Here is a 224,687-nt window from a genome sequence, read left to right as displayed (position 1 = left end):
ATGTCGATGCGCTGGAAGGATCGTCGCTCGAAGCCCGGGTTAATTTCACGACGGTATCGCGCTTGAAGCTGTGCCAGATCGAGGCAAGCCAGCACCGGATCGCGCACACCATCTCGCGCATCAAGCTGAGCGAGCATCCCTACATCAAGATCGTGTTCCAGACCCACGGCGTCTCGCATTTCGAGCAGGACGGCCTGCACTTCGACATCATGCCGGGCGACTGCTTCGCCTACGACGTGTCGTGTCCGCACACCATCATCAGCCCGTCGCTGACGCGGCACGAGGTCGTCATCGTTCCAAAGGATCTTCTCAAGGAGCGCGGCTTCCAGCTCTCCAAGATGGCGCCGTGCAAGCTGTCGGCGCGCAACGGCACCGGCCGCATCGCCTATGATTTCGTCCATGCCGCCTTCGGCGAGGCACCGACGCTGACCCCGGTCAATGCCGTCGGCGTGGCCGATGCGCTGATCGACCTGCTGCTGCTGCCGCTGCGCGAGACCGGCGCCATGTTCGACCGCGGCAGCGCCGAGGCCACCTATGTGCGGGCCCAGGGCTTCATTCGCGAGCATCTGCGCGATCCCGATCTCTGCATCGATCGCATTTCGGCGGCGCTCGGCTGTTCGAAGCGCTATCTGCACATGCTGTTCAGCGATCGCGGCATGACGGTCAGCGACTACATCTGGAAGGCCCGGCTGCAGAATTGCCGGCAGGAGCTGGAGTCCCAGAACGGCAAGACCATCACGGACGTCGCGTTCTCCTGGGGCTTCTCGAGCTCATCGCATTTCAGCCGCGTCTTCCGGAAGTATTTCGGCATCGCGCCCTCCTCCGTCCACAAGGGCCTGCACGGCGGTATGCCGGCCGATGTGGTGCTGGAATAGCAGTTCCATCCGACGTGCAGGCGTTGCGCCATGCCGTCCGCCAACAGACTTTCCTCAATCAAGTTGTCCTCAACCAAGCTGTCCTCGATCAAGGTTTGGGCGCGCAACCTCAAGCGGGACAGCGTTGCGCTGTATCTCGCATCGCGTGATCCGCGGGTGCCCTGGTATGCCAAGGCCCTTGCGGTCGCCGTCGCTGCCTACGCACTGTCTCCCATCGACCTGATCCCGGATTTCATTCCGGTGATCGGCTATCTCGACGATCTGATCCTGCTGCCGCTCGGCATCTGGCTTGCGATCTCGCTCGTGCCGGACGAGGTGATGATGGAATGCCGAGCCAAGGCCAGCGCCGTCTCGCAGCGTCCGACCAGCCGGGCGGGAATGATCGCGATCGTCGTGCTCTGGATCGCCGGTGCGCTGGCGCTGGCTTGGGCGGCTTTCAAATACTGGCGACAGCCAATCGTCTAGGACCGTGGGGCCTTTGGCACGAGCGCCTCGACCGTCACGCCATCATCGCTGGAATTGATGCTAAGCGTACCGCCGAGCGCGAGGATCCGCTCCCGCATCCCGGTTAAACCGCGACCAAGCCTGTGATCGCTCAGCAGGCCGCGGCCATTGTCGCGAACCCGCACCAGCGCGCAGTCGCGGCTGCCGCGTAGTCCTGCCTGCCGTTCCGCCGGTTCGATCGTGATATCGACCGCCGTCGCACCGGCATGGCGGAACACGTTGGTGAGCGCTTCCTGGACGATGCGGTAGATCGTGAGGTCGGCCATCTCGCCGGTATCGCCGAGCGCCGCCGAAATGCGGCTCTCGATCTCCACCTCCGGGTGGGTTTCGCTCCATAGCCGCACCAGCGCGCCGAGCGCTTCCGTAAGCCCGAGCTCGGCCAGTCCGACCGGCCGCAATCGCTCCAGAATCCGGCGCGTGAACTGCTGGAGCGCGTTGACCTGCTCGAGGATGGCGTTGCCGTGCTTGCGCAATGCCGCAGGGTCCGGCCTTTCGACTTCCGACAGCCGGGTCAGCGCGCCGGCATGCGCGCGCAGGGCAAACAGATAGGGCCCGAACTCGTCGTGCAATTCGCGCGCGATCTCCTTGCGCTCGGAATCCTGCAGCGAGACCGCACGCTCGGCGAGCTGCCGCTTGCCCTCCACGGCGTCGCCAAGAGTCGCTGCCAAATGGTTCAGTTTGGCACAGATCGCGGCCAATTCCGGCGAACCGCCGGGCTCGACGCGTGCATCGTAGTCCCCGGCCTCGATGCCGGTCATGGCCTGCGACAATGCCTCCAGCGGCGCCAGCGCGCGGCCGACCACCAGCATGGTGACCAGAAGCAGCGCGACCGCGATCGCGGAGCCGACCTCGAGCTGGGTGACGATGCCGTCCCAGATCTCGGCGATTTCGTCGTCGGGATGCGAGGTGATGACCAGCGATTGCGGCTTGCCGTGCACCGAGATCGGCACCCGCACCGAGGTCTGCTCGGGATGAACCAGCGCGACGAACCACTGCGGCGGAGCGCGCGGCTCGCCGGCGTCCTCGGGGCGATCAGGAGATTTTGCGGTCGCGCCATCCTGCCGCGTGATGCTGACATGACGCAGCCGGCTCAGGTCCTGAACGATCTGATCGAGCCGCGCATCGGGATCCGGCGCCTCGTCGAGACCGGCCACAATCGTCGCAACGAACTCGCGCGCCAGGCGGATCACGCTCTGGTCCTCGGCCTGGACACGCGGCCCCGCTTCCAGCACGAGCCGCGCAATATTGATGCCGAGGCCAAGCGCCAGGATCAGCGCCAGCAGCAGGTTGATCCGCGCGCGCAAGGATAGCTTTTGCCACATGACGTTGCCCCCGACCGCGATCCCTCCTCCGAGAGGATCGTTGACAGCCAAATTTGCCCGGCTATCTAATCGCACCCTATCGCAATCTCGCACGAGGTGCACAACCGGTCGGAACCGACCTGTCCTTCGCGCAAACCGATGTGATGACGAGTGAATCGAAGCAGGTCGCCGGAACAACAACGCCATGCGCATTCTGATCGTTGACGATCATCCCATCGTTGCCTCCGGTTGCCGCACCGTGTTCGCCGACGATCCCGAGATCACGCTGCTGGAAGCGGCGGATGCCGAAAGCGGCGAACGGGCGTTCGTCGCGGAGAAGCCCGATCTCTGCGTGATCGACATCAACCTGCCGACGGTCTCCGGCTTCGAGCTGGCGCGCCGCATCCTGACGCATGATGTATCTGCGCGCCTCATCATGTTCAGCATGAACGACGACCCGGTGTTCGCCGCGCGCGCCATCGACATCGGCGCCAAGGGCTACGTTTCGAAGACCGGCGATCCCAACGATCTGGTGGAAGCGGTGCGCGAGGTCGGCAATGGCGGCGTCTATCTGCCGCCGGCGATCGCGCGCAACGTGGCGTTCGCGCGGCCGGGCTTTGCGCAAAATCCGCTCTCCAAGCTCACTTCGCGCGAGATGGAGATCCTGCGCCTGCTCAGTTCCGGCAAGAGCCTGTCGGAGATCGCCTGGCTGGTGCATTCGTCATACAAGACGGTCGCAAACACGTCATCGATCATGCGCCAGAAGCTTGGCGTGCGCACGTCGGCAGAGCTGGTGCGGCTGGCGATCGAGAGCGGCGTCGCCTGACGCAGCGCTCCAACCAAGAGGAATACGACAATGCAGACGGTTTCCCAGAACAAGTCGCATGGCGGCACGCAAGGCGTCTATCGGCATCCAAGCCGCGAGACCAAGACCGACATGACCTTCTCGGTGTTCGTCCCTGAGCATGCGGCCGGCACCAGGCTGCCCGTCGTCACCTATCTGTCGGGCCTGACTTGCACCCACGCCAACGTCACCGAGAAGGGCGAATTCCGCCAGGCATGCGCCGAGCTCGGCCTGATCTTCGTCGCACCCGACACCAGCCCGCGCGGCGAAGGCGTCCCCGGCGATCCCGCCAATTCATACGATTTCGGGCTCGGCGCGGGCTTCTATGTCGACGCGACGGAGCCGCCGTTCGCGACCAATTACCGGATGTGGAGCTACGTCACCGAGGAACTGCCAAAGCTGATCGCCGAACAATTCCCGGTCGACACGACGCGGCAGTCGATCCTCGGTCACTCCATGGGCGGCCATGGCGCGCTGACGGTGGCGCTGCGCTATCCCGATCGTTATCGGGCGGCCAGCGCGTTTGCGCCGATCGTGGCGCCGTCGCAGGTGCCGTGGGGCAACAAGGCGCTCGGCGGCTATCTCGGCAGCAACAAGCAGGCGTGGCGCAAGCACGACGCCGTTGCCCTGATCGAGGACGGTGCCCGCTTCTCCGATCTGCTGGTCGATTACGGCGATGCCGACGGATTTCTCACCGATCAGCTGCGGCCCGAACTCCTGAAGGTCGCGTGCGAGAAGGCCAACATCCCCCTCACCCTGCGGCGTCAGCCGGGCTACGACCACAGCTATTACTTCATCTCGACCTTCATGGCCGATCACCTGCGGTGGCACGCAGCGCGGCTGAAGGCGTGATGCTTGCCGCGCCGAGGCGGCGCGATACCAAAATGTCGAAAACAACCCCATGCACAGTAGCCGGCGGCGGCGCTCGACCAGCCAACGTTCGACCAGACGACTTGACACATCGGGCAACTCAGGACTATTCTTCTAATATTCCGAAATCGTCCAAGCACCCGTCGCTCATCGTGCCTGCGGCGCGCCGTAATTCGGCGCGAGCAGGCGGTTGCGCACGAGGTAGTCGGCGGCGCGCGACCAGGATTCGTCGGTATTGCCGCGCATGTCGGCGCTCGCCGCTGCCAGCAATTGGCCGCTATGCACGTCGCGCAGATAGAGATTGATGTTGAGGATGAGGTTGGAGACCTTCTGCACCACGCCCGTCATCACGAGATCAGCGCCCAACTCGCCGGCCAGCTTCACATCGCAGCCGCCACAGGCCTGAAGATTGCTGCCATGCGCCGCAGCATTGACCGGGGCGATGTCGAGCACGCGGAACTTGCCTGAGTCCGCGAGCTCCTTGCGCACCTGGTCGCCGGCCCGGAGCAGCCGCGCCTGCTCATCAGCGCGCGGCCCGCTCATCTCCCCCTGCAGGCTGGTGTCGATCATCTCGAGGTCGAACACCGCGAGCTTGGGCGGTTCGGCGCGTGCCGCCGCAGACATCACTAGCAAAGATATGACGAGGCCAAGCGCCGATCTCATGATTGTGAACCAATCGAATTTGTAACGTCGCAACGACAAAAAGCGGGGTTGCAAGCTAGGCCAATTCCGGCATCTTGCAAGTCAACAGCATGGAAGCCGGATTTCCGAAAGGCCATGCCGAGTGAAAAAAGACTGCGGGAGGAGTTATGTTGCGATGGCTGATCGGCACGATCGCGCTCAGCATGGTGGCGACCGGCGCGCTGGCGGCTGATCCCGTCGAGGTTCATATCGGCTATCTCGGCCTTTCCGGCGTCAAATCGACGCTCTCGCTGATCGAGCAGCCCGCCGACAATGACGGCATCGCCGGCGCGCGCCTCGCGATCGAGGACAACAACACGACCGGGAAATTCCTTAACCAGCGCTTCGTGCTCGACGAGGTCAAGGTCAAGGACAGCGACGATGTCGCCAAGGTCGCGACCGATCTCGCCGGCCGCAACGACTATATCATCACCGACCTGCCGGCCGATGCCCTGCTCAAGGTCGCCGACGCGCTGCGCGACCGCGGCACCGTGCTGCTGAACGCGGGCGCAATCGACGACCGGCTGCGCGAGCAGGACTGCCGCGCCAATGTCATCCACATCGCACCGACCCGCTCGATGCTGGCGGACGCGCTTGGCCAGTATCTGGTGTGGAAGCAGTGGAAGCGCTGGCTGCTGGTGGTCGGCTCGCATGATCAGGACAAGCTTTACGCCGACGCGCTGCGCCGCGCCGCCACCCGTTTCGGCGCCAAGATCGTCCAGGAACGGACATTCGAGGACACCGGCGGCGCGCGCCGCACCGACAGCGGCGTGACCTTGATCCAGCGCCAGATGCCGGTGTTCACGCAGCAGGCGCCGGCCTACGACGTGCTGGTCGCGGCCGACGAGAGCGAGGTGTTCGCGAACTACCTGCCGTACCGTACCTGGGACCCGCGGCCGGTGGCGGGCTCGGCGGGCCTCGTGCCGACCAGCTGGGACGCGGCACATGACCAATGGGGCGCGGTCCAGATTCAGAACCGCTTCGTCAAGCTGAACATGCGCCGCATGACGGCGCTCGACATGCAGGCCTGGACCGCCGCGCGCATGATCGGCGAAGCCACATCGCGCACCAATTCAGGAGATCCCAGGAAGGTCATCGCCTTCCTCAAGGGCAAGGATTTCTCGATTGCCGCTTTCAAGGGCACGCGCTTGACCCTGCGAGACTGGAATCTGCAGCTCCGCCAGCCGATCCTGCTGGCCGATGGTCGTATGGTGGTCTCGGTCTCGCCGCAGGAAGGTTTCCTGCATCAGGTCTCCGAACTCGACACGCTCGGAGTTGACCGGCCTGAAACGAAGTGCAAGCTGCAGTGAGGGAGATGAAACGCATGTGGCGCCGCTGTCTGTTGACCGGGATGCTCGTTTGGCTTGCCGCGGCACCGGCGTCCGCCTTCGTTGCCTACGTCTCCAACGAGAAGGGCAACACCGTCACGGTGATCGACACCAACAGCTGGACGGTGACCAAAACCATCAAGGTCGGCCAGCGGCCGCGCGGCATCGAGTTCTCGCGCGACGGCAAATTCGTGATGGTCGCGGTCGGCGACGACGACACGATCCAGGTGATCGACACCAAGACCCAGGAGATCGTCGACACCCTGCCCTCCGGTCCCGATCCTGAATTGTTCACCCAGGATGCCGCCGGCAAGACCATGTATGTCGCCAACGAGAACGACAACACCGTGACCGTGATCGATCTCGAAAAGCGCGCCCGGATCGGCGACATCCAGGTCGGCGTCGAACCCGAGGGGATGACGATCAGCCCGGACGGCAAGATCCTGATCAACACGTCCGAGACGACCAACATGGCGCATTTCATCGACACGTCGACGCGCCAGATCGTCGCCAATGTGCTGGTCGATTCGCGGCCGCGCTTCGCCCAGTTCAAGCGCGACGGCTCCGAACTGTGGGTCTCCTCCGAGATCGGCGGCACGGTGTCGATCGTCGATCCGGTCAAGCGCGAGGTGACCGGCAAGATCACCTTCGAAATTCCGGGCCTGCGCAACGAGGCGATCCAGCCCGTCGGCATCGGCATGACCAAGGACGGCAAGACTGCATTCATTGCGCTCGGCCCCGCCAACCGCGTCGCGGTCGTCGACGGTGTGACCCACAAGGTCCTCAAATATCTCCTGGTCGGCCAGCGGGTCTGGCACATGGATTTCACCCCGGACGAAAAATATTTGCTGGTCACCAACGGCGTCTCGAACGACGTCTCGGTGATCGACGTTGCATCCCAGAAGGTGATCAAGACCATTCAGGTCGGCGAACTGCCCTGGGGGATCACGATCGCGCAGCCATGACCGCAACCGACGCCCATATCGCGAGCCAGCCCTCGCCGGATGCAGGCCCTGGAACAGCCGCGGCCGTGCAACCGGCGCTGTCGATCGGCAATGTCAGCCATAGCTACGGCCCGCGCCGCGCCCTGATCGATGTCAGTTTCACGGTTCAGCCTGCGAGCTTCACCGCGCTGCTGGGCCTCAATGGCGCCGGCAAGAGCACGCTGTTCTCGCTGGTGACGCGGCTGTTCGGCATCCAGAACGGCCAGATCAAGATCTTTGGCCACGACATCAGCCGGACGCCTGGTGAAGCGCTGCGGCTGATGGGCGTCGTGTTCCAGCCGCGAACGCTCGACCTCGACCTCTCGCTGACGCAGAACCTGCTGTATCACGCCGCGCTGCACGGCATCTCGCGGCGCGAGGCGCGGCTGCGCAGTGCCGAGGTGCTTGGCCGCATCGGGCTTGCCGACCGCGCCGCCAGCAAGGTGCGCGATCTCTCGGGCGGCCAGATGCGAAGGCTTGAGATCGCCCGCGCGCTACTGCACCGGCCCCGGCTGCTGCTGCTCGACGAGGCCACGGTCGGGCTCGACGTCAAGGCGCGCGCCGACATCCTCGACCATGTCCGGCAGCTCGTCACCGAACAGGGCATCGGCGTGCTCTGGGCGACGCATCTGTTCGACGAAATCATGCCAAACGACGACCTCGTCGTGCTGCATCAGGGCCGAATGCTGGCGCACGGCCCGGTGTCGCGCGTGATCGCGGACGCAGGCGCCCAGGACGTCAACACCGCGTTCATGCGGCTGACCGGAACGGCAACACTCGCGGGGAGACCGCCGTCATGACCAGCACGACGGTTACGGCTGAGCGAAGCGGCTTCTCGCTGTCGGAATACATCGTCTGCCTGAACGGCATCGTGTGGCGCGAGGCGCTGCGCTTCCTGCATCAGCGCGAGCGCTTCGTGTCGGCGCTGGTCAGGCCGCTGGTCTGGCTGTTCATCTTCGCGGCCGGCTTCCGGCAGGTGCTCGGCATCTCGATCATCCCGCCCTACGAGACCTACATCCTCTACGAGGTCTACATCGCGCCCGGGCTGATGGCGATGATCCAGCTCTTCAACGGCATGCAATCCTCGCTGTCGATGGTCTACGACCGCGAGATGGGCAACATGCGCACGCTGCTGGTCAGCCCGCTGCCACGCGGCTATCTCCTGTTCTGCAAGCTGCTCGCGGGCACGGCCGTGTCGCTGCTGCAGGTCTATGCCTTCCTTGTCATCGCATGGTTCTGGGACATCGCGCCGCCGACGATCGGCTACCTCACCGTGCTTCCGGCGCTGGTGCTGTCGGGCCTTATGCTCGGCGCGCTCGGCATGCTGATCTCGGCCAGCATCAAGCAGCTGGAAAATTTCGCTGGCGTGATGAACTTTGTGATCTTCCCGATGTTCTTCGCATCGTCGGCCCTCTACCCGCTGTGGCGCGTGCAGGAAGGCAGCCCGATGCTGTATTATATCTGCCAGTGCAATCCGTTCACGCATGCGGTGGAGCTGATCCGGTTTGCGCTGTATGGCAAGATGAACTGGATTTCGCTCGCGGTGGTCGGCGGCTGCACGGTCGTCTTCATGATCGGCGCGATCCTGGCTTACGATCCATCGCGCGGCCTGGTGCGCCGCGGACCCGGCGGAGGCGAGGCATGACAGGCTGGCGAACAGGGCTGGGCGCGCTGCTCGCGATGGTTCTGTCGAACCAGGTCGCATCAGCTGCCGACCCGCGCTATCCGGACTGGCCCTGCCAACAGGCCAAGGTGCCCGAGATCTCGCTCGCCGCGGTCTGGGCCGGGCCGCCGCTCGGCGACGCCGAGACCAAGTGGAAGGACGACGCGAAAGTCAGCGCACTCGCGATCAAGCTCGCGGCGCGCCGCGTCCCGCTGGAGGAGGCGCAGAAGGAGATCACCGAATTCCTGTCAGCTGCCGCGGCCGACAAGGCCAATGCGGGAAAGCTGCTGTTCGCGGGCCTGTTCGATACGCTAAACGGACAGCGCGCCTCGGTGATGAACGGGCTCGAGCGCGTGATGCGCAAGCAGCGCGAGGCCGCGGAGAAGATCCGCGACGACACGCTCAAGCTGCAAGCGCTGCAGGACGCGACACCGCCGGACCAGGCCAAGGTCGACGAGCTCGGCAACCAACTGGTCTGGGAGACCCGCATTTTCGAGGACCGCGGGCGCGTGGTGAAATTCGTCTGCGAGGTGCCGACCGCCATCGATCAGCGCCTGTTCGCGCTCGGCCGGACCATCCAGCAGGAGCTCGATTGAGGCCTGCGACCGATCGCCCCGGGATCGTTAACGCGCCGCCTTGACGGTCTGTTGGGTAACAATCTGTTGGGCCACGCCGATCCGGAACAAACTGCGTTGCCCGCTCGTTGTCTCCAACTATATCTGAAGTTGGGAGACCTCCATGAAAGCAGCCAAGATCGTCATGACCAGCCTTGCCGCCGCGAGCCTGGTCACCTCAGCGGCTTTGGCCCAGCAATCCATGTCGGGAATGGTCACCAAGATTGACCGACTGAGTGGAACCATCTCGATCCAGCAGACGCAAAGCGGCACGGTGGGCGCGTCCGGCGGCTCGATTCAGGAATACAAGGTACCCAAGGGACAATCGCTGGAGGCCTTCCACGCCGGTGATAAGGTCTCGTTCACCACAACGGACAGCGACGGCGGCAAGACCATCAACAAGCTCGACAAGCAGAAGTAACGCTCGGGTGGCGCGTTGGGGGCGGGCTCATTGCTCTCCCTCGCGCGGCTCGGGCTCGGCATCCGCCAGCGGCAATTTGGCACGCTCCCAGCCGTCGGTTCCCTCCGGATACCAGGCCACGTTGCGGTAGCCGTAGGACAGCACGCGCTTGGCGGCGTTCCACGACATCCAGCAATTCTCCTGGCAGTAGATCACGAGCAATCTGGTCGCCTCGCCGCCTGAGGCGCGGACGAGCCCGCGTCGCAGATAATCCTCCGTGGGCGCAGCGAGCTTGCCGTAGCCGGTGTCGGGCAGCCAGATGCTGCCGGGAATGTTGAGGTGCGGCCGTTCGCGCCACACCGTGCCGGCGGGCAGGTTTGGCTTCGGCGCGCGCGGCAGCACGTCGACGAAGCCGGCGGACTTGTCGCGCCAGATCGCTTCCGCTTCCGCGGTCGTGAGCACCCGTGCGCCGGCAAGCGTCACCGGCACCGGCGCGCGGTAGTCCTCGGTGCGATAGCCCTCCGGCTCTGCGGGTGGGTCCTGCGCGCGGACAGACGAAGCGGCGACGAACATCACCGCAAGCACGGCCGCGAGCCTGATCATGGTGATTTGGTCATGGTGATTTGGTCGCGGTCTCCGGCCCGATTGGACGGTCGTTCTCGTCGAGCAGCGGGACGCCGTAGTCGAGCAGGATCTTGTTGATCTCGGGCTGGTTCTCCTGGATCAGGCGATTGAGCTGGCGCTTCCAGTTCTGGTCGGATGCCCGCACACCCATACCGATGCGATAGACCAGCTTCGGTCCCGTGGTCTCCTTGACCAGCGGCGTGATGTGCAGCGGCGGGTTGGCCTTCTTGGCGTAAAAGCCCGCCATCGGCCCCCACAGGATGCCGGCGTCGATCTCACCCTTGGCGAGATCGTTCATCATCGCCTCGGCCGATGAATCGTAGCGCGTATCGATCATCAGCGGATAAGGCTTCGCATTGGTCATCAGGCCGTTGATGGCCATGTTGGTCGCGGGCGGCGTTCCCGCCACGATGCCGATATGCTTGCCCTTCAGCCGCTCGTCCTCGAGCGTCGTGACCTCATCGAGCCCACTGCCCGGCTTGGCGACGATCGCATAGGCTGTGCGGTAATAGGGATTGGTGCCCTGCGCGAGGTCATCGCCTTGCGGAAAGCCCATGATCACGTCGCAGCGATGCGCGCCGAGCGTCATCCGCACGAAGCCGGTCGCCTGCGGAAAGAACATGTAGTCGAGCTTCTTTTGCAGTTTCCCGGCCAGCAGTTCGCCGATCTTGTTCTCAAACCCCTCGCCCTTGTCGTTCGAGAACGGCAGGTTGCGGGGATCGGCACAGATACGCAGCACGCGGGCATCGATGAGTTCGATGGAAAGTTCGCCCTGATCATTGACCTGCGCGCGCGCAGTGTCGCGACCGGCCAGACAGGCGATGAAGCCGACAAGCGCGAGCAGAACAGGACGGCATCCGACAATTCTCATTACGCGGTCTCCTCTTGATCGGATCGATCGCCGCCATCCAGCAATTGCCCGGCGCACCATGACGTGCAACAGGAATGATGTTCGCGACCACGCCGCGTTGCTTGCTGCAGCGCAAACTGGAACGCCACGACATCGATCGCGCGTCCCCGAGTAACTGAGGCGGAAACATGGCTCATGGCGGTTCGGTGCTTGCGCTGCTCCTGATGCTTTGGGCGCCGACCATAGCGCGGGCGCAAGAGGTGGAATTGCCTGTAAGCGAAGTCGCTCCCGGAATATTCGTTCACACCGGGGTCACCGCGTTGATGACGCGCGAGAACGAAGGCGCCATCGCCAATGTGGGATTCGTGATCGGCGACAGCGCCGTCGCCGTCATCGACACCGGCGGCAGCGTCCGCGAAGGACGACAGCTGCTCGCCGCGGTCCGCAGCCATACCGACAAGCCGATCCGCTACGTGATCAACACCCACGCGCATCCGGATCACAGCTTCGGCAATGCGGCTTTCGTCGGCGACGGGACCAGCTTCGTCGGCCACAAGTCGCTGCCACGCGCGCTGGCCGCACGCGGACAATTCTACCTCGACGGGTTTCGCCGGACCATGGGCGACGAGTTGATCGACGAGGTGAAGATCGTCCCCCCGACCGTGCTGGTCGCGGACACGCTGAAGCTCGAGCTCGGCGGACGGACCCTCACCCTGAAAGCGTGGCCGCCCGCCCATAGCGACAACGACCTCACGGTCCTCGACGAGCAAACCAGGACTCTGTTCGCCGGCGATATGGTGTTTCTCATCCATATTCCCGTGGTCGACGGCAGCCTCAGGGGCTGGCTGCGCGCGCTCGACGCGCTCGCTGCGATCTCCGCCGAGCGCGTGGTTCCCGGTCACGGCCCCGTGAGCGCGTGGCCGGCAGCGCTTGCCGATGAACGCCGTTATCTCGGGGTGCTGGCCGCGGACGTGCGCGCACTGGTCGCAAGCGGCAAGCCGATCACGGCCGCGGCGGAGCACGCCGCAGCCGCCGAGCGGCCGCGCTGGCAATTGTTCGACGATTACAACGCCCGCAACGCAACTGCAGCATTCTCGGAAATTGAATGGGAATAGCTGTTCGTCCTATAGTGACGCGGCTGTATAGGATTTCGCGACCATGACCGGACATCGCGCCCGCCTGCTTTGTATCGCAAGCCTGCTCACGATCGCGCTGGGCACACCGGCTGCGCCTGCGGCGGAGGCTTATGATCCCTGGCCCGGTCTCGTCCAGGACATCTTCAGCAACCGTCCGATGAATGACGGAAATGATGTCATCGGCATCGAGATGCCGATGCGCGCGGAAGACGCCGCGATCGTGCCGGTCACGCTGCGCACCAAGCTGCAGCCGAGCGACAGCCGCCGCGTCGTTGCGATCACGCTTGTGATCGACGAGAATCCCGCGCCGATGGCCGCGAAATTCACGCTGGGGCCGGCCGCCAACGTCACCGAGATCTCGACCCGCGTCCGCGTCAACAACTACACCAATGTGCACGCCGTCGCGGAGCTCAGCGACGGAAAGCTCTATGTGAGCAAGGTCTATGTCAAAGCCTCCGGCGGCTGCTCGGCGCCGGCCGGCAAAAACGTCGAGGAAGCCAAGAACCGCCTCGGCCAGATGCGCTACCGGGAATTCACCAAGTCCGAACAGGGACCTGCGACCAGCACGCGGCAAGCCCAGATCATGATCGGGCATCCGAATAATTCAGGCCTGCAGATGGACCAGGTCACGCAGCTCTATATCCCGGCCTTCTTCGTCAACGAGCTGCACATCTGGCAGGACGACAGTCCGGTGCTGGCGATGGAGGGCGGAATCTCGATTTCCGAGGACCCCAATATCCGTTTCACCTACGTCTCGAATGGCGCCAAGCGCTTCCGTGCCGAAGCCAAGGACACCGAAGGGCACATCTTCGAGCACGAATGGAAGGTCGAGAATCCCGGCACCTGACGCGCCGGCGATTCTCACGATCAGAGCTGGAGCCCCGTTCCGCTTCATGCGGAACGGGGCTCTGGATTTTTGCCTTGACGCGTTTTCTGCACGCGAACCCGGGGGCCACTTCGCTCGAAAACCCTCTAGAAGCACCTGACTTCGGCTTCGGCCTGGGCGCGCCTGAGGTCATTGAGCGCGGTCGCCGCCTGCTCGGACGAGCGGAACTGGCCACCCAGATTGCCACGCACCTGCGCCATGCTCAGCACGGTCTCGGCGGTGACGTAGCGATCATAGGGGATGATCGAGGCGACGACGTCGATCGAGCAGGAACATTGCTCGATTGACTGCCGGGATTCGCCATTGGCCTTCATGCAGCCGAACACATACTCCGCCCGCGCCGAGGTCGGATAGTCGTTGATCTCCTGGGCCCGCACGCTGACGGCCGTCCCGGCGAGCACCAGGATGGCGACAATCGGTCGTAGCATGCCAGCTCCTGCCATGGTCCTGCTTCCTCTTCTCTTTCCGCAAGCTATGCTATGGATGTTGATCAGAAAAGAAAACATTCGGGGAAGTGGCTCAAGAAGCGATGATCATCTCTGTACGCACGGTGTTGGCTGCGGCAGTTCTGGCGGTCATGCAGTTCGGCACCTCGTGCTACGCGCAGACCATCCGCGTTGCAGCGCAGAAGACCGGAACGCTGGCCTGGGAACTGGCCGTCATTCGCTCCCATGGTCTCGACAAGAAGGCCAATCTGTCGATCGACGTCGTCGAGCTGGCCAGCCCCGAGGCCGGCAAGATCGCGCTGCGCGCCGGCACGGCCGACGTGATGGTATCGGACTGGCCCTGGGTGTCGCGCGAGCGGTCGCTCGGCGCCAAGCTGCAATTCTATCCCTATTCGAGCGCGCTGGGCGCCGTGATGGTCCCGGCCTCCTCGCCGGTCAAGACGCTCGCGGACCTCAAGGGGCGCAAGCTTGCCATTGCCGGCGGCGCGATCGACAAGAACTGGCTGCTGCTGCAGGCCGCATCGAAGCAGGACGGCGTCGACCTGAAGTCGCAGGCGACCATCGTCTATGGCGCACCGCCGCTGCTGGCCGCCAAGACGCTCGGCGGCGAGATGGATGCGACGCTCAACTACTGGAATTTCTGCGCCGCGCTCGAAGCCAAGGGCTTTCGCCGGCTCGCCGGGATGGAGGAGATCCTGCAAAAGCTCGGCAGCAAGGGCCGCATCGCCATGATCGGCTACGTGTTCGACGAAGCCTGGGCCAACGCCAACAAGGATCTGGTGGCCCGCTTCATCGCCGTGACGCGCGCCGCGAAAGAGATTCTGGCGACCTCGGATGCCGAATGGGACGCGATCGCGTCGCTCACCGGCGCGCAGGATGCCGCAACCCTGCATGCCTATCGTGAGCGCTATCGCGAAGGCATTCCGCGCCGTCCGATCGCCGAAGAGGAGGCGGATGCCCGCGTGCTCTACCGCGTGTTGGCGCAGCTCGGCGGCCGCGACCTGGTCGGCACGGCAACCGAACTCGATCCCGGCACCTTCTACCAAGCGATCCCGGGAGACTAGCGGTGCTGCGTCTCCTCTCATTCGCGCTGTTCATCGCGACCTGGTGGATTGCCTCGCTGCTGATCGGCGATGCGAAGCTGCCGGCGCCGCCTGCAGTGCTGTCGGTGCTCGTCGCCGAAGCCCGATCGGGCGCGCTGTTCGTCAATCTCGGCGCGACGTTGGCGCGCGTCGCGCTGGCCTTCACCCTTGCCATGGCGCTCGGCTCGGCGATCGGCTATTTGATGGGCCGTGTCTCGCTTGCCAATCGCCTTGGCGATCCCTGGCTGATCCTGCTGCTCAATTTGCCCGCGCTCGTCGTCATCGTGCTCGCTTACATCTGGGCCGGGCTGACCGAGGTCGCGGCAATCGCAGCCATCGCCATCAACAAGCTGCCGACCGCCGTCGTCACCCTGCGCGAGGGCGCCCGCGCGCTCGACCCTGCGCTCGACGAAATGGCGGCGGCGTTTTCTTTTCCGCGCGGCCGCGCCTTCCGTGATGTGATCCTGCCGCAGCTTGCGCCCTACATCGCGGCCGCTGCGCGCTCCGGGCTCTCGCTGGTCTGGAAGATCGTGCTGGTCGCTGAATATCTCGGCCGGCCGAACGGCGTCGGCTTCGAGATCGGCGTCGCCTTCCAGCTGTTCGACATCCCCTTGCTGCTCGCCTATTCGCTGAGCTTTGCGGGTGTCGTGCTCGTCATCGAAACCCTGCTGGTGCAGCCGTTTGAAACCAGGCTAACGCGGTGGCGGCTCCGTGCAGCTTGAGGTCAATATCACCGGCAAGAGTTTTGAGAGCGCGGCCGGGAAGCGGCACGACGTGCTCGACAACGTCACCTTCACCTTGAACGCCGGCGAGGTCGGCGTGCTGTTCGGCCCGTCAGGCTGCGGCAAGAGCACCCTGCTCCGGATCCTCGCCGGGCTCGACGCCAACTACCAGGGCCGTGTCACGCGATCGCCGGGCATGCGCCTTGGCATGGTCTTCCAGGAGCCGCGGCTGTTGCCCTGGCGCACGGTCGAGGAGAATGTGCGGCTGGCCGCGCCGCATGTCGGCGACAGCACGCTCTCTGCGCTGTTCGAGGTGCTCGAACTGGGCGCGCACCGCAACCATTTTCCCGCGGAGCTGTCGCTCGGCCTCGCCCGCCGGGTCGCGCTGGCCCGCGCCTTCGCCATCGAGCCCGATTTCCTGATTCTCGATGAGCCGCTGGCCTCGCTCGACAATGCACTCGCGGGGCGGCTGCGCGACCAGGTCGCGACGCTGGTGGCCAGCCGGAAAATGATGACCCTGCTCGTCACCCACGATCTCGACGACGCGGTCCGCCTCGGCGATCGCCTGTTCTTCCTGTCGCCGCGGCCGGCCCGAATCCTCCACGTCGAGACCATCGCCGCACCGCGCGCGACGCGCAGCGAGCCCGAGATCGACGAAATCAAGCGGCAACTCTCACAGTTGGACCTTGCAAATATGTGAGACGCCGTCATCCTTGGACGAAACATAAGGGAGAGGCTGGATGTCGCGCGCGTTGATCGCTGTTGGTGTTGCGTTGCTTGTGCTGCCGGCGACAGTGCTCGCCCAAAGCAAGGGCAAAGGCATTCGGCTGTGGAATCTGACCAGCGCCACGATTTCGAGCTTTGAGTTGTCGCCGGCAGGCAAGAACGCGTGGGGCCCCAACCAGACGCTCAACGACAAGGACAAGGAAGTCGACCACGACGAGCGGCTGCGCATCACCGGCGTCGAACCCGGTCGCTACGACGCCAAGGTCGGCTACAGCGGCGCCAGGCAGTGCTTCGTTCGCGACATCGAGATCAAGGCCGACGCCGTGTTTTCGGTATCCGACAAGGACCTGAAGGACTGCAACAAATAGGAAGGCTAACCCGCCGGCGGCTCGCCGCCCGCGCCGGCCCGATCGTTGCTGTGCGGATATTCACAACGCCAGCGCACCGCGGTCCATTTCGGATGTTCGCCGACCCATTGCGCGATGTAAGGCGGCGCGGCCATGACGCATTGCTGTAGCGAGCCGTTCCAGTTGAACACCAGATGCTGCTCCTCGCAGGTGGCGGGCGACAGCACGGCACATACAGTGACGATCAGATCAATCGGGTTCATGCGCGATCCCCAAGCGTGCTCATGCAATAGATAACACGACGAAATACGTAATCAGCCAAGTCCGGGTTTCACAGCCCCGTGAAAAGTTGCGGAACCCGGCCCCAGAGGCTTCACGCGCTAGAAGTTCAAACCGTACACCAGCCGCGCCTGATGGCGCTCGAAATTGACCAGATCGAGGGCAGCGTTGCTCCCGGCCCGCTGCCCCCAGGCCTGGACGCTCCAGGTCGCGGTCAGCCGTGAACGTTCGGAGAGCTGGAAATAGGCGGTGGGCCCGATGAACAGCGCCTGCCCTGACAATTCATCCAGGCCGATTCCCTCATACTTCCTGAAATAGCGCGCTTCGCCGCCGATCAGGATATCCGGCTTCACCCTGGCCATCAGGCCGAATGCGGCACCGATGGTTGCATCCTGATCCGCAGCGCCGGTGCGCGGCGTGCGCGTCCATTCCGGCTCATAGCTCAGGTTAAGGGCCGCGATGAGAAAATTCGGGATCACCTCGCGGTCGAACGCGACCGTGAGTTCGGTGCCATAGCTACGGACGGCGGCGGCCGTCGTCTCGTCGACGCGATCGGCACGCGTCTCCAGTGCGACCGTCATGCCAAAGGGCGCCGCCTCGCGGTTCAGAAAGCGATAGCGGAAATCGACCGAGACGCTCTGCCACGACAGCTGGCGCCGATCGTCAAGACCGGGAACGCGGCCGATGTCGTATGCGCTGAATGACGTTCCGAGCTCGACGCGAAAATTCGGCGCGGGCACGAGCTCGAGCTCCATTTCCTGATTGAGCGTGCGATACCGGCCGCCGTCCTTGGCGAAGCGCCCGGTGGTCTGGCTCTGGAATTCACGCTCGCCGACATTGCCCACGTCGGAGCCGATCATGAAGCCGAAAATGTGCTCGGTATCAAAGTCCTCGGCATAGGCGCGAGGCGGCAGCACCGCCGCGATGCCGGCAATCGACGCGCACAGCATCCCTATCCAGCGCCCGGTCCTGATCTTTGGATTCATCGTCCCCGCACCACCGCCTCCGGCCACACTGTAGGACAAAGCAGCAAGGCCCGCCAATCGCGCAGGTGGTGTCGGCCCCAAGGTCTTGTGGGAAGGGTATGAGGGAAGCTGTCCGAGCGGCCGCATCAGGGCCCGCGAAAGACACTTTCCACAAGAGACGCCTGCCCGGCTCGATGCAGCGCGCTGCACGAACCGGGCAGGCTGTCTCGCGTTACTTGTCTTAAGATTACTTGCGCGCTGCGCAGGCGTACATGTTGATTTCCATGCCCACCGGCACTTCAACGATCTTCGGTGTTTTCCAGGCCATTTCCTTCTCCCAAGTCATAAGTTGGCGCAAGCCTCGCGCCGCGCGGCAAGCTAGGGCTGCCTTTTCCAGGGCGCAAGCCGGCCGGGTAAGGACCCGACTTCGCTGCTGGACATGCCGAAGCGGACGACGGCTCGCTGACATCTGCCCGGCATTGGGAACTCCGACACTGATCTGTCGGGCATTTTCCGGCTGCCGGGCGGCGACGCGCGGGTAAGGAGACCCGATTCATCCAGCCGCGTCTTGCCCAAGAGCGAAATCGCAGCTTTTTTTGTTATGCGCGGAATCCTGCGTCAATATACGGCAATCCGCCCGGCAAAGTTCGCCGGCTGGCAACCTATTTGAGCAGGCGCAGCAGGGCCCGGCCGGCACGCGACTTCAACTCTTTCGCATCCAGCGTTCCGTCATTGTCGGGATCGGCGGCCTTGAAGCGCTGCTCGACGACCGCAAGGTATTCGTCGAGCGTCAGGGTGCCGTCGTGATCCGGATCGGCGGCGGCCAGTTCTTTCGCGGTCAGCCGTCCGCGCAATTCGCGCGCGTCGAGCGTGCCGTCATGGTCGGGATCGAGCTTCGCGAACAGATTGGCGGCAGCCTTCTTGGCTTCGGCGAGATCGACCGTACCGTCATTGTCAGGATCGAGCATCTTCAGCGCGCCCTTGCGGCCGGATGCCGCCAGGGCGGGCGCCGACAGGACGGCCATGGCCAAAGTCAGAGCAAGCGATCGGCGCGAAATCATCATTCATCTCCCTTGCGTGCCGCTCCGGCGACGGGGCGAAGCGCGCCATGAAAGGCGCATCATAACAGCCTCGGCGAATCTTTGACAGCTGGCGCAACCAGTGAGCCCTCGTCGGCTTTCGGGTGGAAAGGGACCTCCCGACCGGTCACCTGTGGAGCTCCGACGTATCGCACCAGGATGATCGAGGTGAGCCATGAGCGACATTTGCAGGAGTGCGTTGGGCTGTCTGGTCGTGCTCGGTCTGATCGCGCCTGCGTCCGCGCAGACCCGGCACCCTGCCCCATCGGCGGAGGCGGTCCAGCAGCGCGTGCTCACCGGCAAGGAGCGGCTCGGCCGCAAATGGACCGACGAGCAGCGTATCGATAATTGCAATGTGCCGCCGGACAAGCGGGGCGCGAAACCGCGGCCGAGTGTCTGTCCCCCTACGCCGTCCAGCTGACCGTTCGCGCTGCGGCATAACGGCGGGCTGCGCTGGTGTAGCGTATTCCACGCGACGGTAAGCCACGGACCGTTTGCCAAAAACCTGACGCTATCGACCGGCCTCGCGCGGTTAGCGGGCGCTCGTTCACGTTTTCGTATTGACCCGTTTTGGTTTCAGGCGGATGGTTCCGTCCGCAACGTCAGGAATAGGCGTGCAGAAAAAAGGTTTCATTGGGAGGATAGGATGAGACGCATTGCGCTGGCCGCAAGCCTCGTGATTCTTGCATCGTATGGTGCAAGCGCCCAGACCAACGAGCAGTTGGTCAAGGGGGCGACTGATACTTCGAACGTTCTCAATTACGGCATGGGTTACAATCTTCAGCGCTTCTCGACGCTGAACCAGATCAACAAGGACACCGTCAAAAATCTGGTGCCGGTCTGGAATTACAGTTTGAACGACGACCGCAGCGAGGAATCGCAGCCGCTCGTCTACCAGGGTGTCATTTACGTCACCACGCACAACGCCACGATCGCGATCGACGCCAAATCCGGCAAGCAGATCTGGAAGACCAAGGTCGAGTATCCCGCCGAGACGCCGCGTATCGTTTGCTGCGGCATCATCAATCGCGGTGCCGCGCTGTATGACGGCAAGGTGTTCCGCACCACGCTCGACGCCAACGTGATCGCGCTCGATGCCAAGACCGGCAAGGAGCTGTGGCGCCAGAAGGCTGCGGACATCAAGGAAGGCTACTCGATGACGGTGGCCCCGCTGGTCGCCGACGGCGTCGTGATCACCGGCATCTCGGGCGCCGAATTCGGCACCCGCGGCTTCATCGATGGCTGGGATCCGGCAACCGGCAAAAAGCTCTGGCGGACCTACTCGATCCCGACCCCGGACGAACCTGGTGGCGACACCTGGAAGGGCGACACCTGGAAGCTCGGCGGCGGATCGACCTGGATCACCGGCTCCTACGATCCCGAACTGAACACGGTGTATTGGGGCATCGGCAATCCCGGACCGTTCAATTCGGCGGTGCGCCCCGGCGACAACCTCTACACCTGCTCGGTGCTGGCGCTAGATCCGAAGACCGGCAAGATCAAGTGGCACTACCAGTTCTCGCCGAACAATCCGTTCGACTACGACTCGGTGGCCGAGATGGTGCTCGCCGACATGAACGTCGAGGGCAAACCAACCAAGGTGCTGATGGACGCCAACCGCAACGGCTTCTTCTACGTGCTCGATCGCACCAACGGAAAGCTGCTCGCGGCCAATCCTTATGTGAACGTCAACTGGGCCACCGGCATCGACATGAAGACCGGACGGCCGATCGAGACCGACATCACCAAGGATGCGCGTGAAGGCAAGAAGGTCACGGTCTACCCGTCGATCCTCGGCGGCAAGAACTGGGAGCCGATGTCGTTCAATCCGCAGACCGGCCTCGCCTACGCCAACACGCTCGCCTTCGGCGGCAAGTACAAGGCCGAGCCGGTGACGTTCAAGCAGGGCGAATGGTATCTCGGCATGGATCTCACCGATCCCTGGGAATGGGGCACCGGACCGCGCGGCCACCTGAAGGCGATCGATCCGATGACCGGCAAGGCGAAGTGGGAAGCGCCGAGCGACATTCCGCGCTTCTCCGGCGTGCTCTCCACCGGCGGCGGCGTGGTGTTCTCCGGTCAGCTGACCGGCGAATTCGAGGCGTTCGATGCCGATACCGGCAAGAAGCTCTGGCAGTTCCAGACCGGCTCGGGCATCGAGGGACAACCCGTCACCTGGCAGCAGGACGGCGTGCAGTATGTCGCCGTCACCTCGGGCTATGGCGGCGTCTATTCGCTGTTCTCGGGCGACGAGCGGCTTGCCAAGGTCCCACCCGGCGGCTCGCTGTGGGTTTTCGCGGTCAAGAACTGAGCGCGGAGCACACGTGACTGAACGAGTAACCCTGTTGACGGCGGCGATCTTCGCCGCCGTCGCGACGGCCTTGATCATGTTGATCCCGGCCGCCGCACAGCAAACCACCGCAATCGACCTTCAGGGTCAGGCCGACCAGGGCAAGGTCACCTACGCCAAGAACTGCTCGCATTGCCATGGGCCCAACATGGTCAATTCCGGCACCATCACGCCGGACTTGCGCGCGTTTCCCGACGACAAGACCCGCTTCGTGACCACCGTGAAGCAAGGCAAGAACGGCAAGATGCCGCCCTGGGTCGACATCCTGAACGAGCAGGAGATCGCCGACGTCTGGGCCTTCGTGTCGAGCCGGAGGACCCCATGAGGGCCCTGCTTGCGGGCGCCGCGACGGCCCTGCTTCTTGCCATGCCGGCGGCAGCGCACGCCGCCGACGACCCGCTCAAGGTATGCCTCGACGAGGATCTGCCGCCGCTGTCGGCGCATCATCGCGGCAAGCCCGATGCCGGCTTCGACGTCGCGCTCGCGCAGGCGATTGCCGAGCGGCTCGGACGGCCGCTCAGGATCCAGTGGTTCGAGAGCAAGCTCGACGAAGATTCGAGCCCCGCGCTCGAAGCCAACGCGCTGCTGTCGGACGGGCGCTGCTCGCTGGTCGGCGGCTACGCCCTCACCATGGACTCGCTGAAGGCGCCCGGCGTCACGACGGCCAAGCTGCCGGACTTCGACGGCGCCACCCGCGAGGATCGCCGCCGGCGGATCCCGATCGGGGTGCTGGCGCCAAGCCAGCCCTACATCTATTCGCCGATGACCGTCGTCCTCGGTCCCAAGGCCAAGGACAAGATCAAGGAGCGCAAGATCACCGATATCGGCGATCTCGCCGGGCTTCGCCTGACGATCGAAAGCGGCACGCTGGGCGATGCCATCCTGATGACCTTCGATAAGGGAAAGCTGATCGACGACATCACGCACCTCGTTCCGGGGCGCAGCGATCTGTTGGGCGAACTGGAACGCGGCGAATTCGACGCCACGCTGCTCGACCTGCGCCGCTTCGACGCCTACCGCGCTGAACATCCCGACACCAGGATCACGGCCTCGGGCTACTATTATCCGATCGGCGCCAACCGCGGCTACGTTGCGCTCGAAACCGACAAGGCGCTGCTGGAATCCGTCAACAAGGCTCTCACCGATCTGCAGGCCAAGGGCACCATCGCGGAGCTCGGCAAGGCCGCCGGCCTCACCTGGCTTCCGCCGCGCGAGCCGATCATCCTCGGCGATGTCTGGCTGAAAATCCTGAACCGGTGATACTGGCGATAGCTATCGCAAATAGCTCGCCAGATTCATGCTCTGGATCTTGGAGATCGCCGAATAGGACGCCGTCAGCTGCGCCTGATAGGTCGAAAGCTGCGCCGTCACGGCCGCGACGTCGACGCTGGTGAGGTCCGTCGACAGCGTTTTCGCAAAATTCTGATAATCGCTCTGGTTCGTGCTGGCGGTCTCGATCTGCGACGCCGCGGTTGACAGCTTTGCCTGCACGGTGGAGGTGGCATCCAGCGCATCGCTGGCGAGGTCGAGGGCCTGCGAGACATCGCTCGACGACAAATTCGAGCTGTTGCCGACGAATTTCAAGAGCCGCATCACCTGCTCGAACGCCGGATTGTCGGCGGTGATGCCGTAGGAGATCGACTGGCTGTCCGACACACGCACGGACGCGATCTCGCTGTCGCCCTTGTAGTAGCTGGTGTCTGATGTCGTCAGCGATCCGGTGCCCGTCCCAAAGCTCGACAGGTCCGCCGGCGCAGTGTCGGTGCGGGCGCCGCTGAAGACATATTCGCCGTCATACTGGGTGTCGAGCAGCCCCTGCATCTGCGCCATGGCCTGCTGGGCATAGTTGATCACCGATGCCGTCGCCGTGCTGCTGCCGGTGGTGGCCGCGCTGAGCTGGGTCCGCAGCTGCGTGATGATGTCGGTCACCGAGCCGACCGCCGAATACATCACCTGCACCTTGTTGTCGGCGAGTTGGCTGGCGTCGATATAGGACTGCGCACGCGTCACCGAGACCTGCAGATTGATGACGCGCCCGGCGCCGGAACCGTAGCCGCCGAAATCCTCGGATTGCAGCCCGGAGGACTCCTGCACCTGCTCGTTGGCCATCACCGCCTGCACCCGCAGCGCGCTCGATATCATCTGGTCCGACTGCGCGAAGGTGGCAACACGCATCATCATGACGACGGCCTCGGGTTCAGCTTGCGCTCATCGCGGTCATCAGCGCCGAGAACATGGCGTTGATGGCCGTAATGATCTGGGAGGCGGCAGCGTATTTGTTCTGCAACGCACTCAGATTTGCGCTCTCCTGGTCAATGTTGACGCCGGACTGCGACGACAGCGAATTCGCATAGGTCGACTGCGCCGTCTGCTTGGCGGTATAGGCCGCCGACGCCTGGGTCGCCTTGCCGGCGACGTTGGCGACGATGGCGGCCGCGTAGTCCGTGAAAGAACAGGTGGTCGCGCCGAGACCGCCGGCCATGCCGAAATCGGTCGACCCCGTCAGCGCGCTCGAGAGCGCGTTCACCACCGTCGCCGAGCCCGGCGACAGCACCGAGTTTCCGGCTGTCAGCGTCGACGACGCATCGAGCGTCGCCGTCGGCAGCGCCGCCGTCCCGTTCAGAATGTCGCTGCGAACGGCGATGTCGGACGCGCCGGTTCCGGTGATCAGGTCGTTGAACCCGAAGTAATCCGAAAAACCGTCACCAGAACTGCCGACCGAGCTCGTCATCTCGTTGATCGCAACGCCGTTGCCGGATGTGGTCGCCGAGATCGACAAGTGTCCGTTGGCATCGACCGAAGCTGACAGCCCCGAGATACCGTTGATCGCAGCGGCGAGATCACCGACCGTGGCGTAAGATGACAGATCGAGGTCTTGGTACGACACCAGGTTGCCGCTCTTGTCGGCAACCGCGATGCGTACCGTGCCGGTCGCCGAGAACGGCGTCGTACTGCTCACGGTGCCGGTTCCGGTCAGGCTCGCCGGCGGCGGCACCGACGTGCCTTGGTTCGATACCGCGTTGACGGTCGCGGTCAGTTGCCGGGCAAGCTCGTCGAGTTGCGACTGCGCCGCTGGCAGCGTCTGGTCGCGCAGCGTGATCAGTGCGCTGACCTTGCCCGAGGAGATCTGCGAGGTGATATCGACCCCGTTGACGGTGATACCGCTGAACCCGCTTGACGATCCCGCGCTATACGTCGTGGACGCCGTGACGCTGGGTAGCGCCGTGTAGCTCAGCGGATGCGCCGTGCTATCGACCAGCGCCTGCCCCGATCCGGTATAGACCTGCAAATCGCCGGTCGATGTGGTGAAGTAGCTCACATTCATCATCGACGCGAGATCCTGCAGCGCGCTGTTGCGCTGGTCCTCCAGATCGGCCGTCGACTGCCCGGCTGCCGCCTGCTGCTTGATCTGCTTGTTGAGGTCGGAGATCTGCTGCAGGTCGGAATTGATGTCGGTAACCGACGACGCGATGTCCTGGTCCGCATTGGAGCGCAGCGTCTGGATGCCGCTCGAGGTCTGCTGCAGCTGCGTCGTCACCGCCGCAAGCGCGCTGACGGCGTTCGATTGCAGCGACGCACTGCTCGGCGTGCTCGCCAGCGACGACAACGCCGACTCGAATGCCGCGATCGTGTTGGCCAGCGAGGTGCCCGTCGTCGAGCTGTCCGAGCTCGACGTGCTGCCATAAAGCTGCTGGAGCTCGGTCAGAAAGCTGTTGGTGGTGTCGGCGGCACCGAGATCGGAGTTGGCCCCGACCAGCGACTTCAGGAGCAGCTTGTCGACCGCGCTGCTGATCCCCGTGATCGTGACGCCGGTACCGACACCGGAAGTGACGCTGCTGCTCTGGTTGGCGGTCTTCTCGGTATAGCCCTTGGTGTCGGCATTGGAGATATTGGCCGAGGCCACGCTGATCTGCACCTGCGTGGCTGACAGCCCGCTGAATGCGATGCTTCGTGCAATATCGAGCGACGACACGGCCTACTCCCTTCGGCGGCGGCCCGATCAAGCCCGCACATTGGTGCCATAGGACATTGCGGGCGTAACGCGACGACCGCCGGCGCCATAAGGCGATACGTTGGCGATCTGCTCGCGAATCGCCTGCATGATCGCCTCGATCCTGCGATTGCTGGCATCGATCGCCGCGCGCAGGCGCATCACGTTCTCGTCCATCGCCATGCGCAGCTTCAGGATCCGGTCCATCAGCTGCTCGCGCAGCACGCGGTCCTGGACGTTGAGATTTGCCGTCTTGCCGACCGCCTCCGCCACACATTGCTCGAACAGGGTGGCAAGGCGGTGCTTCTCGTCGACCTGCTTCAGCCGCGAGGCCAGCAAGCCCTTGGCGAGCTCGACATTCTCCTCGTTCACGATCGCGATCAGGTTGTCGATCAGCGCGATCAACGACCTTGCGCGCTGGTCATTGCCCGCGGGATTGATCTTGATGTTGCGTTCCGGTGTCATGCCATCGCTCCCGTTCAAGCTAGTGTCCGCGACGCAGGGCGCGAACCGATTGTGCACTGCGCCCATACGCGGTGATTGCCGTTACCCGGACCGCGGCCCGGTTGAGTTCATGGTCGAGCCGCGCGCATTCGCGCATCAGCTGGTCCCGCAAGGTTCCGACATCGTCGAGCAACGCTCGGAGCTGCGTCCGGTCGTTCGGCCGGACCGAGGCGGCCCTCGCCTGCAGCCGCTGAAGCCTGACCAGCAAGCGGTCATTCCGCTTCTGGGTCATCATCGCGACACCGCCGAGATCAGCGTATCGAACATCTTGTCGACGGTGGTGATCACCTGCGACGCCGCCGAGTAGGCCTGCTGCGCCGAGATCATGTTGGAGAACTGGCCGCTGGTGTCGGTGGTGCTCGACTCCAGTTCGCTGCCGTAGATCGTGCCGGCGCCGTTGGTGCCCGAGGTCTGCAGCGTGGCGTTGCCGGAGGCGGCCGTCGCGGAGTACATGCCGTCGCTGGCCGCGCTCAATCCGTTGGGATCGCTGAAGGTCGCGACCGCAATCTTGTAGATCGCAATGGTCTGCCCGTTGGAGTAGGTGGCGTCGACCACACCTCCCTTGCCGATCGAAATGCTGCTCAGCTTGCCATAGGGCAGACCGTCCGACGTGATGCTCGTGAGATCGACGGCCGGCGTGGTCTCGCCTGACGAATACTGCGTGAGGCCATCGGTCTTGCCGGCCGTACCGAGATTGAGCGTAATGGAGCTGTCGGCCGCGCCATCTGTCCAACCGGTCACCGCGATGGTCGGCGGGCTCGGCACCGTCGATTTGAGTGAACCATCGCTATTGAAGGTGATCGCCACCGTATCGGTGATCGCGCCGGCGCTGGCCGTCGTGGAGTCCGATGCGAGCTTGGGCTGCTCGAAGCTGGCTTTCCAGGTGTTGTCACCGGTCTTTTCCCAATCGATCTGGATCGTACTCGCCGTGCCCAGCGAATCGTAGACCGTCATCGAGCTATTGAAGGTCGCACCGACGGCGGCATCGGCCGGCAGGTTCGCCGCGACCGTGGTCTTGGTGGTGGCGCTGCCGCTGGTGGACGCCACCTGCGTGTTGATCGGCCCGAGGCTCGCGGGGGAGGCATTGCCGATGATGTTGCCGTCAGCGTCGGTGCGCCAGCCCTCGAGGTAGTTGCCGTTGTTGACGAGGTAGCCCAGATTGTCGGTGGTGAACGCGCCGTTGCGCGTATAGGAGGTGGTGCCGCCGGACGTCGCGTTGGTGGTGACGAAAAAGCCGCTGCCCTGGATCGCGACGTCGGTGGCGTTGGTGGTCGCGGACAGCAATCCCTGCTGGGTGATGTTGGCGCGGCCGGACACCGTGACGCCGCCGGACGTGTATGAGGTGGCGCTGTTCGACGCAGTCACCAGATCCTGGAACATCGCCGACGTGGTCTTGTAGCCCGTGGTGTCGGCGTTGGAAATGTTGTCGGAAATCATTGCCAGCGACTGGCTCTGCGCATTGAGCGCCGAGATCGCCGAGGAAAGAGCACCCGTGAGACTCATGATAAAACTCCGGTACCAATCAGGACGTGACGCCGATGATGTTGGCGGCGCTGACGGGAACGCCGTTCACGAGCAGCGAGGGCGTCGAGCCGGAGGCATCGATGCCAGTCACCGTTCCCGTCATCGTGGTGTAGCTGAGCAGCGAGTTTCCGGCGGAGTCGGTCGCGGTCACCTGAATCGTGTACTGGCCGCCGTCCTTGAGCTGGGTGCCGTCGGAGGTCTGGCCGTTCCAGGTGAAGGTGTTGGAACCGGCGTTTCCGGTCCCCTTGCCGCTCCACACCGTGTTGCCCGAGGAATCCTGGATCGTGATCGCGACGTTCGACGCGGCCGAGGTGAGCGAGTAGCCGAACGTCGCCGAGCCATTGGTCAGCTCCGCCGTGTTCGTCTTCGCCTCGACGGTGTGGCCGATATAGTTGACCGAGTTGAGCGTCACGAGGCTCGAGAACGAGCTCGCCAGCGACGTCATGCTGGCGTTGGTCGACTGCTGCTCGGTGAAGTTGGCGTAGGAGGTGAGCTGGTTGATGAAGTCGGTCGTGCTGGTGGCGTTCAGCGGATCCTGGTTTTGCAACTCGCTGACGAGAAGGTTGAGGAAATCGGTCGAGCTCATCCCCATCGACGCGCTCGACGACGAGCTCGACATGGCGGAGGTTGCAGCAGAGGTTGCCGAGGAAACGGTCATGACAAGGCTCTCTTCGCCGCGGGATGCGCGACGGAACGCGGTGGGACATTGGGGTCGTGATGTCGTTCGCAGATAAAACGGATGACGCGCCGATTTCAGGCGCGGATTCATCCGCCCGGAATCACGTGATGAAGCGGCAGAATTTGCCGTGTCCGTTGCGGGCTCATGGCTCGCAGGCGTGCGCAAGCATCTCGCCGCGAAAACACGCGAACAGCCGCAACGGCAATGCGGAGCGTTTTAGAGCGAGAGGCTGATCGGCAGATCCGGCTCGCCGAGCATCAATGCCGGCGGTGTCAATGCGGGCAACAGGCAGAGGGCCAGCAGCAGCGCCGGCAGCACCTTGCCTTGCTGTGCGGATCGGCCCGGTGCTTGTGCATCGTTCGGCTGATCGTCAGCCGGGGCCGGCCCCGAAGCGGGCTTCTGTGGCAATTTCGCCGCTGCGGTCACGATGCGGTCGGCAAGGCCCTTGGGTGCGCGAACCGGTGGCGCCGCGAGTGCGCGGCGTACCGCGCTCGCCTCCTCGTAGAGCGTCCGCGCCTCAGCCGAGGATGCAAGGAGCTGGACGGCGGCAACACGCTGATCATCGGGCCAGCGGGACAGATCCTCCCCCAGCCGGTCGATCAGGTCTTCGAATGTCGCAACATCCATCGCGCGCGCAGAATCCAGCCTCGTCGCCAAGGCTGTCATAAAGCATTCGCGGGACGGCGGAAATCAATTTCCGCCGCTGTCGCGTCAGGTCCAGCATGGTGCTCGCCGGGCGGCTATTTTTTCCCCAACCAGGCGCCCACCCAGGGTCTCAGCTACACCGGCGAAACGCCCTCGGCGGGTGATTCGCTGCCTCTCGGGGCTCAGCGGCCCGCGGCTGATTCGAGCGTCTTGTCGAGTGCCCTCGCCTTGGCGGCCTTGCCGGCGGTCGCCTCGACGAACTTCCAGGCGTCGCGCAATTCCGCCAGGCTCGCGATGATGCGCCGAAAATTCTCCCTGGCCTGCGGCCGGCCATAAGAGCGCAGGCACGCCATGATCAGGGCGTTATAGGTGCGGTAGAGACGATCGGCCATCGCGCCGCCGCGGGTGAAATCGAGATTGTGGCTCAGCCCGCGCAGGATCGCGGTCGCCCGCGTCAGATAGATGTGCCCTTCCTCGAAGCGCTTCGCCTCGTGCGCTTCCAGCGCCTTCTGCAACAGCGTGATCGCACCGTCGCACAGCATCACCACCGCCTTCAGCGGCGGCACCGCCACCGCGGCGGATCGATAGGCATTGTTGGCGTGGTAGGCGGTCGCGTTCTGGGTCATTAGTTACTCGATGATGCGTCTAGGAGTGCTTTCAGGTAGCCCAGCGTGTTGTTCGCGCTTTCGATGGCCGCCTGGTAGTTGGCGTATTGAACCTGCAGCTGAGCCTTGAATGTGGCCGCATTGCTCTGAATGTCGCTGACCTGGGACTGCAGGTCGGTGTCGCGCGACTGCAGATTCGTGATCAACGTCTGCAGCTGACCGCTGGTGCCGGAACTGCTATGCGCGAGCTGGTAGAGTTGCGTCGCCAAACCGGACGACGATGTCACCGTGATCGACTGCGAGGTCGAGCCCGTATAAGTAAAGGCCATCCCGGCGTAGATCGTGCCCGAATTGCCGATGATCGTGTTGCCGACCACCGAAAAGCCGGAGCTGTCGCCGCCGACCGAGGCTCCGGTCAGCGTACCGGTGGAGTCCACCGTGAGGTCGAGCGTGAAGGATTGCGGCGATGTGCCGGTATTGACCACGCTGAGCTGGCTGGACGAAGTGGTGGTCTGCGCCGACAGCAGCTGGGTGACGCCGGCGAGATTCTGCGTCAACACCGTCGACAGCGTGCCGGTATCGAGCTGGAGCTCGTTGTTCTCGTTGAAGGACAGGCCGAGATCGGCCATCGTCATGCCGCCGACCGTCCCGCTGAGCACCTGCTGCAGCTGGGTCATGATATCGCGCATCGTGCTGTCGCCGAACAGCACCGCGCTTGACGCGGCCGTCCCGTCGGAATTCTGCGCCGACTGCGCGATCACCTGGTCGCGAAATGCGTTGTAGTTGGTGACGAAGGTCTGCAGCGCGGACGTGATCTGGCTGGTGTCGGTCTCGATGCTGATGTTCAGGCTGGTGCCGCTCGGCGTCGGCTGCAGCAGGTCGAAAGTGACGCCGGACAGGACGTCGGAAACGTCGTTGGTGTTACGCGTGAGCGCGATGCCGTCGAGGGTGAATTCCGCGGACTGCGACTTCTGCAGCACGTCGGTGAACGCTCCGGACGTGTCGGTGACGCCGAGCCTGTTCAGGATGTCATCGCCCGACGTCGACGAATAGGTGATGTCAGCGGCGTCCTGCGTCCCTGTCAGCACCATCTCATAGGACCCGCTCGACACCTGGACGATCGAGGCCTGGACATTGGTGGTCGAGGTCTGGGCGTTGATGGTGTCGACGACATCCTGCATCGACATGCCGCTGGTGATCGAGATCGCCGTGCTGGTGCCGCCGGACAGGCCGAGCGAAAAAGTGCCGGAGAGGCCCAGCGCGGTCGAACTGCTCGACTGCGAAGAGCCGATCACCTTCTGCGCGGTCGCCAGCTGGGTGATCTGGAGCGTGTGATCGCCGGTCGCCGAGCCGCTGTTGACGCTCATGTTCAGCGCCGACGAGGCGCTGACGTCACCGGTGGACGAGATAGTCGCCGCCCGCGTGGCGAACGCGTTGGTGGCAATCGAATTGATGATCGAGGTGCTGAGCGACGACAACCCGCTTGCCAGCGTCGAAAGCTCGGTCTGCAGCGATTGATAGGCGGTGATCTTGGCCTGGTTCGCGGTGATCGTCGTGGTGATCGAGGTCGCCGCTGCGAGCTTGGCATTGACCTCGGCCTCGATCAGGGCATCCCAATCGATGCTGGTCGAATTGGTCGTGCCGGTCGTTGTCACCGTACTGGCAGAACTGGTCGACGTGGTGCCTGCTGTGCTCGAGGTGGCGCTGCTAACCGTCATGTCGACACTTCCGCCGCGATAGGAGTCGGGCCGGCATCATGCCGGCCCGACCGGTCTTTCGAATTAGCCGAGCAGCTTCAGCAGGTACTGCGGCATCTGGTTCGCCGCGGTTTCCGCCGAAACAGCGGCCTGCGTCTTCACCTCCGCCGAGGACAGCGTCGCCTGCTCGGAGGCGATATCGACGTCCTTGATCGCCGAGTTCGCCGATTGCAGGTTCTGGGTCTGGGTCGAGATCGAGTCAGCGCTGAAGTTGAAGCGGGATTCCTGAGCACCGATCTCGGCGCGTGCGGACGACACCTTGTCAATCGCGGTGTCGAGAGCCGACATCGCGCTGGTGGCGCTCGACAGGCTGGACACGTCGAGCGACGTCACGGACAGCGAAGAGGCCGTGAGGCTCGTCAGCGTGATCGTGATGGTGTCGGCCGAGGTCGATCCGACCAGCACCGAGACGCCCGACGAGAACACGCTCGAACCATCGAGCAAGCTCTGGCTGCTGTAGCGGGTCCCGCTGGCGATCGAGTCGATTTCGCCCTTGAGCTGCGTGAATTCCGAGTTGATGTAGGCGCGGCTGGAATCCGCCACGGTGCCCGAGGCGGACTCGGAAGCCAGCGACTTCATGCGGGCCAGGATGTCCGAGATGTTGGAGGCGCCGCCATCGGCGGTCTGCAGGATCGAGGTCGCCTGCGCCGCGTTGGTGGCGGCCTGCTGCAGCGTCGTGATGTCGGAAGAGATGCGGGTCGAGATCGCAAGGCCGGCCGCGTCGTCGGAAGCCGAGGTGATGCGCGAGCCGCTCGACAGCTTCGACAGCGCGCTGGTTTCCTGCTGCGAGTTGATGTTGAGGTAGCGGACCGCGGAGTTCGCGGCGGTGTTGGTGGAGATTGCCGGCATGAGTAGCTCCTGTGCTGATGGGGCATGGCATGCCGCATCGTGAAAAAGAGAGGTGACGCGGATCCAGCCCCCGTCCGCCCGATCAAACGGATCGGCCGCCGGTGGTCAGGCGCAAAATCTTCAGAAGCCGGAATTTATGGTTAGCAGTCGGTAAACGCGCCGCGCAGGTCGCGCTCGTGCCGCTTCAGCATCTCGCGCAGCTGCTGCCGTCCTCGCTTCAACAGCGACTCCACCGCGGCCACGGTCGTGTCCATGACCTCGGCGATCTCGCCGTTGCTCATGTTCTCGTGATAGGACAGGATCACCGCGACGCGCTGCTGCTCGGGCAGCCGCTGCATCGCGACCTCCAGCAGATTGCCGATCTCGTTGCGCTCGATCACGGCGGAGGCGTCGAGCTGGGTGTCGGCGACCTCGGGCACGACGTCGACATTCTCGGTGCGCGGCTTGCGGCGCAGATCGATGCAGCGGTTGCTGACGACGCGATAGAGCCAGGTCGAGAACTTGGCGCGGCCATGCTGCCAGCGGCCGCGATGCGTCCACACCTTCAGCATCGTGTCCTGCACGACGTCTTCGGCATCGGCGGCGTTGCCGACGATGCGCAGCGCGATCGCGTAGGCGCGATCGATATGACGTTCGACCAGAGCACGAAACGCCGTCTCGTCGCCGGCGGCGAGGCGGTCGAGCAATTCCTTGTCTTCGTCGTGGATCTCGACGGTGTCGAGCGGGCCCGCATCGGCAACGGTGGGGACGTTGCTCCACGGAGCAGCCGCTTCGGCCGGCGCAACCGCGGCCGGCGTGGCCTCCACCTCGGCCGGTGCCCTCATATCAAGCGCGTAACTCATCCGCCGCTCTCCAACCAACGCCGCTGGCACACATTCCATGCGGCTTCTGAGCGTTGAACGGAGAGGCCTCGCAAACCAGGCGAACTTTTTTCGTTATTTTTCAAATGCTTAGCTGGATGATTTTGCCGACCGCCCGGCAAAAGCTGCCGCTGCGCAGAGGCGCAGGGAAAAATTCGACGGAGTTTGGAGCAGTCGTTCGGCATCGCCTCGCATGTCCGCGGAAGAGATCGTCGCGTCGGAAAAACGCTGTTGTCACACCAACTAACGCCACGCGAACACATGCATGCGCGGAGCATGCGAGTGATTCATCGCCGTTGGTCGCCATCTTGCATTCGACGATTGCGACTAGGCAATCTTTTCCGAATCACTGTTTCGACGTTATCGGATTTTTTGAATCTGTCAGTCGCGAAGCGCGCGTTTTCGAATCCCGCATCAACTTTTTTGAACTGTCGCGCCTGATTTGTCTCATGCGCGCGTTCAACGCATGAGGACTGGCGGGAATTTTGCGCATGACGATCATGACGGTCGACGCGACGCGTCGAGCGCAGAATGTTTCTGCATGTTCATTCGATGTTTTCGATACATTTCTGTTGCGCGCCTGCACGACGCCGGATGGCGTATTTGAAAGGGTTTTTCAGCGTTCCTGCATTGCTGAAAAATTTCCGAACATGTCCGCCAGTTTCGTTCAGCATCGAATCCAGGCGGAGGCGCGGGCGCGCAAGGTATCGCAGGAGCGGTGCGGCTCCACCGAAGTGCGCATCGCCGACATCTACAAATACTTTCCATTCAGGCTGTTCGGCCTGGGCCGCAATGCATTGCAGGATCTCGCGCAGATCGAGTTCGAAAGCGAACTCGAGCTGTGCCGCGTCAATCCCGAAATGCTCGAGCAATATCTGGACATGAAGCGCGGCGGTTTTCGCGTCGGCTTCGTTTCCGACACTTACTGGAGCACCGACCAGCTCGCGCAGTTGCTGCGTTCCTGCAGTCCCGGGCTGAGCTGGGATTTCCTCTATGCGTCCTGCGATCACGGCAGCAGCAAGAGCGAAGCGCTGTTTGAGGCCTATCTCGCCGAGCAAGGCATCGACGCGGCAAGCTCGTTCCATGTCGGCGACAACCACACCGCCGATGTCAACGGCGCGCGCCGTCACGGCATCCGCCCGCGCTACTACCCGCAGGCCGGCGCGGCGCTGGCTTCCAAATTTCAGCGCGAGACATCGATCTTCGAATTGCTGTGCCCCGATCAGCCGTCGCGGCTCGATTGCGGCGCCCGCACGCTGCGGCGCGCGGTGACGACGAAGAGCGCGGAGCATTCTCCCGCTTTCAACCTCGGCCTGACCGTGCTCGGCCCGATGATGGCGGCGTTCGATGCATTCATTGCCGCCCGGCGCGCGGCGCTTGCTCGCAATGGCGCACGCGTTGCGATCGGATTCCTCGGCCGCGACGGCCTGCTGCCGTATCGGGTCTGGCAGGCAAACCACGGCGAGACCGGCGCCTATATCGAGATCAATCGTCGCGTCAGCCTGGTCGGATCCGCGGACACCCTCGAACCGCTCTGTGAGCTGCTGAGCCGGGTCGTCATGATCGACGCGACGACCTTTGTCGACATCGTCAAGGTGCGGCCGCCCGCCGTGATGAAGTTCTTCGCGCAGTATCCCGACGGCATTGCGAGCGGCCGCGAACTCGCCGACGCCCTGCCCGATCTGATGGACCCGCGCGAAATCACCGATATCGCTGCCGGCGTCCGGGCGCGTCTGTTCACCTACCTTCGCGCGCATATCCGGGATTTCGACGACTGCACCGATCTGATCCTGGTCGATCTCGGCTATTCCGCAAGCGTGCAGAAATCGCTGCGACGAATTTTCGATCGCGAGGGCATCCGCATCCGCCTGCACGGCACCTATCTGCTGACGCTTGACGATGCCTTCGACGACATCGCCGATGACGACACCGCGGAGGGCCTGATCTCGGATCACGTCGTCACGCCGCACGTCAAGCGCATGCTGATCCGCAACGTCGCCTTGCTGGAGCAGCTGTGCTGCTCCAGGGAAGGATCCGCGCGGGATTATCGCGACGGTGACGTGTTGCGCGAGGGTGATCAGCGCCCGGCCGCCCAGCTGGCGCTGGCGGCCGAGGTGCAATCCGGAACGCTGGCCTATGTTTCGCGCACCCGCGAGCTGGCACCACGCTACGGATTGCAGCCCGATGCCGATCCCGCGGTCGCGGCGCGCTGGGCCGCCGCCGTGCTCGGACGCCTCCTGCTGCTGCCGGACGACGATGAGCTCGCGTTGCTCGGCGGCATCAAGCATGACGTCAATCTCGGCACCCAGGCGCTGGCGCCGTTGCTCGATGCCGACTTCGTCAATGATTGCATCATCGCCCGCGGCCTCATGAGCGCCTGCACGGCTCCGGCGCCCCCGATGTGGCTGGCGGGCAGCTTTGCCGCCCTCTCGCCGTCGCACGCCTATCTCTATACGCTGTTCGGCGCCAATCGCCTGCCCGCGAATGTGTTCGGCGAAGCACTGTGCGGGACGCTGCAGGTCGGTCTGTTCGACCGGAATGGCCAGGCGTCGCTGGAGGCGGTCAGCGTCTATCATACCGGGCTCGGCGACCTCCGCCTGCGGATACCGCTGTCGCGCCGGATGGCAATCGCGACCATCGCGCTGCCGCTGGCCAAGCTCACCCGCGACGGGATGCTCCACGGCATCACGGTCCAATACGGCGAGAGCGCCGCGAAGGCCGCCGAGAGTTCGAACGTGACAGCGATCGCCGCGGCACGGCTCATCGATGCCGGCCTCGAACGGCGCGGCCGTCACTTCCGCGCTAGCAGTGACGACGGCATGCTGCTGATGCCGGTCGACGGCTTCGAAGACGACGTCGCCCTCTACACGGTCGCGCTGACCACCCTCGACCATGACCGCATCCTTGCGGTCGCGGACTGCGACGGCAACGGTGCCCCCTCGGCCACACTGACCTGGCGCAGCGCCAAAGGCATGCCGGCAACGAACAACGACAGATGATTTGTCCGCCTGATCCGGCCGCCCCGCACGTAGAAGGTTAACGAGGGGTAGTGCGGGCATGATTTCGGCTGACACGGCGCAAGCGGACGGCTTGCAGACGAACTTCGACCAATTGCTGGCGGCGAACGGCATCCGGATGAGCGCGGCGCAGCGCCGACGGCTCGCATGGCTGTCGGAGCGGCTCGGACCCGCGGTCGTCCATCAGGCCGGCTCGGTGCCGGCGAGGGACCATGGCGTCATCATCCTCGTCGAGCCGCCGAGCGGCCCCGCCGCCGAGATGCTTTACCGGTCGCTTCGCGCCGACTGCGCGGTCGTCGTCCCCTTCGGCGAGAATCCCGCCTTCGACTTCCTGAAATCCAAGCTGACCGACTTCGGAACGATCGGGCCGAGCTTCGATGGCCCGCATGAGATGTGGTGGGGCGGCCTCAATTGGCGCCCGATCGCGCCCGAGCAAGGCTCGAGGTCCGAGGCATCGCTGCGCGTGGTCTCCTGCTACCCCCGCGCTTGCGGCGACGATCGCGCCCGCGCCCTCCGCGACAAGCTGGCCGAATTCCGGATCGCCTGCGATATCGCACCGATCGACACCGCAGACGGCGAGCACATGCGCGCAGCCGATAAATCCGGCTTCATGCTGCGGATGTGGGAGCAGCACCGCGAGCCGCTGCTCTTCATCGAGGCCGACGCAGTCCTCAGCGAGCCGCCACTGCTGCCGTCATACCTTGATTGCGACGTCGCGCTCCACAAATGGAACCGGTGGGAAATGTCGGCGCGCACCCTCTATCTCGGCCGCTCGCCTGCCGCCGAAACGGTGCTGCGCAACTGGCACCACATCGCGAGCGCCTATCCCGCGGTCTGGGAAGGCTATTTGCTCGACCAGGCCTGGAGCCTGACATCGTCGCAGATGGCGCTCGACACGGTCTGGCTGCCGCGCTCGTACCACGCCCCGGCCGAAGACGCCGGCACGCCCCGCCACACCACGGTCGTTCACAACCTGCCCACCGACGGCAGCGATCTTGGACCGGACGCCGAATTCGGCATCGCGATGCGGGCCGCGCGGCGCGCCAGCCGCAGCGGCGGCCGTGACGCCATGATCGTGATCCGGTCGCAGGCGGCCTCGAATGAGGCGATCACCGTGATCATGCGCGATATAGCGACCAGCGACGCGCGCGAAATGGCTGCCGGCATCGAGGCGGTCACCGGCGCGTTCGCGGCCGATTGCGGCGGATTCGGCCGGCTCGAGCTCGCACTCTGCCCCTGGCAGGACGATATCCGCGCGGCGAAATCGGCCGCGAGAAGCGCGAACAACCGCATCATCGAGATCGCGCCGTGGCAGACATTGCCGGCCGACCTGTTCCGCACCGTGGGCCAGTCCCGCGATGCCGGCAGCGTCGTCGTGATGGCCGGGCAGCGCGGCTGATGAACGCGGGGAAGACAGAGCAAGGGAAGGACATCGACATCATGAAGACAATCATCCTTCTCACCGGCGTCGCCAACCAGCAATTCGCGCTCACCGAACTGCTGAAGGCGCACAATCCGGCGCTGTCGTTCCGCTGCGTGGTAACGGCCGACGAGCTCGCCGCGATCGGGCCGGAGGTCTTGCGCGAGGCCCGGCTGTTGGCCTTCACCACCAGCGTCATCGTGCCGGAGCACATTCTGGCGGCACTCGGCCATGGCGCCTACAATTTCCATCCCGGCCCGCCGCAATATCCCGGCTGGGCGCCAGCGCATTTCGCGCTCTATGACGGTGCCCGCACCTTCGGCGCGACGGCCCATGCGATGGCGGCGCGCGTCGATTCCGGCCCGATCGTCGGGGTCGAGTCCTTCATCATTCCCGACAGGATCAGCGTACGCGGGCTCGAACAGATCGCCTATGTGCGGCTTGCCCATCTGTTCTGGCGGATGTCGCGCGATCTCGCCTGCGATCCCACGCCGCTGGCGGAATTGGAGATCGCCTGGTGCGGAATCAAGAGCACGCGGCAGATGTACCGCGAGATGTGCGAGCTTCCCGCCGGCATCAGCGCCGGCGAGCTGGCGCGCCGGATCCGCGCCTTCCATGACGACTTTCGCGGCATCCCGCTGACCTGCTCGTTGCACGGCATCCGCTTCCAGCTGGCAACGACTGCCGCGCAGGCGCCCGAGGCGCCGCAGGTGGTCTCGCCGCCGCTCGCCGCAGCCTCCTGAGAAACCGCCTCAACCGCGCGTCGCACGGCCCCCGACCTCGCGGCGCTGCTGCAAGTGCGCCCTCACCGCACGCTCCGCGGCGCGCGCGGAGCCGAAATAGCCCCCGTCGAGGCCGTCAAAGGCGCGGTCGGAGGAGAAGAAGCAGAAGCCACGGCTATCGCTGACGACGATGCCGGCGGTGCGATCCGATACTTCGATGACATAGGCTTGGGGCATTTGGGCTTGGGACATGCGTGCTCAATCGCCGAATGACGGCGCTCCTGTCTGATTGTCGGATGCTTTGGACTTGTCGAAGCGATCAACAACAACAGACGCCGGTCGCCGCCGAGACACAGCGATGCTGCATGCGGCGTCGCATGTCGCACATCAAGCTGCAGTGGTCATGTCTCATTGCGGTGACCTTGGACAACACGGATATCGCGCATCAATATCCAGCCAAACCGCGCGGCGGTCAATGAAATGACTGTCCAAAGATGACTGTCCGGCGCGATGGCTCGTTCGCGGCCGGCGGAAAAACAGCACAGTTTTGGTAATGACGGTCGTCGAGCGCTGACTTGGCCGGGCACCGTGCGTCCCGGTGCCCGGCCATGGTCGCTCAAGGCAGGATCGGCGGATGATAGGTGAAGGTTGCCATCAGGATCGCCGCCAGCAGCATCACGATCGGAAAGTGGATGAAGAACTGCACCGAGGTGTAGCCGATCAGATCCTTCGACTTCAGGCCGAGGATGCCGAGCAGCGGCAGCATCCAGAACGGGTTGATGAAGTTCGGCAGCGTCTCGGCGATGTTGTAGACCATCACCGTCCAGCCGAGATGCGCGCCGATGTCGTTGGCCGCCTTCATGATGTAGGGCGCCTCGATGATCCACTTGCCGCCGGCCGACGGCACGAAGAAGCCGAGCAGCGCCGAATAGATTCCGACCAGGAACGAGAACACGGTGGAATTGCTGGAGGCGCCGACGAACCAGTGTGCGATCGTGTCCGACAGCGTCGTGCCGCTGCCGTTCGGGACCTTGGTCAGGATCTGCGCAATGCCGGCGTAGAACGGAAACTGCAACAGCACGCCGGAGACACTCGGCATCGCCTTCGAGAACGACTCGATGAGGCTGCGCGGACGCCAGTGCAGCACGATGCCGAGGATGAGGAAGACGAAATTATAGGTGTTGAGGCCCGACAACGTGATCAGCGGATTGCCCGACTGGAACGTCTGCCACAACCAGCCGGCGGCAAGCACGGCGATCAGGATCGTCAGCAGCGGGCTGAACTCCAGCCAGTCGCCCGGACGCGCCGGCTTCCTGGCCTCGATGCGATCATCGCCAAGCGCAACGCCGAGGTCTTCCGCCGTCTTCGCCTGTTCGGGCGCAGGCGTCGTGAAATAGCAGATCGCAGCAGAGACCACGGTCACCATCACGACGGTGACCATGTTCTGCCAGGTCAGGATGGTTTCCGAGAAACCGATCACGCCGGTGATCGGCAGAAGCGATGCCGGAATGCTGCCGGCATTGGCCTGCAGCTGCGCGGCTGATGACGTGATGCCGAGGGTGAAGCCGCAACCGAGCCCGAGATAGCCGGCGGCACCGGCCGCCCGGTAGTCGAGCCTGATGTCGGTACGCCGTGCGATCTCCCGCACCAGAAGACCCGAGAAGATCAGGCTCAGGCCCCAGTTCAGCAGCGACAGAAAGATGCTGAGCACGCCGACAAAGACCACGGCGCCGCGCCCGGTCTTCGGCACGCTGGCGAGCCGCGCCAGCACGGCCGCCATCGGCGGCGACATCGCCACGACATAGCCGCCGATCGCGACCAGCGCCATCTGCATCGTGAAGGGAATCAGGTTCCAGAACCCGTCACCGAACGCGCGGCTGACGGCAAGCGGCGAACCGCCATGCAGGATCGCGCCAATTGCGACCGCAATCACCGCGATCAGGACGAAGACGTAGGCATCCGGGAACCAGCGCTCCGCAAACGCCACCAGGGCTTGCGAAAATCGCGCGATGATGTTGTCCGCGACAGGTTTTCGTAAGCCCACGGTTTGATCGTGCGTTGCATTCGTCATCAATCTGATCCCCTTCCGGTAATGCGGTTACAGCCTTCAATCGTGTTTGGTCATCAAAGCGCGAGCGTGAGATCGGTCAGCGGCACGGCCTGGCAGGCGAGGCACTGTCCCTCGCTGCCATCGACAGGGCCGAGATGGGTGAACTCCCCATCGACGACCTGAACCGCACAGCTTTCGCATTGCCCGACACGGCAGCCGCTCGGCAGCGCGACACCCGCCGCACTCGCCGCATCAAGCAGCGTCCCCTGCTCGGGTTTCCAGGAAAAGCTCTGCTTGCTGCCCGCAAGCCGGATGGTGCGCGGCGCAAGGTTGCTCGGCACCGACGGCGGCGACACGAAGCTTTCAGCGAAAATGTCGAAGCGCGGCACGCCGAGCGCCGTCACGGCCTCGATCTGCGCCGCAACGAATTCCGGCGAGCCGCAGATGTAGACCAGCGGCCGGCGCGCCAACAGCGGCTTGACCTGTCCGAGATCAACCCTCCCCTTGCGCAACGAATGCGAGTCGATCGGGTCCTGCGCGAACGGCGCGGAATAGAATGTCACGCGCTTCAGCCTTGGAATACCGGCGTCCAACTGTGCAAGCCGCTCGGCAAACGGATGCTCCCGGCTGCTGCGGCAGCCATGCAGCAGCAGGATTTCGCCAACGCGATCCTGTGGCGCAATCCGTTGCAGCGTTTCGAGATGGCTGATGAACGGCGTGATGCCGATGCCGGCGGCGAGGAAAATCAGCGGCCGCGCCCCCTTCAATGGCGGCGTGAAGATGCCGCCCGGCGGCTCCAGCACAACCTCGTCGCCGACGGCCAGGCGATGCAGACGATCCGGCATGAAGAACGCCGCGTCGCCACCCGGCGCCTCATTGAAGAAACGTCCCTTCACCGCGATCGACAGCGCATGCGGCAGATCAGCCGATCCGGTCAGCGAATAGGCCCGAGCCTCCGCCGCGCCGGGCAGCGAGACCATGACGTGCTGGCCCGGCAGGAAGTCGGGCAGCGGACCGCCGTCACGTGGCAGCAGCTTGAGCGCGACGACATTATCCGCCTCGGCGCGGCGCGCGCCGACCGTGAACCGCCGCTGACCGCTCCACAGGCCACGACTGGCAATTCCGTCGCGCCTGATATCGCAGACAATCGCGCGCAGCGGGACGGAGCCGCTGACCGGATCGCGTGCATCGTCGTGCAGCACGGCGTTGATGTTGCGGGTGTGGATGCCTGCCGTCGCGGAACGCTCGCGGCCGAGCGGCGGACATTCTTCCCACCAGCCGAATTCGGCGACGACGACCCGATCGTCGAGCGCCGCATTGAGGCGCACCTTCAAGCGCACGGCACCGCCATGCGTCTCCACCACGGCCCAGTCGCCTTCGGCAAGGCCGCGCCTCTCGGCGAGTTGCGGACTGATCTCGACGGCCGGATCGGGCGACTTGCGCCGCAGCGAGGCGACGTGCCGATAGGAGGAGTGAACGAACCAGCCGCTCTTGGCGGTGGAAAGCGCGAGCGGAAAGCGTGCGTCCGGCGCTGCCGTGAGCGGGCTGCCGACCGGCTCGACGTGGTCGGGCAAGGGATCATACCCGTGTCCCAGCATCAGCTCGGAATAAAGCTCGACGCGGCGCGTCGGCGTCGCAAATCCGGCGACTGTTCGGTCCTCGCGCGCCACGGCGTATTTTTCGTCGCGGAAGGCCTGCGGGAACCGACGACCCTCGGGATGCGCGCGGAGATCCTCGACATCGATGCCGAGCGGTGCGAGCTGATAGTTCCACCCGGCCGTGATGTCGCCGCCGAAGAACAGCTCGTCCATGCCGAGCTTGAGCGCGAGCGCGGCAGCGATCTCATAGTCCGCCTTCACCTCACCGACCGGCTCGACCATGCGCGGGCGAAACTGCACGGTCTCGACGGCCTGCTGCGTGATCTCGAATCCGATCTTGAGCGCATCGCGCTCCCACGGCGTGCTGGCGGGCAGCACGAAATCGGCGCTCTCCGCGGTCGGGTTCATGAACATGTCGATATGAACCTGGAATTCCAGCGCGTTCAGCGCGGCGCGGTTGCGCTCGGAATGGCCCTGCGAGACGACGAAGTTGGTGCCGAAGGCGACCAGCGCGCGCACCCGGTAGGGCTCGCCGTCGAGCACGGCCCGGCTGAAGTCGCGCGCCGTGATCCAGCCCTTGGCCGGCGGGCCGAGCGGCAGCTCAGTAATGCCCAGCGCCTTTGCCTGCTGCTCCGGCGACAGGATGTTGTAGTCGTTGAGAGCACGGGTCGGCGGCGGCACCGGCCAGCGATTGCCGCCGGGCCGGTCGCAAGCGCCGGTCAGCGCATACAACGTTGCAATCGTGCGCTCGATCGCGGTCGCGTTGGTGTGCTGGCCGACGCCGGTCCAGGAATGATAGGCGAGCCGTGGCCGTCGAGCGAGAAGCGTGTTGAACGCGTCGACGTCCTCGACAGGAAGCCAGGTCAGCTCCGCGACGTGCGCCGGCGTGTAAGGCGCGGCTCGCTCGACAAGCAGTTCGAACGCAGTTGCCGCCGCTATCATCCGGCCGTCGCGTGTGCGGACCTGCAGCGCGCCGCGCAGCTGGCCACAGCTCTCCGGCGCGTAGCGGGTGTCGCAAGGTACCGGCGCGCCCGACGCATCGAGACGAACGAAAGCCTCCGACGCGCCATCCGGCCACAACGCGTCGGCGCGCAGGAAGCGTCCCGTCGCACGATCGACCAGCAGCGATCCATTGGTCCATGCGTTGACGAAATCCGCATCGAAGCTGCCGGTTGCGATGAGGTGACGGATCGCCCCCATCGCGAGCGCACCATCGGCGCCCGGGCGAATGCGCAGCCACAGATCGGCCTGCTGCCCCGAGCCGTTCGGCTTGGGATCGACCACCACGACCTTGGCGCCGCGCCGCCGCGCATCGGCGATCCGCGTTGCCTGGGCGAGCCAGGTGCGCGCCGGATTGTGGCCCCACAGGATAATCGCATCGGCATTGTCGTAATCGGGAAAGCCGATGCCGCGGCCGAAGGTCAGCGCGTGCGCATAGTCCTTGTGCCAGCCGCAGATCTCGACCGCATAGATCAGGTTCGGGCTGCCGAAGCCACGGATGAAACGCTCGACCCACTCGAAACTGTCGACCATCGGCGTGCCGCTCGGCGTGGTGACGCCGAACGCCACCGCCTCGGCGCCGCTCTCGGCGCGGATCGTACCGAGCCGAGCGGCGATCTCGGTCAACGCCTCGTCCCAGGACACCTCGACCCAGCCCGGATCGGCGGCGCCGCGCGGCTGGGTCCGCTTCAGCGGAACGGTCAGCCGGCGCGGGCTGGCGACGATTTCGGGCGCCGCCCTGCCCTTGGCACAAAGCGCGCCGCCGGTCGGGTGGTTATTCAATACCTCTACGCCGACAAGGCGCCCGTCCTCGACCACGGTGACGGCACCGCAGCGCGAGCGACAAAGCGTGCAATAGCCGGGTAGCCGCTCTTTCACCGCCGTTTCACCTATTCCGTTAGCCCATGTGACGCATTTTTGTAGTGCGTTACACATTTACGTCATACGCTACCGGCGGCGTCAAGGCTAAGTAATAATCAGGGACGAATCGAAGTTCCCAGCGAGAGGCGGCGACGACCACCCATGGACCAGAATTTGCGAGAACAGGTGCTGCAGCGGGTGCGGGCCGAGATCATTTCCGGGCAGAGCCTTCCGGGCACGATGTATTCGGTGCCGTCTCTCGCGGCGAGCCTCGGCGTCTCCTCGACGCCGGTGCGCGAAGCACTGCTCGAGCTCAGCCGCGGCGGCCTGGTCGAGCCGATGCGCAACCGCGGCTTCAAGGTGGTCGAGCCGACGCTGACCGAGTTGCGCAACCTGTTCGACATGCGCGAGGTGCTCGAGCTGCACGCCGCCGTGCTGGTCGCCGCCAACCCGCCAAAGGATCTGGCAGTCGTGCGCGGCTGGGCCGACCAGATCGCCAAGGCCGTCGAGACCGACGACGTCCAGCTCTATCTGGAAGCCGACCGCAACTATCATCGCGAGTTCATCGCGGCCGCCGGCAACGACCTGCTGACCGACACGGTGATGGGCCTGCGCGACAAGATGCGGCTGTACGGCATCAGTTCCCGCGCCGGCCACGAGCGGCAGCAAGCGTCAGTGCCCGAGCATTACCGGTTGATCGAGCTCGCGCTCGCCGGCGAGACCGAGGCGCTGACCGCCCTGCTCCGCACGCACATCCGCTCCTGGGAGCCGATCTTCGTCGATGCATTGCTGCGCTCGAAGGAGCATGCGCGCGAGCCACTGCGGCAGGCCCGCGGCTGACGCGGAGCGGAGGCAGCTAGGCGGTCGTGGTGACCGGCTAGTCCAGAATGCTCTTGTAGTGCTCCGAGAAGACATCGCGGCCGATAATCAGCCGCATCACCTCGGAGCTTCCAGCGAGGATTCGATTGACGCGCGCGTCGGTAAACATCCGACTGATCGGATATTCATCCATGTAACCTGCGCCGCCGTGCAACTGGACGCCAAGATCGAGCATCTTCCACTCGACCTCCGACGACATCATCTTGGCCTTCGCGCCCATGTTGCTGGTCAGGCGTCCGGCATTGTGCTCGGCCACGCAGTGATCGACATAGACCTGCACGAGATCGATTTCGGCATCCATCTCCGCCATGCGGAACTGGGTGTTCTGCTGTTCGGCGAGCGGCCGGCCGAACAGTTTGCGGTCCATCACGTAAGCGCGCGTGATGTCGAACGCCTTGCGGCCGTTGGCGATCGATCCGACCGCAGAGATCAACCGCTCCTCGGCAAGGCCTTCCATCAGATAGTAGAAGCCCCTGCCGGGTTCTCCCAGCACGTTGGCCTTGGGCACCTTCACATTGTTGAAGAACAGTTCGGCAGTGTCCTGTGCCGGCATGCCCATCTTCTTGAGATTGCGGCCGCGCGCAAAACCTTCCATGCCGCGCTCGACGATCAGGAGCACCATGGCATGCTTCTTCTCGGCGCCCGCGAGCTTTGCCGCCACGATCACCACGTCGGAATTGATGCCGTTTGAAATATAGGTCTTCGAGCCATTGAGCAGGAAATGATCGCCCTTGTCTTCCGCCGTCGTCCGCATGCCAGCGAGGTCCGAGCCCGCGCCGGGCTCGGTCATCGCGATCGCCAGGATGGTCTCGCCGCTGACGCATTTCGGCAGGAATCGGTCGCGCTGCTCCTCGGTGCCGAAGCGCTTGAAATAAGGACCGACCAAGCGGCTGTGCAGCGTGTTGTACCAGCCCTTGCAGCCCGAGCGCGCAGTCTCCTCGATGATGATCTGCTCGTAGCGGAAGTCCTCGTCGCCCATTCCGCCATATTTTTCCTCGGGCCAGATCATCAGGAAGCCGAGGTCACCGGCCTTCTTGAACGCGCTGCGGTCGACGATGCCGGCCTCCCGCCATTCCTCCATATGGGGCGCAATCTCGCTGGCGAGAAACTTGCGGTAGGAGTCGCGGAAGATGACCTGGTCTTCGGTAAAGCTGCGCATCAATCACCCAATAGCGCTCTCTTGGAAGCCCGCCGGCGTGCGGCGAGGCACCGGTAAAAAGTTTGGAGCGCCGGTTCTGCTGCAATCAAAACCGACGCTCCGTCATCAAAACAGGCGATGCCCTACTTGCCCTTCCAGTTCGGTGGGCGTTTTTCTGCAAAGGCAGCCGCGCCCTCGCGGGCATCCTCGGATACGAAGACAGGACCGACGATCTCCTGCTGCCTCTTCCACATCTCATCTTCCGGCCAGAGCCGGGATTCGACGATCACCTGCTTGGATGCCTTCACGGCGAGCGGGCCGTTGGCGCCGATCGCGGCCGCAAGCTCGAGCGCGGCATCGAGCGCCGGGCCGTCGGTCACACGATTGATGATGCCGAGCTGGTAGGCACGCTCAGCGCCGAAGAACTCGCCCGTCAACGCGAACTCCATCGCCACGCGGAACGGCATCTGGCGCGGCATGCGGATCAGGCCGCCGGCCGCAGCGGCCAGCCCGCGCTTCACCTCGGGAATCCCGAACTTGGCGTTGCGGTTGGCGACGATCATGTCGCACGAACGCGGCCTTGACGTTCTCCGGGGCGCCCTGCAGCAGCGGGGTGTTGAAGATGCCCGGCAGGATGGTGTTGACGCGGATGCCCTCGGCCATCAGGTCGCGCGCGATCGGCAGGGTCATGCCGACCACGCCGGCCTTCGACGCCGAATAGGCCGCCTGGCCCATCTGGCCGTCCTCGGCCGCGACCGACGCCGTGTTGACGACCGCGCCGCGCTCGCCGTGCTCCAGCGGGGCCAGCGACAGCATGCCCTGCGCCGACTTGGCGATACAGCGGAAGGTACCGACGAGGTTGATCTGGATGATGCGGTTGAAAGCGTCGATCGGGAAGTGCATGGGTTCGCCGGTCTTCTTGTCACGGCCGGCGGTCTTCACCGCGTTGCCGGTGCCTGCGCAGTTCACCAGGATGCGTTCCTGGCCGTGCGCCGCGCGGGCCTTGGCGAAGCCCGCATCGACCTGCTCGTCGGAGGTGACATCGACCTTGCAGAACACGCCGCCGATTTCCTTGGCGATGGCCTCACCTTTCTCATCGTTGAAGTCGAAGATCGCGACTTTCACGCCTTGCGCAGCGAGCGCGCGCGAGGTGGCGGCACCAAGGCCCGAAGCGCCGCCGGTGACGACGGCGGCGACCGATGAATCGAGTTTCATGGCAATATCCTTTCGCGATCAGATGCGTTCGATGATGATGGCCGGTGCCATGCCGCCGGCGGCACACATGGTGACCAGGCCATAGCGTCCGCCGCTGCGCTCGAGTTCGTCGAGCGCCGTGCCGATCAAGATCGATCCGGTCGCGCCGATCGGGTGGCCGAGCGCGATCGAGCCGCCATTGATGTTGACCTTCTCGCGATCGAGCTCGAGATCGCGGATGAATTTCTCGGCGACGACCGCGAAGGCCTCGTTGATCTCCCAGACGTCGATGTCGTTCTTGGTCAGGCCGGCCTTGGCAAGAACCTTCTTGGCCGCTGGAACCGGGGCGTTAAGCATCAGCGTCGGGTCGTCACCCTGGTTGGCATAGGCCACGATGCGGCCGCGCGGCTTGAGGCCGTGCTTCTCGGCATATGCCTTCGAGGTGATCAGAACTGCGGCAGCCCCGTCCACCACGCCCGAGCTGTTGCCGGCATGATGCACGCCCTTCCACTCGAGGTCCGGATAGCGGCGCTGGATCTGCTTCTTGAACGTCGTGCCGTTGCCGAGATCGAAATCGGCAAGCTGCTCGAAGCTCGGCTTCAGCGAAGCCAGTCCTTCGGCAGTGGTTTCCGGGCGCGGGAATTCCTCGCGATTGAGGGCAACGCTGCCGTCGTCGTTGAGGACGGGGATCACCGACTTGGCGAAACGCCCTTCATCGATGGCCCGCTTGGCGCGCTGCTGGCTCGTCAGCGCCAGGGCATCGCAGGCCTCGCGGCTGATCCCCTCGCGCGTCGCGATGGCGTCGCCGCACACGCCCTGGTGCGACTGCGGGTGAATCTCGTCAAGCGCCGGATTGCCCGAACCCATCATCCGCGCCGGCTGCCCGGCCTTGGAGCGCTCGGCTGCGAGGGTCTGTTGATAGCTCATCATCTCGGTGCCGCCGGCGATGACGCAATCCTCCATCCCCGACATCACTGACGCTGCCGCAAGGTTCACCGACGTGATACCGCCGCCGCAGAAACGATCCAGCGTCGTGCCGCTGGCGTTGATATCGTAGCCCGCCGCGAGCGCCGACATGCGTCCGAGATCGCCGCCCTGCTTGCCTTCCTGGGTCGATGTCGACCAGATGATGTCATCGACGGTCGACGTGTCGAGCTTGTTGCGCTCCTTGAGCGCGCCGAGCACCGTCGCGGCCAGGTGCTGCGGATGCAGGTGCGACAGCGCCCCCTTGCCCGGCTTGCCGATGCCCCGCGGCGTGCGAACGGCGTCAATGATGTATGCTTCAGACATGCGTTTCCCTTTGCTTCGGATGTTTCGTTAGCTTGCGCTCGTGCCGATGGTCCCAACCGTTTCCGCGAGGCATCAACGGTGTGGCGTCACCGCAAGCGGCTCGGCAATCGAGTTGCGCTGATCTTCGAAGTACCCGAAGCGCGGCACCTGCCGGAGCTGCTGCTCGTCGGCGCAGACAGGCTTATCGCAACCCTGCGCAAACAACGGCGCGCCGGCTGCGGCGGCGTGGGGACCGAGAGCATATTTCTGCTCTTGCGGCAGATAGATCAGCTGGCCGATCTGGGTAAGCGTCAAGGTGAGACGCGATACCGTCGATCGGGGAAGACCACAGCGATCGGCGATTTCGCGATTTCCCAGGCGTATGCTTCGACCTTCGAAGCAACGCACGATGTCGAATGCGCGCGACACCACCTGGATCACGCGCCGGTTGTCCGTGCCGGCGGTCTCTTGCGCCATCAGTACCTCAGATCGACGTCCCATCGTTTACGCCTCACTCCTCATTTTCCATACGGGTGAACGAAGCCCACTCTGCTTCGGGTGGCAGCCCCCGATCCGCGACACCACGGCCGGGCGCGCAATGCTCGCCGGCGCGAACTGATGTGCGGGATTTGGCGGCAGGGGTCCGCGGCGCGGTGGGCGATTGCAGCGGTGCTGCACAGCTTGTTCCGGGATCGACGGTCTGACGCGATGGCCGGTCGCTCCGGCGTTCGGTCCGCCCGCGGTGATCACACCGACGCTGCGCTCGGCAAAGCGTGCGGCCCGCTCGCCAAGGTCATTTTCAGCCCCCTCGACGCCGCTGCGCACGGAATGCACGAACACCTGGTTTTCCAGCCGGGTGAAGCCGCGACCGCGCGGGGCAAGCAGCTTCGGATGTCTTCGGCCGGCCAGCATCAGGCGGATTCTTTCCCTAGGGTTTTGAGCTTTAATTAATTGATTAATTAGTCAGGTGATTAAAGTGGGCGCCCTCCGCTGTCAACCGCCGTCGCCGCAGGGCGCCCCGCGTTCAGCCCGCACCTTCACCCCAACGCCTGTCAGCGCAGTGAGCGCGGATCCGTCATGGTGAACTTCGTCAAATGCAGACCGCTGCCGAACGGCGATCGAAATTCCGCGCGCGATAGCGGACATGCGCAAGCCTAAGTGCGGGGATCAGGAAGCGGCGTGAGGACGCAGCCAATAGCGGCTGTCGGAACAGAAGTGACCGCGGGCCGGGATGACCGTTACGAGGGCCAACCTAAGCTATGAAAGCTTGGTGGGCGCACCAGGGCTCGAACCTTGGACCCGCTGATTAAGAGGCGTATGATTTGTTAGCAAAATCAACGGCTATTCAATTGAAGCGATCTTTTTGCCATGCCCGGACAAGGCGCGTTGATTAGTCGGCCCAAATGGGAGGTCAACAATGATTAAAGAGCGAGACCGACGGACGCCGACGGCTGCGGAACGCGAAGCAAACAAGGCATTCAAAACTGTCAGGCCGAAGGATGCTATGACGGATTACGCCAAAGCGCAAAAAGCGGTCCATGATAATCGAGAGCGCCTAAAGGCCGAACGGCTGGCGCGGGAGGCAGAAGCGGCCAACCGCACAAAAGCAGGCTAAAGCGGTCCCTTGTGGATGATCACGGAGGACCAAAGTTTGTGGAGGGTGAAATGGCCCTGCACTTCCGCCGAGTCGATACTGAACTGGAGATATGGATCGCTAGCAGCGACGACTATTCATTCGTCATCAGCAACGAGAGCCGGAGTGGACCTGGATTGCATGGAGAGCCGGGCTTTGTTGCATCATATCGCCCCGACTTTCTGAATATGCCAGCGGCTCACGTATCCGGGTCTCCCTTCAGTTCGTTCGCTGAAGCCGAGCGGGCCTGCAATGCGTTCCTGGGGCGCCTCATCATTAAGGGATGACTATCGTTATCCGCCCGCCGCGGCTGTGGCTTCTTCTGCGGCATCGCCGTGGCCGGCCGTTGCAGTCTACGCCGGCAAAGCCAAAGAGCAGACCATCGCCGAATTCCTGCTCAACATCATCCCCAACACCGTTATCGACGCGTTCGCCCATGGCTTTAGTCTTCGGCTTCTCTGCGAGCCAGCGACGTCCAGTTCTCGAAAGTCGACGTGATCCTTCACGCGATGGGCCTCAGCGTCGAGAAGGGGGATGAGGCCCGCGGGCAGCTTCTGAAGAAAGACGCATTGCCCTGACTTCTCGCGGCATGCTCACGAGTTTCTCCACGACCACGGCCAGAAGCGGAAATCAGCTAACGGTCTACTGCGGCAGACGAGCTTCGAACGCGATCGTCGCTCATACGGTCTGGTTGCAGATTCGAGTCCCGCCGGACGGGTGGTGTCCCTTCGTCGCCTATGGGATCATCGCACCCGAAACGCCTCACGCCTTCGCGGTAACCATTCTCCACAGCACCTCGGTCAGCACGGCGTAGCCCTTGTCGAGGGCCGCGGGCGCCGTGAACTCGCGCGGATTGTGGCTGAGCCCGCCCTGGCTCGGAACGAAGATCAGCGAGGACGGAACAGATTTCTGGATCGCCAGCGCGTCGTGGCCGGTGATGGTCTTGAACGTCATGGCCTTGAAACCGAGATCCGCGGCGGCAGAAAGAACCAGTGCCACGCCGCCCGGATCAAGCACGGTCCCAGCTCGCCTCTCGTCGGCAGCGATCGAGAGACCAACGCCAATCTCGCCCGACTCACGCTCGATTCGCTTCAGAAAGCGGTCGCTGATCGCCGAGACCACGGCTTCGGCCTCATGCCGGATCTCGAACCAGACCCGAACACGGCCCGCCACGACATTCGGCGAGTTGGGATGAACGCTGATGCGCGCCGCGGAGGCATGGGCGCCCGCAGTCTCGCTCGCGACCTCTTGGTACAGCGCCTCGATCGCCCGGGCCGCTGCGCGCAGGGCGTCGCGGCGGAGCGCCATCGGCATCGGTCCGGTGTGCGAGTAGTCGCCTTCGAACATCACCGATATCTTGCGCGTCATCCACGCGCCGGACACTGCGGCAATGTCGCCAGCCGCCTGCTCCAGGCGATCGCCCTGCTCCACATGCAACTCGACATAGCCCACCGGATTGTGTTCGAGCGGCGTCGTCCCGCAATAGCCGATCGCGGACAGCGCCTCGCCCAGGGTGACGCCCTCTGCGTCGCTGCACGCATATGCATCCTTCAGGCTCAGGGCGCCGGCGAAAACCGAGCTGCCGGTCAGGCTGGGCTGGAAGCGGGCACCCTCCTCATTGGTCCAGTTCACGACGGCGAGGTTGCGTCGCGCGGCGCCGGGATTGGCACGGCAACGCTCCCTGACGGCCTCGACCGCGAGGATCCCGGCGAGCACGCCGAAGACCCCGTCATATCGTCCTCCTGTCGGCTGGGAATCGAGGTGCGAGCCGGTCATGACGACGTCCGTGGACGCCGGCGCCAGCATCGCCACGCCAAACAGATTGCCGATCGCATCGATCCTCGGAACAAGGCCGCGATCGGCGATCTCGTGCAGGAAGAGGTCCCTCGCCTCCTTGTCGCGCGCCGTTCCAGCCAGCCGACACACGCCACCGTCGTCGGTCGCACCGATCCTGGCAAAGCGCGCGATGAGGTCATGCAATGCGGTCATGTCTGCTCCAGCGATGCGATCCAGTTCCTCAGCTCGGTCTGCCGGCAATCATGGCTCAGAATGTCGCGGTGAAGTGCCAATTTCCAGGCGAGATCGCCACGCCGTTCGTCCGCGTCGAGCGCCGAGAGGTCAGCGGCATAACGCGCGAGCGCGTCCAGATCGGCAAAGAAACCCTCGTCAACCAGGAGCTGTCCGTAGCGCCGGATGACGGCGACGACATCGTGCAGGCGATATTCGGGATGATACTGCACGCCCCAGAATAGCCCGCGACCGAAACGGATCTCCGCCGCCTGAACCTCGCACATGGTATTCCAGGCGGTGACGGTTGCGGACTGCGGAAGGCGGGTGACCATATCGCTGTGGATGGCCGGCGCGTCGAAAACCGCCGCACGACCAGCATGCATGGGATGAGCGCGGCCTTCGGCCGTCAGCATGATCCTTCGCGCGAATCCGACCTCGCGTCCCGCCGGGTTGAGACCGACCTCGCCGCCCGCCGCGACCGTCGCGAGCTGCAAGCCCCAGCACGAGCCGAACATTGGCACGCCGCGAACGAAGATCTCGCGCACGAGGTCGATCTGCCGCAGCGCTTCGACCTCCCGCTGGTAGATGTTGAGGGCCGATCCCGTGATCGCGATGCCGTGGTAAGCTTCGAGCGGTTGCGGCAGCGCGAAGCTCGCGTCCGCCGGGGTCGCGATGTCGACGACGACGCGAGGTGCAAGCGACCGCAGGACCGCCGCATAGCTCTCCGCAGGCATTGCGCCCGCCGTCTCGGCGATCCGTCGCCGGCCGGCCAGCGTGTTGCCCTCGAGAACGAGCAGCCTCAGCACGGCTCAGCTTCCAAGATCGCCTCGAATGGCGGCCAGCGTCAGCTGCTTGAACTCGGACTCGGTCAACGGCCGCGGATTGGCACCCGCCGTCGGATCCTTGGCGGCATCGGCCGCGATCGTTCCGGCATCGGTCTCCTTCACCCCGATCTCGGCGAGCGTATGCGGCACGCCGAGCTTCTTGCGGAAGGCCAACAGCCAGGACAGCACGGCATCGAAGTCTTGGCCCGGCAGGTTGAGCGCGCGGGCAATGTGCGGAATCTTGTCGGCGATCGCAGCCTTGTTGCAGACCAGGACATAAGGGAAGACCACACCATTGGTCAGCCCGTGATGAGTATCGTATCGGGCGCCGACCGGATGGGATATCGAGTGGATCGCGCCCAACCCCTTCTGGAACGCGGTGGCTCCCATCGAGGCCGCAGCGAACATGTAGGCGCGCGCTTCGAGGTCGCGACCGTTCTCGACCGCGCGCGGCAGATAGCTGTCGACGATCTTCATCCCCTCCAGCGCGATGCCGTCGGCAAGCGGGTGAAATGCCTTGACGCAGTAGGCCTCGAAGCAGTGCGACAGCGCATCCATGCCGGTTGCCATGGTGAGAAACGGCGAGAGACCGACCGCGAGCTCGGGATCCTCGATTGCGATCCTGGGCATCATCATGGGATGGAAAATGATCTTCTTCTCATGGGTATCCTCACGAGTGATCACGCCAGCGCGGCCGACCTCGGACCCCGTGCCTGCCGTCGTCGGCACCGCAATGATCGGCGCGATGCCCTTGGTGTTGGCGCGCGTCCACCAATCGCCGACGTCCTCGAAATCCCAGACCGGCCGCGACTGCGCCACCATGAACGCCACGCATTTTCCGACGTCCAGCGCCGAACCTCCACCCACGGCAATCACGCCATCATGACCGCCGGCCTTGAAGGCTTCGACGCCGGCCGTCAGGTTGGTTTCGGTCGGATTGGTCTTCACGTCGGAAAATACGGCGAGCGGAATGCCCGCCTCGCGCACGCGGTCGACGATGCCGGCGATGAGATCGGTCTTGGCGAGACCGTGATCGGTGACCAGCAATGGCCTGGTGAGGCCGTTGGTCCTGCACGCCTCGGGAAGCTCGGCAATGCGGCCCGCGCCGGTGACGACGCGCGTCGGAAAATTCCAGCCGCCGGTGATCTGAACGTCCATGCGCTGCTCTCAATGCTCGATGCGAAGGTGGAATGATTTGGGTCGCGTCAGCGCCTCGAAGCCGAGGCGCGACATGCCGGCACCACGTCCGGTGTCCTTGACGCCGGTCCATGCCAAAGCGGGATCGACATAATCGCAGCGGTTCATGAACATGGTGCCCGTTGCGATGCCGTCACCGATGCGTTCGGCTGCGGCGGCGTCCTCGGTCCAGACCGATGCGGTCAGGCCATACGGGCTGTCGTTCATCAGGCCAATCGCCTCCTGATCGGAGGAGACCTTCATGAGGCCGACCACGGGCCCGAAACTCTCCTCCATCATCACCTGCATGGCGTGATCGACGCCGACCAGGACCTGAGGCATCAGATAGGCCGTACCGATCTTGTCCGCCGGGAACCGGGCCGGATCAATCAGAGGCCGCGCGCCTTTTGCCACGGCCTCGCCGATATGGGCGCGGACGGCATCGGCAAAGCGTGTCGCCGCCATCGGGCCGAGCGTCGTGTCCTGCGACAGCGGATTGCCGAGCCGGTAGCGCGCGGTCAGGTCGGCAAAGGCGTCGACAAAGGAGCCATAGATCCGCTCATGCACGTAAATCCGCTCGATGCCGCAGCAGCACTGGCCGGAATTGTAGAAGGCGCCGTCCACGAGTTGCTCGACCGCGAAATCGAAATCGGCGTCCGGCCGCACATAGGCCGGATCCTTGCCGCCGAGTTCCAGCCCAAGGCTGATGAACGTCCCGGCCGCCGCCCGTTCGACCGCCCGGCCGCCGGCGACCGAGCCGGTGAAGTTCACGTGGTCGACCGAGCGCGATGAGATCAACTCCCTGGTCACGCCATGGTCGAGCGTGAGCGTCCTGAACAAGCCCTTGGGCAGGCCGACCCGATCCAGTGCCGCCTGGAAGCGCTCGCCGACCAGCAGGGTCTGTGCGGCATGCTTCAGGATCACGGCATTGCCGGCCAGCAGCGCCGGCACGATGGTGTTGGCCGCCGTGAGATAGGGATAGTTCCAGGGCGCGATCACCAGCACGATGCCGGCAGGGACGCGCTTGATCATGCGGCGGAAGCCGGGACGCTCGGCCGGCACGATCGGCGCCAGCGCCTCATCGCTGAGCTCGACCAGTGCGCGGACGCGCTCCTCCAGGCTGCGCAGTTCGCCGCCATAGCGCACCGGCCGGCCCATCTGCATCGCGAGCTCCGGAACGACCTCGTCGTTCTGCGCCCGCATCTCGTGCAGGAAGGCGAGCATCATGGCCTTGCGCTCGGCGAGCGGCACCCTTGACCATTCCTGCTGCGCTTTCCGCGCTTGCGCGAGAGCCGCTGCGACCTCGGCACCCGTTGCGACGGGCCGCCGGGCAACCTCGCTGCCGTCGACCGGAGAAATGCAGACGATATCGTTCACGTGATGTCACTCGTTTTCGAGGCAGGATCGGTCTCAGATGATCTCGAAGTAGCGTGCGAGCTCCCAGTCGGTGATGGCCTTGCGGAACTCGCGCTCCTCCCACTGCCGCGTCATCGCGTAGTGATCGACGAAGACGTCGCCGAACAGGTTGCGCGCCGCCTGCGAGGCGACCAGCCGGTCGGCCGCTTCCGATAGTGTTCGCGGAAACGCGCGCTCGGGCGGATGCATGCGCTCATAGGCATTGCCGGTGATCGGCTCGTCCGGTTCGATCCGGTGCTGGATTCCCCAGAGGCCCGATCCGAGCGCAGCCGCGATCGCGAGATACGGATTGATGTCGGCGGCGGCGACGCGGTACTCGACGCGCTGGCTCGACGGCTTGCCGGGAATGACGCGCAACGCACAGGTCCGGTTCTCGATTCCCCAGGTCGCGTCGGTCGGCGCCCAGAAGCCAGGGATCAGACGCGAGTAGCTGTTCACGGTCGAGGCAACCATCGCAAGCAGCTCCGGCAGCAGCGCCTGCTGGCCGCCGACGAACCAGCGCATGATGTCGGACATGTCGCCGGGTCTGCCGCCCTGGTGAAAGACCGGCTTGCCGTCCCGGTCGCGCAGCGACAGATGCAGATGCCCGGATTGCCCGGGATAGGTGTTCGACCACTTGGCCATGAAGGTGAGCATCTTGCCCTGACGCTCGGCCCAGACCTTGGAGAAGGTCTTGAACAGCACGGCGCGGTCGGCAGCGGCGAGCGCATCGGTGTATTGGATCGCGGCCTCCAGCACGCCGGGTCCGGTCTCGGTGTGCAGGCCTTCGACCGGCATGTCCATTTCGTTGCAGAGCTTGAGCAGCGAGCGATGAAATTCGGACTCGACGGAGGCACGCAGCATGGAATAGCCGAACCAGCCCGGCGTGAGATTCTTCAGGCCGCGAAAGCCCTTCTCGCGCACGCTGTGCGGTGTCTCGTCGAATACGAAGAACTCGAACTCCGCGGCCACGGACGGCGAGAACCCCATGGCTTCGGCGCGATCGATGACGCGGCGCAGCAGCCGGCGCGGACACAGCCCGGCCGCGGCGCCCTCGAACTCGCCGAGGAAGAACAGCATGTTCTCTTCCGTCGGCACATCGCGGCAGGTCGAAGGATCGATGCGCGCGATCGCGTCGGGAAAGGCCGTATGCCAGCCGGTGAACGCACCATTGTCGTACATCTGGTCGTTGGAGTCCCAGCCGAACACGATGTCGCAGAAGCTAAAGCCCGCCTCAAGCGCACCGACGAATTTGTCGCGCGCGAGATATTTTCCGCGAATGACGCCGTCGAGATCGACGATGCCGAGCTTGACGTGGGAGAGGCCCCGCTCCTCGACAAGGGCCTTCGCCTCGGCGGTAGTTCGTACGCTTCTTGCATCCATGATCTTCAAATCTTCGGCTTCTGTGTCATCGCGGGCTATCGGCGATCGCGTCACGACGCGGCGATCGCGCGCAACTCCTCATCGCAGGCAGTGATGAACATGTCGGCGTGGTCCTTGCCGAAGCACAGCGGCGGACGAATCTTGAGCGTGCTGCCGAACGGACCGGCAGCACCGATCAGGATGCCGCGCCGGCGCAGGCGGTTGATCAGCAGGCTCGCGAGCTCCGGCGCGGGCTCCTTGCTGTCGCGGTCGCGCACCAGTTCGAGCCCGATGAACAGGCCGGCACCACGAACGTCCCCGATGGTCATGTGGCGATTGCCGATCTCGCGCAATCCATCCATCAGGTGACGGCCGACCTCGCCCGCATTCTGCATCAAGCCCTCGTCCTCGATGACGTCGAGCACGGCAAGGCCTGCGGCCGCGGCCACCGGGTTGCCGCCGAAAGTGTTGAAGTACTTCACTTCCGCGGCAAAGCCATCGAGCAGCGCGGCGCGCATGGCGACGCCTCCCATCGGAAAGCCGTTGCCCATGGGCTTGCCCATCGTGACAATGTCGGGGACGACGCCATGGCGCGCGAAGCCCCACATCGCCGCCCCGGTTCGTCCGAAGCCGGGCTGCACCTCGTCGGCGATGAACAGTCCCTGACGTTCGTGCACGAGCTTCACGGTGGGGGCCAGGAAGCCGGCAGGGTCGGCATAGATGCCATCGCTCGAAAAGATCGTGTCCACCAGCAGCGCAGCAAAGCCGAAGCCGCTTCGCTCAAGATCGGTGATCGCTGCGGCAACGCTCTCAGCGAAGCGCTGGCCGGGATCGCCGACCGGATTGCGATACATCTCGGGTGCAGGAACGGCGCGCACGTGGGGCGGCAGCGGCTGACCGGGACGCGAGGACGGCGAGACATCGGTCACGGCTGTGCTGTTGCCGTGGTAGGCGGTCTCCGTGACGATGAAGCCCGTCCGCCCGGTCGCCACTTTCGCAACCCGCAGCGCCAGGTCATTCGCCTCGCTGCCGGTGCAAGTCAGAACCAGATGATCGATCCCGCGCGGAAACGTCGCGAGGAGACGCTCGGCATAGCCATCGACGACGTCGTTGAGATAGCGTGTGTGCGTGCTGAGCAGGCTGGCCTGACGGCTGATCGCTTCGACGACGCGCGGATGCGAATGCCCGACCGACGGCACGTTGTTGTAGAGGTCGAGATAGCGCCGGCCATCGACGTCGACCATGTAGACGCCTTCAGCGCGCACCATCCGGATCGGCTCCTGATAGAACAAGACCGAGGCCTTTCCGAAGGAACGCAGGCGCCGTTGCACCGCCTCGCGGAGCGCCGGGTCGATTGACGACACCCGGTCCTGATCGAAGGCGTTCAACGCCAGAATCTCTTTTTCCTGCTGCATCGCCCGCCTTCCCTTTGGCCCGCGGCCTGCGCGGACCAAAGCCGTCCCCTGCAGCGATCATGCCCCAGCCGTTCCGCTACGACCTTGGATCCATGTGCGAATTCCCACAATTGAAAAACGGATTGCAGGCACAAGACATCAGAACGTCAGGCATGCGCTCCGCATTTCCAAAACATATTCCATATGTTTCAGTGTCTTATGCGATCGTCGCGATCCCTTTGCGAAGAGCATAGGCAGCGCGGCGCCCAAAAAATGGGGAATATGCCACATAATTGGTGTGGACTCACAACATCGCTTGGGGAACGATCATGAGGCGGACGCTGGAGAGGTTTGCAGCCGGAGAGACAGCGGAATGACTGATGACGCCCCTGCTGCGGCCGACAAGCGGCCACGAAAGGCCGACGGCGACCGCCTCTCGAAGCTCGCGCGCCACAAGCACATCATCTCGCAACTCACCGCCGCGCCGACGCTGCGGGCTTCCGAGCTCGCCGCCGTGCTCGGCGTCTCCGGCGAGACCATTCGGCGCGATCTGATGGAGCTTCAGGAGCAGAAGCTTATCAACCGCACCTATGGCGGGGCGTCCCGTCCCTTCGCACTCGAGCCGGCGCTGACCGATCGCAAGGCGATCATGATCGCCGAGCGCGAGGCGATGGCCGCGGTAATCGCCGACCTCATCCTGCCGAACGAGGTGCTGATGCTCGGCGCCGGCGCTACCACGTTTCACATCGCAAGACGGCTGGCTTCGCGCGCGCACGATATCACCGTGATCACCCATGATTACGCGATCGCGGCCGCGCTGGCCGTCAATCCGTCGATCCGCGTGCTCTGCTGTCCCGGCCGCTATCACCCCAACGAAGGCTATGTGTTCGGCACGCAGACGATCGCGAACATCAACAGCTATGAGGCCAACCGCGCCATCGTGAGCGCGACCGGCATCAGCGCGCGCGGTGCGAACGATGCCGACGACGAGGCCGGCGCCATCTATGGCGCGATGGCCAAGCGCGCCGCGGAGGCCATCCTGGTGGCCGATCACAGCAAGTTCGACCAGCGTGCGCTCACCGTCTTCGCACATTGGACCGATATCGATCGTCTGGTTACCGATCGGCAACCAGAGGGAGCCCTGGCAACCGCTCTCCGTGCGGCCGGAACGGAGATCATTGTTGCGCAACCCTGAGAAAGGCCCAGCCATGGCACGCCTGACATCTGTTGCTTCCTGCGAGGACCACACCGGCCTTCATGCTGGCAACGACAAGGGCCCCGGTCTCACGCAGGACTGGCGGACCCGGATAGGACGCCTCGATCTCGAGCTGATCGGGCCGGATCACGCCTTTGCCCGCAACTGGGAGCGCGTCGCCTGCATCCACGATGCCGCCTATGTGCTGGTGTTTCCCCTGACCGGATGCGTCGCATTCAGCCAGGACAGCCGCATCGGGATCGCCCGTCCCGGCGAATATGTCCTGCTCAGCGAGCTCGCCTTCTACGAATTGTCGTCCGACAAGACCGCGCGCTTCCTGATGCTGCGCATTCCGGCCGCCGAGCTGCGCGGCCGGCTGGTCTCGGTTGAAGATCACATCAGCCGACGCTTCAAGCCGAACGAACAGATGACGCACCTGCTCGCGGGCATGATCCGCAGCGTGGCCGAGCTGTTCGTCGCCTCGCCGCCGCCGAACCCCCAGGCGCTCGCAACCGAAATGATCAGCTTCGTCGCGCTGACGATCGGATCAGAGGATCGCGGCGCGGCAACCGATGTACGCAACGCGCGATATCATCTGCGCCGCCGGATCGTCGACTTCATCGAGAGCCATCTGGGCGACCAGTCGCTGTCGCCGAAGAAGATCGCGGCTTCGAGCCGCATCTCGCTCAGCTACCTCTACAGCCTGTTCAACGACAACGAGACCACGGTCAGCCAGTTCGTCCAGACCAAGCGGCTGCAGCGGGCGTATGAAATCCTGGTCGCCGACCCGAAGGGAAGGCGGACCGTCTCGGAGGTCGCCTACGAGGTCGGCTTCAAGAACGTGTCGCATTTCTCGCGCTGCTTCAGCCGGCACTTCAAGGTGGCGCCGCGCGACGTTCGCCAGACGCCGGTGGCGGCGCCGCAGCCGGCGGCAAGCGCGCGCTCGCCGCAGCCGAAGAGCCCTGCTGCCCGGGTGGCGCCGCGCAACGGATACGGCTCCCCCTATTGGGAGATCGACAAGCAGCCGGTCCACGAGACAGCGTAGCGCCCCATCCCAAGGCAAGGCGTCGAGCGTCCCGCGACGCCGGCGCGCCTCCCGCCCGGAGCGATCATTGGACGACATTCAAGACAGATTATCCGCAAGCGAGCTCGCTTCGTTCTTCAACGAACTTGCCGACGTGGCCGGACGGATCGCCGTGACGCACTTCCGCTCCAGCGTCGACTTCGAACGCAAGCAGGATCTGACGCCGGTCACCATCGCCGATCGTGCGATCGAGATGGAGCTGCGGCGACTGATCGGCGCGCGCTTCCCCGATCACGGCATCCTCGGCGAGGAGATGGGATCGACTGCCGGGGACCGCTACACATGGTATCTCGATCCGATCGACGGAACGAAGAGCTTCATCTCCGGCATGCCACTGTTCGGCACGCTCGTCGCGCTCGCCGACGAGAAAGACGGCTCGGTCTCCGCCGGCATGATCGATATGCCCGCGCTGGCGGAGCGGTGGTACGGCACCCGGCAAGGCACCACCTTCAACGGCAAGCAGGCAAAAGTGAGCCGCACGACGCGACTGGAAGACGCACAGATCTACACGTCATCGCCGGACTTCTTCACGCCGGGCGACTGGGCCCGCTACGACGCGCTGAGCCAGAAAGCCATGTTCCGGCGATTTGGCGGCGACTGCTACCAATATGGCCTGCTCGCGTCCGGCCACTGCGATCTCGTGGTCGAAACCTCCCTCAAGTCGTTCGACTTCATGGCGCTGATTCCGGTGGTCGAGGGCGCCGGCGGCATCGTCCGCGACTGGCAGGGGCAGCCGCTGTCGCCGGACTCCGATGGCCGGGTCATCGCGGCTGCGAACGACAGCCTGCTCGAGCAGGCACTCGCGATCCTCGATCAGTAGGTTGCGGAGACCATCCTGCGGCGCGGCTCAGACGAGCCGCAACCAGCCGTCCCAGCGGGGATCGTACATCACGTCACGGGCGCGCATGTATTTCCAGACGCCGTACTTCTGATAGTCGAAATCCCAGTCCTTGAGCTTCCGGTTCACGACCGCCCATGACGCCCATTTCATGTCGGCGAGCGCCCGGTTGAGGATGACGCGCGCGACCATCTGCGGCCGCACCTCGCCCAGATATTGCTCGATCAGGGCCTCCGTCAGATGCTCGTCGAAGAACATCTCGGCGAACAGGACGCCGAGCTCATAGCTACGCTCGTTGTTGGAAGCGAACTCGTAGTCGATCAGCTTCATCGGCTTTGGGGCGCCTGATTCCGCCGAGATCAGGAAATTGCCCGGCATCGGATCGTTGAAGCACGGCACGAGATCGAGACCCGACGCCAGGAACGCCGACTTGGCCTGATTGTAGCGATGCATCAGCCAGGGCATGTCCTGCGGGAAATGCGCGCCGAGCTCCCTGCCCTGCTCGATATGTTCCTCGATCATGTCGAAGATGGTCTTGGTCTGGCCGAGCTTCGGGCCGGCGTGCAGGCGGCGGTAAAGGTCGAGAACGTCGGCCTGGATGGCGGCATCGCCGAAATCGGCATTGGTGCAGGCGCGATAGCCTTCGAGGAACTCGCTGATCTCGAGCCCGTCCGCGGCGTCGAAAAAGATCACCTCGGGCGCTACGCCCATGGCGTGGGCATTGCGCGCAGCCTCGTTGGCGGTCACGCGATCGATGAACATCTCCGAGCCCTCGCCGGGCACCTTGATGAAGTAGCGCCGTCCATCGCCGGATATCTCGACCAGCCAGTTCTGATTCATGAGGCCGCCGACCAGCGGGGTATAGGCGGCCCCCTTGCCGTGCCATTGCGGCACGCGGGCGATCGCGGCCTCGACATTGCGCTCGTGGACTGTCGCTCCCTCGCCGAGCTTCCTGCGGACAGTCATGCGATCCTCCGAAGCATCTCGCCAAAGCGCGGCTCCCGGACCGTCATGCGGCAACGCACGAAGCGCCAGCTGGCGAACTTGTAGAACTCAAAGGTGTTGCGCGCCGACCGCGCGGCGAGCACGGCGCCGATCAGGCCCCAGCGCAGATCATCCGCCACACCGTAGATGCGGGCGCGGCTGAATGCGCGCTCGTCGAATCCGCCGGCATTGCGGCTGAAGGCCTCGCGCGCCTCTGGCTCCTGCGCGAAGGCTTCCACGAGGAAGCTGCCGAGGTCCTCCAGCGGGTCGGCCGTCGTGGCGCGATCCCAATCGATCAGGCGAACCTCGCCGGTGTCGCTGATCAGGATGTTCGAGACATTGCCGTCGCCATGGATCGGCACCGGCTTGATGTCGAGCTTCCCGAAGGCATCGGCCGCAAAACGCAGCTCCTTGACCAGCCATTCCGCATCCGAGGGCAGTTGCGCCTTCGCGGCCTTTGCCGCCTCGTAGAAATGCTCGATCTCGTCGAAGACTCCCATGCGCCGCGGCAGAGGCGCCCCTGCCTGGAACAGGCGCCGCGCCGCGATGACCGCGTCGACGATCCTCGGCTCCAGCATCCGCTCCAGCGTGCCGACCCGCCAGCCACGGTTGAGATCCTCCATGACCAGAAGTCCCGCGTCTGGATCCGCCGCAAGCACCTTGGGACCGATACCGAGATCGGATGCGCGCCGGGCCGCCTCGAACGCGCAGGCAACGTCGATGTAGAGCTTGGCATCCACATCCATGCTCTTGATGAAGATGCTCTCGCCGCTTCCGTTCCTGGTGGCGCGCCAGGGAGCGCCGTCGACCCCGCGCCAGCTTGGCGAGGCGAGGACCGGAATGGCGGGCTCGATCACGATATCGCCCGTCCCCCATCCCGGGAGCCCGGCAATGTAGTTCCGGAGCGTGGCGATTTGCGTTCCAGATTGGCTCATGACGACTTCTGATCTCTCGCGGGTGTCGTTCGGCCCGCGTGTCGCGGGCCTCCGGGTTTGATGACAAATTCGATCAAGACAGATGCAAAAGGGATGCCTCGCACTCCACCAAATCATGCCGTTGCGGCAGCGGCACTACCCCGACAGGGGCGACTTTCGCTATCCGGACACTGATCCAGAACGCCATTTGTCGAGGCCAAGATGTCTGCTGCGGAACTGATCGGGATGAGCCTTGCGGGGCTGACGGAGGCCTACGCATCGCGCGCATTGTCGCCGGTGGAGGTGTTGCAAACCGTGCTCGGCCATGCCGAGGCGGTCAATCCCGCGATCAATGCGCTGTTCTGCTTCCGTCCGGAGCAAGCCATGGCAAGCGCGCAAGGCTCGGAAGCGCGATGGAAGGCGGGAGCGGCGCTGGGTCCGCTCGACGGCGTCCCCATGACCGTCAAGGACAGCGTCGCCATGATCGGCTGGCCCTATTTTCACGGCATCGGCGCCAACCGTGCCCTGCCGCCCTCCAACTACGATTCGCCGCCGACGATCGCGCTCCGCGAGGCCGGCGCGGTGATCTTTGCCAAGACCACGATGCCGGATTGCGGCCTAATGGCGTCGGGCATCAGCTCGTTGCACGGCGTTACCCGCAATCCCTGGGGGCTCGCCTGGAATACCGGCGGCTCGTCGGCCGGCGCAGGCGCCTCCGTCGCCGCCGGCGCCGGCTACGTTTCCGTCGGCACGGATATCGCGGGCTCGGTCCGCCTTCCGGCCGCCCATTGCGGACTGGCCGGACTGAAGCCGACCCATGGCCGTGTGCCGCATTTGCCGGCCGACACCATGCGCATGGCAGGCCCGATGGGCCGCAGCGTGGACGATATCGCGCGCCTCCTGACCGTGCTGACGCGGCAGGACGAGCGCGACACCTGGAGCCTGCCCGCCGATGGCGTGCGCTATCACGAGCATCTGAAGCGCGACGTGAAGGGACTGAAGATCGGCGTCCTCACCGACATGGGCTTCGGCATGAAGGCGGAGGCGGCGGTTCGCTGCGCGGTCGAAGCGGCCGGCAAGCTGCTCGCGGGCGCCGGCGCGATCGTCGAGCCGTTCGCCTCTCCGCTCACCGACGACGCCTATGCGCCGATCGATCTGTTCCTCCAGGTGCGCGGCTATCTCGAATATGCATCGCTGCCGCCGCATGGCGACACCGCACGCGACATCAATCCCTACGTTCGCGCATGGTGCCTTGGCGGGGCGAAACATTCGGGCGCCGACCTCTACCGGGCGCTGGGCCAGATCGCCAAGATGAAGGCGGCGCTGCTCGCGGCCTTCGAGGGCTGGGACTATGTCATCGCCCCGACGCTGCCGGTGGTGAATTTCCCGGCCGAGGAGCCCGGCGTGTCGCGTGAGATGCCGCTCGCGCACACGCTGTTCACCGCCATGTTCAACCAGACCTGCCAGCCCGCCTCCACCGTCTGCATGGCATTCGATTCCCGCCATCTGCCGATCGGCGTCCAAGTGACCGGGCACCGCTTCGACGATCTCGGCGTGCTGCAGGTGACCAAGGCGCTGGAGGACATGCGCTCGTTCGCGATGGACTGGCCGTTCAAGCCACGGCCCTGAGCGCTCAGGCCGCGGCCTGCGCCGGCTCGCCGTCGAGCAGGTGGCAGGCGGCGAAGCGCCCCGGCGCGTGTTCGACCAGCTTCGGCGTCTCCAGCCGGCAGCGGCCGAACGCCTTCGGGCAGCGCGAGGCAAAGCTGCATCCCGCCGGGATATCGATCGGGCTCGGCGGTTCGCCCTCCAGCAAGAAGTCCGCCGGGTTGAACGGCTTCTCCTCCAGCGTCGGGGCGGCCGAGAGCAATGCCTTGGTGTAGGGATGCCGGGGATCGAAGAACAGCTCGCGGTTGTCGGCGATCTCGACCATCTCACCGAGATACATCACGGCAATGCGCGTGCAGACCCTGCGCACCATTGCGAGATCATGGGAGATGAAGACATAGGTGAGGTCGTTCTTCTCCTGCAGCTTCGAGAACAGGTCGATCAGCCTTGACTGCTCGCGTTGATCCAGCGCGGACAAGGTTTCGTCGAGGATCAGCAGCTTGGGATCGAGGATCAGGGCACGCGCGATCGAGATGCGCTGGCGCTCGCCGGTGGAGAGCGTGTTCGGGAGCTGGTCATAGAGCTCGGCGGCAAGACCGACCTCGGCCATCGCTGCGATGACCCGGCTGCGCAGGTCCGCGCGGGCGACATTGCCGCGGATCAGCAGGCTCTCCTCGATCATGCGGCCGACGGTGGTGCGCGGCGGCAGCGCATTGTACGGATCCTGCAGCAGCAGCTGGAATTCGCTGCGGGTGCGGATCAGCTCGCGCGGCGACAACGTCCCGAGCGACGTGCCGTTGAGGACGATGCTGCCGTTGTCGGGAACCTCCAGCCAGGCCAGCAGGCGCGTGAGGGTCGACTTGCCGCAGCCGGATTCCCCGACGATGCCGAAATTCTCGCGCGGCATGATGTCGAGCGTTACGCCGCGCACCGCCTGCACGTTGCTGTAGGTATTGAACGTCCCCCGCTTGCGCGCGCGATAGGTCCGAACAACGTGCTCCACCTTCATCAGCGGCACTTCGTCATGCGCCTTGCGGCGGGCCAGCGGGCCCTCCGTGGTCGCCCACATGCGCGGCACACTGGCAATGGCCTTGCGCGTGTAGTCGGTCTGTGGCGAGGCGAGCAGGCCGGCAAACGCCTGCTGCTCGACGAACCGGCCCTGATGGAGCACGGCCGTGCGGTCGCCGAACTGGCCGAGCGTGGGCAAGGAAGACGACAGATAGATTGTCGCCATCCTGTGGCGGAGGCAAAGGTCGTGGAGCAGCGCCACGATCTGTGCCGCGATGGTGACATCGAGCGGCTGGGTAATGTTGTCGGCGATCAGGACGGCGGGCTCGGCGCAGATCGCGTCCACGATCATCGCGCGCTGCATCATGCCGCCGGAAAATTTTGCCGGGTAGTCCCAATAGCGCTCTTTCGGCGATGGAATCCGGACCTCGCCGAGGAGCTGCACGACCCGCTCGCGGCATTCGCGCGGATTCCATTCGGGCCTGACGCTGTGCAGCTTTTCCGCGATCTGGGTCCCGACCGGTATCGTCGGATCGAGCGAGCTTTGCGGCTTGGAGCCGATATAGGCGATGTCGCGGCCGATCCGCACCTCGCGCGCCCCGGCGCCGAGAATGTCGTGGCCGGCGAACGTGACCCGTCCGGAGCGATACGCCAGACTTTCCGGCAGCCAGTTCGCCAATGCGCGGCTGAGCACCGTCTTGCCGGCGCCGCTTTCGCCATAGATGCCGAAGATCTCCGACGTGTTGAGGCGGAAGGAGATGTGATCGAGGATCGGCGCGACGCCCGGCGCCGAAGCACCGACCGTGAGGTCGTCGACCTCCAGAATGAGCGAGAGATCCATCTCAGAGACCTCCATAGATGCGGTTGCGCGCCTTCTCGAGCGCCGACCCCATCAGGTTGATCGAGGTAAGCGCGATAGCCAGGAACACGCCCGGCGTGGTCGCGATCCACCAGGCATTGATCAGGTATTTGCGGGAGTCGGCGATGATGCTGCCGAAGCTCGGCGTCGGCGGCTGGATGCCAAGCCCCAGGAAGCCGAGGATCGCTTCGAAGATCATCATGCGTGCGACGTCGAGCACGGCGACGAATGCGATCGGCGGCAGGATGTTCGGAGCGGCGAACAGAAACAGGATCCGCCAGTCCCCGGCGCCGAGCACGCGCAGGCCGCGGACATATTCCTTGCCGCGCTCGGTGACCGCGGCGCTGCGTGCCACGCGCGCGTAGAGCGGCCAGCCGGACAGCGCCAGCACGATGATGATGGTCGGCACCGTCGGCCGCGACACGCCGAGAATGGTGATCGCCAGGATGATCATCGGAATCGACAATTGGGCATCGGTGATCCGCATGATGACGGTGTCCCACCATTTGCCCTTGAAGCCGGCGAACAGGCCAAGGCCGCAGCCGATGACAAAGATGAGCACGACCGTGACGACGCCGACCAGCAGCGAATAGCGCAGGCCGATCAGGCTGCGCATCAGCATGTCGCGGCCGAGCTGATCCGTACCCAGCGGATGATCCCAGGTCCATTTGTCGCCGAGAAAGACCGGCGACATGAACTTGTCCTTCACCACCATCTTGGTCGCACTGATCGAGGACACCTCGGGATAGATGGCCGAGGCCAGCACCAGCGCAATGAAGATGAAGAAGCCGATCTTGAAGCTCGGCATGCGCCAGGCGGCGGCCATGATGCGGCGGTTGACCGAACGGATTGGGGCCGCCGGCAAGGCGGGCTCCTCGGCGATGATCGTGGTGGCCGTCATGCTCAGATCTCCACGCGGGGATCGATCAGATAGGCGACCAAATCCACGATGATATTGATGAAGACAAAGACGGCGCTGGTCGTGATGGCGATGCCCTGGATGACCGGAAAGTCGCGCCCGACGACAGAGACCACGGTCAGATTGCCGAGGCCAGGATAGTCGAAAATGTATTCGATCACGAGAACGCCGCCGATCAGCGTCGAAAGCTGGATCCCGAGCAGGTTGACTAGCGGCACTGCCGCGTTGCGCAGGGCGTGCGAATAGACGATACGGCGGCGAGACAGGCCGCGTACCCGCGCCTCATCGATGAACGGCGCTTGCATGACCTCGCCGAGCGAGGTCGTCAGCGTGCGGATGATGAAGGGGGCGATCTCCACCGCGAGCACGAAGGCCGGCAGGATGACATAGGAAAATCCCTGGTAACCGAGCGCCGGCAGCAGCTTCAGCTTCACCGACAGAAACAGGATCAGAACGATCGCGAGCCAGAAATTCGGAATCGAGACGAACAGCGACTGCATTCCGAACGCCAACGCATTCTGCCAGCGATGCTGGTGCAGCCCGCCCGCTATGCCGATCGGAAACGACAGCAGCAGCGCGAACACGAGCGCCATGCCGCCCAGTTGCAGCGTGAACGGCAGGCGTTCGAGGATGAGATCGATCACCGGCGCCATATCCGACTTGGTCGGGTCAACATACTGCCCGCCGGTCGCGATCATGCCGCTGCGCGGCCGCAAATAGGATTGCCCGAGATCGCCCTGTACCAGCCCGCGCATGTACCGACCATATTGCACGATGATGGGGTCGCGCAGCCCCATCTTGGTCGCGACCTTCTCGACCACGTCGGCCGGCGCCATGCCGCCGACGATCAGGCGCACGGGATCGCCCGGCACCACGCGCAGCAGCGTGAAGATGATCAACGACGTGATGAAGACGATCAGGATGCCCTGCGCGATCCGCTTGACCAGGAATTCCAGGATCAACATCGAGAAGGGCTACCCTTGCAATTCATGAGGACCAGACCCGACCAGTCCGGCCTGCGTTCGCGAACCGGCAGGCCGGGCGTACCCGGCCTGCCGAGCAATCATCATGCCAATGTTGCCTTGGTCATGTCCTGCATGCCGTTCGGATAGATGTACAGACCATCCAGCTTCTTGCTGTAGGCATGGATGAAGACCGAGGTGAACAACGCGAGCGCCGGGGCCTTCTTGGCGATGGTCGGCAGCGTCTCGGTCTGCAGGATATTCTTGCGCTCCTCGATTGTCGTGGCGTTGCGCTCCTTGTCCAGCACCGCGTCGATGTCCTTGTCGACGATGCCGGTGATGCGCTTGGAGGAGGAGTGGAAGTGTGTGCGCAGGACGAGATCCGGCTCGGGCGAGCCGGTGCACCAGCCGCAGTCGATCATGTTGCCCTCACCGCCGCCGGGCTTGTCGTAAAGCAAATTACCCCACGCCGCGACTTCGAGCGTCTGCAGATTGACCTTGAACCCCTGCTCCTGGAGCATGCCGGTAATCAACTCGGCATATTCCTTCGTCTTCGGATAGAAGCCGACCGACGTGTAATAGGTGAGCTCGGGCAGGCCCTGGCCTTTGGGGAAGCCGGCCTCCGCGAGCAGCTTCTGCGCCTTGTCCGGATCGAATTCAGGATAGTCGGCCACCTCGGCATAGCCGAACTTGACCGGCGAGATGTGCGCCTTGGAATAGATGCCGGAGACGCCGAGCACGTCGAGCACCTGCTTGCGGTCGATCGAGTAGCATGCGGCGAGGCGAATCCTCGGATCGTCGAACGGCTTCTTCGAGCAGCGGAAGAACAGGTATTTGTTCTCGACCGAAACCGCCTTGTGGATGCTGAAGCGGGCATCCTTCGAGATGGTCTCGACCTGCTCCTGCTCGAGCCGCTCGATGATGTCGGCCTCGCCGTTCAACAGCGACAGCGTGCGCGTCGTGGTGTCACCGACGAAGTGATACTCGACACCCGGGATCTTCGCTGCGCCGAGGAAGAAGTCGGGATTGGCGGCGAGAACGGTGGTGTCGCCTTTCTGCTCGACATATTTGTAGGGGCCCGTGCCGTTCATGCGCGCCGAGAGCTGCGCCTTGTTGGCAACGTCCTTGGCCGACATGATCGGCAGGAAGGACGACAGATAGTAGTAGAGCGTCGCCGGATAGCCCTGCGCCTTGGTGTTGATGTGGCAGGTGTAGTCGTCGACGACGTCGACGGTGACGAGACCGGGGTACCACTGCGCCGGACGATCGGGTTGGCAGCCATATTCGTAGGTCGCCTTGACGTCGGCCGCTGTGAACGGGGTCCCGTCATGAAATTTGACGCCCTTCCTGAGCTTCACCTCCATCTTATAGGTGTCGATGGGCTTCATCGATTCAGCCAGCTCGAAGATCAGCTCGTCCGGTTTCTCCGGCCGCATCGGCGCCCGCGTCAGATAGCCGAACACGAAGCCCTCGACGATGAGCTGGCCGAGATTGGTATGGGTGGTTGGGTCCCAGTTGCCGGTCAGCGCTTCCGCGCCAAGAAAGCGCAGTGTCTTGCCCTCGGCGGCAAAGGCGGAATTCACAAGAAAGTCGGGATTGACCCGCCCGAAGCCGAACGCCGCGGCCCCGGCCAGTCCCCCTAACATCAAGTCTCTGCGGTTGATCATATGGTAATCCCTCGATGATTTCGGCAACGCTGAAACTGCTCTCGAGGCCGCAAGGCACTCAGCCGTTTCGATCGTCTTGCACAAATCGTGGCTTTCACGCCTGCAAAGCCTAGACCAAAGACGGCAATCGCCCGATTCCTGCTGCTCCACGATTCCGTTGCTGACACTCCCGGGGCGCCGCAGTCGCGCACAGAGATTTTCCGCTCCCGGAAACATGACGCACGGCAAGCAAGGACACCTCTCCAGTGTGCAGCACACAAATCATGGATGCACAGAGCAGCAACGCCATGCCGGCAACCGTATGATCACGCTCGCGGAACTGAACGGAATCCCAGCATTGGAACAGCGTGTTGCTCCGGCCGACCATCCCATTCGCGGCATCATCTCGGATCTCGACGGTGTCGCCTATCGCGGCGACACTCCGATCGAAGACTCCGTCAAGGCATTTCTCGGATGGAGCGAGCGGGGCCTGCCCTATGCGTTCGTCACCAACAATTCGACCAAATCCGCCGCGCAATTTGCAGCCAAGCTGAGCCGCATCGGCATTCCGGCCGAGCCGTCACAGGTCTTCACGACGATTTCGGCGGTCACATCCCTGCTCGAACGGCGCTGGGCGCGCACCACGCCCGTGTTTGCGATCGGCGAGCGACCACTGCTCGAGGCGATCGAGGACAGCGGCTATCGCCTGACCTGCGTCGAACCCAAGATCGTCGTGCTCGGATTCGATGCCGCGTTCGACTACGTCAAGCTGCGTACCGCGGTTAGGGCCGCACTCGCCGGCGCAACCGTCATCGCCACCAATCCAGATGTCCTGACGCCGGTTCATGACGGCTACGATCCTTGCGTCGGCGTGATCACGGCCGCGATTGCGGCGGCCGTTCCCAATACGAAGCCGATCGTGCTAGGCAAGCCGCAACCGTTCCTGATCGAACAGGCGCTGGCGCATCTCGGCACCGCCCGGCATGAGACCGTCATGGTCGGCGACCAGATCGGCACCGATATCGCCGCAGGAAAGGCCGCCGGCATGCGGTCGATCCTGCTCGCCAGCGACGTCCCTTTCAATGCGGTTGCAGACGTCGTTCCCGATCGCATCATCGCGAGCCTTCTTGACCTCGCGCCCCCCGAGACGGTCGGTTGGCCGCGATGATGACTCCCGGCCTCATCGAGAGCATGCAGGCCTCTCTCGCGGCGAGCCTGCCGCGCTGGGGACTATCATCGCAATCGACGCTCGTCTTTCTCAGCCATTCCGAGAACACCACCTTTCTTGCGCAGGACCCGGCCGCTCGGCAAAAACTCGTGTTGCGCGTGCAGCGGCCCGGCTATCACTCGCCGGACGAGATTGCGTCCGAGCTCGCCTGGATCGACGCCGTGATCGCAGACAACGTGGTGCTCACGCCGCGCCCGGTCGCCGATCGGGAGGGACACCTGTTGTGCCCCATTCCCCTGAGTGGCGCGACGCGACACGTCGTTGCGTTCGAATTCCTCAGCGGCAAGGAGCCGGACGCCTCGGACGATCTGGCCACCTGGTTCGGCGAGCTCGGCGCGACCAGCGCGCGGCTTCACGCGCACAGCCGCCGATGGACAATGCCATCAACGTTCCAGCGCAAGGTCTGGGATTTCGATGCCATGCTGGGCCGCCGGCCACTATGGGGTGACTGGCGCGCCGGTCTTGGCCTGCGCGACGATGGCCGCAGGCTGCTGCAGAGGGTCGCCGACGAACTTGAACGGCGCGTCGAGGCTTACGGACGGAGCGAGCAGCGGTTTGGCCTCGTTCACGCCGACCTCCGCCTCGCCAACCTGCTCGTCGAAGGCGACCGGCTCGGCGTCATCGACTTCGACGATTGCGGCTTCTCGTGGTTCTTCTATGACTTCGCCGCGGCCGTCAGCTTCATCGAGCACGAGCCGGTGATGGACCTGCTCCAGCAGTCGTGGCTTGCGGGATACCGGACCGTCGCACCGGTCTCGCGCGACGACGAGGCCATGCTGCCTGCGTTCGTGATGCTCAGGCGCATGCTGCTGACGGCCTGGCTCGCTTCGCATTCGGACACCGAAACCGCACGGCGCCTGGGTACGGGCTACACCGACGGAACGGTCGCGCTCGGCGACCGCTTCCTGCGCGGATTGTGACGCGGACTTTCGGGACCAGCCGCGGCGCGCCTGTCCTCTTCTCCAGTGTTGTTGCTCCCGGACTCCAGAATGCCGCAACAGATGTTTCCCCGCCGGCTTTGATCCGCGAATGATGGGCGCGCGCTCGGACATTGCGCGTCCGAAGCGGACTTAACCAGCGAGCGTGGGCGGCGTCAGATGGATATCCAGGCTTATTTCGAGGAGTGGTCCTGCGAGCCCGGCGATGTCGTCCGGCTTGCGATCAGCACGCCGCACGCCACCGTCCGCGCAAGCCTCGTGCGACTGGTCTCGGGTCCCGGGCGCGACGAAGCGATCGAGGGCAAGGTGGTCGATTTCTCGTCGGTGCTCGACCGCACCGTTTCCGGCGGCGTGCAATCCACGGTGGTCGGCTCGCACGCCGAATTTCCGCTTCCCTCACCGATCAAGGATACGGCGATCAGCGTCCATTGCTGGGCATGGCCGACCGTCCCCGAGCGGAGCGCGCCCCAGGCCATCTGGTCGATTGGCGACATTGCGCTCGTCATCGTCTCAGGCGGTCTTGCGCTTCGAATGGGCAGCGCACCGCTCGCGGTCTTGCCGGATGCGATCATCGCCAAACACTGGTATTCGATCCTGACTACCATCGGCGACGGCGAAGTCTGCATCGACCTCAGGCGTCTTGATGCCAAGGTTGGGGCACAACGCACGCTCTGCGCGGCGACCGGCGCGACGGCAAATGCGGCCACGCTCCGGCTCGCGGCGTCCGGCATCGGCCCGTCCGGGTCGCCGTTGGAGCCATATAACGGCAAGATCGACTCGCCGACGCTGCACCTCGCGAAGCCATCCGCAGAGACGATCGCCGCATGGCACGCAGGGAAGACTCCCGCGCAACCGGCATGGGCAGCATGGAAACTCGGCAGGGACTTCGCGTCAGAGACGATTGAGCCGGACGCTGGAGGCGGAAAGGGGCACCTTGTCAACGGCGTCGAGCGCGGTGTGACCGGACGTAACTGGGACGGGCGAAGCGACTCCTTCGTCGAAGTTCCCGAGCATTACTGTGCGCTGCAATTCCACGACGACGACATGGTGGATGCCGGCTGGCGGTATAATCTCGAATTCCACCTGCCGGAGGACTTTCAAAGCGGAGTCTATGCAGTTCGGCTCGAGGCCGGCGGAAGCCGCAATCATTTTCCGCTGTTTGTCAGGCCGGTCCCGGGCACCTCGGCACCCGTGCTGTTCCTGGTGCCGACCAACACCTATCTGGCCTATGCGAACGACCACCTGGCCTCGCTCGATTTCTCATCGGTGATGCCTCATGACAAGGTGGTGCCCGAGGACGAACAGTACTTGTTCTCACATCCGGAGCCGGGCCGCTCCTGCTACGATACCCATGCCGACGGAACGCCGGTTCGCTATTCGGGCCGCAGACGGCCGCTGTTCAACGTCCGCCCTGGTTTTCCGAACTGGCTAACGGGCTCGTATCGTCACTTTCCCGTCGACATGTACATCATCGAATGGCTGGAGCACCTCGGCATCGAATATCATGTCGCAACCGACGAGGATTTCGAACGTGGTGGCCGCAACCTGGCCGACCGGTACGCGGCGATCGTCACGGGCTCGCACCCGGAATACTGGACACGAACCGGCCTCGATATCCTCGACGGATACCTGCATGACGGCGGCCGGGTCATGTATCTTGGCGGCAACGGCTTCTACTGGGTGACGAGCCGGCTCGGTGCAAAGCCCTGGGTCATCGAGGTGCGCCGCGACAACAGCGGCACGCGCTGCTGGGATGCCCCCTATGGCGAACGGACCCATGTTGCGACGACTGAAGCCGGCGGCATCTGGCGCACGCGCGGCCGCGCCCCGAACAAGATGCTAGGCGTGGGCTTCGCATCGGAGGGATGGTCGAAGGGCTGCGGCTATCGGCGGCTGGAGGCGAGCTACAATTCGCCCGCCGCGAAATTGTTCGACGGCATCACTGAGGAAATCGTCGGCGATTACGGCTACGTGCTGGGTGGAGCGGTGGGAGACGAGGTCGACAGGTACGACGTTACGCTCGGGAGTCCCGAGCATGCCTATGTGCTCGGGACTTCGACCGGGCTTGGCAACGAGTATCAGCTCGTCATCGAGGATCTTACTCTTTCGCTCCCGGATCAGGGAGGCGCACAGCGGCCTGACGTGGTGAGATCGGACATGGTCCTGTTTCCGATCGATGGAGGCGGCTGGGTGTTTTCGGTCGGCTCCATCGCCTATGCCGGCGCCCTGGCCTGGAACGGCTGCGACAACGGTCTTTCGCGCCTGACGGCGAATATACTCAGGGCCTTCACCGGCAAGGAGCCGGTGCTCGGAGCATGAGACCGTCAGTGCGACTTCGCCCCTGAAACGAAAGGTCAACGATCCTCGTTCGGCCACTCATAACGTTCTGGTTGCAGGTTTGAGTGCAAGAAGATCAACATCTTACTGGATACTCGTTGTCCCCCAGCGCGGCGACCGCAGCGATACGTGCTTCTTTTTCGTTCGCGCGCAAGTTCACAAAGGCGACGAGCATCGCATGGTGAGTGCGATACGGTGGTACATGGAAGATCCAGGGCTTTTCCGCCCAAGGAGAATGTCTGACAGGCGGCAGGCGCTTTCCTCGCAGTCAGGAGCGAGGCCTCTTGCTCCCCTGATTGGATATCGCTCGGCAAAACAACGGCTCGGGGGAGTCAGCAGCCGCGTTAACCTTACCAATACCCTCAAGCCGCAGGTGAGTGGCCCTCGACAAGACGATTGAGTCTTCGAGTTTCCTGTTCAGCTGCTCGAAACGGCCGAGAATGTCCTTGCCCGCGCCGGTGTCTGCACTATGTACGCAGATATCGTTGTGCTCGTTGCGACGGACCGGTAGTAATTCAATTTCGGTGATCTTCTTTCCCGCGATCAAGCACCGCAGCGCCAGACCATCGAGATGACGGCCGCGCATAACGTCCCAGTCGAACGCAAAATTGCCAAGGCTGTAGAAGATCGGCTTACCCTGATAGATTTCGCCGGCCTGGACCACATGCGGATGGTGGCCGAACACCATGTCTGCCCCCACGTCGATGGCGGCTCGGGCTATTTCGCGCTGATATGCGACTGGCTCCTCTTTGGACGACACGCCCCAATGGCATGAAAGGATCACAAGGTCGACCTTGGTCCGCAGAGCGCGGACATCGTCCCGCATAGCCTCGAGTTCGTCGGCGTCTGCGAATGTATGCGTGATCGGCTCAGCACCCGGCATTTCCAGCGCACGCGTGCCCGGCTCATAGGCGGCGTGGGCCTAGATGGTGGCGCATCCGGGGCTGTTGGCTGACGCGGCGTGATTGCTCGGCCAGAACACCGGCTCGCGCTCTATCGCCTACACCTATAACGACCCGGTCATCTTCCTCGAATATGCCGTGGACGTTGCAAAGGTGGCGCGCCGTCGCGGGATCAAGAACGTGGCGGTCACGGCGGGCTGCATTAACGCGGCGGCGCGGGAGGAACTCTACACCTTCATGGACGCCGCCAACGCTGACCTCAAGGCGTTCACCGAGACGTTCTACAAACGGCTGTGCACCGGCCAACTTGGCGCCGTCCTGGATACGCTCGCGTATCTGAAGCACAACACGAGGGTCTGATTCGAAATCACAACGCTGCTGATCCCGGGTCACAACGACAACTCAGAGGAGGTAAAGAAGCTGAGCGAGTGGGTGATGACAAGGCTAGGACCCGACGTGCCCTTACATCTCACCGCCTTCCACCCTGACTACAAGATGCTAGAACTGCCCCGTACGCCGGCCGTCACACTGGACGAGGGCTCGCGATATAGCGCGCGAGGTCGGGCTGCACTTCGTCTACGCCGGGAATGTCTATGACGAGAGGGGCCAAAGCACGTACTGCCCGGGCTGCGGTGAGCGGATCATCGGCCGAAATTCGTATGACATCACCACTTGGCGGCTCACAGGGGACGGCCGTTGCAGTATTTGCTCGACCACAATCTCTGGCCTGTTCGAGACCCACCCGGGGCAACTGGGGGCAGCGGCACGTCCCGATCCGGATCGGCAAACTGGAACGCTCTTGAGTGAGAATGATGGCCGGCGCCGAAGCTCCTCACTGCTGTGCGCATGCAAGTATTTGCCAAATCGAAGGAAAGGGATTCTGAAGGCAGCTCCTGATCTGAAGGGAGCGGCTGATGCAACGATTTGACGAGTGCTTTGAGGATTTGCCGGACCCGCGGGCCGACAACGCGCTACATGACCTGACCGAGATCTTGTTCATCGTAAAGCGGACAGCGGGCGGCTTGTTGGCGAAGAGGCGCTTCAAGGGGGCGGCCTTCGGGTCGCCTACGACATTGCTATCGATGGCACTGGTGGCTGCGCGCAATGCTACCGCTGATGTCCCAGTCCAATTCCCAGCTGTGATGCTTTGACGCGCAGCGCACCGATTGTCCGCTTAGTCGCCTTCGCAACTCTTCCGATCGGCGTGCGTGCCTTTGAATGCGCCTTGAGTTCCTTGATGTCGTTCTTAGTCCACTCGCGCCGCTTCACGGCTTTCTTGGTTGCTTTCTTCACAATCATTGCTCCTTTCAAGAGGAGCGGCTTGTAACACAGCTTTTCCGTGGTGACGACTGTCGAAAAAATGAAACGATCACAGGAACTCTCGTAGCTGTGCTAACTCAACGGCATGCTCATGTGATAAGCGGCTCCCACCAAGGCCCCGAAGGCCGCCAAGAAGCCGGCATCCAAGCCACACCGCAAGTCCGCGTAGCCGGGCAGTGCGCGCAAATGGCCCAACCCGAAGGACCAGTTCCTCGCCAACGGGCTCGTTAGGCCCCTTGTTTAGCAGCTGGGTTCGATTGCGTCGCCGCTATTTTGATCTAACGCAAACTTGCGGGGGCTTCAAAATGCCAACCTACACCAATGTTGGTATCAGCGAGTCTGGCGTCCGGGTGGATTGCCGTAGTCGACGACGACGTATCACTCCGGGAAGCAATAAGCAGCCTCCTGCGCGCACACTCTCTGCACGCCAGGACCTTTGGCTCTGCGGAGGCATTCCTTCCGGCACTGGTGACCGGGATGCCAAGCTGTGTCATTTTTGACATGCATATGCCGGGTAGGACCGGCCTTGAGCTGCTTCAGCATTTGAGAGCTAACGGTTTTCAAATTCCCGCAATCATCATTACGGCAGGCGCTAATCCGAGATTACGCGAACATTGCGAGGCGGCGGGCGCCAGCGCTTTTCTGACGAAGCCGCTTGATACCGACTTGCTGCTTTCTGCTATCGAACAGGCCACCAGCAGCGCACGAGAGGCAATCTAACCAGTTTCCGTCACGCCGCGCGGTCTTCACATCGAGCAGCGAACATACGGCATTTCCACTGGCACCGGCTCCTTGGAGCTGAGTGTGATCCTATTCTCTCCGGAGATTTTCAAGTCGAACTCTGGGTCTGAAACCGCGACACCGTCCGAGCAGGACGCAATCACTCGCACATTCCGCTCGTCATCGTGCAACGATTTGACAGTGCATTCTTGAGATGCGCCGGTTATTTGCTTTCCCTGGACGATGAAACCGCTGTCCGGGACAGCTTCACCTGTTCCAGCGGTCATCCAACTGGGGGCGTCCTATCCAGGCCCTGTTCAGGCACCGCGTTGTCCAGCCCAGCTGCGTCGTTCCCTGCAGTCGCGCTTGAGCCTCCTGGTAGGGGCCGACGTAGCGAAGCTGGGTCGGTATTTTGGGATAGATGCGTCGTATCCGCGCAACGGCACGCTGTGCGGCCTTCCTGTCGCGTTCGTCAAAGGCCAATCCGAAGCCGGTGCGCAATCGGTCCGGCAGCAGCTCGGCACTCAGGGTTTGATACCAGCGCGGCGACCGCAACCATGGTCGTCCACCGGCGAAGATCTGTCGGGCCACCTCGCGCGCGGCCGTGCTGACGGACAATGTATCCGATTGCATCATCTCCGCGGTGTAGGCCGCGAATGAATCCCAATCCGCCGGCAAGTCGCTCGACGTCAGCCCGAACAATGCCCCAAACAGCCGGCTTTCGGCCCAATAGCGCTCGCGCTCTTCGACCGAGAACGGAGGCAGGATCAGGTCGTGGACGGCCAGAGCGGTGTCGACGAGGGTCGCGTGAACCCAGCGCAACGCTGCGACCTCATTGGCGCGGTAGAGCGAGCCGCTCTCGAACGGACCGATTGCATCGGGCAGGCGGCCAACGATCATGGTATGGCGGCGGTGCAGGTGCCGGGCAGCGGTAAGGGCCGCATCGAGCGAGCCGAACACCATCGTAAACACCACGCCAAAGGTTCGATGGAAGCGACCGATCGGATCCGCGAAGGTCCGCGAGTGCTCGGCCACGGCGGCGGCGACCCAGGGATGCGCCAGCTGAAGCAGCAAGGCACGACCGGCGCCCAAAAAGGTGATGGCTTCCCGGTCGATCCGCCAGGTCATCGAGCCTGGACCAAAGATGCCCTCGACCGGCCCGGCGGCCCGAGCCCGGACGAAATCAAGAGCGAGCTCAAGGTCGCTTTCAGAGACCAAATGCGCACCTTCCGAACCAGACGGAGGGATTCCGCTGTCCGTGCAGTCTATCGCAATTCAGCAAGCCAAAGCTCTCTCAACGTGTCGCATGATGTCCACCCGCGCGGAATACGGCGGCCTGACATTTGGTCGTACCCCATGCGGGTAGGACTGAGCCGGGTGCAGCGGCTGCTGCGGCGCCGTTTGCTGAAGGAACTGTCCCGCCGCCGCCGTCTTTCATACTCCCGCTCGAAAGCGTATTGTTTCGATCGAACGAGCTCACTCTGCAGCGCTGTCGTTCAGAGCATCTTGTTCTTCGATTCAGAAAACTCTCGAAACGAAACGCGGGGAACGCTCATGACCGGCGCGAGGCTGAAACATTACGGCTGGGGACGGGAGGGCGAAGGCATGAGCGCGGAAGAGCGGGCGTTCGTCCTCGGCCGCTACCATGCCAAGTTTGGCGCCGGCGAATTCGACACGGTCACCGTTCCCGGCCTTGAAGAGCTGTCCTTGCGGGAGCCGCGCGTGGTGCCGCCAGCTTCGCTCACGCCGTTCTGCACGACCGAACGCTACGACCGCGCCGCGCACACTTACGGCAAGTCCTATCCGGATTATGTCAGGGCCATGCTCGGCGATTACGATTGCGCGCCCGATGTCGTGGCCTATCCACGCAACGAGTCGGAGATATCGGCGGTCATGGACTGGGCGGGGTCCGTCGGCGCTTCGCTGACGCCGTTCGGGGGCGGATCGACCGTGTGCGGCGGCGTCGAGCCGCAGGCCGATGGCATCAAGCACAAGGCGGCCGTCACGCTCGACCTGCGCAATCTATCCAACGTCGTCGAGGTCGATCCGGTCTCGCGCGCCGCATTGATCGACGCCGGCACCTATGGTCCATCGCTGGAAAACCAGCTCAAGCCGCACCGCCTCACGCTGCGGCATTTTCCGCAGAGTTTTGAATATTCGACCCTGGGCGGCTGGATCGCGACGCGTTCGGGCGGCCACTTCGCCAGTCTCTACACCCATATCGACGATTTCGTCGAAAGCCTGCGCGTCGTGACGCCGGTTGGCGTCGTGGAGACGCGCCGGCTTCCCGGTTCGGGTGCGGGGCCGAGCCCCGACCGCATGTTCATCGGCTCGGAAGGAATCCTGGGCGTGATCTCGCGCGCATGGATGCGATTGCAGCAGCGTCCAAAATTCCGCGCCGGCGCATCGGTTCGCTTTCCCACTTTCTTCGATGCCGCGCGCGCGGTGCGTGCGGTCGCGCAAGCCGGCCTCTATCCGTCCAATTGCCGCATCCTGGACCCGCAGGAGGCGTTCAACACCGGCGCGTCCGACGGCAGCTCCGCCATCATGGTGCTGGCATTCGAATCGGGCGATCATCCCCTCGACGCCTGGTTCAAGCGTGCGCTCGAATGCTGCGCCGACCACCGCGGGACACCGGAGCCTGCCGAGGCCGGCGACGCGCATCTCGAAGGCGCGGCAGGCATCTGGCGCAACGCGTTCATTCGCATGCCCTATGCGCGCGAATTCTTGACCGCCCGTTGCTATCATCAACGATACGTTCGAGACCGCCATCACCTGGGATCGGTTCGAAACCTTTCACGATCAGGTCAAGGCGGCAACCGAACGCGCAATTCTGCAAGCGACCGGGGTGAAGGGTGAAGTCACCTGTCGCTTCACCCACGTCTACCCGGACGGGCCGGCGCCCTACTTCTCCTTCCACGCGCGCGGTCGCCACGGTGCGCTGCTCGCGCAGTGGAAGGCCATCAAGGACGCGGCGAGCGACGCGCTGATCGCGGCGGGCGGCACCATCACGCACCACCATGCCGTCGGCCGAGATCACCGACCCTGGTATGACCGACAGCGGCCACAGCTTTTTGCCGCCGCGTTGCGGGCCGCCAAGCGCGAACTGGATCCCCGCGGCATGCTCAACCCGGGCGTCCTGATCGATCCTTAGGCGCATGCCGTTGACGCACGCGTAGTGATCCCAAGTTCAAGGTGGAGACCTATGACGAGAGAATTGGAAGGCAATTTTGATCGCCATGTCAGGCGTGGATATTTTCGCCGAAGCGTGGCCAGGGAAGTCACGCGATCAATTCCTTCAGTCAAAGTGATTTGCAGAACGCGAATGAAAAACGCTGCGCTGTTTGCCCTTGGCTTGTTGGTCGCTGGTGTTTGGTTACAAGACAGCGCCAGCTGTCAGACGTCGCTGGCCCCGCCGCTTTCGCTTGCTCCGCCGCCGCCATTGAGTGAACAGGGGGCGGCACCTCCGGCCGCCACCAACAGCGTTTGGCCGCCGATGGCGGCACCCAGCGTGTCGCCGCGGGCGGCTGCCAAAAGTTCCACGCCATCATCAAAGAGCAGTCTTGGGTCGTCACCGGCGACGGATGACGTTCCGCCGCCGGCGGTGACCGCCAAGGGTTCGGTATCACCCCGAGCCGCTAAAGATGTGCCACCACGGGCGACCGCCGCGGGCGCTCCACCATCTGCCACTGTCAAGGACACGCAGTCGGCGCCCGACAACGTTTCGCCAGCACCGGTGATCGACAGGCTGCCGCCGCCGGCCAAGCCGGCCACCGATTACGATGGCTTTAGCGTCGGCATCGTCGACGACAATGACGCGTCAAGCCGGACGACGCGACCTGTCAGGTCGCGCCCGGCGAAGCCGTCCAAGCTCGGTCAAGAAGCGGATCGTGTCTCTGGGCAGCGATCGGGTGATCCCGCGGAAGATGACAAACTGAAGGGCAAGCTTACGATTTGCCGTGGCTGCAAGTAGCAGGTCGCCGCTCCGGTTGCGTTCGTCAATTGGCTCACCGGACAGACGTCGCGTTCGGGGGCTCACGCCGCGATTTTCGCAGAAGCCGACCTGACGCTGGTCATCTGCCGCCTCGGCCTCGCCAGTAACTATTCGTTGGGCTTCGATGATTGTCGATGATGCCTGCGTGCGTGGCCCAAGTGTAGATGTGTCTGGTTTGCGCCAAGAGCTGCCCCTTACGCGCATTTTGACCCTTTGCGGGCCCAAAGGGGTCCTCGCGCCGCCGTGAAACAGGCGCTCTTGCGCGCGGCCTTGAAGCGGCTAACCGGGCCTCAACACATTTCTGGGACGGCGGCGATTCTCCTCGCCAAATGGGACGCGGCCCTGCCTGAATCACCAGTTGTGCCGCTCTCATTGTTCTTGAGCTTGCCTAGCCACGTCCACGGCGGAGCGGCGGGGGGCTGCTGGCACAAAACGCCGCCGGATGCTCCCGTTGTCGAACTGGATCGTCATGCCGTTAGGTGTATGGACCGCACTGATGTTGAAGGCATCGATCCAGATGCGATTTGCCCGATAGAACCAGTCCGGCTCGGCGCGGAAGGCTCCCCGCCCTCCGTCAAGAGATTGAGCTCGGGTCCATTCTGCGTGACATAAGCCAGCTTGCCGCCGCGACACATTTGAACGCACTGATAGGTTCCGGTCAGGTCAACAGATTGTGCGGATGCACTGGTAGCCGCCAGCGCGACGCCAATTCCGAGGATCAGCGATAACCGGCTTCATGAACACTTGGCCGGACCTTGGGTGCCAGCCGCCAGGCCGATCTCTACTTCGCGAGCTTTACGTTACCGGACTTCCTGAACTACCTGCTTGCTGCTGGCGCGCTGTCAATCGTGTTCATTCCGATCTTTCTGTCGCACCTGCAGCGAGGTGATGAAAGACGGGCCTGGATTTCGTTCAGTGTCATCGCGAATTTCATCTTGCTGGTTGGTACGGTCGGCATCGCGGTTCTTATGGCGCTTGGGCGGCCATTGGCCGAACTGGTTGCCCCAGGCATCACCGATCCGACGGACATCGACGCACTTGTCCGTCTAACGCGCATCATCCTGCCGGCCCAATTCTTTCATGTGGTGGGTGGACTGCTATCGGCAGCGCTGCAGGCCCAAAATCTCCATGCACTTCCGGCTCTGGCGCCGCTGGTCTACTCCGCAGGTATCATCATCGGTGGACTGATCGGTGCTTACTATCCCCAGCTGGGTGCCGAAGGCTTTGCTTGGGGCGTGCTGGTCGGGTCCATCGCGGGTCCCTTCGCCTTGCCACTTTACGGTTGCATCAAGAGCAATATGCGCTGGCTGCCGTTGATTTCGTTCAGCGATCCAGACCTGAGACGCTATCTCTGGCTGTCGCTCCCGATCATGATCGGCTTTTCGATTGTGATCGTGGACGAGTGGATCGTGAAGAACCAGGCTTCCTATCTCGCGCCGGGGACGCTCGCCTACCTGCAATATGGCCGGACCTTGATGAAAGTCCCGATCGGGATGTTCGGGATGGCGGTCGGCGTCGCTTCCTATCCGACCATTAGCGAACTGGTCACGGCGGGGGCCATCGTCAAGGCTTACGCTCTGTTATGCCGAGCCGTGCGGCTGACGCTACTCCTCACATTTGCGGCGCAAGTGTGCCTGACCATCGCAGGCTTCGAGGCGGTCTACCTGATCTGGGGCCTTTCCGCTCACCGTTTCAGCCTCTCCGACGCGCAAGAAACCGCCACCGTACTGACCTTCCTCTGCATTGGCCTCAGCGGCTGGGCAGCGCAGACGCTCATCAGCCGCGGCTTCTATGCACTGGGCAGCACATGGCTGCCGACACTTATCGGCACGGTGATCGCTGCTGCCATGACGCCCGTCTACGTTGCGTTACGCCTGCGAGGTGGCGCTATGGGCCTGGCCGTCGCGAGCTCGGCAGCTATCATTATCTATGTGATGGTGCTTGGCTGGCTACAGCGCCGCCGCTTCGAGCGCGAGGCAATTGCGAGAGGCACAACGCTTGAGGGATCGCAGGGAATGCTGCGGGTCGCGCTGCGCCTTGCGATGTCCGCGGTCGTAGCGACGGGCCTCGGCCTCCTCGCCCGTATTCAACTATTGCAATGGCTGCCGGATGCAAATGCAATGACGGTGATCGGTCGTGCCACGCTGCTTTGTATGCTCGGGATCGGGCTATATTGGGGGATGGCCCATTTGCTTCGCGTAGGCGAGATCGCTGAGATTCAAGCCGTCTTGTTACGCAAGATACGCCCAGCACAGGCCCCAGATACGCCGCACCAGGATTCATAAACGAAACCACCCCAGCCCCGGTACAGACTATGACCCTGACGAACGTGATATTCGCGGCTGTTGTCTTCACTGGCGTCGGCACGATCTGGCCGGATACATACGACGTCAGAGCGTGACAGGAAATGTAAGGGGCCATGACGCCCTATCCTGCGTCGTTACCGATCTCGTCGCAGGAACGGACGTGAAATTTCGCTGAGCGCGGGTCATATGAGTTGAGGGACTCTCCCGGAAAGGGAGGCCGGTTACATCCACCGCGTTCTGCCACAGGGCGACGATCCTCGCCCGACTGCGGCATAACCGAGCGAAGCGTGTGGTGTCGGCCGGGACTTTGCAAACGAGCGCAGGACCAACACAAAACACTCGCGCGCAGAGGGAAGCGTGGCTTATCTTCATTCGACGACTGCAACCCGGAACCACACCACCTTCTATCCGATTGCTCTATCAAATCGCGATTTAGCTTTGGCTGGCTACTAGCTAATGTGACGTCAGCAGGCAGATCGCAGCTTGCTGCAGCAAACCGCGCGTCATGCCGCCGAACATCCATTCCCCCAGCCGGCTATGTCCGTAACCTCCGGTGACTACAACCCCGATATGGGCCGCATTCACGCGGGGTTCAAACTCGAGTTCATCCATTACATCCTGACGCAATTTCAATGCACTCATGACTACCTTCGATCCGCCTTCAAACACTCAAATGAAGCGCCCGAGACCAAGGATTTCGTCGCGCTGGTTCAACCGGCAACCCTCTATTCATCAAACAAGGGACGTTCGGCCTTCCCGGGTGCGCCTCGTTCAACCGGTTCATTGCCGTCAAGAGGCAGGTCGCGCTCCACATCCGTCTGATCTTGATCGATCAGGCTTGGCGCCTCGTCTACTTCGTCGCTCGGCGCGTGCCGCTCCTTCCGGGGGCCTGAGGCTCCATGGTTCCGTGTTGCTGACTTGAGCATTTTTCGTCCTCACGACGGCGGCGAACAATAGCTGGCGCCGGAATTAAGCCGGAGCTTCCAACAGATGTTTCTCGATTTCCCAGACTGGCAGCTTGGTGAGATCCTTCGGAATCTCGGCCACGACGTGACGACAGACGTCGGCGTGCAGGGCCATCCTCAGTTCGCCCAACGTTCGCGGCGGAGCAACAATGACGAACATCTTCGCGCTTCCACTGCGAAGGAGCTGCTCCGCCGCGATCGCAACCTGCTTCGTGAAACGATGTTCTTCGATATCGTGCCAGTTCGGCGACTCGACGGCACTCCGCTGCCCTGAATGCGGTCCCTTGCTCAGCCGTCCCGGTCGGTCGGTCCCTTGCATGCGCGTTGCAGGGCTCTGATGCTCGAATACAGCCTCGGCCTTGAGGTTGAGGGATTGCGCGTCGCCTTCGTTACGGAGGAAGAGGGCCTTGCGCCCGTCGCCGACAAACACGACGGCATCATGTGGAACTTTCGTCATCGAACTCCCCCATCATGCGGTAGACAACATTAGTGCAGCGACGATGCTGAAGAATTGATCCGGGTCAATCACGGAAGAGGTAGATTCTGCGAAATGCTCTCTCGAAGACTGACGGGGAGTTTGAGCATGCAAGCACGCGACGTGATGGTTTCGCCAGTCATTACGGTGAGAGCAAGCGCAACCGTCCGGCATGTCGCCTCCATACTGCTCAAGCACCGTATCAGCGCCGTTCCGGTCGTGGATGACGGCAAGGTGATAGGAGTGGTCACGGAAAGCGACCTGCTCCATCGGACTGAGGCGGGGACCGAGCGTCCCTATTCCTGGTGGCTGGGGCTCCTGACCGGAGACGCACAAATGGCGTCCGACTACGTGAGGTCGCACGCGGTCAAGGTAAATGACGTTATGACTCGGGAGGTCGTGACTACCGGTCCAGAGACGCCCCTGCACGAGATCGCGATGCTACTCGAAAAGCATGGAATCAAGCGCATTCCGATCGTTGACAGAAACGACCAGCTTGTCGGCATTGTCAGCCGGGCCAACCTGCTCCAGGCCGTGGCGACTGCCCGTCCCAAGCTCGAAATCGCACTCTCAGATTCCGCGATCCGGCAGAAATTTCTTGCCGAGATTCGGCAGCAGCCGTGGGCCCACACATTCAACCTGAATGTGACCGTGCAAAACGGCGTCGTCGATCTCTGGGGTTATGCTCCGTCCGCCGACGAGCGCGCGGCGGTTCGGGTCGCCGCGGAGGCAATTCCCGGCGTTGTCCTAGTCAACGATCACCTTCTAGAAACACCGATGCTGGTGTACTGAGAAGAACCCCGCATAACTTGACCTGAGGTAATTGATCGATAAGCGGATCTTCGAAGGATTTGAAATTGTCAATGGCACCTCGGTGCCTACCAGTGCACGGGCCTGCAAGATTCCCCTCGCACTATGACGGGTACATCACCTCCACAGGAAGACCTAAAGGCGTCGGTCGAGTTTCCAGTTTTCACCTTTCGACGCCGCGTACACTTCTGATCGATTTGATCTCACGCAAGCTCCGCTCATTTCGTCCGCCTTCGTAGCTCTCATTCCTCCGGTCGCCAAAGCTGTCGACGCCGTTCCGCACTTCAACGTAGCCTCGACTTGCAAAGCCGAGATGATCGGCGGTTCGGGCGCTGGCGAGACACTCGACTCGTGCATGAGCGACGAACTCCGGGCGCGAGGCGAATTGACCGGGCAGTGAGCAGCGTATTCGAGGGCAGAGATGACCGCGTGCATCCACGAGACGAGCATGGACGGCACGCCCAGCTATATTGAGCTGGAGATCTGCCTGAAGATGTCGGCCAGCGCCAAAGCCTATCGCGAAAATCGAAGGGTACATGCGCACGTGAAGGGGCGGCGCTTGGGAACGGCAACTACGGAAGCGCCTAAGCCCGAGACTGTACGACTAGTGAAGGGCGGCGGGAATACCGCTTGGCTATTGTCGGCTGTGGGTCAAAAGCAATGTCCCGGCAGGCCCAGCCCGATGTCCGGTCTACCGTTGACAGCGGACCTAGCCACACCTGTGCAGGACGGCCGCATCCGCTACGCCCGCGAGCGCTCGCCCGGTATCTGGCTTTGGACGATCACTGTGACGATCCCCGACGCATCGTTCGGCTCGGCCGCGACGCTCGACGACACCAAGACGCAGTTCAAGGCGGCGCGGCAGGCGTTCAAGGACAAGCATGGGCCTGAGAGGTTGGCGAAGGTCCTACGAGGAAATGAACCACGCGAACCGGGCGGAGCGGTATCGGCGGTGAGCTAGTGCGGATGCATCTACCCTACGTACTTTCCCCGAACGTAGTCGACCGGAATAGCGCGCCCGGCGAAAACCGGGCAGAAGGGAAACGCTAGAATAAAGCGCAGATGGACCAGTATGGACGCGATGCCATAAGCGGTCGTCCGGACTCCGACAACGCGCTCCTACTACGCCTCCGGACGCCTAAGGAACGAGGAGCACCCAAATGATCGTCAACATTCAGAAGCTTAATGGCCTGTGGCACCTCATCGTCGGGTCGTGCAGAATCCAAACTCCGTTCCTGGAGACTCAGCAGCGAGAGCGGGTCGTCGCGTACGCCCGGAGAGTCTACCCCGGCGCCAAGATTTTCGAACGCGACTGATTCTAGCCGCTGTTCGCCTTCGCCGGCCTCCGGACTACGGCTTTCTGACCACCAACGCGGTGGTGAAGCCAATCCCGCTGATCCGGCGATGGCTGGCTAGAAGGCTGCGTTGGCATGTGCACCTGCCCCTGACCAGTTCGTCATGGTTCAATCAAGTCGAGCGCTTCTTCGCGCTCCTCACCGATAAGAAGATCAGGCGCGGCGTCTATCGCAGGGTCGCCGCCCTCAGGGCGGACATCACTTCGTTCATCGACCGACACAACGCCGATGCCAAGCCGTTCCGATGGACCAAATCCGCCGATGACATCCTTGCTTCCATCGAGCGCTTCTGCAGGATGTCGTCCAGCTCAGCAATGCCGTCTTCGACGGAGCGGTAGAGCCGCTTCAGACGATCTTCTGCGTCGCTCAGCTCTTTCTGCAGCGCCAGCAGCCGGTGGTCGGCGGACTCGCTCTTCGCAGCTTGGCGTTCGATCAGCGACTTCAGGAGCTCAACAATGCGCTCGGGTGCGAGCACGCGCTGCTTGAGATTGCTCAGCACGATGTCGTCCAAGGCCGCGGGTCGCATTGGGCGCAAGACCGGCTCCGCATGCTCAGCGCATCGACCGAGCTTTCGGCGTCAGCGCGCAACGACCAAGACGAGATTCTCGCCGTCTGCATTTTGCGCAGACGATGCCTAACATCCTCACACGCCCCTAGTCACTGGCCACCTCCGGCGTTGCGCGGCCGTCAGGCAGAGCTGAGCGAGGCCCGGAATCGGATCAGCGACAGCATCAGGAATAGCGAGGCGATCGCGGCGACCGCGACAAATTGCGGCCAGACCACGTCCAGGCCGGCACCGCGGTACAGGATAGCCTGCGCGAACAAAACGAAATGGGTCGAGGGCGAAGCCTGCATGGCGATAGCGAGCCAGTGCGGCATGCTTTCGAGCGGCGTTGCATTGCCGGACAGGATATTCATGGGAACGGCAACCAGCATATAGAGCAGACCGAGCTGCGGCATGGAGCGGACAACGGTGCCAAGAAACAACCCGATGGCTGTAGCGAAGAACAGGTAAAGCGTGGTGCCGAACATGAAAAGCGGGATCGAGCCGGCGATCGGAACCTGTAGAAGCGTGCGCACCACGAGGTGGAGCGACAGACCGACCGCCACAGCGATCACGAAGCCGTTGGCCCAGATCTTGGATATCGCAATCTCGAGCGGGCTGAGCGGCATGACCATCAGATGATCCATCGTGCCGTGCTCCCGCTCCCGGACGAGGGCGGCGCCGGCGAGGATGATCGCGAGCATGGTGACGCTCGAGATAATGCCCATCACGCCGGTGAACCAGGAGGTCGCCACGTTAGGGTTGAACGCGATTCTGACGGCGAGATTTACCGGCGACAATGGCACATGCTCCGCATGCGACACGAAGCGGGCGATTTCCGTATTGATGATCTGTTCGGCGTAACCCGAACCCAGTCCGGCCTGGACCATGGCGGTCGCGTCGACGTTAATCTGCAGGCGCGGTTGCCGGCCGGCCAGCAGGTCCTGCTGGAAGTCCGGCGGAATATCCATGACGAAGGTGTATTTGCCGGCGTTCATCAATCGCTCAACGTCAGCCTCTCGAATCGCCACCGGTGGCTTGAAATAGGGCATGAGAAACGCATGGGTGATGCGCCGCGACAGCTCCGAATGGTCCTCGTCGACGACGGCGATCGAGGCGTGATAGAGCTCCTGGGAGTTGCTCTGCGCCTGGCTGATTACCGCGAGCGAGAAAGAGTAGATGACGAAGCCGAGCAGCACCCAGTCAGAGAAGAAGCTGCGCAACTCCTTGGTGCCGAGCCAGAAGATGTTCGAGAGTAAACGCATCTATCGCTCCTGCTTGCGAAGCAAGAGCATGCTGATGATCGTCAGCACTGGGATGAACAGGGTGAGCAGCAGGATACTCGATCCGAGATCGGCGAATCCCAGGCCTTTGGTGAAGGTGCCGACGCTGATCGGGCGATAGTAGCTCATCGGGAAACCGAGGCCGATGATCTGCGCCGTGCCCGACAGCGAGGAGACCGGGGTCATCATTCCTGAAAACTGCTGGGCCGGCAGGATCGTGAGGATGGCGGTGCCGAACAGCGCGGCAATCTGGGTCTTGCAGAACGTCGAGATCAGCATGCCGTAGCCGGTCGTGGTGAAGACGTAGATGACGGTGCCGACCAGGAGCGCGGGAAAGCTACCCTTCAGCGGCACGTCAAAAAGAAAGATCGCCATGACGAACATGACGAGGAAATTGACCAGCGCCACTGCCACATAGGGAAGCTGCTTGCCGACCAGGAACTCGAAGCGAGTCACCGGCGTGACATAGAGGTTTGTAATCGAGCCGAGTTCCTTCTCGCGCACGACCGCGAGCGCCATCAGGATGGCAGGAAACAGCGCCAGCATCATGGCCAGCGTCGAGGGCACCATCGCGAAGACGCTGTCGAAATCCTGATTGTACTTGAAACGAATCTCGATATCCGCTGGAAGCGGCGCGGTCGGCTGCGTCGTCTTTACGGAGGGATCGCTCAGATAGAGCTGGTGCATGCCTTCGAGGTAGCCGCGGATGGTCTGCGCGCGGAACGGCATCGCGCCATCGATCCATGCGGAGACCCAGACCGGGCGTCCTCGCTTGAGGTCCACGCCGAAGTTTGGTGGAATTTCGATGCTGGCGTTGATGTCGCCGTTCTTCAGGCGGCGATCGATGTCCGCATAGTCGGCAATTGGCGGCTTCTCCACGAAGTACGGCGAGCCACGCAGCTCCTCCAGGTACGCGCGGCTTTCGGGAGTCTGGTCCCGGTCGAGCGCGGCGAAGGTGAGATTGTTGACGTCGGTGGAGATGCCGAAGCCGAAGACGATCATCAGCATGGCGGTACCGAACAGAGCGAACACCAGGCGGATTCGATCTCGCGACAGCTCCAGACCCTCACGCAGCGTGTAGGCGAGGAGCCTCTGAATGCTGAAGACTGCACGGCCGCGCCGCGCAGCCTCCTGCTGCAAGTCCGGTCCGGCGGCCCGCGCCTGGGTGATCGTGAGCGCCGGCACCGCGCCCGGCCGTTCCTGCTCGAGGAAGCTGATGAAGGCGTCTTCGAGGTCGATGGCGCCCTTCGCCTGGATCAGTCCGGCCGGGGTGTCGGTTGCAAGCACGCGTCCTTCGTGCATGAGGGACAGCCGGTCGCAGCGTGCCGCCTCATTCATGAAGTGCGTCGAAACGAAGATGGTGATGCCCTGATTGCGCGACAGGTCGATCAGGAGCTCCCAGAACTGGTCACGCGCGACGGGATCGACGCCGGATGTCGGCTCGTCCAGGATCAGGAGCTCGGGCCTGTGTACCACCGCGACTGCAAGGGACAGCCGCTGCCGGATGCCGAGCGGAAGCGCCGAGGCCAGATCGTCAATATAGTCGGCGAGGTCGCACTTCTCGACGAGCTCGGCGATGCGCGCGTTAACGGACGCGCGGGGCAAGTGGAACAGGCGCGCATGCAGCAGCAAGTTCTGGCCGACAGTGAGTTCGCCGTAGAGGGAGAATGATTGCGACATGTAGCCGACGCGACGGCGGGCCTGGATGTTGCCGGCCTCCAGCGCCCTACCGAAGATCAGCGCCTCACCCTCCGAAGGCGGCAGTAGCCCGGTTAGCATCTTCATGGTAGTGGTCTTGCCGCATCCGTTCGAGCCGACAAAACCGAAGATCTCGCCGCGGCGGATGGTGAAGTTCACGCGGTTGACGGCGGTGAAATCGCCGAAGCGGCAAGTCAGGTCGCGGGCGACGATCACGGGCTCGGCATCGGAATCGAGCGGTAGATCGACGATCTCCGCAGCTCTGCGCTGACGCTGCGGGAGCAGGGCTACGAACGCGTCCTCGATCGATTGCGCCGAGGTCCTTGCCTTCAGATCGGAGGGCGTGCCCGCGGCGAGGATACGGCCGTTGTTCATGCCGATCAGCCAATCGAAGCGTTCGGCCTCCTCCATGTAGGCCGTTGCGACGATCACGCTCATTCCCACCCTGCGCCCGCGCAGCCGGTCGATGAGATCCCAGAACTGCCGGCGCGACAGGGGATCGACGCCGGTGGTGGGCTCGTCCAGGATCAGCAGATCGGGATCGTGAATGAGAGAGCAGCAGAGTCCGAGCTTTTGCCGCATGCCGCCCGACAGGTTCCTGGCCGACCGGTCGGCGAAGGACGCAAGTCCCGTGCTCTCCAGGAGCTCCCCAACCCGCCATTCGCGCTCCTCGCGGGACTGGCCGAACAACCGGGCAAAGAATTGGATATTTTCCTTCACGCTCAGGTCGGGATAGAGATTCTTGCCAAGCCCCTGCGGCATGTAGGCGATCCGCGGACATATCGACGCGCGGGCGGCGGCATTGGAAATGTCGGCACCGAGAACGAAGACCTCGCCCTCCTGGATCTTCCGCGCGCCCGCGAGGATCGCGAGCAGCGAGGACTTGCCCACGCCGTCGGGTCCGATCAGTCCGACGAGCTGCCCCGCTGGCAAGGTGGCGGATACGTCATCGAGCGCGGTTGCGGAGCCGTAGAGGTGACAAAGTCCCCGGACGATGACGACCGCCTCATCATCACTCGTCATGGAGAACCCTCAAGGTTCTTCGGCCAAGCGAGCTTCGCATCCCAGCGGACGTAGGCCATGCCGGGCAAACCGCTTCTGACTGACTCGGCATGCTTGAGCAGGCGCTCCTCGTCGATGCGGGTGCGGATGCGGAACATCAGCTTGTCACGCTCCGTCTGGGTTTCAACGGTCTTTGGCGTGAACTGCGCATGGCTTGCGACAAAGGAGACTTTGGCCGGGATCGGATGATCTGGATAGGCATCAAGCACGATGCGCGCATCCGCGCCGACTTTGACCTTGCCGGCCTCCAGCGTCGGCAGATAGATGTCCATGTAGACGTAGGACAGATCGAGCATGGTGAAAACCTTGCCGCCACCGGGAAGGACCTCCCCGATATTGGCCAGCCGGTACTGGATCCGCCCGGCCTTTGGCGCAACCAGCGTGTTGTCGGCAATCTGCACCCTGTAGAAGCCCGCGTCATGCTGGGCCGCCTCCCGCGCATGCTGGGCGACCAGGACCCTGGCTTGTGCCGCGTTGAGGCCGGCGATCGCCGCGTCGAGTGACTGTTTGCGCTGGTCCGCGATCTCCTGGGTGGTCCAACCGTTCTTCAGCAACGAATTGGTGCGCCCCATCTCCTGTTCGGCGAGCGTCTTCGTCGTCTGCTGCTGCGCAAGGTTGGCCTGCGCTTCCTCGACGGCGCGCAGCGCCTGTCTGGTCTGGGCTTCCGCCTTGGAGAGCGATTGCTCGATATCTCGGGTGTCCATCCGCGCCAGCACCTGACCCGGCGCAACGATGTCGCCGATGTCGACCAGCAATTCGGAAACCCGGCCGGCAAATTTGGTCGCGATGTCGATCTCGTCCGCTTCGATGCGACCGTTGCCAAGGCTGATGCCGACCGGAAGAGGCGGGTGAGCCTTCTTCCAGACATAGTAGCCGGTACCGACGACGCCGCCCAGAACAACGAGAAGCACGGCGGCGATCTGCCGGCCGCGCCGCTTGAGCGCTGCCCGCCGTGCCAGTAGCGGGTGATGCGACTCTGACGGCACGAGCGAGGCGGACTGGTTCAGTATCGACGGTTCTTCCCGAAGCTCGTTTGGGGCTTGCATGATCACAGCCTCGAATTGCGGACGTTTTGCTATTTTCGCATCGCTGCATCGAGTGCGTTTGACCTGCCTCAAAGGGTTGTGCGCTTGCATCCCGCTGATCCCATTCCGCGCGAAAGTGGCTCGCGCCTAGCCAATCGGCGCGGCGCTGACGCTCCATCGCCGACGCCTTGCATGCTTGCCCGTCCCGGATGATCTTGTCGAACTCGGCACCATGCAGCGTGCCCTTGATGCGAAAGAAGATGGACAGGACGATCACTGCACGAAGAACGTTTCAATTGCCGCTTCGCTGGAGCAGATCAGCACGACATCGCCGTAAGGCATCAACAAATCACAGGCCACAACATCGCAATGCCGAGCCATGCGCCCGTCGCGATATTCTCGGCCAACGCTTGACCGAACAAGCATCTTCAGCCTCTCGACCGGCATAGTGGATCAGGAAGCCGCATCAGCACCCACCCCACTCCCTCTCCTTGAGATGGGACTGCAGCAGGATGGCGTACTCGCCGTCTTCGTACAGCAATACGAATGGAGCCGAGCCGCCCCGCACTACCTCAACATCATCGGGTCAAGGGGCACATTGGCCGGCGCACGTGCATATCGAGCGGAGATCGGCATCCACGGTGATGGCCGACCGGCTTGGCGTGTTGCTACCGCCTTTTCCCACATCGGCCAAATCTACGATATCTCATTGAATCGTCCGCCGGGGCAAGACACCGCCTTGTCGGCACGGTTGCCGACCTACAATCGAAATACTTACACGCGCGCTACGAAGTAATGTCGCGGATCCAAATCTCGGTAATACAGGGACGCGGCAACTTGGTCGATTGCTCGAAATACGGCCACCTTGGCCTCGTGCTGCGTGGGGGCGGTGTCGGATTGGCCGGACTTGGTACTGGTGTGGATGGTCCATCGCCATCCCTTGGGATAGATCGACTGAATGATTGAGTATTCAATTCCTTTGTACGATCCAACGCTCATGATGTCTCACCGTCGGCTGGACTCGCGGCGAATGCCACGACATCCGCGCTGACCACCGCGGTCACGATCAACGGAATAAGCAGGATCGCGCGGCGCACGATCATCCTGCAGTCTCCTTCGCTGCGTTTGCGGCGGCCGTTCGCTCATCCTCTGCGGATTGGATATAGTAGCCGGAATAGGTATCGACGTAACACAGGTGGTCATGCACCTCCCTGACACCGGTTGTGTTTTCAGCGGCAACGATAGCCGCCAGCCTCGCCCGCTCGTCCATAATGATCCCGCGGAGATGTACCACGCCGTTGCGGACCGAGACCTGCAGACCCAGTGGACACCAGCTTGCGCCGTCGAGTGCCCGAACGATACGGTCGTGGATGTGTTTATCATCCGCCGTGGGATCCGGAACCTCGTGGGCAACAGACGCAACCGCCCGCAGCAGGTCAGCGCGCGTAACGATGCCGACAAGATGACCGTCGCGCATCACCGGCAACCGCTTGATGCCTCTCTTTTCCATGACTTCGACCAGATCGGGCAGAGGCGCCTCTTCCGTGACGGTGATGGGATCACGCGACATGATCTCTCCCACCTTCCGCCCGCGCTCGTGGACAAAGTCAGCAGCTGCGTGGCCCGAGCCGAGAAGGAACAGAAGCCAGCGGGCACGGCGGCGTTGCGTGCCGATCTCGCTTCGCCGTAAGAAGTCGGTCTCCGACAGGATGCCTACCAGTCTTCCAGTCGCATCGACCACCGGCAAGCCGCTAATGTGATGATCCATCATCAGCTTGGCTGCGTCGAGAATCGGTGTCCCGGTTCCGACAGTGATGATGTGTCTCGCCATGATTTGATGGGCGCGCATTGCCGCTCTCCATTCAACGCTTCGGTCAATCTCCCACAAGCGCGACTCATTCGTTTTGATCTCCCGCAAGCCTGACGGGAATCAAAGCGCCACGACCGATGATCGGAGATGTTGCTTCGTAAATGCCAAGCGCAGCCATGTTGATCGCCGGAACCAGTACGGCCGAAGCTATCGAGTTGACGCATATCAACGCGCAGGTAGCGCCTATATGCGACTTGAACCGGCACTGGTTCGAGCAGATTCAGGTCGAATCGAACGAAGCCTGGGAGCTGTTCCGCATGTTCAATTCCACCGCCTCCGTGGCCGAGAAGGTCACGGCTCTGCAGGACTGGGCCAAGGGCGTTACCGCGCGTAGCGCGAATGACGCGACGTACGCGATCGAGACCGCGCGTTCGCCGGGTACGATCGAGCTGAACCTGTTTGCACGAAAGATCATTGATGTCGACGAGAGCGGCCTAACGTGCCGGCACGCGACGCTCCAGAGCGCCCAAAGAACGGCGTCAGCGAAACGATAGGCCTGTCTTCGCCGCACAAACGGCTCATGCCGAGCGGCCGTTCGCTTTCGCCGGAGGCCGCGGTCCGGCGATCGTCACCGCCCTGCTCTGCCTCGTCGTCAGCGCCAAATTCCTCGGGAGAAGTCTGGTCACTGAACCTGCGGATCTGATCGATATCGCTTGCGTTGCGATCCGTGGCCCGGTCCTCGGCTTCTTGGGCAATTGCTAGCATGAGTCCGGCAATCTTCATCGCACGCCTCCCTTGGCGGCAGCAACCTTGTTGATTCCAAACAACCGCTCGTAGTCGCAATCGGAGATTCTGCAAACCGCGCCTGCGGCAAGACGATTGAGGCGCGACTGCAACCCAAGCAGAGTGAAGCCTGCGTCCATCTACGTTACCAACCATCCTTCATACGCGCGCCCGTCGGCAACCGCGCCAAACGGCAATGGCGACCGCAAGACCGAGATCCTCAGGAGCCACCGTCACCGCGACCGTGGGAGACACAGCCGATCTAATGCGACATCAGCAGGCAGATTGGGGCCTGCTGCAGCAAGCCCCGCGTCATGCCGCCGAACATCCATTCACCGAGCCGGCTATGTCCATAGCCTCCGGTGACGATGAGGTCGGCGCCTTCGCTCTTTGCCAGTCTGACAAGGTACGTACCCTGCGTCCGGCTCGGCCGTGTGGACGCGAACGTCGGTGGATCGCGGCGTCCTGCTCGTCCGACGTGCAGATTTCGGCGACTGTCACTTTCCCTCATGACGACAGCGCCGGTCCCTTCCAGCAGTTCGTCAACCGCCTCGCCGCCGGGCGCGCGATGAATGCCGACCGCCGCCAGTTGCATTCCCTTCGGGCCGTCCCACTCGCTGGCATTGATCGCCGTCACGACCGCACCCTTCAGCAAGCCATCTACGCCGAAGCAGGAATAGAGGAAGCTGGCGAGCACGTGTCCCGCCCGATCGCCCAGCGGCTCCTGCGCTGTCGTACCGATGACGCTGCAGTCCTTTTGCATACGCCCCTCGGTCTTCGATATTGGAACGGTCCAGGGGAAGGGCGGCGCCGCCGACGGGGATACAATGGCGAACGCCCCCCTTCATTCAACGCAGCCAGCAACACGATCTGGCCTCTCTCAAGGACGTGCGTGTTCGGCCTGCAAGGACCAGAGCTTTGTAACGCAGTGATCGCTCGTGACATTTGCGCCAGATCAAACCGCGCGCACTTTGCCGCTTGCGTCAGAAACTGGAGGAGAAGCAGGTTCCGTGAAAGCGACTTTGGCGGGAAACATCTGCTTCGGGAACGTCGATGGCCGGACAAATCTCCTAGTCGCTTGTCGCTCTGTTGATCCAGAGCAAGGACTTCCGCCGCGATGACATTCAATTTCAGACTACCGTGCAAATCGGAGTCGCCGGAATGACGAGCGAAACAGCAAAAGCCATCTTGATGATTCTCTTGTTCGTATCGCTTTCGACTGCCATCCACCTGTCGGGGCGCAGCGCAACGAAGCGGCTGCGAGCATTCGCGCTGCAGACGCTACGCCGCAAACATCGTCGATAGGACCGTCCCTCGCGCGCCGGTGTATCGATAACAGCTAACGATATCGGTTGGCCTTGAATCTTCCTGACGACCGGATTCAGATCGCGGCGAGCAACATTGCGGCCTGTTGCGCCAAGTCAAAGCGAGGAGCATTAGGCCTGTCATTTTTGAAGCGACAGACCCATTGGAGGCATTCATGCGCGCCCACCAGATCATGACCAAGAATGTCGTCACCGTTACGCCTCGGACCTCGATCGAGGAGGCCGCCAACATCATGCTTCGGAACCACATCAGCGGCCTGCCGGTCGTCGACGACGGCAAGTTGACGGGGATCGTCTCGGAAAGCGACTTCTTGCGCCGCGGCGAGATCGGAACCGGGCGCAAGCGTTCGGCCGTTCTTCGCTTCCTGCTTGGACCCGGGCACGCAGCCGCGGACTTCGTCCACGAGCGCGGTCGAAAGATCGAGGACGTGATGACACTGGAACCGGTCACGGTCGAGGAGCAAACGCCGCTCGAGGAGCTGGTGCACTTGATGGAGAAAAGAAACATCAAGCGCCTGCCCGTGATGCGCGGCAAGGACGTTGTCGGCATCGTGACCCGGTCAAACCTGCTCCAGGCCGTGGCCAGTCTGGCGCATGAGATCCCGGACCCGACCGCGGACGACGATCACATCCGCGATCGTATCCTCCAGCAGATCGACGCCGTGAGCTGGCGTCCCATCGGGTTCGAGGTGACCGTCCGCAACGGCGTTGTCCATCTGCATGGCATCGTCACCAGCGACCATGCGCGTGAGGCAACCATCGTGGCCGCGGAGAACGCTGCCGGCGTCAGGAAGGTGCACGATCACCTCTGCTTCGTGGATACGTATACCGGATTCTACGTCGAATCTCCCGAGCACATGAAGGCTGCGGGCTGAAACGACAGACAGCTCAAAATGACCGTTTGGCCCGGATTGTCCCGTTCGGCTGCGCAGCCCGTCTATAGATCAAACACGTCGCCCGGACGCGGCAGCTCGACCCGCTGTCCTTCCAGATGCGCAGCGGGCGCCAGCATTGCGGGCTCTTCGCCATGGACGAGAAACGTTGCCTCGCATCCCTCGATCGTGCGTCGCCATGCGAGCAGCTCCTGCTGGTCCACATGAGCTGAAAATCCGTTGATGGTGTAAATCGTGCTGCGAACCGCAATGTCTTCGCCGAACAGGCGCACGATGGCGAGTCCTGCCGCCGGTGCACATCCCGGATCCGGCCATGATGACGGCACCGCCGGTTATCCTGTTGATGGCAACCGAATCGGCGCTCTCGCGGACGACGCAGGTTTGCCGGATGCAATGGATCCCGCCCCTCACGAAACATCGAAGCGGCCTCGGAGCTGACACATTCGGAATGCCGCTTGAATATCTCGGTTGCCGAGATCGCCATCGGCGAGTCCGGGAAGTTCTGCATGGCCGGCGGCAACCTGCGAAAATCGCGACCCTTGTCGACTCCGCCTTTGAGTTAGCGGCGCCCGCGCCCTGACATGGATCAATACGCGACTGCCCGGCTGCTGGTTAAGAGTTCAAGATAGATAGTCGTCACACACGCTGGAAGGAGCACCTTATGTTCCGGAATATGCTGGTTCTGATCCCGTCTGAACGGCCGGTCCGACCCGTCGTGGATGGCTCCATTTCCCTTGCCGACGCTTGCAGCGCACACATTGCCGCGTTGGCAATAGGCTATGAGCCGGCCAACATCCCGATCGCGGCAGTCGTATCTCCTGCGACCCCGACCATTTTTGAGGAAGAGCGGCTTCGTGCCATGGAGCGCGCAGAGACCGCGATCAACGTGTTTGAAAACGAGGTCGGGAAGACGGGTCTCGCCTACACGTGCCGTACCATGAGCGCAATTCCCGCGGAGGCCGTCGCGTTCGCATCCGCCGCCGCACGACTCCACGATCTGACCATCGTATCCCAGCCCGATTTCGAACGGTCTACGTTCGATAACGATCTCTCGACGGAAATCCTGTTTCAGTCGGGTGGCCCCGTGCTGTTCATGCCCCACACGTTCCGGGGGCCGCTCTCGCCACGACGCATCGGTATCTGTTGGGATGGGAGCCGCCTCGCCAGCCGCGCGTTGCGGGATGCAATGCCGTTGCTCAAGAATGCAGAAGCCATCACCATTGCGACTATTGATGACTCGGAAACTATACCCGATGAGGCTAGTCCGGAGCGGCTGGTCCAGCACCTGGCACGGGCGCCCCTGTCAGCGAAAATCGTGAAGGTTTGCGCACAGCATTCAGAAATTCAACCGGCCCTTCTCTCGGTCGCGGCGGACCAGAGACTGGATCTTCTGGTGATGGGCGGCTACGGCCATTCACGCTTCCAGGAAAGGTTTCTCGGAGGGGTCACGCGCGAGATGCTGCAAAGCATGCCGCTCCCGACGCCCATGTCGCATTGATCGGCGCGGTGAATTCAAGAAGCGGCCTTGCGAGGCGACTTCACCAGGCGCGGTTTCACATCCAGGTACACGCAGACAGCGCTGGCCGGGTTCCAGCAACGTGTGAACGGCATCGAGCCATGGCGCGCCCGGTTTGATCGTCGCGAACGGCAGGCCAGGCTGAATTGGATCAACAGACCCTGCAACTTTTGTAGTCTTCGTTGCTGCAAGGCAGTTTGGCGAGCTGTCAGCTCCTCCGCAAGAGCCCTTAGGGAACGATCCCAAATTTTCAGGCGCGGGATCCCAAGGCAAGCTTTATGTGAAGGAGCTGGCCATGAATCATACTTTCCACGCGGCAGACCGCACGACCCATAGGAAGATCGTCGTGCTCGCGGCAGTTGCTGGCATCGCAGTGACGATTGGCGGGTTACATGGTCGTAGCGTCTCCGGCATCAACAGCTTGCGTCCCAAAACCACAGTCCATCTTTCTCTCGCACCCGACGATCTCAATCCCGTTGCCGTTGCCGATTTGAGGTAGCGTCGACCTTTAAACGCATAGAGCCGATCCGCTATGGGTCTTCCAAAGCTCCCAACTGCCCCTAATCGCTCGTGCATCCGGGGCATTTTTTCCGGACATGCGCGGGACGTGGGGCGAGGTGCCAGCAGAGCTGTATATGCCTTACCAGTCGAACAACGACCTTCCGCTTCCGATACGCAGTCACCTGCCGCCGCACGCCCAAGATATCTATCGTGAAGCCTTCAATCATAGCTACGCAGCTCACCGCGGTGATCCGAGGCAAGAGGAGATCGGTCACAGGACTGCATGGGCGGCGGTCAAGCGATCTTATGTCAAGCAAGGCGATCGTTGGATTGCACGGTCATAACCTGGCCTAGACGAGCTAATTCGTACAGCCCGACGGTGTCCTCGCCCGTGCCGCCATTCGTGCCGGTCGATGCGCCGTGTAAGAAACGCGACGAAGATAATCATTTACCCGTCGCGTCCAGTCGGATCGAGGTCAAACTCGACTGATTCTTTGAAGCTCGACGCTCTCCGTCCGCGCCAGCGGTCAGCGAACGACGATCAGATCGTCGACCGACATCACGCCCGGAACAGACCAGGCCGCATGCTCGGCGGCGCTCCGGTCGCGCCAACTGTCCACCTCTCCTTGCCGATCGTGGTCGCAGGAAGGCCAATCCCCGGCCATCCTGCCACCAACCACAGGAGTTCAGCCAACCGTTAGCCTGTCCTCAACCGAGTGAACGCCAGGTGCGGACCAGGCGGCGTTTTCGATCGCACGCCGTTCCTGCCAGTTGCCAACCATGCCCTCGAGAACAATGCAGTCGTTGTCTCGAACGGAGACCCGGACCGCCCTTGCCTGCGTCTCGGCGCGCCGCTTCAACGCGCCCTCGATCTTGGCCTTGACGTTCTCAGCCTTGATGCGCGGCGCGACCTGGATATTGTTGCTGATGCCGCGAATGCCGGAAAGCTTTCCCACGTCATGCTCCGCCGCCCGCTTCTGGAAATACCAGTCGACGTTTCCCGACAGCGTGACCCAGCCGTCACGAACCAGAACGGTGACGCCCGCCGGCACGACCGTGTCCCAGGCGAGGATGTCGAGCGCCCGTTTTGCAATTTCATCGTCGGCGGTCTTCTTGTCGCTCGGCGCGCGAACGTCGATTTCGTCCGCGATCGCCTTGACGCCCTTGACCCGCCGCGCCGCCGAGATCGCCGAGAGCTTCTCAAGATACGTTTTGACGTAGCCGCTGAGCGTGACGACGCCGCCTTCCGCCATCACACCAATATGGGCAGCGTCCACGCTCGGCTCGAACTCCAGCTCGTCCAGTACATCCTGACGCAATTGCAGTGCCGTCATGGCGGCCTCCATTGTTTGATCGGAAGCCACAATGAACCGCCGACCGCCTAACATTGCTTTGCGCTCGATCAACTGCAGGACTGGATTCGACCGAACGATCGATGGACGTCTCAGCCCGTTGATTCGCTTGGCAATCGGTTCGCTCGCTTCCGTCGAGCAGCCAGCGGCGCCAGCCCACCAAGACACGAGCACGTCAAGCCTCCGCGCATTACAGCCTTGGCTTCGCAGCGCACTATCGCATGGGAGACGCAAGCGCTTCCACGACGTGCTTTACGAGTTCCCGGACAGCAAGCTTCGTCAGATCCTTGGGAATCTCTGCAATGATATGGCGCTTGACGTCGGGATGCAGCGTCGCCCGAAGTTCGGCCGGCGTGCGCGGCGGAGCGACGATGACAAGCGCCGTCGCCTTTCCACTCCGGATGATCTCCTCCGCGGCCCGCGCAACCCGCTTTGTAAACCGATACTCCTCGAGTTCGTGCCAGTTCGTCGGCTCGACGGCCCCCTCTGACCGGAGGCGATCCCCTTTACGAAGTGTCCCGCACGATCACTGAGCAGCTACCATTCAGCCTGCTAGTCAGATCGGTCGTACCATAAAGCGATCCGCGATCCCGCGGAACGCCTAATTCATTCTGACGTAGAGGCGATCGATGGCATCCGAGGGAATCGCGAGGCCAAAGGCTCGCCCGGATTCGGTTTCATCGGCGCCGGCGGCAACAATGCCGATCACTTCGCCCCGCAGATTGAACAGCGCTCCGCCTGAACTGCCGCGGTCCAGCAAGGCGTCGGTCTGAATGAGATCCTGGCAGGGGATTCCAGGCCGCGAACGATGCAGAGCGCTGACGATGCCGAAGCTGACGCTCGGAGCGGATCCCGAGGAGCCACCGACGGCAAGGACGAAATCGCCGGGCTCGGCGTCGATCGACCGACCGATGCGGGCTGCGGTCAGGCCGGACGCCGAAATCCTCAGCATCGCCAGGCCATACCGCTCGTCGGCCACCACGAACTTGGCATCAAGCTGACGCCCATCCGGCAATCGGACCGCAAGTGTCTCGGCGCCGCGAATCAGATGATTGCTTGTTACGATCAATCCGGGCTCCGCCTTGATGATGACGCCTGCACCATACACCTCTTTCGCCGTGAGAGACGGTCCGCCGGGAGACGCAGGCCCAAGGGCCATCGAGCGGGAAGCCGGCGCCGTTTCCGTAGTGGCCTTTATGCCGACGACACTTTGGACGACCTTGCCCACGAGGGGCGCAAGCGATTGCACGTCCCGGATTTCCCCTGCTTGCACCGGCCCAAGCCAGACTAGGAGCATCCACGTCATAAGGGCGATGAATGACGATCGGCGGCCGGACCACGTCCACACCAATTTGCGGCAGGGTCTTCTCGGGTCCATTGGCGCCCGCCCCGCCTATTCGGCTGCGGCGATCGGCAGCACGCCAGGCCGTTCCGCCGCAATGATTGCCTTCCACAATGCAACAATACTGTTCTGGGTGGTTGGCAGAGTCGAGCAATGCCCCGCGGCGTCAAAATCGCAGAGCCGCGCTGCCGGATCGTCACACATTTCCGCAAACGCCCGATTGATGTGGTCGAGACATTCCAGGAGCTTGGTGATGCTCTCCAAACCGGCACGACGCTGAAGGTCGAGGAGTCGGAAAGTCACGACTGGCGGCGATCCGTAGGAGATCTCGGGATGGGCGAGCCCGAAGAACACTTCGACAGCCGATGGCACCTGCCTAATTCGACTAAGAAGGTTCGCCGCCTGAGTTTCCGTGCAGGCGACCAAGCGCGGCAATTGCGTACCCGCTGCCGATCCCGGAACGAGAGCCGCCGATATCTGCTGCTCAAGCCAGAGACGAACGGGAGCCGGGGCACTCTGAATCTGCTTGGCATCGAGCACTATGCTGGTCATCGTTGATCCTCCGCTACTCTATATTACTAGCGAGTCTGCTCGCAGCGGCCTTGATGAGGATCAATGTTAGGGGCAGTTCGCCTTCATGCGCGCAGGCTGCGCCCATTCATTGCGGCAGATCACGTCGCTGCGGCCGAGCGCGGCGGCCGCACGGTCGTCCCGATGCCTTCGCGACCGCTACTTCTGCTGAATGCGGTTCAGGTAATCGATAACGGCGAGGATGCGTGTGCGCACGACGACTTCGCGCATATCCCGCGAAGGATCGAGCGCATCGTAGGGAGGATCGACGGTGTGAGGCAAGCTCTTGACTGGGTTGAACCGTTCTCCCCAAGTGGGCATTTCATGAGTGCCATGCGCGGAAATTGCCTTCCGTCCGTCGATAGTTTCGTAGACGGCGCTTATGGGAAAGACCCCGTTGTTGTTCTTCGTCAAGGTCGTCAAATCGGTAGGCGGCACCTTCAGCTGCGCGCTGACCGGTCCTTTGCCCTTTCCATCCGCACCATGGCAGCTGGCGCACGAAGCTTGAAATTCCGCCTTGCCGACATCAGCATCCTCGGCATGAACGGCCGCAGCGACAATAGCGGTCAGACCGCCAATCAGAAACGACTTAAGGCAACCGGTCATCATATCGCGCCCTGGCCTTTGGATAAATTTGTCTAGCGGCGGTGGGCTCATCTCAATTTGACGTACATCAATGGCTCGTAAACCCACACACAGAGATCAACCAAGCATTTGGTTCCTGAGCTTTCATGCAGCACGATCTCGGTAGTCGGCCCGAAACTCCTCGACAATCAGTTTAGTACCAGGTTGTCATCCAGAGAGAGTGTCAGTCAACCCCCGCCCGAAGCGCTGGCTACCGCCTTTGTGCCGGATCAGCTTATTTGCCCTTCAGCACAATCAGGGCCGCTGACGAACTGCGCTGCCAATCCAGGCCGCAAAGATGATCAGCATCGCAATGCCGGCTGTACTGAGCGCAATCTGAAGCACGACGCCGCCCGCGAGCCGTACCAACAGCATGTGGCATCCAAGCGAGGTCAGCACCTTCGCGCTTTGCGCGACCACTTTCCCGCTAGCTGATCGGACGAAGGTGCTGCCCGCGCCTGTTGATCCTCCGTGAATGCCCTTAGGTGACCGACCGGAATTTTCGACTAATCGGGCCGGGACTAATCTCAACAAATATCCAGCTCGGGAGAAGTCCATGACCGAGGTCTACTTCCACTATTTCAATGCCAAGGGATCGCTGGTCGATGGGCGCGCGGCCGCCCTCATGGATCTGGCGGATGCACGCGCATATGCGGAACTCATGGTGCGCTCGATCATCATGCGTCCCGGCCCCGAAGACTGGCGCAGCTGGGTGCTGCACGTCAGCGACGATCTCGGCGACGAAATACTAACCCTGCCCTTTGCTTCCGTGCTGGGCAAACTGCATTGAGGAGCGTGCCATGACCTACCACCTAACGCCACCGCTTCGTCCGAGCCTCAACGCTTTCAAGGCGAAGTGGCGCAAACTGATCGCAGACGTCCTGATCGCAGACGTCCGTCACCCCTATCGTCCGGAGCTTCACTATATGAGGGGCCCTGGCCCGAAATGGCGCGCCAAGCACCAATCGTCCCCCCAGAGCTGCCCGTCTTGATGCCGGCGACATCACCGCGATTGACGGCCCTTGGTCTAGAATGGTTCGATCTGCCGTCGGATCGTTTGGGATCTGGCCTGATCTCTTTGGCCTCCTCGTCGGCCAAAAGCCTGCGGATAATGGACCGCCTATCCTCGTTGGTCTCTTCTTCGAGGAGTTTTCGGTAACGACGGACGTTGTGAATGAAGCGGTGCGAGACATGGGAGCCCGGGAGCCTGAAATCGCGCCGCATTGCCAATTCGGCGGAGGTTGGGACGTCCTTTCTTCATATGCCGGGCGCTTCGTCTTCCGGGAAATTTTCGCTTCGACCGCCCTGATCATGGCAACCCTTCTGACCATTCCGGAAGCCGGTGTTCTCTTCCAGATCGCGACTCCGCCGTGCTCGTGCTTGTGATCGTCACCGGACCTGCTGCTGGCGGCTGGTCCGAATTCTGGAAGAAGCTCGAAAAGCTTCGCGTTGCGGCCGTCAACGGCGCGGAAGAAGTTTGAGGGACATCAAGGAAGCCGGAGTTGATCAGGCCTAGCCTTTGTTTAAAGCTACAAGGGAGATTGTCATGACAGAAGCAGCTATCAAGTTGCCCATCAAGACCGAGTCGACGTCGGCTGCTCAGCCGGCTAAGAACTGGCAACCGTTCGAAACACTGCGCAATCAGATTGACCGGCTGTTCCATGATTTCCAGTCCGGCTTCCTGCAGGCGCCGTCCTACCGTTCACTGTTGGACATGGAGCCGTTCTGGCGCCGCGACCTCGGCTTTAGCGTCACGCCGGCGATCGATATCGTCGAAAAGGAAAAGGCGTTCGAAATCACCGCCGAACTTCCGGGCCTGGATGCCAAGAATATCGACCTCCAGCTCTCCGACGACGTGCTGACGATCAAGGGCGAGAAGCAGGACGTGAAGGAAGAGAAGGCCAAGGATCGCTACGTCTCCGAGCGTCGCTATGGTTCTTTTCGTCGGTCGCTGCAGATCCCCGGCAGCGTCGATGCCGACAAGATCGAAGCGACCTTCAGGAACGGCATACTGACTGTTTCGCTGCCAAAGTCGCCCGAGGTGCAGAAGCAGAAAAGCATCCCGGTGAAGTAAGCGCGTCGCCATCCCGCCGGCCTGCACCGGACGGTGGGACACGTCGCATCATCCCACGACTCCAATTTATTTGGCTGGAGAGTGCCAGTGGCGCACAAGCAAATCCTGTTTCAGTCTGCCGCTCGCGAGAAGGTCTTGCGGGGCGCAACGTTGCTCGCCGACGCAATTCGCGTAACGCTCGGCCCCAAATCGAAATCGGTCCTGATCCAAAAAGGCTGGGGTGCACCGATCGTTTGCAACGACGGGGTGACCATTGCCAAGGAATTTGACCTGAAGGATCCGGAGGAGAATCTCGGGGCTCAGGTGCTCCGCCAGGCCGCCGAGAAGACCGGCGAGGTGGTTGGCGACGGCACCAGCACAGCCACAATCCTTGCCCATGCAATCCTGGCCGACGGCGTGCGCAACGTCGTGGCGGGCGCCAGCGCCATCGATATCAAGCGCGGCCTGGATCGCGGCGCCCGTGCAGCGATCGAGGCGCTCCGCACGATGTCCAAGCCGGTGAAAACCAAAGCGGAAAAGGCGCAGGTCGCGACCATTTCGGCTCACAACGACCCTACCGTCGGCGCACTGGTCGCGGACGCGATCGAAAAGGTCGGAGGCGAAGGCGTGATTTCGGTCGAGGAGTCGAAAACGACGGAAACCATACTTGATGTCGTCGAAGGCATGAAGTTCGACCGCGGATTCCTGTCACCCTACTTCGTCACCGACGCCGAGCGCATGGAAGCCGTCCTTGAGGACTCACTTGTGCTGATTTGCGATCACAAGGTCGCAGCTCTGAACGATCTCGTTCCGGTTCTGGAACAGGTCGCGAAATCCGGACGAGCGCTGCTGCTCATAGCCGAAGATATCGAAGGCGAGGCGCTTGCGACCTTGATCGTCAATCGGCTTCGAGGTGTCCTGAAGGCATGCGCCGTCAAAGCGCCGGGTTTCGGCGACCGGCGCAAGGCGATGCTCGAAGATATCGCAATCCTGACCGGTGCTCAGGTGATTTCCGAAGAGCTAGGACTGAAACTTGAGAAGGTCACGCTGCAAGAGCTTGGACGGGCGGCGCGCATCATCTCCGACAAGGAAAGTACGACCTTGATTGGCAGCGGCGGCGACCGGGGGCGGATCGATGGACGCCTCCAGCAGATCCGGCGCGAAATCGAGAAAACGACCAGCGATTATGATCGCGAGAAGTTGGAGGAGCGGCTCGCCAAGCTATCCGGTGGCGTCGCCGTTATCCGCGTCGGCGCTCCGACTGAGGCGGAGATGAAAGCAAGGAAGGAAGCGCTCGACGACGCCATCAGTTCCACCAAGGCCGCGGTGGCCGAAGGCATCGTTCCGGGCGGCGGGCTGGCATTGCTCAGATGTGTTGACGCGGTTGTCCGCGAGGAAGCCGCCGCCGAAGGCGACGAAAAGACCGGTATTGCAATCCTGAAGCGGGCGCTCGAAGCACCGGCGCGACAGATTGCGGAAAACTCCGCGGTCGACGGCGGCGTGGTCGTGGCGCGCATGGAGGCAAGCCAAGGCAGTTTTGGCTTTGATGCCGCTCGCAAGCAATATGTCGATCTCGTCGAGGCCGGCATCGTGGACCCGACCAAGGTCGTCCGCACCGCATTGGAAAATGCCGTTTCGGTCGCGAGCGTGCTGCTCCTGACCGAGGCGACAATGACCGAAATCCCGGAGGCAAAGCGAGAAAGGACGGTCGAACCGGAGATGGCAATGTGAGCGGCGACCCGGAGAGTCAATTGATCCATCTCAAATACAAGACCCTCGAAGATTGCTTTAATTGTTCTGACCGGATGGTTCCCCCCACCTAATCATCCCATCCATGAGTGGATGCTCCGGTATATATCGTCCGATTTGCCCTTTTGAATCACGATCAGATCGGCGCATCGCGCTCCATCGATCACCGCCTTGGTTGGAAATTCGATGGCTGACCGCCATTCGACTTCGCGACCACTCCCGGCAGCGGAGCGAAACTTGTTGCCGGCCGATTCGAGCTTTGCCTTCATTTTGGCGATGTCGAACTCCGTCGCATTGTCGACGACGACGACACCTTCGGCAACAAACGGCGGCAAGACCGCCAGTGCCGACAATCCGATCAGGCGAGCGGAGAACTTGTCCGCGACCGCCGCAGCAACGGCCACCAGATTCGTCGAGACGTGATCCGCATTGACGTAGACCAGCAGCGATGCATACGACATGGCTCTCTCCAATGGCAATAACAACAGTTAGTTTGAGCGCCGGTTGGCGCGCCGCCCGCGACTCCTTCGCCAGACGTTTTCAATTTTCATGAAGCGGATGTTTGGTGAGATCCTTGTCTATCTCGGCAACGATGCATGCCTTGATTAGCTTCAAGACCCTTTGTGCTACACGCCGAAGGGATAAGTATCGGGAAGTCCCTTGATCTCAGCAGTCTCCAACGGTGTCACCGCACAGCTGTCGTCGAACCAGACATATTCGTCGAACTGTTGCGGGAGAACGGCTCGGAAGTAGTGACTCCCAAGCTCCGTATCAGGCCGATAGATCACGCCGACCGCTCGCTCGAGCCGCTCCTTGCCGAGGCCGCCCGACCCGCAAAGATCGCCACGTTCGCGCATAGCCAGCATGAAGCGCGGCAAGCCGGTCGCGTGACACAGTCTTTCATAGCTTTCTGGATGCGACGGCCGCACCGCCTTGATCTCCATCGGCCCATCCCATTCGGATGCGGCAGCGACCGTCCCGCTGTGCGTGCCAAAGCCAACCATATAGGCACCGTCACCGAACTCGCTTCGGCAGAGTTGACCGAGGTTGTATTCGCCTCGCGCCGCCATCTCGGTCGCGCCGGCGTTGCCAACATGGGAATTATGCGCCCAGACTACCGCCTTGCTGTCCGGCCCATGATAGGCAAGCAGGTTCTTCAAGGTCTCGAACATGTGATTGTCGCGCAGATTCCACGACGCCCGCGAACCGTAATACATGATGCGATAATAACGCTCCGCGCTCGCCACCAGCCGCGCGTTCTGTTCGGCATCGAGGAAACGATCGCCGTCGTGCTCGGCGTAGGTTCGGCGCTTTTCCAAGAGATCGGTAAGCGCGCGCACGACGTGCGACTCGCATGTCGGGTATGATCCGGTCAGTGCAGCATGCCCGTAGGTCGCCGGATCACGCTGCCACGGCGTCAGGCACCCGTAGCGCTCGCGAGCTACTCTTGCCGATTTCGGGTCGACCTGATCGAGATAATTCAGAACACAGCGGATCGAGTCATATAAACTGTAGAGATCGAGACCGTGACATGCGGCGCGCTTGTTGCGTTCGACTCCGCCGTTGTGCTTTCGTAGCCAGCTGACGAAATCGCGCATCTCAGCATTGCGCCACATCCAGGTCGGAAAGCGCGCGAACGCCGTCCATTCGGAAGGCGGATACTGGAAATGCCGCACGTAATGATCGACGCGTGCCGCGTCTGGCCAGTCGGCCTCGATCGCGACAAAGCGAAAGCCCTTTTTGACGATGAGATCGCGTGTAATGCGCGCTCGCATTCCATAGAATTCGGAAGTGCCGTGGGTCGCCTCGCCGAGCAACACGACACGAGCCGGACCAATTCTTTCCATGAGAGGGTCGAGATCGGCAGCTTCGATCGAGGCAAACGGTTCAGCCGCGTCCGCAAGATTTCGCACCAGCATCTCTCGTTGCGAGGAGATCGGGCGCGGTGCGCGGCCTGGCATGCGGCTGTCGTTCTTGACGGTCGGCCAGCCCTCTTCGCCGATCAACGGGACGAAGCGGACGTCGGCGATATCCTCGCTACGGTATTCATTGGCCGACACTCGGGTTACCCGGACCAGTTCCTGGCTGCGCTGATCCGAACCGACGGGAATCACAAGCCGGCCACCGATCTTGAGTTGCTCCTTGAGGGACTCCGGAATCTGCGGGCCGCCGGCGGCGACGATGATGGCATCGTAGGGAGCATGGTCCGGCCATCCACGTGTGCCGTCGCCATGCAGCACATGAACATTGTCATATCCGAGGTCCGCCAACGTCCTGGCGGCCGTTTCGGCGAGCGGACCAAGCCGTTCGACCGTGTATACGTTAGCCGCGATTTCAGACAGCACCGCGGCGGCATAACCCGAACCGGCACCGATCTCGAGGACCTTCTCACCGCCCTTGAGCATCAAGGCTTCGACCATGAACGCAACGATATAGGGTTGGGAAATGGTCTGGTCGCCGGCGATAGGCAGGGGCGCATCCTCGTAGGCGAACTCATGAAGGTTCTTCGGCAGAAACAATTCGCGCGGCACCTTGCGCATTGCTTCAAGGACGAATTCGTCGCGGACGCCGCGCGCGGCGATATCCCGCTCGACCATCGCCTTGCGGAGCGATGGAAACGAGGTCTCATCGCCGGAACGGGCGGGGGTCGATGTCAAGACTCCCATGCCGACACCTCCAACTTCGCTCCCTGTTCAAGAACGCCGGGCCATTGGCAATGGTGCCGCCGGCCGTTGCGGCCGCGATCGGTTCCGCCGACCAACATCATCCATCCAGCAGGTACCCGGATGAAGCTATTCAGGTAGCCGGCGGACATATTGATCGACATCAATAGGTCAAACCGGAAGCCACATCCCGGCCGACCATCGCAGTGTCACACGTTGCCGGTGGGAGTTCGCCTCACCTTAGTCACGACCCGGTAGCCCACGCTTGATACGGATCAATTTCGCTTTTTGGCGTTCTCTGCGGAATGCCGGTCCATTGATCCAAACAGGAGTACTGCTCATGCTAGCCCGCGACGTGATGGTATCCCCCGTGATTACTGTAACCAAGAGCGCGACCGTCCGGGATGTCGCGAGAATGATGCTTGAAAAGCGCATCAGCGCCGTTCCAGTCGTCGACAATGCCGACAAGGTCATCGGCATCGTGACTGAAAGCGATCTGCTTCACCGCGTCGAAGCAGGGACCGAACGGCGCGACACGTGTGCCCATCATCGCAGGATTGAAGCCGGCGAGTCCGGCGGGTTCCGGAATTGATCCGCCGCAAACGCGTTTCGCGGGAGACTCTTGACTGCAGCAGATCACGCCGCATACGGAGCATTTCCCACCCGCAACGCGATGAAGCAATATGCGCGTGCAGGAACGGCCGCAACCGGACGCCCGGCCAGCCGTCTCGTATCAGTTCATCACCCGAGCAGCTACGGCACCCATCTGAGGACAACCGGCGGCTTGCGAGATCCGCTGGACGCAATTTCTCTCGGGAATCCGACGATGATCGGCGCAACGGCTGCACCGCCCTCCGGAATTCCCAACTCCGCCTTGACGTCTGGCATGTTCAGAATGCCGACTGCAAACCCGATGCAGCAGGTCCCCAGCCCCTCCGCGGTGGCCGCAAGCATGAGATTCTCGGCGGCCAGCCAACAATCCGCCTCAACGAACGGACCCTTGGCTTTGCAGCAGACGACGATAAGTGCGCTGGCGTCGTAGAAGATGTTGAAATCCGGATTGGACAGCATGGCAAGTGCCTGCGGTTCGGCGCTCTGCAGGTGAGATATGGCCTGCTGTTGGTCGAGCAGCAAGGTCTTGGCGCGATCCGAATATCGTCGCAAGCGTACCTTGTCCTGGATCACCACAAACGCCCATGGCTCGGCATGGAGTGCCGTCGGTGCCTGCACCGCTGCATCCAGCAAGTGTTTGATCGTGGCTCGCTCAAGCTTCTCGGGCGTGTAGCTTCTGACGGCGCGCCGCTTATAGATGGCCGTCACGGTGTCCAGTTTGGAATAGGTCAGCATGACCTTTCTCCTTCTTCTGAACTTTCCAATCAACATCTCCGCGAGCTTTGTGCCTTGACCCAGCTCAATTGCTCGTCCGCGGCCGCCCGCCAGGATGCGAACAGGTTGACTCAGATCAAGCACCTGCGGCGCCACAGTGCTAATCAGATACACGATCAGCTACTGGAGGCTCCCATGCGAGCTCATGAGATCATGGCCCGGAACGTCCTTACGATTGCTCCGGAAGCGGATTTGGCCGAGGCTGGAAGCCTCATGCTACGTCATGATATCAGCGGTCTCCCGGTCGTCGACCGGCAAGGCGCGCTGGTGGGCATCCTGTCCGAAAGCGACTTTCTACGAAGGAGCGAAATTGGCACGCAGCGAAGACGTCCTCGTTGGCTCGAATGGGTTCTCGGGGCAGGCGCGGCGGCCGAAAGCTACGTTCGCGAGCGCGGCCGCACGGTATCGGAGATCATGACCGCGTCTCCGATCACGGTGAACGAGCAGACGACGTTGGCGGAGATCGTCGACATCATGGAACGGAACCGCATCAAGCGCGTCCCAGTCGTGCAAGAGGGCAAGCTGACTGGACTTGTGTCGCGTTCGAACCTCATGCAGGCCGCTGCCAGCCTGGCTGGCAGAATGCCTGCCCCGACCACTGATGACGAACATATCCGCATGCGGATCGTCGACGAGATCGAGAACAAGGACTGGTGCCCGTCGGGCCTCAACGTGATCGTCAAGGATGGCATCGTTCATCTCAGCGGCATGATTGCCGAAGAACGTTGTCGCAAGGCCGCAATCGTCGCGGCGGAGAATGTCGAAGGCGTCGTCAAGGTCCACGATCACCTGCGGTGGTTCGATCGGATCTACGGGCTCGCCTCTGAGCGTTCTCCCGAGGATGAGGAGTGGGCCAAGCTGGATTGATGCGCATCCCGCACCGATCCAATGTCTCACGCTCCGGATATCCATCGCTGAGCGTTCAGCCATTGCTTTGCGGCGCACGCGGAAACGAGGGACGTCCAGTCGTCCCGTCCTTATGCTGTTCAACCGGGTAGTTTCCGCCAAGAGGCAGGTCGTGCTCTCTCCACCCCTTGATTTTCATCAAAGGGCCGATCGATAGCCTACGCCATTATTTAAAATAACGCACTTGAGGGCTGGAAATGACCAAGGAGGCCTTGCAAAGTGAGGCGCGGCTGTTGGCAGCACCGAAATCCAGTTTCGTCTGGGGTGTTTCGACGTCGAGTTTTCAGATCGAAGGCGCGGCGCACATTGACGGCCGCGGCGACAGCATCTGGGATGTCTATTGCCGGAAGCCCGGCACGGTCAAGAACGGCGACACTGGCGAAACGGCTTGCGATCACTATCATCGCTACGGTGAGGACGTTGCGCTTATGCGCGATCTCCGCATCGACGCCTACCGCTTTTCCATTTCATGGTCGCGGCTCTTGCCCAGAGGCCGCGGTGCGGTCAACGAGCACGGGCTGGCATTCTACGACAGACTGATCGACGCTCTGCTCGCAGCAGGAATCGAACCCTGGATATGCCTCTATCACTGGGATCTGCCGCAGGCTCTCCATGAACTCGGTGGCTGGCAGAATCGGGATATCGCCGGATGGTTTGCCGACTACGCGGCGCTCGTCGCACGGCGTTATGGCGATCGCGTCAAGCGATTTGCCACTTTCAATGAACCATGCGTCTTCACGCTGTTCGGATATGGTCTCGGCTGGAACGCGCCGGGGATCGCCGACGCCGATGCCCTGCATAAAGCCATCCATCACGTCAATCTAAGCCATGGCGCCGCTATTGGCGCGTTGCGGACGACGGTGCCTCAAGCCTCGGTCGGCGCCATTCACAATCGGCAGCCCTGCTTTCCAGCCGGGACAAGTCCCAATGACGCGGCTGCAGCAGTAAAATTCGCCGGCTATTGGAACGACGCCTTTCCGTATCCACAGCATTTCGCATGTTATCCTGCTGCGCTGGCAGAGGCCGTTGAGCCGTTCCAGAAGCCCGGCGACATGGCGCTGATCGCACAACCCGTCGACTGGTTCGGGCTAAACCATTACTCGCCGCACTACATCAAGGCGGACCACAATGTTATCGGCGCGACCTTTGGTGCGCCACCGCCAAATGTGCCGAGAACCACAATCGGATGGCCGATTGTGCCTGACGCTTTCCGTGACACCCTGCTCGATGTTCATCGTCGCTTCTCCTTACCGATCTACATCCTCGAGAATGGAACCGCGACAGACGACACGCTCGACGGTGCCGGCCACATCGAAGATGCCGGGCGAATTGCCTATCTGCGGGCCTATATCGATGCCATGCAAGAAGCCATCGCGGCGGGCGTGGATGTCCGCGGCTATTTCGTGTGGTCATTGCTAGACAATTTCGAATGGACCTCCGGGTATTCTCAACGTTTTGGACTCACTTATGTCGACTTCGCCACGCAACGGCGCATTCCTAAGGCCTCGGCGCGATGGTACGCCAACCTCATCGCAGCCAATCGGAGACGCTTGGTTCAGCCAATATCCGGCAATTGTACCGAGGCAGCGATGGCAACGCGATGAAGAACGGTCGACCTTTAGATGAGCCGGTCCTTCTCGCCGACATTGGCGGGACCAACGCCCGCTTTGCACTTTCGGGAGGAGGCAGAATCGGTCCGATAGAACACTATAGAGTCGGCGATTTCTCTACCGCTATTGAAGCAATCGCAGCTTTCCTGTTACATCATGTGAGCTGCGCGCCCCAAGCGGCGGTCCTCGGGGTTGCGGGACCTGTAGAGAATGACCGCTGCGTCGTCACCAACAGCGGATGGGTGATCGACGGACGTGATTTTCAAGATAGGTTTGGGTTCAGGACAGTTCATCTTCTCAACGATTTCGAAGCTCTCGCGTGGTCGCTGCCGGCGCTTCAGGCGTCCGATCTCCGGGCGATGGGAACGCAAAGGGCAGCGGCCGCAGCGCCCATGCTGGTGATCGGGCCGGGCACCGGATTTGGTGCCGCCTGCTTCTTTCCGAGCGCGGCTATGGTGGCGGTCACCGAAGCCGGTCATGCGACGTTGCCGGCAACTTCCGAGAGAGAGGAGCAGATCATCGGTCAATTGCGCCAGCGCTTCGGGCATGTTTCCGTGGAACGCGTTCTGTCAGGATCCGGTCTTGTCAATCTCTATCAGGCGCTCGCTGCCATCGATGGCGTGGCAGTGCCGGACCGAGATCCCGCAGCGATCACTCAAGCGGCGCTAGAGAAGCATTGCCGGATCAGCGTTGCCGCGCTCGATACGTTCTGCGCCATGCTCGGCGCGGTCGCCGGAGATCTTGCGCTGACGCTCTGCGCCCGTGGCGGGGTCTACATCTCGGGCGGCATCGTGCCGCGCTTTGCCGACCGCTTCGTCGCATCCAGGTTCAGAATGCAGTTCGAATGCAAGGGTCGCTACGAATCCTATCTGCGCAGAATTCCGACAAGTCTCATTCTTGATCCTGACAGAAGCTTCATCGGACTCAAGGCGTTTTGCGAACGGAGCGCGGCAGCCTCAGGCACATCTTCGATCCACGACAGGCCATGACGGACGTTGTGACGATTACGCTCAATCCGGCGGTCGATCTGTCGACAACTGTCGAGAAGATCGTTCCAGTCTACAAGCTGCGGGGCAGGTCGCAACAGCGCGATCCGGGGGGCGGCGGAATCAATGTGGCGCGCGTCGTCAAACGCCTCGGCGGGCGTGTCCGCGCTGTCTACCCTGTGGGCGGCGCGACGGGGGATATGCTCCGCAGACTGCTCGACAAGGAGGGCGTGCCAAGCTGCACTTTCTCCATCGCGGAAGAGACACGCGAGGATTTCTTTGTCGTCGAAATCAGCACTGGTCAGCCGTTCCGCTTCATTCTGCCCGGACCGACCCTCACTGAGGCCGAATGGCAGCAATTTCTGGCGTTTCTTTCCAGGATTGAACCGTTTCCCCGATTTGTAGTCGCGAGCGGAAGCCTGCCCGGAGGCGTTCCGGACGATTTCTATGCCAGGTTGACGAGAATCGCGAAACTGCGCGGCGCCAGGATGGTCGTTGATGCATCGGGCTCGGCGCTTGCCGCTGCCGTCGTTGAAGGGGTCGATTTGATCAAACCGAATTTGCAGGAAATGCGAGAGCTCGCCGGCTGCGAGCCACATGACGCCAAGGAATGGCAAGCCGCGGCAAAAGCTCTCGTCCACGATGGCAAAGTTACCACCGTTGCGCTGACCATGGGCCATCTCGGCGCCGTGCTGGTCACGCGCGACCAGGTGTTGCGGGCAGAGCCGCTTGCGATCACTCCGATCAGCGCAGTTGGCGCCGGCGATAGTTTTCTCGGAGCGTTGCTCTGGCAATTTGCGTCGGGAGCCGGTCTGGAAGACTCCTTTCGGTACGCCGTTGCCGCAGGCGCCGCCGCTTTGATCAATCGCGGCACCGGCCTCTGTATGCCCGAAGACGTCAAACGTCTTGCCCGACAGGTCGTCATCGAAGCGGCGTGATGGACCCCCCAAGGATCGGCGTTTCCTCGCGAGCTGTCGGCACGATTCCCCGATCGAGTTCGTCCAACGCAAGCAGCAGACGCCCTACCCTTTCGAGCGAAGAGACCCAATCTGCCAGCCGTCCGTAGTTGTCCACGAGCCAGTTGAATGAACTCTGTACGAGTGTGAATGCTGCAGCGGCCTGCGTGAGCTCGCCGAGTGTCATCGTCCCCGCCAGGAATTTTGGCGAGCACAAGACGAGCCCGACGACTGGCGCGAGCAACGTGTTTCCCTGCGAGACCAGCGTGTTGCGAACAAGCTGCCAACACAAGCGCCGCCAACGAGCGAGCACATTCCGCAACGCTTGCTGGAGCCCTCGCCTGGCCTCCGCCTCCTGCAGCTTGGGCATCACGCCTTCGCCGATATCCCGCAGCAAGTGGGCCGCTGTAATCAACTCTGCTTCAGCCTGGTTCTTGATCTGAATGACGCTCGTGAGCGGCGAGCCTACCAAAACCATTGCGATCGTCACGATGCCCGAATAGACCGCAACACTCCCCACCAGATAGCCGGGTATCCAGAACCGATAGCCGGATACTGAGAAGCTTGCCTCGCCGCCGACGCTCCACAATACCTGAACAAAGATGACAGCGGTCAGCAGTGATGAAACAATTCCGAGCGCAAAATCGATTGGTGCGTCCGTTGCGATCCTCACATCCTCGGAAATGCGGTATTCGGGGATGATCTTCTGATCTCCTTGCACCCGTGCGAGCCCGGCATACCGGTCGTTTTCGATCCAGTAATCGATCAGATTGTTGGTCAGCCATTCGCGCCATTTGCGCTGCACCGTCATGCGACCCCAGACCGACATCGCTGCGAGCGCAATGCTCGCGCCGCACAAAGGAATGAGCAAGATCGCCTGGGCATGCAAACGCAGCGGGTCCCGGCTCTCCAGCGCATTGAAGAAATCGCGATTCCAGTAGTTCAGGCGAAACTGAACATAGAGCTGCAGGGCGACCACGCCGACCAGCGAAGCGCAAACCAGCCAAATGCGCCACGCCGACAAGTCCCGCCAGAGACCTGACGCGCTTCCCCAAAATCGGCGCCACTCCCGTTGCCGATTATCTTCGTGCTCTTCGGACATGGGTTTGACAACTAACGGCCTTTCGTCGCCGAATGCTTGATCTTGCGCAAAGGCTCCGGTTGGCGGTCGGTCAATATGTCCCAATGGATTGCATTTGCTGCAGCGCACGGAGAAGGCACCCATGAACGCTTCCGGCTACACGCGGTGGTTCAAGGATATCGGCCTTGAGGATGTCCCCTTGGTGGGAGGCAAGACCGCCTCGCTGGGCGAGCTCTACTCGGCGCTTGCGCGGCAGGGGGTCAAAGTACCGAACGGCTTTGCCCTGACAGCGTCGGCTTATCGCGACGCGCTGGCGCAGGCAGGTGCCTGGGACAAACTCCGCAAGCTGCTCGACGGTCTGGACAAGCGGAACATCGCGGAACTCGCCAAGCGCGCCCGCGCGGCACGGGCCATCGTCTATGCTGCAACGGATCAGGAGGCTCTGCGCCGCGAGGTCGGGAACGCCTATCGAAAACTCGAAGAAGAATATGGCGCCAATGTCGCAGTCGCCGTGCGCAGTTCAGCGACTGCGGAAGACCTGCCTACTGCGAGCTTCGCGGGACAGCACGAGAGTTTCCTCAACGTTCGCTCTCCGGATGACCTCATGCTCGCCTGCCGCCGATGCTTTGCCTCGCTGTTCACCGATCGCGCGATTTCCTACCGCATCGACAATGGCTTCGATCACTTCAAGGTCGCGCTGTCCGTTGCGGTCATGAAGATGGTCCGCTCCGACCTTGCGGCAAGTGGCGTGATTTTCACGCTCGACACCGAATCGGGGCATCGCGATGTGCTCTTGGTGACCGGCGCCTATGGCCTCGGCGAAAACATCGTCCAGGGGACCGTGGATCCGGACGAATTCTACGTGCACAAGCCGACTTTCAACCATGGTTTCCGGGCTGTCCTGTCGCGCAGAATCGGAACGAAGCAAATCCGGATGGTCTATGCCAAAGGACGCTCAACTACCCGAAACGTGACGACATCGAAGGCGGCTCGCGAGCAGTTCTGCATAGATGACAAGGACGTGCTGGAGCTCGCGCGGTGTGCCATTGTGGTGGAGAAACACTACTCCGAAAGAGCTGGCGCGCCGACCCCCATGGATGTGGAATGGGCGAAAGACGGGAATACGGGCGGGCTCTACATCATTCAGGCGCGCCCGGAGACGGTGGCATCCCGCCGCGGACCTGAAGCGCTTGAAAGTTATGCCCTTCAATCAACGGGCAAAGTCGTTGCAGCCGGCCGCGCCGTCGGCGAGAAGATTGCCGCCGGAAGGATTCGGCTGATCAGGACCGAGCACGATCTTCGCACTTTCAAGCCCGGCGAGGTGCTGGTTGCCTCCGCGACCAGTCCCGATTGGGAACCGGTGATGAAGACCGCCGCCGCCATCGTTACTGACCATGGCGGCAGAACCTGTCATGCCGCCATTATCGCCCGCGAGCTTGGAGTGCCGGCGGTTGTCGGCACCGAAAATGTCACCCGGCTCGTGAAAAATGGCATGACTGTCACGGTGTCATGCGCGGATGGCGACATCGGCCATGTCTATGACGGCGCATTGCCGTTTTCGGTCGAGCGGATCACGACAGACGAGCTGGAAAGGCCACTTACCAAGATCATGGTCAACCTCGGCAATCCGGAAATCGCCTTCAAGACGGCAATGGCGCCGAACGACGGCGTCGGGCTGGCGCGGATGGAGTTCATCATCAACCAGCACATCGGAATCCATCCGATGGCGCTTGCGCAGCCCGCCAAAGTCAGATCCGCGAGCGACCGTCGCTCGATCGAGCGTCTCACCGGGCGCTATCGGAAGCCATCCGACTTCTTCGTGGAGCGCCTGTCGGAAGGTGTCGGCATCATCGCTGCAGCGTTCTATCCCCGCCCTGTCATCATCAGGCTCTCCGATTTCAAGACGAATGAATATGCCAATCTCTTGGGGGGCGCGGACTTCGAACCAAAGGAAGAAAATCCGATGATCGGGTTCCGCGGCGCTGCACGCTATGCGCACCCGGCCTATGCCGAAGGGTTCGCTTTGGAATGCGCCGCGCTGCGCCGCGTGCGTAGCGCAATGGGTCTGACTAATCTCAAGATCATGATTCCGTTTTGCAGGCGCATCGAGGAGGCCCGCAACGTCCTCGACGCGATGGCCGGCAACGGTCTTACCCGCGGCGACGGCGGCCTCGAGATATTCATGATGTGCGAAATTCCGAACAATGTCATTTTGATCGATCAGTTTGCCAAATTGTTCGATGGATTTTCGATCGGGTCCAATGATCTGACCCAGCTCACGCTTGGTGTCGACAGGGACTCCGATATCGTCGCGTTTGATTTTGACGAGCGCGATCCCGGAATGCTGCAGATGCTCAGAATGGCGGTGACGGGAGCGAAGCGCAACCGGCGCCATGTCGGCATTTGTGGTGAAGCGCCGGCAAACTATCCGGAAATCGCGAAGTTCCTGACCGAACTCGGTATCGATTCGATCAGCGTGAACCCGTCAAGCGTGATGCGTACGATGAGGGTCGTCCATGAGGCCGAACGAACTGTAGCCAAACCGACCGTGCTCGCAAGCTAGGCGCTTCTTCTCGCACCCGTGTGAGATTTCGGCGCGAACTTCGTCGTCCTCCAAGCCGTCCCGAAATGGATGCTCATCCTTGGGAGGACACGCCTCGGTAGGTATTCGCTGACTGCGGACCGTGCTCTTCCGGCTTCTTCGACAAGCGCTCTTCGTCGTGCGCATGCAACAACTTCAGTGCTTCGCGAGCTTCGTCATCCTCCAATGCATCTCGAAATCGGCGCTCCTCCCGCTCCTCGAGAACAAGCGCCTCGCGGTTGGTCTTCGCTGACTGCGAACCGTTTTCTACTCGCTCTTTCCGCATCTCGTTAGCCAATTGACCATCCTCCAAAATGATATGTATCAAGAATGGAGACCACGTCGCCGATGTATTTGAGCAAAATCAATATCCTTCTGATTTTAGAGACTAGCTTTCGAGTGAGTCCAAGTGGCGGCAAGAGGCAACCTCGTGACATCCATCATGGTGGCTACGGACGGATCCGCCGGAGCAAGCCGCGCTGTTGAAGCCGCGGCAGAAATTGCCAAAGCCTTGGCATGCAACCTGCTGATCGTGACTGTTGCGGATCGTCTCCTGGGAGAAGAAGTGCGACAACTGCCACACTCCAGTGTCAGCACCGGCGACGTGCTGGCAGCCCTCACGGCCCAAACGCTGAGCGCCGCGGAAGCCCGCGCGCGCCAGTTGGGCGTGCAGCAGGTCGAAGCCCGGACAAGCTGGGGTGATGTTACCCAGTCCCTGCTCGATATCGCCGCAAGCGGATCAATCAAGATGATCGTAGTGGGACGCAGAGGTCGCGGTCACGTGGCGGGCTTGTTACTTGGGAGCGTCTCTCACAAGCTCGTCAGCCTCGCCCCCTGTGCCGTCGTCGTTGTCCCCTAACCAGGTTTGACGTCGCTGTTGGCCTGTTTCGTGTCGCCTATGCTACGGATGACAAGATCGAGCGGGTGCCACCTAGCGGCCGGCTATGCCATCCATGCTCTGACGACAGCGCTGATTGCCTGCGTAACGATCATCGGTACGAAACTAAAGAGAAGTACGACTGACCACATGTCAGCGGTAGGGGGAACAAGGTGTAAAAGATGCGCCGCCTGGGGAAGGTAGGGCGGCACGGCGAGCAGCGTTGCGCAAAGCAAAAGCGCGCTCCAAAGCCAGCCATTTCGAGTGATACCGTTTACGATGAGCGGAGATTGCGGATCGCGCATGTTGAACGTGTGCCAAAGCTGCGCGAACGCGAGAGTGAGAAACGTGACAGTCACTGTTGCTTGCGCGTCGAGACCCAGCCAAGACGACGCAGCCAGCGCCCCGAACGTGCCGGCGGTCAACGCACCGCCATGTAGAATTATCGTGATCCATTGCCAACGGCCCAAAATGGGCTCTCTCGGATCGCGCGGCGGATGCTTGAGGATACCGGCCTCACCCTCGCCCATTGCTAATGCGAAGGCCGGAAACACGTCCGTCACGAGATTAAGATACAGAATTTGCAGCGGCAGCAGCGGTAAAGGGAGCGCCGACAACACGGCCAACCCAACCACCATCACCTCGCTCAGATTGCAGGACAAGAGGTAAGCGACGAAACGGCGGATATTGGCGAAGATGATGCGACCTTCGCGTATCGCCCCAATGATGGTCGGAAATGCATCGTCAAGCAGGATCATGGCGGCCGCTTCGCGCGCAACGTCGGTGCCCCGCAGTCCCATCGCCACTCCGATATCGGCCTGCCGCAGGGCGGGTGCGTCGTTGACCCCGTCCCCCGTCATGGCGACGATCTCGCCTGCTCGTGGCGCAGTTTGTCGTGGGCGCGCTGTTCGCCAACCCCTTGCGGCGGCTTTTGGAGGAGAGTCTCTTGATCCTGGACTGGGTAGCGAACTGGCGTCCGTTGGAGATCTTTCTGTATGACTGGTGGCCGCTTGTTCGCCGGCGTGATCTGTACCGACGGCTTTCCAGGGCCGTTATCGAAACTCGGCCACGTCTTGCCGTTCAGAGCGAAGCCGGTGGAGCAGTCCGTCAAGACGCTTCAACGGAAGGTACGCGCGAATCGTACAGCTAAGCCGGTCCTGCCACGGCTTCGTAGATGTCCTCCTCCTGGGCTGTATGCATGCGAACAAGCGTTTCGATGGCCTCGATTACCCGCTGAGCATCCCGGATGAGATAGCGGTCGACCTTCTCTGACGGCAGGTCCTCGACGATCCGAGCGAGCAGCCGGGCAAGGTGCAGGATCTCCCGATGGGCACGGCTCATGGCGGAGAGGCCATGGCGCTCGCCGAGCACCTCCGCAAGCTTCGGATAGACGCTGTCCTCATCCGCGCGCTCATGCCTAACTACACTGCTCTGAACGATGCACTGAGCATCCCCAATCAACCCTGCGGCGGAATCGGGCGTCGCATCGTCCAACGCATCGACGATCTTGCGCAAGCGGTCGAGATCCCGGACGAGGACCTGATGATCGTGATGCAATGCCAACCCCTGCTCCACGGTGATACGTGCCCCGCCGCTGGCAAGGGCCGGAGTGAGCGCCCGCAGTGCGTTCAGGATGACTGCAACGTCGATTACCTCCTGGACGATGGCCGCAGGCACGGGATCAAGCCAACCAACGGTAGCAGCTACCATTGCCACCAATGACAACCCCATGCCGACAACTATGCTTTGCAAGGCGATACGTCGTGCCCGCTGCGCGATTATAATCGCTTCGCCAACGCGATCGAGCCGGTCGGCCAAAATCACCACATCGGCCGCCTCGGACGACGCGGTCGCACCGCGCGCGCCGAGCGCGACCCCGATATCGGCCACGGCCAGTGCTGGGGCGTCATTGATGCCATCGCCGACCATGATGGTTGGGCGCAGCCGCTGTTCGGTGCGGACCGCCTCGACCTTATCCGAAGGAACGCGGTCGGCCAGCACGGCGTCGAGGTCGAGCGCTGCACCAATGGCCTGCGCCGCCGCGGCGCGATCGCCCGTAACCATCACCATTCGCGCGATGCCTGCATCGCGCAGCAGCCGGATAGCTCGCGGCGTATCAGCCCGCAACTCGTCGGCCAGCAGCAGCGCGCCGATCGGACGCCCGTCCACGGCGACGAAGACGATCAGCGCCGAGCGCCATGAGGCGCGCCGGATCGCCCGCAGCTCCCAGGGCGACAATTCGGGATGCGAGCGAAGCAGCTCTCGCGAGCCCGCAGTGACTTGGCGCCCGTCGACCTGGCCGCTCAAGCCGGTGCCCATGGTCTCCTTGACCTGTTCGGGCGCTTTCAGCTTGAGGCCGCGATCGAGGGCCGCTGCCACGACGGTCTTGGCAAGCACGTGATGCGAGGCCTGCTCGAGCGATGCCCCAAGCCTGAGGACCTCGTCCGGGTCCTCCCCGGGAGCGACCTCGACCGAAAGCAACCGTGCCCCTCCGACAGTCAGGGTGCCGGTCTTGTCAAACAGCACCGTGTGCGCGCGAGCCAACGCCTCCAGCGCCCCTCCACCCTTGGCGAGGATGCCGCGCCGGGCCGCTCGCGCCACCCCGGCGATAAAGGCGACCGGTGCGGCCAGGATCAAGGGACAAGGCGTCGCCGCCACCAGCACGGCAAGGCTGCGCGTCAGATCACCGGAAATCCGCCATGCCAGGAAGGCAACGACGAGTGTCACCGGTAGAAGGATCAGCGCAAAACGATCGGCCATCCGCACAAAGGGAGCCTTCGCCGTTTGCGCCGCCGTCACCATGCGCACGATGCCGGCGTAGGTGCTCTCGCCGGCCGGCGCGGTCACGGTCAACTCGAAAGTCTCTCCCGCATTCAGCGAACCGGAAAGAACCGCGCTGCCGCGTGTCTTCTCGACCGGGATCGGCTCGCCGGTAACTGCGGACTCATCGATGGTAGCCAAGGCCGAGCCAACGATACCGTCGACCGGCACGATCTCGCCGGCCCTTACCAGCAGCTCTTCGCCGACCGAGACTGCGTCAACCGGAACCTCCTCGATCCCCTCGCTGCATTTGCGGTGTGCTTGCCGCGGTGCCCGATCGACCAGGGAGCGCAGGTCACGCTCCGCCCGTGCGATCGCAATATCCTCCAGCATGTTGCCGCCGGAATACATCAGCGCGACCACGGCCCCGGCGAGCGGCTGGCCAAGCGCCAACGCAGCGCTCATCGACAGCAGCGCAATCGCGTCCACTCCCAAGCGGCCGCTCAGCAGGTCTCTAACGATCGAGATCGCCAGTGCTGCGATCACCGGCGCCGTGCCGAGTTCCCATGCAAGATCAGCCAGATCAGGCCGGCTCGCGGCCCGAGCAAGAATGCCCCCGGTCAATCCCGCAATTGCAATCGCAACCAGAGCCCATCGCAGCACTCGTTCAAACGACATGGTTTGGTTTCCGCTGCGCCGAAGACCTATTACCCCATCCCCGCCATTCTATGCGACGGCCTTTGAAAGCCCGCGGGCACGAAACATCGGAGGTTTCTTGTGCACCTCTGTGAGCGGATTGGGCGTCCATGGGCTTACCTTGCGATGTTGTCGGCCTCCTGCCGTTCAGTGGGAAAACAGCACGGGAATCGGCGGATTGGCCAGGATGCTCCGGGTAGCGCCTCCCAATACGAACTCGCGCAGACGCGAATGGCCATAGCCGCCCATGACGAGGAGATTGCATCTGCGCGACTCGATCTGCGTAGCAAGAACGTCGCCGATCGCCCGTCCAGCGGCATCCACCTCCTCGACGATCACATCGATGCCGTGCCGCGACAAGTTCTTGGCCAGTTCGGATGACGATCGCCGGCTTGGTATCGTTTTCTCGCTGGTTACCGTGCAGATGTACACTTCACGCGCTTTCTCCAGGATCGGGATCGCATCGGAGACTGCGCGTGCAGCCGCGCGGCTGAAGTCCCACGCCACAAGCACCCTATTCAGGTCGGCCACCCCGGACGATGGGGCTTCCGGCACCACCAAGGTCGGTCGCCCCGACCCGAAGATGATGGCTTCGGCATACCATTGATCGTAGGATTGCGGCACCGGAACGATGGTGAGATCGCGCAGTCGCGCATACTCCATCAGGAGATCCGGCACTTCGAACGTCAGACAACGTTCGAGAACGATCTCGTGCAGCACGCCGGATTTCTGAGCCGCCGCCTCAAACGCCGCCAGCAGGTCCTGCGCGTTCTTTCTGCTCTTGTGCGCCTCGCCGGCGACAATGGCTCCGAGATTGCCGGCGCCGCCCAGGAAGCTGCCGGGAATCTGCACATGAGCCTCGCATGAGATCGCCGCGATATGAGCACCAAATAGCGAGGCCAGAGACACGGCGTGATCGATCACTGAAGGCGGGGTCGGATCGGGGTAGCTGGTCAGCGTAAGCAAAACGTCTTTGATGGCCATCGTCGTCTCCAAAACGCAATTTTGGAAAGATACCAGCACAAGCTTCGGAAAGGTTGATCTAACGCAGATTGCATCAACGTTGGACTGGATAGAGTTTTTGATCTGTATCAAGTCAACCGAAACGACAAAGTTTATCTTTCATAATAAGGTCGAATTTGTTTGCGTTCCTCGCATAAAGCTACTTATGGGTGGCGGCCGTCGCGCTGCACGTCTTGTCTCAATACCTCGGCTTCGGTGTAGCCAAAGAACCGTTGCGCTCTCGTGCCAAAAATTCTGGATGAGGCCCCTGCTGTCGATGGTCACCATCGCGTCGTCCGGCACAGTGGCAAGAATGGCTTGCAGATGAGCCTCTTTGTCTAGTAGCGATTCCTGACTTCTTGTCAGGTCCTCGTTGGCGGCACGAAGCTGACCTATCGTCGGTTGATGGTCGAGGTAGTGGGCACCGAAGGCGGTCGACAGAACTCCAGTAAGCCCAATGCTGACGCAGAAATGTGATCAGGACCGTGACACGATCTGCTTCGGCTTGCCGCTGTTGAAGCAAACCGGTTTCGGCCTGTCTCAGCTGCTCAAGCCCCTGTTCGATTTGAGGCATCAATTGCCTCGATCGGGCCGTCCTGAGCGGAACAACGTCTCTCCCTTTTGCGCAGCACGCTGCCAAACTGCCCTTCGTTCTCGATCCTCAGTGCAATCAATCCGGGGCAATCGGCAGTGAAAAGTTACTTTCTCGATCGACTGAAGCGGCCATCCTTGACGTCCTTGTGGTTGGCTACGGTGGCGAACCAGTGCGAGGGAGAGAGTGTCAGTCAATTCTCATTGAAAAATAAGGCATTTTCGACCTTTCTGGGCCAAAACCCACAGTTTGAGCTACAGCTGGGAAATGGAGTTTCGCCTATCGGCAAGCGTCAGCTCGCACGTCTGTTAGGACATCAGCAAGGAGCCCCCCTACGCTGGCAGGTTGATTGTCAGGCGATGGGCGAGATCCTCACATCGCGACGAGATGCGAATCTACGAGCAGATACGTGAAACGCCGCCCAGCCTTTGAAAATGTCCACCCTAAGCTTCAATTCATCGCCTCCGGAGAATGACCTCTGAACCGTCGTTAGCAACCTACGCATTCACAGGCGAATTAGGAAAGAGGGCGCTGATTACTGAGATCGCTGGCGCCGCGGGTCTCAGCGAGCCAGCCAGCCCGCATTTCCTTGATCGCGAGATCAGCCAGCGCATTGATGATGTGGTACATCGTCGGGAGTTTCTCCCAGCTCGAGCGAACGAACGTGATTGACGGCTTGCCCTTACAATAAGAGATAGTGCGTACACGCGCACCCGAGGGCGGCATCACGATTTGCTCAATGTCGGCAAGGCCCGGTTCGCTCAGACGAGGCACGTAGCGATGATGAAGCATGCCGTCGACCGGCGACGCGGGTGGGGGATCGGCGTCCGTAAGCTCGGACAACCCCAGGCGAAGAAATTCGCGGCTGTCCCAAAGGGCCGACGTGCACCGCATAGATGCAGAGCCTGGCACGCCGGATTTCGTACGGCTGTACAGTGAGGCAATCGCGGCCAAGCCGAACAAGGGTGCAGAAACGTTTAGCTCTCTCATCGACTACTTCAAGGACCAGAGCGAGTACAAAGGTCTTGGCGACAAGAGCAAGCGCGCCTACGATCAGTATCTCGCGCTGATCGAGGCCAAGTTTGGCGCGATGCCGCTTGGCGCAATCGAGGACAGGCGCGCACGGGGAGATTTCAAGGCATTTCGGAATACGTTCGCGTCCAGACCACGTAAGGCAGATTACGTCTGGACGACGACCGCGCGTGTGCTCTCGGTTGCAAAGGACCACGGCAAGATCGCTGTGAACGTCTGCGAACGCGGCGGTCGGCTTTATGAATCCGATCGCTCGGAGATCTGGGCGCCGACGATATCCGTGCCTTTTGCGGTGTGGCGTCAATCGAACTGCCTTCCACGCTCAGGGGAGCGCCGTTTGGGAACGCTTGCCGGGCCATCCTGCGTCGCGGTGAACCGGCCTAGCAATTTTTGCAGGTGCGGCAGGAACCGGAGCGGCATCGTGAGCGAGATGCTGGCGAAGCCGATCGCCAATCTCGTTACAGATTGCGCGGGAGTGGTTTGGTGAAGGAAAACGGATCAGAGGGGACGCGGCGCAGTTCGGCCATGGCTGCTACCGTTAGCTAAATGTGCACCGCGTCTTTGCGTGTGCACGGCCTTCCTGCCACCACGACAGCAACGCGGATTAGGCTTGCTTCGATCCGCTGGAACCGAACCTTTCTATCATAGGTGAATTACCCATCGGGGCTTCGCAAAATGTGAGGCGCACGATGACCAATCTTTCGGCGGGCGACGTGTTTCTAACCGTCGCCATCATGAGTGTCGCTTTCCTGACCGAAGTCGCTGTTTTCTCACTCGTCGGGTTGTTCTAAATCGATCCGGCCGGGTGCGTGGCACGCCTTCCGTATTCATCCGGAATAGAAGTTCGGCCCGCACCGCAGCATATTCGCCGTGTTCATCAAGTTCATTTTTGCATTTTCGCCCGGCCGTCTTAATTGGCGGCCGGGTTTTTGCGCGCCGATCGCCGTTAATTCTTCTTGAGGTCGCTCAGCTTGCGCATGTAGTAGCCGTGGCTCTGGACTGCCAGCCTGATCTCCTCGCTAACCTTGATGACCCTCTTCTTACTCTTGCGCCACTTGCCCTGAGCGCTGACGGCCGGCACCGGAAATCCTTTTCTCACAACGAGCAGATCACGCCTGACGTTGAAATACACCTCGACCATGTAGTCTCCCAAAGAGCTTGAAAGTATTCACTCAGAGCACCGTGTGGCTCGCACAAATGCAACCGGCACTTTCGCGCTCGCCTGTGGACATCGGGGAATGACCACGTTGCCACGAGCGAAAGAAAGGCTCTATGCAACCTTGAGCCTTTCGGCTCTGGTATCGCCGAGCGCAGGGGGTGTACCGCGCCTTGGGCTCATCGGCGGCCCTAGCAACCTGAGCTAGGGCCGCTGCGCTCCTGCGCCCACAATCACGCCAAGTTCTAACCTAGTACGTCACCGTCACGACCACAGTGTCCGAGTAGACGCCGGGAGACGGTGTGCCTTGCGGGAGAACGCGACCGTATACTGCGAGGTTTTGCGCGAGCCCTGTCCCGGTCCCCGGAACTGTGCTTCCAGGAGTCCCGGCATCACCCCACACCTGCGATCGCGCAGCGTCTTTGTAGAGTCCGTAGGTCACCGCTTCTGATCCCTTCGACATTTTCCGGCTCGCGGGTGGGGAGCCGGTAGTGCCGCCGTTGAGGGCAACTGTATAACTCGTGGTTGGCGTACAGGTGACGGTGAGCTGACCAGTCGCGTCGATGTTGGCGTTCAAAACACCAATTGTGCCGAAGTTGACGTTCTGGGCCGAGACTAGGCAGTTGTTGGGCACCGTTGCATTCGTCGTGAAGCTTGCGTTTGTGGACCCCGGTAACGAAGCGCTGCAGACGGGACAGACTCCAAGAGGACAGGTAGCGTAGCGCAACTGAGCATCCGTCCCGGAGAATGACGACAGGTAGGACCCCGTGGGAGCAGTCGATTGCCCTCCGAGCGCGCGGGCATAGATAGTCGGCGTGAGTGAGCCACTTCCCAAGGCGTTCAAGTTCAGGGTGAGGGTCGGCGGTCGAGATGAGAAGGACCAAAGATAGGAACCCCACACCGTCGTTCGAGCGGAATTCTGAAAGAACTGATAGTTGAGCTTGTTTGCCCCGCTTGCCGTCTGACGCGCCGACGCCGTCGCACCACCGGTGCCGGCCCCGAGGTTGGGACAGAGCCGCACGACCTCCAAAGGTGAGCCGCTGCAGTTGATGCCGACCGTTGCGGTCGTATCAACGGCGGCGCCGGAAAGAGTATCGACCGAGTCGAAGCTTGTATTCGACACGCTGTAACTGCAGGTGAGCGCTTTGGCGGCTGACGGAGCGACCACCAGAAATGCAGCAATCAGCCATCGCCATGGGGCGGTACGTCTCATTGGCAGATCACATCCTTGATCGCAACCTGTTCACCGGGCTTCGGCGCGTAGCCGAACGCAGCGCGGCACGAACTGCCGTCCGGAAGGTCAATCGTTGCGACGTTCTGATCGGTCAAGCCTGAGATATAACCTTGCCCGTCGTACCCAATGACGAACGTTTGCTTGCCGCTCTCCAGATGGCCCTGCGCCCCCACCGCCAGAGGCTTGCCCTTGCTGTCAGTGAACGTCACGAGCGCCGCTTTCGGCGTTTCCGATATCCCAAAATTGACCACCACACCGCTTCGGTCCGCCGGCACCACTACTTCACGGGTGCTCGGCACGTCAGCATCAACGGGCAAGTTCTTAGGATCGATCGAAATCTTGTTCTTCTGGTACGAGTTCAGATAGGGAACGAGGAGCAGACCGCGGCTGTCGGTCACCCCGACGGGCCGGTTCTCGTATTGCACCGCTACATTGGGAGCGCCGGCGTTCACGACGGCAAATGCATCATCGATCCGGTTGCCGAAAAAGACCCCACCTCCCGCGAAGGCGATAGAACCATCGATTTGTGCGGTCGCACGAGTATTGCTTCCGTATTGCTGCACGCCGACTTCGACGCGCCCGAACGATGCGCGATAGCTCGCCGTCGCGGAACGATCGGGAATGGAGCCCTCGGAGTCACGCACGCGCGCCCCGTAGCTTCCCGTCTCAAGCCTCTCGGACTTCATCGCGTCGGTCACCACCGAAGCTCCGGTCGGTCCGCTCTGCACGCCGGTCGATACCGTAACGTCATTTCCGAATGGCATCGAAATTCCGGCAAAAATGCCGAAACTCTTGCGATCGTCGATATCCTTGAACGCGGTGACAAAGATCGTGCTGTTGCGAAAGAAGTTGCGGCTGAATGACAGCCCAACGATACGGTTGCGGTCCCCCAAGGCACTTTCGAGCTGCGTATAGCTGAGATTAATGTTCGAGCGATCGAACGACAGCGGCATGCTGAGGGTGACTTGATCCAGAGCCTTTGGCACCATGCGCTGAAGAAAGAAGAGCTACCGAGTTTTGGATCAAGGATCGGCGCGGTCACCGATGCTATGTCATCGTAGTTGCCAAAGGTCCGTTGCGTACGGGCATAGAGCGACATACCCCAAAAGCTCGTTTCAAACGAAGCATTGAACAGACCACCAGCCCGGTCGCCCACCTGACTGCCGGCGACGGCAAATGAAGCCGCGCCGAAGGACCCAAGCGAAAATGCTGCGCCGACGCCTCCATTGCTAAGTCCGGCGCCGCCCTCGGCGTGGCCTTCGAGCGTGAGCCAATTGGTCAAGCCGTAGCGCAGGCTGGCCGAGCCCACCGGACGGGCGTCGTAATTGTTCGACTCGATCCCGTAGAACCGGCGGGCGAAGCCAAGCTCGGCCGAGAAATCGTAGAGGCCTTCCTTGAGAAGTTGGCTGGATACGTAAAAGGGTAGCGTCGTGACAATCTGTCGGCCGAGCGCATCGTTCAACACCACGCTTGCCGTCCCTGCGCCGGTCGCAATAGGGAGATTGGTGACTTGGAATGGACCCGTCGGCACCGAGCCGGTGAAGGTCTTCACATTCTGCGTATAGACGTCGAGGGTAGAGGGTACCGCCGCGCTGCCGGACAGGGCCGGTATCGGAAGGGTTACGAGATCGGGGCGAAGCGCGAAATTGGTCTGCACTTGCACACCGCCCAGCCGCACGGACCGCGTCCACGACAAACCACCCGAGATCGTATCGCCTCCACGGTACGTGATCAGGCTCTCCGTGTCTGAATACGCCCAGCTGGAGTCGAGACGGGTCAAACCACCAAGCTCTGGCGAGGCCGTGCTCGCAATCGCGGACTGACTGAAGGTCCCATACGGGCTAAACACCCGGCCATCGAAGGCTCCGGACAGTCCCTGAAAGCTCTTCAGATCACGCCAGAATGCCCCGTCGGAAGCGGCAAAGAGCGTATAGTTCAGCACTCCACCATAGCTTCTCTGCGGTGCGACGTATCCGCCCGTCTGCGGCCGCACATCGACGATGTGCGGAGCGCGTGCCGCATCGGGCGCACTGATCCGGACCGTCTGGTTTGCTTCATCGACCCGATAGCTCACGCCAGGCAAGCGATCGAGGCGCACGAGGCTGTCTGAGCCGATCGCCTCGTCGATGGGGATCAGCCCGATTTCACGCAGCTCTTGAGGTGACGCCGCAAGCGATCCATCGGATCGCAACTGAAACGATCCGATGAGATTGACGGGACTTTCGTTGATCACGACGTTGAGCTGGAGGCTGCGTTCCGCCGTCATGGCTTTTGCGTCCGTCGGACCTGGAACATCCATCAGTCCCTCAGCTCGCGCACTCGCCATCGATGCGGAGAATCCGACCAGCAGAACGGCCGCCTCAACGCCCGGCCTGAACCGCAGCCGTCGCATTGATCTGCCCGGCGTCGCTCTGAGCGGAAAGGGTTACGGCATGGCTCGACAAGCTCGTGCCATGGGCCGGAAATGACCATTGCATGGTCGCGTTGCCCAGCACATAGCCGACAAGCCCTTTGCCGAGCGTGACACTCTTCCCTGCGCCGTCGATCAGCTTGAGGTCCGCGATTTTGAGCCGTTGCTGACCGGCATTCTTCGCCGTCACTGCGAGTGCATTACCGCTTCGTCCGACGGTCCAGGACACTTGCCCCGGTCGCGCGTCAGGACCACGAAAGAAAACCGGTACCGAATAGCGCAGCACGAGATTGACAATGCCCGGTCGGCGCCGCGCCGGATCGGGAAGCTCATCGACCACTACTCGATAGCTCTCCTCGCCGACGACAGGTTCCTTGCTGACACGCACGACACGGACCACGTAATCGGCGTTCGGTCCCAAAGTCTGGCTTGGCGGACTGGCCACGACATCGGTGGTCGGCTCAAGGCGATCCGCGCCGCCGCTCTGGGTCCAGCGGAACACCCGGATTTGCACGTTGATCGGGCGGCTGTCTTCGTTGCGCAGGTTGAGGGTCGCCGCGCTGTCGGGCATCAGCAAGTCGAGAGTGGTCGGCGCCACGCGCAGCGATGCTGCCTCTACCCGGGTAGCAAATAGGCAAGCGAACGCGATCCCGCTCACGCGGGCAAGCAGTGCAGGCATAGGTGCTTCCGTTAGTAGGTGACGGTAACCGTCAGCGTGTCGCTGTATCCGCCGGCTGCCGGTGTCGCTTGAGGCGGGACGCGCCCGTAAACCGTGATCGGTTGAGGATTGCCGTTTCCGATGCCGGCTAGGGTGTCCGTGCCGATTGTGGTGCCCCAGACCAAGCTGCGCGCGGCATCACGGTACACCGAATAGGTGACGGTCGCGGCTGCCGTCCCGGTCATCTTGCGCGCGGCAGTCGTCGCCCCGGCGCCGTTTCCGGCACTGATGCCGACGGTATAGGGCGTCGTGTTCGTGCACTGGACGGAGATCGTGCTCTGGGCATCGACGTTCGCGCTGAGGACGCCCTGCGATCCGAAGGCAAGGTCAGTCGCTGACTGCACGACGCAGTTGGATTGAATTGTGATCGTGACATTGAACTGACCCGTCGCGGTTGCCGCACGGGCAAGTTGTGGCGCCAAGCTCGCCACAGCGATCACAAGCCCGCCCGCCAAGGCCGTTGATGGCAGCCCGGCGCGGCGACGGAAACATTTACCCATGGGCAACCTCGTCGCGTTGCCCCTGCCCAGTCGGACGCTATCGTTGCATGGTTAATGACTGGTTAACGCACCCGTATCCTTGCGGGCATCGCAAATCGATCGCGCAACGTTGCGGGTTCCGTTCGTCGCCATGGCCCGAGACTGACAACGCGGCGAAATCAACGGGATCGCTTCGGCAGTTTCGGGAGCTTAGCAGGATCGAATTTTGGTATCGGCACGATCGCCTTTGGCGCAGGCGGCTGCTGCTCGCTGAGGATGAGCCTTCCCTCAAGAAGCACTCCCGGCACTTGATCCGCCGTCCCCACGTACGTAGCTATTTTCCCGGGGCACGTTCCCTCAAGCCGAAGCGTCAAGTCGTCGGCGCCGAACACCGTTGCGTGCCCTTGGGTGTGCCTCTTGAGTGTTACGATGGCGGTGAAGCGATCCTCGTCAATTTCGACAGAGCCGCTGTAGGACATGATGCTATCGCGGCCCCAGATTTTTCCGTCGGCTACATGAGCGATGCCGGTGCCTTCGCCCAGCGGCGTCTTGAACCACGCCGCATAAGTTCCGTCTTTGAGCATGGGAGGAACCTCTCCCTCGATTTCACAAGCGTTAGATCATCAGCACAACTAAGGTCGGGTTAATCTCGGATACCCGCGCAAATGCAAGAATGCCGAGGAACCTCCGCAAGCGCCTTAACTAGGGTCATTGGCTTGGATGGGTTCAAATTTGGGAGCAGACACCACAGCATTCATGTGACGTTGGAGGTAAGCAGATGCACGAAAAGCTGTGCAGGTGCGATCGAAGGCTGGTCTCGATTTAACCTACCGCCATCCGATGATCGTCGAGGCGCCCGCTAGATCCGCTCCTGGACGAAAGATCCTCACGGCTGCATGTGTGGAGGGGGATGCGATGCGAGTGCAATAGCTCCGAGGATATCGACTAGGCGTCGTAGAACCCGACACAAAGCCGAGTGCTCGATTAGCCCCGCTCGCGCCTAAGGAGGTGAATCGCACCGCCTACCAGTTCCGAAGAACGTTTGCCGCACGTGGGCGTCTAAATGGCTCCAAAATGCGCTTAAACGTTCACACTCCGTGCTTCGTGGATGAGACGCTATGCGCTTGATTTTGCTGAGGAATTCATGGTGGGCGCACCAGGGCTCGAACCTGGGACCCGCTGATTAAGAGTCAGCTGCTCTACCAACTGAGCTATGCGCCCGGAACTTGTCCGGAAATGACCCTCGCAAGAGAGCGGTCGTTTAGCAAAGCGATTCCCCGATGTCCAGCAAGCTCGCGCAAGTTTTCCCGACTTTTGCGCCTCCTCCCGACAGCCGAAAGGCCGCCGGAATCCGGCGGCCTTTCATGGGCTTGGCGAGGGTGCCGGCGGACGGCGCTTAGAGCCGGCCGGAGCGGTCCTGATCAGGGCCGTCGTCGCGGTCGAAACGGTCGTGATCGAAGCCGCGGCCGCCGTGCTCCCAGCGGTCCATACCGCGCTCGAGGCGGTGGCGGCGCCAGCCTTCGGCCCCGAAGCCGCGCCCTTCCATATGGGTCAGCATGCTCAGCCGCCGCTTCTGGTTGTCGTCAAGCGTCTTGTAGAGCGGGTCGGCGGCGTCGGCGATCTTCTTCAGCGACGTCGCGGTCGACGCCATGTTGTCGGCGCGCTCGCGCAGGCGGGCGACCGGATCGTCCGGCTTCTGCGACCTGTCCGCATCGGTCTTCTCGGCAGCCATGCGCGCGTTGGCGCGATCGAGCCGCATCTTGGCGAAGTCGCGCACCGCGGCCTCAACCGGCGGCCACAGCTTCTCCTGATCGGCGTTGAGCTTCAGCCCGGCGTGGACGGCAGCGATCCGCGCGTCGAGGAAGGCGGCCCGATCCTCGGGGCTCATCCGCATATGGCCGTGGAACCAGGGACGATGCTGGGCATAGACCGCGGTCGAACCGGCAATCGTGAGCGCCGCGATACCGGCGAGCAGAACTTTCTTCATACGAACCTCCTTTGAAGGTTGCTCGAAGATGATGCCGCCCGCCCGCGCCTTCAACTTACGGATTGGACAGAGAGAGCTCTGTTACCAAGATGTAATCCGCTTTCATTGCACCGCAGAAACATCCACGGCGCGAGGTCGCGCTTTGGATGTCTGTTGTTTGCGCTAGAGCATTCCGAGCAGGCGCGGCAGCCACAGCGAGATCTCCGGCACGTAGGTCACGACGCCGAGGAAGATCAGCATCGTCAGCAGCCACGGCCATACCGCGATCGTCAGCTCGGTGATCCCCATCTTGGCAATGCCGGATGCAACATAGAGGTTGAGACCGACCGGCGGATGGCACATGCCGACCTCCATGTTTACCACCATCAGGATACCGAGATGCACCGGATGGATGCCGAGCTTGACCGCCACCGGAAACAGGATCGGCGCCATGATCAGCACAATCGAGGACGCCTCCATCACGTTACCGGCGATCAACAGCAGTACGTTGACGATCAGCAGGAACACGATCCAGTCGACACCGACCGAAGTGATCCAGGTTGCGATTTGCTGCGGAATGTTCTCGTTCGCCATCAGGAACGAGAACAGCACTGCATTGGTGATGATGTAGAGGATCATCGCGCTCATGTTGGCCGAGCCGAGCAGCACCTTCGGGACGTCCTTCAGTGACATGTCGCGGTAGACGAACACGGCGATGACGAACGCATACACCGCGCTGATCGCGGCCGCCTCGGTCGGCGTGAACATGCCAGTATAGATGCCACCCAGCACGATCAGGATCAGCAACAGTCCCCACACGCATTTGCGGAAGGCGGTGATCCGCTCCGCCCAGCTCGCCTTCGGCAGTCGCGGGTAGTCGTTGCGCCAGGCGCGGTAGAAAGTAGTCAGCCCGAGCAGCGTCGCAAGCATCAGGCCGGGTATCACGCCGGCGATGAACATCTGCCCGACCGACGCAGACGACACCCGGTGGCCGGCGGGATCAAGCGCGATACTGCCGCCGGTGGCGACGCAATAGATCACCATCACGATCGAGGGCGGGATCAGGATGCCGAGTGCGCCCGACGTAGTGATGACGCCGGCGCCGAAGCGCTTGGGAAATCCCTGCTTGACCATCGCCGGCATCATGATTGAGCCGATCGCGATCACCGTCGCGGGCGAAGATCCCGACACCGCGGCGAACAGCGCGCAGGCCATCACGCCGGCAAGTCCCAGCCCGCCATACCAGTGTCCGACCATGGAGGTGGCGAAGTTGATCATTCGCCGCGCTACTCCGCCATGGGTCAGGAAATTGCCCGCGAGGATGAAGAACGGGATTGCCATGATCTCGAAATTGTCGATGCCGGTAAACAGCTTCAGCGCGACCGACTCCGTCGGCACGTTGGTCATCGTGTAGATGAAGGTGAGCACGGTGAGGCCGAGCGCGATCGAAATCGGCATGCCCGTCAGCATCAGCGCGATCAGGAGGCCGAAGATGATGAGGCTGGTCATCGCGTTACCTCCGCGGCGCCAACACCTGGCCCATCGACCTCAACGCCCTCGACACGGGCATGGTCATGATGCGGCAGGTCGCCGGTGCGGAAATAGACGTACGCGACTTGCAGAAAGCGGAAGCACATCAAATAGGAGCCGAGTGGAATGCAGAGATAGACGATCCAACTCGGGATTTCGAGATCCGGCGAGACCTGGTCGGTGTGCATCAGACCCCAAACGAACTTGGCGCCCATGGTGCCGATTACCACCGTGAAAAACGCGCCGCAAAGCAAGCCGAACAGGATGACCGTGTTCTTCCACGGCGATTTGAGCTGATTGACGACAACATCGACGCCGACATGGATGCCGGTGCGCACGCCGTACGCGGCGCCAAACTTGGCGACCCATACGAACATGTAGATGCAGAGCTCCTGCGCCCAGGACAGGTTGATCGGAAACAGGATCGGATAAAGCAGAGGGATGCCGATCAGGTAACGATGCATGACGGCGACGAAGATCAGCAACGTCGCTGCCGCCATCAATGTCGCGATCAGTATCTCTTCGAGCCGGTCAAGAATACGCAGCAGCATCAAAGCTCCCCCTCACGGTCGGGCGGATACGCCGCGCCGTGGCCCCTGCAGCGGCCGTTCCGGCCGCTGGCTCCATCTCATTTGCGGTCTATGACGTCCGCTCAGTTCATCGGGCCGCGGCCCGTTTCCTTCAGGAACTCGTCGATCAAGGGCTGGCCGACACGTGAGGCGACGTCCTTGTAGACCGGCATCATCGCCTTGCGCATCGCCTCGTCCTGTTCCGGCGTCAGCTTGACGATCTCGCTCTTGCCGCTCTTCTTGATCTCGGCCAGCGCGTCCTCGTTCTCCTTGGCCGACTGGCTGTTGCCGAACTCGGTGGCTTCCTTCATCGCCTTGGAGAGCGGCTCACGGATATCGGCCGGCAGTTCGTCCCAGAACTTCTTGTTCACGACCACGACGTAGCCGATATAGCCGTGGTTGGTCTCGGTGATGTACTTCTGCACCTCATGCATCTTCTGGGTGTAGATGTTCGACCAGGTGTTCTCCTGGCCATCCACCACGCCGGTCTGCAGTGCCTGGTAGACTTCCGAGAACGCCATGACCTGTGGAATCGCGCCGAGCGAGCGGAACTGGGCTTCCAGGACCTTGGACGATTGGATGCGGAACTTGAGCCCCTTGTAGTCGGCAGGCGCGACCAGCTTCTTGTTCGCGCTCATCTGCTTGAATCCGTTGTCCCAATAGGCAAGGCCGGTCATGCCCTTGGAATCCAGCTTCTTGAGCAGCTTGGCGCCCAGTGGGCCGTCGGTGACCTTCCGCAGCGTCTTCAGGTCGGGCAGGATGTAGGGCAGATCGAAGACTTCGAATTCCTTCACGCCGATCGGGCCGAACTTGGAGTTGGACGGCGCCAGCATCTGAACGGCGCCGAGCTGCAGCGCCTCGAGCTCTTCCTTATCCTTGTAGAGTTGCGAGTTCGGATAGACCTCGACCTTCACCTTGCCGCCGGTGTACTTCTCGGCCAGCTCCTTGAACTTCTCGGCCGCCTGCCCCTTCGGCGTGTTGGTGGCCACCACGTGGCTGAATTTGATGACGATCGGCGACTGCGCCGACGCCGGTCCTACGAAAGTCAGCGCAGCGATCGACGCCGCAGCCAGAATGAATTTACGCATGTTTCCTCCCGCGTATTGCGGAGCACGAATACCGGCCCCGGGCACATCCGGTCGCACCATTACAGACAAGCAACGACGATTGCCATTGCCCCTTTAGAAGGGGCTAATTGCGCCATTGCTGCACTGCAAAAATTCGCTGCGACGGTATCCCTTTCGGCTCTTGCGACCGTTCAATGACACCGCCCGCACGCTGTGCCCGGCCACGGCGATGAGGTCAATGCGAGGTTTGGCAATGGCGGGTTCGCCGGGCGCGAATGCTGCGCGTTTCTTGCCGGCTGTCGTCCCAGCGAAAGCAGCTAGGGCATGCACATATCTCTGAGGCTCCATCCTGCTGCGACGGCCAGGAAGTATTCGAGGCCATTTTTGAAGGTGATGGGGCCTGGAGGTTTAGACGACGGGTAGCCGTCCCAACCGCCAAGGCGGCCGATGATCCAGGCTGCCCAGGTGAGGCTGTCGGGCGGATGTGGGTTTTTCAGTCGCTTGCTCCTGGCCTCGAGTTGCCGGTTGAGGGCGGCAAGCGCGTTGATCTCGTTGTCGTTGAAGGCAACGCGAATGGGCTGCTGACCGCCATCGCGCGCTTGCAGAAGCTGGATGGTGATGACGGCTGCCTTGGCGGCGATAGCGACCAGTTTGAGGAGACGATCGGCGGTTCCGATCTGGCTGTCTTCGAGCTTGAGGCCCTGCGTCTTCAGGACGCGGAAGAACTGCTCGATGATCCAGCGCTGCTTGTACCATTCGACGATACGCCAGGCGTCGTCGACGGTGGCGATCTCGTGAGAGGTGATCAGACGCCAGTGCAGCGGCTCTGCGCCGGGCCCGGCATTGATCTCGCACACGTCGACCACCGCCAGCGGCAAGCTTTTCGGCAAATGGCGCAGGAACTTGCTCTGCGGGCGGGCAAGCTCGATTGCGCCAAAGCGGAGTTCGAGATGGGCCTGACGTGCCGGTCGCGCCGCGCGCGCAGGCAGTTGGATCGCCCTCCGATCCACCACAGGCATGGCGTCGGTGGCCTCATACAGGCCGGTGCGGTCGGCAAGCTTGCGATCATGCATGCTGCGCGCGATGACATGGAAGTGCTGCTCGGCCGAGCTGGCATAAAGGGCAAAGATATCGCTCTCGCGATCACCGAGGACCGTCACCGTTCCGGCAGCGGTGAGCAGCGGCTTGGCCGCAATGGCGGTGGATATCCAGCGTTGCGATTCCTTGTCAGACAAGTCACGTGCGTCATGCGTCGTGGTGCGACGCCCCTGGCGCGTCCATACCTGCCCACTCAAAAGTCCAAGACAGCTGCCATCGTCGGCATCCACGGCCAGCAGCGGATGCAGCAGCACGCCGTGGTTATTGCCCTTGCCGATTTCGCCGAGCCCGCGCCGGCGTTGCGGCGTGGTGTTGAAGTGGATCTCGCTGGTGTCCTGGATCGCCAGCACATGGCGGCCCTCTACCGCGGCAACCGTGCTGTCGCCCCAGCTTTCGATGATCCGCTCCGCCGTCACCTTGTCGTGGCCGAGAAAGCGGTTGAACCGCACCTCCAGCGCACGATCACCCCTGGAAAGCCGCCGCAGGCAGACCGTCTTGCCCGCAACCATGCGTTCGACGAGCGCCGCCCCCCTTTATCGAGACGACGATCCCCGAACCGTCCTAACGTCCAGTCAATTCGTAACAACACCCGACACCCCCGTCCAACCTGGAGCGTCGCAATAGAAATCACACGGATCGCCGATTCTGGAATCCCCTGTCTCCATCCCGAGTCAATCCGCCGCACCAAATATGTGCATGCCCTAGAGCGAAAGCAGGGGACCCATACGCCGCGACGGAAGTTGTGACGGGACCGTCGTTCCAACATCGCGCAACAAGCAGCATTTGGGGTTATGGGTCCCGGCTTTCGCCGGGACGACGCTGAGTTTGTGGCGCCGCTTGTGAGTCACACATCCGCGTTCTCGCGACATGATTTGTCCGAGTCTTGCTCTTCGTTCCGCCCTCTCTTGAGCAGAGGGCGCAGGGAAAGCCGGGTGCCGATCGCACCCATGGGCCCCGAGCAATGGGTAGAAAGCTCGGGGGTAGGACCACAGGTGTAACCGGATACAACCCGGCTTTCCCTGCGCGATGGGCTACGGCTTATACGTGCTCTCCCCGGCGAGACTGGGCTTTGTTGTCACCGTCTCCACAACGCGCATCGCGCAATGTGAAAAGACACCTGCCGTTAGGGCGTCAGGCCTGCACGATTTCGCCGTCCGCCTTGCGCGCTCTCGTCAGTCACACGCTCGGCGTCCACCGCATCTCGACCCACGTTCGTGACGACCGCGAAGCGCCCCTCGATCGGGTGAGACGGGGAATTGATACACTGGGTTGCGATTCGGATAAAGCGAAATATTTTTGCTGCGGGGACTTGCGCCGTCGGGCAAATCAGTGGCAGCGGCCCTCCCTCGGTCCTTTCGTCATTGCGGGCGACGCATTAGCGTCCAGTGTCGCCTCGCCGAACGGACGGAATCCGGTCGATCAGGCATCATTCCTTGCGCAGGATCTTATCCATGGCTTTTCCACGCGCCAGCTCATCGATCAGTTTATCCAGGTAACGAATTTCCCGCATGGTCGGCTCTTTGATTTCCTCAACCCTGACACCGCACACCACGCCCTTGATCAGGGCCCGCGAAGGATTCATTTCAGGCGCCTTTGCGAAGAACGTTTCGAAGTCGGTTTGTTTTTCCAACTGAGCTTCGAGCTCCTTCGAACCGTAGCCGGTCAACCAGGAGATCACCTGATCAACCTCCGCTTTGGTGCGTCCCTTCTTCTCCGCTTTCGCGACATAGAGCGGGTAAACGCTTGCGAAGCTCGTTGTATAGATCCGATGCTTGGCCATGAATTGCTCCGAACGTTCGTATTCCGGGGTCTCGACGAGGAAATATTAGTCCTGGGTTGAACCGGCTTCGCCAATCCGAAGTGTCGCATGTGGCTGGGGGCATGGCGATGGCCTGTGCCTCCCGTTTCGTCCCCAGCGCTCGTATGCGGCGGCGCTCATGCGTTGGCAGCAATCGCTCTACAGCGACGGCAACCGCTCTGGGGCAGCGCCACACCTGATCCGCTAGATCATCACCATGTCCAATCCACGGGCGGAAACAAGGCGCCGCCCGGCGGGATCGAACATCAGGATCGAACGCAGGAGTTTTCAACGATGAACCAGATGATCCGCAATACTCAGGAGACAAGCATGAACCGCGACAACGCCTCGCACGCCGGTCAGGCGGGGCCAAACGAGTTGGTGCCATCGCGCTACGCGCTGAAGATCGGCGAGATCGACGTGCTGGTCGTCAGCGACGGGGTGCTGCCGCTGCCAACCAAGATGCTGGCGCACAATGCCGAGCCGGCCGTCCGCGCAGCCTGGCTGGACGACATGTTCCTGCCGCCGGACGCGTTCGACTGGGCCCTGAACGTGGTCGTGGTGCGAAGCGGCGGGAAAACCATCCTCGTCGACGCCGGGCTGGGGTCGGACCCGGACCTGCACCTGCCGAAGGCCGGACAGACCGTCAAGCGACTGGAGGCGGCCGGCATCGATCTTGGGTCCGTGACCGACGTGGTGCTGACCCACATGCACATGGACCACGTGGGCGGGCTACTCGTCGAGGGCGTGAAGGAGCGGCTGCGTCCGGACCTGCGGATCCATGTGGCGGCTGCCGAGGTCAAGTTCTGGGAGGCGCCCGATTTCTCCCGCGTCTCGATGCCGCCGGGATTCCCGGACGCGCTTCGTGCGACCGCCAAGCGGTTCAGGAAAGAGTACCAGAGCCGGTTGCGGCTGTTCGACGAAGAGCACGAGGTGGCGCCCGGAGTGGTCGTCCGCCGCAGCGGTGGCCATACCCCCGGTCACAGCGTGGTTCGCCTGGCGTCCGGCGGCGACCGGCTGACATTCGCCGGTGACCTCGTGTTCGCGGTCGGCTTCGCGCACCCCGAATGGCACAACGGCTTCGAGCACGACCCCGAAGAGGCGGCCCGCGCCCGGATCAGTCTGTTGCGGGAACTGGCGGCGAACCGCGAGCTGCTGGTTGCCACGCATATGCCGTTCCCGTCCGTCGGACATGTCGCGGTCGAGGGTGACGCCTTCCGTTGGGTGCCGGTGTTCTGGGACTACTGAGACCCTGTCGAGTTAGAGCCGAACCGGGGCACGTACTCATATCGATCATGGGTGCGGGCTCCGGCTTCCGCTTGGCCCTTCTGAGCAAAGGTCGGCTACCGGCCACAAGCGGTCATTCAAGCCGGTCGAGCGCGAATTAGCTTGCCTTGCTTTGAGTCCTTTTGCACTCTCAGGCAAGGAGGCCGATGCATGAAGAAAATGACCGTCGCGTGCGCTCTCGGAGCGGCCCTCGTGCTGTGCAACCTCGGGACGTCTGGTGCTGAGGCCCGGGCGCGGAAGGCACAAGTCGTTCATGAACCAAGGAGGGTCATTATCCCGACGCCCGTGATAAGGCCAACTCCGTGGGATTATTATATTGTTCCACGATATCAATATCGCCCTGAAGACGACCGGGTCGATCCATACGCCCCGCCCCTGGTGTCGTCGTGGCGCCTCTATGAGGCGTGGCGGTGGCCATACTGGTGGTGAACGGCGATCGCGCCAAACAGATCGCATTCCGAGTGGTGATCGTCCCCTGACGGACGGGGACTAGTGTGCTGAATGCGAAGTTCGTGCGATTTCGCGGCAGCCACTTTCACGAACTTCGCATTCATAAAGCACACTAGAATCATAAGTTTGCTAGCGTCCTTATCGAATCCGAAGTTCGCTCCGAAGGTGCGGCAAATGATGCGAACTTCGGATTCGGGACACTAGCTGTGAAGTTGCGCGTTGAGGCCGTCCCAATTTGGCGTACGTCTGGTTGCCTCAAGAGCGCCGCTCTGGGAATTCCGACGAAAAAGCAGGCCCTTCTGGCCGGAGAGTTCCTTGGCTTTCAGGACTCGGCCATCTTCCAAAAGGATGCGCGCGCCTGCCGTGACATAACAGCCCGCTTCGACGATACAATCGTCACCCAATGAAATGCCGATACCGGCGTTGGCTCCGATCAGGCAGCGCTCACCGACTGTAATCCTCTCTTTGCCTCCTCCGGACAGAGTGCCCATGATCGACGCTCCGCCACCAACGTCGCTGCCGCTTCCCACAACCACACCGGCGCTGATCCGGCCTTCGACCATGCAGGGACCGAGCGTACCCGCGTTGAAATTGCAAAAGCCTTCATGCATGACGGTTGTGCCCGGAGCCAGGTAGGCCCCGAGCCTTACGCGATCCGCATCTGCAATTCGCACCTCCGCAGGCGTCACATAATCGGTCATGCGCGGAAACTTATCCACGCCTGTCACCTCAAACGCGAGGCCACGCTTTCGTGCTTCCATTCGCGCGTCCGGTACACGAGAGCATTCACAAGGACCGAGTGTGGTCCAAGCAACGTTCGGTAACAAACTGAAAATTCCGTCAAGGTTCAGGCAATTCGGCTGGACGAGACGGTGGCTCAGCAGATGGAGTCGAAGATACGCGTCGTGCACGTCAGTCGGCGCAGATGCAAGGGAGCCAATTTCTGTACGGATTGGAACGATGTCGACATTGCGAATGTCGTCGTGTCGCGCGTATCCGTCCGCCGACTCTCCCAACGATCTGGTGACCTCGTCGCTCGCCAGCCGCACCGATGCCGCCTTGTCGGCCTCCGCAACCAGGCGCAGCTGCAGAAACCAGGAATCCAGCACGCGACCGTCAGCGGCAATCGTCGCAAATCCCTCGCCTCTCGCGCCCCTCAGTTCCATTGCCATTTGAATGTCTCACACTACGATCCTGCACGTCATGCATACGCGAGTTTTCGTCGAAATGGCAACTTCCGGACTCTCAAACACGTCCGCTTTGGGGCAAAGGGCGAGATGGGTCCACGCCGCGGCGACGCCCGCTGTCATGCTCTCGGCGGATGTCGATCGACGGTGCTTGCGGTGCCGTGTCGGGCGAGCGAGTAGCCGGGTCGGCCGGCTCGCCCTCCACGCTTCGTTCCGGGACCGCTACTCCGCCGCGGTCCGGATATCGATCTTCTCGGCACGGACCGCGCAGAACTTGAACTCCGGAATCTTGCCGAACGGATCGAGCGCCGGGTTGGTCAACAGGTTTGCCGCCGCCTCCGCGTAGCAGAACGGCATGAAGACCATGTTCTCAGGCACGTCGCGGTCGGCGCGCACCTTGACCTCGACCGCGCCGCGGCGCGTCTCGAGACGGATGAAGTCGCCGGGCGCGAGTCCCTTCTTGCGCATATCCTTCGGGGTCATGAACGCGACCGCTTCGGGCTCGATCTGGTCGAGCACCTGGGCGCGGCGCGTCATCGAGCCGGTGTGCCAATGTTCGAGCACGCGGCCGGTCGACAGCACCATCGGGTACTCGTCGTCGGGCAGCTCGTCCGGCGGGATCACCTTGGCCGGCACGATCTTGCCGCGGCCGCTCTCGGTCGGGAAGCCGGTCGTGAAAATGATCTCGTTGCCCGGCTTGTCGGGATCGTCGACCGGATAGGTCACCGCGCCCTCGCGCACCAGCCGCTCCCAGCTGATGTTCTTCAGCGACGGCATCAGCTCGGCCATCTCGGTGAAGACCTCGCCCGGCCCCGCATAGTTCCAGGGCAGTCCCATCCGCTTGCCGATCTCCTGGATGATCCAGAGGTCCTGCCGCGCATCGCCCGGCGGCTTGATCACCTCGCGCGCCAGCTGCACGCGGCGGTCGGTGTTGGTGAAGGAGCCGGACTTTTCGGCGAACGCCGAAGCCGGCAGGATGACGTCGGCGTGGAACGCGGTCTCGGTGACGAACAGATCCTGCACGACGAGATGATCGAGCTTGGCCAGCGCTTCGCGCGCGTGCTGCAGGTCGGGATCGGACATCGCCGGATTCTCGCCCTCGACATACATGCCGTGGATCTCGCCAGCGTGGATCGCGTTCATGATCTCGACGACGGTCAGCCCGCGCACCGGATCGAGCTCCTGCCCCCACAGCTTCTCGAAGGCGCCGCGCATGTCGTCGCGGCCAACCGGCTGGTAGTCCGGCAGGAACATCGGGATCAGGCCGGCGTCGGAGGCGCCCTGCACGTTGTTCTGCCCGCGCAGCGGATGCAGCCCGGTGCCGGGGCGGCCGACCTGGCCGGTGATCAGGGCCAGCGCGATCAGGCAGCGCGCGTTGTCGGTGCCGTGAACATGCTGGCTGATGCCCATGCCCCAGAAGATGATCGACGATTTGGCGCGGGCATAGGCGCGCGCGACCTCGCGCAGCGTCTCCGCCGGAATGCCGCAGATCTGGGACATGCGCTCCGGCGTGAACTCCTGGATCTTCGCCTTCAGCTCGTCATAGCCCTCGGTATAGCCGGCGATGTACTGCTCGTCGGTAAGGCCTTCGGTGATGATCGTGTGGATCATCGCATTCAGCATCGCGACGTCGCTGCCCGGTTTGAATTGCAGGTGCTTGGTGGCATGGCGCGACAGCGTCTGCCGGCGCGGGTCCATCACATAGAGCTTGGCGCCGCGCTTGGCGGCGTTCTTGATGTAGGTGGCGGCGACCGGATGGTTCACGGTCGGATTGGCGCCGATCACCCAGATCACCTCGGCGTCGGCCGCGGCCGCGAACGGCGCCGACACCGCGCCGGAGCTCAGTCCCTCGAACAGCGCCGCCACCGACGAGGCGTGACACAACCTCGTGCAGTGATCGACATTGTTGGAGCCGAAGCCGGTGCGCACCAGCTTCTGGAACAGATAGGCTTCCTCGTTCGAGCCCTTGGCCGAGCCGAAGCCGGCCAGCGCCTTGGCGCCCTTCTCGTCGCGGATCTTGCGCAAGCCCGCAGCGGCAAGGTCGAGCGCTTCTTCCCAGGATGCTTCGCGGAAATGGGTGTAGGGATTGGCCGGATCGACCTGGTCGTTGGCGTCCTTCTTGACGCCGGGCAGCCGCACCAGCGGCTTGGTCAGGCGATTGGGGTGATGGATGTAGTCGAAGCCGAAGCGGCCCTTGACGCAGAGCCGGTTGTGATTGGCGGGACCATCGCGGCCTTCCGCGTAGATCACCTTCTCGTCCTTGACCTGGTAGGTGACCTGGCAGCCGACGCCGCAATACGGACAGAGCGAATCCACCTTCTTGTCGGGATAGGTGACGCGGGTCTGCTTGTCGTCGAGCATGACCGCCGGCATCAGCGCGCCGGTCGGACAGGCCTGCACACACTCGCCGCAGGCGACGCAGGTCGATTCGCCCATCGGATCGTCGAAGTCGAACACGATCTTGGCGTCGTGGTTGCGGTAGGCCATGCCGATCACGTCGTTGACCTGCACCTCGCGGCACGCCCGCACGCAGAGGCCGCACTGGATGCAGGCGTCGAGATTGACGCGCATCGCCGGATGGCTGGTGTCGGCGTGCCAGCGCTCGGTCGCGGGAAAGCGGCTTTCGGTCACGCCGGTCTTCTCGGCCCAGTGCCAGAATTTCGAGTCCGGATCGTGCGAGGTCTCGCGCGCCGGCTGGTCCGCCACCAGCAGCTCCATCACCATCTTCTGCGCCGCGACGGCGCGCTGGCTGGCCGACTTCACCTTCATGCCGACCGTCGGCGTCCGCTTGCAGGACGCCGCCAGCACGCGCTCGCCTTCGATCTCGACCATGCAGGCGCGGCAGTTGCCGTCCGGCCTGTAGTCCGGCGCGGGCGAATAGCACAGATGCGGGATCTCGGTGCCCTGGCGCTTGGCGACCTGCCAGATCGTCTCGCCGGCCCGCGCCTCGACCTGCTGGCCGTCAAGCTCGAACTGAATCGTCAGGCCTAGGTTCTGATTGTTGCTCATTCAAATCCTCGTCGAAATTCGCCCTGCTCGGCCTCGCCTACTCGGCGGCTTGCTGCGGACGAAAGCCGTCCGGAAAATATTTGATCACTGAGGTCAGCGGATTGGAGGCCGCCTGACCGAGGCCACAGATCGACGCATCGCGCATCGCCTGGCTCAATTGGTCGAGCAGTTCCTTGTTCCAGACCGGCTGCTGCATCAACAGCGCCGCCTTCTCGGTTCCGGCGCGGCACGGCGTGCACTGCCCGCAGCTCTCGTCCTCGAAGAACTTCATCAGGTTCAGCGCGGCGTCCCTGACGTCATCGGCCTGCGAGAGCACGACCACGGCGGCGGAGCCGATGAAGCAGCCATATTTTTCCAGCGTGCCGAAATCGAGCGGGATGTCGTCCATCGACGCCGGCAGGATGCCGCCGGATGCACCGCCCGGCAGATAGGCCTGCAAGGTATGGCCATCGGCCATGCCGCCACAGAACTCGTCGATCAACTCGCGCAGCGTGATGCCGGCGGGCGCGAGCTTGACTCCGGGATCCTTGACGCGTCCCGACACCGAGAAGCTGCGCAGGCCGTGGCGTTCGTTGCGGCCGTGGCTCTTCCACCAGTCGGCGCCCTTCTCGACGACATCGCGCACCCACCACAATGTCTCGATGTTGTTGATCAGCGTCGGCAGGCCGAACAACCCGACCTGGAACGGATATGGCGGCTTGTGCCGCGGCAGGCCGCGCTTGCCCTCGATCGATTCCAGCAGCGAGGATTCCTCGCCGCAGATATAGGCGCCGGCGCCGCGCCGCAGATGCAGCGTCGGACCACCCGGCGGGAGCTTTGCGATCTCGCGCGCGAGGATGTCGCGGCAGGCCGGGTACTCGTCGCGGATATAGATGTAGACTTCGGGCGCCTCGACCACGTGGGCGCCGATCAGCATGCCCTCGAGGAAGCGATGCGGATCGGTCTCGAGATAATAGCGGTCCTTGAACGTGCCGGGCTCGCCCTCGTCGCCGTTCACCGCCATCAATCGCGGACCGGGTTCGCCGAGCACCGCGCGCCACTTGCGGCCGGTCGGAAATCCGGCGCCGCCGAGGCCGCGCAGCGACGCATCGTCGAGCGCCTTCAGCAGGTTTTCGCGCGGCAGCTCGCCCGAGCGCAGGCGCGCCAGCAACTGGTATCCGCCGCCCGCCACATAGGCGTCGTAGTCGACATATGGCGGAAGGTGCACATGGGTGTCGCCGTTGTTCGCCGCCGCCAGCACATTGGTGACGGTCGCATGATCGACGAAGTTGTGGCCGACCTCGGCAGCGGGCGCGGTGTCGCAGCGGCCGACGCACGGTGCGCGCACGACGCGGATGCCGGGGCCGGCGCGGTTCTGCAGATCCTTCAACAGCTGTTCGCCGCCGAGCATCGCGCAGGTCAGCGAATCGCAGACACGGACGGTGAGCGGCGCGATATCAGGCTCGCCTTCCTTCACGATGTCGAAATGCGCGTAGAAGGTGGCGGTCTCGAACACTTCGGCGAACGACAGCTTCATTTCGTCGGCGAGCGCGGCAAGATGCGCCGCCGAGATCTGATGGTATTTGTCCTGGATCAGATGCAGATACTCGATCAGGAGGTCGCGCCGCCTCGGACGATCGGCGAGCAGCGCCTCGATCTCATGGGCGGCCACGGGGTCGACCTGGCGTCCCTTGGGCGTGGCCTTCGCTCGCTTCCTGCCCTGTCCGGGGTGCTCGAACGCACGAACCTTGTGAACGTCGTCTCGACTCATGAAGCCTCGCCTTGGGGACCACGCTTTGCGCGAATTGCACTGCTTCGACGAACTCTATTCTCTGGTATGCCAGAGGCAAGCAGTTTTAGAACGCCTCTAGCAGCGTCGGGTTGCCGCGTAGGCCGTTGTTTATGTTTGCCTATTGGGCGATCTGATTTTGCTATCGCGCGCCCGTCGCGCTGCGCGGTCTCGACCGCGTTTCAGCTCTCACAGCAGGTCGGCGTAGCCGAGAAAGCCGACGGCATCGCCAGGTTCAACCCGCACGACGGACTCGCCGAGTTCGACCAGTCCATCGGTCTCGATCAGCGACGACAGCAGGCCAGCTCCTTCGCGGGGAAACTTGGTCGCCTCCAACGCACCGTCCGCCGTCCGTCGCAGCGAGACGCGGACATATTCGCGCCGCCCGCTCTTCTTCTTGTAGCTGAAGGCAGCCCGCACCGGCATCGGCAGCAAGGGGGACGGCACAGCCCCCGACAGCGCCAGCACGGTCGGCCGCACGACGTGGACGAAGGTGACGAAGCTCGCCACCGGATTGCCGGGCAGGCCGATCAGCGGGGTGCCGTCGATGATTCCCATCGCTACCGGGCGGCCGGGCTTGATCGCCATCCGCCACAGCACCAGCGAGCCCGCCTGTTCGATGCCGGCCCTGACGTGGTCCTCTTCGCCGGTCGAGACCCCGCCGGTGGTCAGGATCAGGTCGTAGCGCCGCGCGACCTGCTTGAGCGCCGCGGCGAGCTCGGCCCGCTCGTCGCGCAGGATGCCGAGATCGCCGACCTCGCAACCAAGCCGCCGCAACATCGCCATCAACATGAAGCGGTTGGAATCGAACAGTTGCGCTTCGCTGCGCGCGCTGCCGGGCGCGGCCAGTTCGTCGCCGGTCGAGAACACCCCGACGCGAAGCCGCCGCACCACATCGAGCGTGGTGAGCCCGAAGGCCGCGGCGACCGCGATATCCTGCGGGCGCAGCCGCCGTCCCGACGCCAGCGCGACGTGGCCGCGCGGAATGTCCTCGCCGCTGGGGCGCACATTGGCGCCGACCTTCAGGCCGGACGGCAGGATCACGTTTCCCGCATCGTCGATCCGCACGTCTTCCTGCATGAACACGGTGTCGGTGCCGTCGGGCATCGGCGCGCCGGTGAAGATCCGCACCGCCTGGCCCGCCTGCGCCGGCTGCGCCGACGCGCCCGCCTGCACCCGCCCGGCAACGCGGAATGCGCGCTCGCCGCTCGCCGGCAGGTCCGCGCCGGATACCGCGTAGCCGTCGACGGCGGAATTCCTGAACGGCGGCAGCGCAAGCGGTGCGACAATATCGCCGGCCAGGATGCGTCCGTCCGCATCCACCAGGGCAACGGCTTCGGTCTCGCCGACGGGCTTGACCCGCGCGGCGATGATCGCGACGGCTTCGTCGACCGACATCATCGGTCCGCCGAACGCGAAGCAGTCGTCCGAAAGCTGCGCCATGATCTTCCTCAGTCCTCGGCCATCGACAAGATTTGTTCGACCCAGATCGCGAACTGCGCGTTATCCTTAAAGCCGGACCGATCGATGGCAGTTCCCGCGACGCGGCGGAGAGTCGCCAGTCAGTCTCCGAACGTGCTTATATCCCCAGCTCCGTTGCCATGTGAACCCATTCGGACGTCCCGCAGTGACCGAGAAAACCACCGCTCCCATCATTGTTCCTGATCCGGACGATCCGCGCCTGACGGAGCGCGTGGCCGGCGTCGACCAGACCGGCGCGCCGACCGAGATCAAGGTGCCGGTCGAACGGCCGCTGACGCTGTACCTCAACGCGCAGGAGATCGTCACGATGATGACGATCAACGACTACCCCGAATACCTCGCGCTCGGCTACCTCTTGAACCAGAACATGCTCAAATACGACGACGTCGTCACCGAGGTCGAATATGACGACGATCTCGAGGTCGTCGTGGTGCGCACCGCGCACCACACCAATTTCGAAGCGAAGCTGAAGAAGCGCACGCAGACCTCGGGCTGCGCCCAGGGCACCGCGTTCGGCGACCTGCTCGAAGCCGTCGAGAAGGTCGCGCTGCCGAAGGCCGAACTGCGGACCTCGTGGCTCTACCGGATGACGCACACCATCAACACGATGCCGTCGCTCTATCTGGAAGCCGGCGCCATTCACGGCTGCGTGCTGTGCAAGGAGGCGACGCCGGTGTGCTACACCGAGGACGTCGGCCGGCATAACGCCGTCGACAAGATCGCGGGCTGGATCTATCGCCACAATGTCGATCCGGCCGACAAGATCCTCTACACCACCGGGCGGCTGACCTCGGAGATGGTGATCAAGACGGTGCGGATGGGGATCCCGATCCTGGTCTCGCGCTCCGGATTCACGGCATGGGGCGTCGATCTGGCGCGGCAGGTCGGCCTGACGCTGGTCGGGCGCGCCCGCGGCAAGCGCTTCATCGCGCTGTCGGGCCAGGAGCGGATCGTCTACGACCAGAACCTCGACTATGTCGAAGAGGAATCGATGCGTCACAAGCGCAAGGGCGAGACCGACAATGACTGATATTCCGGGGACTGCCGTCCCGGGCGTGCTGCTCGCCGGCGGCCTCGCGCGGCGCATGGGCGGCGGCGACAAGCCGATGCGCAAGATCGCGGGCCGCACCATCCTGCAGCGGGTGATCGACCGTCTCGCCCCGCAATGCAGTGCGCTGATCATCAACGCCAATGGCGACCCGGCGCGCTTCGCCGCGTTCGGCCTTCCGGTCGTGGCCGACGATGTCGCCGACTATCCCGGCCCCCTCGCCGGCATCCTGGCCGCGCTCGACTGGGTTGCCGCCAACCGGCCGGATGCGCAATGGGTGCTCAGCGCCGCGGGCGATTGTCCGTTTCTGCCGCGTGATCTCGTCGCGCGCCTCGCGCAAGCACGCGCGGCCGAGAATGCCGAGCTCGCGGTCGCTTCATCCGGCGGGCAGACGCATCCCGTGATCGGCCTCTGGAGCGTGCGTTTGCGGAACGAGTTGCGCCAGGCGCTGGTCGTCGAGGACGTGCGCAAGATCGACCGCTGGACCGCGCGCTATCCGCTCGCAACGGTCGAGTGGCCGACCGAGCCGCTCGATCCGTTCTTCAACGCCAACACCGTCGAGGACATCGCGGAAGCCGACCGCCTCGCCGCGCTCGATGGCGGCTAGAGCATTTTCGGTTCTGATTGAATCGGAACCGAAGCTCTAGATTCTTGCTTTGACGCGTTTTCTTCACGCGAACCGGTGTCCACTTCGCTCGAAAACGCTCTAATGTCCGCCGCCCGCCGGATCGCGATTGATGCGCGGCGGCAACCTCGCTGCGGTGAACAGTTATCCGCTACATAAGCCGCGAAGGGTGAAGTGGGAGTCCCTCGCTGCATGAAGATTCCGCAGCAAGACAGTGAGGCCCGTGCAAGGTCAGGCTCAGCGCGCCTGCGCCACGCCTATCCGCGCTGTATTTCCCGCCTCCGCCGCGCGCAGATAGTCCAGCATCAGGCGGCTGGTTGCCGATAGATGCGCGGTGTCGCGGGTCACGATCTTCAGCTCGCGCCGTCCCCAATCGTCGCGCAGCGGGATCGCGCGAAGGCCCATGCCGGCGCCGACCACCTCGAAGGCGCGGTCGGGGATCAGCCCGAGCCCCATATTGGCCTGCACCATGCGGCAGACCGCATCAAAGCCGGGCACGTTGATGCGCAGCCGCATCGCCTTGCCGGCTTGCGTCGCCGCATATTGCGAGCGCAGATAGATCGAGCTCGCGGTGTGCAAGCCGATGTGGTCGAAATCGAGTGTCTCGGTGAACAGCAATGTCTCGCGGCCGGCCAGCCGATGGTCGGCGCGCATCACCACCACCAGATTGTCGTAGCGATAATGGAAGGCCTCGAGCGCGCGGCTGTCGGCCTCGGCCGAGCAGATGCCGATCTCGGCTGCGCCCTCCTCGATGCCGCGCACCACCTGCCCGCTCGGCCGCTCCTGCAGATCGACACGCAGCAATTCATGCGCGGCGAAGAAGGCGGAGAGATCCTCGGGCAGGTATTGCACGATCGCCGAGAGATTGGCGAGCATGCGGACATGGCCGCGCACGCCTTGCGAATATTCCGACAGCTCGACCGCGATCTTCTCGACATTGAGCAGCGTCACCCGGGCGTGATGCAGCAGCGCCTCGCCGGCCGGCGTCAGCGCCATGCCCTTGGCGAGCCGCTTGAACAGCGTGACACCGAACGCCAGCTCGAAATCGTTCATCCGTTTCGACACCGCCGACGCCGCGATCCCCTCGCGCTGCGCGGCGCGGGTGAGGTTCTGCTCGTCGCAGACCGCGACGAACAGGCGAAGCGTTGTCAGGTCGACCCGGCGCGTCAGCGCGGTCTCCGCCGGCGTGGCGGCGCGCGGAAGGTCTGTCACGATGGAGGAGATCGGCATGGACGGCGTCCCCGGGAAAGGCCGCAGCGTAGCGCCGGGAAGGGCATGGAAGATTCCAAAGCAGTGCGGGATGGAGCGGATTGTTGGGAAATGATTCCAAGAATGATTGAGTTGAGCGGTTTTTATCCCAACCAGTCACCTGCAGCTGTCATTACGAGCGCAATTCCTCACCGTCGCCCTTCGAGGCTCGCTTCGCTCGCACCTCAGACGGGTCTAAATGTGGGCGTTCAAACAAAAACGCGGCGCCGAGGCGCCGCGTTTCAACTTTGTCGGTCGACCTCTCTCGTCAGCCCGCGGCCTTGGCCGGCACGTCGCGCTGGCGCTTCATCACGATCTTGTTCAGCGCGCCGAGATAGGCCTTTGCGGAGGCCACCAGCGTGTCCGGATCGGCGGCGCGGGCGGTCATCGAGCGACCTTCATGGGCCAGACGCACCGAGACCTCGGCCTGCGCGTCGGTGCCCTCGGTCACCGCGTGCACCTGGTACAGCTCCAGCTTGGCCTCGTGCGGCACCAGGCGCTTGATGCAGTTGAAGACGGCGTCGACCGGGCCGTTGCCTTCGGCCTCCTCGATCTTGATCTGGCCGTCGACGTCGAGCTTCATGGTCGCGCGCTGCGGGCCATGGGTGCCGGCGATCACGGTCAGCGAGGTCAGCTTGATGCGGTCGTGGGCGGCCGCCATCTCCTGGTCGACCAGCGCCTCGATGTCCTCGTCGTAGATGTCCTTCTTGCGGTCGGCCAGCGCCTTCATCCGCGTAAAGGCATCCTCCAGCTGGTTGGCGCCGAGCTTGTAGCCCATCTCCTCCAGCTTGTGGATGAAGGCGTGGCGGCCGGAATGCTTGCCGAGCACCAGCGAGGACTGCTTCAGGCCGACCATCTCGGGCCGCATGATCTCGTAGGTCGAGGCGTCCTTCAGCACGCCGTCCTGATGGATGCCGCTCTCATGCGCGAACGCGTTACGGCCGACGATCGCCTTGTTGTACTGCACCGGGAACGAGGTGGCCGCGGACACCACCTTCGAGGCGCGGGTGAGCTGCGTGGTGTCGATCTTGTTCCAGAACGGAAACTTGTCGTTCCGCACATTGATCGCCATCACGATCTCTTCCAGCGCGGCATTGCCGGCGCGCTCGCCGATGCCGTTGACGGTGCACTCGACCTGCCGCGCGCCACCGACGACGCCGGCCAGCGAGTTCGCGACCGCCATGCCGAGGTCGTTGTGGCAGTGCACCGAGAAGATCGCCTTGTCGGAGTTCGGCACGCGCTCGATCAACGTCCGCATGAAGTGGGTGTATTCCTCCGGCACCGTGTAGCCGACGGTGTCGGGGATGTTCACCGTGGTGACACCGGCCTTGATCACCGCCTCGACGATCCGGCACAGATAGTCCATCTCGCTGCGGGTGCCGTCCTCGGCCGACCATTCGACGTCGTCGATCTGGTTGCGGGCGCGGGCGACCATCGCGACCGAGGTCTCGATGACCTCCTCGGGGGTCTTGTTCAACTTCACCCGCATATGCAGCGGCGAGGTCGCGATCACGGTGTGGACGCGGCCGCGGCGGGCGAACTTCACGGCTTCGGCGCAGCGGTCGATGTCGGCCGGATGGGCGCGGGACAGGCCCGCGATGACCGCGTTCTTGGAGCGGCGGGCGATCTCGCTGACCGCCTGGAAATCGCCTTCCGAGGTGATCGGAAAGCCGGCCTCGATGACGTCGACGCCCATGTCGTCCAGCAGTTCGGCAACCTCGAGCTTCTCCTCGAAGGTCATGGTGGCGCCGGGGCACTGCTCGCCGTCGCGCAAGGTGGTGTCGAAAATGATAACGCGGTCCTTCTCGGACTTGTTCGCGGTGGCCATGTCAGAAATTCCTTTAAGCTTTGCGCCCGTCATGATGCAGGGCGATTATCAGGGTCCGGTGATCTCGTACAAACCCCTGAGTGCCCAGGCGCAAACGCCCAGCCGGCCCTCAGGGGCAGGTAAGAAGCAGGCCGCCAATAAGCAGGGTGGGCGCCGCAGCCGGGATCGTGGCGGTAGCTTGGGCCACCTCCCCCGAAATCCCATCAATTTGGCCGCGAATCAGCATTGCCAGACCCTGTTGAGCGCCGAAATCCTCGGACAAAACCATTGACGGTTGGTTGTCGGGACGCGCTATGCGCCGTCGTTCTAGACGATTATGGCAAGCCGCCGCAATGGGTAAAGATGGTCAGATGGGTTGACCTAACCCACGGGCAGCCGCCACCGTAAGGGGCGCACCGTGGAAGGGTTCCCCCCTTGCGGGCCCGCAAGAGGCCTTGCGGGGGGAGGGAGCCTGACCAGTGTGATCACCTTACGCAGTTGACCACCAGCGAGAGAAGAACGCGGCGCGACTGCTTCGCACCTACTTCTTCGCCACCATCTTCGCCTTCTCGCCCGCCCCGCCCTCGCCTTCCGCCTCCAGCGCCGCGCGGACGCGCTTGAATTCGCTCAAGTCGGCCTTGTCGACCTCGGGGAATTTCAGATCGAGCTTGTCGAGCGCGTTGACGATGGTCGAGCCGATCACGACGCGGGCAAACCATTTGTGGTCGGCGGGCACAATGTGCCAGGGCGCCTCTTTGGTTGCGGTGTGATGGATCATGTCCTGATAGGCGGCCTGATATTTGGCCCACAGCTTGCGCTCGGCGACGTCGGCCATCGAGAACTTCCAATTCTTGGCCGGTTCCTCCAGCCGGTCGAGGAAGCGCCGGCGCTGCTCCTCCTTGGAGACGTTGAGGAAGAATTTCAGGATCACGGTGCCGTTGCGCGACAGATAGCGCTCGATCGCCGCAATGTCCTCGAAGCGCTCGCGCCAGATGTCCTTGGTGACAAGGCGCTTCGGAATCTTCTGCTTGTCGAGCACCTCGGGATGCACCCGCACCACCAGGCACTCCTCGTAATAGGAGCGGTTGAAAATGCCGATGCGGCCGCGCTCCGGCAGCGCGATCATCGCGCGCCACATGAAGTCGTGGTCGAGCTCCCTGGTCGAGGGCTGCTTGAAGGAGGAAACCTCGCAGCCCTGCGGATTGACGCCCTCGAACACGCTCTTGATCGCGGAATCCTTGCCGGCGGCATCCATGCCCTGGAAGATCAGCAGCAGCGACCAGCGGTCCTGGGCGTAGAGCTTCTCCTGGAAATCGTTGAGCCGCCTGCGGTTGGCCTCGATGATCCTGCCGCCGGCGTCCTTGTCGATGCCGCCCTTCTCGGCGGTCGGATACGATTTGAGGTGAAGTTCGCCCGACCCGTCGAAGCGGAACGGCGCGACGAAGGGCTTCAGTTCATCGGCGAGCGATGGGGACGGTTTGTTGCTCATGGCTTCTCGACGGCTTGCGGGGCGACTTGATCCGGTCGATCACGCTACCAAGAATGCCCTTGGGCAGGAAGATGATGAACAGCACCAGCAGCACGCCATAGACCAGATTGTCCCAGCCGACCGCCTTGGTGCCAAAAGAGATGCGCAGCACCTCGGCCAGCACGATGGTGATGACGGCGCCGACCGTCGGCCCCAGCGCAACATAGACGCCGCCAACGATCGCCGCGAACACCATCTGCAGGGAGACCGCGATGCCGCTCACCGTGTCGGGCGAGATGAACATCTGGTACTGGCAATAGAGCGCGCCCGACAGCGCGGTCATCAGCGCGCTGATCAGGGTGATCTTGAGCTTCTCGGCGGTGACGTTGACGCCGGCCGCCGCGGCGGCATCCTCGTCCTCCGAGATCGCCTCCATGGCATGGCGGATCATGCTGCGATCGATCGCGCGCCAGATCACGAGGCCCAAGACCCAGACCGCGAGCGCGATCAGATACCAGGTGGTCTTGTCGTCGAATTGCAGCGCGAGCAGCCCCTTGCCGCTGGGGGCGCGCTGTGGGGTGTAGCCGAGCGAGCCGCCGGTGTAGTCGCGGGTCGCGGTGATGACCTGCAGCACGATGCCCGACAGCGCCAGGGTCACCAGCACGAAATAATGCCCGGTGATGCGGAAGCGAAAGCAGGGATAGGCGACGACCAGCGCGAGCACGCCGGCGGTCGCCATGCTGAGTGGAATGCCGATCCAGGGCGACACGCCGAGATGGTTCCACAGCAGCGCGGTGACATAGGCGCCGATGCCCATGAAGCCGCCATGGCCGAGCGAGACGAGGCCGAAGCGCCCCATGATCGACCATGAGGTGTAGGCGAACGACCAGATCAGGATCAGCACCAGCACGTGCAGATGATAGGGATCGCGATGCACGAAAGGCACCGCGACGAGCGCGAGCAGCGCGATGATCCAGCCGGCGGCTTGCCTGTTCACGAGCGCCTCGCCAGGAGGCCCGCGGGCCGGATGAACATCATGACGATGAAGAAGGCAAAGGCCAGCACGTAACCCCATTCCAGATCGGAGAACAGGCCGCCGAGCGAGATGATCTCGGCGAACACGAAAGCGGCGATGAAGCCGCCGATGAAATTGCCGAGCCCGCCGAGCACGCAGATCAGGAAGGTGATCGGCCCAAACGACAGGCCGACGAACGGATGCACGTCATATTGCAGCACCAGCAGGCAGGCGGCGAGGCCGGCGAGCCCGCCGCCGATCGCCGAGGTGACGAGATAGATGCGCTTGGGATCAACACCCATCAGCGGCATGATCTGGCGGTCCTGCGCGATGGCGCGGATCGCGGTGCCGGTGAAGGTGCGGGTCAGGAACAGATAGACGCCGATCATGCCGAGCAGCGCGGCGGCGAACGACAGCAATCGCGCGTAGCTGAAATTCATCTCGCCGAGCGCAAGCACCGGCAGGCGGATGCCGAGATTGCGGAAGTCGATGCCGAAGGCGACGGTGGCAAAGCTCTGCAGGATGAACAGCACGCCGCCGGTGGCGAGCAGCTGGTTGATCGGCGGCGCGGTCAGCAGCGGGGCGATCACGAAGAAATGCAGCGCGCCGCCGAGCAGCGCCACCAGCAGGATGACCAGCGGCGCGGCGGCCCAGTATGGCAGGCCGTAGTACTGCACGAGATAGTACATGCCGTACATGCCGATCATCACAAGCTCGGCGTAGCAGATCCAGGTGACGTCGATGACGCCGAAGATCAGGTTGAGCCCGAGCGCGAGCAGCGCCAGCACGCCGCCGAGCAGGATGCCGTTGATGACGGCCTCCAGCAGGTAGATGTCGAAGATGTCGAGGAAGGATTGCATGGTGGCTCTGCCCCCTAGACCGTGACGCCACTCGTTCCCGTCATCCTGAGGAGCCGCGAAGCGGCGTCTCGAAGGATGTACGGCCCGGCCGGTGGCCGTCGATCCTTCGAGACGCGGCTAACGCCGCTCCTCCAGCGACAACGGCGTAGCCGTTGCGCGGGGATGACGGGAAACGGGGTGAACACGCCTGCCAGATGTGATGTCATCATCCCCTCACACACCCAAATACGCCTGCTTGATGGTGTCGCTGGCGGCCAGCTCCGCAGCTGATCCGGCGGCGCGGATACTGCCAGCTTCCAGCAGATAGGCGCGGTCGACCACGCGCAGCACCTGCTGCACGTTCTGCTCGACGATCAGGACCGTCAGCCCGCTTGAGCGGATGCGCTTGACCAGCTCGAACACCTGCTGCACCACAACCGGCGCGAGCCCGGCCGACGGCTCGTCGAGCAGCAGCAGTTTCGGGTTCGACATCAGCGCACGGCCGATCGCGCACATCTGCTGCTCGCCGCCCGACATCGTCCCGGCCATCTGGTGCTGGCGCTCCTTCATGCGCGGAAACAGCTCGAACACGAACTCCAGCCGCTCGGCGTAACGCGCGCGGGCACCGGGCATGTAGGCGCCCATCTTCAGGTTGTCGCCGACGGTGAGCCGCGGAAACAGCCGGCGATTTTCCGGCACATGCGCGATCCCGAGGCTGACGATGCGATGCGGGGGCGTCGCGACGACGTCGGTGCCCTCCATCGCGATCGTGCCTCTGATCGGGCGGATCAACCCGGAGATCACCCGCATCAAGGTAGTCTTGCCGGCGCCGTTCGGGCCGATCACGCCGACCGCCTCGCCCGCCTTGACGTCGAGGCTGACGTCGAACAGCGCCTGGAAGCTGCCATAGCCCGCGTCGATCGATTTCAATTCCAGCATGCGCTCACGCCCCGATCCGGCGCCGCGCCTGGGCTGCCGCCGCGGCCGCGAGGCTCGCATCCGCATCGGTGCCGAGATAGACCTCGATCACTTTTGCGTCGCCGGCGACATCGGCCGGCAGGCCCTCGGCGATCTTCTCGCCGTGATCGAGCACCATCACGCGATCGACCACGCGCATCAATACGCCCATGATGTGCTCGACCCAGATGATGGTGATGCCGAGCTCGTCGCGGATCCGGCGCAGCATGTCGGCGGCCTGGTCCATCTCGGCCTCGTCGAGCCCGCCGAGGCTCTCGTCCGCGAGCAACAGTTTCGGGCCGGTGGCGAGTGCCTTGGCGAGCTCGAGCTTCTTCAGGCCCGCGGCGCCCAGGCCCTCGACGCTGGCGTTGCGATCGGTCGGCAGCCCGACCATCGCGAGCGCCCGCTCGGCCGCCTCCTCGGCCTTGCCGCGGCTGTGGCGGCCCTGGCCGTAGAAGCCGGCGAGCACGACGTTCTCGAAGATGCTGAGGCGATGGAACGGCCGCGGGATCTGGAAGGTACGGCCGATGCCACGGTTGATGATCCGGTGCGGGGCGAGCCCGGCGATCTCGTGGCCGTCGAACAGGATCGAGCCGGAGGTCGGCGGCAAGGTGCCCGAGAGCATGTTGAAGATCGTGCTCTTGCCGGAGCCGTTCGGGCCGATCAGGCCGAGGATCTCGCCCTGCTCGACGCGGAACGACACGTTGTTGACGGCACGAAAGCCGCCAAACCGCTTGACCAGGCCTTCGACGGCGAGCACGGCAGTTCCCTTCGCAAGCGAGCTATTTGTAGCTGTAGGTGGTGCCGGCCGGCAGCGGCAGCTCGGTCTCGCGCTGCATCTGGCTCTTCGGCCACACCACATAGGACTTGTCGTCGATATATTGCAGCACCACCGGGAACGAACGCGCGTTCTGCCCGGCATACTGCTCTCCCTCGCCGTAGAACTTCACGCCGTAGCCGAGCATGGTGCCGCCCTCGGGTATGTCGGTGTCGAGCGCGGCCTTGCGCAGCGCATCCGGATCGACGCCGCCATACTTCTTGATCGCGCGCGGCAAGACGTCGTCGAGGAAGACATAGGCATTGGCCGCGCCGATGCCGACGTGGGCGGAGCGGATCGGCACGCCGGGCTTCAGCCGGTCAAACTCCTCGCCGACCATCTTGATGACCGGCGGCAGCTTGGGATCCATGTTCTTCTGGTTGGCAAGCCAGATCGAGATCGGGTCGGTGTTGAAGAGATAGTTGGCGTCGGCGCCGAGGCCTTCCTTCAGCTTCTCGTAGACGCCGTAGCCCGCGCCGTGGCCGACGATGGCGCCGAACTTCAGCCCCTGCTCGCGAGCCTGGCGGAACAACAGGGTAATGTCCGGATTGTAGCCAGTATGGAAGATCACGTCGGGCTTGGCGCGCTTCAGCTTCGTGACCAGCGCCGACAAATCGGGCGCGGTCGCCGAATAGCCCTCCTTGAGCACGATGTTGAAGCCGGCCTTCTTGGCGCCGGCCTCATTGCCCTTGGAGACGTCGACGCCATAGGCGCCGTCCTCATGGATGATGGCGACGCGGAGATCCTTCGGCTCCTTGCCGAACTTGGACATGGAGTATTGCGCGATGAAGTCGGTCGTCATCATGCCGTACTGGTTGCCGGCGGCCTGCGGACGGAACACGTATTTGTAGTTCTTTCCGTCGAACACGCCGGAGGAAATGCAGGTCGTGATCCACATGAACTTCTTCATCTGCTCGACCCGCGCCGACACCGGCACGCATTGCGCCGAGGAGAAGAAGCCCATCACCATGTCGACCTTTTCCTGCTCGAGCAGGCGGACGGCCTCGTTGATCGCGATGTCGGGCTTGCTCTGCGCGTCGGCATAGACGGCTTCGACCTTGTAACCCTCGACGCCGGTCTTGGCGTAATGGTCGAGCATGATCTTGACGCCGGTATATTGCAGCTCGGAGCCGCCGCCGGCCAGCGGGCCGGTCAAATCGAAGATCACGCCGATCCTGATCTTCTTGTCCTGCGCATGCGCTGCATTGGCCACACCGAGCGCCGCGAGCGCGACGGATAGGCCCGCAAGCCAGCGGGCAGCCCTCCTGACCGGCATGAATCCCTCCCCAGAGATTGTGCACTGCATTTTTTGTTGTCGTGCCGCCCTATCACAGGGGGAGCGGCCGATGATGTCAAGCGCGATGGCTGCGTCCGCACCGCGCAGGCTTGCGCAAAGTTTCGGCGGAATGGTGCCGACGCGCGATGCTGGGGCGTGCGGTTGGCAGCGGCAATTTATCCGCGGGGCCGTTCCATGCCGGCCCGTTTGATGGCCGCGAGCAGGATATCGCTGTCCAGGGAAAGAAAATCGATCAGGCGCTTGGCTGCTTCCGGCGCCTGCGCGTCGCTGACGATCGCGGCCGTGAAGGTCTGCACCAGCTGGAGATCTGGCGGCAGCAGACCGACAACTTCGATGCCGCTCTCCTGAACCAGTTCGCTGGTCGGGCCGATCGAGAGATTTGCCTTGCCTGCTCTCAGCACCTCGGCAGCCTCGGTTCCGCGCGCCTCGAGGGTGAGCCTGACCGTGTCCGGCAAGTTCAGCCTGGGGAAAACCTTGTCGCGGACGTACTGCCCGCTCGTGCTGCTCGGCGCCACCACCTGGCCGGCGTCGATCAAGGCTTTCCTGAGCGCGATATCATTGCCGATGTCCGGCTTGCGAGAGCCTGCCCGAACCGCCGCGGCCAAAGGTGCCGTCGCCAATCCGGCTTCCGATCCCGCACGAATTCGGCCGTCTTCGGTCAGACTTCGAAGTCCCTCGCGCGAAAGGATAACCACGTCCGCTTTGGTGCCGTTCGCAAGCTGGTGCCTGATCGTCTTCGGACCGGTGCCCTCGGACGCACCCGATCCAGTCTCCACGCTGATGCCCGTGCTTCGCTCGAATTCAGGCAGCACGTCGCGGTAGACCGAGGCGAATCCACCCGAAATGATGACCTTGATCGTTTGGGGGCCATCGGCGATTGCCGGTGTCAATGCAGCGGCAGCGGTGGCTTGCTCGGTCATTGCGCATTCCTTTGCCTACGCCGGCAGCTGCGTCTCGATGAACGCGGTGACGAAACGCGGCATTGCGGGAGTGAGATCGGCGCGACTGCGCACCAGATGGATGCCGGCGAGCTCGGGGTCTTCCTGCTGCGCCAAATTGGCCTCGATGCGAGCCCGCAGCGCGTCGCCGGGCATGTCGACGCGCAGGATCTGCATCATCGCGAGCGCAACGCCGGTGTAGATGCAGTGCCAGTCGGCGTCGCCGCGGCAATCCGACGGCAACAGTCCCGTCTCCTCCTCGAGCTCGCGCATCACGCTGCCGGCGATATCCACCGTCTCGCCCCTGATGTCGTCGAGGTCGGGCGTCCCTGACGGGAAATAGATACGTCCGGCATTCGCGGTCTGCTCGCCCATCACCCCGCACACGAAGGCGCCGTCGCTCGCGAGCAGCGCGCCCATGCCGAAACCGTTGAACACCTCGCGGTCCGGAAAGCCCCAGTCGCGCCAGGCGAGGAAGCTCGCGAAATCGGTCTCGAAATAGCTCGCGCTGAGCCGCTCGCCGGCAAACACCGGATCGCGCCCGAGCAGGACGCGGCCGTTCCACAGGTTCGGGTTCAGCCGCTGCTGCTCGGCGAAATGCGCATCGATCTCGGCACGCCGCTGGTCCGCGAACGGCCACGGACGCCGCTGCAAGGCAAGGTCGAGCGCGGTGACACGACAAATGAGCGGAGACTGCATGTCCGAACGTGTTTACTTCGCGTTTCCGGTGGTCTTCTTGGCCTGATCGACGAACTTGTTGGTGTAGGTCTTGGTGACGTCGATGCCGGCCTTGGCGACATCGGGCGAGCCCTCGCTGAACACCGCGAGCACCGCCTCTGCACCCTTGGGGTCCATCTTGCCGGTCTCGGAATACATCGGGATCGTGTTCTTCAGCGCCGCGAGATACTGCGCCCTGTCCTTGCCGACGATCTCGTCCGGCATCTTGGCCATGATATCTTCGGCGCTGTGCGAATGGATCCAGGCCAGCGTCGCCATGATCGCATTGGTCAGCGCCTGCACCTCCTTCTCGTGGCCGTTGACCCAGGCCGCGGTCGAATACAGGGCCCCGCCGGGATATTCGCCGCCGAACACCGCAAGCGTGTCGTGCTGGGTGCGGGTGTCGCTGAGGATCTTGAGGTCCTTGTAGCTGCCCTGCAGCACGGTAACGGCGGGATCGAGCATCACGGCAGCGTCGATCTGACCCTGCTCCATCGCGGCCACCGCCGTGGCGCCGAGGCCGACCCCGATCACGGCGGTGCCCGCAGGATCGAGGCCGTTCTTCTTGAGCAGATACTTCAAGAAGAAATCGGTCGAGGAACCCGGCGCACTGACGCCGACCTTCTTGCCGGCGAGATCCTTGATCGAGTTGATCTCGCCGGTGTGCTTCGGCGACACCACCAGCACGAGGCCGGGATAGCGGTCATAGACCACGAAGGCCTGCAGCTCCTGCTTCTTGGCCGCGAGATTGACGCAGTGGTCGAAATAGCCGGACACGACGTCGGCGCTGCCGCCGAGCACGGCCTTGAGCGCGTCCGAGCCGCCCTTGAGGTCGACCAGCTCGACCGCAAGCCCGGCCTTGTCGTATTCGCCGAGCTGCTTGGCCAGCACGGTGGGCAGATAGCACAGGCAAGCGCCGCCCCCGACCGCGATGGTGATCTTGCTTTGCGCCGCGGCAAGGCCCGTGGACAGGGTCAGCGCCAGCAGCGTTCCGGCAAGCTTGCCAAGCCATTTGTTCATGACGTCCTCCGTTCGACTGGCCGGCAAGATAGAGGAGCCGGGAGGCCTTGAGAAGGCGACTTTCCGACAGCTGGACGGCCGCGCCATCAAGGCCATCGCGATCAAGACGCCGCCGCAGGCGCCGGATGATACCAAACTGCTGGACTGACGGCGTTGTCCGAGCATTACGCGAATCCATCATTTGGGCGGCAGTTCAATTACATGGCGCTTGACATATAATTCACTTGCCTCAAGTTCACCCGCTCCATAATATGATTATCGTCATTTTATGGAAAGCCGGAACCATGAGCCTGGACGATCACCCCACGGTCAGGGCTGTGCGCGCGCGCAGCAGCGAACCGGTCCGCGACGTCCCAGTTTCATCGGAGCTGATCAAGGATATCGCGCGCAGATGTGGAGCCGATGATGTCGGCATCATCGAGTTCGAACGGGCCGCCATCGCGTCGCAGCGGGACTTCATTCGCAAGGTCTATAGCCGGACCCGCTCCCTGCTCGCGATCGTCTGCCACATGAACCGCGAGCCGGTGCGCTCGCCCTCGCGCTCGGTCGCCAACGAGGAATTCCACAGCACTTACGATCACGTCAACGAAACCGCGCGTGCCATCGTTCGCGCGCTCGACGAGCACGGCATCCCGGCCTGCAACTCGGTTGCCGCGTTCCCGATGGAGATGGACCTGCCCAGGATCATGATGGTCCAGCACAAGCCGATCGCGGTGGAAGCCGGTCTCGGCCGCATGGGAATCCATCGCAGCGTGATCCATCCGAAATTCGGCAGCTTCGTCCTGCTCGGCACCATCCTGCTCGGCTGCGAGGTCGACGCCCATGACCACCCGATCGACTACAATCCGTGCCTGGAGTGCAAATTGTGCGTCGCCGCCTGCCCGGTCGGCGCCATCAAGCCCGACGGCGGCTTCGATTTCCTGTCCTGCCACACCCACAACTATCACGACTTTCTCGGCAACTTCACGCAGTGGGTGGAGAAGGTCGCGGATGCAAAGGACGCCAGGGATTATCGCGCCCGCGTTCCCCGCACCGAGACGCTGAACATCTGGCAATCGCTGTCGTTCAAGCCTGGCTACAAGGCGGCCTATTGCATTTCGGCCTGCCCGGCCGGCGAAGACGTGATCGGCCCCTTCCTGCACGATCGCGACGCCCATTTCGCCGATGTGGTGCAGCCGCTGATCGACAAGGACGAGTTCGTCTACGTGATCCCGGACACCGACGCCGAGGACACGGTGACGCGGCGCTTTCCACACAAGAAGCTTCAGCATGTCACGTCCGGCCGCCATACCGGCAGCCTGCAGGCCTATATCTTTTCGCTCTCGCTCGGATTCCAGCGCGGCAGGGCGCGAGGCCTGGATTTCGTGACGCATCTGCGCTTCACCGGTGCAAGCGCGCTGGATATGACCGTTGCGATCAAGGGCAAGGACCTCCAGGTCGTGCCGGGACGGCATGTCGGTGAAGCCGCTCTGACCATCACCGCCGACACCCAGGCCTGGCTGCGCGTCCAGAACCGCGACCTCGAATTGGCCGACGCGGTTACCCACGAGCTGGTGAGCTACAGCGATGAGACACTGTTTGCGGCCTACATGCGATGCTTCCCGCTGTGATCGGCTGCGTAGGCTGGGTGAGCGAAGCGCATCCCACCAACTGTGCCCACCCGCGGAGAAAATGGTGAGTTACGCCTTCGGCTAACCCACCTTACGCATCCTACTGCGCGGAATAGACCAGCTGTTCGAGATCGGCAATCAACCCTGGCCCGGTCGGCTGCCATCCAAGCTTCCTGCGCGTCTGCTCGCTGGAAGCCGCCATGTCGTATGCCGCGAACGTGCCGAGCCAGCCAAAGAAGGCCGGCGCCTCTTGCGGGGCGATGGATTTGACCGGCAGCTTCAGGCGCCGTCCGATCGTTTCGGCAATATCGCGCATCGAGACCCCCTCTTCCGCGACGGCGTGATACCTCGCGTTCGGCTCAGCCTGTTCGATGGCCAGCCGGTAGAGGCGCGCCACGTCGAGAACATGCGCTGCCGGCCAGCGATTTTGCCCGTCGCCGAGATAGGCGCACACGCCCTTTTCGCGGTACACCGCGATCAATGGGGTGATGAGACCCTGCCTGACAGGATCGTGGACCTGGGGAAGACGCATAGCCGACGCGCGGACGCCCCTCAGCGACAGGGCCGTCTGTTCCGACACGCGGGGAAAGGGGAAATCCGGCGATATCGTTTGGTTCTCGGTCGCGATCTGGCCGGGCTTGGCCAATCCCGCCAAGCCCCCGGTCACGATCAATGGCCTGTCCGATCCAGCCAGAACAGAACCCAGGGCTTCGATGGCGCGGCGGTCGATCTCGCAACTGTTCGCGAAGTTGGACCAGTCGTGAACGAAGCCCAGGTGAATGACAGCGTCCGAAGCGCTTGCCCCCTTGCGCAGGCTATCAAGGTCCTCGAGCGAGCCGCGAAGAGCCTCCGCACCGACGGCAGAAATCGCGTTCGCCCCCTCGTCCGAACGGGTCATGCCAAGAACCTGATGTCCGGCGGCGATCAGGTCCTTGACGACGGGAGTGCCGATGAATCCGGTGGCACCAGTGACGAACACACGCATGAGGAAGTCTCCAGGTTTCGTTGGAGACAAATCTGGCCCTGCGCGCTATCCTGTTAAAGTAGTGACCTTATCATGGTATAATAGTTAACAGGATGAGCGAACCGCTCGCGCAAGAGAACCTGCTCGGCGCCTACCTGAAGGACCGCCGCAGCAAGCTCGATCCGGCCGTGTTCGGCTTTCCGCCGGAGCGGCGGCGCACGCCGGGCCTGCGCCGCGAAGAGGTGGCGCAGCGCGCCAACATCAGCGCGACCTGGTACACCTGGCTCGAACAGGGCCGCGGCGGCGCGCCCTCGGCCGATGTGCTCGACCGCATCGCGCGTGCGCTGATGCTGACCGATGTCGAGCGCGAGCATCTGTTCCTGCTCGGCCTCGGCCGCACGCCCGAGGTGCGCTACCAGAAGAGCGAAGGCGTCACGCCCCGGCTCCAGCGCGTGCTCGACGCGCTGGAACCGCGCCCCGCCGTGCTACGCACCGCGACCTGGGATATCGTCGCCTGGAACCGGGCCTCGACCGTGATGCTGACGGACTACGGATCGCTGCCGCCGCGCGAGCGCAACGTGCTGCGCTTCATGTTCCTCGATCCGCGCGTCCGCGCCGCGCAACACGACTGGGCCAGTGTGGCGCGCTTCGTGGTCGGCGCCTTCAGGGTCGACGCAGCGCGTGCCGGCGCCGCTGCCGAGGTGCAACCGTTCGTCGACGAGCTCTGCCGGCTCAGTCCGGAATTCGCGGCGCTGTGGCGCGACAACGACGTGCGAACGCACGGCGAAGGCGTCAAGCAGCTCCGGCATCCGATCCTGGGCCCGGTCAAGTTCGAATATTCGGCGTTCGCGGTCGACGGCCGGCCCGACCTCAGCATGATCGTCTACAATCCGATCGACCCGGAGGTGACGGAGAAGATCCGCGGCTTGATCGAGGCCGCGCCGGAAGTGCCCTAAAGCGCGATGTGATTAGGTTGAATCGTCATCGCGCTTCAGCTCTTTGTTTGAGCATGATCTCCGCGCAAACGCGTCCCGCGTTTGTCGCGCGGGAAAACCGCTTCGCACTTTTCCGGATCATGCTTTAGTCCCGCGTCACGGCCGTCGGCCGCCACACCAGCAGCCGATTCTCGACCATCGTCACGCCCATGTCGATCAGGATGACGAAGGCCGACAGCACGAACATGCCGGCGAACACGCCGGCGACGTCGAACACGCCCTCGGCCTGCTGGATCAGGTAGCCGAGGCCGGCGGCGGAGCCGAGATATTCGCCGACCACCGCGCCGACCACCGCAAAGCCGACCGAGGTGTGCAGCGAGGAGAACATCCATGACAGCGCCGAGGGCCAGTAGACGTGGCGCATCAGCTGCCGCTCGTTCATGCCGAGCATGCGGCCATTGTCGAGCACCGTGGTCGGCACTTCCTTGACGCCCTGATAGACGTTGAAGAACACGATGAAGAACACCAGGGTCACGCCGAGCGCGACCTTGGACCAGACGCCGAGCCCGAACCACAGCGCGAAGATCGGCGCCAGCACCACGCGCGGCAGCGCGTTGACCATCTTCACATAGGGATCGAACACCGCGGCGACGCGCGGTTGCCGCGCGAACCAGAAGCCGACCAGAATGCCGCCGGCCGAGCCGATCACGAAGGCGAGGATGGATTCCCACAGCGTGATCGCGAGATGCTTCCAGATCACCCCGGTCGAGAACCACTTTACAATCTGGCTGAAGACGTCGACCGGATTAGAGAAGAAGAACGGCGGCAGCAGCACCTTGCCGAACACCGGCACGGTGGAGAAGAGCTGCCACAGTACCAGTGTGACGACGGCGACCAGAACCTGCAGGGACAGCAGCGTGACGCGAGACATCAGGCAGCCCCCGCCTGCGTCGACTGCACATAGCCCTTCATCACCTCGTCCTTCAGCACGCCCCAGATCTCGCGGTGCAGGGCATGGAAATCCTTCTCCATCCGGATCTCGGCGATGTCGCGCGGCCGCGGCAGCGTGATGCGCCAGTCGCCGATGATACGCGCGCTGGGGCCGGCCGACATGATCACGACGCGATCGGCCAGCGCGATCGCCTCCTCGAGATCGTGGGTCACGAACAGCACCGCCTTGCGGTCGGCGCTCCACAATTCCAAGAGCAGATTGCCCATGATTTGCCGGGTCTGGGCGTCCAGCGGACCGAACGGCTCATCCATCAGGAGAATCTTCGGATCGCGGATCAGGACCTGCGCCAGTGCAACGCGCTTGCGCTGGCCGCCCGAGAGCATGTGCGGATAGCGATTGGCGAAGGCGCCGAGCCCGACCGAGGTCAGCCATTTCTGCGCGCGCGCGAGCGCCTCGGCGCGCGGCGTGCCTGATATCTCGAGCCCGATCGCGACATTGTCGATCGCGGTCTTCCAGGGGAACAGCGCATCGGCCTGGAACAGGTAGCCGGCATCACGATTGAGGCCGCTCAGCGGCTTGTCGAAGATCCTTGCCGTTCCGGCCGCGGGCTTGAGCAGCCCGGCCGTGACGTTAAGCAGCGTCGACTTCCCGCATCCGGTCGGACCGACAATGGCGACGAACTCGCCATGATCAACCGAAAGATTGGCCTGCTCGACCGCGGTATAGACGCGTCCATCCGCCAACCGAAACGCCACCGTCGCATTGTCAAGCGCGACCGCCGTCGGCTCCGTCATCGCCACGCATTCCTCCCGAACTTTCCGAAATGGCTTAGCGGTTCGGGCGGGCAAGTCAACGCAGGAAGATGGCGTAGCAAACAAGGCCGCGGTCACGTGATTTTCAGACAGGCCGGGCTGCGCAATAGCGCAACCGGGTTGCGCATTGCGCCGACATCGTCGAGGCTGCAGCCCAAAGCGACGGACAAGGAGACAATCATGCGGATCGCAGTGGTGGGCGCCGGAGGCGTCGGGGGCGGCTTTGGTGCGGCGCTCGCGCATGCCGGCGCCGACGTCACCTTTATCGCGCGCGGCGCTCATTTGGCCGCCATGCGCAGCGAGGGGCTGAAGGTTCAGGGCGGCCGCGGCGAAACCCATCTGGTCCCGACCCAGGCGACCGACGATCCGGCAAGCGTCGGCCCGGTCGATATCGTGCTGTTCTGCGTCAAGCTGTGGGACGTCGAAAGCGCCGGCCAACACATCAGGCCGATGGTCGGCCCCGACACCGCGGTGATCCCGCTGCAGAACGGTATCGATGCGCCCGACAGGCTGGTCTCGATCCTGGGACGCAACGCCGTGATGGGCGGCGTGGCGCAGATCTCGGCGTCGATCATCAAGCCCGGTGTCATCAACCAGGTCGGCACCTTCATGCGCATGATCTTCGGTGAGCTCGACGGCCGCATCACGCCGCGCGGCAAGGCGCTGCTCGATCTCTGCCTGAAGGCCGGCTTCGACGCGACCTTGAGCGAGCAGATCAATACCGAGCTCTGGATGAAGTTCATCGGCCTCGCCACCAATGCCGGCATGACCGCGGTCACCAGGCTGCCGATCGGCAAGCTGCGCGACGATCCCGACTTGCGCCCGCTCTTCGTATCGGCCTGCGAGGAGATCATCGCGATCGCGCACGCCAGCGGCATCAAGCTGCCGTCGGATGCGCTGACGAAAGTGCTCGATTTCATCGGACACGCGCCGCCGGCGATGAAGGCCTCGATGGCGCTCGATCTCGAGCGTGGCAACCGGCTCGAACTGCCGTGGCTGAACGGCAAGGTGGTCGAGCTCGGCCGCAAGCTCGGCGTCCCGACGCCGACGCACGACATGCTCTATGCGGTGTTGAAGCCCTATGCGATGGGCGCGCCGTCCTGATAGCCCAGCAGGACCGAGATCTGCCGGCCGGCCTCGCGCACCAGCTTTGAATATTCCAGTAGCTTCCGCTCGTCGATGCGCGCGCTCGGTCCGTAGAGGCCGACCGAACCGACGACCTCGCCGCGGTGATCGAAACACGGCGCGGAGACGGCGACCGCGCCGGCGAAGATCTCGCCATGGCTGGTCGCATAGCCGTTGCGCCGCGCAAAGCTCAGCGCGTCCTCGAGCCGCGCACGATCCGCGCTCTTTGCAATGCTGGCAAGAAGCGCCCCCTGCCGCTTCGGGTCCATGAAGGCCAGCATCGCCTTGCCGGTCGATCCCTGGATCAGGCTCAGACTGTGGCCGACGCCGCGGCTGATCGAGAGCACGTGACGGCTCTCGCATTCGAGGATGCAGATGCCGCGATCATCCTGCTCGCGGAACAACGCTGCGGTCTCGCCGGTCGCCTCGCGCAGGCCCTCGACGACCGGGCGCGCGATCGCGACCACTTCGAGGCCGTTCAGCCAGACATGGGCCAGCTTCATCACGCCGTGCGACAGCCGGAAGCGCTGCGGGTCGCCTTCGGCCTGGATCAGGTCGCGCTGCGCCAACGTCTGCAGCAGGCGATACAGCGTCGGCCGGCTCAGCCCGACCCGCTTCTGGATCTCGATCACGCTCATCGCCGGCTGATCCGGCGTGAAGCATTGCAGGATCGCGATGGCGCGGTCGACCGCGCGCACGCCTGACGCCCCCTGCTCCGCGTCGTGAACTTCCGCCTTCGGTTTCTTTGCCATCCGTCCACATCCGCAAATTCGGCGGGGCGCGCTGCATCCAGCGCGCTTGACCGATCGGCTCGCGCGGATACTATCGCGAATTATGAGAATAATGTCCACTAGATGGACACATGAAAAATCGACGGGAGGATTGGAATTGCCGCAGACAGACGCCTCGCGCAGATGGGCCGCCGCCGCGATCGCCACGCTGATGCTCGCGACGCCGCTGGCGCACGCCGCACCCGACGGCTCAGGCATCTCGGACGGCGTGGTGCGGATTGCGGTGCTGGGTGACTACGGCAGCGGCCGCGATCTCGGTGGGCCGGGCTCGGTGACCGCCGCGAAGCTTGCCGCTGAGGATTTTCACAACAAGGTGCTGGGCAAGCCGATCGAGATCATCTCGGCGGATCACCAGAACAAGCCCGACGTCGCGGTCGGGATCGCGCGGCAATGGTTCGACGTCGAGCATGTCGACGCGGTGACCGATCTTGCGGTGAGTTCGGTCGGCCTCGCCGTCGCCGGCCTTGCGACGCAGAGCAACCGCACCGCGCTGGTCTCGGGCGCAGCGACATCGGACCTCACCGGCGACAAATGCTCGCCCTTCGTCACGCATTGGGCCGACGACACCTACGCGCTGTCGGCCGGCCTGGTCGGCGAGCTGGGCCGCCGCGTCGGCAAGGAATGGTTCTTTGTCGCGGTCGACTATTCGTTCGGCAGCGCGATGGTGAAGGACGCTTCGCGCGCCGTCACCGATGCCGGCGGCAAGGTGCTCGGCGCGGTGCGCTATCCCTTCAACACCACCGACTTCTCATCCTTTTTGCTGGCCGCGCAGAGCTCCGGCGCCAAGGTGGTGGCGCTGGCCGGCACCGGCGCCGACACCGTCAACGCGGTGAAGCAGACCCACGAATTCGGCCTGCAACAAGGCGGGCAGACCATCGTCGGCATGCTGACCTTCATCTCCGACGTCCATTCGATCGGCCTGCGCGACGCGCAAGGCATGTACATCGCGTCCCAATATTACTGGGATGACGACGACGGCACCCGCGCCTTCGCCAAGCGCTTCATCGAGATCGAGAAGCGCGAACCGACCAAGCTGCAGGCCGCGACCTACGCCGCCGTGCGCCATTATCTGAAGGCGATCGAGGCCGGCGGCAGCGACGAGGCCAAGGCGGTCAATGCCGAGATGCGCAAGCTGCCGGTCGATTTCTTCGGCCGCCCCGCGCACATCCGGAAAGATGGCCGCGTCGTCTACGACCTCTCGCTCTACCGCGTGAAGAAGCCGGACGAGAGCAAATATCCCTGGGACTACTACCAGAAGATCGCGGCCATTCCCGGCGACAAGGCGTTCCGCCCCGAGGGAACCGGCGGCTGCAAGCTCGACAAGTAGGACGCACCATCATTCGCCGCGACTGACCGTCGCGCAGGCGAGACAAGGAGGAGCCGATGCCGCTTCGCAACGATTTCGATCAGCTTGTTGACGTCAAGGGTGGCTTCATCAGCCGCGAGATCTTCGTGGACGCCGATATCTATCGGCAGGAGCTCGACAAGGTCTTCACCCGCGCCTGGCTGCTGGTCGGCCACGAAAGCCTGGTGCCCAATCCCGGCGACTTCTACACATCGCGGATGGGCGAGGAATCCGTGATCCTCTGCCGCGACAAGAAGGGCGAGATCCACGTCTTCCTGAATTCGTGCCGGCACCGCGGCATGAAGGTGTGCCGCTACGAGCAGGGCAACACGTCGTTGTTCACCTGCCCCTATCACAGCTGGACCTATACCACCGACGGCAAGCTGCAGGGCGTTCCGCTGCACCGGACGCTGTATGACGGGGTGCTCGACCGCGATGCCAACTCGCTGGTCTCGGTGGCGAAGCTCTGCAACTACAAGGGCTCGATCTGGGCGACCTGGGACAAGGACGCGCCCGACTTCATCACCTATCTCGGCGATGCCAAGGTCCATCTCGACCAGGCGCTCGACTGCCGCGACGGCCGCGAGGGCGGCTCCGAAGTGATCGGCGTCCACAAATGGGTGTTCCCCGCCAACTGGAAATTCGCGGCCGAGAATTTCCTCGGCGACACCTATCACAACCCAAGCCATCGCTCGGTCGACCTGATCGGCATCGGGCCGAGCGCCGCCGCCGGCAAGAAGGGCCGCCGCGACGACGAGCTGGAGAAGGCGCAGCACGTCTGGATCAGCTTTCCGGAAGGCCATGGCGTGCACAGCGCGATCCAGCCGGAGGCCAACGAATACATCGAGTCCTTCCTCGACAACCCGATCCTCGAAAAATACTTCCGGCACTGTTTCGAGGAGCGCAAGCGGCGGCTCGGCGAAGGAGCGCGGCTGCTGCCGTTCGTCGGCACGATCTTCCCCAACACGTCCTATCATGGTCGTCAGCCGCGGGGGCTTTGCGCCTGGCATCCGCACAGCCCGACCTCGACCGAAGGCTGGCGCTTCTTCCTGGTCGACAAGGACGCGCCGAAGGAAGCCAAGGAATATCTGCGCCGTTACTACATGCGCTACTCCGGCCCGGCCGGCATGACCGAGCAGGACGACATGGAGAACTGGCTCTATGCCACCGCGGCCAGCACCGGCACGGTGGCGCGGCGCTATCCCTTCAACTATCAGCAGTCGATGGGCGCCTACGTCACCGATCATCCGCTCGGCGGCGATGTCTCGACCCAAGTCACCGAGCAGATCGCGCGCGGCTTCTACCGCCGCTGGACCACCTACATGCAGGGCGGCGACTGGCACGAGTTGCTCGGATCACCCGCCGGCAACCGGCAGGCCGCAGAATGACCGCGCCCGCAAAAACCGTCCTCGTCAGCGGGGGCACCTTCGGCATCGGCCGTGCGATTACGCTCGGCCTCGCGCGGCGCGGCCATGCGGTGGTGGCGTTCGGTCTCGAGGCGGCGCAGGTCTCAAGTACCGCGCAGAACGCCATTCCGGCCCTGCGCGAACAGCTCGATCGCGAAGGGCTCTCTGCCGAGCTGATGGAAGCCGATGTGTCGCAAGCGAATGACGTCGCCAGGGTGGTCGCGCACGCGATGGCGCGTTTCGGCCGCATCGACGGCGTCGTCAACAACGCCGCGATCGGTCCGCTCGGCACCGTGCTCGACACCGACGAGGCGCTGTTCGACCGTATCATCGCCGTCAATCTGAAGGGACCGTATCTGACCAGCCGCGCCGCGATCCCGTACATGATCGCGCAAGGCGGCGGCTCGATCGTCAACATCGGCTCCGGCGCCGGCTGGGGCAAGCCGAACATGGCGGTCTACAGCGCGAGCAAGGGCGGCGTTGTCGCGCTCAGCGCGGCGATGGCCTACGATTTCTTTCACCAGCGCATCCGCGTCAACACCGTGATTCCCGGCGGTGGCGGCATCGTCAGCGGCATGAGCCTCGGCCGCGTCGGCGGTGACGCGGCGCGTTTCGGCAAGGGCGCGCCGGGCACCGCCGCGGGCCGCGTCGCCGCCGGTGACGACATCGCCAATGTCGTGGCCTTCCTGCTGTCGCCGGAAGCGGAAACTCTGTCCGGCACCGTGATCGATGTCGGCTGCTTCGCCCAGCAGGGCGGACCGATTCCACCCCAGCCGGCGCTCTGAAAACCGTGCGATGCCTGATGAGGAGATAGCAATGACGACGACCGTTCAGGATCAGGACAAACAACAACACGCCGGCATCGCTGCGATCGAGCGATCGGCGGCCTACTACCGGCTGAAGGCCGATATCGAGGATTTCTACTATCGCGAGGCCGATTTGCTCGACGACCGGCGCTTCCGCGACTGGCTCGAGTTACTCACCGACGACATCAGCTATTTCATGCCGATCCGCCGCAACGTGAAGTTCGGCCAGCAGGCCGCGCGCGAGAACACCAAACGCGGCGAAGGCATCAGCTGGTTCGACGAGGACAAATGGACATTGACCAAGCGGGTCGAGCAGATCCTGACCGGCGTGCACTATGCCGAGGAGCCGCTGTCGCGCATCACGCACATGGTCAGCAATGTGCAGATCAAGGGCGCGCGGCCGGATGTCGGCGCAGTGCGCGAGCTCGACGTCACCAGCCGCTTCCTCGTCTACCAGAACCGCGTCGAGTACGAGACCTACATCTTCGTCGGCCGCCGCAACGACACGCTGCGCCTGACCGACACTGCCTGGAAGATCGCGCGACGCGAGATATTGCTTGAACAGAATATCCTGCTGGCCAAAAATCTCACCACGTTCTTCTAAGCGAGGGCCAACTCCGGGCGAGGTCAGGGTAGCAAGGGTAGCGATGATTGACGTGATGGCGATCAAGGTGGGGACGCGGCTGAAACTTGCGGCCGGCGTCGTCGCCGAAGTGGAGGAAAACATGGACGACGGCCAGTGGCTGCAGGTGCGCTATCTGGAGTGCCCTGCCCGGCCCGCCGACGTCGGCACCGTGGAGCTGTGCCACGCCCAGGACGTCATCAAGGTGCTCTGCGAGTAGTCCCAGCCAACGGATCGACGATCATGCTGCGATTTGAATACATGCCAAGCGATTTTCATCCGCTGTTCCTGTTCCTCGGCGAAGCGGCGGATCTCGCCGCGCTGGCAAGGCTGCTGCGGCGCTTTGCCGAGAACCCGCAGAGCATTGCCGTGGCGGAGCGGATTCCCGGCGCCGTCTCGCGCGACGCGCTGGTGCTGGCGCCCGCCGACGACGAATTCGGCATGCGCGATCTCGGCGGCCGGTTTGCCTGGAAGCTGACCGATTGGCAGGCGGAGCGGATCGCCGAGCGCATCGAGCTGTTAACCGCTGAGGACAACAAGTCCGGCTCGGAGATCGTCGAGATCGGCAGCGACGGCGAGATCCCGGTCAAGCTGTCGCGCGGCGAATTCACCGACGACTTCCTGATCACGCGCAGATAGCGGTGTTGGCGTGAGCACACACCGCAAGCCAAAGGTCCTGATCGCCGGCGCCGGGATCGGCGGCCTTGTCGCCGGATTGTCGCTGCTGCAGCGCGGCATCGAGGTCGAGATCTTCGAGCAGGCGTCGGAGCTGCGCGAGCTCGGCGCCGGTGTCCAGCTCAGCGCCAACGGCACCAGCGTCCTGATCGCGCTCGGGCTCGAGCAGGAGATGCAAGCCATCGCCTGCGAGCCGTCGGGCAAGGAAATCAGGCTGTTCAGCACCGGGCGGACCTGGAAACTGTTCGACCTCGGCGCCTCCTCGCGCGCGATCTATGGCGCGCCCTACTGGATGGTGCATCGCGGCGACTTCCACCGCGTGCTGGTCGACTCATTCAAGGCTCGGGCGCCGGGGCGCCTGCATCTCGGCAGCCGCTGCAGCGGATTTGACCAGGACGGCGACGGCATCTGGCTGCACCTTGCCAATGGCGAGCGTCGGCGCGGCGACGTCGTGGTCGGCGCCGACGGCGTGCACTCCGAAATTCGCCGGCAGATCGGCGGCGACACCAAGCCGTTCTTCTCGGGCGTGGCCGCCTGGCGCGGGCTGGTGCCGATGGAACGGCTACCGGCGAGCCTGCAACGCGACGTTGGCACCAACTGGATCGGCCCGGGCGGCCACGTCATCACCTATCCCGTGTGCCGTGGCGAGCTGTTGAACTTCGTCGGTATCTTCGAGGGTGAGAGCTGGTCCGTCGAGTCGTGGACCGAACGTGGCACGCGCGAGGCCTGCAGCGGAGCCTTTGCCGGATGGAATCCGCAGATCCACACCATTATCGCGAGCCTTGATATTCCCTACAAATGGGCGCTGCTCGGCCGCGACCCGCTCGATCGCTTCGTCGTCGGGCGCGCCTGCGTGCTCGGCGACGCCGCGCATCCGACGCTGCCGTTCCTGGCCCAGGGCGCCAACATGGCGATCGAGGACGGCATGGTGCTGGCGCGCTGTCTTGAGAGCTTCCCGCCCGAGGAAGCGCTGCGGCGCTACCAGACCGCGCGGCTGACGCGGACCAACGCAATCGTGGTGAAGTCGGCCGACAATGCCAGGCGCTTCCATAATCCCGCGCTTGCCGACGCCGAAGGTGCCGACGCCTACGTCTCGCGCGAATGGCAGCCGGACCGGGTGCGCGAGCGCTATGACTGGCTATTCACTTACGATGCCTTGCGTGTGCCGCTTTGACGGGACGAGTTTCGCGGACCCGCCTCACTGAACGGGATGGCGTCCGCGGCGCACCGGACGCTCCGGGGGTGGTGGCGGAGGAGCGAAGAAGGGATTGACGATGCACATCGCAGAGAGACCCGATGCGGTCGCCTGACACTGCGGGATCGAGGTGTAGCTGCAATCGATGTGGTCTCCGGCCATCGGCCCGTTATAGAGATGCAAACAGACCGGATAGTTCGGATCATAGGCCTGTCCGGCGGCAGGTCGGGCCAGCGCGACCGCGAACGCAGCGATCGCGAAAAGTTTCAGGCGCATCGGATTCTCCTTATTGCTCGGACCGTTTCCTCACAACTGCCGGAGTTAGTCAACCGCACTGGGGACACGACGGCCATACAGTCTTGAGCGACGGCAGGCGGCAAGCCTGAGCGCGCTAGTTGGCGGACCGGCGTTGTCGCTGCCCCCGTTGCTTTGGCGGCTTTTTCGGACCTTTGTAGAATGGATTGACCGAACACGTCGCGGAGCGCCCCGAGGCCGTCGCCTGACACTGCGGAAGCGACGTGTAGCTGCAATCGATATACTCGGGCGTCAGCCTCCCGCCATAGACTTCCAGGCACACCGGATAGTTCGGATCGTACATCTGTGCGGCGGCCGGCCCGGCGATGCAAACGCCGACGGCGGCGATGATGGTGAGTTTCAAACGCATCAAATTCTCCTCAAGCCTCGTCCGGATCGCCGAGCGCCTGGCTATCGCTGTTCGTCGGCCGGCTTGCCGTCGCCCTCGCCGAGGCAGCGGATCATGAAGGCCGTCGTGTCTCGCGGCAGCACTTGCGCGGCGCGCGCCTTGAGACGGCATTCGAGCTGCGCGATCTGGCGCGCCCGCTGCCGTTCGGAGGGCAGCGTCGATTGCCGCAACCGCCGCAACGTCATCGGCGAGCCGTCCGATTCGAAACTCAGCTCGTATTTCTTGCCGTTCTGGTCGGTGGCGGCGCAGGTGATGGTGGACACCTGTCGCGTGATGAAACTTCCGACCTGACGGCATGAGCCTGTCGACATCTCGACCAGCGGTACCGGCAGGCCATCCACCCGCGGGCGGTCGCTGGACTTCAGCAACATGCGGTCGACCGCGAGCTCGAACAGATTGTCCTGGGTGCGCTCGGTGCTCTCGCCGGAGAACGAGATGATGTGGCTCTTGTCGGAGGGATCGTCGAGCACCACGGTGAATTCGGAACGGCCGCGCAGGGTGTGGAAATAGGCGACTGCCTTGCAGGTGTAGCTGCGGCCCGCAACGGTGACATTGCGGCAGGTGCCGGACATCAACGCGTACAGGTCGACGTCGTAGACCGGACCGGCGGCAACGGCGAGCGCCGGCCAGCAGAGGACGGCAGCCGCAATCATTTGAGCAAAACGGGAGATCATGCTGAACGGTCGAAAACGCGGTCGCTGGAGGGGTCCATGGCGCAAGGTCGCTGATTTCCACGAAACGTGCAACGACGAAGCAGGCCCAAATGTGGACACTCCGCGAACGGCTGGGGAACGCAGCGCAATCCGTGCTGAAAGGCCGCGGCGTCAGATTTGCGGTCCGGACAACGTCACCTCGCGCTCGGCGCGGAACACGTTGCTGTAGAGATTCGCGATCCACTGGCGGCCGCTTGCCGTCATGTTCAGGCAGTTGATGGCGCCCTGAATGTGCGGCGCAACCATGTTCCAGTAGAATTGCGGATAGCGGTCGACGATATCGGCCGGCGACTCATAGCCTAGCTGGCGGTTGATGCCGACCTCCTCGAACTCGTGATAGAGCGCGTTGGCCTTCCTGATGTAGTTGGGATCGCCGAGCTGACCGATGAAATCGGCCGCCCGGACGATCGACGCCTCATCGTCATATTGCTGGCCTTCGGGCGCCGGAAACCGCGTGCCCTCGATGTTGCGCGCGACGCGCTCGCGATCGAGCGGAAGGACGGCCTCGAGCCTGTCGAGCACATACAGCTTCGAGCGGTCGACATGATACGGCATCAGGCCGGCATCCGACGAGCCACGTGGCAGCACCACCTTGTTGCCGGAGGCATCGATGACGTAGCCGTCGGGTCCATCGCCTTTCAAAAGACCGCGCACATAGCCGATGTCGTGGGTCAGGCAGGCGATGATGGTGTGGGTGTAATCCTCGGCGGTGACGTGGGTGTGCAGCGCGCGGCCGCGGATGATGTCATGCCCGGCGAGCGTGACCAGCATCGTGTGCTCGACATTGTGGTAGAGCGCGTCGCTGTTGCCGATGCATTCCAGCGCGATGCGGGCCGCGGCCGGCAGGAGTTCGCCAAAGCGCGCCTGCGAAGCCCCGAAGGTGCGGCTGACATGCGTGGCGAGAAACTTCTCCAAAGCACCTGCCGCCAACTCAGGTAACGTCATCATCGATGCAGCCCCCGACCGCGCAACGTTCCTCGCTCGCCCCGATCTCACGTCGTAGTTGGGCAGCGACTATAGCGTATCTACGGGCGTGCGGCTACGCGCTGACGGGCGTGACGATTCGCTTCGGCCGTACTTTCCCGGTCTTGTCGGCCGTGGCGCCAAAGCCGCTGATAGTGGCATGAACCCTGCATGATTCGGGTCAGACCGGGTTAACCCCACTGATAAAGGCCGTCATGCTCGTTACGCTCGTCGCCATCCTCTGCAATGCTCAACTCTGCATGGAAAAGGTCGTCACCACGAGTGACCAATCCGGCATCACCATGGGCGCCTGCGCAGTGAATGCGCAAATCGGCATCGCCGATTGGCTCGCCAAGGGGCCGTATCACGAATGGCACCTGCAGAGCTATAAATGCATCATGGGCAAGTACGTACCCAAGAACGAAGTGTGATGTGTGCTCACAGCCCCGGACGGGGGTGATCCGCTTCGACCGGAACAGCCTGCGAAACCACACGGCGCAGGCGCGCGCCTCGAGTCAAAGTCCATTTTATGGGCTATCACTGTCGTTCACGACGGTGAGACATGAGGTCGCCCTGGAATGCCAGCAACGCCGCTGATTGCCTACGCGCATGTCGGCAAGAGTTTTGACAGTGGTCGCGTGGTGGCGGTCGACGACGTCTCGCTTGACGTGGCCGAGGGTGAATTCCTGGCGATCGTGGGCGGCTCGGGCTCCGGCAAGACGACGCTGCTGAGGCTCGCCAATCGCCTGATCGAAGCCGACCACGGCCGGATCGCCGTCGAAGGTGAAGATGTCAACCGCGTCGACCCCATCCTGCTGCGGCGCCGCATCGGTTATGTCTTCCAGAGCGGTGGGCTGTTTCCACATCTGTCCGTCGCCGGCAACATCGGCATCACGCCACATCTGCTCGGCTGGACGCAGGCGGAGATCTCGGCGCGGGTCGACGAACTGCTCGACCTTGTGCGGCTCGACCCCTCACAATATCGCGAGCGTATGCCGCACGAACTCTCCGGCGGCCAGCGTCAACGCGTCGGCGTCGCGCGTGCGCTGGCTGCGAAGCCGCGCATCGTGCTGATGGACGAGCCGTTCGGCGCGCTCGATCCGCTCACCCGCGACGCGCTCGGCGACGATTATCGAACGCTGCACCGCGAGCTCGGCCTGACCACGGTCATGATCACCCACGACATGACCGAGGCGTTGCTGCTGGCCGATCGTGTCGCGGTGATGCGTGGCGGCAGGCTGCTGGCCCAGGGCACCCCGGCGGAACTCTCGGCCAGCACCGACGCCTATGTCGGTGAACTGATGCGCACGCCGCGGCGGCAGGCGGAACGCCTGGGCGCTTTGCTGCCGCGGGGCGACACGGCATGAATTTATTATCCGATCCGCGCTGGGGCGAGGCGCTCGCGCATCTGCCCGACTATCTCGGCAATCATGTGCGGGTCAGCGTCGCCGCGCTGGCGCTCGGGCTCGTGATCAGCTTGCCGCTTGCGATCATCGCTCGCAACCGGCCGGTGCTGCGCACGACGTTGCTCGGGCTTGCCAGCATCGTGCAGACCGTGCCCGGTCTCGCGCTGCTCGCGTTGTTCTATCCCCTGCTGCTGGCGCTCGCCGCGTTGACCGCGGCGTGGCTCGGCTTCAGCTTCTCCGCCTTCGGCTTCCTGCCGGCGGTGCTGGCGCTCGCGCTCTATTCGATGCTGCCGGTGTTGCGCAACACCATCACCGGCCTGTCGGGAGTCGATCCGGCGGTGCTGGAAGCCGCCCAGGGCGTCGGCATGACGCCGCGGCAATCGCTCATCATGGTCGAGCTTCCGCTGGCGCTGCCGGTGATGATGGCCGGAATCCGCACCGCGGCGGTATGGGTGATCGGCACCGCCACCTTGTCGACGCCGATCGGCCAGACCAGCCTCGGCAATTATATCTTCGCGGGATTGCAGACCCAGAACTGGGTGTTCGTGCTGTTCGGCTGCTTCGCTGCGGCCGTGCTCGCGCTTGTGGTCGACCAATTGCTGGCGCTGATCGAGAACGGCCTGCGCAATCGCGGCCGCATCCGGACGGCGCTCGGCGGGCTTGGTATTGCCGCCCTGATCGCGGCGACGCTGGTGCCCGCGATCGCGCGCCCGCATGCGGGCATCGTCGTCGGCGCCAAGACGTTCACCGAGCAATATGTGCTGTCGGCGTTGATCGCGCAGCGGCTGCAGGCGGCCGGGCTTCCGGCCACGACCCGCGCCGGCCTCGGCTCCAACGTGATCTTCGACGCGCTCACGGCCGGCGATATCGATGTCTATGTCGACTATTCCGGGACGCTGTGGGCCAACCAGTTCCACCACACCGACATCAAACCCCGCGCCGAGCTGTTGGGCGAGTTGCAGATGACGCTGGCGAAGCAAGACATCACGCTGCTCGGCGAGCTCGGCTTCGAGAATGCCTATACGCTGGTGATGCCGAGGAAGCGCGCCGAAGAGCTCGACATCCATTCGATCGCCGACCTCGCGTCGCGCGCCGCGACGATGTCGATCGCCGGCGACTATGAATTCTTCTCGCGGCCGGAATGGGCCGGCATCCAGAAGGCTTATGGGCTGACGTTCCGTGCCCAGCGTCAGATGCAGCCGGATTTCATGTATGCGGCGGTTGCCTCCGGAGAGGTCGACGTGATTGCGGGCTACACCAGCGACGGACTGATCGCGAAGTACGATCTTGTCACGCTCGCCGACAACAGGCACGCCATCCCGCCCTATGACGCCATCGTGCTGCTGTCGCCGAAGCGGCGCGACGACGAGGCTCTCAAGGCGGCGCTGCGGCCGCTGCTCGGCAAAATCGGCATCGCCGAGATGCGCGAGGCGAATTTGCGCGCGTCGGGCAATGACGCATCATCGTCGCCCGACGCCGTCGCGCGCTGGCTGTGGGACAAGATTGGGTCCCACTGAACGGCCGCGCTCTCCTCCTCAGGCCCTGACCTCCTGGCGCTGGAACAGGACGTAGCCGGCGACGAACAGCACGATGGTGCAGGCGATCAGGCCGACCGTCTGCGGCCAGGCGATCATCACGCTCTGGCCGAACGGCAACGGGGCGCCCATCACCGCGCCGCGGATCTGGTCGAGGAATACCGGGCCGAGCGTGCGCGTGGTCGGCGACAGCACGGCCAGCATCGCCTCTCCGAACAGATCATTCGGCGAGAAGCGCTGCAGCAGCTGGGTCCAGATCGCCGTGCCCGGCGTATCGAGACCGAGCGCGGCAAAGCGCGGATCGGGCGGCACGATAGCCTGCGCGATCGCCGGTGCCAGCATCGGCCACAGCACGGTCAGGAACAACCAGATGCCGAGCGCCACCAATGCCGCGGTCGCAGGCGAGCGGAACACGATCGAGAGCAGCATCGCGAGCGACAGCCAGACCCCGGCATAGAAGACCGCAATCACCAGGAAGGCCAGCGAGCGGGCGATCTCCTCGCCGCCGGGCGGCACGCCGAGGAAGATCAGGCCGAGGCCGATCACCAGCAGCCACAGCGCGGTCAAGCTGATCGCGATCGTCGCGAGCCCGGCGAGATATTTGCCGAGCAGCAGCGCGTCGCGATAGATCGGCTGCGCCAGGATCCGCGACAGCGTGCGCCGGTTGTGCTCGCTGTTGATCAGGTCGAAGCCGAGCCCGATCGCCATCAGCGGGATCAGGAAGCCGAGGATGGCGACGAAGGACGGCAGCGGCACCTGGCTCACCGTGAACAGCCGCAGCAGCAGGAACGGATCCTCCGCGGTGTTCTGGCGGAGCGCAGCGATCGCCTCATAGAGCGCCGCCATCGCGGTCAGCACGATCAGAAGCTCGAGCATCAGCATGCGGACGCTCGAGATATTGTCCGATAGCTCCTTGACGAAGACGGCACCGACGCCCTGGAATGCTGAACCCTCACGCCGCATCGCGCACGCCTCCTGACGGGGTAGCCTGGAAATAATGGGCGTAGATCGCCTCGAGGCTCGGCTCGTCGACCGAGAGCCGCCGCAGCGCGCCGTTGGCCGCGACCACCGCGCGCGCAGCATCGGCCCGGACGTCGCGGTCGGCGGTCATGCGGAAGCGGTCGTCGGCGAGCGTCTCGACATTGCCGACGCCCGGTATCGCCGCAAGCCGCCGCGCGATCCCCGCGCCGTCGGCCTCGACCTCGACGACGAAGCCCGCACCCAGCACCTGGACCGAGAGCTCGGCCACCGAACCCATCATCGCGATCTTTCCGGCCCGGAACAGCGCGACGCGATCGCAGACCCGCTGCACCTGGTCGAGCATATGCGACGAGAGCAGCACGGTAACGCCCTCGGCCTTCAATTCCCTGATCAGGTCGAGGAATTCAATCGTCGCCTGCGGGTCGAGACCCGAGGTCGGCTCGTCGAGGATGGCGATCTCGGCGCGTTTGACGATGATCTCGGCGAGCCCGAGCCGCTGCCGCATGCCGCGTGAAAAGGTCGCGACGCGCTTGTCTGCGACGTCGAGCAGGCGCACGCGGGTGAGCGCCGCCGCGATCCGCCGCGAGCGTTCGGCCATCGACAGACCCATCAGCTTGGCGGCGTAGGCGAGGTTCTCCACCGCGGTCAGGTGATCGTAGAAGCCGACGGCATCGGGCAGATAGCCGACCCGCCGCTTGACCTGCAAGGGCTGCCGCGCCGGATCGAATCCGAGCACACTGACCTGGCCGCCCGAGATTTCGGTAAGCCCGAGCATCATCAGGATGGTCGTGGTCTTGCCGGCGCCGTTCGGGCCGAGCAGCCCGAACACCTCGCCCTTGGCGATGTCGAAGTTGATGGCGTCGACGACGCTGGTCTTGCCGTAGCGCTTGGTGAGATCGCGCGCCGCGATGACGGTTTCGAGCCGCGTCGCGGCGTCGGGGTACTGCTGGTCGCTCATCGTCGTCCGAACCTCGCAACCGCACCCAGCATCAGCAGCAGCGCGACGCCGATCACGCCGGCTCCGGCCATGCCCCAGACGGTGGATGTACTCACCGTGACGCGGAACTGGCTCGACGCCGTCTCGCCGCGCGAGGTGGCGCGCACCGCGAGCTGATAGTCGCCGGCAAGCGACTTGTCGCTCGGCGTCACCAGCGCCTGAACCTCGGTATCCTTGCCGGGCACCAGACGCTCGATCTTGGCGGGCTGGAACGTGACCTTCCAGCCGCTCGGCGCCGTCGCGGCGAACTCGATGCTATCGGCCGGCGCGGTGCCGCTGTTGGTGACCACGACCGGGATCGTGCTCTGCTCGGCGGCGACCGCACGCGCGCTCAACAGCCCGTCACGGCCGGAGAGCTGAAGCTGCGGCTGGCCCGCAACGTCGAGCGCCACCTCGGTCTGCGCCGACGCATCCTCGGCGTTGACGATGACCTTGACCGGGAAGTGCCCGGCATCGATCGCGCTCGGCGGCCGCACCTTGAGCTTGATGTCCTTCGACTGCCCGGCATCGATCGGGATCGACGACAATTCCTGTGTGCCATAGGCCTCGGTGAACGAGGTCTCGAAGTTTTGCGGCGCCGCCGCGGCGAAGCTTGCGACCAGGTTCCGGCCGCTGTCGTTCTTGATGGTCAGCGTGTATTCGAAATTCGATTTCGGGCTGCCGCGCAATTCGGGAAGCTTCGACGTCACCGTCAGCTTCGCCGGCAGTTCCTTGGCGAGTGCGACCACGATCGGCAACGTCGCCTCGCTGCCCTGCCCTTCGGCCTTCACCGTCAAGGTCTGCTCGGCGAGCGAGGCGTTGGCGGGCACGTCGAGCCGAAGCTGCAGCGGCACGCTGGAGTCGGGCGCCGGCATCGCGGCCGCGACCGGCTGGCCGCCGCCGAGCAGCGTCGCGGTCCAGCCGCTCGGCACGCCCTCGACCGATAGGTTGTAGCGCTGCGGGCCGAGATCGTAATTCTGCAGACGCAGCGAGATGTTGGAGGTGGTGCCGGGCCTGATGGTGACGGCCGGATAGTCCGTCATCATGTAGAGCCCCTTGATGTCGCGAGGCGGCTCCGCGGCGGAGGCTGAGGGAATGGCAAGGGGGATAGCAAGTCCGAAGGCGGCAACAAGGCGCGCGACATCGAGCGCTCGCATGGGCAAACACTCCTGCAAGAAGGGCGGGATTGGCTGACTTGACGCTGCGCGCTGATGAAGACCGTGGCAGCGGCGCGACCGATCATCGACCCAATCGTGACCAAATCTCGGCGACGTAATTACAAATGAGTAATGCGCGCGGTTTCGCGCGGGCGACCTTCGTCTACCGACGTTAGTCTAGTTCACGATGCGATCGCTTTGATGTGCGGAGCGATTGTCAGAAGGAACTCGCGACGAAATCGCAGCGCAGTTGCGATCGGCGACAATGGATCGCTTCCGCCTTGACTGAAGGCGGGCGAAGCATGCTCAAAGTCCCTTGATGATCCCCGCGTCGATCAACAGACGGTTGAAGCGGCGCGCTTCTGCGCCGTCCTTGCAGGAATAGAACGCGCCGTCGCAGCGAAGCATGATGGCCTTCTGCTCCTCGAACGACGGATCGAGCGGAATGCCCGCAGCTTCCTGAATCACCAGCGGCAGATAAGCGGCGTCGATCGTGTCCATCACCGCCGGACTCTTCACCGGCTCGAAGTTGACGGCGTCGATCGCATAGTAGGTCGCATAGTAACGCGGATCGTAATCCATCAGCTTCTTGCCGATGCCGGCCTCGTCGAGATCGGGATCGAGCAGCTGCGGCGAGAATTCCGGCTGATGATCGCCGTAACGCACGATCAGGAAAGGCTGCGCCGGAAACTTCTTCTTCAGCGCCGCGACGAAGCCAGCATAGTCGTTGGCGCTCATCGCCTGCCGGCGCAGATATTCGTCGACCGCGGGCGTGTTGCCCGGCCGCTTCCACGACGACAGCAACTCGGGACGGAATTTGGTTCCCCAGGGGAAATGATTGGCGGCGAGATAGACGAAGGCGAACAGCGGCGTGCCTGATGTCTTCTGCTCGGCCATCAGCTTCAGCGCCTTGTCGTAGAAGAAGCTGTCGGGCTCGACGTCCTTCGCGTGCAGGTCATGCGCGTCGTAGAAGCGCTGGATGCCGGTCGTGGTTTGGAAGTTGCGCGCGCTCATGAACGCGCCGAATGCGGGATAGAGCGACAGCGTGTCGTAGCCGCAGCGGCGCAGCGCCAGCGGCAGGCCGCGCGCCACGCGTCCCGATGCAATGCGCGTGACGAAATAGGAGAACCGGCCGAACGAGCGCGAGGACAATCCCGCAAGCACGTTGTACTCGGTGAACCAGCTTGGCCCGCCATTGCTCTCGGCGAGGAATTTGCGCTCGACGCCGTCATAGGACTTGAACTGGCCGCCATAGCCCGGCGGCACCTTGACGCCGGAGGCGGCGCGGATGTCGAAACTCGATTCATCATGGATCATGATGATGTTCGGCCGCCGCCCGGCAGGATGGCAGGCATCGACCAGGGGCATCTTGAGCTGGTCGCTCGCGGCCGGATCCGACTCCATGAACCCGTAGGCGACGAAATCGGACACGGCCGTGACGCCGGAGCGCGCGAACTTCGAGAGGTAGCCGTCGTCGTAATAGCCGCGCCAGGCTTCATCCGGCCAGGCGAAGGCATAACCCGAGAGCGCCGCGGTGCAGGCAAGGCAGGCCGCCGCAGCCGGCAGGCGGCGAATGCGGAACGGATCGAGCCACCACAGCGCGTACATCAAGGGCAGCGTGACGAGGCCGGCGCCGATGATCGACCAGCGCAGGCTCGGGAAGATCGTCAGCAGGAACGCCGCGGTGTCGCGGTCGATCACCATCAGGTCGACGAAATTCGCGGTCATCTGCACCACGTCGTGCTTGAAGCGCGACAGCAGCACCAGCACGACGACAAGTGTCAGCGACAGCGCGCCCGACAGCGCCGGCCGGCGCAGCAGCGCGATGAACAGGAAGTTCAGGATTCCCCAGGTGAGCAGGAAGCAAAACCGCGATCCGAAATCGGTCTCGGTGCGCAGCATCAGGATCAGCGCGCCGAAATGCGGTGCCGCGACCGCCATCAACCGCCAGATGCCGAGCGCGGCAAGACCGCCGGCCAGTGCGGCGACGGAGGAGTTTTGCTGAGGCGCGGGCGCCATGGGCGGGACGCAATACAACCCGGCGCAATGCCACCGCCTTGACTGGCAATGGCCAGGAGGCACACGGCACAGCCGGTGTCTGGGCCGCGTCACAAAACCGTAATTGAATCGTCATGAACGCGCAATGAATTTGCCTTGCCCAGCCTGGCCGCGGCTGGCAGCGCGCATGCCTTAAACTTTGGCAGCCGTCGCGGCGTGGCTCGCGATGCCCGTGATGAAGAGATCGACGATGTCGGCAGCCATCTGCTCGACCTCTGCATCGCCGACACCCCAGCGCGGCAAATGGCCGTCGATGTGCATCCGCGCGAAGCCATAGACCAGCGCGCGGCCGGCGATCTGGACCTGCCTGAGGTCGCGGGTCGCAAGCTGACCGGCTGAAAATGCCTCCGCCAGCGTACGCTCGGTCAGGCCGATCAACTCGGCATTGTCGCTGGAAACCCCGGCCGAGCGGTCGTGATCGAAGAAACGGCGGCTGGAGATGATCTCGAAATGGGTCGGGTTCTTCATCGCCCAGCGCAGATAGGCGATCCCGAGACAGCGGAAGCGGCCGAGCGGATCGCCTGATGGCGCCTCGGCCAGCGCCGCCTCGATCTCGGCGCGGAAGCGGCGTTGCGCCTCCTCCGCGACCGCATTCATCAGGGCGTCCCGGCTCGGGAAATGCCGGAACGGCGCGCCCGGCGAGACCCCGGCCCGGCGCGCGGCCTCGCGCACGCTGACCGCCTCCGGCCCGCCCTCGCCGACCAGTTGCATGGCGGCATCGATCAGAACCCGGCGGAGATCGCCGTGGTGATAAGGCCTGGCCGCCTGCGCCCGCGTCGCGACCGGACGCGGCTTGGCGGGCCGGCGGCCGGTGGGCGGGCTTTTGGCGGGGCGGCGCATGGCGCACCACTAGCATCACCCGCTTGTGAATGTAAGCGAACACAGATTGACCGCGCGCGGGCTCGAAATGTAACTGGTGATTACATAAACGGGAGGCGGGATATGGCGACGCGTCGCAACTGGTTCGAGGGCTGGCGGCTGTTTGGCCTGCTCACGCTCACCTTGATCGGGCTTTCGATCTGGATCGCCGCGATGCGGCAATTCGAGGTCGAGGGCGTGCGGATGGTGATCCGCTTTACGGCGCGGACCTCGCTGTTGTTCTTCTGCCTTGCCTTCTCCGCAGCGGCGCTGGCGCGGCTGTGGCCGAACGCATGGACGCACTGGCAGCGCCGCAACCGCCGCTACCTCGGCGTCACCTTCGCGGCCTCGCACGCCATCCAAGCGGTCACGATAGCAGCCTTCGCGATCCTCGATCCGCCCGGCTTCGCCGCCGCGACCTCGGCGGTCTCCTATATCTTCGGCGGCATCGGCTATGCCTTCATCATCGCGCTGACCGCGACCTCGTTCGATCGCACCGCTGCGATGCTGGGCTCGTGCGCCTGGCGCAGGCTGCACCTCATCGGCGGCTACTATCTGCTGCTGCAGTTCATGGTCTCGTTCGGCAAGCGAATTCCCGAGATGCCGCTCTACGCGCTGTTCCTGTTGCCGCTCGCCGCGGTGTTCGCGCTCAGGATGATCAGCATGGCCGGGCGGCCTGCGCCACGTCAGGCGCAGGCGAGCTGAGATCGGGCCAACTCACACCAGGTGAAACCTGCGGCCGAGCTGGCGATGAACCGACAGCACCGCGCGGTCGACGTCGCTGATCAGGCTGTCGCCGAGCACGACGTTCGGAATTTCCCAGTTGCGCCCGATCTGCGCATCGGGCAGCGCGGCGACCGCCGGCACGCGCGCGGTCTCGCAGCCGGGCTGGGCGCGCAGCGCCTCATCCGCAAGCTGGGTCAATTCGTCCTGGCTCTTTCCATCAGTCATGACCTCGGTCCTGACTCCGGAAGATGGCTCACTGATGGCCAAGATTCTCCAGTTCCTTGGCGCGGGCTTCGGTCATGCTGCGCATGCATTCGCCGACATCGAGCCGGGCGATAGTGCCCTCGCCGAGGTCGTAATACAGGCAGTTGGCGTCACGATACTGTATCCATAGCCGCTGCGCGGTGCGCAGCTGTTCGCGCTGCTTGTCGTCGGCGGCATGAGTGCCGCCGCGATGCATCCCGTCACCGTCGGCCGCGCCGCGGCTGGCCTTCCCGGTCCGCGCAGGATATTTCATATGCATGGAGGGACCATGCGGCGCGCCGTGACGCCTGTGATCGTCTTGGCGATGTTCGGCCTGCTCGTCGGTGGGCTGTTTCGCTATGCCTTCGATGAGTCCGACGAGGCCTCCGTCTCGAATTATGTGCGCAGCGCCCTCGACGGCGCAGCCCTCACGGTGATCGTCTGGGCGACGCATCTCTATCTGTCCGCACGTGGCGGTTGGCTGCGGCGGCAATCACTCATCGTCGAGCTGATCGGCCGCTCTGTGATCCTCGCCGTCACCGTTGCGGCCGCCGCGATCGTGCTGGAAGTCGTGCTCTACGGGCATGGGCTCGAAGCCAAGTGGATGCGCGAAACCTTCCTGAAGATCATTGGCGTCGGCCTGCTGCTGTCGATCCCGATCACGACGATCTACGAGCTGGTCCGGATGATCGGCGGGCATACGCTGCTCGGCATCGTGCTCGGACGCTATCGGCAGCCGGTGCGCGAGGAGCGCGTGTTGCTGTTTCTCGACCTGGTCGGCTCGACGACGCTAGCGGAGTCGATGGGCGAGCTGCGCGTGCAGGAATTGCTGACGCGCTTCTTCTTCGACATCGACGAGCCGATCGTGTCGCACGGCGGCGAAGTCCACGCCTATGTCGGCGACGAAGTGATCGTGACCTGGCCGGCCAATGCCGACGGGCGATCGCGGCGGTATCTCGATTGCGTGTTCGCGATCGAGGATCGCCTCGCCAAGGGGGCCGATCAATATCGCAAGGAGTTCGGCGTGGTGCCCGCGTTTCGGGCCGGGATGCATGCCGGTCCGGTCGTCATCGCGGAATGCGGGGACTCGCGGCGGCAGATCGCCTATTTCGGCGACAGCGTGAACGTCACGGCGCGGCTGCAGGCGCATTGCAAGGAGGCCAGCCGTCCGCTGCTGGTATCGGGCGATCTGCTCCGCCTGCTGCCGCCGGACCGGGATTTAGTCGTCGAGCCGCTCGGCTCGACGCAATTGCGCGGACGTGCAGCGTCGATCGACATCTTTTGCGTCGCGCGGCGCGTATCGTCCTAAACGATCTCTTAAAATGCACCGGCCTCAGCTTCCGCTGAGCCGAAAGCGCGCATTGAATCGAGTCCGGTCGCAGCCTGTTAAGGATGCGACGCACACCGTATTTGCACCGGTTCCACCTTAACGCAGGTGTAAGACCGCGCCCTGCATGGTGCGCGGACAGGTGTTCATTCAACAAAAACAAGGTTGCCCATCGATGGCGCAACAGGCGTCACAATCGATTATTGCCGAACTCGAGGATGCGGTCCGGGACGGCACATCAGCCAAGCGCGTGCAGACGCTGCGGCAGGTCACCGATCTGTTCCTGAACGACGGCGACCGCCTCAACGATGAACAGGTCAAGGTGTTCGACGACGTGCTCTGCCTCTTGGTCGCGCGCGTCGAGACCCGTGCGCGGGCCGAGCTCAGCAAGCGGCTCGCGCCGCTCGACTATGCGCCGTTCGAGGTGATTCAGCACCTCGCGTGGGACGACGACATCAGCGTCGCCGGCGACGTGCTGACCCACTCCAGCCGCCTCTCGAACGACGCACTGCGCGAGATCGCGAGCAGCAAGGGCCAGGACCATCTGTTCGCGATCTCCGCGCGGGAAAACCTGCCGCCTTCCGTCACCGACGTGATCATCGACCGCGGCGAGGACAAGGTGATCCGGCGTCTCGCCAAGAACGCCAGCGCGCAGTTCTCCGACAACGGCTATTCCAGCATCGTCGCCCGCGCCGAAGGCGACGACGAGCTGGTCGAGATCCTCGGGCTGCGCATCGACATTCCGGCCAAGCTGCTGCGCGACCTGCTGCAGCGCGCCAAGGATACGGTGCGCGCCCGCCTGCTTTCGATCGCGTCGCCCAGGGCGCGCGAGGAGATCAGCCAGGTGCTGAACGACATCGCCCAGGAAGAGGCCGCGGCGCCGCGCCGCAACTACGGCATCGCCGAAGAGCTGGTCAAGCTGATGAAGCAGCTGAACGAGCTCGACGATGCGGCCGTCTACAAGTTCGCCGAAGAGGGCAAGCTCGACGAGGTCACGGTCGCGCTCGCCGTGCTCAACGACATGCCGATCGCGATGATCGAACGCCTGATGCTCGGCCTTCGCTCCGACCTGATCCTGATCCCCTGCCGCTCGGCGCGGCTCAACTGGCCGACGGTCGAAACCATCCTGCGCAAGCGGCCGCTGCCGCTGCCGCTCGACAATGCGACGCTCGAGATCGCGCAGCGCGATTACCGCCGGCTCTCGCTGGAAACCGCGCAGCGCACGGTGCGGTTCTGGCAGCTGCACAACAGGATCGAGAAGCAGCCGATGGCGGCCGGCTAGGCCCGCCGCGCCACTGCGGCAAAGAAAAAGGGTGGGCAACGCGCCCACCCTTTTTGCTTTTGGCGTGCAGGGCAAGCGAACCGCGCTCGCCCTGCAACTTCCGCCTTAGTTCTTGCTCTTGTCGACCAGCGCGCCCTTCTTGATCCAGGGCATCATGTCGCGCAGCTTGGCGCCGACTTCCTCGATCGGGTGCGCGGCGAGCTTGGCACGGGTCGCCTTGAACGAGGTCTGGTTGACCTTGTTCTCCAGCATCCAGTCGCGGGCGAACTTGCCGCCCTGGATGTCGGCGAGCACGCGCTTCATCTCCGCCTTGGTCTCGGCCGTGACGATGCGCGGACCGGTGACGTACTCGCCGTATTCGGCGGTGTTGGAGATCGAGTAGTTCATATTGGCGATGCCGCCTTCATAGATCAGGTCGACGATCAGCTTCACTTCGTGCAGGCACTCGAAATAGGCCATCTCGGGCGCGTAGCCGGCCTCGACCAGCGTCTCGTAGCCGCCCTTGATCAGCTCGACCAGGCCGCCGCAGAGCACCACCTGCTCGCCGAACAGGTCGGTCTCGCACTCTTCCTTGAAGGTGGTCTCGATGATGCCGGCGCGGCCGCCGCCGATCGCCGAGGCATAGCTGAGGCCGAGGTCATGGGCGTTGCCCGACGAGTCCTTGGCGATCGCGATCAGGCAGGGCACGCCGCCGCCGCGCTGGTATTCCGAGCGCACGGTGTGGCCGGGGCCCTTCGGCGCTATCATCAGCACGTCGAGGTCGGCGCGCGGATCGAGCAGGTTGAAGTGCACGTTGAGGCCGTGGGCGAACACGAGCGCCGCGCCCTTCTTCATGTTGTCGTGCAGGTGCTCGCGATAGATGTCGCCCTGCAGCTCGTCCGGGGTCAGCATCATGACGAGGTCGGCCCACTTGGCGGCTTCGGCGACTTCCATCACCTTGAAGCCGGCGTTCTCGGCCTTCTTGGCCGAGGCCGAACCCTTGCGCAGCGCAATCGCCACTTCCTTGACGCCTGAATCCTTCAGGTTCAGCGCATGGGCGTGGCCCTGGCTGCCGTAGCCGACGATGGCGACCTTTTTGCCCTTGATCAGGTTCAGGTCGGCATCGCGATCGTAGTAAACTCGCATCGTGGTTTCCTCGTTTGAAGGGGGCCAAAATCGGCCGATGAATCAGGCTTTCGGAAGGTCAGAACCGCCGGGCGCCCGCGAATTTCCGGCGTTGTCTAGAGCATTTTTCCCCTCAGGGGAAACCCTCATCTCGCATGGCGCGGTGCGGCATCATGCGTCCATGAAGACCGGGTAGAGCGAGGCCAGCAGCAGGATGGCCATCACCACATTGAAGGCGCGGATCGCCCGGGGCGAGGTCAGGATCGGCCGCAAGGCGGTCCCGAACAGCGCCCAGACGACGCAGGACACCGTGCCCAGGATCAGGCTCAAGCCGACCTGGATCGCGATGTTCCAGGGAAAGGCGGCAATCGCCGCATAGGCCGTGATGGTGCCGATCACCATCACCCAGCCCTTGGCATTGATCCACTGGAACATGGCAGCGCCCCAGAACGTCATCGGGCCGCGGCCGCCCCTGTCGTCCTTGTCCGCCGAGGGCGGCTCGGCCAGGGCGATGACGGCGGCAAGATAGATCAGGTAGACGACGCCGCCATATTTCAGGATCGTCTGCAGCACCGGATAGGCGAGGAAGACGGCCCCTAGCCCGACGCCGACCGCGCCGACCATGAAGGCGAAGCCGACCGTGATGCCGGCGATGTGGGGCACCGTGCGGCGGAAGCCGTAGGTCAGCCCCGACGACAGCAGCATGATGTTGTTGGGGCCCGGCGTGAAGAACATCACGACGGCGAACACGACAAAGGCGAACAGCAGCGAATTCGACATGGCACCCTCACGCGACTTTCGGCATAGCTTTTGGCCGCTTCGACAGCAGCATCACGGCGATGCCGGCGATCACGGTGACCATGCCGGCCAACCGCAGCCGCCCGAATGCCTCGCCGAACACGATGCTCGAGGCGGCGGAGCCGACGAACGGCACCAGCAGCGCGAACGGCACCACCTGCGCCGCCGGATAATCCCTGAGCAGCCGGCCCCACAGCCAGTAGGCGATGCTGGTCGAGATGCCGCCGAGACAGAGGATGCAGACGAGCCCGGTCAGCGACATATGGGTCAGCGCATGCCAGGTCGGCTGCGGGCCGTTGGTGATCAAGGTCAGCACTGTGAGCGGCACCGCGGCGGACAGGCACAGCCAGGCGAACAGATCGAACATCGGCGCGCCGTTCGCCTGCCGCAGCAGAAGATTGCCGATCGCAAAGCTGATCGGGCAGATCATGATGATCGCAAAGGCGGCGACGCTGAAGTCGTAACCGACCGTCCCGCAGATCATCAGCAAGCCGAGCGCGGCGATCGCGATGCCGATCGCCTGGGTCCGCGTCGGGATTTCCCCGAAGGCCACCGCGGCGAAGGCGATGGTGAAAAGCGCCTGGCTCTGCACGATCACGCTGGAAAGCCCGACCGGAACGCCATGCACGATCGCAAAGGCCTGTGCGAGGAACTGGCCGAGGAACAGCGTGGCGCTGATCGCGATCAGAAGCGGCCAGGAAACGCCGGGTTTGCGCAGGAACAGGCACGGCAGCGCGGCAATGGCGAAGCGCAGCGTCGTCATCAGCTCCGGCGAAAACTCATCGAGCGCGATCCGGCTTGCGACGAACGCAAGCCCCCAGATCACCGCGACCATGACGGCGATGCCAACATCGGCCGGCTTCATTGTTATTCTTCTTTTGCTTCCGTTTCGGTCGGGATCTAGATCTGCTCGTCGGGCTTCGGTTTGCGCAGCAGGTAGGTGCCGTGCAGCGGCGCGTGGTAGTCGACGGAGTCCAGCGTGAAACCGGTCTCGGTCAGCATGCGCTCCATCACCCAGCCGAAGGTCGAGTATTCGTCGCGCATATGGGTGATCACGCTTTCGCGCTCGAAACCGTGATTCTTGATCGAGAAATCGGCCCAACCTTCGACATCGCGATCGACGCCGTCGGGCATGCCGACGAACACCATGTCGCGCAGATAGAAGTTCGCGCCGGGCTTCAACGCGTTGAAGATTCGCGACAGCGCCACCGCCTTCCAGAAGTCCGGCAGATGGTGCAGCGTGAACTCGCTGACGATGAGGTCGTAGGAATTCGGTTGATAGGCGAACGACAGCAGGCCGGCCGGCTGGGTCCGGATCTTCGCCTTGCGGTCGCGCGCATAGATTTCCGCAAGCCCGATCATCGCCGGCGAGATGTCGATGGCATCGACCTCGGCCCCCATCAGCGCCGCCTCGGTGGCCAGCACGCCGTTGCCGCAGCCGATATCGGCGATCCGCCAGCCCGGCTTGACGCCGAGCATGGACAGCGCCTGGCGGGCACGGACATCGCTGTCCTCGCTGACATCATAGATCGAGGCCACCGCGGTATCGAGACCGACCTGCCGCCGTTGCGTGTAATACCAGTCGCGCGCCAACATGACTCACATCCCTTCCGGCCCACGCGTGATCGCGGCCACCCCGGTTCGTGACACCTCGACCAGGCCCAGCGGACGCATCAGGTCGATGAACTGACTGATCTTGGACGAATTGCCCGTGATCTCGAACACAAAGCTCTCGGTCGTGGCGTCGATCACCCGGGCGCGGAATGCGTCCGCCAGCCGCAGCGCCTCGACGCGGTGATCGCCACCGCCCCGCACCTTGACCATCGCAAGCTCGCGCTCGATCGAGCTGCCGGTCAGCGTCATGTCGACGACGCGGTAGACCGGGATCATGCGGTCGAGCTGATGCTTGATCTGCTGGATCACCATCGGCGTGCCGGTGGTGACGATCGTGATCCGCGAGAGATGTTTCTGGCTCTCGGTCTCCGAGACGGTGAGACTCTCGATGTTGTAGCCGCGGCCGGAGAACAGGCCGATCACGCGCGCGAGCACGCCGGGCTCGTTCTGCACGAGCACGGACAGCGTATGCGTCTCGTTGGGATCGTGACGCTCTTCGAGGAAGTAGGCGGATGCGGGCTGGTTCATGGTCGTCCCCTTACATTCTGTTCACGCCACCGCCCGCTGGGCGGCCGGCGCAGCATCCGTCCCGATCCAGGTCCGGAACAGATCGAAATCGATATTGCCGCCGCTCAGGATCAGACCGACCCGCTTGCCGGCGAGCCTGTTCTTTTCCTGCAGCGCGGCCGCGAGCGCCGCGGCGCCCGCGCCCTCGGCGAGATTATGGGTGTCGGTCCAGTAGGCGCGGATCGCCTGCCCGACCTCGTCGTCGCTGACCTGCACGATGCGGGAGGCGCCCTTGCGGATCAGCGCGAACGCATCCGCGTCCGGAATCCGCGTCGCCATGCCGTCGGCAAGGGTGTTGCTGGTCTCGGTGGTGACGATCTTTCCCGCCGCAAACGACAGCGCGTAGGACGGCGCCTCGGTCGACTGCACGCCGACGATCTCGGTCTTCAGCCCGAGCAGGTCGCGCGCCATGATGCAGCCGCAGATGCCGGAGCCCTGCCCGATCGGCATATAGAGAATGTCGAGATCGGGCGCGGTACGGAACAGTTCGAGCGCGTAGGTCGCGACACCCAGCACGAGGTCCGGGTGGAACGACGGCACCATGTGCAGGCCGGCGAATTGGGCGCGGCGCTCGGCCTCCTCCCGCGCGGCCTGGAAGTCGTCGCCGTGCTCGACGAGCTCGGCCCCGAACGCGTGCATGGCGCGGTTCTTCTCGACCGAGTTGCCGCGCGGCACATAGATCACCGCCTGCACACCGTGACGCCCTGCCGCGAACGCCAGGCTCTGGCCGTGATTGCCGCGTGTCGCCGAGATGATGCCGGGCACGTCGGGCCGCTCGCGCTTCAGCCGTTCGAGATAGACCAGGCCGCCGCGCACCTTGAAGGCGCCGGTCGGCGTGTGGTTCTCATGCTTGACCACGACCTCGGCGCCGAGCCGCTCGGCCAGCAGCGGCCAGGCGTGCGCCGGCGTCGCCGGCACCGCGGTGCCGACGATCCGGTGCGCGCGCTCGAGCTCGTTGAGATCAAACATGGGAGCCGCCCTCCATCCGAGCGCGCGATAAGCTCCCTCTCCCCGCAAGCGGGGCGAGGTGACGAGAGAGTGCTCCGCGCCGATCCATCGTCACACCAGCGCCTTGCCACCGGAGAAGGCCTTCGCGGTGGCCTCGTCGGTCGCCTCTTCCGGCAGCAGCATCTCGTTATGCGCCTTGCCCGACGGGATCATCGGGAAGCAGTTCTCCAGCGCGGCGACGCGGCAGTCGAACAGCACCGGGCGCTTGATCGAGATCATCTCCTTGATCGCGCCGTCGAGATCGGACGGCTTGGTCGCCTGCAGGCCGACGCAGCCGTAGGCATCGGCGAGCTTGACGAAGTCCGGCAGCGCCTCGGAGTACGAGTGCGACAGGCGGTTGCCGTGCAGCAGCTGCTGCCATTGCCGAACCATGCCCATGTACTGGTTGTTCAGGATGAAGATCTTGATCGGCAGCTCGAACTGGACCGCCGTCGACATCTCCTGGATCGTCATCTGCACCGAGGCGTCGCCGGCGATGTCGATCACCAGGCTGTCCGGATGCGCCACCTGCACGCCGACCGCGGCCGGCAGGCCGTAGCCCATGGTGCCGAGACCGCCCGAGGTCATCCAGCGATGCGGCTCCTCGAAGCCAAAGAACTGCGCGGCCCACATCTGATGCTGACCGACCTCGGTCGTGATGTAGGTGTCCTTGCCGCGGGTCAGCTCGAACAGGCGCTGGATCGCATATTGCGGCAGGATGATATCGTTGTTCTTGCGGTAGGACAGCGAGTTGCGCGCGCGCCATTGCGCGATCTGCTGCCACCACGACTTGATGTCCGGCTTCTTGGCTTCCGCCTTGAACACCTGCAGCAAATCGCCGAGCACGTTGCCGGCGTCGCCGATGATCGGCACGTCGACGCGGATGTTCTTGTTGATCGAGGACGGGTCGATGTCGATGTGGATCTTCTTCGAGCCCGGCGAGAACGCGTCGGTACGGCCGGTGATGCGGTCGTCGAAGCGCGCGCCGACGCACAGCATGACGTCGCAATCATGCATCGTCATGTTGGCTTCGTAGGTGCCGTGCATGCCCAGCATGCCGAGCCAGTTCGGGCCCGAGGCGGGATAGGCGCCCAGCCCCATCAGGGTCGAGGTGATCGGGAAGCCGGTCGCCTCCACCAGCTGGCGCAGCAGTTTCGAGGCCTCGGGACCCGAATTGATCACGCCGCCGCCGGAATAGATCACCGGACGCTTTGCGTTGGCGAGCAGCGCCACCGCCTTGCGGATCTGGGTCGCGTCGCCCTTGACGCGCGGCGTGTAGGAGATGTGCACGTCCGACTTGCGCGGCGGATGATAGGTGCCGGTCGCGAACTGCACGTCCTTCGGCACGTCGACCACGACCGGGCCGGGGCGGCCGGTGGTGGCGACATAGAAGGCCTCGTGCAGCACCCTGGCGAGGTCGTTGACGTCGCGAACCAGCCAATTGTGCTTGGTGGCGGGCCGCGTGATGCCGACCGTATCGCACTCCTGGAAGGCGTCGTTGCCGATCAGGTGGGTCGGCACCTGGCCGGTGATGCAGACCAGCGGGATCGAATCCATCAGCGCGTCGGTCAGCGGCGTCACCATGTTGGTGGCGCCGGGGCCCGACGTCACCAGCACCACGCCGGGCTTGCCGGTCGAGCGCGCATAGCCTTCGGCGGCATGGCCGGCGCCCTGCTCGTGACGGACCAGGATGTGCTCGACCTCGCTCTGCTGGAAGATCTCGTCGTAGATCGGAAGCACCGCACCGCCGGGGTAGCCGAAGACATGCTGCACGCCGTGATCGATGAGCGCGCGCACGATCATCGCGGCGCCGGTCATCTGATTGGGATCGTGGCTCTTGTCGGTCATGGTTCGCTCCGGATGCGCTTGTTTTTGCGCGGCTTTTGTCAGTTCTCGTCAGTTCGGCTTCGGGCAATAAAAAGGGGCCCCAGAGGCCCCATGCACACCGCCCGAATTTGGATGGCCGCTAGCCATCCCCGGCGGTGTGCCTGGGTACGACGGCGATAAGCAGTTTGGTAATAATGTTGCGCACGAGACGACCCAGTCTTCCCAAAGGTTGCGCGAACATAGCGGCCAAAGCCTGAATGTCAAGGCAAGGCAAGCAGTTTCGCGATTTCCGTACTGTACCGGGGTTCCGCTCGTTGGGCGAGTGTTTTTGCGCAGGCGAACGCGCATGGCTGACGGGCGTGCGGGAAGCCTGCCTGGTAGCCCGGATGGAGCGCAGCGCAATCCGGGACAGCCTCCGCGCGGAGGGGCCGGTCCCCCAGATTGCGCTGCGCTCCATCCGGGCTACGGGGTTTGCTCTCGCAGCCATTTGCCGGCCGAATCCGGCTCGACCCAAGCGAATTCAGGGAGCTGATGGCGAAACCAGGTGAACTGGCGCTTCGCATAATGGCGAGTGTCGGCCCGGCCGATCTTAGCCGCTTCCTCGCGGCTGATCTCTCCCCTCAGGTGCCGGATCAGCGCCGGCACCCCGTGGGCCTTCATCGCCGGCAGCAGCGGATCGAGCCCCCGGGCCGCCAGCGCCGCGACCTCGTCGAGCGCGCCGGCATCGAGCATGGAGCCGAACCGCGCGTCGATCCGTGCATAGAGCGTCTCGCGCTCCGGCGCGAGGAACACCGCATGAAAATCGCCCGGCGGCAGCAGTGGCGGCAGGCCCTCGCGATGCCAGTCCGGCAGCGGGCGGCCGGTGGCCTCGACCACCTCGAGCGCCCGCGTGATGCGGGTACGATCGCGCGGCTTCAGCCGTTCGGCCGACACCGGATCGCGCTCGGCAAGCTCGGCATGCAGCGCCTCGACGCCGTGCTGCTCAAGCCGTGCGCGCACGCCGTCGCGCACATCAGCCGGGATCGGCGGCACCGCCGACAAGCCGCGCGTCAGCGCCTTGAAATAGAGGCCCGAGCCGCCGATGAAGATCGGCAGCCGTCCTTGCGCACGCACCTCGCCGAGCACCTTCGCGGCATCGGCCACCCAGGCGCCGGCGGAGAAATTCACGCCGGCGTCGACATGGCCGTAGAGCCGGTGCGGAACCAGCGCCTCTTCGCCTGCGGTCGGCCGCGCCGTGATGATCCGGAGGTCACGATAGACCTGCATGGAGTCGGTGTTGATCACGACCCCGCCGGTCCGCTGCGCGAGTTCGAGCGCCAGCGCCGACTTGCCGCTGGCGGTCGGCCCTGCGATAAGCACTGCCTTGTTCAACAATCCCGAATGCGCCTGCATGTCCCTCGTTGCCACGCTGATCTGCAATCCTGCAAGCCCCGCGCTCGACTCCACCATCATCGACGGTGCGCGGGCCGTGCTGCCCTCACCCGGCCCGGCGCAGTGGCTGTTCAACGAAGTCGCCGTCGACATTCCGTTCGAAAGCGAGGACAGCAGCAGGGACGCTATCAAGACAATCGAGGACCGCCTTCGCCAGGCCCGCGGCGACCTGCCGATCGACATTGTCGTGCAGGCTCGGATCGCCCGGCGCAAGAAGCTTTTTTTGGCCGACATGGATTCCACCATGATCGGCCAGGAGTGCATCGACGAGCTCGCCGACTTCGCGGGGCTCAAGGCCCATGTCGCTGCGATCACGGAGCGCGCGATGCGCGGCGAGATCGAGTTCGAGTCCGCGCTGCGCGAGCGCGTGGCGCTGCTCAAGGGCCTGCCGGTCAGCGTGGTCGACGAGGTGCTCGACAAGCGCATCACGCTGACGCCGGGCGGGCGCGAACTGGTCATGACCATGCGCGCGCACGGCGCCTATACCTGCCTGATCTCGGGCGGCTTCATCTTGTTCACCAAGGTGGTCGCGGCGAAGGTCGGCTTTCAGGAGAACCGCGCCAACCAGTTGCAGGTCGCGGGCGGCAAGCTGACCGGCCAGGTGGTCGAGCCGATCCTCGGCCGCGCCACCAAGCTCGCCACCCTGATCGAGCTCACCGAATCCTTCGATCTCGACGACATCGACACGCTGGTGGTGGGCGACGGCGCCAACGATCTCGGCATGATCCAGGCTGCGGGCCTCGGCGTTGCCTATCACGCCAAGCCGGCGGTCGCGGCCGCGGCCGCAGTCCGGATCGACCACGGCGATCTCACCGCGCTGCTGTATGCGCAGGGTTATCGGCGGGATGAGTTCGTCGAGAATTGATCCTCGGCGTCGTCCCGGCGAAAGCCGGGCCCCATAACTACCGATGCCGGTTACCTAGAAAAGCCGTTGCCCACTTCCTCAACAAGAGAGGCCGCGGCGTATGGGTCCGGCTTTCGCCGGGACGACACGCCTACTGCACGCCGAGCGCGACGAAGCGCAGTTCGCCGTCGCCGTTCGAGACCAGCAGCAGCACCGACTTCTTGCCGTCCTTCTTGAGCTGATCGACGCGCTTCTTGATGTCGGCGGCGCTCGATACCGCCTCCTGCGCCACCTCGACGATGACATCGCCCGCCGACAGCCGCTTCTCGGCGGCATCGGAGTTGCCGTCGACGCCGGTGACGACGACACCCTTCACGCTGTCCTTGATCTTGTACTTGGTGCGCAGGTCCTTGCTCAGCGCCGCGAGGTCGAGACCGAGCGCCTTCTGGGTCACCGGCTTCTCGGCGCTGTCGTCCTTCGACTTGGCGTTGACCTGCTGAACCTTCTCATTGTCCTCGAGCCGGCCGAGCGTGACCTTGCGGGTCTCCTCATTGCCCTTGCGGATGACGACGACGTCGACTTCCTTGCCGACCGCCGTGTCGGCAACGATGCGCGACAGATCCTTGGGGTCCTTGACGTCCTTGCCGTCGAACTTGACGACGACGTCGCCGGGCTCGATGCCCGCCGGCTTGGCCGGCCCCTTGTCGTCGACACCGGCAACCAGCGCGCCGCGCGCCGGCTTGATGTTGAGGCTGTCGGCGATCTCGTCGGTGACCTGCTGGATGCGCACGCCGAGCCAGCCGCGGCGCAGCTCGCCGAATTTCTGCAACTGGTCGACGACGCCGGCCACGGTCTTCGACGGCACGGCGAAGCCGAGGCCGATCGAACCGCCGGTCGGCGAGATGATCAGCGTGTTGACGCCGATCACCTCCCCATCGAGGTTGAACAGCGGACCGCCGGAATTGCCGCGGTTGATGGCGGCGTCGGTCTGGATGTAGCTGTCATACGGGCCCTGGCTGATGTCGCGGTTCTTGGCCGAGACGATGCCCGCGGTCACCGTGCCGCCGAGGCTGAACGGGTTGCCGATAGCGACCACCCAGTCGCCGAGCCGGATCTTGTCGCTGTCACCGAACTTGACCGCGGTGAGCGGCTTCGGCGGCTTGAATTTCAGGACCGCAAGGTCGGTCTTCTTGTCGACGCCGACCAGCTCGGCCTTGATCTTGGTCCCGTCGTTGAGGATGACGTTGATCTCGTCGGCGTCGGCGATGACGTGGTTGTTGGTGACGACGATGCCCGCGGTGTCGACGATGAAGCCCGAGCCGAGCGAGTTGGTCTTGCGCGGCTGGAACTCGCCGCTCTTGTCGCCGCCCTTGCCAGGCGGCCCGCGGCGGTTCTTGAAGAAGTCGTCGAAGAATTCCTCGAACGGCGAGCCCGGCGGCAGCTGCGGCATCGTCCGGTCCTTGGCCTCGACGGTCTGCGACGTCGAGATGTTGACGACGGCGTCGATCACCTTCTCGGCGATGTCCGCGATGCCTTCAGGACCGCGTGCGAACGCCGGCACGGAGCTCAGCATGCTCGCAGCACCGATCGAGATCGCGGCTCCCATCATGCGGAAGCGGCGGCTCAGGGCTGGTCTGGCAGCGGTCATGTCGGAGTTTCTCCAGGCAAACGGGTTCAAATGAGCTGGTTACAGAGTGCGCCCGAACGGGCATACGGCGCAAGCATCTCAGCCCGGCATTTCGGCGAAAAACCGGCTGCGAGAGGCTCACGATATGTTCAGTCTTGCTTGTCGTTCCGGGGCAGCCCGACAGGGCTGAACCTCAGGAGCGCAATTGCGCCCTGGGAATCTCGAGGTTCCCCGATGCGCCACCGCGCATTGGCGGTCATGTTTCGCATGCTCCGGAACGGCGACTATCTTCGCACCGCCCAGATCAGCACAAGCCCGGCGACCGCCGAGCCGATACCGACGATGCGCAGGATGTTGTCGGGCGTCGCCAGCGCGCTCTTCATCGCCCGGCGCATCCAGGCCGGGCTTGCCGCGAACAGGATGCCTTCGAGCACGAACAGGATTCCCAACCCGATGAGGAAGTCGCCGAACGCTATGGACTTCATCGGATGGCAGCCTCCCGCTCGATACTTGTTGTTTTTGGTCGGCGGCGAAGCGTCATCCGCATCGCCGCCAAGTCCTGATGTTCAGGTCGTGACGTTACTGTTTCGGCGCGGCGGCCGCCTCAGGCAACTTGCCACTTGCACCGCCGAAGTATCTGAAGAATTCCGAGTCCGGCCGCAACAGGAAACGCGTGTCGCTGGAACGCAGGCCGTTCTCATAGGCCGTCATCGAGCGATAGAACGCGAAGAAGTCCTTGTCCTTGCCATAGGCTTCGGCGAACAGGCGGTTGCGCTCGGCATCGCCCGCACCGCGGGTCTGGTCCGCGGCCGAGTTGGCCTCGGCGACGATCACGGTCGCTTCGCGGTCGGCCTTGGAGCGGATCTCCTGCGCCTTCTGGTCGCCCTGGGCACGGAACTCGGCCGCCTCGCGCTCGCGTTCGGTCTTCATCCGGTTGTAGACGGCCTGGCTGTTCTGCTCCGGCAGGTCGGCGCGGCGGATTCGGACGTCGACGACCTCGATGCCGTATCCGTCCGCTTCCCTGTCGAGCTGCTCGCGAATCCGCTGCATCAGCTTCTCGCGATCGTCACGCACCACGGTGATGAAGTTGACCTCGCCGAGCACACGGCGCAGCGCCGCGTTCAGCAGCGTGGTCAGCTGCAGATTGGCGGCCTGGATCGAGCCGACGCTGGTGTAGTAGCGCAACGCATTCTTGATGCGATAGCGCGCGAAGGCGTCGACCACGAGCCGCTTCTGGTCGGAGGCGATCACCTCCTGCGACGGGTTTTCCAGATCGAGGATGCGCTTGTCGACGTTGATCACCGAATTCCACGGCGCCTTGAAGTGCAGGCCGGGCTCGGTGACGATGTCGACCGGCTCGCCGAACCGCAAGACGATGGTCTGCTCGGTCTGCTGCACGGTGAACACCGAGCTGTAGCCGACGGCGAGCACAATGAAGAGGATGATCAGGGACACAATGCCGGTGACGGGGGACCTCATCGGGTGGCTCCCTGCTGCTGGCCGGTCGTGGCCGGTGCCGCCGGACGCCGCGGCGTCAGTTCGCCGAGCGGAAGGTAGGGCACGATGTTCTGGCCCGGGCCGCCGTCGTAAACCAGCTTCTCGGAGCCGCCGAGCACTTTTTCCATGGTCTCCAGATAGATGCGCTCGCGTGTCACGTCGGGTGCCTTCTTGTACTCTTCATAGACCTTGAGGAAGCGCGCGCTTTGGCCCTTGGCCTCGGCGACCGCCTGCTCCTTGTAACCCTCGGCGGCCTGCTGAATCTGCGCGGCACGCCCGCGTGCTCCGGGCACGATGCTGTTCGCGTAGGTCTGCGCCTCGTTCTGCTTGCGCTCGAGGTCGGCGCGCGCCGCCTGCACGTCGCGGAATGCGTCGATCACCTGCGCCGGGGGATCGACCTTCTGCATCTGCACCTGCGTGATCTGGATGCCCGCGTTGTAGGTATCGAGCGTCTTCTGCATCAGCTCCTGGACGCTCTGCTCGGTGACGTTGCGCGCCCCGGTCAGGATCGGCTGGATCTGCGAGCGGCCGATCACCTCACGCATCGCGCTTTCGGCAACCGCCTTCACGGTGCCTTCGGGATTCTGGATGTTGAACAGATAGGCGCCGGCCCCACCCGGCTTGATGCGCCACAGCACGGTGAAGTCGACGTCGACGATGTTCTCGTCGCCGGTCAGCATCAGGCTCTCTTCCGGCACGTCGCGCATGGTGCGGCCGCGCCGTGCGGGATCGTCGATCAGGGTCATGCCGATCGAGATCGTGCTGACGCGCAGCGCCTTCGGCAGCAGCACTGTCTCAATCGGATATGGCAGGTGATAGCGCAGGCCGGGCTGCGCATCGCGGACATACTTGCCGAAGCGCAGCACGACGCCGAGCTCTTCGGACTGCACGCGGAAGATGCCGGTCGCGAACCAGATCGCCAGCGCGGCGACCAGCACCAGCGCGACGCCCATGCCGCTGAAATGCCCGCCGGGCAGCCACTGCTGCAGGCGGTCCTGGCCGCGCCGCAGCAGATCCTCAAGATCCGGCGGCCTTGGCCCGGCTGACTGCGGACCGGTGCCCCATGGCCCTTTCGGACCCGAGCCCCAGGGCCCCCCGCCTTGATTTTTCCACGGCATCAAACATCTCCTCGGCAAGTCCGGGCGGGACGCCCGGGCTCGAATGTCCGGCCCGGTTATAGGGGACCGCTAGGGCCCTTACAACGCAAGCTTCCTGGCCGGACGAGCTATGCGCCGGGGCATAATTGTCAATGCAAACATTGGTTAACCCCGGCCGCGCCGACGATATGTCACATAGGAGAAGTCGACGCTGTCGTCCGGCCCTGCCGGATTTCGCACGCGCGCCACCTCTTCCCACGCCTTCGCATCGATTTTGTCGAACCATGTATCGCCGTCCGGCCGGGCGTGAACCTCGGTGATCTCAAGCCGGTCGGCGATGCCCATCCACTGCGCATAGATTTCCGCGCCGCCGATGATTGCAATTTCAGTGGCGAAACGCCGCAGCGCGTCACCAAGCGCAATGGCGCGGGCGTTTTCAAACGACGTCGTGACGATGGCGCCGCGCGCACGGTAGTTGGCATCGCGCGTCACCACGATGTTGGTGCGTCGCGGCAGCGGCCTGGGCAGGGATTCGAAGGTCTTGCGTCCCATCACGACGGGCTTGCCCAGCGTGATCGCCTTGAGGCGTCGCAGATCGGATTTCAGCCGCCACGGAATGGCGTTGTCCTTCCCGATCACGCCGTTCTCGGCGACCGCAACGACGAGCACGATCTCCATCAGCGCGCCCCTTCCGCGAGCGTCGACAGCGCCTCGCCGGAGACGCGGCAAATCGTCCATTCGTCCATCAGCTCGGCGCCGAGCGACTTGTAGAACGCGATCGACGGCGCGTTCCAGTCGAGCACCGCCCATTGCAGGCGCGACCAGCCATTGGCGAGGCATTGCTTCGCCAGATGCACCAGCAGCGCCTTGCCGATGCCCTTGCCGCGCAGCGCCGGACGCACGAAGAGGTCTTCGAGATAGATGCCGTGACGGCCGGCGAAGGTCGAGAAGTTGACGAACCAGACCGCGAAGCCGGCAGGCTCGCCATTCCATTCCACGATGTCGCAATAAAGCCGCGGATTGGCGCCGAACAGCGCGTCGGCGATATCGGCCTCGCTGGCGTGAACCTCATGCAGAAGCTTTTCGTATTCGGCGAGTTCGCGGACCAGCGAGAACACCAGTCCGGCCTCATCGGGCCGCGCGCGGCGGATCAAGAGCGACATCAGACCGCGACTTCGGCCTTGATGTGCGGATGCGGGTCGTAACCTTCGAGTTTGAAGTCCTCGTAGCGGAACGCGAAGATATCATTCACGTCCGGATTGATCGCCATCGTCGGCAACGGCCGCGTCGGCCGCGTCAGTTGCAGGCGCGCCTGCTCGAGATGGTTCGAGTAGAGGTGCGCGTCGCCGAGCGAGTGCACGAAATCGCCGGGCTTGAGCCCGGTCACCTGCGCGACCATCATGGTGAGCAGCGCATAGGAGGCGATGTTGAAGGGCACGCCGAGGAAGACGTCGCCCGAGCGCTGATAGAGCTGACAGGACAATTTGCCGTTCGCGACATAGAACTGGAACAGGCAGTGGCACGGCGGCAGCGCCATCTTGTCGACCTCGGCCGGATTCCAGGCGCTGACGATCAGCCGCCGCGAGTCCGGGTTGCGCTTGATCATCTCGACCACGCCAGCGATCTGGTCGATGCTGCGGCCATCCGGCGCGGGCCACGACCGCCATTGCGAGCCGTACACCGGACCGAGGTCGCCGTTGGCGTCGGCCCATTCGTCCCAGATCGTGACGCCGTTGTCGTTGAGATATTTGATGTTGGTGTCGCCGGCGAGGAACCAGAGCAGCTCGTGCACGATCGCCTTCAGCGGCAGCCGCTTGGTGGTCAGCATCGGGAAGCCGGCCGCGAGGTTGAAGCGCATCTGATGGCCGAAGATCGACAGCGTCCCGGTGCCGGTGCGGTCGTGCTTCTCGGCGCCGTCGGCGAGGATGCGTTCGAGCAGGTCGTGATACTGGTTCATGGCGTCTGTTTCGGGCTTTCGAGAGAACGGCCAATGTAGCGGCCAAGGCCGCCGGTCGGCACGCTGATTCGGCTGAACATACCGATTATACCCTGAAAAGTGAGCACTCCGCGCCAAACGGCAAGGGGCGGAACTCGCGTCCCGCCCCTGTCCTATCCACCTGATCGTGCTGGATTAAGTTGCCGGCTTGAGCACCGGCGTCCACTTCGCGATCTCGTTCTTGATGAGGGTCGCAAGCGCCTCCGGCGTGCGGTTGGCCGGCGCCGGGATCACGCTGCCGAGCTCGAGCAGGCGCCTGCGGACATTCTCGTCGTCGAGCGCCTTGATGGCCGCGGCATTCAGCGTGGCGATGATGGCGGGCGAAGTTCCCTTCGGCGCGAAAATCGCGTTCCAGGCCTGGGCCTGGAATGCCGGCAAGCCGGCTTCCGTCGTGGTCGGCACATTGGGCAGCGACGGGTTGCGCTCCGGGGTCGCGACCGCATAGGCCTTGATGGTGCCGGCGTTGATCTGCGGCACCGCATTGACGATCTGGTCGCACATGTAATCGACCTGGCCGGCGACCAGCGCATTCATGGCCGGGCCGGTGCCGTTGAAGGGCACGCCGACCGGCTTGATGCCGAGGATCGAGTTCAGGAGTTCGCAGGAGGCGTGCGAGACCGAGCCGATGCCGGCATGCGCGGCGTTGACCTTCTCGGCATTGGCCTTCACGTAGGTGACGAATTCCTTGAGATCCTTCGGCGGAAAGTCCTTGCGGGCAAGGATCAGGATCGGCGTGCCGGCGAGCAGCGCGACGGGCTCGAAATCCTTTTCCGGGTGATAGGCAAGCTTCGGATAGAGCGGCACGGAGGCGGCGTGCGTGCCCATATGCCCTGTGATCAGCGTATAGCCGTCATTGGCGGCACGTGCGGCGCGCGTCGTCGCGGTGGTGCCGCCGGCGCCGACCACGTTCTCGATCACGATGCTCTGTCCCAGCGTCTGCGCCATGTGCGCGGTGACGATGCGCGAGATGACGTCGGTCGGACCGCCGGCTGCGAACGGCACGATCATGGTGATGGTGCGGGTCGGATAATTTTGCGCGGACGCCGGCACGGCGAATGCGCCGAGCGCTACGATTGCCGAAAGGCATGCGCCCGCAAGCGAGCGAATGGACATCATCTCAATTCCTCCCGGAACGTTTGACCAATAAGAATGCCGGCCAAATCGGCCGGCATTCTCATTTCACGGGGCGACATCGAGTGTCGATTCGACTTCCGCCTGCGGCGCGCCGACGCAGGGCCGGCGCACCCTGTTTGCGCATGATCTATCCGGAAAACCGCTCCACACCTTTCCGGATCATGCGCTAGCCCTCGGACTCCACGAACACTTCGTCGCGCTTGGCACGCAAGGTCGGCAACACGGCAAGCACCAGCAGACCGGCCGCGATCGCCAGCAGCACCGCCGACAGCGGCCGCGACACGAACACGCTCCAGTCGCCGCGCGAGATCAACAGCGCGCGACGCAGGTTCTCCTCCATCAGCGGGCCCAGCACCATGCCGAGCAGCAGCGGTGCCGGCTCGAAATCATGCTTGATCAGCCAATAACCGACGAGGCCGAACACGCCGGCGAGCACGACGTCGACCGGCGCGTTGTTCACCGAGTAGATGCCGATCGCGCAGAACACCACGATCGAGGGGAACATCAGCCGGTACGGCACGCGCAGCAGACGGACCCAGATGCCCACCAGCGGCAGGTTGATGATGATCAGCATCAGATTGCCGATCCACATCGAGGCGATCATGCCCCAGACCAGATCGGGCTGCTTCTGCATCACCTGCGGACCCGGCACGATGCCGTGGATGGTCATCGCGCCGACCATCAGCGCCATCACCGCGTTCGGCGGGATGCCGAGCGTGAGCAGCGGGATGAACGAGGTCTGCGCCGCGGCGTTGTTGGCGCTTTCCGGCGCCGCCACGCCCTCGATCGCGCCGCGACCGAACCGCTTCGGATCCTTCGCCAGCTTCTTCTCCAGCGTATAGGCCGCGAACGACGCGATCACCGCGCCGCCGCCCGGCAGGATGCCGAGGATCGAGCCGAGCACGGTGCCGCGCAGGATCGCCGGCGTGGAATCCGCGATGTCCTTCCTGGTCGGCATCAGGCCGGTGATCTTCTGCTGCACCAGGTTGCGGTTCATCTCGGCGCCGTGGTCGAGGTTGCGAATGATCTCCGCGAAGCCGAACACGCCCATCGCCACGGTGGCAAAGCCGAGGCCGTCAGCGAGCTCGGGGATGTTGAAGGCCATGCGCGAGGCGCCGGTCTCGATGTCGGAACCGACCATCGACAGCAACAGGCCGAACACGATCATCGCGATCGCCTTCAGCACCGAGCCCTTGGCGAGCACCACCGCGAAGATCAGGCCGAGCACCATCAGCGAGAAATATTCGGCCGGGCCGAACGCCAGCGCGAGCTTGGTCAGCGGCGCGCCGAGCACGGCGATCAGCACGGTCGCGACGCAGCCGGCGAAGAACGAGCCGATCGCGGCGATCGCCAGCGCCGGGCCGGCGCGGCCCTGCTTGGCCATCTGGTGACCGTCGAGCGCGGTGACCACGGAGGTCGCCTCGCCCGGAATATTGACCAGGATCGAGGTGGTCGAGCCGCCATATTGCGCACCGTAATAGATGCCGGCGAGCATGATCAGCGCCCCGACCGGCGGCAGGCCGAAGGTGATCGGCAGCAGCATGGCCACGGTGGCGATGGTGCCGATGCCCGGCAGCACGCCGACCAGCGTGCCGACCAGCGCGCCGATCAGGCACATCAGAAGGTTGATCGGCGAGAATGCGACCGCGAAACCGTGGGCGAGATTGGCGAACAGTTCCATCACGCCCTCACTGGATCAGGAAACGCGGGAACATCGGCATCGGAAGTCCCAGCACATAGGGGAAAAGCAATGCGCAGCCGACGGTCAGACAGGCGCCGACAATGACGGCCTCGACCAGTTTCGTCTCCTGCGAGCCCATCGCCGCGATCATGAAGGCGGCAAACGCGGAGACCACGAGCCCGAGCGGCCGGATCGCCAATGCGAAGAACACGATTGCCGCGGATACGAACAACGGGCCGCGCCAGGAATAGGCCGCGATATGCGGGCCGGCCTGCAGAACTCCCATCAGCGCGACGCCACCGCCGAGCAACAGCAGCAGCACGGCGAACATGCGCGGCGCGGTTCCGGCGCCGAACGAAAATCCGTGCATGCCCTGCAAATCGCTCGAGGCCCACAAGGCAAACAGCGCAACCGCCATCATGGCGAGCCCGCCGACAAAGTCCTGCGGACCGCGCACCCATTTCGGCAAGATCGATTTGACCGGCGCCTCGCTCGGCGTATCGCTCATGACTTCGCTTCCCCCGTCAGGGCTGTCCCGCCCGTTTTGATTGAATGGCTTGGCTTGTGGTGCGTTGACCGAAAGCCTTGCTAGCGATTTTCGTCAGATAACGCCAGCGAAACCCAAGAGGCCTCCGGCCAGCAACATCCACAAAGGGTTGATCCGCGTCGCGAAAGCAAGCGCGGCCGCGACAATGGTGATCAGGACCGCGATCCAACTTTGGTCTGAGGTCTGCGCCACGATCAGGCCGGAGGCCGCCATCAGACCGATCGACAACGGAACCAGTGCCGCCTGGATCATCGCCGGCCAGCGCGCGTCGCGCGAGCGATCGAGGAAACGGCTCACATAATAGGCAAGCAGCGCGGTCGGTCCGCACATCGCCACCGTCGCGGCCAACGCCCCGGCGACGCCTGCGACCGAGTAGCCTATCAAGGTCACGATCAGCACGTTCGGCCCCGGCGAGAGCTGCGAGATCGCGAATACGTCGGCGAACTGCTTATCGGTCAGCCAGTGATGCACGTCGACGGCGGCACGGTGCATTTCGGGAATCGCCGAATTGGCGCCGCCGACCGCAAACAGCGACATCAGGCCGAAGGTCCAGACCAGCGCCGCGATCGGGTTGGAGTCCGGGCTCATGCCCGCACCATGCGGCGGGCCAGGACCGTGGTCGCAATACTGAGCGGGATCGCCGCCAGCAGCACGATCTGGAGCGGCCACCGGATCAGTCCGATCGCGACGAAAACCGCAGCCAGAATGACGAGGCCCGTGACGTCGCGCCGCTTCAGGAGCGGCATCATCATCTTGAAGACGACGGCGAACAGCAGCCCGACCGCGGCGCAGGCGACGCCGGCGAGCGTCCGGCGCAGCACGTCGATGTCGCCGTAACGGGCATAGAGCGCGGCAAGGATGGTCGCGATCACCATCGGCGGCCCGACCAGCCCGGCAAACGCCGCGAGCCCGCCGGCTATGCCGCGAAAGCGCGAGCCGAATACGACCGACAGGTTGACGATGTTCGGACCTGGCAGGAAATGGCACAGCGCGAAGGTCTCGTTGAACTCCTCCGCGGTCATCCAGCGGTGCTGCTCGACGATCGCGCGCCGGGCCCAGACCAGAACCCCGCCAAAGCCGGCCAGCGACATCTTGGCAAAGGCCAGGAACAGCTCGAGCAGGCCGGGCTGGTGGGGCGGAGATGGTGCGGAGGCGTCCGGCGCCGGGGCGGCAACCGGCGGAGAATCCGGGGGCATGGACAAAACCTAGAACGGCGCCGGGATCGCGCCAAGACCCTGGCCAAGACCCTGGCCAACCCCAAATCGGCGGGTTTTCACAGCCGAAAGGGCCTGAATCGGCTCTGTTTTTCTAAGACTTTGCCGCTATATTGGGGGTGCCGGTTCGCCGGCTATGGAAATAAATGACCGTCGCAATAAACCATTCGGACCCGGGGGCGGTACCCGGCGCCTCCACCAAAACCCATCCGTCGCGGTGGCTTTCGGCGGGGGCGAAATAGGATCGACGAGGGCGTAAAGGGCGTGTTTTTTCTCGGTATGGTTCCGCCGACATCGGGCCAATGCAATAGTTGCCAACGACAACTTTGCTCCGGTTGCTCAGGCTGCGTAACGCAGTTTGAAAGACCATCTTAAAGTCCTAGCGGGTTAAGCTCCGCTAGGCGGGGTTCGGAGGCACCTGGCAACAGAAGCCTCCACTTTATCCCTTGTTTCCCAATCGGGCGCCCGCCCGCATTTCAGCTGCCGGCCCTGCTGATTTCCGGCTCCCGGCAGGGTAGCATGGGAGAAGGGCGAGTCGGACGGTCCGGCGCCGCCCTGGCGGGCATTTCGAAGCGACAGGATCACCATGGCGACCGATCACATCCGATATGACGTGCTGGCGCGCGACGCGCTGCGCGGGGTGCTGCGCCGGGTGTTGTCCGACGCCGCCGAACATGGCCTGCCGGGCGAACACCATTTCTACATCACCTTCCTGTCGCACGGCGACGGCGTGAAGCTGTCGCCCCGGCTGCTCGCGCAGTATCCGGAGGAGATGACCATCATCCTGCAGCACCAGTTCTGGGATCTGGTGGTGACCGAGGATCGCTTCGAGGTCGGCCTGTCGTTCGGCGGGATTCCCGAGCGGCTGACCGTGCCGTTCGCCGCGGTGACGCGCTTCCTCGATCCGTCCGCGCCGTTCGATTTGCGCTTCGACGTCTCGGACGCACTGTCCGAAGAAGCCCCTCCCGCGACGGCGCCGGCCTCTCCCCTGCCCGCCCCTGCGGCCCACGCAGCGGTCGAGACCGAGAGCGCCGAGACCGAGCAGGAGCCCGCGAAGCCCAGCGAAGGCGCCGAGGTCGTGCGGCTGGACCGCTTCCGCAAGAAATAATCTAAGCGCAGATCACGCCTCGACCTTGTAGGATGCTTGCCGGGATCGGGATGACAAATCGTCATCCCGGCCTACCTTCTGCATCAACGTGCTCTTCGCGCGGACGCTGTCGCGTTGCCGCGCTGGGCCACGTTTTCATGACGCAACGGCAAGCATCCACGGAAAGCATGATGGCTCGATCGACGATCCCCTCCAAGGCAAAGACCCGCAGCGAGACCGACAGCTTCGGTCCGATCGACGTTCCCGCCGACCGCTATTGGGGCGCGCAGACCGAACGCTCGCGGCAGAATTTCAAGATCGGCCACGACCGGATGCCGATCGCGATCGTCCATGCACTCGGCATCGTGAAGCTTGCGGCCGCGGAGACCAATCGCGAGCTCGGCCAGCTCGATGCGCGCCGCGCCGGCGCCATCATCCGCGCAGCCAAGGAAGTGATCGAAGGCAAGCTCGACGACAACTTCCCGCTGGTGGTCTGGCAGACCGGCTCGGGCACGCAGAGCAACATGAACGTGAACGAGGTGATCGCCAACCGCGCCAACCAGATGCTCGGCGGCGAGCTTGGCGCCAAGAAGCCGATACATCCGAACGATCACGTCAACATGAGTCAGTCGTCGAACGACTCGTTTCCGACCGCGATGCATGTCGCCGCAGCGAGCCGCATCGTCGCCGATCTGATTCCGGCACTCACCGAACTGCATCGCGCGTTGCGCAACAAGGAGAAGGCGTTTGCCGGGATCGTCAAGATCGGGCGCACCCACACCCAGGATGCGACGCCGCTGACGCTCGGCCAGGAATTCTCCGGCTACGCCGCGCAGGTCGAGAGCGGCATCTCGCGGCTGCGCGTCGCGGTGAAAGATCTGTTTCCGCTCGCGCAGGGCGGCACCGCCGTCGGCACCGGCCTCAACTCGAAGCCGCGATTTGCGAAAACCTTCGCGCGCCACGTCGCCAAGATCACCAAGCTGCCGTTCACCAGCGCGGCCAACAAGTTCGAGGCGCTGGCTTCCAACGACGCCTATGTGCTGGTGCACGGCGCGATCAACTCGGTGGCGACCGGCCTGTTCAAGATCGCCAACGACATCCGCTTGCTCGGCTCGGGCCCGCGCTCGGGCCTCGGCGAGTTGATCCTGCCCGAGAACGAGCCGGGCTCGTCAATCATGCCGGGCAAGGTCAATCCGACCCAGTGCGAAGCCATGACCATGGTCTGCTGCCAGGTGTTCGGCAATCAGACCACGATCACCGTCGCCGGCAGCCAGGGCCATTTCGAGCTGAACGTGTACAAGCCCGTGCTGGCATATTGTATGATAAATTCCATTCAGTTGCTGTCCGACGTTGTCCGCTCATTTACCGAGCATTGCGTTGTCGGAATACGCGCCGACGAAAAGCGCATCAACGAACTGATGCAGCGATCGCTGATGCTGGTCACGGCGCTCGCGCCGAAGATCGGTTACGACAACGCAGCCAAGGTCGCCAAGTCGGCGCATGCGCGCGGAACGACGCTGAAGGAGGAGGCTTTGCGGCTCGGATTTGTTTCCGCGGATGAATTCGATCGCCTCGTGCAGCCGGACAAAATGACACACCCGGGCTAAAGCGAAGCGCGCATTGTCCGGATAATTACGGTCAGCGCGCGTGATATAATTATGAATCATAACGCCTAAAGACTAAGGCGCGTTACCTATGAGCTCTGCGCTGGCGCGTGGTACAGACGTCTAGTTTTCGCAGAGCGAAACGGATTCTTTGATGCTATCAGAGCATCAAATGGGGATTCGGGATGAATATCGAGCCGGGCGCGTAGTGCAGTCGCTCTTGCTTTCGTCACGATGCATCACCAATTCCGCTCTGGGGACGATGAGGACGACGAGCATGGGCGACGTGGTCAACCTGAAACGATTCAAGAAGCGCGGTGAGCGCGAACAAGCAGCGAAGCAGGCCGAAGCCAATCGTGCGCTATTCGGTCGCACCAAATCCGAACGAGCGCGTGACGAATTTCTCGGCGAGCGCAACGCGCGCGTGCTCGATCAGCACCGCATCGAAAACGGAGACGCATCATGAAGTCTCCCGTCGTCAAGCGCTCGATCGTCGTCGCCGGACATAAGACCAGCGTCAGCCTCGAAGAAGCTTTCTGGAATGGCATGAAGGAGATTTCCGGTCTGCGGAACATGACGCTGTCGGAGTTGGTCGGCGAGATCGACAACAACCGTCAGCAGGGCAATCTGTCCTCCGCGATCCGGCTCTTCGTGCTCGACTACTTCCGCTCGCGGGCCACGCCGGCGGTGCCCGCGGATGTCAGGCCGCAACAGGTCGACACGCGACAGCAGGCCTGACGGCCTCTCCGACCGTCGCCATCGGCAGACGGTCGTTCCGACGCGCGGGCTTCAGCATGAAGGTCGGATCGTCGCGAACGTTGCCGCATCGGACACAGCGGCAGCGAGGTCGTTCTATCGGGACCTGCTCGGCCTCGAGCCACTGATGGATTTCGGTTGGGTTGCGACTTACGGTTCATCCGAAACAATGCAGGCTCAAATCAGCTTCGCTTCCGAAGGTGGCTCCGGCACGCCGGTACCTGATCTCTCGATCGAGGTCGATGATCTCGACGAGGCCCTGCGCCGAATGAAGGCAGCCCGCATCGCGATCGAATACGGACCGGCGGACGAGCCGTGGGGCGTGCGGCGCTTCTTCGTCCGCGATCCCTTCGGCAAGCTGATCAATATTCTCGAGCACCGATCGTGAGCCAGCGCTTCGTTTGGCGCGCTTTCTTGAGGCGAACCGGTGCCCACTTCCCTTGAAGGCGTGTTTAAAGCGCGATGTGACTAGACTGAATCGTCATCGCGCTTTAGCTCTTTGTTTGAACATGATCTCCGCGCAAACGCGTCCCGCGTTTGTCGCGAGGGAAAACCGCTTCGCACTTTTCCGGATCATGCCTTAGTTCTGCATCGCTGGCCGCGGCGGCGGATTGGCGACCTGCGGCGTCAACGACAGTGGCGGTCGCAGCGGCCTTGACTTGGCTGCGCCGGGCACCGGTTTGACCTCGATCGGCGGCGGCAGCGGCGCCAGCTGCGGCTGGCTCGCAACCGACGCGGGCGGCGCAATGGCGGGCGCGGTGGCGACCGGCGGGACAGTCGGCGGCCGCGGCGCAACGATCTTCGGCTTCGCCGGCACGCGGCGCGGATCGGGGCCGGGCCCCGGCAAGTTGGCGGAAGGCAATCCTGTCGAATTTGGGTTGGACGCATCCGGCGCCGGCTCGGCCGGATGCGGAAGAGCCGTCGGGGTCGGCGGCGGCGCCGGTTCGCCGCGCTCGATGGCGTCGAGCCGCTTGGTCTCCCGGTCGATCGCGCGCACCGCAAGCCACGACGACAGCGCTGCAATGTCGATGCTGCGCGACAATCCGTCGGGCGTACCCACGGCAAGCAGCTGGATCTCCGGTCGGCTGTTGGCCGTGCCGACCTGCGTCGATGCCAGGGCGGCGCGAATGTCGGCCTGGTCGGCCGGAATGTCGTAGCCGCCGGATACGATCGCATTGGCGCCGTTCGCCGCGAGCGTGGTGGCGCCGACCCGGAGGCGGCCGTCGCGGATGTTGAAGGGGATTTGCGCCGAAGCAATCGACAGCGCGCCACCCGCGAGCGCCGGTTCGACGATCTGCCGCAGCCGCGTGTCGTCGGTCGCCTGCCCGGAATCGCTGGCGCGGATCGCAACCTCGAAGGCGCGCGGATCGAGACCCGGAAGGCTCAGCCCCTCCAGCGTCACGGTGCCGCTGCCGGACAGCGCGCCGGTCAACGCCGAGGCGCTGCGGCCCTGCGTCAACAATGTCATCTGCATCGAGGCGCGTCCCTTGGGCATCGCGAGACTGCGGTAGCGCAAGGCTGAACTGTCGATGCCGGACAGCTGCACATTGGCGCTGAGCGCAAGTCCGTTGGCGCCCTGTCGCGCATCGATGGTGGCAGTCGCCTCGCCGCCGCCGATCTTGCCCTTGATGCCGTCAAAGGTCAGCGACTGCCCGTCCGACCTGATGGTGCCGCGGACCGGCTGCAGCTCGGCGCCCCCCGGCAGCAGACCGTGCAACGCTTCGAACGTGACCTTGCCGCGCCAGGCGCTCGTGAGCCCCTGGCCGAGCGGCTCCGTCGCATCGTGACCGGCCGCGCCGATCGCGGCCGCGAAAATCGGCGCCAGCGTGATCTGATCGAGACCGACTTCGCCGTCGACGCTTTTCTGATCGGCGAGCATCAGCGCCAGATGGCCGCGCAGCCGTGAACCGGCGATGATGCTGTCGAGATCGTCGAAGCTCAGCCTGTCGCCCGCGAGCGTCAGCTTCGACGACAGGCGGATGTTTGCGACCGGATCGGCTGGTTTCAGATTGAGCAGCGGACTGATGTCGGCGCTGCGAACGCGGAGGCTGATGCTCGATTTGCTCTCGCTGGCCCCGTCCCTGGTCCAAGGCTCCGCGGTCCCTTCGGCATCCGCGTCGAGCCCTGCGCCCCAGAGCCTTGCCTTCAGCCGCAACGGCGCGCGCCACGCGCCGATCACCGTGCCCTCGAATTGCGTCGAACCGGCACCGGCTGCGACCGCATGGTCAAGCCCAAGCAGTGCCAGCAAAGCATTGCCATCGCCGGCCGAGAATTTCGTCTCCGCTGTAACCTCGTTGCTGCGGAGTGCATCGAAATCCAGCCCACGGATCGCAGCCACCTGCGGCGTCGCCGAGATCACCGTATTGCCCTTGAGTTGCGGCGTGTCGAGATCGAGCGTCGCGCGCGCGCTGACGCGATCGGCAGCCTTGCCCTTGCCGAGGTCGAGCGCGAACCTGGCGCGGACCGGGCCGGCATCCGCGCGGAGCACGCCAAGCCGCGCGGCCAGCGCCGGCGCGAACGGCTGAACCACAGCGGTCAGGCGGCCGAGCGACGCGGCGGTCGCGTCGACGGCAAGCTTGCCGGTCGAATTGGCGCGGTCGAAATTGCCGCTGCCGTCCAGCGTGACATTGTCGGGCTGGCCGATCTTGACGCGCTCTAGCACGATATTCTTCGGGCTATAGGCGATCTTCGCCAGCAGCGGCCGCAATTCCTGCCCGGAAGAGACCGCGCGCCCGACGTCGAGCGACAGCTGCGCCTCGTCGGGCCATTCGCCTTGCGGACCGGCCAGCGAGCGGATCAATGCCGCGGTCGCGTCGAGGTCGAGCCGATCCGCCTTCAACTGCGCCTCGACCTTCGAGCCGCTGGTTGCCTCGCGGTGCGTAACTGCGACGCGGCCCTCGAGCGTGCCGCTTTCGATCTCCGCCTTCATCGCGTCGATCGAAAAGCCTGATGGCGACACCATGACGTCGCCGCGCAAACGCAGCGGCCTCTGGCTGCGATAGGTGACGTCGCCGCGCCCCTGCAGCCAGGTCATCAGCGCGTCGGGATCGGACGATTCGATGTTGAGCGCGGTCTTGAAGGTATTCGCGGCTCCGGCTTGCGCGCTGGCACCGCTCATCGAGACCCGCGTGGATCCCGGCGCGCGAAATTCCAGCCGGCGCACTGTCCAGGATTTCGCATCCGATTGCAGCTCCGCCGAGATGTCCTGCAACGGACGGCCGCCGAGCATGATCTGCTCGGACGCGAGCTCGACCTGCGCCGGTATCGGGCTTTGCGGAAGACCCGACAACACCGCGCGCATCGCCGGCAGCACGCGGACCGGCTCGACATTGCCATTGTTGCTGTCCTTGGCGCTATCCTTGGCGGCGAACTTGTCGCCGTCGAGCTGCCGCGCCGTAAGCGAGGCGCGCAGCAGCGGCGACGCACCGAAACGCAGGTCGCCATTGCCAGCGAGCTTCAGCGCACGATCCTCGGCGCCATAGCTCACCTCGATCTGGTCGAGCCGCGCCGCCGAATAATCCGATTTCACCTTGGCGGCGATCCGCCATGGCGGCGCATCGCCGCCGCGCTGGCCGGGCGCACCCGCCAGCGTCAGTGTGCCCTCGAACCGCGGCGCGCGGGCCTCGAAGGTCAGGATGCCGTCGAGATCGGCCGACACCGGCCGCTGCCCGGGATCGATGCTGAAGTGCAGGCGGGTGCCGCTGCCATCTGCGCTCTGTCCCGAGGAGACCCGAAACGGGTAGCGGTTGCCGTCGAACATGAAATTGCCGTCGCCGCGGATCGCGCCGGCAAGCGAGCGGACGTCGCCGCTGAAGGCAATGTCGTTCAGCTCGAGCGTGCTGCGGCTCGCGGCATCATGCAGCGCGATGCGGCCGGTCAGGTTGAGCCGGTCGATCGCCAGTGAAGCGAGGTTGAAGCTCCCGCTCGACGGCGACCAGTCGATCCGCCCTTTCGGGTCGAGCCCGAGATCGAGCGACGCGCCGTTGATGGTGAGCTCGTTCGCGCGCCACTCGCCGCGCATCAGCGAGCTCAGGCTGAGCTCGACGTCGAGATTGGCGGCCCGGACCTTGCCGAGGTCGTTGGCGCCGCCGACGGTGACGGTCTTCAACCGCAGCGAGGGTGCCGGCAGCAGACGCGCGTCGAGATTGCCGGCGACGCGGACCGGCACGCCGATGATCTTGGACGCCTCCGCCTCGAACTGCGGCCGGAACTGGTTCCAGTCAACGAAATACGGACCGACCAGCGCCGCGACCAGTGCAAGAATGAAGGCAATTGCCAGGCCGAGCAGCGTTGTCTGCACGGTGTCTCCCTTTGAGCCAGCTCCGCGGCAGCCTCCTCATGCTGAACCCTTTGCCAACCTCTGGCCGGAGCACCCCAAATATAGAGACAAGTACGGCGAAGTCACAGCCGGTTTACTGCTGGGACTTCGGACAGATAGTGGATTTCCCGTTCAAGCGTGCGTGTGCCGGCCCCGCCGCGGATCGCTGTCCCGCGGGAACGTCACCAGCTCGCCGGCAGCCGCTTCAGCCCGCGCAGGACGAAGGTCGGCCGCCACTCCGGATTTTCCGCGTCATCGAGCCGCAGGTCAGGAATCCGGCGCAGCAACGTCGAGATCGCGATCTCGGCCTCGATCCGCGCCAGCTGGGCGCCGAGGCAGAAATGGATGCCGCCGCCGAACGACAGCGGCTTGACGTTCGGCCGCCGGATGTCGAGCCTTTCGGGGTGATCGGGGTAAACAGCCTCGTCGTGATTGGCCGAGCCGAGCAGGCACAGCACGCTCTCGCCCTTCGGGATGCGCTTGCCACCGAGGTCGTCGATGTCCTCCAGCGCGACACGGCCGGTCAGCTGCACCGAGGAATCGTAACGCAGGAACTCCTCGATCGCATTGGTGATCAGGCTGGGATTGGCCTTCAGCAGCGCGAGTTGGTCCGGGTTGCGGAACAGCGCCAGCAGGCCGTTGCCGATCAGGTTCACGGTCGTCTCGTGGCCGGCGCCGAACAGCAGGATGATGTTGCCGGTCAGCTCCTCATTGGTGAGCTTCTGGCCGTCCTCTTCGGCCTGCACCAGCTGGGTGGTGAGGTCGTCGCCGGGCTGTTTGCGGCGCAGCTCGAACAGCTGATGGAAATACATCGCCGCCATCGCATTGGCGGTGTTGCCCTGCTTGATTTCCTCGGGCGTCAGCGGCACCGGCTCGAGGATGCGACCGCCATCGCGCGAACCGTTGTAGAAGGCCTCGCGGTGTTCCTCGGGGATGCCGAGCATGTCGCAGATGATCGTGACCGGCAGACGGAACGCGAAATCCTCGATCAGGTCCATCTTGCCTTGCGGAATGATGCGGTCGAGCGTCTCGTCGACGACATGCTGGATGCGCGGACGCATGTCCTCGACCCGGCGCGCGGTGAAGGCCTTGACGACAAGGCCGCGCAGGCGGGTGTGGTCGGGCGGATCCTGCTGCAGCATCCAGTGGCTCATGCTGCGGAAGACCGGCTCTTCCATGATCTTCGGACCGTAGCGGCGGATCGAGCGCTCGGCAAAATCCTTGCCGAACCGCTTGTCGCGCAGCACGAGGCTCGCCTCGGCGTGCCGGCTGGCGACGAAGGCGCCGTGCACATTGACATGCATCGGATCGAGGCGGCGCAGCCGCTCGTAATACGGATAGGGATTGCGAATGAATTCGGGCGCCAGTGGATTGAAAAGCGGCTCGCCGCTCGCCGGCTGAACTTGCTCGTTCATGGTGACCTCGTTCGCTCGCTACGCCGGTGCATGCAGCTTGGCGCGCCCTGGTGTCATCCTCAAGACCGCATCATCACGGATGCGGCTGTTCTGGTTCTCGAATGCAATTCGATACACTCTTGTATCGAGTTGCATTCTGCCCTAAAATGCGCCAATGTCAAGGGTTCGAACCAGACCGACACGGGACGACACCTGCGAGAAGCTGTTCGAGGCGGCGGCGCGGGTGTTCGAGGAACAGGGCATCGGCGGCGCCAGCATCGAGGCGATCGCGGCCGCGGCGGGCTTCACCCGCGGCGCCTTCTATTCGAACTTCAAGAGCAAGGACGAGCTGATCTTCGCGATGCTCGAGGATCACGTCGAGCAATCGATCCGGCGCAATCTCGATTTGCTCGCCCGGCACAGGAACCTGGCCGACTTCCTCGAGGCGCTGCGCACCATGGATCGCAGCCGGCAGGATCCGCTCGGCCGCTCCCCTCTCCTGCACATGGAGATGATCCTGTTCGTGGCCCGTGCCGAGAAGCGCCGGCCCGAGCTTGCCAAGCGCCTGCGCGCGCGACGCAAGCTGATCGCCGACATCGTCACGACTGCGCAGAAGAATAGCGGCAGGAACGGCAGACTCGATCCGGACTGGACCGGAGCGATCGTGCTGGCGCTGGAAGATGGTTTCCGCCTGCACCGCCTGATCGATCCGGAAACCACCCCCGCCGACAGCTGCCTGCGCGCGATCACCGACCTGCAGCGCGCGATCGGGGTTTCGTCGGCCTGACGCGTCAGGCCGCGCTCGCGACCTTGTGCATCTGTCCGGCGACCGCGCGGACCTTGCGGGGCGAGGCCTGCCAGATCGCAACTGCCGACAGCAGGCTGACGGCAATCCCGAGCAGGAAGGCGCTGGTATAGCTGCCCGATAGATCATAGAGCTGGCCGGTGATCCAGGGGCCCGCAGCGCCGCCGGCGAGCGCAGCCAGCATCACGGTGCCGAAGATGCTGCCGTAATGCTTGCCCTGGAAGATCTCGAGCACAACCGGTCCCATCACGGATGTCAGGCCATAACCAAGCGCGCCCTGGGTGAAGACCATGAGATAGATCAGCGCCATGTTCGGCCAGTATTTCAAGGCGGCGAGCGCGGCAAAGCAGATCACGAAGCCGAAGCAGGAGATCGCCCACACCCATTCCCGGCCGATGCGATCGGAGAGATGCCCGAGCCAGATCTGGCCGGGAATGCCGAGCAGGCTGACGACGCCAAGCGCCCAGACGCTGACGCTGGAACTGAAGCCGATGTCGAGCAGGAATTTGGTCTGATGCACCTGCACCGCGTACCAGATGTACAGGCCGCAGAAATAGCCGATCGCGATCCACCAGAACCGCGCGGTGCGCAGCGCACGCGGCAGCGTCCAGTCGGTGCCGGCCCACACCGGGTCTACGATATTCGACGCCGGCCTGGCCGACGTCGCCGTCGGCGCGGCATCGCCGTCCGGCTGCAGGCCGATGTCCTCCGGCCGCTTGTGCAGCAAGAGATTGATCGGCGCGAGCACGACCAGCACCACGATCCCCATTGCGGTGCAGGCGGTGCGCCAGCCGGTGTGCTCGATCATGTGCTGCACCCATGGCAGCAGCGTCACCGAGCCGATCCCGACGCCGGCGAAGGCGAGCCCGATCGCAAGTCCGCGACGGCGGACGAACCAGTTCGGCACGAACAACGATTGTCCGGAATAGCCGAGGCAGACGCTGCCGGCGCCGACCAGCACGCCGATCGTGAGATAGAGGTGCCAGGGCTGCGTGGTCAGCGGCGCCAGCAGCAGGCCCGAGCCCATCAAGAGCACGCCAAGCTCCATCACCGCGCGCGGACCGCCGCGGTCCATCAACCGTCCGATCAGCGGACTTGCGATCGCCGAGGCGACAAAGCCGAACGAGAAGGCGCCGGCCGTGATGCCGCGCTCCCAGCCGAATTCTGAGATGATCGGCGGATAGAACAGCGAGAACGCCGTACGCGCGTTGACGCCGATCGCCATGGTGACGAAGGTCACCGCGACGATGATCCAGCCATAGAAAAAGGGAAGTCGCATCGGACGCAGCATTCCATCCGCAACGGAACAGGCTGGACCGGCGCCGTAGCGGACTTTGGGCAGCCGGCAGCAGGCGCTGCCGCCAGCCAGATTTCAGGACGACCTGGAGACAGAAGGGCCGACGCATCCGTCGACCCTTGCCGCCACAATCAACCGCCGTGATCGCCTCGTCAACGCTTGCGCGGACGCTTGGCGGCCTTTTTGCCGACCTTCTTCTTGCTGACGGCCTTTTTCTTGGCAGCGCCCTTCGCGCCGCCCGATTTGCTCCGCCCGAAGGATGGCCTGCGGAGCTCAAGCTTCGGCCAGACGATCGGCTGTTCACCGCTATCGGTATCGTTGTCGCCAGGCGGATCCTCCGCGCTGTCATCCATCGGTCCCTGCACAACCAGATGGACCAGATATGCATTGCCGGCGCCATTCAGGTAACTCGTGAGCGGCTCGCTATTGCTCGGAAACAGGTGGGGATGACGGACCTGGCTGTTCTCCTCGACCGAGAACTTCACCGCCTTGATCGCGGTTCGGGTCATCGCATCGCCCAGGATCTTCTTGATCGCGTCCTGCGTTTCCTCTGGCAACACATGATGGAGAAAGAAGAACCATTTCCGCTTGGCGTCATCGTTGCCGTAGTCCCTGCTCGGGTAAGCTCCGATGCGGAACGCGACGCGCCGCAATCGATGATACGGATCGAAGAGCTTTTCCTTCTTGTTGTGCCTGCGAAGGGCCGCCAGCTCCGTACCGCTGAACAGCTGGTTCAGCCGGTCCACGATTTCAGCATCGGGACCGCTGCCGACGGGAAGTAGAGCACCCATTTGTCGTCTCCCTTTGTGCAATTTGATTCAGTCGTAAAAACTCGGACAGATAACACCGCGGAATTGCCGGCGCGGCCTCCGGTCGAACCAGGACATGTTTGCGCCTTGGCCAATGATCGGCCCAGCACACGCTTGGGCCACGCTTGCGAGCTCTCCCGCCGCAGGCGGCAAGCGCAGTCAATTGCTCGATGCTCGATACCGCGCGCTCGATCGAGAGCGTGCGCCCGGTCTGCTTGCGCAGCCTGGCCGCGCCCTTGGCGAGAATCCAGCGGTCGGCCGCGCACTCGCAGCCGAGCTCGGAATTGGCGGCGAGCCGGCCGCCTTTCGACAGATGGTGTCCGACCTCGTGAAGCAGGGCGAAAACCAGGCCGTCGGCGTTCATCGCCGCGTGGTGAGCCAGTCCGCCATAGATCCGCACGACGCGGTCGTTGCCACGAATGAAGGCCTGAGCATTGACGGTTGCGCTTCCTTCGTCGAGTTCGAAGAGCAGATCGGGAAACGCACGCCCGAAATCGGCCAGGATGTCGCAAAGGAGAGTGTCCCTGCACGTGCGGGCGCTTCCTTTGCCGACCGGTTCGCCCGTCATATTCGCGAACAGCATGGGATCATCCGAATGGGATCAGAACAATTTTCGCTCGCAACTCAAATATTATTGGCTTCGTTCGAACTTCGACTCGCTTTGACCGTCTTTCCCGCGCCACCGACAAAGGGCGCGAAGATCATTGCGCCGGTCTCGTGAAGCAGCGCGGTCGCGCGATCCAGTTCCTTCGTGCCCTCCTCGGCCTCATCGCCGCGCCCGGAGCGCAACAGCAGATCGGCGCGAACCGATCGGGCAAGGCATTCCGGAATGCGCGCGTGCCGCTTGACCGCAACCGCAATCGCCTCGTTGACGGCGGACAACGCCGCCGCCGCATCTCCTTTCAACCGATACGCGTTCGCCAGGTCGGCGAGAATCCGTGCTTCGTTTT

The 224,687-nt window shown here is 63.5% G+C and carries 223 protein-coding genes, 1 tRNA gene, 1 other RNA gene and 3 pseudogenes (2 of these 228 only partly in view); 87 read left to right on the top strand and 141 right to left on the bottom strand.

Annotated elements, in window-relative coordinates:
- Together JEY66_RS15385 and JEY66_RS15380 are read left to right on the top strand one after the other, a co-directional pair.
- Positions 1-875, top strand: the 3' portion of a protein-coding gene (locus tag JEY66_RS15385; RefSeq protein WP_016847804.1) for a helix-turn-helix domain-containing protein. Its footprint begins 100 nt before the window's first position; the window shows 875 of its 975 coding nt (coding positions 101-975); its start codon lies beyond the left edge, outside the window; its stop codon occupies positions 873-875.
- Positions 876-905: 30 nt separating this feature from the next.
- The gene (locus tag JEY66_RS15380) at positions 906-1,340 is read left to right on the top strand and encodes a YkvA family protein (RefSeq protein ID WP_018272876.1); all 435 of its coding nucleotides are present in this window, start codon (positions 906-908) and stop codon (positions 1,338-1,340) included.
- On the opposite strand, the gene JEY66_RS15375 is transcribed toward JEY66_RS15380, so the two are convergent.
- Positions 1,337-2,701 (bottom strand): histidine kinase, encoded by a 1,365-nt coding sequence (locus JEY66_RS15375; RefSeq protein WP_018272877.1) that lies wholly within the window; start codon positions 2,699-2,701, stop codon positions 1,337-1,339. The two genes, JEY66_RS15380 and JEY66_RS15375, sit on opposite strands and share 4 nt — an antisense overlap.
- Before the next feature lie 184 nt (positions 2,702-2,885).
- Between JEY66_RS15375 and JEY66_RS15370 the strand changes: the two genes are divergently transcribed.
- A complete protein-coding gene (locus JEY66_RS15370; protein WP_018272878.1) occupies positions 2,886-3,506 on the top strand; it encodes a response regulator transcription factor in 621 nt (206 codons plus the stop codon).
- A 30-nt stretch (positions 3,507-3,536) separates the two neighbouring features.
- Positions 3,537-4,376, top strand: coding sequence for an S-formylglutathione hydrolase (gene fghA, locus JEY66_RS15365; protein ID WP_018272879.1), 840 nt, complete (start codon positions 3,537-3,539; stop codon positions 4,374-4,376).
- Positions 4,377-4,541: 165 nt separating this feature from the next.
- Here the strand turns inward: fghA and JEY66_RS15360 are convergent, their stop codons facing one another.
- Positions 4,542-5,018, bottom strand: a complete 477-nt coding sequence (locus JEY66_RS15360) for a DUF3280 domain-containing protein (protein WP_018272880.1) — start codon at positions 5,016-5,018, stop codon at positions 4,542-4,544.
- A gap of 185 nt (positions 5,019-5,203) precedes the next feature.
- Here JEY66_RS15360 and JEY66_RS15355 point away from each other — a divergent pair, with 185 nt between their 5' ends.
- The 6 genes from JEY66_RS15355 to JEY66_RS15330 all read left to right on the top strand — a co-directional run bounded on the left by JEY66_RS15355 (position 5,204) and on the right by JEY66_RS15330 (position 10,084).
- A complete protein-coding gene (locus tag JEY66_RS15355) occupies positions 5,204-6,385 on the top strand; it encodes an ABC transporter substrate-binding protein (RefSeq protein WP_018272881.1) in 1,182 nt (393 codons plus the stop codon).
- A 5-nt stretch (positions 6,386-6,390) separates the two neighbouring features.
- A complete protein-coding gene (locus tag JEY66_RS15350) occupies positions 6,391-7,368 on the top strand; it encodes a YVTN family beta-propeller repeat protein (RefSeq protein WP_018272882.1) in 978 nt (325 codons plus the stop codon).
- Positions 7,365-8,186: an ABC transporter ATP-binding protein gene (locus JEY66_RS15345; RefSeq protein WP_018272883.1), complete on the top strand. Its 822-nt coding sequence runs from the start codon at positions 7,365-7,367 to the stop codon at positions 8,184-8,186. Before JEY66_RS15350 ends, JEY66_RS15345 begins: the two co-directional genes overlap by 4 nt.
- Positions 8,183-9,031, top strand: a complete 849-nt coding sequence (locus JEY66_RS15340; RefSeq protein ID WP_018272884.1) for an ABC transporter permease — start codon at positions 8,183-8,185, stop codon at positions 9,029-9,031. The genes JEY66_RS15345 and JEY66_RS15340 overlap by 4 nt, the downstream gene beginning before the upstream one ends.
- Positions 9,028-9,645 (top strand): hypothetical protein, encoded by a 618-nt coding sequence (locus tag JEY66_RS15335; RefSeq protein ID WP_038379101.1) that lies wholly within the window; start codon positions 9,028-9,030, stop codon positions 9,643-9,645. The genes JEY66_RS15340 and JEY66_RS15335 overlap by 4 nt, the downstream gene beginning before the upstream one ends.
- A 142-nt stretch (positions 9,646-9,787) precedes the next feature.
- Complete coding sequence (locus tag JEY66_RS15330) at positions 9,788-10,084, top strand: copper-binding protein (protein ID WP_026193095.1); 297 nt, start codon at positions 9,788-9,790, stop codon at positions 10,082-10,084.
- Positions 10,085-10,111: 27 nt separating this feature from the next.
- Here JEY66_RS15330 and JEY66_RS15325 read toward each other — a convergent pair whose 3' ends face one another.
- Together JEY66_RS15325 and JEY66_RS15320 are read right to left on the bottom strand one after the other, a co-directional pair.
- A complete protein-coding gene (locus JEY66_RS15325) occupies positions 10,112-10,666 on the bottom strand; it encodes a PQQ-dependent catabolism-associated CXXCW motif protein (protein ID WP_018272888.1) in 555 nt (184 codons plus the stop codon).
- A 10-nt stretch (positions 10,667-10,676) separates the two neighbouring features.
- Complete coding sequence (locus tag JEY66_RS15320; RefSeq protein ID WP_018272889.1) at positions 10,677-11,558, bottom strand: substrate-binding domain-containing protein; 882 nt, start codon at positions 11,556-11,558, stop codon at positions 10,677-10,679.
- A 167-nt stretch (positions 11,559-11,725) separates the two neighbouring features.
- Here JEY66_RS15320 and JEY66_RS15315 point away from each other — a divergent pair, with 167 nt between their 5' ends.
- Positions 11,726-12,652 (top strand): quinoprotein relay system zinc metallohydrolase 2, encoded by a 927-nt coding sequence (locus JEY66_RS15315; protein ID WP_018272890.1) that lies wholly within the window; start codon positions 11,726-11,728, stop codon positions 12,650-12,652.
- Between the two features lie 43 nt (positions 12,653-12,695).
- Complete coding sequence (locus JEY66_RS15310; protein ID WP_018272891.1) at positions 12,696-13,520, top strand: quinoprotein dehydrogenase-associated SoxYZ-like carrier; 825 nt, start codon at positions 12,696-12,698, stop codon at positions 13,518-13,520.
- Between the two features lie 125 nt (positions 13,521-13,645).
- Here JEY66_RS15310 and JEY66_RS15305 read toward each other — a convergent pair whose 3' ends face one another.
- Positions 13,646-13,987 carry a hypothetical protein gene (locus JEY66_RS15305; protein WP_018272892.1) on the bottom strand — a complete coding sequence of 114 codons (342 nt, stop codon included), beginning with the start codon at positions 13,985-13,987 and terminating at the stop codon, positions 13,646-13,648.
- Between the two features lie 149 nt (positions 13,988-14,136).
- Here JEY66_RS15305 and JEY66_RS15300 point away from each other — a divergent pair, with 149 nt between their 5' ends.
- The 4 genes from JEY66_RS15300 to JEY66_RS15285 are packed head-to-tail and all read left to right on the top strand — an operon-like array spanning position 14,137 to position 16,903.
- On the top strand, positions 14,137-15,069 hold the full coding sequence (locus tag JEY66_RS15300) for an ABC transporter substrate-binding protein (protein ID WP_244620827.1): 933 nt from the start codon (positions 14,137-14,139) through the stop codon (positions 15,067-15,069).
- Between the two features lie 2 nt (positions 15,070-15,071).
- A complete protein-coding gene (locus tag JEY66_RS15295; protein ID WP_018272894.1) occupies positions 15,072-15,809 on the top strand; it encodes an ABC transporter permease in 738 nt (245 codons plus the stop codon).
- Complete coding sequence (locus JEY66_RS15290; protein ID WP_018272895.1) at positions 15,799-16,509, top strand: ABC transporter ATP-binding protein; 711 nt, start codon at positions 15,799-15,801, stop codon at positions 16,507-16,509. Before JEY66_RS15295 ends, JEY66_RS15290 begins: the two co-directional genes overlap by 11 nt.
- A 40-nt stretch (positions 16,510-16,549) precedes the next feature.
- Positions 16,550-16,903, top strand: coding sequence for a hypothetical protein (locus JEY66_RS15285; RefSeq protein WP_018272896.1), 354 nt, complete (start codon positions 16,550-16,552; stop codon positions 16,901-16,903).
- Between the two features lie 5 nt (positions 16,904-16,908).
- On the opposite strand, the gene JEY66_RS15280 is transcribed toward JEY66_RS15285, so the two are convergent.
- The 4 genes from JEY66_RS15280 to JEY66_RS15265 all read right to left on the bottom strand — a co-directional run bounded on the left by JEY66_RS15280 (position 16,909) and on the right by JEY66_RS15265 (position 19,187).
- On the bottom strand, positions 16,909-17,145 hold the full coding sequence (locus JEY66_RS15280) for a hypothetical protein (RefSeq protein WP_018272897.1): 237 nt from the start codon (positions 17,143-17,145) through the stop codon (positions 16,909-16,911).
- Between the two features lie 117 nt (positions 17,146-17,262).
- Positions 17,263-18,147 carry a hypothetical protein gene (locus JEY66_RS15275; RefSeq protein ID WP_244620821.1) on the bottom strand — a complete coding sequence of 295 codons (885 nt, stop codon included), beginning with the start codon at positions 18,145-18,147 and terminating at the stop codon, positions 17,263-17,265.
- 226 nt (positions 18,148-18,373) lie between these two features.
- Complete coding sequence (gene pqqA / locus JEY66_RS15270; RefSeq protein WP_009031067.1) at positions 18,374-18,454, bottom strand: pyrroloquinoline quinone precursor peptide PqqA; 81 nt, start codon at positions 18,452-18,454, stop codon at positions 18,374-18,376.
- A 334-nt stretch (positions 18,455-18,788) separates the two neighbouring features.
- Positions 18,789-19,187, bottom strand: coding sequence for an EF-hand domain-containing protein (locus JEY66_RS15265; protein WP_026193097.1), 399 nt, complete (start codon positions 19,185-19,187; stop codon positions 18,789-18,791).
- Between the two features lie 193 nt (positions 19,188-19,380).
- Here JEY66_RS15265 and JEY66_RS15260 point away from each other — a divergent pair, with 193 nt between their 5' ends.
- From JEY66_RS15260 to JEY66_RS15245, 4 genes are all read left to right on the top strand, one after another.
- A complete protein-coding gene (locus JEY66_RS15260) occupies positions 19,381-19,626 on the top strand; it encodes a hypothetical protein (protein WP_129965166.1) in 246 nt (81 codons plus the stop codon).
- Positions 19,627-19,851: 225 nt separating this feature from the next.
- Entirely contained in the window at positions 19,852-21,516 is a 1,665-nt protein-coding gene (locus JEY66_RS15255; RefSeq protein WP_018272901.1) for a methanol/ethanol family PQQ-dependent dehydrogenase, read from the top strand.
- A 76-nt stretch (positions 21,517-21,592) separates the two neighbouring features.
- Entirely contained in the window at positions 21,593-21,880 is a 288-nt protein-coding gene (locus JEY66_RS15250) for a c-type cytochrome (protein WP_050999374.1), read from the top strand.
- Positions 21,877-22,815: a substrate-binding periplasmic protein gene (locus tag JEY66_RS15245; RefSeq protein ID WP_018272903.1), complete on the top strand. Its 939-nt coding sequence runs from the start codon at positions 21,877-21,879 to the stop codon at positions 22,813-22,815. The genes JEY66_RS15250 and JEY66_RS15245 overlap by 4 nt, the downstream gene beginning before the upstream one ends.
- Before the next feature lie 12 nt (positions 22,816-22,827).
- Here the strand turns inward: JEY66_RS15245 and JEY66_RS15240 are convergent, their stop codons facing one another.
- The 11 genes from JEY66_RS15240 to JEY66_RS15190 form a co-directional block, all read right to left on the bottom strand.
- The gene (locus tag JEY66_RS15240) at positions 22,828-23,736 is read right to left on the bottom strand and encodes a flagellin (RefSeq protein WP_018272904.1); all 909 of its coding nucleotides are present in this window, start codon (positions 23,734-23,736) and stop codon (positions 22,828-22,830) included.
- Between the two features lie 16 nt (positions 23,737-23,752).
- The gene (flgK, locus tag JEY66_RS15235) at positions 23,753-25,528 is read right to left on the bottom strand and encodes a flagellar hook-associated protein FlgK (RefSeq protein WP_018272905.1); all 1,776 of its coding nucleotides are present in this window, start codon (positions 25,526-25,528) and stop codon (positions 23,753-23,755) included.
- 27 nt (positions 25,529-25,555) lie between these two features.
- Positions 25,556-26,011 carry a hypothetical protein gene (locus JEY66_RS15230; RefSeq protein WP_018272906.1) on the bottom strand — a complete coding sequence of 152 codons (456 nt, stop codon included), beginning with the start codon at positions 26,009-26,011 and terminating at the stop codon, positions 25,556-25,558.
- Between the two features lie 19 nt (positions 26,012-26,030).
- A complete protein-coding gene (locus tag JEY66_RS15225; RefSeq protein WP_018272907.1) occupies positions 26,031-26,285 on the bottom strand; it encodes a hypothetical protein in 255 nt (84 codons plus the stop codon).
- A complete protein-coding gene (gene flgE / locus JEY66_RS15220) occupies positions 26,282-27,553 on the bottom strand; it encodes a flagellar hook protein FlgE (protein ID WP_018272908.1) in 1,272 nt (423 codons plus the stop codon). The genes JEY66_RS15225 and flgE overlap by 4 nt, the downstream gene beginning before the upstream one ends.
- Positions 27,554-27,572: 19 nt before the next feature.
- Positions 27,573-28,232 carry a flagellar hook assembly protein FlgD gene (locus JEY66_RS15215; RefSeq protein WP_026193098.1) on the bottom strand — a complete coding sequence of 220 codons (660 nt, stop codon included), beginning with the start codon at positions 28,230-28,232 and terminating at the stop codon, positions 27,573-27,575.
- 237 nt (positions 28,233-28,469) lie between these two features.
- Positions 28,470-28,919: a hypothetical protein gene (locus JEY66_RS45305; protein WP_018272910.1), complete on the bottom strand. Its 450-nt coding sequence runs from the start codon at positions 28,917-28,919 to the stop codon at positions 28,470-28,472.
- Positions 28,920-29,080: 161 nt separating this feature from the next.
- Positions 29,081-29,524 (bottom strand): flagellar export chaperone FliS, encoded by a 444-nt coding sequence (locus JEY66_RS15205; RefSeq protein WP_016844632.1) that lies wholly within the window; start codon positions 29,522-29,524, stop codon positions 29,081-29,083.
- Positions 29,524-31,221, bottom strand: coding sequence for a flagellar filament capping protein FliD (fliD, locus tag JEY66_RS15200; protein WP_026193099.1), 1,698 nt, complete (start codon positions 31,219-31,221; stop codon positions 29,524-29,526). Before fliD ends, JEY66_RS15205 begins: the two co-directional genes overlap by 1 nt.
- Before the next feature lie 63 nt (positions 31,222-31,284).
- Positions 31,285-32,109, bottom strand: a complete 825-nt coding sequence (locus tag JEY66_RS15195) for a flagellin (RefSeq protein WP_016844634.1) — start codon at positions 32,107-32,109, stop codon at positions 31,285-31,287.
- A 140-nt stretch (positions 32,110-32,249) separates the two neighbouring features.
- A complete protein-coding gene (locus tag JEY66_RS15190; protein ID WP_018272912.1) occupies positions 32,250-32,951 on the bottom strand; it encodes an RNA polymerase sigma factor in 702 nt (233 codons plus the stop codon).
- Positions 32,952-33,619: 668 nt separating this feature from the next.
- Between JEY66_RS15190 and JEY66_RS15185 the strand changes: the two genes are divergently transcribed.
- From JEY66_RS15185 to JEY66_RS15175, 3 genes are read left to right on the top strand one after another with little or no spacing between them, the layout of a single operon-like run.
- Positions 33,620-35,968 (top strand): hypothetical protein, encoded by a 2,349-nt coding sequence (locus JEY66_RS15185; RefSeq protein WP_244620820.1) that lies wholly within the window; start codon positions 33,620-33,622, stop codon positions 35,966-35,968.
- A 58-nt stretch (positions 35,969-36,026) separates the two neighbouring features.
- Entirely contained in the window at positions 36,027-37,385 is a 1,359-nt protein-coding gene (locus JEY66_RS15180) for a hypothetical protein (RefSeq protein ID WP_018272914.1), read from the top strand.
- Between the two features lie 38 nt (positions 37,386-37,423).
- Positions 37,424-38,149, top strand: a complete 726-nt coding sequence (locus JEY66_RS15175; RefSeq protein WP_041482943.1) for a formyltransferase family protein — start codon at positions 37,424-37,426, stop codon at positions 38,147-38,149.
- A gap of 9 nt (positions 38,150-38,158) precedes the next feature.
- On the opposite strand, the gene JEY66_RS15170 is transcribed toward JEY66_RS15175, so the two are convergent.
- The 3 genes from JEY66_RS15170 to JEY66_RS15160 form a co-directional block, all read right to left on the bottom strand.
- On the bottom strand, positions 38,159-38,380 hold the full coding sequence (locus JEY66_RS15170) for a hypothetical protein (RefSeq protein WP_080586156.1): 222 nt from the start codon (positions 38,378-38,380) through the stop codon (positions 38,159-38,161).
- Between the two features lie 364 nt (positions 38,381-38,744).
- Complete coding sequence (locus JEY66_RS15165) at positions 38,745-40,199, bottom strand: short-chain fatty acid transporter (RefSeq protein WP_018272917.1); 1,455 nt, start codon at positions 40,197-40,199, stop codon at positions 38,745-38,747.
- Positions 40,200-40,252: 53 nt separating this feature from the next.
- Positions 40,253-43,654, bottom strand: coding sequence for a molybdopterin-dependent oxidoreductase (locus JEY66_RS15160; RefSeq protein ID WP_198390641.1), 3,402 nt, complete (start codon positions 43,652-43,654; stop codon positions 40,253-40,255).
- A gap of 144 nt (positions 43,655-43,798) precedes the next feature.
- Between JEY66_RS15160 and JEY66_RS15155 the strand changes: the two genes are divergently transcribed.
- Positions 43,799-44,476: a GntR family transcriptional regulator gene (locus JEY66_RS15155; RefSeq protein ID WP_018272919.1), complete on the top strand. Its 678-nt coding sequence runs from the start codon at positions 43,799-43,801 to the stop codon at positions 44,474-44,476.
- A 37-nt stretch (positions 44,477-44,513) separates the two neighbouring features.
- Here the strand turns inward: JEY66_RS15155 and JEY66_RS15150 are convergent, their stop codons facing one another.
- From JEY66_RS15150 to JEY66_RS15125, 6 genes and pseudogenes are all read right to left on the bottom strand, one after another.
- Positions 44,514-45,674 (bottom strand): acyl-CoA dehydrogenase family protein, encoded by a 1,161-nt coding sequence (locus tag JEY66_RS15150; protein ID WP_018272920.1) that lies wholly within the window; start codon positions 45,672-45,674, stop codon positions 44,514-44,516.
- A 122-nt stretch (positions 45,675-45,796) separates the two neighbouring features.
- Positions 45,797-46,174 carry an enoyl-CoA hydratase-related protein gene (locus JEY66_RS15145; protein WP_244620819.1) on the bottom strand — a complete coding sequence of 126 codons (378 nt, stop codon included), beginning with the start codon at positions 46,172-46,174 and terminating at the stop codon, positions 45,797-45,799.
- On the bottom strand, positions 46,065-46,868 hold the full coding sequence (locus JEY66_RS15140) for an SDR family NAD(P)-dependent oxidoreductase (protein ID WP_018272922.1): 804 nt from the start codon (positions 46,866-46,868) through the stop codon (positions 46,065-46,067). The genes JEY66_RS15145 and JEY66_RS15140 overlap by 110 nt, the downstream gene beginning before the upstream one ends.
- 18 nt (positions 46,869-46,886) lie before the next feature.
- Positions 46,887-48,137, bottom strand: a complete 1,251-nt coding sequence (locus JEY66_RS15135; protein ID WP_018272923.1) for an acetyl-CoA C-acetyltransferase — start codon at positions 48,135-48,137, stop codon at positions 46,887-46,889.
- Positions 48,138-48,353: 216 nt separating this feature from the next.
- A pseudogene (locus JEY66_RS15130) lies at positions 48,354-48,617 on the bottom strand (helix-turn-helix domain-containing protein); the annotation flags it as partial.
- 3 nt (positions 48,618-48,620) lie between these two features.
- The gene (locus JEY66_RS15125; RefSeq protein ID WP_129965170.1) at positions 48,621-49,028 is read right to left on the bottom strand and encodes a beta/alpha barrel domain-containing protein; all 408 of its coding nucleotides are present in this window, start codon (positions 49,026-49,028) and stop codon (positions 48,621-48,623) included.
- Positions 49,029-49,533: 505 nt separating this feature from the next.
- On the opposite strand from JEY66_RS15125, the gene JEY66_RS15120 reads away from it, so the two are divergent.
- Together JEY66_RS15120 and JEY66_RS15115 are read left to right on the top strand one after the other, a co-directional pair.
- Positions 49,534-49,731: a hypothetical protein gene (locus tag JEY66_RS15120; protein WP_075968426.1), complete on the top strand. Its 198-nt coding sequence runs from the start codon at positions 49,534-49,536 to the stop codon at positions 49,729-49,731.
- Positions 49,732-50,001: 270 nt separating this feature from the next.
- Positions 50,002-50,247 (top strand): hypothetical protein, encoded by a 246-nt coding sequence (locus JEY66_RS15115; RefSeq protein WP_129965171.1) that lies wholly within the window; start codon positions 50,002-50,004, stop codon positions 50,245-50,247.
- 264 nt (positions 50,248-50,511) lie between these two features.
- Here the strand turns inward: JEY66_RS15115 and JEY66_RS15110 are convergent, their stop codons facing one another.
- The 6 genes from JEY66_RS15110 to JEY66_RS15085 are packed head-to-tail and all read right to left on the bottom strand — an operon-like array spanning position 50,512 to position 57,931.
- Positions 50,512-51,738, bottom strand: a complete 1,227-nt coding sequence (locus tag JEY66_RS15110; RefSeq protein WP_016844652.1) for a Zn-dependent hydrolase — start codon at positions 51,736-51,738, stop codon at positions 50,512-50,514.
- Positions 51,735-52,565, bottom strand: coding sequence for a type 1 glutamine amidotransferase (locus JEY66_RS15105; RefSeq protein WP_018272926.1), 831 nt, complete (start codon positions 52,563-52,565; stop codon positions 51,735-51,737). The genes JEY66_RS15110 and JEY66_RS15105 overlap by 4 nt, the downstream gene beginning before the upstream one ends.
- A 3-nt stretch (positions 52,566-52,568) precedes the next feature.
- On the bottom strand, positions 52,569-53,741 hold the full coding sequence (locus JEY66_RS15100) for an iron-containing alcohol dehydrogenase (protein WP_018272927.1): 1,173 nt from the start codon (positions 53,739-53,741) through the stop codon (positions 52,569-52,571).
- 9 nt (positions 53,742-53,750) lie between these two features.
- Positions 53,751-55,136 (bottom strand): aldehyde dehydrogenase family protein, encoded by a 1,386-nt coding sequence (locus tag JEY66_RS15095; RefSeq protein WP_018272928.1) that lies wholly within the window; start codon positions 55,134-55,136, stop codon positions 53,751-53,753.
- Between the two features lie 33 nt (positions 55,137-55,169).
- Positions 55,170-56,537, bottom strand: a complete 1,368-nt coding sequence (locus tag JEY66_RS15090) for a glutamine synthetase family protein (RefSeq protein ID WP_026193105.1) — start codon at positions 56,535-56,537, stop codon at positions 55,170-55,172.
- Positions 56,538-56,587: 50 nt separating this feature from the next.
- Positions 56,588-57,931, bottom strand: coding sequence for an aspartate aminotransferase family protein (locus tag JEY66_RS15085; protein WP_018272930.1), 1,344 nt, complete (start codon positions 57,929-57,931; stop codon positions 56,588-56,590).
- A 352-nt stretch (positions 57,932-58,283) separates the two neighbouring features.
- Between JEY66_RS15085 and JEY66_RS15080 the strand changes: the two genes are divergently transcribed.
- The 3 genes from JEY66_RS15080 to JEY66_RS15070 all read left to right on the top strand — a co-directional run bounded on the left by JEY66_RS15080 (position 58,284) and on the right by JEY66_RS15070 (position 61,009).
- The gene (locus JEY66_RS15080) at positions 58,284-59,105 is read left to right on the top strand and encodes a DeoR/GlpR family DNA-binding transcription regulator (protein WP_016844659.1); all 822 of its coding nucleotides are present in this window, start codon (positions 58,284-58,286) and stop codon (positions 59,103-59,105) included.
- A gap of 13 nt (positions 59,106-59,118) precedes the next feature.
- Positions 59,119-60,150 (top strand): helix-turn-helix domain-containing protein, encoded by a 1,032-nt coding sequence (locus tag JEY66_RS15075; protein ID WP_016844660.1) that lies wholly within the window; start codon positions 59,119-59,121, stop codon positions 60,148-60,150.
- Positions 60,151-60,217: 67 nt separating this feature from the next.
- A complete protein-coding gene (locus tag JEY66_RS15070; protein WP_051110126.1) occupies positions 60,218-61,009 on the top strand; it encodes an inositol monophosphatase family protein in 792 nt (263 codons plus the stop codon).
- Between the two features lie 27 nt (positions 61,010-61,036).
- Here JEY66_RS15070 and JEY66_RS15065 read toward each other — a convergent pair whose 3' ends face one another.
- Both JEY66_RS15065 and JEY66_RS15060 read right to left on the bottom strand, forming a co-directional pair.
- Entirely contained in the window at positions 61,037-61,993 is a 957-nt protein-coding gene (locus JEY66_RS15065; protein WP_018272932.1) for a choline/ethanolamine kinase family protein, read from the bottom strand.
- Positions 61,990-62,946 carry a phosphotransferase gene (locus JEY66_RS15060; protein WP_026193107.1) on the bottom strand — a complete coding sequence of 319 codons (957 nt, stop codon included), beginning with the start codon at positions 62,944-62,946 and terminating at the stop codon, positions 61,990-61,992. Before JEY66_RS15060 ends, JEY66_RS15065 begins: the two co-directional genes overlap by 4 nt.
- Before the next feature lie 201 nt (positions 62,947-63,147).
- On the opposite strand from JEY66_RS15060, the gene JEY66_RS15055 reads away from it, so the two are divergent.
- Positions 63,148-64,554 (top strand): amidase, encoded by a 1,407-nt coding sequence (locus JEY66_RS15055; protein ID WP_018272934.1) that lies wholly within the window; start codon positions 63,148-63,150, stop codon positions 64,552-64,554.
- A gap of 4 nt (positions 64,555-64,558) precedes the next feature.
- Here the strand turns inward: JEY66_RS15055 and JEY66_RS15050 are convergent, their stop codons facing one another.
- The 4 genes from JEY66_RS15050 to JEY66_RS15035 all read right to left on the bottom strand — a co-directional run bounded on the left by JEY66_RS15050 (position 64,559) and on the right by JEY66_RS15035 (position 69,945).
- Complete coding sequence (locus tag JEY66_RS15050) at positions 64,559-66,379, bottom strand: ABC transporter ATP-binding protein (RefSeq protein WP_026193108.1); 1,821 nt, start codon at positions 66,377-66,379, stop codon at positions 64,559-64,561.
- A gap of 1 nt (position 66,380) precedes the next feature.
- A complete protein-coding gene (locus tag JEY66_RS15045; protein ID WP_016844669.1) occupies positions 66,381-67,298 on the bottom strand; it encodes an ABC transporter permease in 918 nt (305 codons plus the stop codon).
- A gap of 2 nt (positions 67,299-67,300) precedes the next feature.
- A complete protein-coding gene (locus JEY66_RS15040) occupies positions 67,301-68,281 on the bottom strand; it encodes an ABC transporter permease (RefSeq protein WP_018272936.1) in 981 nt (326 codons plus the stop codon).
- Positions 68,282-68,382: 101 nt separating this feature from the next.
- On the bottom strand, positions 68,383-69,945 hold the full coding sequence (locus JEY66_RS15035; RefSeq protein ID WP_016844671.1) for an ABC transporter substrate-binding protein: 1,563 nt from the start codon (positions 69,943-69,945) through the stop codon (positions 68,383-68,385).
- Between the two features lie 337 nt (positions 69,946-70,282).
- Here JEY66_RS15035 and JEY66_RS15030 point away from each other — a divergent pair, with 337 nt between their 5' ends.
- From JEY66_RS15030 to JEY66_RS15020, 3 genes are all read left to right on the top strand, one after another.
- The gene (locus tag JEY66_RS15030; RefSeq protein ID WP_038375837.1) at positions 70,283-71,092 is read left to right on the top strand and encodes an HAD-IIA family hydrolase; all 810 of its coding nucleotides are present in this window, start codon (positions 70,283-70,285) and stop codon (positions 71,090-71,092) included.
- Positions 71,089-72,072, top strand: coding sequence for a phosphotransferase enzyme family protein (locus JEY66_RS15025; protein WP_041482946.1), 984 nt, complete (start codon positions 71,089-71,091; stop codon positions 72,070-72,072). Before JEY66_RS15030 ends, JEY66_RS15025 begins: the two co-directional genes overlap by 4 nt.
- 177 nt (positions 72,073-72,249) lie before the next feature.
- Positions 72,250-74,409, top strand: coding sequence for a N,N-dimethylformamidase beta subunit family domain-containing protein (locus tag JEY66_RS15020; protein WP_018272938.1), 2,160 nt, complete (start codon positions 72,250-72,252; stop codon positions 74,407-74,409).
- Between the two features lie 286 nt (positions 74,410-74,695).
- Here the strand turns inward: JEY66_RS15020 and JEY66_RS15015 are convergent, their stop codons facing one another.
- Positions 74,696-75,310, bottom strand: a complete 615-nt coding sequence (locus tag JEY66_RS15015; protein ID WP_016844676.1) for a CapA family protein — start codon at positions 75,308-75,310, stop codon at positions 74,696-74,698.
- An 82-nt stretch (positions 75,311-75,392) separates the two neighbouring features.
- On the opposite strand from JEY66_RS15015, the gene JEY66_RS15010 reads away from it, so the two are divergent.
- Positions 75,393-75,689, top strand: a complete 297-nt coding sequence (locus JEY66_RS15010) for a hypothetical protein (protein ID WP_016844677.1) — start codon at positions 75,393-75,395, stop codon at positions 75,687-75,689.
- Between the two features lie 747 nt (positions 75,690-76,436).
- On the opposite strand, the gene JEY66_RS15005 is transcribed toward JEY66_RS15010, so the two are convergent.
- Positions 76,437-76,628 (bottom strand): hypothetical protein, encoded by a 192-nt coding sequence (locus tag JEY66_RS15005; protein ID WP_075968915.1) that lies wholly within the window; start codon positions 76,626-76,628, stop codon positions 76,437-76,439.
- Positions 76,629-76,970: 342 nt separating this feature from the next.
- On the opposite strand from JEY66_RS15005, the gene JEY66_RS15000 reads away from it, so the two are divergent.
- Positions 76,971-77,369, top strand: a complete 399-nt coding sequence (locus tag JEY66_RS15000) for a response regulator transcription factor (RefSeq protein WP_018272940.1) — start codon at positions 76,971-76,973, stop codon at positions 77,367-77,369.
- Between the two features lie 267 nt (positions 77,370-77,636).
- On the opposite strand, the gene JEY66_RS14995 is transcribed toward JEY66_RS15000, so the two are convergent.
- On the bottom strand, positions 77,637-78,497 hold the full coding sequence (locus tag JEY66_RS14995) for an oxygenase MpaB family protein (RefSeq protein WP_018272941.1): 861 nt from the start codon (positions 78,495-78,497) through the stop codon (positions 77,637-77,639).
- Here JEY66_RS14995 and JEY66_RS45120 point away from each other — a divergent pair.
- Complete coding sequence (locus JEY66_RS45120; RefSeq protein ID WP_253623039.1) at positions 78,423-80,228, top strand: FAD-binding oxidoreductase; 1,806 nt, start codon at positions 78,423-78,425, stop codon at positions 80,226-80,228. The two genes, JEY66_RS14995 and JEY66_RS45120, sit on opposite strands and share 75 nt — an antisense overlap.
- Positions 80,113-80,523: an FAD-linked oxidase C-terminal domain-containing protein gene (locus JEY66_RS45705; protein WP_307724562.1), complete on the top strand. Its 411-nt coding sequence runs from the start codon at positions 80,113-80,115 to the stop codon at positions 80,521-80,523. Before JEY66_RS45120 ends, JEY66_RS45705 begins: the two co-directional genes overlap by 116 nt.
- Positions 80,524-80,765: 242 nt before the next feature.
- Here JEY66_RS45705 and JEY66_RS14985 read toward each other — a convergent pair whose 3' ends face one another.
- A complete protein-coding gene (locus JEY66_RS14985) occupies positions 80,766-80,984 on the bottom strand; it encodes a hypothetical protein (RefSeq protein WP_016844683.1) in 219 nt (72 codons plus the stop codon).
- A 1,134-nt stretch (positions 80,985-82,118) separates the two neighbouring features.
- Between JEY66_RS14985 and murJ the strand changes: the two genes are divergently transcribed.
- On the top strand, positions 82,119-83,648 hold the full coding sequence (gene murJ / locus JEY66_RS14980; protein WP_016844685.1) for a murein biosynthesis integral membrane protein MurJ: 1,530 nt from the start codon (positions 82,119-82,121) through the stop codon (positions 83,646-83,648).
- Between the two features lie 474 nt (positions 83,649-84,122).
- Here murJ and JEY66_RS45440 read toward each other — a convergent pair whose 3' ends face one another.
- On the bottom strand, positions 84,123-84,311 hold the full coding sequence (locus JEY66_RS45440) for a universal stress protein (RefSeq protein WP_018272943.1): 189 nt from the start codon (positions 84,309-84,311) through the stop codon (positions 84,123-84,125).
- Between the two features lie 327 nt (positions 84,312-84,638).
- Positions 84,639-85,091, bottom strand: coding sequence for a host attachment family protein (locus JEY66_RS14970; RefSeq protein WP_016844687.1), 453 nt, complete (start codon positions 85,089-85,091; stop codon positions 84,639-84,641).
- Positions 85,092-85,217: 126 nt separating this feature from the next.
- On the opposite strand from JEY66_RS14970, the gene JEY66_RS14965 reads away from it, so the two are divergent.
- The 3 genes from JEY66_RS14965 (at position 85,218) to JEY66_RS14955 (ending at position 87,235) form a co-directional block, all read left to right on the top strand.
- On the top strand, positions 85,218-85,901 hold the full coding sequence (locus JEY66_RS14965; protein ID WP_026193111.1) for a CBS domain-containing protein: 684 nt from the start codon (positions 85,218-85,220) through the stop codon (positions 85,899-85,901).
- 466 nt (positions 85,902-86,367) lie between these two features.
- Positions 86,368-86,880: a hypothetical protein gene (locus tag JEY66_RS14960; protein ID WP_125459146.1), complete on the top strand. Its 513-nt coding sequence runs from the start codon at positions 86,368-86,370 to the stop codon at positions 86,878-86,880.
- Positions 86,881-87,079: 199 nt separating this feature from the next.
- On the top strand, positions 87,080-87,235 hold the full coding sequence (locus tag JEY66_RS14955) for a hypothetical protein (RefSeq protein WP_016844689.1): 156 nt from the start codon (positions 87,080-87,082) through the stop codon (positions 87,233-87,235).
- Between the two features lie 205 nt (positions 87,236-87,440).
- Here the strand turns inward: JEY66_RS14955 and JEY66_RS45435 are convergent, their stop codons facing one another.
- The 6 genes from JEY66_RS45435 to JEY66_RS14925 form a co-directional block, all read right to left on the bottom strand.
- Complete coding sequence (locus JEY66_RS45435; RefSeq protein ID WP_016844690.1) at positions 87,441-87,785, bottom strand: hypothetical protein; 345 nt, start codon at positions 87,783-87,785, stop codon at positions 87,441-87,443.
- A 176-nt stretch (positions 87,786-87,961) separates the two neighbouring features.
- Positions 87,962-89,083, bottom strand: coding sequence for an ABC transporter permease (locus tag JEY66_RS14945; RefSeq protein ID WP_016844691.1), 1,122 nt, complete (start codon positions 89,081-89,083; stop codon positions 87,962-87,964).
- On the bottom strand, positions 89,084-91,822 hold the full coding sequence (gene rbbA, locus JEY66_RS14940; protein ID WP_018272946.1) for a ribosome-associated ATPase/putative transporter RbbA: 2,739 nt from the start codon (positions 91,820-91,822) through the stop codon (positions 89,084-89,086).
- Positions 91,819-92,907: an HlyD family secretion protein gene (locus JEY66_RS14935; protein WP_016844694.1), complete on the bottom strand. Its 1,089-nt coding sequence runs from the start codon at positions 92,905-92,907 to the stop codon at positions 91,819-91,821. Before JEY66_RS14935 ends, rbbA begins: the two co-directional genes overlap by 4 nt.
- Before the next feature lie 252 nt (positions 92,908-93,159).
- Complete coding sequence (locus JEY66_RS14930) at positions 93,160-93,312, bottom strand: hypothetical protein (RefSeq protein ID WP_162136737.1); 153 nt, start codon at positions 93,310-93,312, stop codon at positions 93,160-93,162.
- Positions 93,313-93,985: 673 nt separating this feature from the next.
- The gene (locus JEY66_RS14925) at positions 93,986-94,735 is read right to left on the bottom strand and encodes a CBS domain-containing protein (protein WP_016844698.1); all 750 of its coding nucleotides are present in this window, start codon (positions 94,733-94,735) and stop codon (positions 93,986-93,988) included.
- A gap of 137 nt (positions 94,736-94,872) precedes the next feature.
- Between JEY66_RS14925 and JEY66_RS14920 the strand changes: the two genes are divergently transcribed.
- The gene (locus tag JEY66_RS14920) at positions 94,873-95,250 is read left to right on the top strand and encodes a hypothetical protein (RefSeq protein ID WP_018272947.1); all 378 of its coding nucleotides are present in this window, start codon (positions 94,873-94,875) and stop codon (positions 95,248-95,250) included.
- Positions 95,251-95,741: 491 nt separating this feature from the next.
- Here JEY66_RS14920 and JEY66_RS45430 read toward each other — a convergent pair whose 3' ends face one another.
- Positions 95,742-96,176, bottom strand: a complete 435-nt coding sequence (locus JEY66_RS45430) for a universal stress protein (RefSeq protein ID WP_370143846.1) — start codon at positions 96,174-96,176, stop codon at positions 95,742-95,744.
- A 783-nt stretch (positions 96,177-96,959) separates the two neighbouring features.
- On the opposite strand from JEY66_RS45430, the gene JEY66_RS14910 reads away from it, so the two are divergent.
- Positions 96,960-97,679 (top strand): CBS domain-containing protein, encoded by a 720-nt coding sequence (locus tag JEY66_RS14910; RefSeq protein WP_026193112.1) that lies wholly within the window; start codon positions 96,960-96,962, stop codon positions 97,677-97,679.
- 62 nt (positions 97,680-97,741) lie between these two features.
- On the opposite strand, the gene JEY66_RS14905 is transcribed toward JEY66_RS14910, so the two are convergent.
- Complete coding sequence (locus tag JEY66_RS14905) at positions 97,742-97,969, bottom strand: MBL fold metallo-hydrolase RNA specificity domain-containing protein (protein ID WP_016841891.1); 228 nt, start codon at positions 97,967-97,969, stop codon at positions 97,742-97,744.
- 389 nt (positions 97,970-98,358) lie between these two features.
- On the opposite strand from JEY66_RS14905, the gene JEY66_RS14900 reads away from it, so the two are divergent.
- From JEY66_RS14900 to JEY66_RS14890, 3 genes are all read left to right on the top strand, one after another.
- Complete coding sequence (locus JEY66_RS14900) at positions 98,359-99,195, top strand: universal stress protein (protein WP_018272950.1); 837 nt, start codon at positions 98,359-98,361, stop codon at positions 99,193-99,195.
- A gap of 313 nt (positions 99,196-99,508) precedes the next feature.
- The gene (locus tag JEY66_RS14895; protein WP_125459145.1) at positions 99,509-99,712 is read left to right on the top strand and encodes a hypothetical protein; all 204 of its coding nucleotides are present in this window, start codon (positions 99,509-99,511) and stop codon (positions 99,710-99,712) included.
- A gap of 97 nt (positions 99,713-99,809) precedes the next feature.
- Positions 99,810-100,058 carry a ChaB family protein gene (locus JEY66_RS14890; RefSeq protein ID WP_370144325.1) on the top strand — a complete coding sequence of 83 codons (249 nt, stop codon included), beginning with the start codon at positions 99,810-99,812 and terminating at the stop codon, positions 100,056-100,058.
- Positions 100,059-100,241: 183 nt separating this feature from the next.
- Here the strand turns inward: JEY66_RS14890 and JEY66_RS45425 are convergent, their stop codons facing one another.
- The 7 genes and pseudogenes from JEY66_RS45425 to JEY66_RS14860 form a co-directional block, all read right to left on the bottom strand.
- Positions 100,242-100,379, bottom strand: a complete 138-nt coding sequence (locus JEY66_RS45425) for a BON domain-containing protein (RefSeq protein WP_369527285.1) — start codon at positions 100,377-100,379, stop codon at positions 100,242-100,244.
- Positions 100,380-100,400: 21 nt separating this feature from the next.
- Entirely contained in the window at positions 100,401-101,048 is a 648-nt protein-coding gene (locus tag JEY66_RS14885; protein ID WP_026193113.1) for a BON domain-containing protein, read from the bottom strand.
- A 232-nt stretch (positions 101,049-101,280) separates the two neighbouring features.
- Positions 101,281-101,496, bottom strand: a pseudogene (locus JEY66_RS14880) (host attachment protein); the annotation flags it as partial.
- 171 nt (positions 101,497-101,667) lie between these two features.
- Positions 101,668-102,294: a S1C family serine protease gene (locus tag JEY66_RS14875; RefSeq protein WP_240536905.1), complete on the bottom strand. Its 627-nt coding sequence runs from the start codon at positions 102,292-102,294 to the stop codon at positions 101,668-101,670.
- Between the two features lie 165 nt (positions 102,295-102,459).
- Positions 102,460-102,960, bottom strand: coding sequence for a hypothetical protein (locus tag JEY66_RS14870; protein ID WP_016841884.1), 501 nt, complete (start codon positions 102,958-102,960; stop codon positions 102,460-102,462).
- 177 nt (positions 102,961-103,137) lie between these two features.
- A complete protein-coding gene (locus tag JEY66_RS14865) occupies positions 103,138-103,584 on the bottom strand; it encodes a c-type cytochrome (RefSeq protein WP_240536904.1) in 447 nt (148 codons plus the stop codon).
- Positions 103,585-103,857: 273 nt separating this feature from the next.
- Entirely contained in the window at positions 103,858-104,022 is a 165-nt protein-coding gene (locus JEY66_RS14860) for a hypothetical protein (RefSeq protein ID WP_018272953.1), read from the bottom strand.
- Between the two features lie 136 nt (positions 104,023-104,158).
- On the opposite strand from JEY66_RS14860, the gene JEY66_RS14855 reads away from it, so the two are divergent.
- The 5 genes from JEY66_RS14855 (at position 104,159) to groL (ending at position 107,386) form a co-directional block, all read left to right on the top strand.
- Entirely contained in the window at positions 104,159-104,392 is a 234-nt protein-coding gene (locus JEY66_RS14855) for a DUF6894 family protein (protein WP_016841882.1), read from the top strand.
- 10 nt (positions 104,393-104,402) lie between these two features.
- On the top strand, positions 104,403-104,594 hold the full coding sequence (locus tag JEY66_RS14850) for a hypothetical protein (RefSeq protein WP_075968396.1): 192 nt from the start codon (positions 104,403-104,405) through the stop codon (positions 104,592-104,594).
- A gap of 40 nt (positions 104,595-104,634) precedes the next feature.
- Complete coding sequence (locus JEY66_RS14845) at positions 104,635-104,988, top strand: hypothetical protein (protein ID WP_016841881.1); 354 nt, start codon at positions 104,635-104,637, stop codon at positions 104,986-104,988.
- A 160-nt stretch (positions 104,989-105,148) separates the two neighbouring features.
- Positions 105,149-105,676: an Hsp20/alpha crystallin family protein gene (locus JEY66_RS14840; RefSeq protein ID WP_016841879.1), complete on the top strand. Its 528-nt coding sequence runs from the start codon at positions 105,149-105,151 to the stop codon at positions 105,674-105,676.
- 87 nt (positions 105,677-105,763) lie between these two features.
- On the top strand, positions 105,764-107,386 hold the full coding sequence (gene groL, locus JEY66_RS14835) for a chaperonin GroEL (RefSeq protein ID WP_018272955.1): 1,623 nt from the start codon (positions 105,764-105,766) through the stop codon (positions 107,384-107,386).
- 92 nt (positions 107,387-107,478) lie between these two features.
- On the opposite strand, the gene JEY66_RS14830 is transcribed toward groL, so the two are convergent.
- From JEY66_RS14830 to JEY66_RS14820, 3 genes are all read right to left on the bottom strand, one after another.
- Positions 107,479-107,808: a hypothetical protein gene (locus tag JEY66_RS14830; protein ID WP_240536903.1), complete on the bottom strand. Its 330-nt coding sequence runs from the start codon at positions 107,806-107,808 to the stop codon at positions 107,479-107,481.
- A gap of 222 nt (positions 107,809-108,030) precedes the next feature.
- Positions 108,031-110,070 carry a protein-L-isoaspartate(D-aspartate) O-methyltransferase gene (locus tag JEY66_RS14825; protein ID WP_018272956.1) on the bottom strand — a complete coding sequence of 680 codons (2,040 nt, stop codon included), beginning with the start codon at positions 110,068-110,070 and terminating at the stop codon, positions 108,031-108,033.
- Positions 110,058-110,231 (bottom strand): hypothetical protein, encoded by a 174-nt coding sequence (locus tag JEY66_RS14820; RefSeq protein WP_168388418.1) that lies wholly within the window; start codon positions 110,229-110,231, stop codon positions 110,058-110,060. Before JEY66_RS14820 ends, JEY66_RS14825 begins: the two co-directional genes overlap by 13 nt.
- A 176-nt stretch (positions 110,232-110,407) precedes the next feature.
- On the opposite strand from JEY66_RS14820, the gene JEY66_RS14815 reads away from it, so the two are divergent.
- The gene (locus JEY66_RS14815; RefSeq protein WP_085967147.1) at positions 110,408-110,659 is read left to right on the top strand and encodes a CBS domain-containing protein; all 252 of its coding nucleotides are present in this window, start codon (positions 110,408-110,410) and stop codon (positions 110,657-110,659) included.
- A 161-nt stretch (positions 110,660-110,820) separates the two neighbouring features.
- Here JEY66_RS14815 and JEY66_RS14810 read toward each other — a convergent pair whose 3' ends face one another.
- Positions 110,821-111,414: a nitroreductase family protein gene (locus JEY66_RS14810; protein ID WP_016841874.1), complete on the bottom strand. Its 594-nt coding sequence runs from the start codon at positions 111,412-111,414 to the stop codon at positions 110,821-110,823.
- A 174-nt stretch (positions 111,415-111,588) separates the two neighbouring features.
- On the opposite strand from JEY66_RS14810, the gene JEY66_RS14805 reads away from it, so the two are divergent.
- The 4 genes from JEY66_RS14805 to JEY66_RS14790 all read left to right on the top strand — a co-directional run bounded on the left by JEY66_RS14805 (position 111,589) and on the right by JEY66_RS14790 (position 115,893).
- Entirely contained in the window at positions 111,589-112,320 is a 732-nt protein-coding gene (locus tag JEY66_RS14805; RefSeq protein ID WP_026193114.1) for a CBS domain-containing protein, read from the top strand.
- A gap of 236 nt (positions 112,321-112,556) precedes the next feature.
- The gene (locus JEY66_RS14800; protein ID WP_016841872.1) at positions 112,557-113,963 is read left to right on the top strand and encodes a GH1 family beta-glucosidase; all 1,407 of its coding nucleotides are present in this window, start codon (positions 112,557-112,559) and stop codon (positions 113,961-113,963) included.
- Positions 113,960-114,958: a glucokinase gene (gene glk, locus JEY66_RS14795; protein ID WP_026193115.1), complete on the top strand. Its 999-nt coding sequence runs from the start codon at positions 113,960-113,962 to the stop codon at positions 114,956-114,958. The genes JEY66_RS14800 and glk overlap by 4 nt, the downstream gene beginning before the upstream one ends.
- Positions 114,955-115,893 (top strand): 1-phosphofructokinase family hexose kinase, encoded by a 939-nt coding sequence (locus tag JEY66_RS14790; RefSeq protein WP_016841870.1) that lies wholly within the window; start codon positions 114,955-114,957, stop codon positions 115,891-115,893. The genes glk and JEY66_RS14790 overlap by 4 nt, the downstream gene beginning before the upstream one ends.
- Here JEY66_RS14790 and JEY66_RS14785 read toward each other — a convergent pair.
- Positions 115,877-116,935: an SbmA/BacA-like family transporter gene (locus JEY66_RS14785; protein ID WP_016841869.1), complete on the bottom strand. Its 1,059-nt coding sequence runs from the start codon at positions 116,933-116,935 to the stop codon at positions 115,877-115,879. The genes JEY66_RS14790 and JEY66_RS14785 overlap by 17 nt on opposite strands.
- A gap of 199 nt (positions 116,936-117,134) precedes the next feature.
- Between JEY66_RS14785 and ppsA the strand changes: the two genes are divergently transcribed.
- Positions 117,135-119,555, top strand: coding sequence for a phosphoenolpyruvate synthase (ppsA, locus tag JEY66_RS14780; RefSeq protein ID WP_018272957.1), 2,421 nt, complete (start codon positions 117,135-117,137; stop codon positions 119,553-119,555).
- Positions 119,556-119,628: 73 nt separating this feature from the next.
- Here ppsA and JEY66_RS14775 read toward each other — a convergent pair whose 3' ends face one another.
- Positions 119,629-119,871, bottom strand: a complete 243-nt coding sequence (locus tag JEY66_RS14775; RefSeq protein WP_240536902.1) for a hypothetical protein — start codon at positions 119,869-119,871, stop codon at positions 119,629-119,631.
- A 132-nt stretch (positions 119,872-120,003) separates the two neighbouring features.
- Here JEY66_RS14775 and JEY66_RS14770 point away from each other — a divergent pair, with 132 nt between their 5' ends.
- Positions 120,004-120,432 carry a universal stress protein gene (locus JEY66_RS14770; RefSeq protein ID WP_240536901.1) on the top strand — a complete coding sequence of 143 codons (429 nt, stop codon included), beginning with the start codon at positions 120,004-120,006 and terminating at the stop codon, positions 120,430-120,432.
- 83 nt (positions 120,433-120,515) lie between these two features.
- Here JEY66_RS14770 and JEY66_RS14765 read toward each other — a convergent pair whose 3' ends face one another.
- From JEY66_RS14765 to JEY66_RS14750, 3 genes are all read right to left on the bottom strand, one after another.
- Positions 120,516-121,310 (bottom strand): HAD-IC family P-type ATPase, encoded by a 795-nt coding sequence (locus JEY66_RS14765; RefSeq protein WP_016841865.1) that lies wholly within the window; start codon positions 121,308-121,310, stop codon positions 120,516-120,518.
- Positions 121,311-121,596: 286 nt separating this feature from the next.
- A complete protein-coding gene (locus JEY66_RS14755; RefSeq protein ID WP_026193116.1) occupies positions 121,597-123,888 on the bottom strand; it encodes a heavy metal translocating P-type ATPase in 2,292 nt (763 codons plus the stop codon).
- 165 nt (positions 123,889-124,053) lie between these two features.
- Positions 124,054-124,890, bottom strand: a complete 837-nt coding sequence (locus JEY66_RS14750) for a universal stress protein (RefSeq protein WP_018272960.1) — start codon at positions 124,888-124,890, stop codon at positions 124,054-124,056.
- A gap of 1,400 nt (positions 124,891-126,290) precedes the next feature.
- Between JEY66_RS14750 and JEY66_RS14745 the strand changes: the two genes are divergently transcribed.
- Complete coding sequence (locus JEY66_RS14745; protein WP_170198508.1) at positions 126,291-127,019, top strand: hypothetical protein; 729 nt, start codon at positions 126,291-126,293, stop codon at positions 127,017-127,019.
- Positions 127,020-127,478: 459 nt separating this feature from the next.
- Here the strand turns inward: JEY66_RS14745 and JEY66_RS14740 are convergent, their stop codons facing one another.
- The 14 genes and pseudogenes from JEY66_RS14740 to JEY66_RS14675 form a co-directional block, all read right to left on the bottom strand.
- A complete protein-coding gene (locus JEY66_RS14740) occupies positions 127,479-127,673 on the bottom strand; it encodes a hypothetical protein (protein ID WP_016841859.1) in 195 nt (64 codons plus the stop codon).
- A gap of 265 nt (positions 127,674-127,938) precedes the next feature.
- Positions 127,939-128,901 carry a Csu type fimbrial protein gene (locus JEY66_RS14735; protein WP_085964846.1) on the bottom strand — a complete coding sequence of 321 codons (963 nt, stop codon included), beginning with the start codon at positions 128,899-128,901 and terminating at the stop codon, positions 127,939-127,941.
- Complete coding sequence (locus JEY66_RS14730; RefSeq protein WP_240536900.1) at positions 128,898-129,875, bottom strand: fimbria/pilus outer membrane usher protein; 978 nt, start codon at positions 129,873-129,875, stop codon at positions 128,898-128,900. The genes JEY66_RS14735 and JEY66_RS14730 overlap by 4 nt, the downstream gene beginning before the upstream one ends.
- A 263-nt stretch (positions 129,876-130,138) precedes the next feature.
- Positions 130,139-131,188 (bottom strand): annotated as a pseudogene (locus JEY66_RS14725) (fimbria/pilus outer membrane usher protein); the annotation flags it as partial.
- 94 nt (positions 131,189-131,282) lie between these two features.
- The gene (locus tag JEY66_RS14720; protein WP_026193117.1) at positions 131,283-132,011 is read right to left on the bottom strand and encodes a fimbrial biogenesis chaperone; all 729 of its coding nucleotides are present in this window, start codon (positions 132,009-132,011) and stop codon (positions 131,283-131,285) included.
- Between the two features lie 11 nt (positions 132,012-132,022).
- Positions 132,023-132,550, bottom strand: a complete 528-nt coding sequence (locus tag JEY66_RS14715; RefSeq protein ID WP_240536899.1) for a Csu type fimbrial protein — start codon at positions 132,548-132,550, stop codon at positions 132,023-132,025.
- Positions 132,551-132,708: 158 nt separating this feature from the next.
- Positions 132,709-133,113, bottom strand: a complete 405-nt coding sequence (locus tag JEY66_RS14710; RefSeq protein WP_016841854.1) for a hypothetical protein — start codon at positions 133,111-133,113, stop codon at positions 132,709-132,711.
- A 561-nt stretch (positions 133,114-133,674) separates the two neighbouring features.
- Positions 133,675-133,750: transfer RNA gene (locus tag JEY66_RS14705), tRNA-Lys, on the bottom strand.
- Between the two features lie 175 nt (positions 133,751-133,925).
- Positions 133,926-134,516, bottom strand: a complete 591-nt coding sequence (locus JEY66_RS14700) for a Spy/CpxP family protein refolding chaperone (RefSeq protein ID WP_026193118.1) — start codon at positions 134,514-134,516, stop codon at positions 133,926-133,928.
- 162 nt (positions 134,517-134,678) lie between these two features.
- Positions 134,679-136,004 (bottom strand): TRAP transporter large permease, encoded by a 1,326-nt coding sequence (locus JEY66_RS14695; RefSeq protein ID WP_018272963.1) that lies wholly within the window; start codon positions 136,002-136,004, stop codon positions 134,679-134,681.
- Entirely contained in the window at positions 136,001-136,576 is a 576-nt protein-coding gene (locus tag JEY66_RS14690; RefSeq protein WP_018272964.1) for a TRAP transporter small permease, read from the bottom strand. The genes JEY66_RS14695 and JEY66_RS14690 overlap by 4 nt, the downstream gene beginning before the upstream one ends.
- A 101-nt stretch (positions 136,577-136,677) precedes the next feature.
- Complete coding sequence (locus JEY66_RS14685; RefSeq protein WP_018272965.1) at positions 136,678-137,682, bottom strand: TRAP transporter substrate-binding protein; 1,005 nt, start codon at positions 137,680-137,682, stop codon at positions 136,678-136,680.
- 296 nt (positions 137,683-137,978) lie between these two features.
- Positions 137,979-139,268 carry an IS4 family transposase gene (locus JEY66_RS14680; protein WP_018269112.1) on the bottom strand — a complete coding sequence of 430 codons (1,290 nt, stop codon included), beginning with the start codon at positions 139,266-139,268 and terminating at the stop codon, positions 137,979-137,981.
- 917 nt (positions 139,269-140,185) lie between these two features.
- The gene (locus tag JEY66_RS14675) at positions 140,186-140,539 is read right to left on the bottom strand and encodes a DUF2200 domain-containing protein (RefSeq protein WP_016845336.1); all 354 of its coding nucleotides are present in this window, start codon (positions 140,537-140,539) and stop codon (positions 140,186-140,188) included.
- A gap of 312 nt (positions 140,540-140,851) precedes the next feature.
- On the opposite strand from JEY66_RS14675, the gene JEY66_RS14670 reads away from it, so the two are divergent.
- Entirely contained in the window at positions 140,852-141,805 is a 954-nt protein-coding gene (locus tag JEY66_RS14670; protein ID WP_016845335.1) for an MBL fold metallo-hydrolase, read from the top strand.
- A gap of 689 nt (positions 141,806-142,494) precedes the next feature.
- Here the strand turns inward: JEY66_RS14670 and dapD are convergent.
- The 4 genes from dapD to JEY66_RS14650 form a co-directional block, all read right to left on the bottom strand.
- Positions 142,495-143,466: a 2,3,4,5-tetrahydropyridine-2,6-dicarboxylate N-succinyltransferase gene (gene dapD / locus JEY66_RS14665; protein ID WP_016845334.1), complete on the bottom strand. Its 972-nt coding sequence runs from the start codon at positions 143,464-143,466 to the stop codon at positions 142,495-142,497.
- Positions 143,467-143,703: 237 nt separating this feature from the next.
- The gene (gene fdhF, locus JEY66_RS14660; RefSeq protein WP_016845333.1) at positions 143,704-146,490 is read right to left on the bottom strand and encodes a formate dehydrogenase subunit alpha; all 2,787 of its coding nucleotides are present in this window, start codon (positions 146,488-146,490) and stop codon (positions 143,704-143,706) included.
- A 37-nt stretch (positions 146,491-146,527) separates the two neighbouring features.
- Positions 146,528-148,240 (bottom strand): NAD(P)H-dependent oxidoreductase subunit E, encoded by a 1,713-nt coding sequence (locus tag JEY66_RS14655; protein WP_018272966.1) that lies wholly within the window; start codon positions 148,238-148,240, stop codon positions 146,528-146,530.
- A gap of 207 nt (positions 148,241-148,447) precedes the next feature.
- The gene (locus JEY66_RS14650) at positions 148,448-149,701 is read right to left on the bottom strand and encodes a molybdopterin molybdotransferase MoeA (RefSeq protein WP_018272967.1); all 1,254 of its coding nucleotides are present in this window, start codon (positions 149,699-149,701) and stop codon (positions 148,448-148,450) included.
- A 184-nt stretch (positions 149,702-149,885) separates the two neighbouring features.
- On the opposite strand from JEY66_RS14650, the gene JEY66_RS14645 reads away from it, so the two are divergent.
- Positions 149,886-150,770: a formate dehydrogenase accessory sulfurtransferase FdhD gene (locus JEY66_RS14645; RefSeq protein ID WP_018272968.1), complete on the top strand. Its 885-nt coding sequence runs from the start codon at positions 149,886-149,888 to the stop codon at positions 150,768-150,770.
- Complete coding sequence (gene mobA, locus JEY66_RS14640; RefSeq protein WP_018272969.1) at positions 150,763-151,395, top strand: molybdenum cofactor guanylyltransferase MobA; 633 nt, start codon at positions 150,763-150,765, stop codon at positions 151,393-151,395. Before JEY66_RS14645 ends, mobA begins: the two co-directional genes overlap by 8 nt.
- Positions 151,396-151,650: 255 nt before the next feature.
- Here mobA and JEY66_RS14635 read toward each other — a convergent pair whose 3' ends face one another.
- The 11 genes from JEY66_RS14635 to JEY66_RS14585 form a co-directional block, all read right to left on the bottom strand.
- On the bottom strand, positions 151,651-152,643 hold the full coding sequence (locus JEY66_RS14635) for a LysR family transcriptional regulator (RefSeq protein ID WP_018272970.1): 993 nt from the start codon (positions 152,641-152,643) through the stop codon (positions 151,651-151,653).
- A gap of 286 nt (positions 152,644-152,929) precedes the next feature.
- Positions 152,930-154,489 (bottom strand): 2-isopropylmalate synthase, encoded by a 1,560-nt coding sequence (locus tag JEY66_RS14630; RefSeq protein WP_018272971.1) that lies wholly within the window; start codon positions 154,487-154,489, stop codon positions 152,930-152,932.
- A 520-nt stretch (positions 154,490-155,009) separates the two neighbouring features.
- Positions 155,010-155,957 (bottom strand): polyphosphate kinase 2 family protein, encoded by a 948-nt coding sequence (locus tag JEY66_RS14625; RefSeq protein ID WP_018272973.1) that lies wholly within the window; start codon positions 155,955-155,957, stop codon positions 155,010-155,012.
- Positions 155,923-156,933 carry a branched-chain amino acid ABC transporter permease gene (locus tag JEY66_RS14620; RefSeq protein WP_018272974.1) on the bottom strand — a complete coding sequence of 337 codons (1,011 nt, stop codon included), beginning with the start codon at positions 156,931-156,933 and terminating at the stop codon, positions 155,923-155,925. The genes JEY66_RS14625 and JEY66_RS14620 overlap by 35 nt, the downstream gene beginning before the upstream one ends.
- Positions 156,930-157,811, bottom strand: a complete 882-nt coding sequence (locus JEY66_RS14615; RefSeq protein ID WP_018272975.1) for a branched-chain amino acid ABC transporter permease — start codon at positions 157,809-157,811, stop codon at positions 156,930-156,932. Before JEY66_RS14615 ends, JEY66_RS14620 begins: the two co-directional genes overlap by 4 nt.
- Positions 157,812-158,024: 213 nt before the next feature.
- A complete protein-coding gene (locus tag JEY66_RS14610; RefSeq protein WP_026193121.1) occupies positions 158,025-158,729 on the bottom strand; it encodes an ABC transporter ATP-binding protein in 705 nt (234 codons plus the stop codon).
- A 4-nt stretch (positions 158,730-158,733) separates the two neighbouring features.
- Positions 158,734-159,507, bottom strand: a complete 774-nt coding sequence (locus tag JEY66_RS14605) for an ABC transporter ATP-binding protein (protein ID WP_018272977.1) — start codon at positions 159,505-159,507, stop codon at positions 158,734-158,736.
- A 22-nt stretch (positions 159,508-159,529) separates the two neighbouring features.
- Entirely contained in the window at positions 159,530-160,840 is a 1,311-nt protein-coding gene (locus tag JEY66_RS14600; protein WP_018272978.1) for an ABC transporter substrate-binding protein, read from the bottom strand.
- A gap of 176 nt (positions 160,841-161,016) precedes the next feature.
- Complete coding sequence (locus tag JEY66_RS14595) at positions 161,017-161,781, bottom strand: substrate-binding domain-containing protein (RefSeq protein ID WP_016844315.1); 765 nt, start codon at positions 161,779-161,781, stop codon at positions 161,017-161,019.
- 15 nt (positions 161,782-161,796) lie between these two features.
- Positions 161,797-162,498: an NUDIX hydrolase gene (locus tag JEY66_RS14590; protein WP_016844314.1), complete on the bottom strand. Its 702-nt coding sequence runs from the start codon at positions 162,496-162,498 to the stop codon at positions 161,797-161,799.
- 12 nt (positions 162,499-162,510) lie between these two features.
- Positions 162,511-163,536, bottom strand: a complete 1,026-nt coding sequence (locus tag JEY66_RS14585) for an ABC transporter substrate-binding protein (RefSeq protein ID WP_018272979.1) — start codon at positions 163,534-163,536, stop codon at positions 162,511-162,513.
- Between JEY66_RS14585 and JEY66_RS14580 the strand changes: the two genes are divergently transcribed.
- Both JEY66_RS14580 and JEY66_RS14575 read left to right on the top strand, forming a co-directional pair.
- Positions 163,535-163,684, top strand: coding sequence for a hypothetical protein (locus JEY66_RS14580; protein ID WP_016844312.1), 150 nt, complete (start codon positions 163,535-163,537; stop codon positions 163,682-163,684). The genes JEY66_RS14585 and JEY66_RS14580 overlap by 2 nt on opposite strands.
- Before the next feature lie 136 nt (positions 163,685-163,820).
- Positions 163,821-165,146 carry a 4Fe-4S binding protein gene (locus JEY66_RS14575; RefSeq protein WP_016844311.1) on the top strand — a complete coding sequence of 442 codons (1,326 nt, stop codon included), beginning with the start codon at positions 163,821-163,823 and terminating at the stop codon, positions 165,144-165,146.
- Between the two features lie 100 nt (positions 165,147-165,246).
- Here the strand turns inward: JEY66_RS14575 and JEY66_RS14570 are convergent, their stop codons facing one another.
- Positions 165,247-166,131, bottom strand: a complete 885-nt coding sequence (locus tag JEY66_RS14570; protein WP_016844310.1) for an SDR family oxidoreductase — start codon at positions 166,129-166,131, stop codon at positions 165,247-165,249.
- Positions 166,132-166,223: 92 nt separating this feature from the next.
- Here JEY66_RS14570 and JEY66_RS14565 point away from each other — a divergent pair, with 92 nt between their 5' ends.
- Positions 166,224-167,066, top strand: coding sequence for a helix-turn-helix transcriptional regulator (locus JEY66_RS14565; protein WP_016844309.1), 843 nt, complete (start codon positions 166,224-166,226; stop codon positions 167,064-167,066).
- Between the two features lie 124 nt (positions 167,067-167,190).
- Here JEY66_RS14565 and JEY66_RS14560 read toward each other — a convergent pair whose 3' ends face one another.
- Both JEY66_RS14560 and JEY66_RS14555 read right to left on the bottom strand, forming a co-directional pair.
- The gene (locus JEY66_RS14560) at positions 167,191-167,976 is read right to left on the bottom strand and encodes an ABC transporter permease (protein ID WP_018272980.1); all 786 of its coding nucleotides are present in this window, start codon (positions 167,974-167,976) and stop codon (positions 167,191-167,193) included.
- Positions 167,976-168,791, bottom strand: coding sequence for an ABC transporter ATP-binding protein (locus JEY66_RS14555; RefSeq protein ID WP_016844307.1), 816 nt, complete (start codon positions 168,789-168,791; stop codon positions 167,976-167,978). The genes JEY66_RS14560 and JEY66_RS14555 overlap by 1 nt, the downstream gene beginning before the upstream one ends.
- A 198-nt stretch (positions 168,792-168,989) precedes the next feature.
- On the opposite strand from JEY66_RS14555, the gene JEY66_RS14550 reads away from it, so the two are divergent.
- Positions 168,990-169,913 (top strand): ketopantoate reductase family protein, encoded by a 924-nt coding sequence (locus JEY66_RS14550; RefSeq protein ID WP_026193122.1) that lies wholly within the window; start codon positions 168,990-168,992, stop codon positions 169,911-169,913.
- On the opposite strand, the gene JEY66_RS14545 is transcribed toward JEY66_RS14550, so the two are convergent.
- Entirely contained in the window at positions 169,889-170,686 is a 798-nt protein-coding gene (locus JEY66_RS14545; protein ID WP_016844305.1) for an IclR family transcriptional regulator, read from the bottom strand. The two genes, JEY66_RS14550 and JEY66_RS14545, sit on opposite strands and share 25 nt — an antisense overlap.
- 130 nt (positions 170,687-170,816) lie before the next feature.
- On the opposite strand from JEY66_RS14545, the gene JEY66_RS14540 reads away from it, so the two are divergent.
- Genes JEY66_RS14540 through JEY66_RS14510 form a run of 7 tightly spaced genes read left to right on the top strand, consistent with a single transcriptional unit; the run spans position 170,817 to position 176,753 of the window.
- Complete coding sequence (locus JEY66_RS14540) at positions 170,817-172,052, top strand: ABC transporter substrate-binding protein (RefSeq protein ID WP_016844304.1); 1,236 nt, start codon at positions 170,817-170,819, stop codon at positions 172,050-172,052.
- Positions 172,053-172,108: 56 nt separating this feature from the next.
- A complete protein-coding gene (locus tag JEY66_RS14535; protein ID WP_018272981.1) occupies positions 172,109-173,458 on the top strand; it encodes an aromatic ring-hydroxylating oxygenase subunit alpha in 1,350 nt (449 codons plus the stop codon).
- Complete coding sequence (locus JEY66_RS14530) at positions 173,455-174,261, top strand: SDR family NAD(P)-dependent oxidoreductase (protein ID WP_016844302.1); 807 nt, start codon at positions 173,455-173,457, stop codon at positions 174,259-174,261. The genes JEY66_RS14535 and JEY66_RS14530 overlap by 4 nt, the downstream gene beginning before the upstream one ends.
- A gap of 31 nt (positions 174,262-174,292) precedes the next feature.
- Positions 174,293-174,886 (top strand): 3-phenylpropionate/cinnamic acid dioxygenase subunit beta, encoded by a 594-nt coding sequence (locus JEY66_RS14525; RefSeq protein WP_018272982.1) that lies wholly within the window; start codon positions 174,293-174,295, stop codon positions 174,884-174,886.
- A 55-nt stretch (positions 174,887-174,941) separates the two neighbouring features.
- Entirely contained in the window at positions 174,942-175,124 is a 183-nt protein-coding gene (locus JEY66_RS14520) for a hypothetical protein (RefSeq protein ID WP_016844300.1), read from the top strand.
- Positions 175,125-175,147: 23 nt separating this feature from the next.
- Positions 175,148-175,543 carry a hypothetical protein gene (locus tag JEY66_RS14515; protein ID WP_018272983.1) on the top strand — a complete coding sequence of 132 codons (396 nt, stop codon included), beginning with the start codon at positions 175,148-175,150 and terminating at the stop codon, positions 175,541-175,543.
- Positions 175,544-175,553: 10 nt separating this feature from the next.
- A complete protein-coding gene (locus JEY66_RS14510) occupies positions 175,554-176,753 on the top strand; it encodes an FAD-dependent monooxygenase (protein ID WP_018272984.1) in 1,200 nt (399 codons plus the stop codon).
- 24 nt (positions 176,754-176,777) lie between these two features.
- Here the strand turns inward: JEY66_RS14510 and JEY66_RS14505 are convergent, their stop codons facing one another.
- From JEY66_RS14505 to JEY66_RS14490, 4 genes are all read right to left on the bottom strand, one after another.
- Positions 176,778-177,050: a DUF3551 domain-containing protein gene (locus tag JEY66_RS14505; RefSeq protein WP_016844297.1), complete on the bottom strand. Its 273-nt coding sequence runs from the start codon at positions 177,048-177,050 to the stop codon at positions 176,778-176,780.
- A 115-nt stretch (positions 177,051-177,165) separates the two neighbouring features.
- Complete coding sequence (locus JEY66_RS14500) at positions 177,166-177,438, bottom strand: DUF3551 domain-containing protein (protein ID WP_018272985.1); 273 nt, start codon at positions 177,436-177,438, stop codon at positions 177,166-177,168.
- Positions 177,439-177,479: 41 nt separating this feature from the next.
- Entirely contained in the window at positions 177,480-178,151 is a 672-nt protein-coding gene (locus tag JEY66_RS14495) for a hypothetical protein (RefSeq protein ID WP_246715731.1), read from the bottom strand.
- Between the two features lie 150 nt (positions 178,152-178,301).
- Positions 178,302-179,138, bottom strand: coding sequence for a hypothetical protein (locus tag JEY66_RS14490; protein WP_026193124.1), 837 nt, complete (start codon positions 179,136-179,138; stop codon positions 178,302-178,304).
- A gap of 230 nt (positions 179,139-179,368) precedes the next feature.
- On the opposite strand from JEY66_RS14490, the gene JEY66_RS14485 reads away from it, so the two are divergent.
- The 3 genes from JEY66_RS14485 (at position 179,369) to JEY66_RS14475 (ending at position 182,076) form a co-directional block, all read left to right on the top strand.
- Positions 179,369-179,584, top strand: coding sequence for a hypothetical protein (locus JEY66_RS14485; protein ID WP_016844293.1), 216 nt, complete (start codon positions 179,369-179,371; stop codon positions 179,582-179,584).
- A 147-nt stretch (positions 179,585-179,731) separates the two neighbouring features.
- Positions 179,732-180,520, top strand: a complete 789-nt coding sequence (locus JEY66_RS14480; protein ID WP_018272987.1) for an ATP-binding cassette domain-containing protein — start codon at positions 179,732-179,734, stop codon at positions 180,518-180,520.
- Positions 180,517-182,076: an ABC transporter permease/substrate-binding protein gene (locus JEY66_RS14475; protein WP_018272988.1), complete on the top strand. Its 1,560-nt coding sequence runs from the start codon at positions 180,517-180,519 to the stop codon at positions 182,074-182,076. The genes JEY66_RS14480 and JEY66_RS14475 overlap by 4 nt, the downstream gene beginning before the upstream one ends.
- Positions 182,077-182,094: 18 nt before the next feature.
- Here JEY66_RS14475 and JEY66_RS14470 read toward each other — a convergent pair whose 3' ends face one another.
- The 5 genes from JEY66_RS14470 to JEY66_RS14450 all read right to left on the bottom strand — a co-directional run bounded on the left by JEY66_RS14470 (position 182,095) and on the right by JEY66_RS14450 (position 188,106).
- Positions 182,095-183,057, bottom strand: a complete 963-nt coding sequence (locus tag JEY66_RS14470; RefSeq protein ID WP_018272989.1) for an ABC transporter permease — start codon at positions 183,055-183,057, stop codon at positions 182,095-182,097.
- The gene (locus JEY66_RS14465; protein ID WP_018272990.1) at positions 183,047-184,033 is read right to left on the bottom strand and encodes an ABC transporter ATP-binding protein; all 987 of its coding nucleotides are present in this window, start codon (positions 184,031-184,033) and stop codon (positions 183,047-183,049) included. Before JEY66_RS14465 ends, JEY66_RS14470 begins: the two co-directional genes overlap by 11 nt.
- Positions 184,030-185,208, bottom strand: a complete 1,179-nt coding sequence (locus JEY66_RS14460; protein ID WP_016840970.1) for a COG1470 family protein — start codon at positions 185,206-185,208, stop codon at positions 184,030-184,032. The genes JEY66_RS14465 and JEY66_RS14460 overlap by 4 nt, the downstream gene beginning before the upstream one ends.
- A 306-nt stretch (positions 185,209-185,514) precedes the next feature.
- Complete coding sequence (locus tag JEY66_RS14455; protein ID WP_016840971.1) at positions 185,515-187,227, bottom strand: sulfatase-like hydrolase/transferase; 1,713 nt, start codon at positions 187,225-187,227, stop codon at positions 185,515-185,517.
- 171 nt (positions 187,228-187,398) lie between these two features.
- Positions 187,399-188,106, bottom strand: a complete 708-nt coding sequence (locus tag JEY66_RS14450; protein ID WP_018272991.1) for a TetR/AcrR family transcriptional regulator — start codon at positions 188,104-188,106, stop codon at positions 187,399-187,401.
- Positions 188,107-188,208: 102 nt separating this feature from the next.
- On the opposite strand from JEY66_RS14450, the gene JEY66_RS14445 reads away from it, so the two are divergent.
- Positions 188,209-188,829: a hypothetical protein gene (locus JEY66_RS14445; protein WP_018272992.1), complete on the top strand. Its 621-nt coding sequence runs from the start codon at positions 188,209-188,211 to the stop codon at positions 188,827-188,829.
- A gap of 12 nt (positions 188,830-188,841) precedes the next feature.
- Here the strand turns inward: JEY66_RS14445 and JEY66_RS14440 are convergent, their stop codons facing one another.
- Both JEY66_RS14440 and JEY66_RS14435 read right to left on the bottom strand, forming a co-directional pair.
- Positions 188,842-189,075 carry a hypothetical protein gene (locus tag JEY66_RS14440; RefSeq protein WP_016840980.1) on the bottom strand — a complete coding sequence of 78 codons (234 nt, stop codon included), beginning with the start codon at positions 189,073-189,075 and terminating at the stop codon, positions 188,842-188,844.
- 28 nt (positions 189,076-189,103) lie between these two features.
- A complete protein-coding gene (locus JEY66_RS14435) occupies positions 189,104-189,373 on the bottom strand; it encodes a lysozyme inhibitor LprI family protein (protein ID WP_016840981.1) in 270 nt (89 codons plus the stop codon).
- A 9-nt stretch (positions 189,374-189,382) separates the two neighbouring features.
- Between JEY66_RS14435 and JEY66_RS14430 the strand changes: the two genes are divergently transcribed.
- Both JEY66_RS14430 and JEY66_RS14425 read left to right on the top strand, forming a co-directional pair.
- Positions 189,383-190,402 (top strand): adenylate/guanylate cyclase domain-containing protein, encoded by a 1,020-nt coding sequence (locus tag JEY66_RS14430; RefSeq protein WP_016840982.1) that lies wholly within the window; start codon positions 189,383-189,385, stop codon positions 190,400-190,402.
- A gap of 193 nt (positions 190,403-190,595) precedes the next feature.
- Complete coding sequence (locus JEY66_RS14425; RefSeq protein WP_016840983.1) at positions 190,596-191,702, top strand: DUF2336 domain-containing protein; 1,107 nt, start codon at positions 190,596-190,598, stop codon at positions 191,700-191,702.
- Positions 191,703-191,807: 105 nt separating this feature from the next.
- Here JEY66_RS14425 and ilvC read toward each other — a convergent pair whose 3' ends face one another.
- The 8 genes from ilvC to miaA form a co-directional block, all read right to left on the bottom strand.
- Complete coding sequence (ilvC, locus tag JEY66_RS14420; RefSeq protein ID WP_018272993.1) at positions 191,808-192,827, bottom strand: ketol-acid reductoisomerase; 1,020 nt, start codon at positions 192,825-192,827, stop codon at positions 191,808-191,810.
- Between the two features lie 150 nt (positions 192,828-192,977).
- Complete coding sequence (locus tag JEY66_RS14415; protein ID WP_018272994.1) at positions 192,978-193,586, bottom strand: LysE family translocator; 609 nt, start codon at positions 193,584-193,586, stop codon at positions 192,978-192,980.
- 7 nt (positions 193,587-193,593) lie between these two features.
- Positions 193,594-194,469 carry an EamA family transporter gene (locus tag JEY66_RS14410; RefSeq protein ID WP_018272995.1) on the bottom strand — a complete coding sequence of 292 codons (876 nt, stop codon included), beginning with the start codon at positions 194,467-194,469 and terminating at the stop codon, positions 193,594-193,596.
- 35 nt (positions 194,470-194,504) lie between these two features.
- Entirely contained in the window at positions 194,505-195,200 is a 696-nt protein-coding gene (locus tag JEY66_RS14405; protein ID WP_018272996.1) for a class I SAM-dependent methyltransferase, read from the bottom strand.
- A gap of 3 nt (positions 195,201-195,203) precedes the next feature.
- A complete protein-coding gene (gene ilvN, locus JEY66_RS14400) occupies positions 195,204-195,746 on the bottom strand; it encodes an acetolactate synthase small subunit (RefSeq protein WP_016841057.1) in 543 nt (180 codons plus the stop codon).
- Positions 195,747-195,767: 21 nt separating this feature from the next.
- Positions 195,768-196,754 (bottom strand): threonine dehydratase, encoded by a 987-nt coding sequence (locus JEY66_RS14395; RefSeq protein WP_016841058.1) that lies wholly within the window; start codon positions 196,752-196,754, stop codon positions 195,768-195,770.
- A gap of 90 nt (positions 196,755-196,844) precedes the next feature.
- Entirely contained in the window at positions 196,845-198,620 is a 1,776-nt protein-coding gene (locus tag JEY66_RS14390; protein ID WP_016841059.1) for an acetolactate synthase 3 large subunit, read from the bottom strand.
- 441 nt (positions 198,621-199,061) lie between these two features.
- Positions 199,062-199,991, bottom strand: coding sequence for a tRNA (adenosine(37)-N6)-dimethylallyltransferase MiaA (gene miaA / locus JEY66_RS14385; protein ID WP_018272997.1), 930 nt, complete (start codon positions 199,989-199,991; stop codon positions 199,062-199,064).
- Between miaA and serB the strand changes: the two genes are divergently transcribed.
- Complete coding sequence (gene serB, locus JEY66_RS14380; protein ID WP_016841061.1) at positions 199,990-200,895, top strand: phosphoserine phosphatase SerB; 906 nt, start codon at positions 199,990-199,992, stop codon at positions 200,893-200,895. The genes miaA and serB overlap by 2 nt on opposite strands.
- A 130-nt stretch (positions 200,896-201,025) precedes the next feature.
- Here serB and JEY66_RS14375 read toward each other — a convergent pair whose 3' ends face one another.
- From JEY66_RS14375 to JEY66_RS14320, 12 genes are all read right to left on the bottom strand, one after another.
- Entirely contained in the window at positions 201,026-202,522 is a 1,497-nt protein-coding gene (locus tag JEY66_RS14375; protein WP_016841062.1) for a Do family serine endopeptidase, read from the bottom strand.
- Positions 202,523-202,785: 263 nt separating this feature from the next.
- Positions 202,786-202,986 carry a DUF2065 domain-containing protein gene (locus JEY66_RS14370; RefSeq protein WP_016841063.1) on the bottom strand — a complete coding sequence of 67 codons (201 nt, stop codon included), beginning with the start codon at positions 202,984-202,986 and terminating at the stop codon, positions 202,786-202,788.
- Positions 202,987-203,080: 94 nt separating this feature from the next.
- Positions 203,081-203,980: a protease modulator HflC gene (gene hflC / locus JEY66_RS14365; RefSeq protein WP_016841064.1), complete on the bottom strand. Its 900-nt coding sequence runs from the start codon at positions 203,978-203,980 to the stop codon at positions 203,081-203,083.
- The gene (gene hflK, locus JEY66_RS14360) at positions 203,977-205,116 is read right to left on the bottom strand and encodes an FtsH protease activity modulator HflK (RefSeq protein ID WP_026193125.1); all 1,140 of its coding nucleotides are present in this window, start codon (positions 205,114-205,116) and stop codon (positions 203,977-203,979) included. Before hflK ends, hflC begins: the two co-directional genes overlap by 4 nt.
- 144 nt (positions 205,117-205,260) lie before the next feature.
- Entirely contained in the window at positions 205,261-205,773 is a 513-nt protein-coding gene (locus JEY66_RS14355; protein ID WP_016841066.1) for a dihydrofolate reductase, read from the bottom strand.
- The gene (locus JEY66_RS14350) at positions 205,773-206,258 is read right to left on the bottom strand and encodes a GNAT family N-acetyltransferase (protein WP_016841067.1); all 486 of its coding nucleotides are present in this window, start codon (positions 206,256-206,258) and stop codon (positions 205,773-205,775) included. Before JEY66_RS14350 ends, JEY66_RS14355 begins: the two co-directional genes overlap by 1 nt.
- Positions 206,258-207,052, bottom strand: a complete 795-nt coding sequence (locus tag JEY66_RS14345) for a thymidylate synthase (protein ID WP_016841068.1) — start codon at positions 207,050-207,052, stop codon at positions 206,258-206,260. The genes JEY66_RS14350 and JEY66_RS14345 overlap by 1 nt, the downstream gene beginning before the upstream one ends.
- A 174-nt stretch (positions 207,053-207,226) precedes the next feature.
- The gene (locus JEY66_RS14340) at positions 207,227-208,207 is read right to left on the bottom strand and encodes a tripartite tricarboxylate transporter substrate binding protein BugD (protein WP_016841069.1); all 981 of its coding nucleotides are present in this window, start codon (positions 208,205-208,207) and stop codon (positions 207,227-207,229) included.
- 184 nt (positions 208,208-208,391) lie between these two features.
- Positions 208,392-209,906 (bottom strand): tripartite tricarboxylate transporter permease, encoded by a 1,515-nt coding sequence (locus JEY66_RS14335; protein WP_018272999.1) that lies wholly within the window; start codon positions 209,904-209,906, stop codon positions 208,392-208,394.
- A 7-nt stretch (positions 209,907-209,913) separates the two neighbouring features.
- Positions 209,914-210,414: a tripartite tricarboxylate transporter TctB family protein gene (locus JEY66_RS14330; RefSeq protein ID WP_016841071.1), complete on the bottom strand. Its 501-nt coding sequence runs from the start codon at positions 210,412-210,414 to the stop codon at positions 209,914-209,916.
- A 93-nt stretch (positions 210,415-210,507) separates the two neighbouring features.
- Positions 210,508-211,041 carry a chromate transporter gene (locus JEY66_RS14325; protein WP_016841072.1) on the bottom strand — a complete coding sequence of 178 codons (534 nt, stop codon included), beginning with the start codon at positions 211,039-211,041 and terminating at the stop codon, positions 210,508-210,510.
- Positions 211,038-211,649 (bottom strand): chromate transporter, encoded by a 612-nt coding sequence (locus JEY66_RS14320; protein WP_018273000.1) that lies wholly within the window; start codon positions 211,647-211,649, stop codon positions 211,038-211,040. Before JEY66_RS14320 ends, JEY66_RS14325 begins: the two co-directional genes overlap by 4 nt.
- A 101-nt stretch (positions 211,650-211,750) precedes the next feature.
- Between JEY66_RS14320 and ssrA the strand changes: the two genes are divergently transcribed.
- The 6 genes from ssrA to JEY66_RS14290 all read left to right on the top strand — a co-directional run bounded on the left by ssrA (position 211,751) and on the right by JEY66_RS14290 (position 215,502).
- Positions 211,751-212,106, top strand: a transfer-messenger RNA (tmRNA) gene (gene ssrA / locus JEY66_RS14315).
- A 147-nt stretch (positions 212,107-212,253) separates the two neighbouring features.
- Positions 212,254-212,775 carry an SspB family protein gene (locus tag JEY66_RS14310; protein WP_016841074.1) on the top strand — a complete coding sequence of 174 codons (522 nt, stop codon included), beginning with the start codon at positions 212,254-212,256 and terminating at the stop codon, positions 212,773-212,775.
- A gap of 167 nt (positions 212,776-212,942) precedes the next feature.
- Positions 212,943-214,361 (top strand): class II fumarate hydratase, encoded by a 1,419-nt coding sequence (gene fumC / locus JEY66_RS14305; RefSeq protein WP_018273001.1) that lies wholly within the window; start codon positions 212,943-212,945, stop codon positions 214,359-214,361.
- A 274-nt stretch (positions 214,362-214,635) separates the two neighbouring features.
- Entirely contained in the window at positions 214,636-214,824 is a 189-nt protein-coding gene (locus JEY66_RS14300) for a DUF4169 family protein (RefSeq protein WP_016841076.1), read from the top strand.
- Positions 214,821-215,096 carry a ribbon-helix-helix domain-containing protein gene (locus JEY66_RS14295; protein WP_016841077.1) on the top strand — a complete coding sequence of 92 codons (276 nt, stop codon included), beginning with the start codon at positions 214,821-214,823 and terminating at the stop codon, positions 215,094-215,096. The genes JEY66_RS14300 and JEY66_RS14295 overlap by 4 nt, the downstream gene beginning before the upstream one ends.
- A 67-nt stretch (positions 215,097-215,163) precedes the next feature.
- On the top strand, positions 215,164-215,502 hold the full coding sequence (locus JEY66_RS14290) for a VOC family protein (RefSeq protein ID WP_026193127.1): 339 nt from the start codon (positions 215,164-215,166) through the stop codon (positions 215,500-215,502).
- Between the two features lie 192 nt (positions 215,503-215,694).
- Here JEY66_RS14290 and JEY66_RS14285 read toward each other — a convergent pair whose 3' ends face one another.
- Positions 215,695-219,414, bottom strand: coding sequence for an AsmA family protein (locus JEY66_RS14285; RefSeq protein WP_018273002.1), 3,720 nt, complete (start codon positions 219,412-219,414; stop codon positions 215,695-215,697).
- 200 nt (positions 219,415-219,614) lie between these two features.
- Positions 219,615-220,847 (bottom strand): cytochrome P450, encoded by a 1,233-nt coding sequence (locus JEY66_RS14280; protein ID WP_016846723.1) that lies wholly within the window; start codon positions 220,845-220,847, stop codon positions 219,615-219,617.
- Positions 220,848-221,001: 154 nt separating this feature from the next.
- Between JEY66_RS14280 and JEY66_RS14275 the strand changes: the two genes are divergently transcribed.
- Positions 221,002-221,613, top strand: a complete 612-nt coding sequence (locus JEY66_RS14275; protein ID WP_016846722.1) for a TetR/AcrR family transcriptional regulator — start codon at positions 221,002-221,004, stop codon at positions 221,611-221,613.
- A 4-nt stretch (positions 221,614-221,617) separates the two neighbouring features.
- Here JEY66_RS14275 and JEY66_RS14270 read toward each other — a convergent pair whose 3' ends face one another.
- The 4 genes from JEY66_RS14270 to JEY66_RS14255 form a co-directional block, all read right to left on the bottom strand.
- A complete protein-coding gene (locus JEY66_RS14270; protein WP_085964964.1) occupies positions 221,618-222,910 on the bottom strand; it encodes an MFS transporter in 1,293 nt (430 codons plus the stop codon).
- 170 nt (positions 222,911-223,080) lie between these two features.
- The gene (locus JEY66_RS14265; RefSeq protein WP_244620838.1) at positions 223,081-223,674 is read right to left on the bottom strand and encodes a hypothetical protein; all 594 of its coding nucleotides are present in this window, start codon (positions 223,672-223,674) and stop codon (positions 223,081-223,083) included.
- Between the two features lie 4 nt (positions 223,675-223,678).
- Positions 223,679-224,320: a hypothetical protein gene (locus JEY66_RS14260; protein ID WP_016846719.1), complete on the bottom strand. Its 642-nt coding sequence runs from the start codon at positions 224,318-224,320 to the stop codon at positions 223,679-223,681.
- 41 nt (positions 224,321-224,361) lie between these two features.
- Positions 224,362-224,687, bottom strand: the final stretch of a protein-coding gene (locus JEY66_RS14255) for an AAA family ATPase (protein WP_026193128.1). It continues 2,914 nt past the right edge of the window; only the last 326 of its 3,240 coding nucleotides appear in the window; its start codon lies off the right edge, out of view — the gene reads right to left on this strand; its stop codon occupies positions 224,362-224,364.

This window comes from Bradyrhizobium elkanii USDA 76 (assembly GCF_023278185.1).
GTDB lineage: Bacteria > Pseudomonadota > Alphaproteobacteria > Rhizobiales > Xanthobacteraceae > Bradyrhizobium > Bradyrhizobium elkanii.
The sequence above is the reverse complement of the archived record's forward strand: the minus strand, read 5'-3'. Positions and strand labels throughout refer to the sequence as shown.

What these genes read in the sequence shown, in the direction of transcription:
- JEY66_RS15380 (WP_018272876.1), top strand. Translation starts at nt 906, where the DNA reads ATGCCGTCCGCCAACAGACTTTCCTCAATCAAGTTGTCCTCAACCAAG.
- JEY66_RS15375 (WP_018272877.1), bottom strand. Translation starts at nt 2,701, where the DNA reads ATGTGGCAAAAGCTATCCTTGCGCGCGCGGATCAACCTGCTGCTGGCG.
- JEY66_RS15370 (WP_018272878.1), top strand. Translation starts at nt 2,886, where the DNA reads ATGCGCATTCTGATCGTTGACGATCATCCCATCGTTGCCTCCGGTTGC.
- fghA (WP_018272879.1), top strand. Translation starts at nt 3,537, where the DNA reads ATGCAGACGGTTTCCCAGAACAAGTCGCATGGCGGCACGCAAGGCGTC.
- JEY66_RS15360 (WP_018272880.1), bottom strand. Translation starts at nt 5,018, where the DNA reads ATGTCTGCGGCGGCACGCGCCGAACCGCCCAAGCTCGCGGTGTTCGAC.
- JEY66_RS15355 (WP_018272881.1), top strand. Translation starts at nt 5,204, where the DNA reads ATGTTGCGATGGCTGATCGGCACGATCGCGCTCAGCATGGTGGCGACC.
- JEY66_RS15350 (WP_018272882.1), top strand. Translation starts at nt 6,391, where the DNA reads ATGAAACGCATGTGGCGCCGCTGTCTGTTGACCGGGATGCTCGTTTGG.
- JEY66_RS15345 (WP_018272883.1), top strand. Translation starts at nt 7,365, where the DNA reads ATGACCGCAACCGACGCCCATATCGCGAGCCAGCCCTCGCCGGATGCA.
- JEY66_RS15340 (WP_018272884.1), top strand. Translation starts at nt 8,183, where the DNA reads ATGACCAGCACGACGGTTACGGCTGAGCGAAGCGGCTTCTCGCTGTCG.
- JEY66_RS15335 (WP_038379101.1), top strand. Translation starts at nt 9,028, where the DNA reads ATGACAGGCTGGCGAACAGGGCTGGGCGCGCTGCTCGCGATGGTTCTG.
- JEY66_RS15330 (WP_026193095.1), top strand. Translation starts at nt 9,788, where the DNA reads ATGAAAGCAGCCAAGATCGTCATGACCAGCCTTGCCGCCGCGAGCCTG.
- JEY66_RS15325 (WP_018272888.1), bottom strand. Translation starts at nt 10,666, where the DNA reads ATGATCAGGCTCGCGGCCGTGCTTGCGGTGATGTTCGTCGCCGCTTCG.
- JEY66_RS15320 (WP_018272889.1), bottom strand. Translation starts at nt 11,558, where the DNA reads ATGAGAATTGTCGGATGCCGTCCTGTTCTGCTCGCGCTTGTCGGCTTC.
- JEY66_RS15315 (WP_018272890.1), top strand. Translation starts at nt 11,726, where the DNA reads ATGGCTCATGGCGGTTCGGTGCTTGCGCTGCTCCTGATGCTTTGGGCG.
- JEY66_RS15310 (WP_018272891.1), top strand. Translation starts at nt 12,696, where the DNA reads ATGACCGGACATCGCGCCCGCCTGCTTTGTATCGCAAGCCTGCTCACG.
- JEY66_RS15305 (WP_018272892.1), bottom strand. Translation starts at nt 13,987, where the DNA reads ATGCTACGACCGATTGTCGCCATCCTGGTGCTCGCCGGGACGGCCGTC.
- JEY66_RS15300 (WP_244620827.1), top strand. Translation starts at nt 14,137, where the DNA reads ATGCAGTTCGGCACCTCGTGCTACGCGCAGACCATCCGCGTTGCAGCG.
- JEY66_RS15285 (WP_018272896.1), top strand. Translation starts at nt 16,550, where the DNA reads ATGTCGCGCGCGTTGATCGCTGTTGGTGTTGCGTTGCTTGTGCTGCCG.
- JEY66_RS15280 (WP_018272897.1), bottom strand. Translation starts at nt 17,145, where the DNA reads ATGAACCCGATTGATCTGATCGTCACTGTATGTGCCGTGCTGTCGCCC.
- JEY66_RS15275 (WP_244620821.1), bottom strand. Translation starts at nt 18,147, where the DNA reads ATGAATCCAAAGATCAGGACCGGGCGCTGGATAGGGATGCTGTGCGCG.
- pqqA (WP_009031067.1), bottom strand. Translation starts at nt 18,454, where the DNA reads ATGGCCTGGAAAACACCGAAGATCGTTGAAGTGCCGGTGGGCATGGAA.
- JEY66_RS15265 (WP_026193097.1), bottom strand. Translation starts at nt 19,187, where the DNA reads ATGATTTCGCGCCGATCGCTTGCTCTGACTTTGGCCATGGCCGTCCTG.
- JEY66_RS15260 (WP_129965166.1), top strand. Translation starts at nt 19,381, where the DNA reads ATGAGCGACATTTGCAGGAGTGCGTTGGGCTGTCTGGTCGTGCTCGGT.
- JEY66_RS15255 (WP_018272901.1), top strand. Translation starts at nt 19,852, where the DNA reads ATGAGACGCATTGCGCTGGCCGCAAGCCTCGTGATTCTTGCATCGTAT.
- JEY66_RS15250 (WP_050999374.1), top strand. Translation starts at nt 21,593, where the DNA reads ATGTTGATCCCGGCCGCCGCACAGCAAACCACCGCAATCGACCTTCAG.
- JEY66_RS15245 (WP_018272903.1), top strand. Translation starts at nt 21,877, where the DNA reads ATGAGGGCCCTGCTTGCGGGCGCCGCGACGGCCCTGCTTCTTGCCATG.
- JEY66_RS15240 (WP_018272904.1), bottom strand. Translation starts at nt 23,736, where the DNA reads ATGATGATGCGTGTTGCCACCTTCGCGCAGTCGGACCAGATGATATCG.
- JEY66_RS15230 (WP_018272906.1), bottom strand. Translation starts at nt 26,011, where the DNA reads ATGACACCGGAACGCAACATCAAGATCAATCCCGCGGGCAATGACCAG.
- JEY66_RS15225 (WP_018272907.1), bottom strand. Translation starts at nt 26,285, where the DNA reads ATGATGACCCAGAAGCGGAATGACCGCTTGCTGGTCAGGCTTCAGCGG.
- flgE (WP_018272908.1), bottom strand. Translation starts at nt 27,553, where the DNA reads ATGAGTCTCACGGGTGCTCTTTCCTCGGCGATCTCGGCGCTCAATGCG.
- JEY66_RS15215 (WP_026193098.1), bottom strand. Translation starts at nt 28,232, where the DNA reads ATGACCGTTTCCTCGGCAACCTCTGCTGCAACCTCCGCCATGTCGAGC.
- JEY66_RS45305 (WP_018272910.1), bottom strand. Translation starts at nt 28,919, where the DNA reads ATGACAGCCTTGGCGACGAGGCTGGATTCTGCGCGCGCGATGGATGTT.
- JEY66_RS15205 (WP_016844632.1), bottom strand. Translation starts at nt 29,524, where the DNA reads ATGACCCAGAACGCGACCGCCTACCACGCCAACAATGCCTATCGATCC.
- fliD (WP_026193099.1), bottom strand. Translation starts at nt 31,221, where the DNA reads ATGACGGTTAGCAGCGCCACCTCGAGCACAGCAGGCACCACGTCGACC.
- JEY66_RS15195 (WP_016844634.1), bottom strand. Translation starts at nt 32,109, where the DNA reads ATGCCGGCAATCTCCACCAACACCGCCGCGAACTCCGCGGTCCGCTAC.
- JEY66_RS15190 (WP_018272912.1), bottom strand. Translation starts at nt 32,951, where the DNA reads ATGAGTTACGCGCTTGATATGAGGGCACCGGCCGAGGTGGAGGCCACG.
- JEY66_RS15185 (WP_244620820.1), top strand. Translation starts at nt 33,620, where the DNA reads ATGTCCGCCAGTTTCGTTCAGCATCGAATCCAGGCGGAGGCGCGGGCG.
- JEY66_RS15180 (WP_018272914.1), top strand. Translation starts at nt 36,027, where the DNA reads ATGATTTCGGCTGACACGGCGCAAGCGGACGGCTTGCAGACGAACTTC.
- JEY66_RS15170 (WP_080586156.1), bottom strand. Translation starts at nt 38,380, where the DNA reads ATGTCCCAAGCCCAAATGCCCCAAGCCTATGTCATCGAAGTATCGGAT.
- JEY66_RS15165 (WP_018272917.1), bottom strand. Translation starts at nt 40,199, where the DNA reads ATGACGAATGCAACGCACGATCAAACCGTGGGCTTACGAAAACCTGTC.
- JEY66_RS15155 (WP_018272919.1), top strand. Translation starts at nt 43,799, where the DNA reads ATGGACCAGAATTTGCGAGAACAGGTGCTGCAGCGGGTGCGGGCCGAG.
- JEY66_RS15150 (WP_018272920.1), bottom strand. Translation starts at nt 45,674, where the DNA reads ATGCGCAGCTTTACCGAAGACCAGGTCATCTTCCGCGACTCCTACCGC.
- JEY66_RS15140 (WP_018272922.1), bottom strand. Translation starts at nt 46,868, where the DNA reads ATGAAACTCGATTCATCGGTCGCCGCCGTCGTCACCGGCGGCGCTTCG.
- JEY66_RS15135 (WP_018272923.1), bottom strand. Translation starts at nt 48,137, where the DNA reads ATGTCTGAAGCATACATCATTGACGCCGTTCGCACGCCGCGGGGCATC.
- JEY66_RS15125 (WP_129965170.1), bottom strand. Translation starts at nt 49,028, where the DNA reads ATGCTGGCCGGCCGAAGACATCCGAAGCTGCTTGCCCCGCGCGGTCGC.
- JEY66_RS15120 (WP_075968426.1), top strand. Translation starts at nt 49,534, where the DNA reads ATGATTAAAGAGCGAGACCGACGGACGCCGACGGCTGCGGAACGCGAA.
- JEY66_RS15115 (WP_129965171.1), top strand. Translation starts at nt 50,002, where the DNA reads ATGCGTTCCTGGGGCGCCTCATCATTAAGGGATGACTATCGTTATCCG.
- JEY66_RS15110 (WP_016844652.1), bottom strand. Translation starts at nt 51,738, where the DNA reads ATGACCGCATTGCATGACCTCATCGCGCGCTTTGCCAGGATCGGTGCG.
- JEY66_RS15100 (WP_018272927.1), bottom strand. Translation starts at nt 53,741, where the DNA reads ATGGACGTTCAGATCACCGGCGGCTGGAATTTTCCGACGCGCGTCGTC.
- JEY66_RS15090 (WP_026193105.1), bottom strand. Translation starts at nt 56,537, where the DNA reads ATGGATGCAAGAAGCGTACGAACTACCGCCGAGGCGAAGGCCCTTGTC.
- JEY66_RS15085 (WP_018272930.1), bottom strand. Translation starts at nt 57,931, where the DNA reads ATGCAGCAGGAAAAAGAGATTCTGGCGTTGAACGCCTTCGATCAGGAC.
- JEY66_RS15080 (WP_016844659.1), top strand. Translation starts at nt 58,284, where the DNA reads ATGACTGATGACGCCCCTGCTGCGGCCGACAAGCGGCCACGAAAGGCC.
- JEY66_RS15075 (WP_016844660.1), top strand. Translation starts at nt 59,119, where the DNA reads ATGGCACGCCTGACATCTGTTGCTTCCTGCGAGGACCACACCGGCCTT.
- JEY66_RS15065 (WP_018272932.1), bottom strand. Translation starts at nt 61,993, where the DNA reads ATGACTGTCCGCAGGAAGCTCGGCGAGGGAGCGACAGTCCACGAGCGC.
- JEY66_RS15060 (WP_026193107.1), bottom strand. Translation starts at nt 62,946, where the DNA reads ATGAGCCAATCTGGAACGCAAATCGCCACGCTCCGGAACTACATTGCC.
- JEY66_RS15055 (WP_018272934.1), top strand. Translation starts at nt 63,148, where the DNA reads ATGTCTGCTGCGGAACTGATCGGGATGAGCCTTGCGGGGCTGACGGAG.
- JEY66_RS15050 (WP_026193108.1), bottom strand. Translation starts at nt 66,379, where the DNA reads ATGGATCTCTCGCTCATTCTGGAGGTCGACGACCTCACGGTCGGTGCT.
- JEY66_RS15045 (WP_016844669.1), bottom strand. Translation starts at nt 67,298, where the DNA reads ATGACGGCCACCACGATCATCGCCGAGGAGCCCGCCTTGCCGGCGGCC.
- JEY66_RS15040 (WP_018272936.1), bottom strand. Translation starts at nt 68,281, where the DNA reads ATGTTGATCCTGGAATTCCTGGTCAAGCGGATCGCGCAGGGCATCCTG.
- JEY66_RS15035 (WP_016844671.1), bottom strand. Translation starts at nt 69,945, where the DNA reads ATGATCAACCGCAGAGACTTGATGTTAGGGGGACTGGCCGGGGCCGCG.
- JEY66_RS15025 (WP_041482946.1), top strand. Translation starts at nt 71,089, where the DNA reads ATGATGACTCCCGGCCTCATCGAGAGCATGCAGGCCTCTCTCGCGGCG.
- JEY66_RS15020 (WP_018272938.1), top strand. Translation starts at nt 72,250, where the DNA reads ATGGATATCCAGGCTTATTTCGAGGAGTGGTCCTGCGAGCCCGGCGAT.
- JEY66_RS15015 (WP_016844676.1), bottom strand. Translation starts at nt 75,310, where the DNA reads ATGCCGGGTGCTGAGCCGATCACGCATACATTCGCAGACGCCGACGAA.
- JEY66_RS15005 (WP_075968915.1), bottom strand. Translation starts at nt 76,628, where the DNA reads ATGATTGTGAAGAAAGCAACCAAGAAAGCCGTGAAGCGGCGCGAGTGG.
- JEY66_RS15000 (WP_018272940.1), top strand. Translation starts at nt 76,971, where the DNA reads ATGTTGGTATCAGCGAGTCTGGCGTCCGGGTGGATTGCCGTAGTCGAC.
- JEY66_RS45120 (WP_253623039.1), top strand. Translation starts at nt 78,423, where the DNA reads ATGCGCCAGCTGAAGCAGCAAGGCACGACCGGCGCCCAAAAAGGTGAT.
- JEY66_RS14995 (WP_018272941.1), bottom strand. Translation starts at nt 78,497, where the DNA reads ATGACCTGGCGGATCGACCGGGAAGCCATCACCTTTTTGGGCGCCGGT.
- JEY66_RS45440 (WP_018272943.1), bottom strand. Translation starts at nt 84,311, where the DNA reads ATGAGTGCATTGAAATTGCGTCAGGATGTAATGGATGAACTCGAGTTT.
- JEY66_RS14970 (WP_016844687.1), bottom strand. Translation starts at nt 85,091, where the DNA reads ATGACGAAAGTTCCACATGATGCCGTCGTGTTTGTCGGCGACGGGCGC.
- JEY66_RS14965 (WP_026193111.1), top strand. Translation starts at nt 85,218, where the DNA reads ATGCAAGCACGCGACGTGATGGTTTCGCCAGTCATTACGGTGAGAGCA.
- JEY66_RS14960 (WP_125459146.1), top strand. Translation starts at nt 86,368, where the DNA reads ATGGACGGCACGCCCAGCTATATTGAGCTGGAGATCTGCCTGAAGATG.
- JEY66_RS14955 (WP_016844689.1), top strand. Translation starts at nt 87,080, where the DNA reads ATGATCGTCAACATTCAGAAGCTTAATGGCCTGTGGCACCTCATCGTC.
- JEY66_RS14945 (WP_016844691.1), bottom strand. Translation starts at nt 89,083, where the DNA reads ATGCGTTTACTCTCGAACATCTTCTGGCTCGGCACCAAGGAGTTGCGC.
- rbbA (WP_018272946.1), bottom strand. Translation starts at nt 91,822, where the DNA reads ATGACGAGTGATGATGAGGCGGTCGTCATCGTCCGGGGACTTTGTCAC.
- JEY66_RS14935 (WP_016844694.1), bottom strand. Translation starts at nt 92,907, where the DNA reads ATGCAAGCCCCAAACGAGCTTCGGGAAGAACCGTCGATACTGAACCAG.
- JEY66_RS14930 (WP_162136737.1), bottom strand. Translation starts at nt 93,312, where the DNA reads ATGCTTGTTCGGTCAAGCGTTGGCCGAGAATATCGCGACGGGCGCATG.
- JEY66_RS14925 (WP_016844698.1), bottom strand. Translation starts at nt 94,735, where the DNA reads ATGCGCGCCCATCAAATCATGGCGAGACACATCATCACTGTCGGAACC.
- JEY66_RS14920 (WP_018272947.1), top strand. Translation starts at nt 94,873, where the DNA reads ATGTTGATCGCCGGAACCAGTACGGCCGAAGCTATCGAGTTGACGCAT.
- JEY66_RS14910 (WP_026193112.1), top strand. Translation starts at nt 96,960, where the DNA reads ATGCGCGCCCACCAGATCATGACCAAGAATGTCGTCACCGTTACGCCT.
- JEY66_RS14900 (WP_018272950.1), top strand. Translation starts at nt 98,359, where the DNA reads ATGTTCCGGAATATGCTGGTTCTGATCCCGTCTGAACGGCCGGTCCGA.
- JEY66_RS14895 (WP_125459145.1), top strand. Translation starts at nt 99,509, where the DNA reads ATGAATCATACTTTCCACGCGGCAGACCGCACGACCCATAGGAAGATC.
- JEY66_RS14890 (WP_370144325.1), top strand. Translation starts at nt 99,810, where the DNA reads ATGCGCGGGACGTGGGGCGAGGTGCCAGCAGAGCTGTATATGCCTTAC.
- JEY66_RS45425 (WP_369527285.1), bottom strand. Translation starts at nt 100,379, where the DNA reads ATGGCCGGGGATTGGCCTTCCTGCGACCACGATCGGCAAGGAGAGGTG.
- JEY66_RS14885 (WP_026193113.1), bottom strand. Translation starts at nt 101,048, where the DNA reads ATGACGGCACTGCAATTGCGTCAGGATGTACTGGACGAGCTGGAGTTC.
- JEY66_RS14870 (WP_016841884.1), bottom strand. Translation starts at nt 102,960, where the DNA reads ATGACCAGCATAGTGCTCGATGCCAAGCAGATTCAGAGTGCCCCGGCT.
- JEY66_RS14865 (WP_240536904.1), bottom strand. Translation starts at nt 103,584, where the DNA reads ATGACCGGTTGCCTTAAGTCGTTTCTGATTGGCGGTCTGACCGCTATT.
- JEY66_RS14855 (WP_016841882.1), top strand. Translation starts at nt 104,159, where the DNA reads ATGACCGAGGTCTACTTCCACTATTTCAATGCCAAGGGATCGCTGGTC.
- JEY66_RS14850 (WP_075968396.1), top strand. Translation starts at nt 104,403, where the DNA reads ATGACCTACCACCTAACGCCACCGCTTCGTCCGAGCCTCAACGCTTTC.
- JEY66_RS14845 (WP_016841881.1), top strand. Translation starts at nt 104,635, where the DNA reads ATGGTTCGATCTGCCGTCGGATCGTTTGGGATCTGGCCTGATCTCTTT.
- JEY66_RS14840 (WP_016841879.1), top strand. Translation starts at nt 105,149, where the DNA reads ATGACAGAAGCAGCTATCAAGTTGCCCATCAAGACCGAGTCGACGTCG.
- JEY66_RS14825 (WP_018272956.1), bottom strand. Translation starts at nt 110,070, where the DNA reads ATGGGAGTCTTGACATCGACCCCCGCCCGTTCCGGCGATGAGACCTCG.
- JEY66_RS14820 (WP_168388418.1), bottom strand. Translation starts at nt 110,231, where the DNA reads ATGTCGATCAATATGTCCGCCGGCTACCTGAATAGCTTCATCCGGGTA.
- JEY66_RS14815 (WP_085967147.1), top strand. Translation starts at nt 110,408, where the DNA reads ATGCTAGCCCGCGACGTGATGGTATCCCCCGTGATTACTGTAACCAAG.
- JEY66_RS14810 (WP_016841874.1), bottom strand. Translation starts at nt 111,414, where the DNA reads ATGCTGACCTATTCCAAACTGGACACCGTGACGGCCATCTATAAGCGG.
- JEY66_RS14805 (WP_026193114.1), top strand. Translation starts at nt 111,589, where the DNA reads ATGCGAGCTCATGAGATCATGGCCCGGAACGTCCTTACGATTGCTCCG.
- JEY66_RS14800 (WP_016841872.1), top strand. Translation starts at nt 112,557, where the DNA reads ATGACCAAGGAGGCCTTGCAAAGTGAGGCGCGGCTGTTGGCAGCACCG.
- glk (WP_026193115.1), top strand. Translation starts at nt 113,960, where the DNA reads ATGAAGAACGGTCGACCTTTAGATGAGCCGGTCCTTCTCGCCGACATT.
- JEY66_RS14790 (WP_016841870.1), top strand. Translation starts at nt 114,955, where the DNA reads ATGACGGACGTTGTGACGATTACGCTCAATCCGGCGGTCGATCTGTCG.
- ppsA (WP_018272957.1), top strand. Translation starts at nt 117,135, where the DNA reads ATGAACGCTTCCGGCTACACGCGGTGGTTCAAGGATATCGGCCTTGAG.
- JEY66_RS14765 (WP_016841865.1), bottom strand. Translation starts at nt 121,310, where the DNA reads ATGACGGGGGACGGGGTCAACGACGCACCCGCCCTGCGGCAGGCCGAT.
- JEY66_RS14755 (WP_026193116.1), bottom strand. Translation starts at nt 123,888, where the DNA reads ATGTCGTTTGAACGAGTGCTGCGATGGGCTCTGGTTGCGATTGCAATT.
- JEY66_RS14750 (WP_018272960.1), bottom strand. Translation starts at nt 124,890, where the DNA reads ATGGCCATCAAAGACGTTTTGCTTACGCTGACCAGCTACCCCGATCCG.
- JEY66_RS14745 (WP_170198508.1), top strand. Translation starts at nt 126,291, where the DNA reads ATGCCGTCGACCGGCGACGCGGGTGGGGGATCGGCGTCCGTAAGCTCG.
- JEY66_RS14740 (WP_016841859.1), bottom strand. Translation starts at nt 127,673, where the DNA reads ATGGTCGAGGTGTATTTCAACGTCAGGCGTGATCTGCTCGTTGTGAGA.
- JEY66_RS14735 (WP_085964846.1), bottom strand. Translation starts at nt 128,901, where the DNA reads ATGAGACGTACCGCCCCATGGCGATGGCTGATTGCTGCATTTCTGGTG.
- JEY66_RS14730 (WP_240536900.1), bottom strand. Translation starts at nt 129,875, where the DNA reads ATGCCGCTGTCGTTCGATCGCTCGAACATTAATCTCAGCTATACGCAG.
- JEY66_RS14720 (WP_026193117.1), bottom strand. Translation starts at nt 132,011, where the DNA reads ATGCCTGCACTGCTTGCCCGCGTGAGCGGGATCGCGTTCGCTTGCCTA.
- JEY66_RS14715 (WP_240536899.1), bottom strand. Translation starts at nt 132,550, where the DNA reads ATGGGTAAATGTTTCCGTCGCCGCGCCGGGCTGCCATCAACGGCCTTG.
- JEY66_RS14710 (WP_016841854.1), bottom strand. Translation starts at nt 133,113, where the DNA reads ATGCTCAAAGACGGAACTTATGCGGCGTGGTTCAAGACGCCGCTGGGC.
- JEY66_RS14700 (WP_026193118.1), bottom strand. Translation starts at nt 134,516, where the DNA reads ATGAAGAAAGTTCTGCTCGCCGGTATCGCGGCGCTCACGATTGCCGGT.
- JEY66_RS14695 (WP_018272963.1), bottom strand. Translation starts at nt 136,004, where the DNA reads ATGACCAGCCTCATCATCTTCGGCCTCCTGATCGCGCTGATGCTGACG.
- JEY66_RS14690 (WP_018272964.1), bottom strand. Translation starts at nt 136,576, where the DNA reads ATGCTGCTGCGTATTCTTGACCGGCTCGAAGAGATACTGATCGCGACA.
- JEY66_RS14685 (WP_018272965.1), bottom strand. Translation starts at nt 137,682, where the DNA reads ATGCGTAAATTCATTCTGGCTGCGGCGTCGATCGCTGCGCTGACTTTC.
- JEY66_RS14680 (WP_018269112.1), bottom strand. Translation starts at nt 139,268, where the DNA reads ATGGTTGCGGGCAAGACGGTCTGCCTGCGGCGGCTTTCCAGGGGTGAT.
- JEY66_RS14675 (WP_016845336.1), bottom strand. Translation starts at nt 140,539, where the DNA reads ATGGCCAAGCATCGGATCTATACAACGAGCTTCGCAAGCGTTTACCCG.
- JEY66_RS14670 (WP_016845335.1), top strand. Translation starts at nt 140,852, where the DNA reads ATGAACCAGATGATCCGCAATACTCAGGAGACAAGCATGAACCGCGAC.
- dapD (WP_016845334.1), bottom strand. Translation starts at nt 143,466, where the DNA reads ATGGCAATGGAACTGAGGGGCGCGAGAGGCGAGGGATTTGCGACGATT.
- fdhF (WP_016845333.1), bottom strand. Translation starts at nt 146,490, where the DNA reads ATGAGCAACAATCAGAACCTAGGCCTGACGATTCAGTTCGAGCTTGAC.
- JEY66_RS14655 (WP_018272966.1), bottom strand. Translation starts at nt 148,240, where the DNA reads ATGAGTCGAGACGACGTTCACAAGGTTCGTGCGTTCGAGCACCCCGGA.
- JEY66_RS14650 (WP_018272967.1), bottom strand. Translation starts at nt 149,701, where the DNA reads ATGGCGCAGCTTTCGGACGACTGCTTCGCGTTCGGCGGACCGATGATG.
- mobA (WP_018272969.1), top strand. Translation starts at nt 150,763, where the DNA reads ATGACTGATATTCCGGGGACTGCCGTCCCGGGCGTGCTGCTCGCCGGC.
- JEY66_RS14635 (WP_018272970.1), bottom strand. Translation starts at nt 152,643, where the DNA reads ATGCCGATCTCCTCCATCGTGACAGACCTTCCGCGCGCCGCCACGCCG.
- JEY66_RS14630 (WP_018272971.1), bottom strand. Translation starts at nt 154,489, where the DNA reads ATGGCCACCGCGAACAAGTCCGAGAAGGACCGCGTTATCATTTTCGAC.
- JEY66_RS14625 (WP_018272973.1), bottom strand. Translation starts at nt 155,957, where the DNA reads ATGAGCAACAAACCGTCCCCATCGCTCGCCGATGAACTGAAGCCCTTC.
- JEY66_RS14615 (WP_018272975.1), bottom strand. Translation starts at nt 157,811, where the DNA reads ATGCAATCCTTCCTCGACATCTTCGACATCTACCTGCTGGAGGCCGTC.
- JEY66_RS14610 (WP_026193121.1), bottom strand. Translation starts at nt 158,729, where the DNA reads ATGCTGGAATTGAAATCGATCGACGCGGGCTATGGCAGCTTCCAGGCG.
- JEY66_RS14600 (WP_018272978.1), bottom strand. Translation starts at nt 160,840, where the DNA reads ATGCCGGTCAGGAGGGCTGCCCGCTGGCTTGCGGGCCTATCCGTCGCG.
- JEY66_RS14595 (WP_016844315.1), bottom strand. Translation starts at nt 161,781, where the DNA reads ATGACCGAGCAAGCCACCGCTGCCGCTGCATTGACACCGGCAATCGCC.
- JEY66_RS14590 (WP_016844314.1), bottom strand. Translation starts at nt 162,498, where the DNA reads ATGCAGTCTCCGCTCATTTGTCGTGTCACCGCGCTCGACCTTGCCTTG.
- JEY66_RS14580 (WP_016844312.1), top strand. Translation starts at nt 163,535, where the DNA reads ATGACGTCCTCCGTTCGACTGGCCGGCAAGATAGAGGAGCCGGGAGGC.
- JEY66_RS14585 (WP_018272979.1), bottom strand. Translation starts at nt 163,536, where the DNA reads ATGAACAAATGGCTTGGCAAGCTTGCCGGAACGCTGCTGGCGCTGACC.
- JEY66_RS14575 (WP_016844311.1), top strand. Translation starts at nt 163,821, where the DNA reads ATGAGCCTGGACGATCACCCCACGGTCAGGGCTGTGCGCGCGCGCAGC.
- JEY66_RS14570 (WP_016844310.1), bottom strand. Translation starts at nt 166,131, where the DNA reads ATGCGTGTGTTCGTCACTGGTGCCACCGGATTCATCGGCACTCCCGTC.
- JEY66_RS14565 (WP_016844309.1), top strand. Translation starts at nt 166,224, where the DNA reads ATGAGCGAACCGCTCGCGCAAGAGAACCTGCTCGGCGCCTACCTGAAG.
- JEY66_RS14560 (WP_018272980.1), bottom strand. Translation starts at nt 167,976, where the DNA reads ATGTCTCGCGTCACGCTGCTGTCCCTGCAGGTTCTGGTCGCCGTCGTC.
- JEY66_RS14555 (WP_016844307.1), bottom strand. Translation starts at nt 168,791, where the DNA reads ATGACGGAGCCGACGGCGGTCGCGCTTGACAATGCGACGGTGGCGTTT.
- JEY66_RS14550 (WP_026193122.1), top strand. Translation starts at nt 168,990, where the DNA reads ATGCGGATCGCAGTGGTGGGCGCCGGAGGCGTCGGGGGCGGCTTTGGT.
- JEY66_RS14545 (WP_016844305.1), bottom strand. Translation starts at nt 170,686, where the DNA reads ATGGCAAAGAAACCGAAGGCGGAAGTTCACGACGCGGAGCAGGGGGCG.
- JEY66_RS14535 (WP_018272981.1), top strand. Translation starts at nt 172,109, where the DNA reads ATGCCGCTTCGCAACGATTTCGATCAGCTTGTTGACGTCAAGGGTGGC.
- JEY66_RS14530 (WP_016844302.1), top strand. Translation starts at nt 173,455, where the DNA reads ATGACCGCGCCCGCAAAAACCGTCCTCGTCAGCGGGGGCACCTTCGGC.
- JEY66_RS14525 (WP_018272982.1), top strand. Translation starts at nt 174,293, where the DNA reads ATGACGACGACCGTTCAGGATCAGGACAAACAACAACACGCCGGCATC.
- JEY66_RS14520 (WP_016844300.1), top strand. Translation starts at nt 174,942, where the DNA reads ATGGCGATCAAGGTGGGGACGCGGCTGAAACTTGCGGCCGGCGTCGTC.
- JEY66_RS14515 (WP_018272983.1), top strand. Translation starts at nt 175,148, where the DNA reads ATGCTGCGATTTGAATACATGCCAAGCGATTTTCATCCGCTGTTCCTG.
- JEY66_RS14505 (WP_016844297.1), bottom strand. Translation starts at nt 177,050, where the DNA reads ATGCGCCTGAAACTTTTCGCGATCGCTGCGTTCGCGGTCGCGCTGGCC.
- JEY66_RS14500 (WP_018272985.1), bottom strand. Translation starts at nt 177,438, where the DNA reads ATGCGTTTGAAACTCACCATCATCGCCGCCGTCGGCGTTTGCATCGCC.
- JEY66_RS14495 (WP_246715731.1), bottom strand. Translation starts at nt 178,151, where the DNA reads ATGATCTCCCGTTTTGCTCAAATGATTGCGGCTGCCGTCCTCTGCTGG.
- JEY66_RS14490 (WP_026193124.1), bottom strand. Translation starts at nt 179,138, where the DNA reads ATGATGACGTTACCTGAGTTGGCGGCAGGTGCTTTGGAGAAGTTTCTC.
- JEY66_RS14485 (WP_016844293.1), top strand. Translation starts at nt 179,369, where the DNA reads ATGCTCGTTACGCTCGTCGCCATCCTCTGCAATGCTCAACTCTGCATG.
- JEY66_RS14480 (WP_018272987.1), top strand. Translation starts at nt 179,732, where the DNA reads ATGCCAGCAACGCCGCTGATTGCCTACGCGCATGTCGGCAAGAGTTTT.
- JEY66_RS14475 (WP_018272988.1), top strand. Translation starts at nt 180,517, where the DNA reads ATGAATTTATTATCCGATCCGCGCTGGGGCGAGGCGCTCGCGCATCTG.
- JEY66_RS14470 (WP_018272989.1), bottom strand. Translation starts at nt 183,057, where the DNA reads ATGCGGCGTGAGGGTTCAGCATTCCAGGGCGTCGGTGCCGTCTTCGTC.
- JEY66_RS14465 (WP_018272990.1), bottom strand. Translation starts at nt 184,033, where the DNA reads ATGAGCGACCAGCAGTACCCCGACGCCGCGACGCGGCTCGAAACCGTC.
- JEY66_RS14460 (WP_016840970.1), bottom strand. Translation starts at nt 185,208, where the DNA reads ATGCGAGCGCTCGATGTCGCGCGCCTTGTTGCCGCCTTCGGACTTGCT.
- JEY66_RS14455 (WP_016840971.1), bottom strand. Translation starts at nt 187,227, where the DNA reads ATGGCGCCCGCGCCTCAGCAAAACTCCTCCGTCGCCGCACTGGCCGGC.
- JEY66_RS14450 (WP_018272991.1), bottom strand. Translation starts at nt 188,106, where the DNA reads ATGCGCCGCCCCGCCAAAAGCCCGCCCACCGGCCGCCGGCCCGCCAAG.
- JEY66_RS14445 (WP_018272992.1), top strand. Translation starts at nt 188,209, where the DNA reads ATGGCGACGCGTCGCAACTGGTTCGAGGGCTGGCGGCTGTTTGGCCTG.
- JEY66_RS14440 (WP_016840980.1), bottom strand. Translation starts at nt 189,075, where the DNA reads ATGACTGATGGAAAGAGCCAGGACGAATTGACCCAGCTTGCGGATGAG.
- JEY66_RS14435 (WP_016840981.1), bottom strand. Translation starts at nt 189,373, where the DNA reads ATGCATATGAAATATCCTGCGCGGACCGGGAAGGCCAGCCGCGGCGCG.
- JEY66_RS14430 (WP_016840982.1), top strand. Translation starts at nt 189,383, where the DNA reads ATGCGGCGCGCCGTGACGCCTGTGATCGTCTTGGCGATGTTCGGCCTG.
- JEY66_RS14425 (WP_016840983.1), top strand. Translation starts at nt 190,596, where the DNA reads ATGGCGCAACAGGCGTCACAATCGATTATTGCCGAACTCGAGGATGCG.
- ilvC (WP_018272993.1), bottom strand. Translation starts at nt 192,827, where the DNA reads ATGCGAGTTTACTACGATCGCGATGCCGACCTGAACCTGATCAAGGGC.
- JEY66_RS14415 (WP_018272994.1), bottom strand. Translation starts at nt 193,586, where the DNA reads ATGTCGAATTCGCTGCTGTTCGCCTTTGTCGTGTTCGCCGTCGTGATG.
- JEY66_RS14410 (WP_018272995.1), bottom strand. Translation starts at nt 194,469, where the DNA reads ATGAAGCCGGCCGATGTTGGCATCGCCGTCATGGTCGCGGTGATCTGG.
- JEY66_RS14405 (WP_018272996.1), bottom strand. Translation starts at nt 195,200, where the DNA reads ATGTTGGCGCGCGACTGGTATTACACGCAACGGCGGCAGGTCGGTCTC.
- ilvN (WP_016841057.1), bottom strand. Translation starts at nt 195,746, where the DNA reads ATGAACCAGCCCGCATCCGCCTACTTCCTCGAAGAGCGTCACGATCCC.
- JEY66_RS14395 (WP_016841058.1), bottom strand. Translation starts at nt 196,754, where the DNA reads ATGTTTGATCTCAACGAGCTCGAGCGCGCGCACCGGATCGTCGGCACC.
- JEY66_RS14390 (WP_016841059.1), bottom strand. Translation starts at nt 198,620, where the DNA reads ATGACCGACAAGAGCCACGATCCCAATCAGATGACCGGCGCCGCGATG.
- serB (WP_016841061.1), top strand. Translation starts at nt 199,990, where the DNA reads ATGTCCCTCGTTGCCACGCTGATCTGCAATCCTGCAAGCCCCGCGCTC.
- miaA (WP_018272997.1), bottom strand. Translation starts at nt 199,991, where the DNA reads ATGCAGGCGCATTCGGGATTGTTGAACAAGGCAGTGCTTATCGCAGGG.
- JEY66_RS14375 (WP_016841062.1), bottom strand. Translation starts at nt 202,522, where the DNA reads ATGACCGCTGCCAGACCAGCCCTGAGCCGCCGCTTCCGCATGATGGGA.
- JEY66_RS14370 (WP_016841063.1), bottom strand. Translation starts at nt 202,986, where the DNA reads ATGAAGTCCATAGCGTTCGGCGACTTCCTCATCGGGTTGGGAATCCTG.
- hflC (WP_016841064.1), bottom strand. Translation starts at nt 203,980, where the DNA reads ATGAGGTCCCCCGTCACCGGCATTGTGTCCCTGATCATCCTCTTCATT.
- hflK (WP_026193125.1), bottom strand. Translation starts at nt 205,116, where the DNA reads ATGCCGTGGAAAAATCAAGGCGGGGGGCCCTGGGGCTCGGGTCCGAAA.
- JEY66_RS14355 (WP_016841066.1), bottom strand. Translation starts at nt 205,773, where the DNA reads ATGGAGATCGTGCTCGTCGTTGCGGTCGCCGAGAACGGCGTGATCGGG.
- JEY66_RS14350 (WP_016841067.1), bottom strand. Translation starts at nt 206,258, where the DNA reads ATGTCGCTCTTGATCCGCCGCGCGCGGCCCGATGAGGCCGGACTGGTG.
- JEY66_RS14345 (WP_016841068.1), bottom strand. Translation starts at nt 207,052, where the DNA reads ATGAACCAGTATCACGACCTGCTCGAACGCATCCTCGCCGACGGCGCC.
- JEY66_RS14340 (WP_016841069.1), bottom strand. Translation starts at nt 208,207, where the DNA reads ATGATGTCCATTCGCTCGCTTGCGGGCGCATGCCTTTCGGCAATCGTA.
- JEY66_RS14335 (WP_018272999.1), bottom strand. Translation starts at nt 209,906, where the DNA reads ATGGAACTGTTCGCCAATCTCGCCCACGGTTTCGCGGTCGCATTCTCG.
- JEY66_RS14330 (WP_016841071.1), bottom strand. Translation starts at nt 210,414, where the DNA reads ATGAGCGATACGCCGAGCGAGGCGCCGGTCAAATCGATCTTGCCGAAA.
- JEY66_RS14325 (WP_016841072.1), bottom strand. Translation starts at nt 211,041, where the DNA reads ATGAGCCCGGACTCCAACCCGATCGCGGCGCTGGTCTGGACCTTCGGC.
- JEY66_RS14320 (WP_018273000.1), bottom strand. Translation starts at nt 211,649, where the DNA reads ATGCCCCCGGATTCTCCGCCGGTTGCCGCCCCGGCGCCGGACGCCTCC.
- JEY66_RS14310 (WP_016841074.1), top strand. Translation starts at nt 212,254, where the DNA reads ATGGCGACCGATCACATCCGATATGACGTGCTGGCGCGCGACGCGCTG.
- fumC (WP_018273001.1), top strand. Translation starts at nt 212,943, where the DNA reads ATGATGGCTCGATCGACGATCCCCTCCAAGGCAAAGACCCGCAGCGAG.
- JEY66_RS14300 (WP_016841076.1), top strand. Translation starts at nt 214,636, where the DNA reads ATGGGCGACGTGGTCAACCTGAAACGATTCAAGAAGCGCGGTGAGCGC.
- JEY66_RS14295 (WP_016841077.1), top strand. Translation starts at nt 214,821, where the DNA reads ATGAAGTCTCCCGTCGTCAAGCGCTCGATCGTCGTCGCCGGACATAAG.
- JEY66_RS14280 (WP_016846723.1), bottom strand. Translation starts at nt 220,847, where the DNA reads ATGAACGAGCAAGTTCAGCCGGCGAGCGGCGAGCCGCTTTTCAATCCA.
- JEY66_RS14275 (WP_016846722.1), top strand. Translation starts at nt 221,002, where the DNA reads ATGTCAAGGGTTCGAACCAGACCGACACGGGACGACACCTGCGAGAAG.
- JEY66_RS14270 (WP_085964964.1), bottom strand. Translation starts at nt 222,910, where the DNA reads ATGCGACTTCCCTTTTTCTATGGCTGGATCATCGTCGCGGTGACCTTC.
- JEY66_RS14260 (WP_016846719.1), bottom strand. Translation starts at nt 224,320, where the DNA reads ATGCTGTTCGCGAATATGACGGGCGAACCGGTCGGCAAAGGAAGCGCC.